The following is a 224,565-nucleotide window of genomic DNA, read 5'->3' on the forward strand; positions in this document are numbered from 1 at the left end:
GAAAATCCACGCTGCTCAATGTCACCGCGGGGCTGTTGAAACCGGCCGTCGGGGCGGCGCGGATTTTCGACAAGCCGCTCAGTGGCCTCAACCGCGACGCCGGCTATCTGTTCCAGGCCGACGCGCTGTTCCCGTGGAAGACCGCGATCGACAATGTCGCGATCGGGCTCGAGATTCGGGGCACGCCGCGGACGGATGCGCTTGCGCGCGCGCAGCAATGGCTGACCTCGGTCGGGCTCGGCGCCTTCGCCGGCCGCTATCCACACATGCTGTCGGGCGGCCAGCGCAAGCGCGTCGCGCTCGCGCAGGTCCTGATCCGCGATCCGAAGATCCTGCTGATGGACGAGCCGTTCGGCCCGCTCGACGCCCAGACCCGGCAGATCATGGGCAATCTGCTGCTGGAATTGTGGACCGCCGACCGCAAGGCGGTGCTGTTCGTCACCCACGATCTCGAGGAGGCGATCGCGCTCGCCGACCGCGTCGTGATCATGTCGGCCGGCCCTTCCGCGCGCATCATCGGGGACTGGCGCATCACGCTGCCGCGGCCGCGCGACATCGCCGAAATCCGGATGGAGAAGGATTTCCATGCCCTCCACCGCGAGATCTGGGGCGTGCTGAAAGACGAGGTGATGAAGGGCTATGTCCAGTCGACCCAGGCGGGAGCCGCCTGATGTCGCGCGTCGCGTTGCTGTGCCTGCAGATCCTGGTCGCCGTCGTCACACTGGCGTTGTGGCAGTTCTTTTCCACCGTGCCCGTTTTCGGCAAGGTGCTGCTGCCGCCGTTCTTCTTCTCCAATCCGGTCGACGTCTTCAGCCAGATCGTCAAATGGTTCTCGACCGGTGTGATCTGGAAGCATCTGGCGATCACGCTTTGGGAATCCATCCTCGCCTTCGTGATCGGCTCGGCCGGCGGCATCCTGGTCGGCTTTTGGTTCGCGCGACAGCCGCGCGTCGCCGCGGTGTTCGATCCCTATGTAAAGATGGTCAACGCGCTGCCGCGCGTGGTGCTGGCGCCGATCTTCGCGCTGTGGTTCGGGCTCGGCGTCTGGTCCAAGGTCGCGCTCGGCGTGACCCTGGTGTTCTTCATCGTGTTCTTCAACGTCTATCAGGGCGTCAAGGAGGTGCCGACCACGGTGCTCGACAATGGCCGCATGCTCGGCATGAACGAGCGGCAGCTGATGCGCCACGTCTACTGGCCCTCGGCGCTGTCCTGGATGTTCTCCTCGCTGCACACCTCGGTCGGCTTCGCGGTGGTCGGCGCCGTGGTCGGCGAATATCTCGGCTCCGCGGCCGGCCTCGGCTATCTGATCCAGCAGGCCGAAGGCGTGTTCGACGTCGCCGGCGTGTTCGCCGGCATGTTCGTGCTGTCGGCCTTCGTCATCCTGATCGACCTGGCGGTGACTGTCGTGGAGAAGCGGCTGCTGGTCTGGCGGCCGACGGCGGCGGCGCGGGATTAGGTCACTGCCGGCGTCGCTTCCAACAGCCCGCGGATCTTCTCCGTCACCTCCGGGTCAACAGGATTGTAGACGATCATGCTGAGGTCGGAGCGGCCGTCGACCGCGAACGCCGAATATTCGAACTTGACCGGGCCGAGGATCGGATGCCGGAGCTGCTTGACGCCCTCGCCATAGGTTCGCACGTCGTTGTCGCGCCAGAGCGCCGCGAATTCCGGGCTGAGCCGGCAGAGCTCATCGACAAAAGGTTGCACTTCGGCGGCAGCTCCAGCGCGCATCGCGTCCACCCTGAAGGCGCCAACGACGAAGCGGGCCACGCTTGCCCAGTCTTGTTGCGCAGCGCGGACGCGCGGATCGAGGAACATGAAGCGCAGCACGTTGCGCTCGCGCGGCGGCAGCGATCCGTAGTCCGTCAGCATCACGGTCGCCGCCCGGTTCCAGGCGACGATGTCCCATGTCGCGGTCCTGATCACGGCGGGGCTCGGCAGCAACGCGTCGAGCACGCGCTGCAGCCGCGGCGTGACGCCTTCATTCTTCTGGTAGCGCACCTCGGGCGTGCGGCCGAGGCCGAGCAGGAACAGATGCTCGCGCTCGACATCGGTCAGCATCAGCGCCCGCGCGATGCGGTCCAGCACATCGGCCGACGGCGCACCGCCGCGGCCCTGTTCGAGCCAGGTGTACCAGGTCGCCGAGATGTTGGCGCGCTGCGCGACTTCCTCGCGGCGCAGGCCCGGCGTGCGCCGCCGCTCCGGCGGAAAGCCGAACGTCGCCGGATCGAGCTTGCCGCGGCGGTCCTTCAGATAGGCGCCGAGCAGGTTCTCTTGCGTGAGCGGTTCGCTCATCCTGTTAGCCAATATACCATGATAAGGTCACTACTTTACCACGATATCCGAGCCGCCCAGATTTGTCGCCAGCAAAACCTGGAGACTTGCTGATGCGTGTGTTTGTCACTGGAGCCACCGGTTGGGTCGGCTCGGCCGTCACTGACGATCTGATTGCCGCCGGCCATCGGGTGCTCGGCATGACCCGTTCCGACAAGGGCGCGGAAGCGCTCGCCGCCGCCGGCGCCGAGGTTCACTACGGAACGCTGGAGGATCTCGACAGCCTGAAGAGCGGCGCCGCGCAGGCGGATGCCGTGATCCATTGTGCCTTCAACCACGACTTCTCGAAGTTCGCGCAGAACTGCGCGGACGATCGGCGGGCGATCGAGACGCTCGGCGCCGTGCTCGAAGGCTCGAAACGTCCGCTGATCACGACATCGGGCGTCGCGCGGGTGGCGCAGGGGCGCGTCGCGACCGAAGAGGATCCGCCGATTCCGGTCTCCGAGGCCTATCCGCGTGCGTCCGAGGCGACGACGATGGCCGTGGCATCGCGCGGCGTGCCCGCGGCCGTCGTGCGGCTGCCGCCCTCGGTGCATGGTCATGGCGACTACGGCTTCGTGCCGCGCCTCGTCGCCTTTGCGCGCGAGAACGGCGTCTCGGCCTATATCGGCGACGGACAGAACCGCTGGCCCGGCGTGCATCGTCTCGATGCGGCCCGTGTTTACCGGCTCGCGCTCGAGCGCGGCGTCGAAGGCGGCCCGTTCCATGCGGTCGCCGATGAGGGCGTGCCGTTCAAGGCGATCGCCGAGGTCATCGCCCGCCGGCTCGACGTTCCGCTGGTGTCGAAGTCTTCAGAGGAGGCGGCCGAGCATTTCTGCATGTTCAGCCGGTTCGTCGCCTTCGATGTGCCGACCTCGAGTGCGCGGACGCGCGCGCGGCTCGACTGGCGGCCGCAGCAGCCCGGGCTGATCGCCGACATCGATCACCCTGCTTATTTCGCGTAGCAAGATGCAAGGGTGGGTAAGGGTGGGGTAGCAGGAGGCGTAACCCAAAGTTAGTGGTTACCGTCCTCCGCCGCTCAGAGCGGGAAGCATCGCATGTAGGCCGCGAACAGCTTCTCATCGCTGAAGCTCACCAGCTCTGATGCAATCGCGTCGGCAAGTTCGAGGTCGCGGTTCTGGATGCGTAGCCATGCCTGGGTGTCGGCGGTGATGTTCAGCGCCGCGTCTCCGACATGACGCCCCGGCACCACTTGCAGATCCTTGCCCTTGATCACGACTGTCATGTCCAGCGCGCTTGCCCCGGTGAAGCGCAGATGCGTCACGAAATCCAGACCGCGCGCCCTGCCGCGCTGAAATCCGAGCGAGAGCGAGAAGATATAGGACTGGATGCTGCCGGTATGGCGGCCGGACGTGACATGCTGGACCTTCTTGTGCGGAAAGCGCCGCGTCACCGTGTCCTCGGCGTCGGTATCCGGGATCACGTAGACGAACTCGTCCTTGTCGATCAGTGGCTGCACGACGTCGGCGAAATGGGCGTCCCGATCGTGCAGGAAGGGGCCGATCACGTCTTCGCCGGCCGGGCAGGCCGAGATGCAATAGGCTGCCTTGTACCCCGGCTTGAACGATAGCGATTGCCAGATGTTCAACGTTTCGGTGCGGGGGACGCGGGCGCGATAATCCTTGGCGTCCTTGGAATCCGCGACCTTCTCCACCCACTGCGTGAAGTTGCCGAGGAAGTCGTGATAATTGTGGGTGTGGCAGGACAGGAAATCGAAGCCGCCGTCCGGCTTGATGGCGCCGACCGGGCAGGCGGCCACGCAGAGCTTGCACTCCAGGCAAGGATTGTAGTCGATCGGCTGGTCATAGGCGTCCACCTCGCATCCGAGCAGGACGGTGCCGAGCAGGACGAAGCTGCCGAATTTCGGGTGGATGACGCTGCGATGGATTCCCATCCGCCCGAGCCCGGCTTCGACCGCGATCGGCTTGTGCTGGACCATCATGATCCGGGGTAGGTCCATCTCCATCGGGAAGGCGGCGACCGAATTGCAGGCCGGGATGCCGTGCTCGTCGAGCGCGCGAACGATAGCGCGTGCGGTCTCGTTGACGTGGTCGTAAGTACCGTGGAATTCCTCGTTGGCGACCGAGCGTGAGGGCGAGCGCACCGGCTCGCGGTTCATGTGGCACACGATCGCAAGCAGGGTACGGGTCCGCCCATAGACCTTGCGGATGAAATCGCGCTGCGGCGCGATGGCGGCGCGTTCGAACTCGATGATGCCGACGTCATCGGCTCCGCACTCGCGCGCGATCCGCTTGAGCAGTTCCGAAGAAACCGGGACGTCGTGAACGTGCTGGCTGCTGCGCGCGCGCACCGCCCTGACCGTGGGGTGATCGTCCAGGCTCATCGTGCTGCCTCTATAAAATGACAACCATCATATTATGGAGCGAGCAGACGTGAGGCAAGCGAATTATCTGTCAATCGTCATGTAATGGAACCTCCGGGTTGCACGCCGGCCCGAACACGACACGTTGATCGAGCCATGCACTCCGTCATCGTGAGGTGGCCGCTTCTTCAGCGGCCCTCGAAGGATGCACGGCCCGGCTGGTGGCCGTCGACCCTTCGAGACGGCCGCTTCGCGGCCTCCTCAAGGTGACGGTACGCGCCTCGCGATGACGGCTGACGGACCGTCGTCAATCCAGCAGCTTGGTATCGTCGGGCGCCTGCGGCGGCGTCTTGATCGCGATTGCCTTGATGGCGCGGCCGTTCGGCTTGGTGCCGCCATGCGGCGTGCCCTTCGGGATCACGATCAAATCGCCCGGCTTGACCTTATCGCCGAGCAAGACCGTGCCGGTACCTTCGAGCACGAATTGCATCTCGTTGGTGTTGGGGTGCATGCCGTGGCCGCAGGCTTGACCAGTAACCGGAAAGTCGCCTTCTCAAGGTAGGCCTGCTCCTCTATCTTGCCGGCCAGTCGAACGGAGGACGTCATGAACAAACTGCTGGGCAAGCTTGCCGGAACGCTGCTGGCGCTGACCCTGTCCACGGGCCTTGCCGCGGCGCAAAGCAGGATCACCATCGCGGTCGGGGGCGGCGCCTGCCTGTGCTATCTGCCCACCGTGCTGGCCAAGCAGCTTGGCGAATATGACAAGGCCGGGCTTGCGGTCGAACTGGTCGACCTCAAGGGCGGCTCGGATGCGCTGAAGGCCGTGCTCGGCGGCAGCGCCGACGTCGTCTCCGGCTATTTCGACCACTGCGTCAATATCGCCGCCAAGAAGCAGGAGATGCAGGCCTTCGTGGTCTATGACCGCTATCCCGGCCTGGTGCTGGTGGTCTCGCCGAAGCACACCGGCGAGATCAACTCGATCAAGGATCTTGCCGGCAAGAAGGTCGGCGTCAGCGCGCCGGGCTCTTCGACCGATTTCTTTCTGAAGTATCTCTTGAAGAAGAACGGCCTCGATCCGGCCGGCACCGCCGTGATCGGCGTCGGCCTCGGCGCCACCGCGGTGGCCGCGATGGAGCAGGGCCAGATCGATGCCGCCGTGATGCTCGATCCCTCTGTCACCGTGCTGCAAGGCAGCCACGCCGACCTCAAGATTCTCAGTGACACCCGCACCCAGCACGACACGCTCGCGGTGTTCGGCGGCGAATATCCCGGCGGCGCGCTCTATTCGACCACAGCCTGGGTCAACGGCCACGAGAAGGAAGTGCAGGCGCTGACCAATGCCATCATGGCGACGCTGTCCTGGATCCATTCGCATTCGGCCGAGGACATCATGGCCAAGATGCCGGAGGAGCTTGTCGGCAAGAACAAGGAGCAATATCTGGCCGCGCTGAAGAATACGATCCCGATGTATTCCGAGACCGGCAAGATGGATCCCAAGGGCGCGGAAGCGGTGCTCGCGGTGTTCAGCGAAGGCTCGCCGGAGGTCGCAAAGGCCGGCATCGACGTCACCAAGACCTACACCAACAAGTTCGTGGATCAGGTCAAGAAGACGACCGGAAGCGTGAAGTAGTTTGCGCGGAGATCATGCCGAAATGAGTTTGCGGTGAGTGACATGCAGTCTCCGCTGATTTGTCGCGTCACCACGCTCGACCTGGCATTGCAGCGGCGTCCCTGGCCGTTCGCGGACGAGCGGCGTGGCGAGATCGACGCGCATTTCGCCGAGCAGCAGCGGCTCAACCCGAACCTGTGGAACGGCCGCGTCCTGCTCGGGCACGATCCGGTCTTTGCTGGCGAGCGGCTCAGCGCGAGCTATTTCGAGACTGATTTCGCAAGCTTCCTCGCCTGGCGCGACTGGGGTTTTCCGGACAAGGAGATATTCAACGGCTTCGGCATGGGCGCGCTGCTCTCGAGCGACGGCGCCTTCGTGTGCGGGGTGATGGGCCAGCGGACGGCGAATGCCGGACGCATCTATTTCCCCTCCGGCACGCCCGATCTCGACGACATCAGCGGCGAGACCGTCGATATCGCCGGCAGCGTGATGCGCGAGCTCGAGGAGGAGACCGGCCTTACCGCAGCGGATTGCCGCGCGGATAACGACTGGCACTGCATCTACACCGGCGTTGCGCTCGCGATGATGCAGATCCTGCGTGTCGACATGTCCGCCGACGCGCTGCGTGCGCGGATCGAGGCCAATCTGGCGCGCCAGAAAAATCCCGAACTCGCCGGCATCCATCTGGTGCGCAGCCGCGCCGACCTCAACTCGGCAATGCCGCGCTTCGTCACCGCGTTCATCGAAACGCAGCTGCCGGCGTAGGGTGCGTAGTTAAAAGAGTCAGCTTCTAAGGGTGAAGTGGTCGTTGCCTGGATCGGTCGTCATCGACGGCCTGTGACCCGAAACAACGGTTGGCCGATCATTCGGCCACTTCAACGATCATTTCGACCTCCACAGCGTTGTTGAATGGAAGGCCCGCCATTCCAACAGCAGATCGCGCGTGTTTGCCGGCCTCCTCGCCGAAGACCTCCACCATCAAATCGGAGAAGCCGTTCACGACTTTCGGTTGGTCACCAAAGCCTTCGGCCGAATTGACCATCCCGAGGACCTTGACCACGCGCTTGACGCGATCGAGGCTCCCAAGTGCGACGCGCACTTTTGCCAGCATGATCAGGCCGACCTGACGGGCCGTGTCATAACCTTCCTGCACGGTGAGGTCCTTGCCCACCTTGCCCTTGTACTTCCAGTCGGCAGCCGGAGTGTTTCCTGCGAGGAAGAGCAGATTGCCGACCCGGACCGCATCGACGTAGTTGGCGACCGGTGTCGGCACGGGCGGCAGCGTAATGTTCAACTCCTTCAGCCTGGCCTCGGCGGAAGGTGAATTTTGCGCCACCGCACCTGACGAAGCGGCAATCGATGCTCCCAATCCAAGCACGCACGCAACGAACCACGAGATGAGTCTCGCTCTGCAAAGCACATGAGTCATGTGTCACCTCCACTGACAGCTACTTCGCAGCCCTCAGGATAAGTCGGAAATAGCGAAGTTGCCTTCCGTAGTTCTCCGGTCCGAAAGCTCGTCGGCACCGCCAAAATTTTGCGCAAGCCTGCGCCGTGGCGACGCAGCCATTGCGCTTGACATCATCGGCCGCTCCCCCTGTGATAGGGTGGCACGAAAACAAAAATGCAGTGCACAATCTCTGGGGAGGGATTCATGCCGGTCAGGAAGGCCGCCCGCTGGCTTGCGGGTCTGTCTGTCGCGCTTGCGGCGCTGGGTGTGGCCGGTGCCGCGCATGCGCAGGACAAGAAGATCAAGATCGGCGTGATCTTCGACTTGACCGGCCCGCTGGCCGGCGGCGGCTCCGAGCTGCAATATACCGGCGTCAAGATCATGCTCGACCATTACGCCAAGACCGGCGTCGAGGGTTACAAGGTCGAGGCCGTCTACGCCGACGCGCAGAGCAAGCCTGATATCGCAATCAACGAGGCCGTCCGCCTGCTCGAGCAGGAAAAGGTCGACATGGTGATGGGCTTCTTCTCCTCGGCCCAATGCGTGCCGGTGGCGGCCCGGGTCGAGCAGCTGAAGAAGTTCATGTGGATGACCACCTGCATCTCGTCGGCGGTGTTCGACGGCAAGAACTACAAATATGTGTTCCGGCCGCAGGCGAGCGGCGACCAGTTCGGCATGATGACGATGGATTTCATCGCGCAGCATTCGATGTCCAAGTTCGGCAAGGAGCCCAAGGATCTCCGCGTCGCCATCATCCATGAGGACGGTGCCTACGGCGTCGATGTCGCCAAGGGCAACGAGGCGGGCGCCAGGAAGGCCGGCTTCAACATCGTGCTGAAGGAGGGTTATTCGGCGACTGCGCCGGACCTGTCGGCGCTGGTGACCAAGCTGAAGCGCGCCAAGCCCGACGTGATCTTCCACACCGGCTACAATCCGGACATTACGCTGCTATTCCGACAGGCGCGCGAGCAGGGGCTGAAGTTCGGCGCCATCGTCGGCCACGGCGCGGGCTATGGCGTCTATGAGAAGCTGAAGGAAGGCCTCGGCGCCGACGCCAACTATCTCTTCAACACCGACCCGATCTCGATCTGGCTCGCCAACCAGAAGACCATGGATCCGAAGCTGCCGCCCGTGATCAAGATGGTCGGCGAAGAGTTCGACAAGCTCAAGCCCGGCGTGCCGATCCGCTCGGCCCATGTCGGCATCGGCGCGTCCAATGCGTATGTGTTCCTCGACGACGTGCTGCCGCGCGCGATCAAGAAGTATGGCGGCGTTGATCCGGACGCGCTGCGCAAGGCCGCGCTCGACACCGACATTCCGGAAGGCGGCACCATGCTCGGCTTCGGCGTGAAATTCTACGGCGAGGGAACGCAGTTTGCCGGTCAGAACGAGCGCTCGTTCCCGGTGGTGCTGCAATATATCGACGACAAATCCTATGTAGTGTGGCCGAAGAGCCAGATGCAGCGCGAGACCGTGCTGCCGCTGCCGGCCGGCACCACCTACAGCTACAAATAGCTCGCTCGCGAAAGGGACGCCGTGCTCGCCGTCGAAGGCCTGGTCAAGCGGTTTGGCGGCTTTTGCGCCGTCAACAACGTGTCGTTCCGCGTCGAGCAGGGCGAGATCCTCGGCCTGATCGGCCCGAACGGCTCGGGCAAGAGCACGATCTTCAACATGCTGTCGGGCACGCTGCCGCCGACCGAAGGCTCGATCCTGTTCGATGGCCGCGAGATCGCCGGCCTCGCCCCGCACCGGATCATCGTCGGCGGCATCGGCCGCACCTTCCAGATCCCGCGGCCATTCCATCGGCTGAGCATTTTCGAGAATGTCCTGCTCGCCGGCTTCTACGGCCAGGGCCGCCACAGCCGCAGCAAGGCCGAGGAGGCGGCCGAGCGCGCGCTGGCGATGGTCGGCCTGCCGACCGATCGCCACAGTAGCGTCGAGGGGCTGGGCGCCGCCGGGTTGAAGAAGCTCGAACTCGCCAAGGCGCTCGCCACCGGGCCGAAACTCTTGCTCGCCGATGAAAGCCTCGGCGGTCTCGACGAGACCGAGATGGACCAGGCCGCCGACATGCTGCGCCGGATCCGCGACGAGCTCGGCATCACCATCATCTGGGTCGAGCACATCATGGGTGTCTTGATGCGCGTGGTCGATCGCGTGATGGTGCTGGATCACGGCGAGAAGATCGCCGAAGGCCTGCCGGCCGACGTCGCGGGCGATGCCAGGGTGATCGAGGTCTATCTCGGAACCGATGCGGATGCGAGCTTGGCTGCCGCCGTCGCCGAGCAGGCGCGCCGCCAGATCGGGGCGTGACCGGCATGCTGGAGCTGAAATCGATCGACGCGGGCTATGGCAGCTTCCAGGCGCTGTTCGACGTCAGCCTCGACGTCAAGGCGGGCGAGGCGGTCGGTGTGATCGGTCCGAATGGCGCCGGCAAGACCACCTTGATGCGCGTGATCTCCGGCCTGATCCGCCCGCGCAAAGGCAAGATATCGATGGAGGGCGCCGACGTGGTCAAGACGCCGGCGCATCGCATCGTCAGCCTCGGGATTGCGCATGTGCCGGAGAACCGCCGGCTGTTTCCGCGGCTCACCGTGGCAGACAATCTGAAGATGGGCGCCTACATGCGGGGCGCCCGCGCGCATTACGCCGAGCAGCTCGATTTCGTGTTCGAGCTGTTCCCGCGCATGAAGGAACGGCGCCACCAGATGGCCGGCACCATGTCGGGCGGCGAGCAGCAAATGTGCGCGATCGGCCGCGCGCTGATGTCGAAGCCGAAACTGCTGCTGCTCGATGAGCCGTCAGCCGGGCTCGCGCCGGTTGTGGTGCAGCAGGTGTTCGAGCTGGTCAAGCGCATCCGCGCCAGCGGGCTGACGGTGTTGATCGTCGAGCAGAACGTGCAGCAGGTGCTGCGCGTGGTCGACCGCGCCTATCTCCTGGAAGCCGGCAGCATCCGCGCCGCCGGCACGGCGGCAGAACTCGCGGCGAGCGACACCATCAAGCAGGCGTATTTGGGCGTGTGAGGGGATGATGACGATCTCGGAAAGTGTTGCGGCATCGGCGGTTCACCTCTCCCCTTGTGGGAGAGGTCGGATCGCATCGCAAGATGCGATCCGGGTGAGGGGTTACGCTCTCTCGTGGGACCTGTTCCCCTCACCCGGCGCTGCGCGCCGACCTCTCCCCGGTGGGGAGAGGTAAGAAAGGCAGCGGCCATGCAATCCTTCCTCGACATTTTCGACATCTACCTGCTGGAGGCCGTGATCAACGGCATCCTGCTCGGCGGAGTGCTGGCGCTCCTGGCGCTCGGGCTCAATTTGATCTTCGGCGTCATCGACGTCACCTGGATCTGCTACGCCGAGCTCGTGATGATCGGCATGTACGGCATGTACTATCTCGTGCAGGTGTTTCATTTGCCGTACTGGGCCGCAGCGCCGCTCGTTATCCTGCTCGTGGCGCTGCTCGGCGCCGCGCTGCATTTCTTGGTCATCGCGCCCTTGCTGACCGCGCCGCCGATCAACCAGCTGCTCGCCACCGGCGGCGTGCTGTTCATTCTGCAGAGCTTCGCCACCGTCGCCTTCGGCATCGATTTCCGCAATCTCGGCATCCGCCTCCCGGTGCTGGCGCTCGGCGAGATGAATTTCAGCTACGCGCGGCTCCTGTCGTTCGGCGCCGCGCTGGTCGGCATGATCGGCGTCTATCTGTTCCTGACCCGCACCTTCACCGGCACCGCGATCCGCGCCATCGCGCAGGACCGCCAGATCATGCCGCTGATGGGCGTCGATCCCAAGCGCATCTATCTCGTCACCTCGGCGATCGGCGGCGGGCTCGCCGGTCTCGCCGCCTGCCTCCTGGTGCTGCAATATGACGTGCATCCGTTCGTCGGGCTGTCGTTCGGGCCGATTACCTTCCTGATCTGCGTGCTCGGCGGCCTCGGCAATTTCATCGGCGGCTTCGTCGCGGCCTTCGTGTTCGCCGAGATCATCTCGCTCGGCGGCCTGTTCTCCGATCTCGAATGGGGCTACGTGCTGGCGTTCGCCTTCTTCATCGTCATGATGTTCATCCGGCCCGCGGGCCTGCTCGCGAGGCGCTCGTGAACAGGCAGGCCGCCGGCTGGATCATCGCGCTGATTGCGCTCATCGCGCTGCCCTTCGTGCACCGCGACCCCTATCACCTGCACGTGCTGGTGCTGATCCTGATCTGGTCGTTCGCCTACACCTCGTGGTCGATCATGGGCCGCTTCGGGCTGGTCTCGCTCGGCCATGGCGGCTTCATGGGGATCGGCGCCTACGTCACAGCGCTGCTCTGGAATCACCTCGGCGTCTCGCCCTGGATCGGGATTCCCCTGAGCATGGCGACAGCCGGCGTGCTCGCGCTTGTCGTCGCCTATCCCTGCTTCCGCTTTCGCATCACCGGGCACTATTTCGTGCTGGTGACCCTGGCGCTGTCCGGCATCGTGCTCCAGGTCATCACCGCGACCCGCGACTATACCGGCGGCTCGCTCGGCTACACGCCGCAGCGCGCGCCGAGCGGCAAGGGGCTGTTCGCACTGCAATTCGACGACAAGGTCACCTGGTATCTGATTGCGCTCGCGGTCTGGATCGCAGGCCTCGTGATCTGGCGCGCGATCGACCGCAGCATGATCCGCCACGCCATGGAGGCGATCTCGGAGGATGAGGATGCGGCGGCCGCCGCCGGCGTCAACGTCACCGCCGAGAAGCTCAAGATCACCCTGATCAGCGCGCTGATGACCGCGCTGTCCGGTGCGCTCTATTGCCAGTACCAGATGTTCATCTCGCCGGACACCGTGAGCGGCATCGCGGTCTCGCTGCAGATGGTGTTCGCGGCGATCGTCGGCGGCGTCTATGTGGCGCTGGGACCGACCGTCGGGGCCATCATCACCATCGTGCTGGCCGAGGTGCTGCGCATTTCGTTCGGCACCAAGGCGGTCGGCTGGGACAATCTGGTCTATGGCGTGCTGCTGGTGCTTTTCATCATCTTCCTGCCCAAGGGCATTCTTGGTAGCGTGATCGACCGGATCAAATCGCCACGCAAGCCGTCGAGAGGCCATGAGCAGCAAACCGTCCCCATCGCTCGCCGATGAACTGAAGCCCTTCGTCGCGCCGTTCCGCTTCGACGGATCAGGCGAATTTCACCTGAAATCGTATGCGACCGCCGAGAAGGGCGGCATCGACAAGGACGCCGGCGGCAAGATCATTGAGGCCAACCGCACGCGGCTCAACGACTTCCAGGAGAAGCTCTACGCCCAGGACCGCTGGTCGCTGCTCCTGATCTTCCAGGGCATGGATGCCGCCGGCAAGGACAGTGCGATCAAGAGCGTGTTCGAGGGCGTCAACCCGCAGGGCTGCGAGGTGTCCTCGTTCAAGCAGCCCTCGACCAAGGAATTCGACCACGATTTCATGTGGCGCGCCATGATCGCGCTGCCGGAGCGCGGCCACATCGGTATCTTCAACCGCTCCTACTACGAGGAGTGCCTGGTGGTACGGGTGCATCCCGAAGTGCTTGGCAAGCAGAAGATCCCGAAGAAGCTGGTGACCAAGAACATCTGGCGCGAGCGCTTCGAGGACATCTCCGCGATCGAGCGCTATCTGTCGCGCAACGGCACCGTGATCCTGAAGTTCTTCCTGCATGTCTCCAAGGAGGAGCAGCGCCGGCGCTTCCTCGACCGGCTCGAGGAGCCGGCCAAGAACTGGAAGTTCTCGATGGCCGACGTCTCCGAGCGCGCGCTGTGGGCCAAATATCAGGCCGCCTATCAAGACATGATCCACCAGACCGCGAGCAAAGAGGCGCCCTGGCACATCGTGCCCGCCGACCACAAATGGTTCGCCCGCGTCGTGATCGGCTCGACCATCGTCAATGCGGTCGACAGGCTCGAGCTGAAATTCCCCGAGGTCGACAAGGCGGACCTGAGCGAATTCAAGCGCGTCCGTGCTGCGCTGGAGGCGGAAGGCAAGGGCGGCGCGGCGGAGAAGAATGCGGTGAAGAAGTAGGGCGGCGTTTTTCTCGCGCCCTGCGGGCGAGGCACGATTTCGGAATATTGGAAATGTGCCCCTGATTTGCCCGACGTGTCAAGTGGCCCGGTCGAGCGCCGGCAGCCGCCGGCTCCTTTGCATGGGGTTGTTTTCGATATTTTGGCCGCGCGCGCCCGCGACGGGAGCTTGATCGCTACCGCAGATATCTGCGGTAGCGACTACCGTTCGCCGGTCTGCCAGCGCGTCCCTTGCGCGCTAGCCCTTGCGCGAGGGCATCCAGGCGGACAGCAGATAGAAGCCGATCGCCACGATCAGGAGGTAGCGGAAGCCGAGCAGGGTCGAGCACGACTCGGCGAGGCCGCCGATGACAGATCCCGCGATGTTGGATCCGAACGCCTGATCGGGATTGGCTTCGTCGCGGAACGAGCGGGCGAAGATCACGCCGGCGAAGAACATCGGGCCGAGCGCCAGCGCGCACGGGATCACGTAGCGCCAGACGATGCCGCCGCTCAGGAACGTGTCGAGCGGCACCAGCACCGAGACCGCCAGCAGCGCCAGCAGCCCGGCATAGTGCCGCGCCAGCCGGGTCGACGGCACCTTGATCACATACAAATTGGCGGCGAGGATCAGCAGCAGGGCGGTGAAGAACACCGCCGAGTTGACCAGCCAGGTGCTGCCGAACAACAGCGCCATCTGCACCACCGCCTTGGTCTCGAGCAGCATGAACGCCGCGCCGAGGAAGAACATCCGGTTATTGGGCCGCCAGGTACCCTTCGGCTTGAACAGATAGACCAGGCCAAGCCCGAGCACGCCGAGCAGGATCATCGAGCGAACGGTCAGATCGGGGATCAGCCTGCCGCTGACATAGAGGAACGGCCAGTCGTCGCTGGTCGATTGCCTGGCGCCTTCATTGTCGACCACCAGTTTCGCCGGCGCCAGCGGCACCCAGTCGCCGTGCTGGGCGGCAGCCTTGTCTTGTCCCTTTTCTTGCGGCTTTTCGAAGCCGTTGACCGCCAGGTTCTCCGGCGGAATGCTGTTCAGCCAGAACTGGCCGCGGTCGCGGAACGCGGTGGAGATGTGCGGATTGCAGCCCGCGATGATGGTGGTGAAGCCGACCGGTTCGGACGAGGTCAGGGTTTCCTTGTAGGGCAGCGGCAGCACCAGCGGATCGCAGCCGAACACCTGCTTGGCCATCTCGGCGACGCGCTGCACGATCCAGCCCTGGCGATAGTAGTTGTACATCACGAAGACGCCGTCCTGCTTCAGCACGCGGCGGACGTCCTGGAACGCCTGTTCGGTGAACAGATAGCTTTCGAGGCGGATGTTGGCGTAGCCGCTGTGCAGGATCAGCGAGTCGACGAGCGCATACACGACCAGATCGTATTTGCGTTCGGTGGTGCGCAGGAAATGCCGGCCGTCGTCGAGATGCGGCACCACCCTCGGGTCCTGATAGGGCTTGTCGGGATGGTTGTGGAGGCCGATGTTCTGGATCACGGGATCGATCTCGACCGCATCGATGCGCTCGACGCCGAAGCGCAAGGCGTGCGCGAGGTCGTTGCCGGAGCCGGCGCCGATGATCATGACGTCCTTGAACGGCGTGCCGCCACTGTGCTTCTGCAGCAGGTGGATCAGCGAATAGGACGAGCCGCGTTCGCTGAACGGCATCATTTCCTGATGGCCGATGCTGTTGACGGTGATCACGCCGTTCGATTTGTTGAGGTCGACGGCGTAATAGGGCGACCAGCGGATGTCATGGCTGTCGGAACGATCGGTGTAGTAGGCGGTAAATCCCACCACGATGATGATCGTCGCAAGGCGCAGGATCGACAGCGCCTTGTCCTGGTAGAGCAGGTAGACGATGCCGGCGCAGCTGATGCCGAACCAGACCACCGGCGGCGCCTGCGCGAACGACAGCAGCGAGAACCCGACGATGCCCGCGAGGCTGCCGCCGATATTCAGCGAATAGCCGGCGACGCGGTTGGGGTAGGCGTCGAAGGCGCGGCCGAGAGTCTGGCCGAGGCCGACGAACATCAGCGCGATCAGCACGAAGAACAGCCCGGCGATCGCCTCGATGGGCACGACGAACTTGGCGAGATCCGGGTTGCGATACTCGGTGCCGAAAAACACCTCCTGCGGCGAGGCCTGATGGCCGACGTCGACCGCGAACTGACCCCAGTTGGAATACAGCGCCATGATCGTGGCCACGGCAGCGAAGGTCACGAGCGCAAGCCCCGGAAACAGCGCAAGCCAGTTGGTGCTCCGCCGCGCGGCAAGGCAGCCGCAGGACATGCCGAGGAAGGCCGCGAGCAGCACGATATTGGTGAAGAATTGCAGGAACACGACCTTGGCCGAGAACCAGCGGATGCAGGCCAATTCGAGAAACAGGATCAGGAATCCGACCAGGAAGAGATTGAAGCCGGCTTGGCGCTGATGGGGCCCATCGGCCAGGTTCGTCGTGGGCATGATCCTGATATCTCCTTAACCAAAGGACGCGCCCTAACACCCGGTCGCTGCCGGCACACTAGATGCAACCAGTTGAGCAAAGATTGATTTACCCGGCCGCGTCCGCGCCACAACTGTCGCCGGCCGATGCCGCGCATGCCGTCATGGTGTAGGAAAGGTTTCGCTGCGTTCGTGTTTTGGCCGGGACATAGGCGAGCGGAAGCGACGCCGTGCTTCGGACGGCTGAGCCCGGCCATGACGGTGCGGATAGGTTAGTCGATGCCAATCGGGCTGCGCGACCCGCGAGGGGAAGGCAGCCTTCCCCTCGCGAGAAGGCGGGCGAAGTCACGCTCGAATCGTGCCGCACGCAGCCGTCGTCACGCCGCAGCCTCTCCGAACACCATCTGCCAGCCCTTGCGCGTGTCCATGTATTCCCGAACCTGCTTGATGCGGTCCGCCTCGAGCACGAACACGAAGCAGTAGTCATTGTCATGGCGCCGGCCGTCAGGCAGCGTCGCGCGCATGCGCTCCTCGACGATCACGCTGTCGCCGTCGGCATGAACGGCGCAGAACGCGATGTCGATCTCGGTGAACAAGCAATGCATCTCGGTCGAGATGAAGCGGGCGATCGCCTCCGCGCCGATCATGTGATCGGTGTGATCGAGCGCGATCGCGGTGGCGTTGCGGGCCGGCGCGATCCATTCGGCGTCCGGTGCGAACAATGCGGCGATTGCGCGCGCTGAAGCTGATCGACGGCGGCGCGCTCGAGCGCGGCTCGGTTGCTGCGTTGGCCCGCCGGCTCGGCATCATCTCGCGCCACCTCGGGCGGCTGTTCGAGCGCCATGTCGGCGCCAGCCCGCAGCAGGTCGCGACCACCCGGCGCGTGCAGCGCGCCAAGCGGCTGATCGACACCACCGATGACGCGATGACCGAGATCGCCTTCCGCGCCGGCTTCGGCAGCGTCCGCCGTTTCAACGCCGCCTTCGCCGGTCTCTACGGCCGCTCGCCGTCGAGCCTGCGCGCGTCTTCGCGCGGGCGGAGGTGAGGGGACAGGGACGGGCGCGCGTCGAGCCATGCGACACGATAGGTCAACCCCGCTGACCATCTTTACCCATTGCGGCGGCTTGCCATAATCGTCTAGAACGACGGCGCATGGCGCGTCCCGGCAACCAACCGTCAACGGTTTTGATCGAGGATTTAAGCGCTCAACAGGGTCTGGCAATGCCGATTCGCGGCCAAATCGATGGGATTTCGGGGGAGGTGGCCCAGGCTACCGCCACGATCCCGGCCGCACGGCCCACCCTGCTTATTGGCGGCCTTCTTCTTACCTGCCCCTGAGGGCCGGCTGGGCGTTTGCGCCTGGGCACTCAGGGGTTTGTACGAGATCACCGGACCCTGATAATCGCCCAAGCAATTGCTCAAGGAGCAACATGACGGGCGCAAAAGCTTAAAGGAATTTCTGACATGGCCACCGTGAACAAGTCCGAGAAGGACCGCGTCATCATTTTCGACACCACCTTGCGCGACGGCGAGCAGTGCCCCGGCGCCACCATGACCTTCGAGGAGAAGCTCGAGGTCGCCGAGCTGCTGGACGATATGGGGGTCGACGTCATCGAGGCCGGCTTCCCGATCACCTCGGAAGGCGACTTCCAGGCGGTCAGCGAGATCGCCCGCCGCTCCAAGAACGCGGTCATCGCGGGCCTCTCCCGCGCCCATCCGGCCGACATCGACCGCTGCGCCGAAGCCGTCAAGTTCGCCCGCCGCGGCCGCGTCCATACCGTGATCGCGACCTCGCCGCTGCACATGCGCGTGAAGCTGAACAAGACCCCCGAGGAGGTCATCGAGACCTCGGTCGCGATGGTCGCCCGCGCCCGCAACCAGATCGACGACGTCGAATGGTCGGCCGAGGACGGCACCCGCAGCGAGATGGACTATCTGTGCCGGATCGTCGAGGCCGTGATCAAGGCCGGCGCCACCACGGTGAACATCCCCGACACCGTCGGCTACACGGTGCCGGAGGAATACACCCACTTCATGCGGACGCTGATCGAGCGGGTGCCGAACTCCGACAAGGCGATCTTCTCGGTGCACTGCCACAACGATCTCGGCATGGCGGTGGCTAACTCGCTGGCCGGCATCGTCGGCGGCGCGCGCCAGGTCGAGTGCACCGTCAACGGCATCGGCGAGCGCGCCGGCAATGCCGCGCTGGAAGAGGTCGTGATGGCGATCAATGTGCGGAACGACAAGTTTCCGTATTGGAACAAGATCGACACCACGCAGCTGACCCGCGCCTCGAAGGTGGTGTCGGCCGCGACCTCGTTCCCGGTGCAGTACAACAAGGCGATCGTCGGCCGTAACGCCTTCGCCCATGAGAGCGGGATCCACCAGGACGGCGTGCTGAAGGACGCCTCGACCTACGAGATCATGCGGCCCGAGATGGTCGGCCTGAAGCAGTCCTCGCTGGTGCTGGGCAAGCATTCCGGCCGACACGCCTTCATCCACAAGCTGGAGGAGATGGGCTACAAGCTCGGCGCCAACCAGTTGGAGGATGCCTTCACGCGGATGAAGGCGCTGGCCGACCGCAAGAAGGACATCTACGACGAGGACATCGAGGCGCTGGTCGACCAGGAGATGGCGGCCGCGCACGACCGCATCAAGCTGGCCTCGCTGACCGTGATCGCCGGCACCCATGGCCCGCAGCGCGCGACCATGAAGCTCGACGTCGACGGCCAGATCAAGATCGAGGAAGCCGAGGGCAACGGCCCGGTCGATGCCGTCTTCAACTGCATCAAGCGTCTGGTGCCGCACGAGGCCAAGCTGGAACTGTACCAAGTCCACGCCGTGACCGAAGGCACCGATGCACAGGCCGAAGTCTCGGTGCGTCTGGCGCATGAAGGCCGCTCGATGACCGCGCGCGCCGCCGATCCGGACACGCTGGTTGCCTCCGCCAAGGCCTATCTCGGCGCGCTGAACAAGATCGTGATGAAGCGCCAGCGCGACGTCCCGGCGACCAAGGTCGCGGGCTGACGGTTCACTCGATCAAAGCATTCGGAAACGCGGCGCCTCGGCGCCGCGTTTCTTGTTGGATCTCCTTCGCGAAGCCATCACCTTCGCAATATCGCGGGCCGCGGCATCAAGCGGCTGGCCTGATGTTCTGGTTGACCCGGAACAAATTGGCGGAATCATATTTGCGCTTCACCTCAGCCAGCCGCGCATAGTTAGATCCGTAGGTAGCCTTGAGACGGGCGTCGCCCTCATCATCCATCATGAAATTCGGGTAGGCGCCGCCGAGGTCGAACGGGTGAACCGCCTCCCAATAGGCCTTGGTCCATCGTGTGATTGGCCCTGCCTTTTGCGGATTCGGATCGATTCCGGCGATGACCATCGACCAGGTCGCGTCGCGACAATTCCACGCGGTCTCGCCGCTGCCGACGCGATGCACGGCGCCGTCGATCGGGTAGAGATGCATGAGCGACAATTCGCTCGGGGTCTTTGCGGCCTGCTCGAGATGGGCGTCGATCGCGGCGTCCGGCAACGTCTTGACGAAATCGCCACGCCAATACCACTGCATGCCCTTGGGGTAGAGCCCGTCGAACATGCTCTGCACGGCAGGATAGGGCATCGTCCCCATCCAGTTGAACCATGGCGTCGGCAAGGCATCGAGCAGCGGTGCCAGCGCTCCTCTGCCGCCGTCCTCGGCGCCGTCGTAGCAGCACATCAACAGGCAGATACGCTTTCCCCAATGCTCTTGCGGAAATGGCGGACCTGACGGGATCGTCTTGAGTCCGAGGAAGACGCTGAGCTCCTCCGGCGCGGTCGGCAGGAAGTCGCGATAACGCTGCATGATCGTGCGCGCATGCTGCTGATCCCAGGCGATCGGTCCGGCAAACACGGCATTGACCGGATGGAGCCTGAACAGGAAGGACGTGACGATGCCGAAATTGCCGCCGCCGCCGCGCAGCGCCCAGAGCAGGTCGGCGTTCTCGTCCTTGCTGGCGACGGCAAAGCTGCCGTCGGCGAGCACGACGTCGGCTTCGAGCAGATTATCGATCGTGAGGCCATGTTTGCGGGTGAGATAGCCATGGCCGCCGCTCAATGTCAGGCCTGCGATCCCGGTGGTCGAGATGATACCCGCCGGGACGGCGAGGCCGAACACATGGGTGGCATGGTCGACATCGCCCTGGGTACATCCCGCGCCGACCCGCGCCGTGCGGGCAACCGGATCGACGCGCACGCCCTTCATGGCAGACAGGTCGATGACCAGTCCGTCATCCACGCTGCCGAGACCGGGTCCATTATGACCGCCGCCGCGAATTGCGATGCGCAGGTCGTTCTCGCGGCCGAACTTCACCGCGGCGATGACGTCGGCGACATCGACACATCGTGCGATCAGCGATGGCCGCTTGTCGATCATGCCGTTATAGAGCGCACGGGCTTCGTCGTAATCGGTTTCGCCGCGCGCGATGACCGCGCCGCGCAAATTTTCACGTAGTTTAATTTTGACTTCGTCACGCATAATGCTCTCCTGATCCAAGGAATCAGCAAGGCAGCCCGATGGGCGTACTGCGTCCGTGTCGGAACAGGGCCCTGCCAATTGCTGACGCTAATCGGGGCACCCGAAGGCTGCACTGTACCAGATATTGGCGGTAGCTGCGTCATCTGATTGCTGAAGAGAATGGTTCTCGATTGGAATCAAGTTTGCCCTTGAAGGGCTTTGTTGGAATCTATTCCCAACAATCCGACTGTCTCCGGATCGGTTTGGGATTTTTTGCGCGCCCGCCCGCGCTAGCCTGTCAGCGTCCCTCCCGCAAGGACGCCGCCCATGCCGCTCGCCTCCATCGATGTCGACACGCAACGCAGCCCGACGCCGGCAGAGACCGCGCTGACGCGCCGGGTGGACCTCACGACGCTGCGCCTGTTCGTTGCGGTCTGCGACGAACAGAACCTCACCCGCGCCGCGCAGCGCGAGGGGATCGCGGCCTCCGCCGTGTCGAAACGGATGAACGATTTCGAGCTGGCGTTCGGCGTCACGCTGTTCAAGCGGCTCGCCAAGGGCATGGCACTGACGCCGGCCGGCGATGCGCTGCTGCATCACGCCCGGGTCACGCTGCTCAATGTCGAGAAGATCGCGGTCGAGCTGTCGGAATATTCGCAAGGCGTGCGCGGCCATGTCCGCATGCTCGCCAACCTCTCGGCGATCGTGCAGTATTTGCCCGAGGACCTGTCCGCCTTCTTCGCGGCGCATGAGCTGCTTCGCGTCGATCTGCAGGAGCGGCCGAGCGGGCAGGTGGTGCGCGGCATCGAGGAGGGCGCGGCCGAGCTCGGCATCTGTTCGGCCGAGGCCGACAGCCGCGCGCTCGAAGCCTTCCATTACCGCTACGACAATCTGGTGGTCGTGATGCGGCCGAACCATCCGCTCGCCGGTCGCGAGAAACTGCTGTTCACCGAGACGCTCGATTTCGACCACATCGGCCTGCACACCGCGAGCTCGATCTATCTCCGCTCGCAATATGCGGCGACGCAAGCCGGCAAGACGATGCGGCTGCGCATCAACGTGCCCGGCTTCGATGCAGTCTGCCGCATGGTGCAGGCCAATATGGGCCTCGGCCTGATCCCCGATCGCGCCTTCGCAGTCGTCGGTGCCGGCATGGGTCTTCGTGCGATCCCCCTGCGCGACGATTGGGGGCGGCGCGAGCTGAAGATCGTGGTCCGCGATGCCGCGCATCTGTCCGCAACCGGCCGCCTGATGCTGGACTATCTGCGCGCGATCGAGACGGATCGGAGAGGGCCGGTCGGCGCACAGGCTAGCTAGAGCCCGATCCGGAAAAGTGCGAAGCGGGCTTTCCATGGCATCAAACGGGAAGCGTTTGCGCGGAGATCATGGTCTCAAGGAAAGAGCTAAAGCGCAATGCGGGTTCAGCTGAATCGTTTCGCGCGCTAGTGGTTGGTACCCAGCGTATAATACTGAGCGCCAAACGGTAGCAGCGAAAAGAGCCGGTCAACTCTGCGGAGCAGGGGGCCGGCCGCCGGCACTGAGAAGATGTATCGCGTGCTGATATCGTTGAATCCGGCACCCTCGAGAAGTGCTTCGGAATCACGTCGTTTCAACAGCACCGCGTCCTTGTCAAATTCACACGTGTTGACGATGCGGCGGGTCACAGGATTGAATGGATTATGTTCGAAGATCACGAACACTCCTCCGGGACGCAGCACCCGGCGTATGTCGGCAACCAGCGCTGGCCGCTGTGGGACAGGGACGTGATGAAACACGTTGATTGCGAATGCGCCGTCGAATGACTGGTTGCCAAACGGGAGGTGAGTGCCGTCGAAGACTTCGTAGCGGATGCCAGGGTTGCGTTGACGCGCTACCGCGATACTGGCGCCCGAAACGTCAATTCCCGATATCCCGCTGACCCGATCTTTCAACTGCTTGTGGGCATTGGCAACGCCGCAGCCAACGTCGAGCAACTCGGCTTTGGCTGCGCCGCCCTGACGTGCGTCGAGGATATCGACGAGATAGTCATTTTTAACGCGCGCGAAGAAGTCGATATCGAGGCCCGAAAAATTCAAGGCCTTGTTGATCTCTTCATTATAGTTCGCCGTATACGCGTCGAACTCTGCACCGTTGATATCGTCGGGCTGTGTCATCGGCTGTCACCATAGCTTCCAAGGGGCGGAACCTGAGGCCCACATCTCTTCGAGCTCGCGTTTCTCCCGCAGCGTGTCCATCGCCTTCCAGAAGCCTGGATGGCGATAGGCCATTAATTGTCCATCGGCTGCCAGCCGTTCCAGCGGTCGACGTTCCCAAACCGTTTCATCGGCGTCGATATAGTCGAGGACGCGAGGTTCGAGAACGAAAAACCCGCCATTGATCCAGCCCATTTCGGCGTCGGGCTTTTCGTGGAACCGCGATACGGCATCGTGCTGGTCCATATCGAGAATGCCGAAACGGCCAGGTGACGGGACTGACGTCACCGTCGCGAACTTCCCATGCCTGCGATGGAATGCAATCACCTCGGCGATATCGAGATTAGCGACACCATCGCCGTAGGTGAGACAGAAGGTTTCATCCAGGTACGGCGCAACACGTTTGATGCGTCCGCCAGTCATGGTATTTAGGCCGGTATCAATGATCTTGACCGTCCAGTCATCGAGCGACTTGGGTGTAAGGTAGCGAACTTCGCGCGTGGCGGTGTGAATCTCGATGTCGTTGGTCTCGAGGAAGTAGCTGGCGAAATAGTGTTTGATCATCGATGCCTTGTAGCCCGCGCAAATGACGAAATCATTCAGCCCGGCTGCTGCGTAGAGTTTCATCACGTGCCACAAAATCGGCCGTCCGCCGATCTCGACCAACGGCTTGGGGACGAGATCGGTTTCCTCGGATAGACGTGTGCCGAACCCACCAGCGAGAATGACCGCTTTCATGTCTTGGCTCTCAGTTCGCCGCATCGGGGCGCAGTTGAGTTGTATCGATGGTCTCACGCGCCAGGCTGAAAATCCTGCTGGCTCAGAATGTCGATCACGGGACCATCATAGCCAATGTCCCTGAGATAGTTGCGTATCTCGACCGGGATGTGCCACGCCAGATTGAGCAATGGATTGGCGCCCAATGGGGCCTTGAGCAGATCATCGTCGGAACCGATCGGGATTCGTGTGCCGGGCAGGTAATGGCCGATCTTCATCGAACCGGGCTTTTCATGAACGATCGAAATCGAGTCGTTGTCGAGCGCCAACAGTTTAATCAGGATGGCGGCGCGCCCCGGGAACGCCTTGCTGCGAAGGGGTCCATTCTTCTGTACGAGAGCCCGCAACTCCTGACTCTTCTTGTCGCGCCAGCGCGTCACGCCGCTGCGGAGTGTCTCGAAGTCAAGGCCGAAGTGTGCCTCGTTGGCTTCGAGTTTCTCTATAGCCGCGGGGTCTACGGCGGACCCCAGCTTGCCCGCAAAAATACGAATGTTGCCGCCATACCGCGCGGGAAACTGCACGTCGATCAGATTGAGGCCGAGCGCGCGGGCAATGAAAACGAACGAGCGGTAGCTGTATGTACGCGGATGCTCGTGATAGAAAGTGTCGAACTGATTGGTGAGTAAAACCGATCCGAGATAGTGGTTCTCGATGACCAAGATAGTCTTTTCGCCGATCAGGCGCTTCAGCGCAGCGATTACGCTGCCGAGGTCTTCGATGTGCGCGAACACGTTGGTGAAGGTGATGAAGTCCGGCTTGCCATGCGTGGCTACGATCTGCTCTGCCGTTGCTTCGGTGAAGAAATCATGAATAGTCGAGTGTCCTTTTGCCGCACAATCCTGCACGGCTGAGGTCGGCTCAACGCCGATTGTGGCGGCGCCCTTTTCACGGAAGAAATCGAGCAAGCTTCCGTCGTTGCAGCCGACATCAACGACCTTTCTGCCGGCGACCAGGCCGAAGCGCTGCTCGCAGGAATCGGCGAGGCTTTTCATTCCGGAGAGCACGTCGGCGGTAAAGCGCGACCGGTAGTGATAGCTCTCTGGAAACAGCTCGCGCTTTGGAACTTGGAAGCGCTGGTGTGCGGTCCGGCAATTGTCGCAAAAGAGAATCTCGATCGGGTACTCGGCGCACGTCCGCGAGCTTCCGATCGCAACCAGATCGTCGCACATCGGGTGGGCCCCAAGATCCAACACGGGAGCCAAGGTGCGGTTGCCGCACACTTCGCAATGATCGATCTCATGGGCCGGCAAGATTGTCGAATTCATTCGGGATCCATGTGACAAGTTTGCTGCGGCGCGTATTGTAGTATCGAAGCCGCCGTACCTTGAATTACGTGGTGACTTTGCGTATCGGGCTCCGTTTGTCAAAGGCTAAGGTCCGCGGCGTTTCCCCGATGGGTCTTTTGCACTGGCACTATCTCGCGTTCGGCGGGTTGCCAGAACCCCGCGCGGATGATTAGGGCGAGAAGGATGAAGATATCGGTCATCGGCGGCGGACGTTGGGCCCGAACGATCGCTTCGGTACTGTGCGGGCTCCCGGGCCGCGCAGACCAGATCACTATGCACTCGCCGAGCAATGCTGCGGGCCTCCAGGCGTGGGCTGCGCAATCGCAATTTGCCGATCGGTTGAGTGCTCTGGACACCTGGCCAACCTCCGGAGCCGGCCCGAAGCGGCCTGATGCCGTCATCGTCGCCAACCGCACGGAAGACCATTTCGAGGCTGCGGCTGGTGCGCTGATGGGCGGTATCCCGGTGTTGGTAGAAAAACCTGTGGCCCTTGCACGTCGTAGTATCGATGAACTCAACAGCATCGCAAGGGCCAAAAGTACGGCGTTCGGGGGCAGCCACGTCTTTTTGTTCGCACGATACGTCGAGGCCTATGCCGCTTTGTTGGCTTCGCTCGGACGCGTGCGAAGCCTCCGGATGATTTGGACTGACGGCCCTTCGGACATCCGTCGCGGGGAAGCCAAGGGCTACGACGCTGCGGTGACACTGTTCGATGATGTGCTGCCCCACATCGTGCCGATGGTCGGCGAATTGCAGTTCCGCGATCTTGCACTCGTTTCACTGGATGTTCGACGTGGCGGCGCGCATGTGGCGATCGAAGCGCAGGCCAACGGGCTGCCGGCTTCCTTGCTCATTGCACGCAACGATCAAGGTCGGCAGCGCCGGATCGAAGTCGAAACCGAAAAGGGCGTTGCTGTACTCGATTTCGCCGACGAGCCAGGCGTCATCGATCTCGCGGGAACGCGCGTGAACGGCGACCCGCAGTGGACCACGGCGCTCCGGCCATTGGGGACAATGCTCTCCGCGTTCATCGCTGCTGTGGAAGGCGCACCACTGGACCCGCGCCTGTCGCCGGACTGGGCCATCGCATCTGCCACATTTGCCGAGGCCGTTCGCGGCCGCTACATCGCCCATCAGGCTGAATGGTTGGCGGGGCGCTTGGGCGAACCGCTCGATACCGAGCTGCTTTATGCGCTTGCGGAATTCGGCAGCAACGAAGCCGGGAACGCCGACGGCATCTCGAAGGCCTGGCCAGCGATTGCCGATCAAGCCGAACTGAAGATGTTCTTGGCCAGAAGTCGGCTATTTTTCAACGCAGGCTAGGTCCCGTATCGGGATATCTGCGCACGCACAAGTTCGAGCGCGTCCTTGCCGTTCGCGAAATCCGCATACCATTGCGCCGTCCATGCGAGCGTCTCGTTGACGTCGAGCCGCGGTCGCCATTTCAATGTCTTGGCAGCCAGCGAGCTGTTGATCCGTAGTGTCTGCTTTTCTGGCGGGAAGGAGCCTGACGCCTGCTTCCAGGCCTGTCCATTGCCCAGTCCTTCGCCGATAGCCGCCGCCACCTGGGCGACGGACACTGATTCATCCGTAAGCGGACCAAAGTTCAGGGAGGGTGGATCGGCCGCACCTGTGTTGGCGAGGTATTCCGCAAAGCCAAGGTAGCCGGTGAGGCAGTCAAGTACATGCTGCCAGGGCCGGGTCGCCGCAGGATACCGCAGTTCAACCGGTACGCCTTTTTGTGCAGCCCTGTAGAGGTCCGGAACGAGCCGCTCGCTGGAGAAATCGCCGCCGCCAATGACGTTGCCGCCGCGCGCTGAGGCCAGAGGCACCCCGAGCGGTGTAAAGAAGCTCTCGGCGTAGCTCCGGAGCACAATTTCGGTCGCGCCCTTGGATGCGCTGTACGGATCTGAGCCGCCCAGCGGGGCGTTCTCGGGAAACGCCAAGCCAGTCTCCGTGTTCGCGTAGACCTTGTCGCTGGTTACTGTCAGAATCGCCTGCAATCTCGGGCTGGCGCGCAGCGCTTCCAGCAAGTTCACCGTACCTAGGATATTGCTGGTGAAGGTTCCGACCGGGTCGCGATAGCTTTCCCGAACCTGCGCCTGTGCGGCCATATGCAAAACGATCTCGGGTTCGGCTATTCTGCAAATTTCTGTCACTGCCGGCATGTCGCGCAGATCGGCATAGTGGCTGTCGATCGCTACGCGTTGCGCGATGGTTTGCCAGAGATTAGGTTCTGTCTTGGGGTCTAAAGAAAACGCGGTTACCTTCGCGCCGAGCTCGGCCAGCATCACACTGACCCACGCCCCCTTGAAGCCGGTATGCCCGGTCAAGAGGATGCGGCGACCGCGCCAGAAGCTCGGGGTCATATTCGCTCTTCCCGCCGCAGAGTACATGATGTGAAAGTTGCCGACTTCATTATTTGCTCTGTTCTGCGGAGATATTGGCGGCAGCCTCGACCGTCACCAGCGGCCTGAAGCGGACTTGCTGATAAATACGGCTCACATATTCGCCGATAATGCCAAGGAAGATTGCGTTCAGACTGATCCCGAACAGCATAACGACGATGAGCGTTGCAAAGCCGCTCGGCCACGATCTGCCCCGCAGCAGCGCCTCGACGACGTAAAACAGCCCCAGCAGAAAAACAGCGATCGAGATCAGGAGGCCGGCATAGGACGCAAGCCGCAGCGGAAGAACCGAGTGCCCGATTATCCCGTCAAGGGCAAAGCCGACCAATTTCCGCACCGGGAATTTGCTGCGGCCGTGTATCCGCTGTGTCCGGTCGTAGGGAATGCCGGTCTCGCGCGCGGCAAATGAAGATATGACGCCGCGGACGTAAGGGTTGTAGTCGTTCAGCTCCTTGAGACGGTCGATCACGGAGCGGTCGACCAAGCGGAAATCGCCGGCGTCGCGGGTGATAGGATCATCGGAAATGTGGGTGAGCAGCGCGTAAAATGTGCGGCGACTGAGGGTGAGCAGTTTTGCTTCCTCGCGGCGTCGGCGCAAGCCCACGACCACATCATGGCCCTTTTCCCAAAGCGCAATGAATTGCGGAATCAATTCCGGTGGATCCTGAAGATCGCAATCAACCTGAATCGCCGCATCACCGGATGCGTTTCGGTAGGCGGTCAGTAGCGAGCGCTGAAAACCGTAGTTGCGCGTGAAGCGGATCACCTTGACTCTGCGGTCGATTTTGGCAAGTGCAGCGAGATGTTCGAATGTTCGATCCTCGCTGTGATTGTCGGTGAAGACAAACTCCAGATCGTATTGGGGTAGGTCTTTGAAAATAGCCGTCAGCGCGGCGTACGCGCGATCGATGTTGGCTTCTTCGTTGTAGACCGGCATAACGAGGGAGATCAGCCGTCTTCGTGTGTTCGGCTCTCCCTCTGGTCTCCCCGTATCGACGTTGCTGTTCATGTCAGATCGTTGCTGTTTATGCAGCGAGACTTTTAGGCGAGCCGCTCAAGATATGCAACTCTTGGAGAGAACGGCCACCCGAGCTCTGGCCGACGAATTGCTCAATATTGTGCAGGCCCGCGGTCACAAGAGCAGTCATTGAATTCGTGGACCCGAGTCAGCGTTGGTCGTCAGAAGGTCGGTTAGGCTTCCGCTTATAGATTTTCAGGATCGGTCCAACGCGTGGTTTGTCGATCGGCTGCCAAATGCCATTCAAGATAGCGAGCGAGGATCTCACCCGAAATTCAAGGCTTGGCCATGGTGTGAGATAAACCGGCGAGGTGGCCGTCACCCCGCTAGAATCGGGGGCGATTTCCTTAACGAAGGTAATTCCCTCCGCTGCGGTCGGGCCGGGTGCCGGGGTTGGAATCAGGGCTTGGTACATAAGCATCGAAAACGGATTGGGATCGTCGGCAGTGAGGTGTTGGGTCTCGATCAGCTTGGCGTAGTGCGGGCTTCCATAGAGACTGCTCGAAAGGACGATATATTCGGGATCGAGTGCATTGACCCCGCTCCAGGTCAATACGCCTCCATACATCCTGGCGTTCTTAAATATCTTTGGATCGAAGTAGCCAAGATCATCGAAAACGATACGGGCATCCGGCGGTATACCGCCTTTGGCAGCCCAGTCGTTCAGTGCCAACAAGGTGCTATCGCGATGATGTAGCGCGAGCGTCTGGTTGACCAGTGCGAAGACGTGGTCGGTGCCGAGATATAGGGTTGTAAGCAAAACGGAAGTGACTGCGATTGGACGTGCCATGCGCCCGAACGGCTTGGCAAGAAAGAACTTTAGCCATGTTACGACGAAATCAAAGCTAAGCATCGCCATTAGAGGAAGCGCGACCAAAAGGTATCCAAGAACGACCCAAAGCTTGCCGAGAAGAGCGTAGTAGGCAATCTGGGACAACGAGAGTATTGCGGCCAAGAAGAGGGCTCGGTTGCGCGGCGTCGAGAAGCCGCCGATCAGCGCGTGCAGCAATCCTGTGACAGCCAACGCTGAACCAAGTGGGCCAACGTAGTCATAGATGGCCTTTATCCAATCCCAAGGCGTGAACGTCCCCAGGGGGCCACCGGAGTTGCCGACTATCCGCCATTGCGCGGCCCAGGACTGAATGTAGTAGGGCGTGATGACTGCGTAAGGATTCGTACCGAGCCAACCCACCAGGGCGGCTGCTCCGAGGACGGCAACTCGCTGGGCAATGACCTTCTTGTCCCATGCGCCTGTCGCACGAATCCCCATCAAGAGCGCAGCCGTAGCTAACGGTACCGTCCACGCTCCTCCAAACTTCGTCCCCTGCACCAAACCACAAACCACCCCCAAGGCGACGAGGCTTGAAAGGAACCCGTCATCTGAATGGCGTAGTGCAAGTCCGAGTGCCAAAAGCCCGAAATAGATCTGAAGCGTATCCGGATGGATTATCGTCATGTAGTAGATAAAATAGCCATCCGTCAGCAAGACGGAGCAGGATAATATTCCGACAACAACACCCGCATGCTTCCGTGCAAAATTGTAGACAAAAAGCAGGCTCATTAACGCAGCGAGCATCGATATTGTTCTGAGGATAATGGGAGCGGTTGGAAAGGCAGGGAGTCCCACCAGGCGCGCCGTCGCGTAGAAGGGAAAAGCGATATCGAACATCACAGCGCCGTAATAGACGATGTTGTTGTATCGAAGCGTTCCCCAATATGCCGGGATTTTCTTGAAGGCTTCCGCTGTCGGATCCAGGTAATTGGCGGGGTTGCCAAAAGGCTTGGCGATCGTACCGTCGAGTGCCAGCGTCATCCATGGTTCATCGTTGGAGAAAGCTGCCAGCAATTGAGGGTTATCAGTGTTGCGTGGAACAAGCGAACCGATACAGATCAAACTTAAGAGGAGAATTGGTGCGATATATCGATCCAGGCGAGCATAATCGCAAACGACTTGCAGTATGATCCGAACGGGGCGCACCCAAGCCAAAGTTCTCTGCAAAGCCTTCTCTCCCGAATCGCCGAATAGGCTACCGCGCCTTCTTTGCCATTCCGCTCGACGTTCGCGCGCCTAATGGATGTCCAGCGTCATCTGATACTGGAATGCCTCGCAAAAACAAGTCACTGACAATCTCGATGACCGCGGAAGATCTCTTTCGTCCGGTTTGTAGCTTGGAAACAGGTAGCGTGCGCTTATACCTTCGTCTCCGTCATGAGCCCGAGGAGTGAAACAACGGGAGCTCCTTCACGCGGTCTCATTCGCAGGCGCTGCAAAGTTTCCCGAACGTGAACATGCTGTTCGCGGCCTGTCGCAAGTGTGTTGCGATCGAGCTGGTATGAGGGCGAATGAAGCTTTTGACGTTGTTGTGCCGGCCGCGTTCGGGATGGTCTGCAGCGGGATGTCGTTCGCTTCCGTCAATTGCGACGGCGATCACTGCCAGATGAAGGATAACGGTCGTGGCCACGACAACGGCAACAACGACCAGGATTGCTGCTCCTCACTGAGTGCCGGGAACCAGCGGAGCCTTGGCTGGCTGCTTCCGGTCAGGCTCGGCCTGGCCTCGGCTCGATCGGCTGTTGCCGGTTGCGTCACGACGTCAAATGCAGGCGCGCGTCTCAGCCGCCGTCAAGTGCGGCGAGGCGATCGGCTTCCGCGATGTCTTCGACGGTGTTGGCATTGAAGAACGGATCCAGCGGCTCGGTCGGCCATTCCACTGTTGCCAGCGGATAGCGCGCGGTCCAGCGATCGATCTTGCGCACGTCCTCCACGACGAGCGCATGGCGCAATTCGTTCCGCAGGCGCACGCTCCACAGACCGATGACCGGATGCGTCTGCCCGCCGGATGAGGCGACCGCGAGTTCGGCATTCTCTGCCGCGCGCGCCTGCTCCAGGCGTGCCGCAAGATCACGCGGGAGAAACGGACAGTCGCCCGCCGCGCTCAGCACCCATTTCGCATCCGGCCGGTTGGCCGCGGTCCAATCGAGCGCGGCGAGGATGCCGGCGAGGGGACCCGGATAATCGGCGACATCGTCGGCGACGACCGGAAGGCCGAACGCGGCGAAGCGCGCGGGGTCGCCATTGGCGTTGATGATCAGCCCGCTGCATTGCGGGGCGAGACGGTCGATCACCCGTTGCAGAATGGTCCGGCCGGCGATCTTGCGCATCGGCTTGTCGCCGCCGCCCATCCGCCGCGCGAGGCCGCCGGCCAGCAGCACGCCCGGGATGTCAGTGCCCGGGATATCAGTCATTGTCGGCCTCGCCCTTGCGCTTGTGACGCATCGATTCCTCTTCGACATAGTCGAGGTTCTGGTCGTAGACGATCCGCTCCTGGCCGGACAGCGCGATGAAGCGCTTGCCGCGCGCGCGCCCGACCAGCGTCAATCCGACCTGCCGCGCCAGATCGACACCCCAGGCGGTGAATCCGGAGCGGGAGACCAGGATCGGGATGCCCATCCGCACCGTCTTGATCACCATCTCGGAGGTGAGCCGCCCGGTGGTGTAGAGGATCTTGTCTGCCGGATCGACATGGTGGCGGTAGATCCAGCCTGCGATCTTGTCGACGGCGTTGTGCCGGCCGACATCCTCGGTGTAGCAGACCGGCGTGCTCTCCTTGCACAGCACGCAACCGTGAATGGCGCCCGCTTCCAGATAGAGCGACGGCATCGTGTTGATGGTGTGGGTCATCTGGTAGAGCCACGAGGTCCGCAGCTCGGCCTTCGGCAGCGCGACCTTCTCGACGGCTTCGAGCAGGTCGCCGAACGCCGTTCCTTGGGCGCAGCCCGAGGTCTGCGTGCGCTTCTTCAGCTTCGCCTCGAAATTGGTGTGGTGCTCGGTGCGGACCACCACCACCTGGAGGTCGTCGTCATATTCGACCTCGGTGACGACGTCGTCGTATTTGAGCATGTTCTGGTTCAGGAGGTAGCCGAGCGCGAGGTATTCGGGATAGTCGTTGATCGTCATCATCGTGACGATCTCCTGCCCGTTGAGGTACAGCGTCAGCGGCCGCTCGACCGGTACCCTGATCTCGGTCCGCGCGCCGGTCTGATCGATGCCGATGACGCGCTCGGTCAGTCGCGGGTCGTCCGGGTCCGGAACAATAATGGGAGCGGCGGTCTTCTTGGTCACAGGTCGGCGTCCCAATGGGTTCACATGGCAGCGAAGCAGGGGATATAAGCACGATCGGAGACGGACTGGCCACTCTCCGCCGCCTCGCCGGAACTGCCAAGGATTCGTCACGGATGGTTCCGGCTTTGAGGATAACGCCGCGGTTCGCGATGTGGGCCGAACAAATCTTGTCGATGGCCGAGGACTGAGGACATCATGGCGCAGCTTTCCGACGACTGTTTCGCGTTCGGCGGACCGATGATGTCGGTCGACGAGGCCGTCGCGATCATCGCCTCGCGCGTCAAGCCTGTCGGCGAGACGGAAGCCGTCGCGCTGGTGGACGCCGACGGGCGCATCCTCAGCCACGACGTCGCCGCGCCGCTGCCGCTGCCGCCTTTCATGAATTCCGCCGTCGACGGCTACGCGGTGTCAGGTGCAGACCTGCCGGCGAGCGGTGAGCGCGCGTTTCCCGTCGCTGGGCGCGTGCAGGCGGGAGCGCCGGCCGAGCCCGCGCGGCCCGGCCAGGCGGTGCGGATCTTCACCGGTGCACCGATGCCCGACGGCACCAACACCGTGTTCATGCAGGAAGACGTGCGGATCGACGATGCGGGCAACGTGATCCTGCCGTCCGGCCTGAAGGCCGGCGCCAATGTGCGTCCTGCCGGCGAGGACATTCCGCGCGGCCACGTCGCACTGGCGGCGGGCCGGCGCCTGCGCCCGCAGGACGTCGCCGTTGCCGCGGCCTTCGGGCTCACCACGCTCGACGTGGTGCGACGCCTGCGTGTCGGGGTGTTCTCTACCGGCGACGAGTTGGCCGCGCCGGGCAGACCGCGCGCCGAAGCGCAATTGTTCGATTCCAACCGCTTCATGCTGATCGCGATGTTGCGGCGGCTCGGTTGCGAGGTCGGCGATCTCGGCATCCTGCGCGACGAACGGGCCGAACTTGCTGCCGCGCTCAAGCAGGCCGCACGACGCTACGACCTGATCCTGACCACCGGCGGCGTCTCGACCGGCGAAGAGGACCACGTCAAGGCTGGCATCGAGCAGGCGGGCTCGCTGGTGTTGTGGCGGATGGCGATCAAGCCGGGCCGCCCGGTGGCAATGGGAATCATCGACGGCACGCCGCTGATCGGCTTGCCCGGCAATCCGGTGGCGAGCTTCGTCACCTTCGTTCACGTGGTGCGGCCGACCGTGCTGGCGCTGTCGGGAGCAACCCTGTCTCCGTTGTTGCCGATGCCGGTCCGGGCCGCCTTCAGCTACAAGAAGAAGAGCGGCCGCCGCGAATATGTCCGCGCCTCGCTGCGGCAGGCGGCGGACGGCGCGCTGGAGGCGATCAAGTTTCCGCGCGAAGGGGCCGGCCTGTTGTCGTCGCTGATCGAGACGGATGGGCTGATCGAGCTCGGCGAAGCCGTCGTGCGGGTCGAGCCGGGCGATACGGTCGGCTTTCTCGGCTACGCCGACCTGCTCTGAGGCCGCAGACGCGGTCGAGATCGCGCGAGCCGGACGCTCCCACGATTGGGAATTCAGATCGACCGATAGGCAAACATTAACAACGGCCTGCGCGGCAACCCGACGCTGCTAGAGGCGTTCTAAATCTGCTTGCCTGTGGCATACCAGGGAATACAGTTGGTTGAACCGGCGCAACTTGCGTAAAGCCGGGTTCCAAGGCGAGGTTTCATGAGTGGAGACGACGTTCACAAGGTCCGCGCGTTCGAGCATCCCGGAGCAGGCAGGAAGCGGGCGAAAGCCACGCCCAAGGGACGCCAGGTCGACCCTGCGGCCGCTCATGAGATCGAGGCGCTGCTCGCGGACCGGCCGAGGCGTCGCGACCTGCTGATCGAATACCTCCATCTGATCCAGGACAAATACCATCAGATTTCGGCGGCGCATCTTGCGGCGCTCGCCGACGAGATGAGGTTGTCATTCGCCGAAGTGTTCGAGACCGCGACCTTCTATGCGCATTTCGATATCGTGAAGGAAGGCGAGCCCGACATCGCGCCGCTCACCGTGCGTGTCTGCGATTCACTGACCTGCGCGATGCTCGGCGGCGAGAAGCTCTTGAAGGATCTCCAGAGCCGCGCCGGCCCCGGCATTCGCGTCGTGCGCGCGCCGTGCGTCGGCCGCTGCGACACCGCACCCGCCGCCGAGGTCGGCCACAACTTCGTCGACCATGCGACCGTCAGCAACGTGCTCGCGGCGGCGAAGAGCGGCGACACGCATGTGCATCTCCCCCCTTACATCGATTACGACGCCTATGTCGCCGATGGAGGATACCGGTTGCTGACGCGCCTGCGCTCGGGCGAGTTGCCGCGGGAAGACCTGTTGAAGGCGCTCGACGATGCGTCGCTGCGCGGTCTCGGCGGCGCCGGTTTCCCGACCGGCCGCAAGTGGCGCGCCGTGCTCGGCGAGCCCGGGCCGCAGCTGATGGCTGTCAACGGCGACGAAGGCGAGCCCGGCACGTTCAAGGACCGCTACTATGTCGAGACCGATCCGCATCGTTTCCTCGAGGGCATGCTGATCGGGGCCCACGTGGTCGAGGCGCCCGAAGTCTACATCTACATCCGCGACGAGTACCCGGCCTGCCGCGAGATCCTTGCGCGCGAGATCGCAAAACTTCCGCCTGGTGGCCCAGTGCTGCATCTGCGGCGTGGCGCCGGCGCCTATATCTGCGGCGAGGAATCCTCGCTGCTGGAATCGATCGAGGGCAAGCGCGGCCTGCCGCGGCACAAGCCGCCATATCCGTTCCAGGTCGGGCTGTTCGGCCTGCCGACGCTGATCAACAACATCGAGACGCTGTGGTGGGTGCGCGACATCGTCGAGCAGGGCGCCGACTGGTGGAAGAGCCACGGCCGCAACGAGCGCCATGGCCTGCGCAGCTTCTCGGTGTCGGGACGCGTCAAGGATCCCGGCGTCAAGCTTGCGCCGGCCGGCATCACCCTGCGCCAGCTGATCGACGAGTTCTGCGGCGGCATGGCCGACGGCCATACCTTGCAAGCCTATCTGCCGGGCGGCGCGTCGGGCGGCATCCTGCCGGCGTCGATGGACGACATCCCGCTCGATTTCGGCACGCTGGAAAAATACGGCTGCTTCATCGGCTCCGCCGCTGTCATCGTGCTCTCGCAGGCCGATGACGTCAGGGAGGCCGCGCTCAACCTGATGAAGTTCTTCGAGGACGAGAGCTGCGGGCAATGCACGCCCTGCCGCGCCGGGACCGAGAAGGCGGCGCTCTTGATGCAGCAACCGGTCTGGAACAAGGAGCTGCTCGACCAATTGAGCCAGGCGATGCGCGATGCGTCGATCTGCGGCCTCGGTCAGGCGGCCTCCAATCCGCTGACCTCCGTCATCAAATATTTTCCGGACGGGTTTCATCCGCAGCAAGCCGCCGAATAGGCGGATCAAGCAGGCGAACTTCGACGAGGATTTGAATGAGCAACGATCACAACTCTGGCCAGACGATCCAGTTCGAGCTCGACGGGCACCAGGTCGAGGCGCGGGCCGGCGAAACGATCTGGCAGGTCGCCAAGCGCCAGGGCACCGAGATCCCGCATCTGTGCTATTCGCCCGCGCCGGACTATCGGCCGGACGGCAATTGCCGTGCCTGCATGGTCGAGATCGAAGGCGAGCGCGTGCTGGCGGCGTCCTGCAAGCGGACGCCTTCGGTCGGCATGAAGGTGAAGTCGGCCAGCCAGCGCGCCGTCGCGGCGCAGAAGATGGTGATGGAGCTGCTCGTCGCCGACCAGCCGCCGCGCGAGACCTCGCACGATCCGGATTCGAAATTCTGGCACTGGGCCGAGAAGACCGGCGTGACCGAAAGCCGCTTCCCCGCCACCGAGCGTTGGCACGCCGACACCAGCCACCCGGCGATGCGCGTCAATCTCGACGCCTGCATCCAGTGCGGCCTGTGCGTGCGGGCGTGCCGCGAGGTGCAGGTCAACGACGTGATCGGCATGGCTTATCGTAATCACGGCTCGAAAATCGTGTTCGACTTCGACGATCCGATGGGCGAATCGACCTGCGTCGCCTGCGGCGAATGCGTCCAGGCGTGTCCCACCGGCGCGCTGATGCCGGCGGTGATGCTCGACGACAAGCAGACGCGCGTCACCTGGCCCGACCGCAAGGTGGATTCGCTGTGCCCGTATTGCGGCGTCGGCTGTCAGGTCACGTACGAGGTCAAGGACGAGAAGGTGATCTACGCCGAAGGCCGTGATGGTCCCGCCAATCACAACCGGCTCTGCGTCAAGGGCCGCTTCGGCTTCGACTACATCCACCACCCGAACCGGCTGACCAAGCCGCTGGTGCGGCTGCCGGGTGTGAAGAAGGATGCCAACGACCAGGTCGATCCGGCCAATCCCTACACCCATTTCCGTGAAGCATCCTGGGAAGAGGCGCTCGACCTCGCCGCGGCCGGCTTGAAGAAGATCCGCGACGAGAAGGGCGCCAAGGCGCTCGCCGGGTTCGGCTCGGCCAAGGGCTCGAACGAGGAGGCCTACCTGTTCCAGAAGCTGGTCCGCACTGGCTTCGGCTCCAACAATGTCGACCACTGCACGCGGCTGTGTCACGCCTCGTCGGTGGCGGCCTTGTTCGAGGGGCTGAGCTCCGGCGCGGTGTCGGCGCCGTTCTCGGCCGCCGCCGACGCCGAGGTGATCTGGGTGATCGGCGCCAATCCGACCGTGAACCATCCGGTCGCCGCGACCTTCATCAAGAACGCAGCGAAGCGCGGTGCCAAGCTCTACGTGATGGACCCGCGCCGGCAGGCGCTGTCGCGGCACGCCACGCAGCATCTCGCCTTCAAGCCGGGCAGTGACGTCGCGATGCTGAACGCGATGATCCACACGATCATCACCGAAGGCCTGACCGACGAGCAGTACATCGCCGGCTATACCGAAGGCTATGACGAGCTGAAGGCGAAGATCCAGGAGTTCACGCCGGAGCGCATGTCGCCGATCTGCGGCATTCCCGCCGAGACGCTGCGCGAGGTGGCGCGTGACTACGCCCGCGCCAAGTCGTCGATCATCTTCTGGGGCATGGGTATCAGCCAGCATGTCCACGGCACCGACAATGCGCGCTGCCTGATTGCGCTCGCGCTGATCACCGGCCAGGTCGGCCGCCCCGGCACCGGGCTGCATCCGCTGCGCGGGCAGAACAACGTGCAGGGCGCTTCCGACGCCGGCCTGATCCCGATGTTCCTGCCGGACTACCAGCCGGTCGGCCGCGACGACATGCGCGGCGCCTTCGAGAGACTGTGGGGGCAGCAGCTCGATCCGGTGCGCGGGCTGACCGTCGTCGAGATCATGAACGCGATCCACGCCGGCGAAATCCACGGCATGTATGTCGAGGGTGAAAATCCGGCGATGTCCGATCCGGATTTGCAGCACGCGCGCCAGGCGCTGGCCAAGCTCGATCATCTCGTCGTGCAGGATCTGTTCGTCACCGAGACGGCGTTCCACGCCGACGTCATCCTGCCGGCCTCGGCGTTCGCCGAAAAGTCCGGCTCGTTCACCAACACCGACCGCCGTGTGCAGCTGGCGCGCGAGGTGATCAAGCCGCCGGGCGATGCGCGGCAGGATCTCTGGATCATCCAGGAGATTGCCAAGCGGATGGGACTGGCCTGGAATTATGCGGGGCCGGGCGAGGTGTTCACCGAGATGGCACAGCTGATGCCGTCGCTGAAGAACATCACCTGGGAGCGGCTGGTTCGCGAGGGCGCGGTGACCTATCCGGTCGACGATCCTGACAAGCCGGGCAATGAGATCATCTTCACGACCGGTTTCCCGACCGAGAGCGGTCGCGGCAAGATCGTGCCGGCCAAGGTGATCCCGCCGGACGAATTGCCCGACGACGAGTACCCGATGGTGCTGTCGACCGGCCGCGTGCTCGAGCATTGGCACACCGGCTCGATGACGCGCCGCGCGCAGGTGCTCGACCAGATCGAGCCCGAAGCGGTCGCGTTCATGACCCCGAAGGACATGCGCAAGAAGGGGCTCGCGCCGGGCGACTTCATCCGCCTCGAGACGCGCCGCGGCGCGGTCGAGGTCAAGGTGCGCGCCGACCGCGACGTGCCGGAGAACATGGTCTTCATGCCGTTCTGCTACGCGGAAGCGGCGGCGAATCTGCTGACCAACCCGGCGCTCGATCCGTTCGGCAAGATTCCGGAGTTCAAGTTCTGCGCGGTCCGCGCCGAGAAGATCGATATCCGGACCGCTGCGGAATAGCCGTCCGGGTCAAAACAAAACGCAACGCGGCGACGCCAACCCGCAGGGAGATCAGCATGCGAACGATCATCGTCGGAGCACTTTGCGCCATCGCAATGGTCGCGAGCGCACACGCCGCGGTCAAGGAAGAGCCGGTCACCTACTCGGACGGCGAGACCACGATGAAGGGCTTCGTCGTCTATGACGACGCGACGCAGGCCAAGCGGCCCGGCATCGTCATGGTGCACGAATGGTGGGGCATCACCCCGCATATCCATAACGAGGCGCGGAAGTTCGCGGAGCAGGGCTACACAGCCTTCATTGCGGACATGTACGGCGACGCCAAGACTGCCGACAACCCGAAGGACGCCGGCGCACTGTCCGGGTCGGTGATGAAGAACCCGAAGGTGATGGAGCAACGCTTCAACGCCGCGCGCGAGCAGCTCGCCAAGCAGGCTTCGGTCAATCCGCAGCGGATCGGCGCCGTTGGTTACTGCTTCGGCGGCGCGGTGGTGCTGAACATGGCGCGCGCCGGCGCCGATCTCGCCGCCGTTGCGGGCTTTCACGCGACGCTCGGGCTCAACACGCCGGCGCCAGCGCCGGGCACCGTCAAGGCGAAAATCCTGATTCTGAACGGTGCCGACGACCCGTTCGTGAAGCGCGAGCAGTATGATGCGCTGAAGAAGGATTTTGACGCAGCGAAGGCCGATTACCGGATTATCGAATATCCGGGCGCCGTGCACGCGTTCACGAACCCCGAAGCCACCGAGCTCGGCAAGAAGTTCAACCTGCCGCTCAGATACGACGCCAAGGCCGATCAGGAATCGAAGGCCGAGGCGGCCAAGCTGTTTGCCGCAAACCTTCAGAAATGAGCCAACTTGCCGCCGACATGGTGCCGCAGCCTTGACGCCGGCAATCGCCGATAGCCCCGAAACGATCAGGGTCATCATTTCCGGCGGCTTCGCTGCGGTCTACCGGGAAGTCCTGCCCGAGTTCGAGCGCAGCACCGGCATCAAGGTGGAAACCGGATCCGGCGCATCGGAGGGCATCGGTCCGAAAACGATCAGGCACCAGCTCGCGCACGGCAGCAATGCGGATGTGGTGATCCTTTCGCGGGAGGGACTGCACAAGCTGAACGAAGACGGGCGGATTCGTGCGGGATCCGACACGGGCCTGGCGACGGCTCCCTTGGCGGCCGCGGTTCGCTCAGGCGCTCCGAAGCCCGACATCGGCAACGCTGCTGCACTCAGGAAAGCCTTGATCGATGCGGGCGAGGTGGTGGCGCCAAGCAGCACGAGCGGACAATTCGTCCGCGACCAGGTCTTCCCCAGGCTGAACCTGCCGGACTCGGTGCAGCTCACCCTCGAGGCGCGCGGGACCGAGGCGGCCGAAGCGCTGCGCGTGGGCAAGGCAAATTTCTCGATTGGGCCGACCAGCGAGCTGGTGCAGGAGACCGGTATCGAGGTCGTCGGTCTGCTGCCTCCGGATCTGCAGCTTGTGCAGACCTTCACGGCCGCTGTCGTCAGCGACTCAAAGTCGCCTGCCGCAGCCAGGCGCCTGATCGATTTTCTTTCCTCGGATACCGCTATCTTGCGCGCGGCAATCAGGCGGGCGGGCATGGAGCGGCCGCGCGGATAGCTGCCGTCGCCGACTGTTGCGCTGATCTTGCGCTGACGGCGACGCGGCTCAGCGATCCCCGGCGCCGGGTGCCGCGTTGAGCGGCGCACCACCGGTCGAAATCGGACCTGCCGGTTTTGGCGTCCGAACCGGCGGCGGCTTTCGGGGCTTCGGGGCAGACTGTGCCACCGGTGCATGCGGCTGGTCGGCCGCTGCCGTGGCCGGCAATGGCACAGAGGCTGGAGCGGGGCGCTGGAGCGCGTCGACCTTCGACGTCAGGCTCGCCAATTGGTCGACGACGGTCTTCAGCTGCTCCTGCTGGTCCGCCACCGACTTGCTGAGTGCGCCGATGTCATCCTCGAGCTTCTGCTGGGTCGCGAGCAGATCCGGCAACGTCTCCTTGTCGCCTGCAGCCACCCTGTCGCTGGCCGCAGCGTTGCCCAGGGAGGGGACCAGCGGCGCGATCTGGGGCCAGGCGTAGACACCCCCGGCGCCCGCACAGGCGAGGACGACGATCAGCAGGAACCACGGCCAGCGGCGGCGCACGGCGGGAATCGGGCTTGACGGCGCATGGAGCTGCCATGCCTGGTCGGAATCGTTGGTCACCCATGCTTCCTAGTCTGCTTCGGCAGCTGTTGCAATCGATGCCGAGTCTGACCACTTTGGCAGCTATGTCCCCCTCGTCCGGAGCCCCATTGGCGCCCACGCACACGTCCCAACTTCTTGAGGAACTCGTCGCTCAAGCACCGGACGGCCCCGTCGATCTCGAATGGCTCCTCAGCAACCTGGACAAGCGGTCGTTCGGCCTGCTCCTGCTGCTCCTGGGGCTGCTGGTTATCGTCCCCGGCGTCGCGACGGTCGCGACGCTGGCGTTGCTGTTTCCGGCGGTCGAGATGATGCGTGGCCGCAGCGCGCCATCGTTTCCGCGCTTCCTGTCGAAGCGACAGTTCGACTTCAAGCGCTTCAAGCGGTTCACCGTCCTTGTCCGTCCAATGCTGCAGGCGATCGAGCGCATCAGCCGGCCGCGCTGGGACGCGCGTCGCGACGTGATCGACCGCCTCGTCGGATTGGTCGTGTTTCTCCTGGCCTTCTCGGCAGGCTGGCCGCTGCCTCTGGTGAACGTCATTCCGGGAATGGTGGTCGTCCTGATCGCGGTCGCCTACCTGCAGGAGGACGGCCTGCTGCTGACGATCGCGATGGCGGCTGCGCTGATCTGCCTGCTCGGGCTCGGATGGACGCTCTGGGCAACGTTCGGTGCCGTGATGAACTGGATGGGGCTGTGACGTTCGACGGCTAGTGCAGTTCGATGTCCCGACTTCAGGGGTCGACATCTCGCGCGGGCTTGATCATGATCTCGCCGGACGTCGCGGCAAACAGCGACGCGAATGGGAGAACACATGCGTTGCATCACGCTCGCGGCCGTTGCCGCGCTCAGCCTTGTTTCCGCTTCGGCGGTTCTCGCTGCCGACAAGAAATACGATCCCGGCGCCAGCGATACCGAATCAAGATCGGGCAGACCATGCCCTACAGCGGTCCGGCTTCGGCGTACGGCACGCAGGGCAGGGCCGAGGCCGCATACTGGAAGATGATCAACAGCCAGGGCGGAATCAACGGCCGGAAGATCACGCTGCTGAGCATGGACGACGGCTATAGCCCGCCGAAGACGGTGGAGCAGACGCGCAAGCTGGTGGAGCAGGACGAGATCCTTGCCAACATCGGCTCGCTGGGCACGCCGACAAATTCGTCGATCCAAAAATATCTGAACGGCAAGAAGATCCCGCATCTGTTGATCTCCACCGGGGCCTCGAAGTGGAACGATCCGAAGGAATTCCCGTGGACCACGCCGTTCTATCCGCCCTATGCGCAGGAAGCGAAGATCTACGCCAAGTACATCGCCAAGGACCTACCCAATGCGAAGATCGGCGTGATCTACCAGAATGACGACTTCGGCAAGGACTATCTGAAGGGCTTCAAGGAGGGGCTGGGAGAGAAGGCCGGTCTCATCGTCAAGGAGCTCAGCTACGAGGTGACCGATCCCACGATCGATTCCCAGATCGTCAATCTGAAGGCCGCGGGCGCCGACGTGCTGATGACGATCACGACGCCGAAGTTCGGCGCGCAGGCAATCCGCAAGGTTGCCGATCTCGGCTGGAAGCCGACGCACTTCATCGTGTCCGTCGCGAGCTCGATCGGCGGCGTGCTCGAGCCTGCTGGCCTCGAAGCATCGACCGGCCTCATGACGGCACTGGCGACCAAGGTGGTCGGCGACCCGGCGTGGGACACCGACAAGGGCGTGCAGGATTATCTCGCCTTCATGAAGCAGTGGTATCCGGAAGGCAATCCGATCGATGGCAGCAACCAGATCGGTTATCTGTCCGCGCAGTTCACGGCCATCATCCTGAAGAACTGCGGCGACGTGCTGACGCGCGAGAATCTTTTGAAGCAGGCCACTAACCTGAGCAAGGTCTCGCTGCCGCTCTTGCTGCCCGGCATCACGGTATCGGTGTCGCCGACAGACTATTCGACCTTCGACACGTTCAAGCTCGCGAAATTCGACGGCAAGACATGGAAGTTCTTTGGCGAGAACATCAGCACCGCGTCGCGGTGAGGACAAGCGAGAGGGGCCATGCTGGCTGGCATCATCGATGGACGCAGCAGGTTTGCTGCGTCCATGCGGGGCGTTGTCGATATCGCCGTGTGGCCCAGGTGATCAGCGGCTGTAAAACGTCCCGGATTCTTGTCGGCGCGTTTTCGTCACGCGAACCGGCATCCACTTCGCTCGAAAACGGCTCTAGTGCGGATGTCTGGATCGCTTGAGTTCGGCGACCTGAAACTTCCCGGCGGCGGACAGGCTGCTGCAAACCCAGTGGGCTCGATTTCGGTACTCGCCTAGGAACACCTTGGTCTCGAGGCAATCCTCGTAGGACTTGTAGGTGAGGTTGTCTCTGCACGTTGCCGAGTAGGGTCCGTATGTCTGCCCGCCGCCCGACTCGCTACACCCAACCCAGGGGTCTTTGCCGTGGGGAAGGCTCGACTCGCAACCCCCGTTGCAGTTGCTGGCGACCTTCTCCAGACTGGCAATCCTCCCCAGCACTGTATCCGGCGCAGGCGACGGCGCTCGCGCGCTCGAGGATGACGTGTGACCGGCCGGCGATGTCCGGCGAGCAGCCAATCTGCTGCTTGAGACCTCCTTCGGCCTGATTGGCCTTGCCGCCGGCTTCGGCGCGTCGACGGTGATGGAGGGGAGCGGGGCGCTGGAGCCTGTTGCGGTTTGCGACGCAGCAGGGCCGCACAGCAAGAATGTTGACAGGAAAGCGACGGCGGAGGGCGCGACAAACCTTGACGACAATTTCATGACCTTGTCCTCTTAAGGACGGACATGCCGCCCTAATTGCATTGCCACGCAGATCAACTAGCCGAAATTTCGGAACTTGCCCACTGAGGGTCAAGAGAATTTCTGCCGATGACCGCCCTTGACATGGTCGCCGGGGAGGATGCGGGGGCAGTCGCCCGAAGCCCTTGCCGTCTGTTATTGGTCCAACGCGGATATCGCGGCGGCGCTGCTTGAGATCGCCCTTTGATCCAGCTGGAGTCATTCCACCTGATCGACGTGTTTCAAAAGAGATCGATCACACCACGAGAATTCCGACCATCAAGATTGTCGACAAAACACTGAACGCAGTGACATTCGCATCCCATAACCACGGCCCTACCGGCGATCGAAAGGGCGGTAGCCATTTTGATCATCGAGCGCGCCGCCCTCGGACAGATGATGTCGCGAGAACGCAGATGTATGGCTCACGACCGCACCACATTCGGTGTCGTCCCGGGCAAGCGCAGCGCGACCCGGCACCCATAATCACAGACGACGATTGTTGTGCGACGCCGGGGCCACAGCTCACTTCTACGATACAGGACTGTGGTTATCGGTCGTGCTTTCCCAGGGACGACAGCCGGCAGGAAGCACCAGCATTCGCGCCCGGCGAACTCGCCATTGCCAAACCTCGTATTGACCGCGCCGCCATGGCGGGGCACAGCGTGCGGGCGGTGTCATTGAGCGGTCGCGAGAGCCGAAAGGGATACCGCCGTATCGATTTTTGCAGTGCAGCAATGGCGCAATTCAGCCCCTGCTAAAGGGGCAATGGCAATCGTCGTGGCTTGTCTGTAATGGTGCGACCGGATGTCTCGGGGCCGGTATTCGTGCTCCGCAATACGCGGGAGGAAACATGCGTAAGTTCATTTTGGCCGCGGCGTCGATCGCGGCCTTGACCTTTGTCGGGCAGGCCTCGGCGCAGTCGCCGATCGTCATCAAGTTCAGCCACGTGGTGGCCTCGGATACGCCGAAGGGCAAGGCGGCCGACAAGTTCAAGGAACTCGCCGAGAAGTACACCGGCGGCAAGGTGAAGGTCGAGGTCTATCCGAACTCGACGCTGTACAAGGACAAGGAAGAGCTCGAGGCGCTGCAGCTCGGCGCGGTGCAGATGCTGGCGCCGTCGAACTCGAAGTTCGGCCCGATCGGCATCAAGGAATTCGAAGTCTTCGATCTGCCCTACATCCTCCCCGACCTGAAATCGCTGCGCAAGGTGACCGACGGTCCGCTCGGCGCCCAGCTGCTCAAGAAGCTGGACTCCAAGGGCATGACCGGTCTCGCTTATTGGGACAACGGCTTCAAGCAGATGAGCGCGAACAAGAAGCTGGTCGCGCCCGCCGATTACAAGGGACTGAAATTCCGCATCCAGTCGTCGAAGGTGCTGGAGGCCCAGTTCCGCGCGCTCGGTTCGATCCCGCAGGTGATGGCGTTCTCCGACGTCTACCAGGCGCTGCAGACTGGCGTGGTCGACGGCCAGGAGAACACCTGGTCGAACATCTACACCCAGAAAATGCATGAGGTGCAGAAGTACGCGACCGTCACCAATCACGGCTACATCGGCTACGTCGTGGTCGTGAACAAGAAGTTCTGGGACGGCCTACCGGCCGACATCCGCGACCAACTGAACAAGGCGATGAAGGAAGCCACCGAGTTCGGCAACAACCAGTCGGCCAAGGAGAACGAGGACGCGCTCGCCGAGATCAAGAAGGCCGGCAAGACCGAGATCATCTCGCTGACGCCGGAGCAGGACGAGGCGATGCGCAAGGCGATGATGCCGGTCTACAAGGACGTCGCCTCGCGCGTCGGCCAGCCGCTGATCGACGAATTCCTGAAGGAAACGGGCCGCAGCCCGATGAACTAAGGCGGATCGCCTGTTAGCCGCCGAACAGGCGGTGCGCTCCCTCTCCCGCTTGCGGGGGAGGGTTGGGGTGGGGCTCTCTCCGCGAGTCACGTTGTGGAGAGAGCCCCCACCCGCATCGCGTCTTCGATGCAATGCGACCTCCCCCGCAGGCGGGAGAGGTGGACTGAGTGTGTGGACAGGCCTCTCGGCCGAGAGCCGTCTCGCAAATCTAACGAATGCCGCGGCCGCGTGAGGCCGCGGCCCGGGTGCCGTGGCCGGTTGCCGCATCAGGCCATGACAGGGGAGATCAATGCTGCTGAAAATTCTGGACCGGCTCGAGGAAATCATCATCGCGAGCCTGATGGGCGCTGCGACGCTTCTGACCTTCGTCACGGTCGTGCACCGCTTCCTGGTCGACGTGCCGGTGCTCTATCCGTATTTGTTCGGCATCAATCTCGCCTGGTCGCAGGAACTGTGCATCTACATGTTCATCTGGATGGCGAAGTTCGGCGCCGCCTATGGCGTGCGCACCGGCATCCATGTCGGCGTCGACGTGCTGATCAACCGCCTCAATGACGCCTGGCGCAAGCGGACCATCAGCTTCGGCCTGCTCGGCGGCGCGCTGTTCACCGCGATCGTCGGCACCATGGGCGCCAAGTTCGTGTTCGAGCTGATGCACACCGACCAGGTCTCGCCCGACCTCGAGATTCCGAGCTGGATCGTCTACGCCTGCATCCCGCTCGGCTCCTACCTGATGTGCTTCCGCTTCCTGCAGGTGTGCTGGAATTACTGGTGGACCGACGAGCTGCCGCACCATGACGCCTCCCATGTCGATGGCGTCGAGACCAGCAAGACCGCGCCCGTCGCGCTCGGAGAAGCGTGATGAGCGCCGCACTTATCTTCGGACTGCTGTTTACCCTGATGCTGACGGGCATGCCGATCTCGATCTCGCTCGGCCTGACCGTGCTCACCTTCCTGTTCACCATGACCGAGGTGCCGATCGAGAGCGTCGGCCTGAAGCTGTTTTCGGGCCTCGACAATTTCGGCATCATGGCGATCCCGTTCTTCATCCTGGCCGGCACCTTCCTTACCCGCGGCGGCGTCGCGCGGCGCATGATCGCGTTCACGACCTCGCTGGTCGGGCATCTGCCCGGCGGCCTTGGGCTCGCCGGCGTCGCGGCTTGCGCGATGTTCGCGGCGATCTCGGGCTCGAGCGTCGCCACCGTGGTTGCGATCGGCTCGATCATGATGCCGGCGATGGTCGATCACGGCTATCCGAAGCGGTTCGGCGTCGGCGTCATCTCGACCTCGGGAGCGCTCGGCATCCTGGTGCCGCCCTCGATCATCCTGGTGCTCTACGGCGTCTCGACCAACACCTCGATCGGTGCACTGTTCATGGCCGGCATCGTCCCGGGCGTGCTGCTCGCGCTGATGCTGGCTGCGGTGACCTTCTTCGTGGCGCAGCGCAACGGCTATCCGAAGATGCCGCGCGCGACCATCGGCCAGCAGTTCACGGCGTTCCGCGAAAGCATCTGGGGCCTGTCGCTGATCGCGATCGTGCTCGGCGGCATCTATGGCGGCATCTTCACGCCGACGGAAGCGGCGGCAGTCGCCGCGACCTACGCCTTCTTCATCACCGTGTTCGTCTACAAGGAGCTGAAGCTCTCCGAGGTGCCGAAGGTGCTGTTGCAGGCGGCGAGCATGAGCTCGATGCTGCTCTACATCATCACCAACGCGGTGCTGTTCTCGTTCCTGATGACGCATGAACAGATCCCGCAGGAGATGGCGGCCTGGATCATCGACAAGAACTTCTCGGTCTGGATGTTCCTGCTAGTGGTCAACGTCATCCTGCTGCTCGCCGGCAACGTGATGGACCCGTCGTCGATCCTCCTGATCATGGCGCCGATCCTGTTTCCGCTGGCGACCAAGCTCGGCGTGCATCCGGTGCATCTCGGCATCCTGATGATCGTCAACACCGAGGTCGGGCTGTGCCATCCGCCGGTCGGGCTCAATCTCTACATCGCGAGCAGTATCGCCAAGATGGGCATCAGCGAGATCACGATCTCGGTCCTGCCGTGGCTATGCGCAATGCTGGTGTTCCTCGGCCTGATCACCTACGTGCCGGAGATCTCGCTGTGGCTGCCGCGGCTGTTGGGAATGATCTAGCGAGCGCATGATCCGGAAAAGTGTGAAGCGGTTTTCCGGCAAGATCATGCGCAAACAATCGGAAAACCGAAGCGCGACCTCGCGCTTTGGATGTTTCTGTCGGGCAATGAAGCGGATTACATCTTGGCAAGAAAGCTCTCTCTGTCCAATCCGTAAGTTGAAGGCCGCAGCAGGCGGTATCATCCTCAGGCAACCTTCAAAGGAGGTTCGGATGAAGAAAGTTCTGCTCGCCGGTATCGCGGCGCTCACGATTGCCGGTTCGACCGCGGTCTATGCCCAGCATCGCCCGTGGTTCCATGGCCAGATGCGGATGAGCCCCGAGGACCGGGCCGCCTTCCTCGACGCGCGCATTGCCGCGGTGCACGCCGGGCTGAAGCTGACCGCCGATCAGGAGAAGCTGTGGCCGCCGGTCGAAGCCGCAGTGCGCGACTTCGCCAAGATGAGGCTCGATCGCGCCAATGCGCGGATGGCCGCGGAGAAGACCGATGCGGACAAGGCCGACAAGCCGGATGATCCGGTCGCGCGGCTGCGCGAGCGCGCCGACAACATGGCCGCGACCGCGACGTCGCTGAAGAAGATCGCCGATGCCGCCGATCCGCTCTACAAAACGCTTGACGACAACCAGAAGCGGCGGCTGACCATGCTCACCCACATGGAAGGGCGCGGCTTCGGCGCCGAGGGCTGGCGCCGCCATCGCCTCGAGCGCGGCATGGACCACTGGGAGCGCGGCGGCCGCGACCATCATTTCGACCGCGACGACGGCCCGGATCAGGAACGCTCCGGCCGGCTCTGAGAGCCAGCCGCCGGCATCCTCGCCAAGCCTATGAAAGGCCGCCGGAATCCGGCGGCCTTTCGGCTGTCAGAAAGTCGGGAAAAGTTGCGCCAGCTTGCTGGACATCGCGGAATCGCTTTGCTAAACGACGGCCTCTCTTGCGAGGGTCATTTCCGGACAAGTTCCGGGCGCATAGCTCAGTTGGTAGAGCAGCTGACTCTTAATCAGCGGGTCCCAGGTTCGAGCCCTGGTGCGCCCACCACGGAAAAGACCTTCTTTTCCAGTACCTTCGCAGGATCGCAGTCGCGGTCGAGCGCTAAACGCGTCTCGTCGCTTGTTTTCTCCGATCTGCTCCACTTGAGAAACGTCAGGCGATCACGCGATCGCTTGAATGGAGCTGGAGAAGACGCTCGGCGGCCGGTGCAGGCCATAATGGTCGCGCAGTGTCGCGCCGGCGTAGTCGTCGCGGAACAGGCCGCGTTTGCGCAGGATCGGGACGACCTGCTCGGCAAAGACGTCGAATCCGCCGGGGAGCCAGGGCGGCATCACGTTGAAGCCGTCGGCGGCGCCGTTCTCGAACCAGGTCTGGATGTTGTCGGCGATCTTCTCCGGCGGGCCTGCAATCACCCAGTGGCCGCGGGCGCCGGCCAGGCGCTGGACGAGCTGGCGGATCGTCGGCTTCTCGCGATCAACGATGTCGACCACCAGCTTGAAGCGGCTGGCCACGCCGCGCGCACCGTTGGTGTCGATCAGATGCCGCGGGAACGGGCCGTCAAGGTCGAAGCCGGAGAGATCGAGCCCGATCATCTGGCGTAGCTGGGTCAGCGAATATTCCGGCTGGATCAGTTCATTGAACTCGTCCTGCAGCCGATCCGCTTCGGCTTGCGTACTTGCGATGAAGGGACTGATGCCCGGCAGGACCTTGATCTGATCGGGACTGCGATCGAAGGCACGGGCTTGCCGCTTGATATCGGCGTAGAACTCCTGGGCGCTCGCCAGGGTCTGGTGCGCCGTGAAAATGGCTTCGGCAAACCGTGCGGCAAAGGCGCGGCCGTCGTCGGACGAGCCGGCCTGCACATAGACCGGCCGTCCCTGCGGCGTTCGCGAGATATTGAGGGGGCCGCGGACGCGAAAGTGCTTTCCGACGTGATTGACGGCGTGGATCTTGTCGGTGTCGGCGAAAACGCCCGAGACGGGATCGTTGATCAACGCGTCGTCTTCCCAGCTGTCCCACAGCCTGGTGATGACATCGAGATATTCGCGCGCCCGCTCGTAGCGTTCATGATGCGGAGGATGCTCGGGCAGGCCGAAGTTCTGTGCCGCCTGCGCCGTGCTCGTCGTCACGATGTTCCAGCCGGCCCGGCCGCCGCTGAGATGATCGAGCGAGGCGAACAGACGCGCGAGATTGTAAGGTTCGGTGTAGGTCGTCGACGCGGTTGCGATCAGGCCGATGCGCCTGGTGGCGACCGCGATGGCGGCAAGCCAGGTGATCGGCTCGAAGCGGAAGCGCTGCGCATAGCGGACATTGTCGGCGAGCGCCGGCCCATCGGCAAAGAAGATCGCGTCGAACTTGTGCGCCTCGGCCTTCTGCGCCAGCTCCTGATAGTAGGTGACGTCGAGGATCCGCTCCGCAGCGGAGCCCTTGTAGCGCCAGGCCGCCTCGTGATGGCCACCCGGATAGATAAAGAGATTGAGAGAAAGCTGTCGATCGCTCATGCCTGTGGCTCGCGGAATGTTGGCTGGTCAGTTGCCGGTTGATGGCTTGTGTGCAAACGCGAAACGCAGGTAACGCTCCAGAGGCAACCCTTCCGGTGTTCGTTTCGTTTCGACGAGGCGGGCAAACGCGCCGCGGATCTGTTCGCGCTCGGACGGTGGGAACGCCTCGAGGAAGTTGCCGAAGGCGCTGGCTTCCGACCATCGGAGTAGCGAATTGACATCTTCGTGCACGTCGGTCAGCGTGTGCAGCTCGCTGCGGTAGGCGACGAAGCCGCCGGCCGCGAACAGTGATCTGAGTTCTTCATCGGTCAGGCCGAGCACCGGATTGGAATCCTGGCGACGATCGGCGAGGCCAGCCTCGGCGATGGCCCGGCGCAGCAGCACGCGGGATTGATGCGGACGGGATGGGTCCTGCACGTTGAGCCCGAGGCGGCCGCCGGGCTTGAGCACACGATGGATTTCCCGCAAGGCGCCGCGCTTGTCGGCAACCCAATGGAGGACGCTGTTGAGATAGACCGCATCGAATTGGCCGTCGTCGAAGCTTGAGAGGTCTTCGGCCCGGCCGGTGTGGAATTGAAGATGATCCGACTGGCGAAGTCGCGCGATCTCGATGCGGCCAGGGAGCGGATCGATGCCGATCACCCGGCCATTCGGTCCGACCAGGCCTGCGACGAATTCGGCGAGCCGGCCGGTGCCCGTCCCGATATCGAGCACATGCTCGCCGGTCTTGATCGCCAATGGCCCGATCAGGAACTTGCCGTGACGGAACTGAACCAGCCCCGCCTCATCATAGGAGCGCGCCAGTTCCTGCGTATCGTGTTCGAGGCTAATGACACCACTCATTTGCGGCGTGTCCTATCGTCCATGAATGCGGCGCTATGTGCACGTCGGCTTGCAAGCCATGCCTTGACTCTACGTCGGTGATCGCAAGCCTGTCGATGAAATGAACTTGCATTGTTGCCTCGGAAGCCAGCATGAAGCTTGTGAGTTGATCGGCGATGATAGACGAGTGCAGCCGTCGCGAAGAAATCAGCAGGTCGCTCGTGCCGTTCTTGCGCGTCAGACGCTTCAGTCGTTCTGATCTCGCACGCCGAAACGGCGAGGAAAGCGACGGCCGTCGCAAATATTTCAACGCCTGCGTCGGCGACGAAGCGATCATTGCGTGCCGTGAAAAACAAAGCTGGTTTCGTTTCATTGACTGGCGATCGATCGCTTTTACGATTTGCAACGTCAAAGCGAGGCCGATCATCATGCCGCAATCCGACCCCGACAGTGTTGCCCGTGAGGCGTTGCGCCTGATCGGACCCGATCCGCAAAACTGGGTGCCCGATCTGGACGGGATCGATCACAATGTGGTCGTCGTCGGCGGTGGACAATCCGGCTCGGCTTTTGCGTTCGCGCTTCGGCGGGCAGGGATCGGGAAGGTCTCGGTGATCGATGCTGCGGCTGGCGGCACCGAGTCCGGCGTGTGGTTGACGAGTGCGCGCATGCACAAGCTTCGCACGCCGAAGGCCCTGCCGGGCCCGGAGCTTGGTCTGGCCGGTCTCGGGTTCCAGGCGTGGTACGAGGCGCGCTACGGTGCAGCCGCCTACGATGCGCTCGACCGCATTCTACGGCTTGATTGGGCGGCCTATCTCGATTGGTATCGCAAGGTTACCGGTGTAGCGGTTCGTTACGCGACGCGGCTGGTTCGTATCGAGCCGGCGGGAGAGCATCTGCGACTGTATCTGGAGCATGGCGGCCGCGTGACGGTCGAGACTGCGCGAAAAATTGTGCTTGCGACCGGCTTTGCCGGAAGCGGCGGCGTCATCATTCCGGACGCGCTGCGCAATCTGCCGAAACAAATTCATGCGCATACGTCCGAGAGGATCGACTTCAGAACACTGCGAGGCCGATCGGTGGCGGTGATTGGAAGCGCCGCGTCGGCGTTCGATGCCGCTGCCGTCGCACTGGAAGCCGGAGCGCGCGACGTCCACCTCTATGCGCGGCGCGAGACGTTGGCCTCGCTTCCGGTGATCCGGATCCGCGGCTATCCGGGGGCCTACGATAATTACGGGGCTCTGCCGGATGCCGTGCGCTGGCAGCAGGCGATCCGCTTCCGCGGGGCAGGTTCGACCCCGCCGCCGGACGCAATCTCGCGCGCCGTCGCATTTCCCAATTTCCATCTCCATCTGGGCGCGCCGTGGACCGCGGTGCGGCTCGAGGGCGGGCGTCCCGTCGCGGTGACGCCGCAGGGCGAATTCGGGTTCGAGTTTGCCATCGCCGGTACCGGATATGCCGTGGACCTCGGCGCGCAGACCGAGCTTCGCGATTTCGCGGATGAGATCCTGCTGTGGCGCGACCGCTTCACGCCGCGTGACCAGGAAAGCGATGAGACACTCGCGGCGTATCCCTATCTGGGATCGGGGCATGAATATCTGGAGAGGGAGCCTGGCCGCGCGCCGTTCCTGAAGAATATCCATGTCTTCAACCCGGCAGCCTTCGTCAGCTTCGGCCTGCCGGTCGGCGATGTCCCGAGCTTCAAGCGCGACATTCCCGCTGTTGTGGCGCGGATCAGCCGCGATCTGTTCCTGGCCGATCTGGCGGCGCACGAGGCGCGCATCAATGGACCGATCGCCGACGATTTTGGTGCCGAGCTTTATGCGCCGGCGGTCTGGCGCCCACCGGAGCACGTCGCGGCCGAGTAGCGTCTGCACCATCAAGCCGGTTTGTTTGTCTCCGCCGTCGTTCCCGCGACCGGCGCATGGCGGAGCCTTGTCTGGGAGATCGCGGTGAGAACACGATCATGAGCAACACGACTGTCATCGATAACGTCATTCCGCGTGCTGATATCGTCAAGCGTGCGGCGAGGCTTGGAGCGGAGATCAGGAACGTCGAGCTGTCGGGTGATCTGTCCGACGAGGTTGTCCGCGCCATCAACCAGGTGCTGCTCGAGCACAAGGTGATTTTCTTCCGCGACCAGGAGCATCTCGACGATTCCGAGCAGGAACGCTTTGCCGTGCGGCTCGGCAAGCTGGTGCCGCATCCGACGGTCGGCGCGATCAAGGGGACATCCTCGATCCTCGAGCTGGATTCGGGACGCGGCGGCGGCCGGGCCGACCAATGGCACACCGACGTGACGTTCGTCGATGCCTATCCGAAGATCTCGGTGCTGCGCGGGGTGGTGATTCCGCCCTATGGCGGCGACACCATCTGGTCGAATACGGCCGCGGCCTATCTCGACCTGCCGGCGCCGCTGCGGCGGCTCGCGGACGAGCTTTGGGCCGTTCACAGCAACGCCTACGACTATGCCGTCAAGGCGCGCGCAAGCGAGGCCGACCGCAAGCATTTCGATGAAGTGTTCACCGGCACGATCTACGAGACCGAGCATCCCGTGGTGCGCGTTCACCCCGAGACCGGCGAGCGGACGCTGGTGCTCGGCAATTTCGTGCAGCGCTTCGTCGGCCTGCCGAAATATGACGGCCAGAAGCTGTTCGACCTGTTCCAGTCGCACATCACGGCGCCGGAGAACACCGTGCGCTGGAACTGGAAGGCCGGCGACGTCGCGATCTGGGATAACCGGGCGACCCAGCACTATGCGGTCAATGATTATGGTGATCAGCGCCGCGCGGTGCGCCGCGCCACGATCGACGGCGAAGTTCCGGTATCGATCGACGGTCGCCACAGCGTGACGCGCATCAAGGCACCGAAGCAGCAAGCCGCGCAGGCCGCATGATCCGGCCGGATCGAGGGGAGTTGCGAACATGAATGCATTGATCCGAATCCTGCGCGTCCGACGTTTCGCCGCACGCGCGGCCGCGCGGTTCGTGCTGGCCGGCGCCGTGGCACTCGGGCTGGCGGCGCCGGCCTCTGCCGAGCCACTGCTCGAGAAGACCGAGATTCGCTACCAGGGCTGGGCCGGCCAGGTGACGTTCACGGAACTGGCCGATGACCTCGGCTATCTCGCGCCGCTGAAGCTCAAATGGGTCGGCAACACGATCAGCGGGCCGCAGGACATCCAGACTGTCGTCACCGGCGATACCGACATCGGCGGTGCGTTCTATGGCGCAATTCTCAAGCTGATCGCGGCGAAAGCGCCGATCAAGGCGGTGATCGGCTATTACGGATCCGACGCCAACACCTATCAGGGCTACTTCGTCAAGGACGATAGTCCGATCAAGACGGCGCGCGACCTGATTGGCAAGAAGGTCGCGGTCAATACGCTGGGCGCCCATCTCGAATTCGTGCTCCGCGAATATCTGGCACGGAATGGCCTCAGCGCCAGCGAAGCGAGGCAGGTGACGCTGGTGGCGATACCGCCGGTGACCGGTGAGCAGGTGTTGCGCCAAGGCCAGGTTGAAGTGAGTACGCTCAGCGGCGTGCTGCGCGACAAGGCGCTGGAGCGGGGCGGCATCCATTCGCTGTTCAACGATACCGATCTGTTCGGCCAGTTCACCGGCGGCGCCTATGTGCTGCGGGACAAGTTCATCAAGGACAATCCCAATGCGTCGCGCAAGCTGGTCGAGGGGATCTCGCGCGCGATCCAATGGGCCCAGACCACCCCGCCGGAGGAGGTGCGGGCCCGGTTCGAGAAGATCGTCGCGGAACGCAAGCGCAATGAGGATGCCTCCCCGATCAAATACTGGAAGAGCACCGGCGTCGCGTCGAAGGGCGGCCTGATCTCCGACGGTGAAATCCAGATCTGGATCGACTGGCTCGTCAAGGACGGCTTGTTCAAGCCGGGGCAGCTCAAGGCGTTAGATACCTACACCAACGAGTTCAACTATTTCCGTCCCGGCAAGACGGCGGAGGCGCGATGACGAGCTCGGTCAAGATCCGCTTCGAGCAGGTTCGCAAGGAATTCGTGACGAGGGGCGAGGGCGGCCGGCCGGCGGGCCGCTTCACGGCGCTGGAAGATATCACGCTGGATGTTCGCTCGGGCGAATTCCTGGCGCTGGTCGGCCCGAGCGGTTGCGGCAAATCCACCTTGCTTGACCTCCTGGGCGGGCTTACCACGCCGACCGGTGGCCGCATTCTGCTCGACGGACAGCCGATCACCGGGCCGGGACGCGATCGCGGCATCGTGTTCCAGCAATACGCGCTGTTTCCGTGGCGGACCGCGGCGCAGAATGTCGAGTTTGGGCTCGATATCGCCGGTCTCAAGGCCGGGCAGCGGCGCGAGGTCGCGCGGCATTTCCTTGATCTGGTCGGCCTGTCCGGCTTTGCCGATCGCTATCCGCATGAGCTCTCCGGAGGCATGAAACAGCGCGTCGCGATCGCGCGCAGCCTCGCCTATGACCCGGAGGTGCTGCTGATGGACGAGCCGTTCGCCGCGCTCGATGCGCAGACGCGCGAAACGCTGCAGGGCGAGCTGCTGCGGATCTGGCGCGCCACCGGCAAGACCATCGTCTTCATCACCCATGGCATCGATGAGGCTGTCGTGCTTGGCCAACGGGTGGCGGTGATGACGTCGCGCCCGGGCCGGATCAAGGAAATCATCGACATTCCCGAGCGCTTGCGCCGCGAATCCGAAGACGTTCGCGCGCTACCGGAGTTCGGTCAGGTGAGGCACGAGGTCTGGAGCCTGCTCCGCGACGAGGTGCAGAGGGCCCAGCAGGGCCAGTTGGCTGACGCCGCTGGTGTGCGTCGTCCGGGTTACGAAGTGGCGGAGATTGCCCATGTCTAGTCTCGAAATGCTGACATTGCTCGAGCTCGCGCAGGGGCGCCGCGAGCAGTTCCAGGCTCGGCGGCCGCCATTCACCGATCGGTTGCGCATGGCGCTTCGCGGCCTGGCTACACTCGGGCATCGCTCGTTGCTGGTGATCATCCTGTTGGCCGCCTGGGAGGCGGTGCCGCGGCTCGGGCTGATCGATGCAGTGTTCCTGCCGCCATTCTCGGAGGTGATCGCGGCCGGCTGGCAGCTTGCGCAAACCGGCGAGCTCTACGACGACGTCTCCGCCAGCCTGCTGCGCGCGCTGAGCGGATTTCTGATCTCGGTCGTCTTGATTGTCCCGCTCGGGCTCGTCGTCGGCTGGTACAGCCGGCTTGGCGATCTCCTGAACCAGTTCATCGAGATCTGCCGTAACACGGCTCCGCTGGCACTGCTGCCTGTGTTCATTCTGCTGCTCGGGATCGGCGAATTGTCAAAGATCACGATGGTGATCTATAGCTGCGCCTGGCCACTGCTGCTGAACACTGTTGCTGCGGTGAAGCAGGTCGATCCGCTGCTGATCAAGTCGGCGCGGACCATGGGCGCGACTCCGCAGCAGCTGTTCCGCAAGGTGATCTTGCCGGCCGCGCTTCCGACCATCTTCGTCGGCATTCGCCTCGCCAGCGCATCGGCCATGCTGGTGCTGGTGGCGTCCGAGATGGTCGGCGCCAAGGCCGGCCTTGGCTATCTCATCATCAACAGCCAGTACAGCTTCCTGATCCCGCAGATGTATTTCGGCATTCTCGGAATCACGGTGATCGGTCTGGCATGCAATGCCATTCTCGAGGCGATCGAACGGCACTTCATGCGCTGGAAGGCGCCGGTGGCTGGTTAGGCGGAAGCGTTGCTGCCGCCCAGCGTGTTGCGCGCGGTGGCCTGGGTCACCACGCTGTTCGGCGGGACGTCCCGGGTCAGCCAGACATTGCCGCCGATAGTCGAGCCGCGGCCGATCGTGATGCGGCCCAGGATGGTGGCGCCGGCATAGATGACCACGTCGTCCGCGACGATCGGATGACGGGCGTCGCCCTTGATCAGGCTGCCTTCGTCGTCGGTCGGGAAATGCCGTGCGCCGAGCGTAACGGCCTGGTAGATGCGGACATTGCCGCCGATGATCGCGGTTTCCCCGATCACGACGCCGGTGCCGTGATCGATGAAGAAGCCCGAGCCGATGCTGGCGCCGGGATGAATATCGATGCCAGTCCGGGCATGCGTGATCTCCGCCATCAGGCGCGCCACCAGCCTCGCGCCGAGCCGGTACAGGAGATGGGCAAGGCGGTGGTGGATGATCGCGGTCATGCCGGGATAGCCGATCAGGATCTCCGGAAAGTTTCGCGCCGCCGGATCGCCGACAAAGGCCGCGCGCAGATCGTTGACAAGAAGCCCGCGCACTTGCGGCAATTGCGCAGCGAACGCGCGCGTCAGTTCGACGGCGTCAAGGCGCTGGAAACCCGGTTCAAGCTCGTCGCCGACGAACAGCGCCGCGCGGTGGATTTGCGCGTTGAGCGAATCCAGCGCGATGCTCAAGGTGTTGCCGACAAAATAGTCGATGTTCTCGCCGTCGAGATCCGATTGGCCATAGTGCCGCGGGAACAGTGCCTCGGTGAGGCCGTCGAGGATCGCTTCCAGCGCATCGCGCGATGGGGCGCGCCGCGGATCGCCGTCGCGCCGAATGCTGTGGGTCTCCTCTCTGGAGACGCGCAGCTCGGCGACGATCCGGTCGAGCTGCCAGCGGCCTGGCGGGCTGCCGGCAACGCCGGCCGATGATGGTGGCGACTGTGGCGGCATTTCGCGCTTCATGGCGTGCCTCTTCTTGTCCTAGCGGACATGGGCCAGTGGAATACTGACTTCGGCGAGGAGATCGAGGTCGGCCTCGTGATCGATCTGCACGTACTGTCCGTTCCAGTAGGTGAGGCCGGACAGGCGGTGCGACACGTCCATGCTGGACAGGCGACCCACGATGATGCCGTGAGAGTGCCGTTCGATGATCTCCTCCACCTGGCATTCGACCGTGGCAAGCGAATGGTCCAGCAGCGGGACGCCGGAAGCACCAGGGGTCCAGGCCGTTCCGTCGAAACGCTGCCTGCCTTTCAGGCGGCTGTCGCTGAATCGTTCCGCCAGCGCCTGCTGGTCCGAGCCGAGGATGTTGACACCGAATAGCCGATGGCGGGCGATCGGCTCAAAAGAGGAGGCCTGCCAGTTGATGCTGACCAGGAGCCGAGGCGGCGAGGCGCTCAGCGACGTCAGCGAGGTGACGGTCATCCCGGTGATGTCATCGCCGCGTCCCGCGGTGATGACGCAGACGCCGCCGGCGAGGCGGCGCATCACCAGTCGAAACTGCAGCTCGATCTCGTGGTCCGCGTCGACCAAATGGATGTCCGGCTTGCTCATCGGGTCTCTCCCTCTCGTCGCCGCCGGATCTGCTTCCGATCAGAAGAAGCCCTTGGCGGGTAGCGGCGTGCCGCTGATCTCATATTGCCCGATCGACCGGGCCTTGAAGGTGTTCGGGTTGTGCGAGGCCAGGGTCCGCGCGTTGCGCCAGTGGCGGTCGAAATTGGTCGCTTTCTTGGTGGCGGACGCGCCGCCGACATCGAACAGCAGGCTGCCGCTGCGGATCGCGAGCTCATCGGCGACAATCTTGGCTTTTGCCGAGAGCAGCGCGGCCTTGTGCGCGGCATCGATAGCAGTGGGATCGCCGGCGTCGAATGCATCGGTGGCGGCGTCGAGGGCCTCTGCCGCCGCGAGCACCACGGTCTCGGCGGCAAACGCGCCGCTGGCGATCTGGCCGACGGTCTGCTGCAGCAACGGGTCGTCCGCCGGAATCTCGCTCGGTGCATAGTAGAACGTCCGCTTGCGCGATCGCACCAGTTCGGCCGCGTCGTGCAGCACCGCGCGCGCGATGCCGGCGTTGATTGCGGTCAGGAACAGCTGCGCGAATGTGTTGGCGTAGGGAATGCCGTAGCCGGCGTCAGGGGCGTCGAACACCGCCTCCTGGCGCTTGATGCGCACGTTGCGGAAGTGCGTGGTGCCGGTTGCGGTCAGCCGCTGGCCAAGCCCGTCCCAATCGTCGATCAGCTCGATACCCTCGCGGTTGACCGGGATCAGCACCGCCGCATTGGCGCCTGTCGTATCGGCCGTGCGCACCAGCACATAGTCGGAATAGAGCGTGCCGGTGCTGTAGTATTTGGTGCCGTTGAGCAGATAATCGTCGCCGTCGGCGGTCAGTGTGGTGTTTGGCGTGACATTGCCGACCTTCGGGGTATCGAGTTCTGTGGCCGCGAGCCCGATGATCGCGCCGTCGGCGACGGCCTTCTGCCATTGCCGGTGCTGCTCGTCCTTGGGACGACGCACCAGCCGTTCGACCACGCTGAAGTGGTTGCGCAGGATATGCGCGACGTTGGCGTCGGCCGCGCCGAGCCGGATCACGAGTTCGAACAGCGTGCGGATCGACGCGCCCGCGCCGCCGACATCCACCGGAAGCCGCAGTGCGCCCAGACGCGCCTTACGAATGAGATCGACCTCGGCGAATGGCAGAATGCGTTCACGCTCGCGATGAGCTGCCCCCTCGGCGATACGGCCCAGCAGCGCATCGATGTCAGGGGACTGGCTATCCAGGCGATCGGACGGCTGCAGGGAGATGGCTGATACGGGCTTGTTCATGGATGTCGGCCTGGAGTGATAATCGTTGCTCAGTTGCGCATTCGACTGCGGTCGAACTGGGATCGTTCAGATGACGCAAACTGTCCCACGATTTTTCGCGAACAGAAATAGAGCGGTTTTTCAATTGTCGCGAGATTTGGAGTTTTCTGATTTGTCCGCGCGCGCGGCGCGGCAAGGAAAATCTTTTGATGTGACGTTGCTTGATCTCCAGCCGCGTCTTCGTGAAAAGCGGAGCGACAAGGCGCAACTCGGAGATCGCCAATGACGATACGACCGCTTCGCTTCGGGATATGGGCGCTGGTGCACGGTTCGCGCGCTGCCTATCAGGATCCCGAGGAGCCCTACGATGCATCATGGGAACGCAATCGCGACCTCGTGATCGCGGCCGAGGCGCTCGGCTACGACTCCACACTCATCGCGCAGCACACCATCAATCCGCATCAGGAGGATCTTGATCAGCTCGAAGCCTGGAGCGCCGCCGCCGCACTTGCCGCGCTGACCAGCCGGATCGAGATCATCGCCGCCATCAAACCCTATCTCTATCATCCGGTCGTGCTGGCGAAGCTCGCGCTCGGGATCGAGAACATCAGCCGCGGCCGCTTTGCGATCAACCTGGTCAATGCCTGGAACCGGCCCGAGCTCGACAAGGCCGGCATCGGTTTCGCAGAGCATGATGCCCGCTATGCCTACGGCCGCGAGTGGATCACCGTGGTGTCGCGCCTGATGCAGGGCGAGCGGCTGACCTACAAGGGTGAGCATTTCGATGTCAGGGACTATGTGTTGCGGCCTGGCAGCCTCTACCGGCCGCGGCCATTGATCTATGTCGGGGGTGAATCCGAGCCGGCGCGCGCCTTGGTCGCCGATCACGGCGATGTCTGGTTCATTAATGGACAGCCGCTCGACGACGTCGCTGGCCTGATCGCCGACGTGGCTGCGCGGCCGAGAGCCACGGCTCCGCTTCGCTTCGGGCTGTCCGCCTTCGTGATTGCGCGCCAGACCCGGGCCGAGGCCGAGGCGGCCTACCAGCGGCTGCTCGATCTCTCCAGAAAGGATGCGCCAATGAAGGCGATCCAGAAGCAAAACACCGATCCCAAGGTGGTGATGATGCAGACCATGCAGAAATCGGCGCGGGTTGGCAGCAATGGTGGGACGGCTGCGGGATTAGTCGGGAGCTACGACGAGGTGGCGGCCCGCATCCAGGGCTTCCATGCCGCCGGCATTGAACTCTTCATGTTGCAGTTCCAGCCGTTCGAGGCCGAGATGGAGCGCTTTGCGAAGGAGGTCATCCCGCGCGTTCGTGCGCAGTCACCCGCCGGTGACAATCCGGCACATCTGGCCGGCTCGCGCTGATGCGTCAGGCGCTCGTGGCGGTCGCCGGTTGTTGCGCAAAACGGCTGACCGGCCGCGGCAATCCAAAATGCTCGCGCAGGGTGGTGCCCGCGTAATCGCGCCGAAACAGCCCCCGTTGCTGCAGGATCGGCACCACGGTGTCGACGAACACGTCGAGCCCGGTCGGCAACACGTCCGGCATCAGATTGAAGCCGTCGGCCGCGCCGGCCTTGAACCAGGCCTCGATGTCGTCGGCGATCTGCTCGGGCGTGCCGACGATGATCCGGTGGCCGACGCCGCCACCGAGCGCGCGCAGCAATTGACGGACGGTGAGATTGCCACGGCGCGCGATGTTGACCGTTCCCTGAAACATGGTGTGGTTGGCGTTGGCCGGCAGCGGCAGAGGATCGGGCAGGGGCTTGTCGAGATCGAGGATTGCTGGATCGACCTGCAATGTGCCGGCCAATCGCGCAAGGCTGTATTCGATCGGAACCAGCTCCCAGAGCTCGTCTTGGCGCCGCTTGGCTTCCGCTTCCGTGCTGCCGATGACGGTCGCGAGTCCAGGCAGAATCACGATGGAGCTTCCGGCGCGGCCGTACGCCGCAGCCCTGGCACGCAGATCGCGCGCATAGGCGACGCCTTCGTCGATGGTTTGGGCCAGCGTGAACACCGCTTCGGCCTGCGCGGCGGCGAGGTCGCGGCCGTCGCTCGATCCGCCGGCCTGAACGGTGACGGGACGTCCCTGCGGCGAACGCGGGACGTTGAGTGGGCCGGCCACGCTGTAGTGGCTGCCGCGATGTCCGATCGGGTGGACTTTGGTCGTGTCGACGAATCGCGCCGCCTCCTTGTCGCCGACAAAGGCATCGTCTTCCCAGCTGTCCCACAACGCATGGACGACTTCGGCGAACTCCTTGGCCCGGTCGTAGCGCGCCTTGTGCTCAAGCACGGTGGGAAGGCCGAAGTTGCGGCTGGCGGAGGCATCGGCCGTGGTCACGGCGTTCCAGCCGGCGCGGCCGCCGCTCGCCAGATCCAGAGTCGCGAAGCGGCGCGCGATGTTGTACGGCTCGTTGTAGGTCGTCGACGCCGTCGCGATCAGCCCGATATGGCTGGTCGCGGCGGCGACGGTTGCCAGCACGATGGTCGGCTCCAGCGACATGAACGAGCGGTAGTCGATGCGGTCGGTGATGGCGGGCGTGTCGGCCAGGAAGATTGCATCGAGCTTGCCGCGCTCCGCGATCTGGGCGACGCGCACGTAGTGGCTGACGTCGAAACAGGCGCGCGGGTCGCTGTCGGGCAGTCGCCAGGCCGACGCATAGACGCCGGAATGCAGAAGATTGACGTTGAGGTGAAGCTGACGATGAGACATGACGGCCGTATCTGCGATGATGCTTGTCGCTAGATATCGGCACGATGCGCGCGGGAAAATGCATCGCGGCCCGGAGCGCGCAAAAAGAAATATCCGTCCCCGCCGGCGAGCCTTGCGTGCAAGCTCGTGTCGCGTTGTCGGCCGATGGCGCAACATCCGGCATGCGGCGACACGAATCTTCTTTGCGCAGCAGGGCAGGTGAAAGCTTCGTCCAACTCTCCGCAAATATCTGAAATTGCCAGTCGGGCCCGCGCGCGCAACGATGTGTTGTGGCGTGCCTTGCGCCGTGACCGATCCGCCTGGAGCTTTCCATCATGCCGAACCCAACTCATCGCGCCGAACGCGTGTCCGCGCCTGAAGGCTCGGTCGCGTTCGAGGCCGACGTTCTGGTGATAGGTGGTGGCCCCGCGGGGACCTGGGCCGCGGTCAGCGCCGCCGAGCGCGGCGCGCGGGTGGTGCTCGCCGACAAGGGATTTTGCGGCACATCGGGCGCCACCGCCGCGGCGGGAACGGGCGTCTGGTACGTTGATCCGGATCCGACCCTGCGCGAGGCAGCGATGGCCAATCGCGAGAAGATGGGCGGCTATCTCCAGGATCGCCGCTGGATGGCGCGCGTGCTCGACAGCACCTATCAGCACAGCAATCGCCTGGCCGATTGGGGATATCCCTATCCGGTTGACGACCGCGGCACGTCGCGACGCAATTCGCTGCAGGGCCCCGAATACATGCGTTTGATGCGCAAGCGCACCAAGCAGGCCGGCGTCACCATTCTCGACCACAGCCCGGCGCTTGAGCTGCTCGTCGACGACGACGGGGCCGTCGCCGGCGCCAGCGGCGTGCGCCGGCAGAAGCAGGATCGCTGGACGGTGCGGGCCAAGGCGGTCGTGATCGCCACCGGCGGCTGTGCATTCCTCAGCAAGACGCTCGGATCGAATGTGCTGACCGGCGACGGCTATCTGATGGCCGCGGAGGTCGGTGCCGAATTCACCAGCATGGAGTTCTCCAACCCTTACGCGATCTCACCGGCGTTCGGCTCGGTGACCAAGACATTGTTCTACGGCTGGGCCAGTTTCACCTATGACGACGGCAGCGTAGTGCCCGGCGCGGCGTCGAAGGGCGGGCGATCGGCGATTGCGCGCGCCCTGCTCGAGGGCCCGGTCTATGCCAGGCTGGAGAAGGCTGATGACGATGTGCGGCATCATATGCGCGTATCGCAGCCGAATTTCTTCCTGCCGTTCGACCGCACCGGGATCGATCCATTCAACGACCGCTTTCCCGTGACGTTGCGGCTGGAGGGCACCGTCAGGGGGACCGGCGGCCTTCGTATCGTTGACGACAGTTGCGCCACCAGCGTGCCAGGGCTCTATGCCGCCGGCGACGCGGCGACGCGCGAATTGATCTGCGGTGGCTTCACCGGTGGTGGCAGCCACAATGCCGCCTGGGCGATGTCGTCGGGAGCCTGGGCCGGGCAAGGCGCTGCTGACTATGCCACTCAGGTCGGACCAGCTGCCAGGCGCACATCGTCGTCCGCGGGCGCCGTGGCATTTCGAAGCCGGCAGCGCCGTGCATTCGCGCCGGCCGCGCTGGCGAGGGCCGTTCAGGCTGAGGTCTTCCCGTACGAGCTGAACTACTTCCGCGAGGCGTCGCGATTGCAGGGCGCGCTAGGGCGCCTCGACGCGGCGTGGCGCGATGTGTCGGAAGCGGATGCTGCCGACACATCCGAGATCGTGCGGGCGCGCGAGGCCGCGGCGATGCTGGCGACCGCGCGGTGGATGTACCGCAGCGCGCTTGCCCGTCAGGAAAGCCGCGGCATGCATCGCCGCGACGACTTCCCCGATCAGGACAGCCGGCAGCGGCATTATGTGACGACCGGCGGCCTCGACGAGATCTGGACCTCGGCCCGGAGTCATGCCGAGGCCAGCTATGCGGAGGCTGCGGAGTGATCGAGGTCATCGACGGCGAGCGCTGTACGTCCTGCGATATCTGTGTCAACGTCTGCCCCACCAACGTATTTGACAAGACGGACGGAATTCCGGTAATCGCCCGGCAAGGCGATTGCCAGACCTGCTTCCTCTGCGAGCTCTATTGTCCCGAGGATGCGCTGTATGTTTCGCCCTTTGCGGATCAGGCGCAGTCGATCGACATCGTTGCGCTCAAGCAAACGGACAGCATGGGCAGCTATCGCCGGGCCGTGGGCTGGACCGATGAGACCAGCGAGCGCCGGGGCGTCGACCGCAGCTATTTGCTCTTTGGTCATTGAGGCGCGACTGCGCGCGTGGCGACCAAAGCGACCTTATGGACTGACTGAATGAACGTGCATCAATCCCTGACGGCAGCGGAACCTGTCGAGACGCTGTCGCCATTGGCGCATCCGCGGGCCACGGCGGATGCCATGGTCCGGTTCGAGCGGGTCTCGAAAGCCTACCCGGCTTACCGCGACAAGCCGAGCGTGCAGGCGCTGAAAGACATCGACTTCGCGATTCCGCGCGGCTCGATCACCGGTGTGATCGGGCGTTCCGGTGCCGGCAAGTCCAGCCTGGTGCGGCTGATCAACGGGCTGGAGAAACCATCAACCGGCCGTGTCGTCGTCGACGGCCGCGATATCTCCGGACTTTCGGGCCGTGATCTGCGCCTGGCGCAGCGCTCGATCGGCATGATCTTTCAGCATTTCAATCTGCTCTCGTCGCGCACGGCCGCCGACAATGTCGCGCTGCCGCTCGAGATCGCGGGCTGGTCGCGGCGCGACATCGCGGTCCGCGTCGCGGAGCTGCTCGAGCTCGTCGGCATCGCGGACAAATATGATCGCTACCCGTCGGAGCTGTCGGGCGGCCAGAAGCAGCGCATCGGCATCGCCCGCGCGCTGGCGACGCGGCCGAACGTCCTGCTGTCGGACGAGGCGACGTCGGCGCTCGATCCGCAAACAACCCGTTCGATCCTCGATCTGCTCGCCAATATCAACCGCGAGCTTGGCGTCACCATCGTCCTGATCACCCACGAAATGTCGGTGGTGCGTCAGCTCGCCAAGGAAGTCGTGGTGATCGACGGCGGTCATATCGTCGAGCGTGGTCACGTCGCCGACATCTTCACGCATCCCGCGCATCCGGTCACGCAGGCATTCCTCTCCGAGGTGATCGGCGACAGCGTTCCGGTGTCGCTTGCAAGCCGCTTGCAACCACAACCGGTTGCCGGTGGTCACGCCGTCATTCGCATCCAGGTTCGCGGAGCGGATGCCGGCGACACCATCGTCGCCCGCCTTGCGCGCGAGCTCTCGATCGACGTCGCGCTGCTGTCGGCGCGGATCGATGAGATCGGCGGTCAACATGTCGGCTCGCTGTCGCTGGGCATTCCCGGCGGCGAGGCCGCGGCCGACAAGGCGGTATTGTATCTCTCCAAGAATAACCTCCCGGTGGAACGTCTCGGCTATGTCGCGTGAACTCATCAACCTGATCGTTCAGGCCACCGGCGAGAGCCTGTTCATGGTGTCGATCGCTGCGTTGATCGCCACCGCATTCGGACTTCCGATCGGCGTCTTCCTGGCCACCAGCCGCAAAGGGGAGTTGTTCGCAGCGCCGGCCGTCAACAGCGTGCTGGGGATCATCGTCAATGCGACACGCTCGACGCCGTTCATCATCCTTGTGGTTGCCATCATTCCGTTCACGCGCCTGATCGCGGGTACCTCCATCGGCTCGGGCGCGGCGATCGTGCCGTTGACCATCGCCGCGATGCCGTTCATCGCCCGATTGGTCGAGGCGGCGATCCGTGAGGTCGATGCCGGCTTGATCGAGACCGCATCGTCGTTTGGCGCCAGCCCTCTGCAAATCGTGCTCAAGGTTCTTATTCCGGAAGCGCTGCCGGGCCTGGTGCTCGCGCTGACACTCGCGGTCGTCAGCCTGCTCGGTTATTCGGCGATGGTCGGAGCGGTCGGCGGCGGCGGGCTGGGCGACCTCGGCATCCGGTACGGCTACCAGCGTTTCATGCCCGAGATGATGCTCGCGGTCGTCGTCGTCCTGATCGCGCTGGTGCAGACGGTGCAGACGGCCGGCGACTATCTCGCCCGCCGCGTCAACCGCCGCCTGCGCCATCGCTGAGACCGGCCCCGATCTCTTCGGCGCCCTTTTTTCGCAATACTGACAATTGCTGTGGAGACCCAAATGTCCTTTCGTTCCATTGTTGCGTTTGCCAGCGCGCTCACGCTCTGGTCGGCGTCTGTCGCGGCGGAAACCATCAAGATCGGCGTGACGCCGGGGCCGCATGCGCAAATCCTCGAGGCCGTGAAGCCGATCGCGGCAAAGAATGGGCTCGATATCCAGCTGGTCGAGTTCTCCGACTATGTGGTGCCGAACGCAGCGCTCGACGCCGGCGATATCCAGGCCAATTCGTTCCAGAACCAGCCTTATCTGGACAACCAGAAGGCCGATCGCGGTTACAAGATCGAGGCGGTGGGGTTGACGGTCAACTTCCCAATCGGCGTCTATTCCAAGAAGCACAAGAGCTGGGCGGAGATTCCGGACGGCGGCAAGGTCTCGATCCCGAATGATCCCACCAATGGCGGCCGGGCCCTGCTGCTGCTGCGCGACAAGGGTGCGATCAAGTTGAAGGACGGCGTCGGGTTCAAGCCGACAGTCCCGGATGTCACCGACAATCCGAAGAAGCTCAAATTCGTCGAGGTCGATGCGGCCCAGGCGCCTCGTGCGCTCGACGATGTTGATGCCGCAGTGATCAACACGAACTATGCGACCCAGGCCGGCCTCGATCCGGTCAAGGACCCGATCCTGCGCGAGGACCCGAAGGGGCCTTACGTCAACCTGATCGCGGTTCGCGCCGTGGACAAGGACAAGCCGTGGGTCAAGACCCTCGTGGACAGCTATCACACGGCTGAGGTCAAGGAGTTTGTCCTGACCAAGTTCAAGGGCGCCGTGCTGCCGAGCTGGTAGCCGCGGCCCAAGACAACACGCGGGTCCGAGTCAGGCCACGGCGCTATTCGGCGGTATCGGAGCGGACTGCGTTCGAGCGCAAGTGCCGGTACCCCGCGCCGGGATGAGTGGCATGAAGGCGCGGTCCGCGCCCGGGGAACAGCTTTTCCCGCAGCGTGCCTTCGCGATAGGCCGTCTTGTACACGCCGCGTGATTGCAGTTCCGGCACCACGAGGTCGACAAAGGCGTCGAGCGATTCGGGCGCGACGAGGCGGAACAGGTTGAAACCGTCGACGTCGGTGTCTTCCGCCCAGGCGATCAGCTCGTCCGCGACATCCTGGGGCGAGCCGACCACGAAGGGGGATCGTGCGCCGACGCGGCTCAGTGTCGCAAGGTCGCCGACCAGTGACCGGGCGGTCGCTCCGCAGGGTGAAGTTCTCCACCATCGACTGGATCGCGTTGCTCTCGACATATTGCACCGCCTGGTCGGGACGATAGGTCGAGAAATCGATGCCGGTCCAACCCGAGAGCAGAGCGAGCTGCCCGGTCTGGTCGACATGTGCGGCATAGTCCGCGAGCAGATCTTCGGCTTCCGCCCGGGTCGGCGCGACGATCACGGTCGCGCCGGCGAAAAGGCGGATATCATAGGGATCGCGCCCGAACTCCTTGGCGGCGCTCCTGATGTCGCGGACCGCATGGGTGAGAATTGGCCTGGTCTGGCCGTTGAGGAAGATTGCCTCGGCGTGCCGCGCCGCGAAAGCGCGGCCGCGCTTCGAGGTGCCCGCCTGATAAAGCAGGGGCGTGCGTTGCGGGGAGGGCTCCGCAAGATGGATGCCGTCAACCTTATAGTGGGGCCCTTCATGACAGACGGGATGGATTTTGGAGGGGTCGGTGAAGATGCGAGCCGCGCGGTCCCGGCGCACTGCGTCATCCTCCCAACTGCCTTCCCATAATTTATAGCTCGCAGCGAGGAATTCTTCCGCTGCCTCGTAGCGTTCGTCATGGGCGCGGCTCGCGTCGATGCCCATGCCGCGGGCGCCGCTGTCGAGATAGCCGGTCACGATATTCCAGCCGATCCGCCCGTTGGTGAGATGATCGAGCGTCGAGAAGCGTCGCGCGAGCTGGTAAGGGTGTTCGTAGGTAAGGTTGGACGTGATGCCGAAGCCGAGATGCCTCGTGACGAGCGCCATGGCCGAGACCAGCAAGGTCGGCTCTGCATTCGGCAATTGAACGGCGTGACGCAGCGCTGTGTCCGGATTGTTGCCATAGACGTCATAGATGCCGAACACGTCGGCCAGGAAGATGCCGTCGAGCAGTCCTCGCTCGGCAGTCTCCGCATAATTGACCCAGTAATCGAGCGAGTTGTAATCGAGCGAGGTATCGCGCGGATGTGACCACAGGCCGGCCCAGTTGTGGCTAGGCGCCATCATGTTGAACGCGTTGAAGCGAAGCTCTCTCGATTTTGCCATCGACCTGTTCCGATAGTGATCGTGTCGGGACAACGTAGCAGTATGCCTGCGCGACGTTGTTTTCTATTCGAACGGTCTGCGCAAAAATCCTGCTGCAGCGGAATTCTTCGATAGCAAGTTACGCTCATCGATGCTCGCAGGCGGGTTGGACGCGTTCATGCAGCTCGAACCGCAGGCCGTCACTCACTGTGTGATCCGCGATCTCACGCGCCGGCACTGGCCGCCGGCACACGAAACAAATGCTTCGTGCCGGATGATCTGTCTGAAAAATTCAGGATGTCGTCCCGCGAGACGTCAGCACGTCCATCGCTATTTTCCCGGACATCTCGACAGCAGCAAAGTCGCTGCGCATCATTTCGCGACTTGCAGCGCTTGGTTCACCGATCCCAGGAGAGTTCGAAAATGCCGGTCGACACGAAGAATCTCGAGACGCTCGCCCTGCATGGCGGGTCCTACCGGTCCGATCCCGCAACTGGTGCGGTGGCGGTTCCGATCTATCAGACCACTTCATTCCAGTTCGAGAACACCGACCATGCCTCGCGGCTGTTCGCGCTGGAAGCGATCGGGCAGATCTACACAAGGATCAAGAACCCGACGGCGGACGCCTTCGAGGAACGGCTGGCGGCGCTGGAAGGCGGCGTCGGCGCGCTCGCCGTGGCCTCAGGCCAGACAGCGTCGGCCTTTGCCATCTTCAACATCGCCCAGGCCGGCGACAACATCGTCTCTTCGACCGATCTCTATGGCGGCACCTGGACGCTGCTGTCGCAAACCTTGAAGCAGTTCGGCATCGAGGTGCGGTTCGTCGATCCGGCCGATCCGGAGAATTTCCGTCGTGCCACCGATGCGAAGACCCGCGCCTATTTTGCCGAAACTCTGCCCAATCCCAAGCTCAACGTGTTCCCGATCAGGGAAGTGGCCGATATCGGCCGCTCGCTCGGCGTGCCGCTGATCCTCGACAACACGGCGGTGCCGCTGATCGCGCGTCCGTTCGAGCATGGTGCCGCGATCGTGGTCTATTCGACGACGAAGTATATCGGCGGCCACGGCACGTCGATCGGTGGCGCGATCGTCGACGGCGGCAATTTCGACTGGGCGGCGCATGCCGAGCGCTTTCCGCTGCTGACGCAGCCCGACGCCGCCTATCACGGCGCGATCTGGACGGAGGCGGCCAAGCCGCTCGGTCCGATCGCCTACATCCTGCGGGCGCGTGTCAAGCTGTTGCGCGACCTCGGCGCTGCGATCGCGCCGCAAAATGCCTTCCAGTTCATCCAGGGGCTCGAGACGTTGCCGCTGCGGCTGCGTCAGCACAATGAGAATGCCATCAAGGTGGCGGAGTTCCTGGCCAGGCACCCCGGCGTCTCCCATGTGATCTTCCCGGGATTGCAGGACGGGGAGAATCGCCGCCGCGCCGACACCTATCTGAAAGGGGGGTATGGCGCGCTGGTCGGCTTCGAGTTGAAAGGTGATGTCGAGGCCGGTCGCCGCTTCATCGATGCGCTGAGGCTGTTCTATCATGTCGCCAATATCGGCGATGCGCGGTCGCTCGCGATTCATCCGGCCTCGACCACCCACCAGCAGCTTACCGGCGAGGAGCAAATCGCGGCCGGCGTCACGCCCGGCTATGTGCGGCTCTCGGTCGGGATCGAGCACCCTGACGACATCATCGCCGACCTCGTTCAGGCATTGGCCCAGGCCGAGGCTGGCAGCAGCGCCCGCAAGGCGGCGTGATCGCACTTGGTAAAATCAACACAGGATTGAGATGATGAAGACATTGTTGCGCCTGGCGCAAGCGGCAGGCGTTGTCCTTGCCCTGACGGCGAGCGCCGTCGCCGACGAACCCCTCAAGATCGCGACCAGCGCCGGTCCGGTCGGCCAACTCGCAGCGTTCGCCGCCAAGCTGGCCAAGGACAAAGGGCAGGACGTCAAGGTCATCGAGCTGTCCGATTGGGTGGCCTTGAACGAGGTGGTCAACAGCGGCGACGTCGACGCCAACCTGTTCCAGCACGGCACTTATCTTGCGATCCAGAACAAGCAGCGCGGCTTCAATCTGGTCCAGGTCGACAAGGTCGGCGTGATCGCACCGGTCGGGCTGTTCTCGAAGAAGATCAAGTCACTCGACGAGATCAAACCCGGCGACAGCGTCGCGATCCCGAACGAGCCGCTCAACGGCGCACGTGGATTGATCCTGCTTGAGCGGGCCGGCCTGATCAAGCTGACGCCGGGCAAGGGCTTCGCGGTGAGCCGGTTCGACATCATCGAGAACCCCAAGAATCTGAAGATCGTCGAGCTCGATCCGGCGCAGACCTATCGCTCGCTCGACGACGTCACGCTCGCACTCGTCAACATCACCTATCTGATCCCCGCGGGCGGCGATCCGAAATCGGCGCTGCTGATCGATCGCACGGTCGATGACGGGCTGGTGCTGCGCTTCACGGCGCGGCCGGACAAGAAGGACGATCCGCGCCTCAAGGCCTTCATCCAGGTCTTCAACTCGCCCGAGGTGAAGAAATTCATCGAGGACAAGCTGCCGGCGTTCATTCCGGCCGGCTTCAGCAGCTAAACGCGCGTCAGTTCGCGGCGGAACTGGTGTTGCCCTGTATCTCCAGTGCGGGAGAGCAGGGCAGCGAGTTCGGCGCACTGATTGCGGATGTCGGGAATCGCGATGATCTCCCAGAACGCCGCGCGGGTCAGCGGGCCCACCGCGAACAGGCGGCGCGACGGGACGCCTTCACGGTCGACGATCGCGCAATCGGGGTCGGTCTCGATGCCGATGCAGAGCGGACCGACGCAGGCGAGGCCCCGTTGAAACAGGCTGCGCACGGCCGGATTGGGCGTCGCACGCGGATCCTTCACGATGCCGGTGCAGTCGACGACGGTGCCGACTTGCAGCTGCCTGGTTTCGGTGTCCCCGCGCAGGCGATATGCGACCGCAGCGCCGGCATCGTTCGGTTCGATTCGAACCATCTTTGCCGCAATCAGGCTGAGCTGTCCGTCATAGAGTGCCCCGGTGATGCGGGCCTCGACTTCCGGCGCCATCCGGTGCCGATGCACATCCCACCAGGCTCGCGCATGCTCGAGAAAGCGGCGCTTCGACGTCAACGGGAGCTCACGCCATAGCCGTTGAGTGTAGGGCCGAAGCCCATCGATCACACCACGCCAGTCGCCGCCCTCGGCGGCATGCCGCTCGACACGCGCGCGGAGCCAACGCGTCAATTGACTGACGCTGGCACCGAACGGAACGTCGGTCTCGGCGATACGAACGGGATCGACCCGGCGATGTGGCTTGGCGAGCAGGCCGCGTCGCGACATCGCAATGATCGGCCCGCGGTGTCCATCACGCAGCAACGAGAGGACGTAATCGACCATCGTGAGTCCGGTTCCGAGGATCAGGACAGTCGCGTCGGCATCGATGGGAGCGGCCGACGGCGGCGTCCAGGGATCAGCGTGCCCCGGGTTGCTTGCGCGCATGTCGTGCCCGGTGGCAAGTACGATGGTATCACCTGCAAGGCAGCGGCCGTCGTCCAGCGTAGCGATAGCCGCGTCCGAGTCCTCGCTGACGTCGACGCAGGTGCCGCGCACGATCGTGAGACGTTGCCCGTCGGTGCAATCGGACGCACCTTGCTCAAGCAGGCTGGCGATGTAATCGCCGTAGACCCGCCGGGGAACAAAGCAATAGGGATCAGGACAGAGCGGCACCTCGTCCTGCCGTGACACCAGCCAACGCCAGAAATGATCCGGCTGGTCCGGAAGCGCGCTCATATTCGCAGCGCGGACGTTGAGCAGATGGTCGGGATTTCCGGTGTGGTAAGCGATGCCGCGGCCGATATCCGGACGCTGCTCGATCAACGTGACGCGGAGATTGCAAGATGACTGATGCAGCAATTGATACGCCAGCAAGACGCCGCTGGCACCCCCACCAACGATGATGACATGCCGTCCAGCGATATTAGTCATGCTGCCCTCCACCAACCACTCGATTGCATGAAACGTGCAGAGCCAGGAGTCAAACGTTCGGAAACGTGGACAGGCGGCCACGGCGAGAACGTTGGCCGCAAGTGTCTTCGGCAAATGTCTTGGGCAGGTGTCTTGGGTCAGCCGAAACCGCAGCGCGCCCTGTGCGCGACCGGCTCAACTAGCCGTGCGGCCCGAACAGGAAGACCTCGTGCAAATCGCGCTGTCCGTCGGGATTTGGGGTGCGGGCGAGCTTCCTGCACCACCGCTGGAACTGTCGGGTCATGCGACCGAGGGCGTGAAGCCAAGAGGATGCGAGACGCATAAAACCTCCGTCGAATAGTCGTCGCCGTAAAATAGCACGTCTTTGCCCGGCTCGAACGCGAACCGTGATCAACGCGTCCAATTTGCAATCAATGAATCGAACCATGCCGGCTCTATGGAACGGTCGCTTCGTCCGTCGAACTGACAAAGGAAATTCATTCTCGGAGCGATCGCCGATCGGCGACGGCATTTTGGGATCTGGGCGGTGCTTGCGGAGCGAGACGCGTGAGCGCGCGCCATAGCGAACGACGAAAGCTGATATGCAACCAAGAAATCGCATGCCCCGTCGCTGCGTCTCGGCGCGTGCGGGTGGGCTCTCGTGTCGCGCATTTCGTTTGATCACCGTCCAGCATCGGTCTGACGGTCGTCACGAGGGATCGGCAGCTACGGCCCGACAAGCCGGCCCCGGGCGGCTTGAGCGATGTGCGAGGTGCGACCCGGGCGCGGGGCGCCCTGCGGCGAAGACGGTTGACAGGGGGGAGCGCCCACTTTAATCACCTGACTAATTAATCAATTAATTAAGGCCTGAAACCCTAGGGAAAGAATCCGCCTGATGCTGGCCGGCCGTCGCTATCCGAAGCTGCTAGCCCCGCACGATCGCAGCTTCACCGGGCTGGACGGCCAGGCGCCCATCGGCGCCATGCAGACCGGCCTCGAACAGACCGGGAATGGCCTTGTCCGGCATGCCGAATTCGTTGCCGCGCGGCCATGGCACAGCGCCGGCTCGATCATCATGGTCGCCGACACGGCGTGCGCCGATCGCCGCCGTCAGATCCTGCATGCAGGCCCGTTCACGCGTGCGCCGCTCGGCGTTGCGCGCTCGACAGCGATGTCGCGGACCGGCGCGTCCTGCCCGAACCAGGGTGGGTTTCATTCACCCGTATGACAATGAGGAGTGAGGCGTAAACGATGGGACGTCGATCTGAGGTACTGATGGCGCAAGACACCGCCGGCACGGACAACCGGCGCGTGATACAGGTGGTATCGCGCGCATTCGACATCGTGCGTTGCTTCGAAGGTCGAAGCATACGCCTGGGCAATCGCGAAATCGCCGATCGCTGCGGCCTTCCCCGATCGACGGTCTCCCGTCTCACCTTGACCCTCACCCAGATCGGCCAGTTGATCTACCTGCCGCAAGAGCAGAAATATGCTCTCGGTCCGCATGCCGCCGCGCCCGGCGTCCCGCTGTTTGCGGAGGGGTGCGATAAGCCCGTCTGCGCCGACGAGCGGGAGCGCGCAACGGCGCAACCGTCGATGCTGATCAACTCGCGCTTCGAGTACTTCGAAGATCAGCGCACCGCGGTTGCCGCGCCGCTTGCGGTCACGCCACACCGCTGACACCTCGGCTAGTTCCGGGGTAGAATTCGCAGCGGAAACGGTCGGGACCATTCGGCGCGAGCTCACGGTCAAGAAACATCCAAAGCAGAGGGAAACGCATGTCTGAAGCATACATCATTGACGCGGTCCGCACGCCGCGCGGCATCGGCAAGCCGGGCAAGGGTGCGCTGTCGCACCTGCATCCGCAGCAACTGGCGGCAACGGTGCTCGGCGCGCTCAAGGAGCGCAACAAGCTCGATACGTCGACCGTCGATGACATCATCTGGTCGACCTCGACCCAGGAGGGCAAGCAGGGCGGCGATCTCGGACGCATGTCGGCGCTCGCGGCCGGCTACGACATCAACGCCAGCGGCACGACGCTGGATCGCTTCTGCGGCGGCGGCATCACGTCGGTGAACCTTGCGGCAGCTTCGGTGATGTCGGGCATGGAGGATTGCGTCATCGCCGGCGGTACCGAGATGATGAGCTATCAGCAGACCCTCGCAGCCGAACGCTCCAAGGCGGGACAGCCGGCGCGGATGATGGGTTCGGGCAATCCGGCGCTTGACGAGATTCACCCGCAGTCGCACCAGGGCGTGTGCGGCGACGCCATCGCCACGCGCGAGGGAATCAGCCGGGAGGCCTGCGATGCCCTGGCGCTGGTCAGCCAGCAGCGCGCCAAGCGGGCGATCGATGAAGGCCGCTTCGCCAAGTCGGTGATCCCCGTGCTCAACGACGACGGCAGCGTCGCCCTCGGTCGTGAGGAATTCCCGCGCCCCGAGACCACGGCCGAAGGCCTTGCTTCGCTGAAGCCGAGCTTCGAGCAGCTTGCCGATTTCGACCTCGGCAACGGCGTGACGTTCAAGAAGCAGATCCAGCGCCGTTACCCGGACCTCGAGTGGAAGGGCGTGCATCATGCCGGCAACAGCTCGGGCGTGGTGGACGGCGCCGCCGCGGTGCTGATCACGTCGAAGCAATATGCCGAGAAGCACGGCCTCAAGCCGCGCGGCCGCATCGTGGCCTACGCCAATCAGGGTGATGATCCGACGCTGATGCTCAACGCGCCGGTCCCGGCAGCCAAGAAGGTTCTCGCCAAGGCCGGCCTGACCAAGGACGACATTGACGTCTGGGAGATCAACGAGGCCTTTGCGGTCGTCGCCGAGAAGTTCATCCGCGACCTCGAGCTGGATCGCGAGAAGGTCAACATCAATGGCGGCTCGATCGCGCTCGGCCACCCGATCGGCGCGACCGGATCGATCCTGATCGGCACGGCGCTCGACGAGCTCGAGCGCAGCGGCGGACGTTATGGTCTCGTCACCATGTGTGCCGCCGGCGGCATGGCACCGGCCATCATCATCGAACGCATCTGATCGCGAAAGGATATTGCCATGAAACTCGATTCATCGGTCGCCGCCGTCGTCACCGGCGGCGCTTCCGGCCTCGGCGCAGCCACCTCGCGGGCGCTCGCTGCGCAAGGCGTCAAAGTCGCGATCTTCGACTTCAACGAAGAGAAGGGTGAAGCTATCGCCAAGGAAATCGGCGGTGTGTTCTGCAAGGTCGACGTCACCTCCGACGAGCAGGTCGATGCGGGCTTTGCCAAGGCCCGCGCGGCGCACGGCCAGGAGCGCATCCTGGTGAACTGCGCAGGCACCGGCAACGCGGTGAAGACCGCCGGTCGGGACAAGAAGACCGGCGAGCCGACGCACTTCCCGATCGATGCCTTCAACCGCATCATCCAGATCAACCTGGTCGGTACCTTCCGCTGCATCGCCAAGTCGGCGCAGGGCATGCTGTCGCTGTCCCCGCTGGAGCACGGTGAGCGCGGTGCCGTCGTCAACACGGCGTCGGTCGCGGCCGAGGACGGCCAGATGGGGCAGGCGGCTTACTCCGCCTCGAAGGCCGGCGTCGTCGGCATGACCCTGCCGATCGCGCGCGACCTGATGGCCGAGGGCATCCGCGTCAACACCATCCTGCCGGGCATCTTCAACACACCGCTGCTGCAAGGCGCCCCGGAGAACGTCAAGGCCGCGCTCAGCGCGTCGGTGCCGTTCCCGAAGCGTCTCGGCATGCCGGAGGAGTATGCGCATCTCGCGCTGACCATGATCACCAACGGCTACTTCAACGGCGAAGACGTTCGCCTCGATGGCGCCATCCGCATGGCTCCGCGCTAAGAACGGCAACAGGAGACGAAAGCGATGTCCGAAGAAAATCCGGTCCTCACTGAAGTCCGCGGACCGATACTTATCGTCACGTTGAACCGGCCGGAAGCCAAGAACGCGGCCAACCTCGCCCTCTCCAAGGGCGTGGCCGCAGCGATCGACCGACTCGACGCCGACGATGCCCTCAGCGTCGGCATCATAGCCGGCGCCGGCGGCACATTCTGCTCGGGCATGGACCTCAAGGGATTCCTGAAGGGCGAGCGGCCGTCGATCCCCGGCCGCGGCTTCGCCGGCCTCACCGAGGCGCCGCCGAAGAAGCCGTTGATTGCGGCCGTCGACGGCTACGCGCTCGCCGGCGGGATGGAGATCGCGCTGTCCTGCGACATGATCGTCGCCAACCGCAACGCCAAGTTCGGCATCCCCGAGGTGAAGCGCGGGCTGGCTGCTGCGGCCGGTGGGCTGATCCGCATGCCGCGCCAGATGCCGTTCCGCGTGGCGATGGAGTTCGCATTGACAGGCGAGTTCTTCGGCGCACAGCGCGCTTACGAGCTCGGCATCATCAATCGCGTGACCGATGGCCCCGCCCTCGACGCCGCGCTTGAGCTTGCAGCCGCGATCGGTGCCAATGGCCCGCTCGCCGTCAAGGCATCCAAGCAGGTGATCGTCGAATCCCAGCTCTGGCCGGAAGACCAGATGTGGAAGAAGCAGCAGGAGATCGTCGCTCCGGTCTTCGTGTCCGAGGATGCCCGCGAGGGCGCGGCTGCCTTCGCAGAAAAACGCGCGCCAAACTGGAAGGGCAAGTAAGGCGTCGCCTGTTCAATGACAGCGCCGGTTTTGATTGAAGCAGAACCGGCGCTCCGAATTTCTTTGTCAGTGCTTCGCCGCACGCCGGCCGGTTTCCGCGCCGCTTGAGAGCGCCATTGGGTGAATGATGCGCAGCTTTACCGAAGACCAGGTCATCTTCCGCGACGCCTACCGCAAATTCCTCGCCAGCGAGATCGCGCCCCATATGGAGGCGTGGCGGGAGGCCGGCATCGTCGACCGCAGCGCGTTCAAGAAGGCAGGCGATCTCGGCTTCCTGATGATCTGGCCTGAAGAGAAATATGGCGGGATGGGCGACGAGGACTTCCGCTATGAGCAGATCATCATCGAGGAGACCGCGCGCTCCGGCTGCAAGGGCTGGTTCAACACGCTGCACAGCCGCCTGGTCGGCTCCTATTTCAAGCGCTTCGGCACCGAAGAACAGCGCGATCGCTTCCTGCCCAAATGCGTCAGCGGCGAGACGATCCTGGCCATCGCGATGACCGAGCCCGGCGCGGGCTCGGACCTCGCGGGCATGCGGACGACCGCGGAGGACAAGGGCGATCATTTCCTGCTCAATGGCTCGAAGACCTACATCTCCAACGGCATCAATTCCGACGTGGTGATCGTAGCCGCCAGGCTCGCAGGCGCCGAGAAGAAGCACGCCATGGTGCTGTTGATCGTCGAGCGCGGCATGGAAGGCTTCGAGCGCGGCCGCAATCTCAAGAAGATGGGCATGCCGGCGCAGGACACCGCCGAGCTGTTCTTCGACAATGTGAAGGTGCCCGAGGCCAACGTGCTCGGAGAACCGGGCAGGGGCTTCTACTATCTGATGGAAGGTCTTGCCGAAGAGCGGTTGATCTCCGCGGTCGGATCGATCGCTAACGGCCGTAAGGCGTTCGACATCACACGCGCCTACGTGATGGATCGCAAGCTGTTCGGCAGGCCGCTCGCCGAACAGCAAAACACCCAGTTCCGCATGGCGGAGATGGATGCCGAAATCGATCTCGTGCAGGTCTATGTCGATCACTGCGTGGCCGAGCACAATGCGGGGCGCCTGACCAGCAATATGGGCGCCAAGGCCAAGATGATGTCATCGGAAGTCGAGTGGAAGATGCTTGATCTCGGCGTCCAGTTGCACGGCGGCGCCGGCTATATGGATGAATATCCGATCAGCCGCATGTTCACCGACGCGCGCGTCAATCGGATCCTGGCGGGAAGCTCCGAAGTGATGCGGCTGATCATCGGCCGCGATGTCTTCTCGGAGCACTACAAGAGTATTCTGGACTAGCCGATCGCCGCGACCGGCCGTCTGCTTCGCTCCGCGTTAGCCCCGCGCCTGCCTCAGCGGCTCGCGCGCGTACTCCTTCGAGCGCATCAATGCGTCGACGAAGATTGGCTCCCAGGAGCGGATGTGGCTGCGAAGTAGCGTCGGCAGCGCCTCGGTCTCACCGGCGAGCGCGAGCTCGATCAGCCGGTAGTGCTCGGGCACCGAGGCCTGCTGCCGCTCGAGGCCGGCGCGTGAGCTGATGCCGTAGAGCCGCATCTTGTCGCGTAGTCCCATCACCATGTCGGTCAGCAGTTCATTGCCGGCGGCTGCGATGAACTCGCGATGATAGTTGCGGTCGGCCTCCAGATAGAGCTGGACGTCGTCGGTCTCGACGGCCTTGGCGATCTGGTCGGCCCAGCCGCGCACGACGGGTAGATCCTTCGGAGGATTGGCGGCGACCAGCACGGCGGCGTGCAGCTCCAGCACCTCGCGCATGTCGAACAAATTGCGCAGCTCGGTCAGCGACGGCTCCACCACCTTGAAGCCGCGGTTGCGCATCGGCTCGACCAGGCCGCCGCGGCTGAGCTCGAGCAGCGCCTCGCGCACCGGCGTCGAGGAGACGCCCAGACTCGCCGCGAGTGACGGCACCGAATACATCGTTCCGGGAAGGCTCTGCCCGGAAATGATCTCGGCGCGCACCCGCTGCAGCACCTGTTCGCGCAAATTCTGGTCCATGGGTGCCTCTCGCCGGGAGCTCCGATTCGTCCCTGATTATTACTTAGCCTTGACGCGGCTGGTAGCGTATGACGTAAATGTGTAACGCATTACAAAAATGCGTCACAAGGGTTGACTTGAAGATGAGACGATGGTGAAACAGCGTCTACCCGGCTATTGCACGCTTTGTCGCTCGCGCTGCGGGGCTGTCACCGTGGTCGAGGACGGGCGGGTTGTCGGCGTGGAGGTATTGAATAACCACCCGACCGGCGGCGCGCTTTGCGCCAAGGGCCGGGCCGCCCCCGAAATCGTCGCCAGCCCGCGCCGTCTGACCGTGCCGCTGAAGCGGACCCGGTCGCGTGATGCCGCCGATCCGGGCTGGGTCGAGGTGTCGTGGGACGAGGCTCTGACCGAGATCGCCGACCGGCTCGGCAGGATCCGCGCCGAGAGCGGCGCCGAGGCGGTGGCGTTCGGCGTCACCACGCCGAGCGGCACGCCGATGGTCGACAGCTTTGAGTGGGTCGAGCGCTTCATTCGCGGCTTCGGCAGTCCCAACCTGATCTACGCGGTCGAGATCTGCGGCTGGCACAAGGACTATGCGCACGCGCTGACCTTCGGTCGCGGCATCGGCTTTCCCGACTACGACAATGCCGATGCGATCATCCTGTGGGGCCACAATCCCGCGCGCACCTGGCTCGCCCAGGCGACGCGGATCGCTGACGCGCGGCGGCGCGGCGCCAAGGTCGTCGTGATCGATCCCAAGCCGAACGGCTCGGGTCAGCAGGCCGATCTCTGGCTGCGGATTCGCCCGGGCGCTGATGGCGCGCTTGCGATGGGCGCGATCCGTCATCTCATCGCGACCGGCAGCTTCGATGCAGACTTCGTCGACGCATGGACCAATGGATCGCTGCTGGTCGATCGTGCGACCGGGCGCTTCCTGCGCGCCGATGCGTTGTGGCCGGATGGCGCGCCTGAGGCCTTCGTTCGTCTCGATGCGTCCGGGTCGCCAGTGGCTTGCGACACCCGTTACGCGCCGGCGCGCGGCGGCCGGCTTCGCGGCGCGCTGTCGATCCGTGCTTGCGACGGTCGGACGATATCGGCGGTGACCGCGTTCGAATTGCTGGCCGAGCGCGCCGCGCCCTATACGCCGGCGCGCGTGGCGGAACTGACCTGGCTGCGTGGCGAGGACATCGACGCGTTCAACGCGCTGCTCGCCGCCCGGCCGCGGCTTGCCTATCATTCCTGGACCGGCGTCGGCCAGCACACCAACGCCACCGCGATCGAGCGCGCGATCGCGTCGCTCTACGCGCTGACCGGCGCGTGCGATCGGCCAGGCGGCAACCGCTGGCCGGTGCCGCCGCCGACACGTCCTCTCAACGACTACAACATCCTGCCGCCGGAGCAGCAGGCCAAGGCGCTAGGCATTGCCGAATTGCCGCTCGGCCCGCCGGCGAAGGGCTGGATCACGGCGCGCGATTTCAGCCACGCCGTGCTCGAGGGCGAACCTTACCGCGTGCGCGCGCTGGTCGCCTTCGGCACCAACTTCGTCGTCTCGCAGGGCCATTCCGAGCGCAACCGTGCGGCGCTGAAGGCGCTGGAATTTCAGGTTCATATCGACATGTTCATGAACCCGACCGCGGAAAGCGCCGACTTCGTCCTGCCGGCCGGCACACCGTGGGAGCGCGACGCGCTCAAGATCGGGTTCGAGATCACGCAGCAAGCCGTCGAGACCGTGCAGTTTCGCCCGCGCATGGTCGAGCCGGTGGGCGCGGTGAAGGCCGATTATGAGATTGCCGCCGCACTCGCGCTCAAGCTCGGCATGGGGGACTTGTTCTTCGGCGGCGACATCAAGGCCGGCTGGAATTATCAGCTGGCGCCGCTCGGCATCGGTGTCGAGGATCTGCGCGAACATCCCGAAGGACGCCGCTTCCCGCAGGTCTTCCGCAATGAAAAATACGCCGTCACGCGCGAGGACGGAACGGCGGCGGGCTTTGCGACGCCGACACGCCGTGTCGAGATCTATTCGGAGCTTATGCTGGGACACGGGTATGACCCGTTGCCCGATCATGTCGAACCGGTCGGCAGCCCGCTCACGGCAGCGGCAAACGAACGCTTTCCGCTCGTGCTCTCCACCGCCAAGAGCGGCTGGTTCGTTCACTCCTCCTGGCGGCATGTCGCCTCACTGCGGCGAAAGTCGCCCGATCCGGCTGTCGAGATCAGCCCGCAGCTCGCCGAGCGGCGCGGACTGGTGGAGGGCGACTGGGCCGTGGTGGAAACACAAGGCGGGGCCGTGCGCTTGAAGGTGCGCCTCAATGCGGCGCTAGACGAACGGGTTGTTGTCGCCGAATTCGGCTGGTGGGAGGATTGTCCGCAGCTCGGCCGCGATCGCTCGGCTGCGGCCGGCCCCCTCACGCGCAACATCAACGCGGTGCTGCACGACGATGCGCGCGATCCGGTCAGCGGTTCCGTTCCGCTGCGCGCAATCGTCTGTGATATCAGGCGGGACGACGTGGCCAGCCGCGGCGTCTGGAGCGGCCAGCGGCGGTTCGTGGTTGGCGAGCGCAGGGCCGAGGCCGATAACGTCATCGCCCTCAGCCTGCTACCGCTTGACGGTGGTCCGCTGCCGGACTTCCTGCCGGGGCAACACGTGATGATCGCGTTGCCTGACGCAACCGAGGCGCGCGCCTATTCGCTGACCGGATCGGGCAACCTGCCGCAAGCGTTATCGATTGCGGTGAAGGGACGTTTCCTCGGTGAAGCGCGGAGCAGCGATGCGCCGTTCTTCATGCCGGATCGTCTGCATGGTCTCGCGGTTGGAGACCATGTTCTGCTGGAGCCGCCGGGCGGCATCTTCACGCCACCATTGAAGGGGCCGCGGCCGCTGGTCTTCCTCGCTGCCGGCATCGGCATCACGCCGTTCATCAGCCATCTCGAGACGCTGCAACACACGGCGCAACCAGATCGCGTTGCCGAGGTCCTGCTGCTCCACGGCTGCCGCAGCAGCCGCGAGCATCCGTTCGCGCAACGCCTGGCCGACCTGGAAGCCTGCACGCCGGGGCTGACGCGGGTAACGTTCTATTCGGCGCCGCTCGCACAGGACCCGGTCGCTTCGCCGTCGCTGCGCAAGGGGCGGCTCGATCTCGAACAGGTCAAGCCGCTCTTGGCGCGCCGGCCGCTGGTCTACATCTGCGGCTCACCGGATTTCGTCACGGCGCAGATCGAGGCCGCAGTGGCGCTCGGTATCCCGCGGTTCGACATCTTTGCCGAAAGCTTCGTGTCGCCGCCGTCGGTGCCGAGCGACCTTGCGCCGCGAACCATCCGGCTTGCCAGCAGCAAACAGAGTTTCTCGTGGGGACCGGAGCAGGGGACGCTGCTCGACGCCGCAAGTGCGGCGGGCGTTGCGCTGCCGAGCGGCTGCCGTGTCGGGCAATGCGAAAGCTGCGCGGTCGAAGTGGTCGATGGGGAATTCACCCATCTCGGCCCTGTCGATGGGAGCGAGGGGCAGTGCTTCGCCTGCCAGGCCGTGCCGCTCACCGACCTCACGCTCGCACTTTGATGACCAACACGATTGAAGGCCAACCGCATCACCGGAAGGGGATCAGATTGATGACGAATGCAACGCACGATCAAACCGTGAGCCTGCGAAAACCTGTCGCTGATAACATCATGGCGCGATTTTCGCAGGCCCTGGTGGCGTTCGCCGAGCGCTGGTTTCCGGATGCGTATGTCTTCGTCCTGATCGCCGTGATCGCGGTTGCCGCTGGCGCGATCCTGCATGGCGGCTCGCCGCTCGCTGTCAGCCGCGCGTTTGGTGACGGGTTCTGGAATCTGATTCCCTTCACGATGCAGATGGCGCTGGTTGCGATCGGCGGTTACGTCGTGGCGATGTCGCCGCCGGTCGCAGCCGTGCTGGCGCGGCTCGCGAGCGTGCCGAAGACCGGGCGCGGCGCGGTGGTCTTTGTCGGGATGCTCAGCATCTTCCTCTCGCTGCTGAACTGGGGCCTGAGCCTGATCTTCTCCGGCCTGCTGGTGCGGGAGATCGCGCGGCGGACGGATATCCGGCTCGATTATCGCGCGGCCGGCGCGGCCGGTTATCTCGGGCTCGGCTGCGGCTTCACCCTCGGCATCACGTCGTCCGCCGCGCAGCTCCAGGCCAATGCCGGCAGCATTCCGGCATCGCTTCTGCCGATTACCGGCATGATCGGCTTCTCGGAGACCATCCTGACCTGGCAGAACATGGTCACCGTCGCGATGGTGAGCGTCGTGTCGGCGGCGATCTGCTATTTCACGACGCCGGCACCCGAGCAGGCGAAGACCGCGGAAGACCTCGGCGTTGCGCTCGGCGATGATCGCATCGAGGCCAGGAAGCCGGCCCGTCCGGGCGACTGGCTGGAGTTCAGTCCTCTGCTGACGATCCTGATCGCCCTGCTTGCCGCCGGCTGGCTGTGGCAGACCTTCCAGTCGGGCAATCCGCTGATCACGTTGTCGGGGCTCAACACATACAATTTCGTCTTTCTCATTCTCGGCATCGTGCTGCATTGGCGGCCGCGCAGCCTGATCGAGTCCTTCTCGAAAGCGATGCCGAGCGTCTCCGGCGTACTGCTGCAGTTTCCGTTCTATGCTGGCATCGCGCAGATCCTGACCAAGGTGCCGAGCAGCGGCGGCACGACGTTGTCGGACACGATCGCGCACTGGTTCGTCGGCGCCTCCAGTAGTTCCACCGTTTTCTCGTTCCTGGTCGGAATCTATTCGGCGCTGCTCGGCTTCTTCGTGCCGTCGGCCGGCGGCAAGTGGATTATCGAGGCGCCTTACATCATGAAGGCGGCCAACGACATCGGCGCGCATCTGGGCTGGACGGTGATGGTCTACAACATCGCCGAGACGCTACCGAACTTCATCAATCCATTCTGGATGCTACCGCTGCTCGGCATCCTCGGCCTGAAGTCGAAGGATCTGATCGGTTATACGTCGGTGCAGTTCTTCATCCACTTCCCGATCGTGATGCTGCTGGCCGCCATCCTGATGTCGACCTTCACCTATCACCCGCCGATCCTGCCCTGAGCGAGCGCGGCCGGGCACCAGGACACGCGGTGCCCGGCCGGCGCTCAACCAATTCCGTTGACCGCAACCGTGATCGCCAAAACTGTGCTGTCTTGCAGGCCGGCACGAATGGGGCATCGCGCCGGGCGGTGATCTTTGGTCGGTCATTTCATTGACCGCCGCGCGATTCGGCTGGATATTGATGCGCGATATCCCGCGTTGTTCAAGGCCACCGCCGTGAGACATCACCACCACAGCTTGATGTGCGACATGCGAAGCCGCATGCAGCATCGCTGCGTCTCGGCGGCGACCGGCGTCTGTTGTTGATCGCTTTAGACGATCCCAAGCACCCGACAATCAGACAGGAGCGCCGCCATCCGGCGATCGAGCACGCATGTCCCAGGCCCAAATATCCCAAGCTTACGTCATCGAAGTATCGGATCGAACCGCGGGTATCGTTGTCAGCGACGCCCGAGGCTTCTGCTTCTTCTCCTCGGATCGCGCCTTTGATGGCCTCGATGGCGGCTATTTCGGCTCCGCTCGCGCCGCGGAGCGTGCGGTGAGGGCGCTGTTGCAGCAGCGCCGCCCGGCGTCATAGATCATCCCAGGGCACCGCCGGCACGCCAAGGCTGATGCGGCTGCCACCAGGCAGCCGCGTGAGGTGCAATACCGTCGTGCGGAAAGTGCCGCCTGTGATCCGGGATCAGGCCGGGCAGACCATCGTCAGCAGGAGGAGCGTCGGCGGCTGATTGTCGCCATTGGCGTGTTCCCAGATCAGCAGAATGTCGTGCCGATCGGCGTCCGGCGCATTCTTGTCTTTCTCCTTGACGTCGATCTTCATCGGGATCGGCGGTTCGGAGTTGAAGCATTTGCGGACGGCGGCATCCAGCAGCGCGCATTTCGTCAGCGGTACGACGCCGGCCTCATCCTTGGAGAGGGCTGCGGTGCTTGTTTGAGTGGCGAGGTCCAGGCGCGCCTTGCCCATCTCCTTCTGCCACAGCTTGCCGCTTCCGCCCGGCCACTGGTGCCTGGGCGACAGGATCGGCTGGTATTGGCCATATTCCAGCGTCTCGATGTCGATGAGATCGGACGCCTTAAGTATAGCGACGCTCTTGATCATGTTCTCCAAAGGATAGTAATGCGCGTTGATATGATCTTTGAATTGCTGGTTATTGTACACTCGTCCGCCCATGAGATTTCCCTTTCAATTTCAACTTTGGCTTACTCTGGCTATACATAAGTTATGCAACGCGGGGACGTCGAACGAAATCGGTCGTACGGCTCGAGTTGCGCCGTCTGATTTCTCGCGCCTCGACCTACCACTCAAGACTGTATCTCGTCCAGTTTAGCAACCTCTCGGGTTGGCGCGGATGCAGACGGACTGCACGTCCGGATTGATAAGCATGTCCCGATTGGTAATCTCTACTCTAAGCTGCTCACCGGGATGCTGAGTTGGCGAGACCGCAGCAGCCTTTGAGAGCAGGAATGCTTTGCTTTGCATGCCAATCGACGATCGGAGCGGACGACAATTGGTGCGCCCAATGCGGTGCCGCCGTAGCAAAGCGCCTCGATCCCGACAGTGAACAGCGATTTGTAACCATCCTTCGCGCCGACGTGGTCGATTCCACGGGGCTCGTAGCGGACCTGGATCCGGAAGAGGCGGTCTCCCGCCTGGAGCCGGCCCTGGCCGCCATGCGCGGCGCAGTGCGCCAGTTTGGCGGCATCGTCAGCAAGGAATTGGGGGATGGGCTCGCCGCGGTATTTGGCGCCCCGATTGCTGACGACAACCACGCGCCGCTTGCTTGCCATGCTGCGATCGAACTTGTCCGACGTATCGGGGGCTTGGGCGATCCGGCGCTCCAGGTTCGGGTGGGGCTCCATTCGGGGCGCGTGGTGACCTACATGGTCGCCAGCGAATATTCCAAGGTCTATGAGATCGGAGGGGCAGCGCAGCATCTTGCGGCGCGCCTCGAAGCGGTCGCCGGACCGAATCAGATCTACGCGTCCGAGGCTTGTCAGAATCTCGCCGACGGCAATGTCCAGTTCGACTATTTGGGTCGCAAGCGACTCAAAGGATTCAGCGAGCCTGTGCCGATCTACCGTGTGACCGGCGCTACCAATGTCTCCAGTTGGCGGGTACGCAGGGCGCGAAGCGTTGCACGGTTTGTCAACCGCGTGGACGAGACCGGGTTGCTCAGGCAGCTGGCTCAAAATGCCGGGGCGAGCCGGCAGACGGCGCTCTTGATTGGCGATCCCGGCATCGGAAAGTCGCGGCTCGTGCACGAGTTTGTCGACGAGCTCAAGCGCGAGGGCTGGCGTCCGGTCCACGCAGAGTGCAGTCCGAATCTTCAAGGTGCACCGTTCAGCGCGCTGAAGGCGCTCATGCTGTCGATGCTCGAAGGGACTGCGGCGGACGCCGATATCCAGACCGAACCTCCGACGACTCTGACCGGGATTGCGCGTTCCGCCATCAATGCGGTGCTGGATCGTCCGATATCGGACCCAGAGTGGGGCGAGCTGGAGCCGCACGCGCGCGGCCGCGCGATCAGCGACGCGAGCTGCGCGATTCTCGAGAGCCTGGTCGCCCGCCAGCGCACGGTGATCCTCGTCGAGGATCTGCACTGGATCGATCGCGCCAGCGAGGCCGTTGTCGCTGCGCTCGCGTCGCTGCAGATACCTAGCCTTCTGGTGTTGTTGACCAGCAGACCCAACGGCATTCCGGACTGGATCGCGCGCTGCAACGCCGAGATCGCCGCGTTGCGGTCGCTCGCCGAGGACGCCGGACGGGAAATGCTGGACGATATCTTGGGGCGGTCCGCGAACATGGCCGATCTGAAGAGCCGCGTCGTGCTTCATACGGCCAGCGTGCCACTCTTCATTGAAGAGGTCTGCCGGGGTCTCAAGGACAGCGGGATTCTGCGGGGGCATTGGGGCGATCTGGCGCTGGCGCGTCCGGTCGGCGAGCTTGGTATCCCGAGCAGTATCCAGGGAGTCATCGCAGCGCGTCTGGATCGGGTATCGAGGGAGGAGCGCTCCCTGTTGCAGATCGCGGCAGCGCTAGGCCCACGCTCGACGGAAGTTATCTTGCGCGAGGCGTCCGGCCTCCCTGAGCCTGTGCTGCAGCGCTGCTTGGCGGTTCTCGACCGCTCGGAGTTTCTGGTGAAGATCGATATCGAGCCGGATCGAGTGCTCGAGTTTCCGCACGAAATGGTCCGCCAGGTCATCTACGACTCGATGGTCGAAAAAGTGCGTGAAGGCGTCCACGCACGCATTCTTGCGACGTTGGAGGGCAACGGAAGCTCGCATGATGAGCCCAGCAGGCTCTGCTATCACGCAATGCGAGCGAAGGACTGGCAGAAAGCTTTCAGCTACGGCAGAACTGCCGCGCGGAAGAGCCTGGCACGATCGGCATTTGCCGACGCAGCCAACTACTTTGAAATCGCGATGACCGCACTCGACAAGACGCCGTTCGCTCGCTCGCGCGAAGCGGATGCGGTAGACCTTCGCATCGAGGCGCGCACGGCCTTCATGAGCGCAGGCAAGGTCGCCGAATGGTTCGATCTCGGAAGAGACGCGGAGGAGCGCGCCAACGCGATCGACGATATCGGGCGGAAGGTCGCGGCGATGGCGGTCAGGTCGGGAGCGCAGAACTTCTACGGCACCCCGGTCGAGGCGATCGAAACCGGCAAGGAGGTTGCCCGCCTGGCGGGAGAGTGGGGCAATCCGGGTTGGCTCAACCTGGCTCAGTACAGCCTGGGCCAGGCCTATTTCATTGCCGGGCGCTATCGTGACGCAGAGCAAATGCTGGGACAGGCTTGCCTCCGCCTGTCCGGGCCGGATGCCAGCGCGCCGCCCGGGACGACGCCGAAAACCCTGGAGCTGCTGTGCTGCATGATGAAAAGCGTGACCCACACGACCTTGGGAGACATTGATACGGGGGCCGAGTTTCATCAACGCGCGTCGGCAATCGCCGATGAGAGCAACAGGCCATTTGATCGCGTTGGCGCCGGCTATAGCGGTGGTTGTCTGGCGCTCGGTCGGGGCAATCCTGGCGAAGCAGCGGCGGTCCTGGAGGACGCTTTTGCCATTACGCAAAAATATGGAATTCGCCTCTTCGTGCCTGTCATCACCTGCCATCTTGGTATTGCCTATCTGGAACAGGGACGTCTCGCTGACGCGCGGGCTACGCTCGTCGAAGCCCGAGAGGTAGCCAGGTCGGTGAGCTATACCTCGATCGTGCTGCGTACCTCGATCTATCTGGCATTGGCTCTGAGCCGGCTCGGCGATGCGCCAGCCGCGCTGAACATGCTGCGAGAGGTGCGAAATGCCGCGCGGCAGCAGGGCTTTTCCGGTCTGGAAGCCGAGGCGTTGTTCGGAGAGGCGGCGGTGTCGCCGGCGTCTAATGAGAACGACAGGACTTCCATTCTGCACAAGTTGCGCGCGGCAATTGCGATTGCATCGAGCAGTGGAACGAAGCCGCTGCTGCATCGGGCCGAAGCGCTCCTGAGCGGGATGCTTGCCGATCCACAGGGTGAACCCTGGCAGCATTAGGGCATGACCCGGAGAAGTGCGAAGCGGCGTTCCGAAAGGATCAAGCGCGATGACGCTTCAACCTGGTCCCGTCGCCCTTCATGACGCCGCCGCGAGCGGCGGCGATGCCACCTGCGGTGCCTCGGGTGTCTGCATGGCGGTCGTCGCCAGCTGGAAGCGGATGCCGTGCACGGAGATGGTCAGCGGGATAGCGCGGAAGTCGTCGTGGAAGGCGCGGATTCGGCGGGCCAGTTCGCCGGCACTGATGCCGGCGGGAAGCTCGCACATGTCGCGGTACATCTGCCGGGTGCTCTTGATGCCGCACCAGGCGATTTCCAGTTCCTGCAGCGGCGAGGGATCGCAAGCGAGATCGCGCGACATCCGCCAGAACAGATGGGCAAGCCGCACATAGGCGATCTGCTCGAGCCCGCGCACGCTGATCTTGTCGGGAATGATGAAGGACTCGACTCCGACGATCGGACCGGAATCGACCCGCGCGGCCATCACATGGGCGGTCGCGCCGAACGTGCGGGCACCGTCATAGAGCGCGAAATGCGCCGGCGCCCAGCCTGGATATTGCGGCGGGCCGGGGTGGAAATTATAGGCGCCATGGCCGAGCGCGGCCAGGATGCTTTCAGGCACGATGACGCTGGTGGTGAACGCGAGCAGCCGGGCCTCGCACAACACCTCGGGCTCGATCGCCGTGAGGTCCTCGGCCGTCACTGCGCAGCGGAACGATAGCGCCGGATTGTGCGCCTTCAACAGTTCGGTGAGCGCGAATTGCTGGTTGGCGACGCCGGTGAGAAGGATGATGGTCTTCATGATGTCGATGTCCTTCTCTTGCCTGGTGGCTGTACCGTTGATCAGCCGCGCTGCCCGGCCATGACGAGGACGCTGCCGGCATCGCGGGACTGACCCACGGTGCGGAACAGATCGGCCGGCAATGCTTGCCAGGGCGCAATCTCGATGATCCGGTTGTTCGCGCTGGCGGCGGCCGATTTCGCCGCGCGGATATCGTCCTGCCAGGGGCAAAGCGCGAGTTCGAGCCGGCCGAACCCGCCGCAATCGTTGGCGAACGCGCCGGTGACGGCCTCGATGCTGGCCGCCATTTCGCGTGCGTCGCTGGTCGCGATATCGCGCATGATCACGGTGATCGCGTTGTTCGAGGCTACCTGCGACCTGATCACGATCATGGCGTCGCGGCCGCCGCTGCGGCTGGCGCGCCGCGCGGCCCGCATCGTGACGCCGAATTCGGCATCGGGCCCAAGGTCGCTGTTATCGGTCGGCAGATTGTGAACGATTGTGGTGTGGCGGGGCGTGCCGGCGTCTTCGGCGGGCGCATGGTACGAGCGTGGCAGCCAGGCGGTGTCGAGCGCCATTTGCGACGACGTCAGGCTCCAGGCCTGGTCGAGCAGGTAGCCCTCCCAGACCGCGGGATAGGCGGTCGCGATGTGATGCCAGTTGCGCAGCAGGGCTTCGGCGGCCGGGGTGCGACCGAGATACAAAGTGCGCGCCGACATCTCCCACCGGTTCCACTTGTGGAGTGCGATGTCGCATTCGAGGGAGGACGGCAGCAATGGCGGTTCGCTGAGCGTTGCATCGGCCTCGATGAAGAGCAGCGGCTCGCGGTGCTCCTGCCACATCCGCAGCATGAAGGCAGACTTCTCGGACGCGCGCATGTGCTCGCCATCAGCGATGTCGATCGGCGCGATGTCGCAGGCGATCTCGAATTCGGCCAGCTTCTCGCGGAGCGCGCGGGCATGATCCTCGCCGCAGGCGCGGGGATAGCAGGAGACCACGCGCAGCGCCGAGTTGGATCGGGAGCCTTCCGCGGGGGCGATCGGGCGCCAGTTGAGGCCGCCCCACCACATCTCGTGCGGGCCATCGAAGCTCGGCCCGATCGTCCCGAAGTCGGTCAGCTTGGACTTCAGGAAATCGAACGCGGGATTTTCGCCGAAGGGGACAACGACTGCACACTCGGCGCGAAGCGACCGATAGAGGATTTCGGCGGCGGGGCCGCTCGGCGGCTCAACGAGGATGATGACGCCATAGTCCCGCCCCGGCATCAAACCTGCGTGGTGGACGGTCGCGCGTCCGAGCCGTTCGGACAGCCATGCGAGCCGCCGGCGCTGTGCAGCGCTCATCCGGATGCCGTTCGCCGCCAGCAATTGGTCGAAATTCGTTTGCAAGCCGTCCGCTTGCACCGTGTCAGCCGAAATCATGCCCGCACTACCCCTCGTTAACCTTCTACGAGCGGGGCGGTCAGATCAGGCGGACAAATCAATTGCACCGTTGGCGCTGCGCCAGGTCAGGGTGGCGGAGGGGGCTCGGTTACCGTCGCGGTCCTCGACCGCAAGGATGCGGTCATGGTCGAGGGCAGTCAGCGCGACGGTGTAGATGGCAACATTGTCCTCGAAGCTATCGACCGGGATCAACAGCATGCCGTCCTCGGTGGTGGCGCGGAACTGACGGCCGCTCCTCTCGAGGCCGGCATCGATCAGCCGTTCCTCGGCGATCGCCTTCACGTTCGAACTCTCCGCAGCCTTCGCAGCGCTTTCGCCGTACTGGACCGTGATGCCGTGCAGCATTCCGGCGCGGCTGAGCTTTGCCAGCGGCACCGCGATGGTCGCAACCGCCATGTGGCGCGACAACGGAATCCGCAGGCGGAGGTCTCCGAGCCCGGTATGATAGACGCTAACGGCTTCCAGCGACGCCTGGCCGTCCGGGCTGAACAGGCCGACCTGCAGCGTCCCGCATTGCGCCTCGCCGAACACGTTCGCGGGCAGGCGATTGGCGCCGAACAGCGTGTAGAGGTAAGCGTGCGACGGCGACAACGCGGCAAAACTGCCGGCCAGCCACATCGGCGGCGCCGGGGCCGTGCACGCGGTCGAGAGGCCGCGGGCGACGATGCAATCATTGATGAAGCCGGCGTCGAGCAGCGGCGCGAGCGCCTGCGTGCCGAGGTTGACGTCATGCTTGATGCCGCCGAGCAGCACGAGTTCATCATCGTCGGGCAGCAGCAGGAGGCGCCCGAGCACGGCGGCGGCCCAGCGTGCTGCAACGACGGGATCGGCGTCGGGCTGCAATGCATAGTGCGGTGCCAGCTCGCGAGCGCGCGACGCATAGGCCAGCGTCCCGGACTGCACCTCGTTCGCCAGCGCCAGCTGAGCGGCCGGGCGCTGATCGCCCTCGCGCAACACCTCACCGCCGCGATAATCGCGCGCCGATCCTTCATCGGAACAGCAAAGCTGTTCCAGCAACGCGACGTTGCGGATCAGCATACGCTTGACGTGCGGCGTGACGATGCGATCCGAGATCAGGCCCTCTGCGGTGTCGTCGTCGGCGATGTCGTCGAAGGCATCGTCAAGCGTCAGCAGGTAGGCGCCATGCAGGCGGATGCGAATTCCTTCGCGATCGAAGATCCGCCGCAGCGACTTCTGCACGCTGGCGGAATAGCCGAGGTCAACGAGGATGAGGTCGGTGCAGCCGTCGAGACCCGCGATCTTTGCCCGAAGATAAGCGAGCAGGCGCGTGCGGACACCGGCAGCGATGTCGGTGATCTCGCGCGGGTCCATCAGATCGGGCAGGGCGTCGGCAAGTTCGCGGCCGCTCGCAATGCCGTCAGGATACCGCGCGAAGAACTTCATCACCGCCGGAGGCTGCACCTTGACGATATCGACAAAGGTGGCCGCGTCGATCTTGACGACCCGGCTCAACAGCTCGCTGAGAGGTTCGAGCGTATCGGCGGACCCGATCAGACTGACACGGCGATTGATCTCGACATAGGCGCCGGTCTCGCCACGGCTTGCCTGCCAGACGCGATAGGGCAGCAAACCGTCGCGGCCGAGAAATCCGATCGCAACGCGCGCGCCCTCGCGCGCCAGCGCAGCGCGTTGTGCTTCGATGAAGGCGCCGAACGCCGCCATCACCGGGCCGAGCACAGTCACGCCAAGGTTGAAAGCCGGAGAATGCTCCGAACTGCGTGCCGTCACCGCGCGCCGCAGCGTGCGGGCGCCGCAATCGAGCCGCGACGGCTGATCGGGACACAGCAATTCGAAGATCGATGTTTCGCGCTGAAACTTCGACGCTAACGGTGCACTGGCCTGCGGATAGTAGCGCGGGCGGATGCCGTGACGGCGGGCGCCCTTGATATCGGCGTTGTGATTGTCGCCAACATGGAACGAGCTTGCCGCATCGATGCCTTGTTCGGCGAGATAGACCGCGAACAGTGCTTCGCTCTTGCCAGAGCCGTGATCGCAGGATGCATAGACGAAATCCCAGGTCAGTCCCGGGCTGCAGGAGCGCAGCAGTTGCGCGAGCTGATCGGTGCTCCAATAGGTGTCGGAAATGAAGCCGACCCGAAAGCCGCCGCGCTTCATGTCCAGATATTGCTCGAGCATTTCCGGATTGGCGCGACACAGCTCGAGCTCGGATTCGAACTCGATCCGCGCGAGATCGCTCAACGCTTCGCGGCTCAGGCCGAACAGCCTGAACGGAAAGTACTTATAGATGTCGACGATGCGCACTTCAGTGGAGCCAATGCGCTCCTTCGCGAGCTTGCGCGCACGCGCCTCCGCCTGGATTCGATGCTGAACGAAACTGACAGACATGTTCGGAAATTTTTCAGCAATGCGGGAAAGCTGAAAAACCCTTTCAAATACGCCATCCGGCGTCGTGCAGGCACGCAACAGAAATGTATCGAAAACATCGAATGAACATGCAGAAACATTCTGCGCTCGACGCGTTGCGTCGACCGTCATGATCGTCATGCGCGAAATTCCCGCCAGTCCTCATGCGTTGAACGCCTGCGTGAGACAAATCAGGCGCGATGACTCAAAAAAGTTGATGCGGAATTCGAAAACGCACGCTTCGCGACTGACAGATTCAAAAAATCCGATAACGTCGAAACGGTGATTCGGAAAAAATTGCCTAGTCGCAATCGTCGAATGCAAGTTGGCGACCAACGGCGATGGATCACTCGCATGCTGCGCGCATGCATGTGTTCGCGTGGCGTTAGTTGAGGTGACAACAGCGTTTTCCGGCGCGACGAACTCTCCCGCGGGCATGCAAGGCGATGCTGAACGACTGCTCCAGACTCCGTCGAACTTTTCCGTGCGCCTCCGCGCAGCGGCAGCTTTTGCCGGGCGGTCGGCAAAAAAATCCAACTAAGCATTTGAAAAATAACGAAAAAAGTTCGCCTGGTTTGCTCAGTCCCTCCGTTCAACGCTCAGAAGCCGCATGCGATGTGTGCTTGCGGCGTTGGTTGGAGAGCGGCGGATGAGTTACGCGCTTGATGTGATGGCAGCGGTCGAGGTGGAAGCCACGGCGGCCGCGGCTGCGCCGGTCGAAGCGGCCGCTCCCTGGAGCAACGTCCCCACGGTTGCCGATGCGGGCGCGCTCGACACCGTCGAGATCCAGGACGAGGACAAGGAGCTGCTCGACCGCCTCGCCGCCGGCGACGAGGTGGCGTTTCGTGCTCTCGTCGAACGCCATGTCGATCGCGCCTACGCGATCGCGCTGCGCATCGTCGGCAACGCCGCAGATGCCGAAGACGTGGTGCAGGATACGATGCTGAAGGTCTGGACGCATCGCGGCCGCTGGCAGCATGGCCGCGCCAAGTTCTCGACCTGGCTCTATCGCGTCGTCAGCAACCGTTGCATCGACCTGCGCCGCAAGCCGCGCACCGAGAATGTCGATGTCGTGCCCGAGGTCGCCGACACCCAGCTCGACGCTTCTACTGTCATCGAGCGCAACGAGATCGGCAATCTTCTGGAGCTCGCGATGCAGCGGCTGCCCGAGCAGCAGCGCGTCGCGGTGATCCTTTCCTACCACGAGAACATGAGCAACGGCGAGATCGCCGAGGTGATGGATACGACCGTGGCTGCGGTCGAGTCGCTGCTGAAGCGCGGGCGGCAACAGCTGCGCGACCTGCTCAAGCGGCACGAGCGCGACCTGCGCGGCGCGTTTACCGACTGCTAACCATAAATTCCGGCTTGTGAAGATTTCGCGCCTGACCACCGGCGGCCGACCCGTTTGATCGGGCGGACGGGGGCTGGATCCGCGTCACCTCTCTTTCTCACGATGCGGCATGTCATGCCCCATCAGCACAGGAGCTACTCATGCCGGCAATTTCCACCAACACAGCCGCCAACTCCGCGGTCCGTTACCTCAACATCAACTCGATGCAGGAAACCAGCGCGCTGTCGAAGCTGTCGAGCGGCTCGCGCATTACCTCCGCTTCCGACGACGCCGCCGGCCTCGCGATCTCGACCCGCATCTCCTCCGACATCACGACGCTGCAGCAGGCTGCCACCAACGCAGCGCAGGCGACCTCGATCCTGCAGACCGCCGACGGCGGCGCGTCCAACATCTCGGACATCCTGGCCCGCATGAAGTCGCTGGCCTCCGAGTCCGCATCCGGCACCGTGGCCGACTCCAGCCGCGCCTACATCAACTCGGAATTCACGCAGCTCAAGGGCGAAATCGACTCCATCGCATCCGGCACCCGCTACAGCAGCCAGAGCCTGCTCGATGGTTCGAGCGTGTTCTCCTCGGGCGTCTCGGTGCTGGTCGGCTCGACCTCGGCCGACACCATCACGATCACGCTGACCAGCCTGACAGCGTCCTCGCTCGGCGTGACCTCGCTCGACGTCTCCAGCCTGTCGAGCGCCACCAGCGCGATGTCGGCCCTCGACAGCGCGATCGATACCGTGTCGTCCGCCCGCGCCGAGATCGGTGCCCAGGAATCGCGCTTCAATTTCAGCGCCGACTCGATCTCGACCCAGACCCAGAACCTGCAGTCCGCCAATTCTGCGATCAAGGACGTTGATATCGCTTCCGAACAGGCGACGCTGTCGTCGGCCGAAGTGAAGACCCAGGCCGCGGTGTCGGCGGAAACGGCTGCCAACCAGATGCCGCAGTACCTGCTGAAGCTGCTCGGCTAATTCGAACGATAGATCGGGCCGGCATCGTGCCGGCCCGATTCTCACGACGGCGGAGGTGTCGACATGACGGTTAGCAGCGCCACCTCGAGCACATCAGGCGCGACATCGTCGAGTTCCGCCAGCTCTGCCAGCACGGTGACCACGACCGGCACGACCAATTCGGCCAGTATAGACTGGACCGCCCTGATCGATGCCGAAGTCAACGCCAAGCTCACGGCGGCGACCACGATCGCCACCAAGATTACGGCGAACCAGGCCAAAGTCACCGCCTACCAGTCGCTACAGACCGAGCTGTCGACACTGGCAACCGGGCTGTCGTCGCTCAGCACGTCGATCATCAACTCGATCGCCACCAATGCGTTCGCCACACGTTCGGCGACGATTTCGTCCACCGGCGACGTCAGCGCCTCCTCGGCGCTGTCGATGAGCGTCAACAGCGGCTCGGCGACCGGCGATCACGCGCTCCAGATCACGCAGCTCGCAACCGCGCAGAAGGCGATCGGCACTCCGCAGCCGAGCAGTTCCACTGCGCTCGGCTACTCCGGGACGTTTTCGCTGGGCCTCGCCGGCGGCAGCAGCACGGCGATCTCGATCACCAGCGGCATGTCGATGCAGGATATCGTCGACACCATCAACGCCCAGACCTCGGCGACCAATGTCCAGGCCTCCATCGTCCAGGTGTCGAGCGGGTCCTATGAGATGGTTCTGACGGGGACCCAGGACGCCGCAAACATCACCTATTCATCGACATCCGGCGACGACATCCTGAACAAGCTCGGCGTCACCGACACCTCGGGGGCGTTCACCGACGTGTTGCAGAAGGCGCAATCCGCGGAATTCGCCCTCGACGGCATCGCGCTCACCCGCAACACCAACGATATTTCCGACGTTCTCTCGGGCGTCACGTTCGACCTGCTGCAGCCGACGCCGAGCGGTACCAGCCTGAACATCAGCATCTCGACCGACACCAGCCAGATCACGTCAGCGCTGCAGACCTTCGTTACCAACTACAACGCGTTTCGCGACCAGGTGATCGCGCAGTCCGCGCAGAATTCCGACGGCACCGCCGCATCGAGCGCCGTACTGTTCGGCGACAGCACGATGCGCGATATCATGACCCAGCTTCAGCAGGTGCTCAGCGGCTCCGTCGGCGGCATGACGATGGCCGACCTCGGCCTGTCGTTCAACCAGAACAACGAGCTGCAGCTCGATACCGGTACGCTGTCGACCGTGCTGACGCAAAATCTGGCCGGCGTCACCAAGCTGCTGTCCGCGCAGACGACGACCTCGTCCAGCCAGCTCAACGTCGTCAACACCGGCACGTCGCCGCAATCGTTCACGCTCGATGTGACGGTGGATTCGACCGGCACGCTGACCGGCGCCTCGGTGGGAGGCGACAGTTCCGGCTTTTCGGTGGTCGGCAACACCATCATCGGCAATTCGGGTACGATCTACGCCGGCATGGCATTCACCTACACCGGCTCGACCTCGCAATCGATCACCGTGATGTCGTCGTCCGGGATTGCGGCACAACTGTATCAGCTCGCGCAAACCAACTCCGGGACCAGCGGTCAGCTACAGACCATGATCACCAACCTGCAGTCGCGCGATACCGATCTGCAGTCCCAGGTCGGCGACATCCAGAGCAATGCAGCGACGTTCAAGGCGCAGCTGCAGCTTCAATACGCCAATTATCAGGCCGCCATCGAAAGCGCGAACAACACGCTGGGCTACCTGAGCGCTCTCCTGAACGCATCGTCGAGTAAATAATGACCCAGAATGCTACGGCCTACCTTGCCAACAATGCCTATCGATCCGCCGCGGTGGCGGTCCCGCCGCTGAAGGCGGTGGTGATGCTGTGCGACGGCGCCATCACGTTGCTGCAGAAGGCGCTGGATGCGCACGAGGCGAAGCGCTTCGAGGAAGGGCATACTTATCTGACGCGGGCGACCGCGATCCTGCGCGGATTGAGCCACCATCTCGACGTCACCCGCGGCGGCGCGATGGCCGATCGCCTGTTCCGGACCTACAATGCCCTGATCATGGCGTGCCTGCGCTCCTACGGCCGGCCGCATGCCAGGGAGAATTTCCGGCGCATCATTGCCAGCCTGACGGAACTCCGCGACGCCTGGAAGTTCGTCGAGGCGACCGCCGGCAAGGCCGCCAAAGCCAGGACACTCGACAAGACGCTCGAATCAGCCGCCGGCCGCTGAGCGGGCGAATCGGCCCGCGAACCCCGTTTCGCCGGGAGGAGGCAGGGCGCTCGGGCGGGCGTCCTGTTGGGGAAAAAGGCCGCTCGGTGAGCACCATGCTGGACCTGACGCTACGGCGGCGGAAATTGATTTCCGCCGTCCCGCGAATGCTTTATGACAGCCTTGGCGACGAGGCTGGATCTGCGCGCGGGATGGACGTTGCGACATTCGAAGACCTGATCGACCGGCTGGGGGAGGATCTGTCCCGCTGGCCCGATGATCAACGTCTTGCCGCGGTCCAGCTCCTCGCATCCTCGGCTGAGGCGCGGACGCTCTATGAGCAGGCGAGCGCGGTACGCCGGGCGCTCACGGCGCCGCCGGTTCGTGCACCCAAGGGTCTTGTCGACCGCATCGTGACCGCGGCGACGAAACTGCCCCAGAAGGAACTGCCCGAAGTTGCGGCCCCGGAGCCGACCCCGTCTGAGGAGCAGCCGAACGATGCGCAAGCTCCAGGCGATGCCGCGCAGCAAGGCAAGGTGCTGCCGGCGCTGCTGCTGGCCCTCTGCCTGTTGCCCGCGCTGGCGCCGCCGGCACTGATGCTCGCCGAGCCGGATCTGCCGATCAGCCTCTCGCTCTAATCTCTCCGCAATTCCTTTTGCAACACTCGGTGCCCTCCGCGGCGGGTCGGCCTGCGCGCGCATTTGCGCGCCTCTGGGCCGCGGCCGACCGGCAAATTATGCCGATTAATCAAGTGATTCCGCGCGGATGAATCCGCGCCTGAAATCGCCGCGTCATCCGTTCTATCTGCGAACGACTTCACGATCCCAATGTTTCACCGCGTTCCGTCGCCTAGCCCGCGACGAAGAGAGCCTTGTCATGACCGTTTCCTCGGCAACCTCTGCTGCAGCCTCCGCCGCCTCGAGCCCGTCGTCGAGTTCGTCAACCAGCGCGTCGATGGGGATGAGCTCGACCGATTTCCTCAACCTGCTCGTCAGCGAACTGCAAAATCAGGATCCGCTGAACGCCACCAGCACGACCGACTTCATCAATCAGCTCACCTCCTACGCCAACTTCACCGAGCAGCAGTCGACCAACGCCAGCATGACGTCGCTCGCGAGCTCGTTCTCGAGCCTCGTGACGCTCAACTCGGTCAACTATATCGGCCACACCGTCGAGGCGAAGACCAACACGGCGGAGCTGACCTCCGGCTCGGCGACCTTCGGCTATTCGCTCACTTCGGCTGCTTCCAACGTCGCGATCGCGATCCAGGACTCCTCGGGCAACACGGTGTGGAGCGGCAAGGGGACTGGGACCGCCGGCTCAAACACCTTCACCTGGAATGGCCAGACCACGAGCGGCACCCAGCTCAGCAATGGCGGCCAGTACACGATCCAGGTGACCGCCACCGACTCCGCCGGAAACTCGCTGCTCAGCTACACCACGATGACCGGAACGGTGACCGGGATCGATGCCTCCGGCTCGACACCCTCGCTGCTCGTGAACGGCGTCCCCGTCAGCGCCGCCAACATCATCGGCGTCACGTCCTGATTGCTTCCGGAGTATTATCATGAGTCTTACTGGTGCACTTTCCTCGGCGATCTCGGCGCTCAATTCGCAGAGCCAGTCGCTAGCAATGATTTCCGACAACATCTCGAACGCCGATACCACGGGGTATAAGACCACGTCGGCGATGTTCGAAGATCTGGTGACGGCGTCGAACAGCGCCACCTCGTACACGTCCGGCGGCGTCACGGTGTCCGGCCGCGCTAACATCACTCAGCAGGGATTGCTTGCCGCGACCACCAACGCCACCGACGTTGCGATCCAGGGCAGCGGCTTCTTCGTCACCACCAATGCAACGACCGGCGGCACCACCTCCTATACGCGCAACGGTGCGTTCACCACCGACAACTCGGGTTATCTCGTCAACAACGGAAACTATCTCGAGGGCTGGCGCACCGACGCACAAGGCAACATCATCGGCAATGCTTCGGCCGCAAGTCTCGGTCCGATCAACACGCAGGTAGCCTCGACCAGCGGCAGTGCCACCACCAAGACCACCGTTGCGGCGAATCTGCCGGCCGACGCCGCCATCGGCGCGACGTTCAACAGCTCGATGACGGTCTACGATTCGCTTGGTACGGCGAGCACGATCCAGATCGACTGGAAGAAGACCGCAGATAATGCCTGGCAGGCAAGCTTCGAGCAGCCGAAGCTCGCGTCGGACTCCAGCACGGCCAGTGCCAACGCGATCACCGATACGGTGGCGATCACCTTCAATCCCGACGGTTCGCTCGCATCGACGGTGCCGAGTCCGCCGACCATCTCGATCACCGGCTGGAAGGACGGCGCGGCCGACAGCTCCACCGCCAATGGTACGGCGATCACGCTCAATCTCGGCGCGGCCGGCAAGACCGACGGTCTCACGCAATATTCGTCGGGCCAGACCACGCCTTCCGTCGACCTCACGAGCATCACGTCGGACGGCCTGCCTTACGGCAAGCTGAGCAGCATCGCGATCGGCAAGGGAGGCGTGGTCGATGCGACCTACTCCAACGGGCAGACGATAGCGATCTACAAGATTGCGGTCGCGACCTTCAGCGACCCCAACGGATTGAGCGCGGCCAGCGATGGCCTGTACTCCGCGACGGCAGCCTCCGGCAATGCCACGCTGCAGACCTCGGGGGCCAACGGCGCCGGCACGATCTACGGCAGCGAGCTGGAATCGAGCACCACCGACACTAGCGGTCAGTTCTCCAACATGATCTCGGCGCAGCAGGCCTATTCGGCGGCATCGCAGGTCATCACCACTGTCAACAAGATGTTCGACACGCTGATTTCGGCGGTGTCGCGATGATGACCGGAAAGATGAATGACCGCCTGCTGGTCAGGCTTCAGCGGCTGAAGGCGGGGGCGGCCTCGGTTCGGCCGAACGATCGGGCGCAACTCACTGCGTTGCTCGACGACGTCGGAGCGTTGCGGGACCTGCTGATGCGCGAGTGCGTGCGGCTCGACCAGGAAATCAACCGGGCCTCGGTGCGGGTAACGGCAATCACCGCGTATGGGCGCAGCGCACAATCGGTTCGCGCCCTGCGTCGCGGACACTAGCTTGAACGGGAGCGATGACATGACACCGGAACGCAACATCAAGATCAATCCCGCGGGCAATGACGAGCGCGCCAGGTCGTTGATCGCACTGATCGACAATCTGATCGAGATCGTGAACGAGGAGAACGTCGAGCTCGCCAAGGGCCTGCCGGCCTCGCGGCTGAAGCAGGTCGACGAGAAGAACCGCCTCGCCACGCTGTTCGAGCAGTGCGTGGCGGAGGCCGTCGGCAAGACCGCCAACCTCAACGTCCAAGACCGCGTGCTGCGCGAGCAGCTGATGGATCGGATCCTGAAGCTTCGGGTCGCGATGGACGAGAACGTGATGCGGCTGCGCGCGGCGATCGATGCCAGCAACCGCAGGATCGAGGCGATCATGCAGGCGATCCGCGAGCAGATCGCCAACGTCTCGCCTTACGGGGCCGGCGGCCGTCGCGTCACATCCGCGATGTCCTATGGCACCAACGTGCGGGCCTGATCGCGCCGGCGCCGGAAGGAGTGGGTCGTGTCGTCGCTCGATATCGCACGAAGCATTGCATTCAGCGGGCTGTCAGCCACGCAGGTGCAGATCAGTGTGGCCTCGGCCAACATCTCCAATGCCGACACCAAGGGCTATACCGAGAAGACCGCCAACCAGAGCAGCAGCGTCACCAGTGGTGTCGGCACCGGCGTCACGATCTCGAGGATCACCAGCGCGGTCGACAAGCTGCTCCTGAAGTCGCTGGTCGGGGCCGATTCCGATCTCGGCGCCGCCGACACCAACAACAACTATCTGACGGAGCTCCAGCAGCTCTATGGCAGCACGTCGAGCGGCGACAGCTCCACGACGGGGACATCGCTGGCCAACACGATCGCGGCATTCGAGTCGGCGCTGTCCTCGCTCGCGAGCACTCCGAGCAGCGCTTCGCTGCAATCGAACGCCGTCAGTGCGCTCGCTGCGGTCACCAATCAGCTGCAGCAAACCTCGGGCGGCATCCAGAAGCTGCGCTCCAACGCCGACCAGGACATCGCCTCGTCGATCACCGGCATCAATTCCGATCTGCAGCAGATCTCCGACCTCAACAAGCAGATCAAGCAGGAAGCGGCTGCGGGCCAGTCGACCGCCGATCTCGAGGACCAGCGCAACGGCGCGCTGCAGGACCTCGCCTCGCAAATGAATGTGAGCTATTTCACCACGTCGAGCGGTGATCTGCAGGTCTATACCGGCTCCGGGCAGGCGCTGGTCGACAGCACGGTACACCCGCTGAGCTACACGGCGCTCCCCGGTGTCACGGCATCAACGACGTATAGTGCGGGATCGTCGAGCGGCTTCAGCGGTATCACCGTCAACGGGGTCGACATCACCTCGCAAATCTCCTCCGGTAAGGTCAGCGCCCTGATTACCCTGCGCGACCAGACCTTGCCGGCCGCGCAGTCGCAACTCGACGAGCTCGCCCAGCAGCTGGCCTCGAGTGTGAATACGGTCTCGAACCAGGGCACAGCGGTGCCGCCGCCGGCCAGCCTGACTGGTACAGCGACTGTCAGCAATTCGACACCGTTCGCGGGCACCGGCACGGTGCGTATCGCGGTCGCCGACAAGAGCGGGAATCTCGTATCGTATCAGGATATCGATTTATCGGCGTATTCCACGGTGGGGGCTCTTGCCGCCAAGATCAACACCATCCCCGGCGTATCGGCATCGGTCGATGCCAACGGACATTTGTCGATCTCGGCGACCGGCTCGGGCAATGGCATCGCCATCAACCAGATGACGAGTTCGGTCGGCGGTGAGGGATTTTCCCAGTATTTCGGGCTCAACGACCTGATCACGGGGACCAGCGCCTCCAACATCGTTGTGCGCAGCGACGTCCTGAGTGGCACGGCCACGCTGCCGACGGCGACGCTCGATGCGTCGTCCGCGCTGACGGTCGGAGACTCGGTGCTGTCGTCGGGCTCGGCGGCGGTGGTGAATGCGCTCTCGATCGCGCTGACGGGGTCGACCAATTTCGCGATGGCGGGTGGGCTGGGCGCCACCACCGGCTCTTTCACTGACTATGCGGCAGCAATCGTTGCCGACGTTGCCGGTAAGGCAACCCAGGCGTCGGCAACCTATACGTCCAAGCAGACCGCGCAGTCGACCTATGCGAGCTCGTTGTCGTCGCAGTCCGGCGTCAACATTGACCAGGAAAGCGCGAATCTGAGTGCGTTGCAGAACAAATACGCAGCCGCATCCCAGATCATTACGGCCATCAATTCCATGTTCTCGGCGCTGATGACCGCAATGAGCGCAGCCTGAGTGTGAGGGCGTTGTCATGATGATGCGTGTTGCCACCTTCGCGCAATCGGAGCAGATGATATCAAGCGCGCTGCGCGTGCAGTCGGTGATGGCCAATGAGCAAGTGCAGGAGTCCTCCGGGCTGCAATCCGAGGATTTCGGCGGTTACGGCTCAGGCGCCGGGCGCGTGATCAATTTGCAGGTCTCGGTGACGCGCGCCCAGTCCTATATCGATGCCAGCAATCTCGCCGACAACAAGGTGCAGGCGATGTATTCGGCGGTCGGCTCGGTGACCGATATTATCACGCAGCTTCGGACCCAGCTCAGCGCCGCCACGACCGGCAGCAGCACGGCGACGGCATCGGTGATCAACTATGCCCGGCAGGCGATCTCGCAGATGCAGGGGCTGCTCAACACCCAGTATGACGGCGAATACGTCTTCAGCGGCGCCCGCACCGATACTGCGCCTGTGGATCTGTCGAGCTATGACATCGGCACGGGCTCGCTGACGACATCGGACACCAGCTACTACAAGGGTGACAGCGAGATCGCGTCGGTGCACGTTTCGGACAGCCAGTCGGTTTCCTATGGCGTCACCGCCGACAATCCTGCCTTCGAGCAGGTCATGCGGCTGTTGAAATACGTCGGCAACAGCACGACATTATCGTCGAGCGATATCTCGCAGGCGCTCGATCTCGCCAGCAATGCATTGGATGCAACGTCCACGGTGCAGGCAAAGCTTTCGACCTCTGCGTCGCAGATCGAGACCGCCAGCACGAACCAGAGCGACTACCAGAATTTCGCCAAGACCCTGTCGACGAACCTCACCAGCGTCGACGTCGCGGCGGTGACGGCGCAGCTTTCGACCTATCAGGCGCAGCTGACGGCGTCCTATTCGGCGATCGCCAAGATCCAGAGCATGAACCTGGCGAGCTATTTGCGATAGCAGCCTGTCGCCGGCATCATCGGTTCAGGATCTTCAGCCAGACGTCGCCGAGAATGATCGGTTCGCGCGGGGGAAGCCAGGTCAGGCCTGCTGCCTTGCCAAGCTCGGCGATGGTGCCTTTGGCGTGCAGGTCGGACAGCACCTCGTTGACGGCCTCCAGCAGAGCCTTGTCGATCTCGAGAGCGACGTAACCGCGGTTGGCGCCGATCGGATAGTAATAGCCGGAGGCGGTGATTTTGGTGTCGGGATGATCAGCGCGGTAGGCGTCGAACCGGCGCAGATCGAGCAGGGTGGCGTCGAATTCACCGCGCTCGAGCTCTCCCAGCAGGTCGCTGCGCCCGGGAACGAGGTGGGTGATGTCTTCGATCAGCTTTCCCTTGTCGAAGGTCATCAGGATGGCATCGCCCAGCGTGCCGCTTTCGATCGTCAGGCGAAGCCCGGCGAGATCGCCGATATCGGTCATCTTGCGGTCCTTGACCCAGTCCTTGGCCTTGGGGCCGAGCACGACGGTCATCGGCGAATAGATGTAAGGCTGGCTTGGCGCCAGCACCCCGATCGGAATCCGCCGGCGGCGATCGTCGCGGGTGGCGCCATCGAAGTCCGGCAGCTTGGCCGTCGTAACACCAGGCGCCTTCAGCGAGTCTGTGGTGAGGGCGTAGCCGCCGACCAGCGAGCATCGTCCGTCCGACAGCAACGCATTGGCCTCCAGCGCGGGGCTCGAGTCCTCGTCTAACTTGCTCTCGAACCACTGGATCTTGAGCGGCCGTCCGAGCCGCTCGGCGACGACTTGTGCGAGCGCGACGTCGAAGCCGGCATCCGGCTTGCCGCGACGATGCGCCGACAACGGCGGGAGATCCTCGTCGAGGCATACTTTGAGCGGCTCGCCGGCCGCATGCGCTGCCGCCGTCATGGCGAGAAGCCAGGCTGTCGCGGCGCCCACCAGCAGCGCTCTCATAGGCGCCCTCATTGGGGCCTCCGGCTCGTCAGGAAGGCCCAGACGTCGGCGATCTCCTGCTCGCTCAGGATGTCGGCCCAGGGCGGCATCTTGCCGTTCTTGCCTTGCTTCACGGTGCTCACAAAGCGCGTCTTGTCGTCGGGAAACGCGCGCAGGTCCGGCGTGATGGTGCCGGAGTTGACCATGTTGGGCCCATGGCAATGCGAGCAGTTCTTGGCGTAGGTGACCTTGCCCTGGTCGGCCAGACCCTGAAGGTCGATTGCACTGGTTTGCTGTGCGGCTGCCGGGATCAACGTGATCAAGGCCGCCGCGACGGCGGCGAAGATCGCCGCCGTCAACAGGGTTACTCTTTCAGTCACGTGTGCTCCGCGCTCAGTTCTTGACCGCGAAAACCCACAGCGAGCCGCCGGGCGGGACCTTAGCAAGGCGCTCGTCGCCCGAGAACAGCGAATAGACGCCGCCATAGCCCGAGGTGACGGCGACATACTGCACGCCGTCCTGCTGCCAGGTCACGGGTTGTCCTTCGATGCCCGAACCGGTCTGGAACTGCCAGAGCTTCTTGCCGGTGTCGGCGTCGAATGCCTCGAATTCGCCGGTCAGCTGACCGGAGAACACCACGCCGCCGGCCGTGGAGAGCACGCCGGAGAAGCGCGGAATATCGCTCGGCGCTTCCCACTTCGCCTTGCCGGTCATCGGATCGATCGCCTTGAGATGGCCGCGCGGTCCGGTGCCCCATTCCCAGGGATCGGTGAGGTCCATGCCGAGATACCACTCGCCCTGCTTGAACGTCACCGGCTCGGACTTGTAGCGGCCGCCGAAAGCGAGCGTGTTGGCGTAGGCGAGGCCGGTCTGCGGATTGAACGACATCGGCTCCCAGTTCTTTCCGCCGAGGATCGACGGGTAGACCGTGACCTTCTTGCCGTCACGTGCATCCTTGGCGACGTCGGTCTCGATCGGGCGGCCGGTCTTCAAGTCTACTCCGGTGGCCCAGTTGACGTTCACATAAGGATTGGCCGCGAGCAGCTTCCCGTTGGTGCGGTCGAGCACGTAGAAGAAGCCGTTGCGGTTGGCATCCATCAGCACCTTGGTCGGCTTGCCCTCGACATTCATGTCGGCGAGCACCATTTCGGCCACCGAGTCATAGTCGAACGGATTGTTCGGCGAGAACTGGTAGTGCCACTTGATCTTGCCGGTCTTCGGATCGAGCGCGAGCACCGAACAGGTATAGAGGTTGTCGCCTGGACGCACCGCAGAGTTGAACGGTCCGGGATTGCCGATGCCCCAATACACGGTGTTCAATTCGGCATCATAGGAGCCGGTGATCCAGGTCGATCCGCCGCCCAGCTTCCAGGTGTCGCCCTTCCAAGTGTCGCCACCGGGCTCGTCCGGAGTCGGGATCGAGTAGGTACGCCAGAGGCGCTTGCCGGTCGCCGGATCCCAGCCGTCGATGAAGCCGCGGGTGCCGAATTCGGCGCCGGAGATGCCGGTGATCACGACGCCGTCGGCGACCAGCGGCGCCACCGTCATCGAGTAGCCTTCCTTGATGTCCGCAGCCTTTTCGCGCCACAGTTCCTTGCCGGTCTTGGCATCGAGCGCGATCACATTGGCGTCGAGGGTGGTGCGGAACAGCTTGCCGTCATACAGAGCCGCGCCGCGATTGATGATGCCGCAGCAGACGATACGCGGCGTCTCGGCGGGATACTCGACCTTGGTCTTCCAGATCTGCTTGCCGGTCTTGGCGTCGATCGCCATCGTGGCATTGTGGGTGGTGACGTAAAGGACGCCCTGGTAGACGAGCGGCTGCGATTCCTCGCTGCGGTCGTCGTTCAAGCTGTAATTCCAGACCGGGACCAGATGCTTGACGGTGTCCTTGTTGATCTGGTTCAGCGTCGAGAAGCGCTGAAGATTGTAGCCCATTCCGTAATTGAGAACGTTCGATGTATCAGTCGCACCCTTGACCAACTGCTCGTTGGTCTGAGCGCTTGCACCATAGGATGCAAGAATCACGAGGCTTGCGGCCAGCGCAATGCGTCTCATCATATCCTCCCAATGAACCTTTTCCGCACGCCTATTCCTGACGTTGCGGACGGAACCATCCCCCTGAAACCAAAACGGGTCAATACGAAAACGTGAACGAACCCCAGTCAGCCGCCGGAGGCCGGCCGAAAGCGTCAGGTTTTTGCTGATGCGCCCGTAGCTTACCGTGGCATGGAATACACAACGCCAGGTGTGACTCGCCGCTATGCCGCAGCGCGAACGGTTCGGTCAGCTCGACGGCGCATGCCGACAGGCGCTCGGACGTGGCTTGGCGCCTCGCTTGTCCGACGGCACATTGCAATTGTCGATGCGCTGCTCGTCGGTCCATTTGCGTCCGAGCCGTTCCTTGCCGGTGAGCGTGCGCTGCTGGACGGTCTCTGCCGATGGGGTAGAGGCCCTGTTCTGCGCGGACGCCGGCGCGGTCAGACCGAGCGCAACGAGACAGCCCATCGTGGTCCTGCAAATGTCGCTCATGGGTCACCTCGCTTGTTCAGGTGCGATGCCATCTGCCGAACGCCAGAGATGATCCGTGAGGCAGTCCCTTTCCACCCGAAACCCGACGCCTCACCGGTTACTCTGGCTGTAGGAGGCCTCGTCGAAGCTGCTATGGTAGCTTCGATCGCAGGGCACGCTCCGTATCCTTGCCGGAGCGGCACTCAAGGGAGACCGATGATGATTTCGCGCCGATCACTTGCCTTGACCTTGGCTGTTGCCGTCCTGTCAGGCCCCGCTCTGGCCGCATCGGGTGGTCGCAGCGCGCTCAAGATGCTCGATCCCGACAATGACGGCACGGTCGACCTCGCCGAAGCCAAGAAGGCTGCCGCCGACCTGTTCGCGAAGCTCGATCCCGATCATGATGGCACGCTCGACATCCGCGAATTGCGTGGACGGCTGACCGCGAAAGAACTGGCGAAAGCGGATCCGGATCATGACGGCACCCTGACGCTCGACGAGTATCTCGCGGTCGTCGAGCAGCGATTCAAGGCCGCCGATCCCGACAACGACGGAACGCTGGATGCGAAGGAGTTGAAGTCGCGCGCCGGCCGGGCGCTGCTGCGCTTGCTCAAGTAGGTCCGTGCCAGCGGATAGCGTCGGGCGGATTCCGCCTATTGACGCTGGATCTTCGCCATAACAAAAAAAGTTGCGATTTCGCTCTTGGGCAAGACTCGGCTGGCGCAATCGGGTCTGCTTATTGGTGCGCCGCCGCCCGGCAGCCGGAAAATGCCTGACAGATCAGCGTCGGGATTTCCCAGCCGTTTCAAAGCCGGGTGGACGTCAGCGAGCCGTCGTCCGTTTCGGCATGTCCAGCAGCGAAGTCGGGTCCTTACCCGGCCGGCTTGCGCCCTGGAACAGCCAGCCCTAGCTTGCCGCGCGGCGCGACGCTTGCGCCAACTTAGACTTGGGAGAAGGAAATGGCCTGGAAAACACCGAAGATCGTCGAAGTGCCGGTCGGCATGGAAATCAACATGTACGCCTGCGCAGCGCGCAAGTAATCCGAGACAAGTAACGCGAGACAGCCTGCCCGGCTCGTGCAGCTTGCTGCATCGAGCCGCGGCAGGCGTCTTTCGCCGGCGCGACGCTGCCGCTCGAAATTCCCGCAGATCCTTCCCACAACACGCTGAAATCGAGACCTCCTGCGCGATTGGCGGGCCGTCCTGCTTTGTCCTACAGTGCGGCTTGAGGCGGTGGTCCGGGGACGATGAGTTTCGAAATCAAGCGAGGGTGTTGGGTAGGCGTGCTGTGCGCGGCGATTGCTGGCGTCGCAGCGGTGCTGCCGCTCGGCGCCTACGCCGAGGGTTTTGATACCGAGCACATCTTCGGCTTCATGATCGGGTCCGATGTGGGCGACGTCGGCGAGCGTGAGTTCCAGAGCCAGAGCACCGGGCGCTTTGCCAAGGATGGCGGCCGCTACCGTGCGCTCAATCAGGAAATGGAGCTCGAGCTCGTCCCGGCGCCGAATTTTCGTGTCGAGCTCGGCACGTCGTTCAGCGCGTACGATATCAACCGCGTCCCGGGCTTTGACGATCGCCGCCAGCTGTCGTGGCAGAGCGTCTCGGTCGATTTTCGCTATCGCTTTCTCGAGCGCGAGGCGGCGCCCTTCGGCATGACGGTGGCGCTGGAGACACGCGCTGGCCGCGTCGACGAGACGACGGCTACGGCAGTCCGCAGCTACGGCACCCAACTCACGGTGGCGTTCGACCGCGAGGTGATCCCGAATTTTGCAGTGGCGGCCCTCAACGTCAGCTATGAGCCGGAATGGACTCGCATCCCACGCAACGGCACAGCAGAGCAGGATGCCACGATCGGTGTCGCATTTGGCCTGATGGCCAGCGTGAGGCCCGATATCCTGATCGGCGGCGAAGCGCGCTATTTCAGGAAGTATGAGGGGATCGGTCTGGATGAACTGTCCGGGCAGGCGCTGTTCATCGGTCCCACTGCCTATGTCCAGCTCTCGGAGCGCTCGCGCCTGACCGCGACCTGGAGCGTGCAGGCCTGGGGGCAGCGGGCCGGCAGCAATGCCGCCTTCGATCTGGTCAATTTCGAGCGTCACCAGGCGCGGCTGGTGTACGGTCTGAATTTCTAGAGCCGGGTTCCCAGGCCTTGTCACGGGCCTGTGAAACCCTGACCTGGCTGATTACGTATTCCGTCGTGCTATCTATTTCGTGAGCACGCCTAGGGATCGCGCATGAACCCGATTGATCTGATCGTCACTGTATGTGCCGTGCTGTCGCCCGCGACCTGCGAGGAGCAGCATCTGGTGTTCAACTGGAGCGGTTCGCTGCAGCAATGCGCCATGGCCGCGCCGCCTTACATCGCACAATGGGTCGGCGAACATCCGAAATGGACCGCGGTGCGATGGCGGTGCGAATATCCGCACGCCAACGATCGCGCCAGCACGGACGGCAAACCGCCGGCGGGCTAGCTGCTATTTGTTGCAGTCCTTCAGATCCTTGTCGGACACTGAAAACACCGCATCGGCCTTGATCTCGATGTCGCGAACGAAGCACTGCCTGGCGCCGCTGTAGCCGACCTTGGCATCGTAGCGGCCGGGCTCGATGCCGGTGATCCGCAAGCGCTCGTCGTGGTCGACTTCCTTGTCCTTGTCGTTGAGCGTCTGGTTCGGACCCCACTCGTTCTTGCCAGCCGGCGACAGCTCGAAGCTCGAAATCGTGGCGCTGGTCAGATTCCACAGCCGGATGCCTTTGCCCTTGCTTTGGGCGAGCGCTGGCGCCGGCAGGACAAGCAACGCAACGGCAACAGCAACAGCAATCAACGCACGCGGCATCCAATCTCTCCCTCACGCTTTGGTCCAAGGATGACGGCGCCTCACATATTTGCAAGGTCCAACTGTGAGAGCCGCCGCTTGATTTCGTCGATCTCCGGCTCGCCGCGCGTCGCGCGCGGCGCGGCGATGGTCTCGACGTGAAGGATTCGGGCCGGTCGCGGCGACAGGAAGAACAGGCGGTCGCCGAGGCGGACTGCGTCGTCGAGATCGTGGGTGACCAGCAGCGTCATCATCTTCCGGCTGGCCACCAGCGTGGCGATCTGGTCGCGCAGCCGCCCCGCAAGTGCATTGTCGAGCGAGGCCAGCGGCTCGTCGAGGAGGAGGAAATCCGGCTCGATGGCGAAGGCGCGGGCGAGCGCGACGCGGCGGGCGAGGCCGAGCGACAGCTCACCGGGAAAGTGGTTGCGGTGCACGCTCAATTCGAGCACCTCGAACAGCGCCGACAGCGTGCCGTCGTCGACATGCGGTGCGGCGATCCGCACATTCTCCTCCACGGTGCGCCAGGGCAACAACCGCGGCTCCTGAAACACCATGCCGAGGCGCATGCCGGGAGAGCGCGCGACATGGCCCTGGTAGTTGGCGTCGAGCCCGGCGAGAATCCGCAGCAGGGTGCTCTTGCCGCAGCCCGACGGTCCGAACAGCACGCCAACCTCGCCGGCGTTCAACGTGAAGGTGACGTTGTCGAGCACGTCGTGCCGCTTTCCGGCCGCACTCGCAAAGCTCTTGCCTGTGATATTGACCTCAAGCTGCACGGAGCCGCCACCGCGTTAGCCTGGTTTCAAACGGCTGCACCAGCAGGGTCTCGATGACGAGCACGACACCGGCAAAGCTCAGCGAGTAGGCGAGCAGCAACGGGATATCGAACAGCTGGAAAGCGACCCCGATCTCGAAGCCGACGCCGTTGGGGCGGCCCAGATATTCGGCGACGAGCACGATCTTCCAAACCAGCGACAGCCCGGAGCGCGCAGCGGCCGCGATGTAGGGCGCAAGCTGCGGCAGGACCACATGCCGGAAGGCGCGGCCGCGCGGCAAGGCAAAGGCCGTTGCCATCTCGTCGAGCGCAGGGTCGAGCGCGCGGGCCCCCTCGCGCAGGGTGACGACGGCGGTCGGCAGCTTGTTGATGGCGATGGCCGTGATCGCGGCGACCTCGGTCAGCCCGGCCCAGATATAGGCCAGCACGATGACGACCAGTGCCGGCAAATTGAGCAGCAGGATCAGCCAAGGATCGCCAAGGCGATTGGCAAGCGACACGCGGCCCATCAGGTAGCCGATCGCCGAGCCGAGCGCCATGGCGAGGGTGAAGGCCAGCGCGACGCGCGCCAGCGTTGCGCCGAGATTGACGAAAAGCGCGCCCGATCGCGCTTCGGCTATCAGGACCGACAGCACCGCCGGCGGCGCCGGCAGCTTGGCATCGCCGATCAACAGCGAGGCAATCCACCAGGTCGCGATGAACAGCGCGAATGACAGGAGGCGCAGCACCGTTAGTCTCCCGGGATCGCTTGATAGAACGTACCGGGATCGAGCTCGGTCGCGGTGCCGACGAGATCGCGGCCGCCGAGCTGCGCCAGCACCCGGTAGAGCACGCGAGCATCCGCCTCTTCGTCAGCGATCGGACGGCGCGGGATGCCCTCGCGGTAGCGGTCGCGATAAGCGCGCAGCGTCGCCGCATCCTGCGCGCCGGTCAGCGGCGCAATCGTGTCCCATTCGGCATCCGAGGTCGCCAGAATCTCTTTCGCGGCGCGCGTCACGGCGATGAAGCGGGCCACCAGATCCTTGTTCGCATTGGCCCAGGCTTCGTCGAACACATAGCCGATCATCGCGATGCGGCCCTTGCTGCCGAGCTTTTGCAGGACCTCCTCCATGCCGGCGAGCCGGCGAAAGCCCTTGGCTTCAAGCGCCGCGCAGAAATTCCAGTAGTTGAGCGTCGCGTCCATCTCGCCACCGAGGGCCTTGGCGGCCAGCAGCGGCGGCGCGCCGTAGACGATGGTTGACTGCGACTTCAGGTCGACGCCATCCTGCTTCAATGCGGCCTGCAGCAGCAGCCAGTTCTTGTCGATCGCACCGCCGGCAACGGCGAGCTTGCGCCCCTTGAGGTCCGCCAGCGTCGTGAGCGGCGAGGCGGCCGGGACCATCACGGCCCCCAGCGCGCTTGAATAGGGATAGAATTGCAGTTTGGCGCCGAGCGAGCGTTCGCGCGACACCCAGGGCCAGTCGGATACCATGACGTCGGCCGAGCCGGAGCGCAGCGCGATCTTGCCGGCCTCGGGGCTGGCGAGCTCGACGACATCGATCGACAGATTGGCCTTCTTGTCGAGACCATGGGAGCGAATGACGGCCAGTTCCCAGGCCAGCGTTCCGGTCTTCTGCGCTGCAACGCGGATGGTCTCCGCGTTGCACGAGGTGCCGAACTGCATGACCGCCAGAACTGCCGCAGCCAACACCGTGCGTACAGAGATGATCATCGTTTCTTGAGCCACTTCCCCGAATGTTTTCTTTTCTGATCAACATCCATAGCATAGCTTGCGGAAAGAGAAGAGGAAGCAGGACCATGGCAGGAGCTGGCATGCTACGACCGATTGTCGCCGTCCTGGTGCTCGGCGGGACGGCCGTCAGCGTGCGAGCCCAGGAGATCAACGACTATCCGACCTCGGCGCGGGCCGAATATGTGTTCGGCTGCATGAAGTCCAATGGCGAATCCCGGCAGTCGATCGAACAATGTTCCTGCTCGATCGATGTGGTCGCCTCGATTATCCCCTATGATCGCTACGTCACCGCCGAGACCGTGCTGAGCATGGCGCAGGTGCGCGGCAATCTGGGCGGCCAGTTCCGCTCGTCCGAGCAGGCCGCCAACGCGCTCAACGACCTCAGGCGTGCGCAGGCCGAGGCCGAAGTGAGGTGCTTCTAGCGTTGATCGTGAGATCGCGAACGCGTCAGGTCCCGGGATTCTCGACCTTCCATTCGTGGTCGAAGACGTGCCCGTCGGTGTCCTTGGCCTCGGCACGGAAGTGCTTGGCGCCATTCGAGACGTAGGTGAAGCGAATGTTGGGATCCTCGGAAATCGAGATGCCGCCCTCCATCGCCAGCACCGGACTGTCATCCTGCCAGATGTACAGCTCATTGACGAAGAAGGCCGGGATATAGAGCTGCGTGACCTGATCCATCTGTAGGCCTGAATTATTCGGATGCCCGATCATGATCTGGGCTTCCCTCGTGCTCGTCGCCGGCCCTTGTTCGGACCTTGTGAATTGCCGGTAACGCATCTGGCCGAGCCGGTTCTTCGCTTCCTCGACGTTCTTGCCGGCCGGTGCCGAGCAGCCGCCGGATGCTTTCACATACACCTTGCTGACATAAAGCTTGCCGTCGCTGAGCTCCGCGACGGCGTGTACATTGGTGTAGTTGTTGACGCGGACGCGGGTCGAGATCTCGGTGACGTTGGCGTCCGGCCCCAGCGTGAACTTCGCGGCCATCGGCGCCGGATTCTCGTCGATCACAAGCGTGATCGCGACGACGCGGCGGCTATCGCTGGGCTGCAGCTTGGTGCGCAGCGTCACCGGAACGATTGCGGCGTCTTCCGCGCGCGTCGGCATCTCGATGCCGATGATATCGTTGCCGTCATCCATCGGACGATTGCTGAAGATGTCCTGGACGAGGCCCGGCCAGGGATCATAGGTCTCAGCCGCGGGCGCAGCGGGTGTCCCCAGCGCGATCGCAAGGAGGCCGGCGATGCAAAGCAGGCGGGCGCGATGTCCAGTCATGTTCGCGAGATCCTATGCAGCCGCGTCATTATAGGACGAACAGCTACTCCCATTCAATTTCCGAGAATGCTGCAGTTGCGTTACGGGCGTTGTAATCGTCGAACAATTGCCAGCGCGGCCGCTCGGCTGCCGCGGCATGCTCCGCCGCGGCCGTGATCGGCTTGCCGCGTGCGACCAGCGCACGGACGTCCGCGGCCAGCGTCTCAAGATAACGCCGCTCGTCGGCAAGCGCTGCAGGCCACGCACTCACGGGTCCGTGACCGGGAACCGCGCGCTCGGCAGGAATAGCCTGGAGCTCGTCGAGCGCACGCAGCCAGCCCTTGAGGCTGCCGTCGACCACCGGAATATGTTCGAGGAACACCAGATCGCCGGCGAACAGGGTACCGGTGCGCTCATCGAACACGGTGAGGTCGTTGTCGCTGTGGGCGGGTGGCCATGCTTTCAAGGTGAGGGTCCGTCCGCCGAGGTCGAGCTTCAGCGTGTCCGCGACCAGCACGGTCGGCGGAATGATCCGGACCTCGTCGATCAACGCGTCGCCCATCGTCCGGCGAAAACCGTCGAGATAGAATTGCCCGCGCGTCGCCAGCGCTTGGGGCAGGGCCTTGTGGCCGACGAAGCTGGTCCCGTCAGCCACGAAAGCCGCGTTGCCGAAGCTATGATCCGGATGCGCGTGGGTGTTGATTACATAGCGGATCGGCTTGTCGCTATGGCTGCGCACGGCGGCGAGCAATTGCTGCCCTTCGCGGACGCTGCCGCCGCTGTCGATGACGGCAATGGCGCTGTCGCCGACCACGAAGCCGACATTGGCGATGGCGCCTTCGTTGTCGCGCGTCATCAATGCAGTGACCCCGGTGTGAACGAATATTCCGGGCGCGACTTCGCTCACAGGCAATTCCGCCTCTTGAGCCTGCGCTATGGTCGGCGCCCAAAGCATCAGGAGCAGCGCAAGCACCGAACCGCCATGAGCCATGTTTCCGCCTCAGTTTTTCCGGGACGCGCGATCGATGTCGTCGCGCTCCAGTTTGCGCTGCAACAAGCAACGCGGCACCGTCGCGATCATTATCCCTGTTGCACGTCATGGTGCGCCGGGCAATCGGTGGATGGCGGCAATCCGTCCGATCAAGAGGAGACCGCGCAATGAGAGTTATCGCATGCCGTCCTGTTCTGCTCGCGCTTGCCGGCTTCATCGTCTGTCTTGCCGGCCGCGACATCGCGCGTGCGCAGGTCAACGAGCAGGGCGAACTCTCCATCGAGCTGGTCGATCCCAAGGTGCTTCGCATCTGCGCCGATCCGCGCAACCTGCCGTTCTCGAATGACAAGGGCGAGGGGTTCGAGAACAAGATCGGCGAGCTGTTCGCTGAAAAGCTGCAAAAGAAGCTCGATTATATGTATTTCCCGCAGGCGACCGGCTTCGTGCGGATCACGCTCGGCTCGCATCGCTGCGACGTGATCATGGGCTTTCCGCAAGGCGACGACCTCGCGCAAGGCACCAATCCCTATTACCGCACGGCCTATGCGATCGTTGCCAAGCCGGGCAGCGGACTGGATGAAGTCACGACGCTCGAGGATGAGCGGCTGAAGGGCAAGCATATCGGCATCGTCGCCGGAACGCCGCCAGCGACCAACATGGCCATCAACGGTCTGATGAGCAATGCGAAGCCTTATCCGCTGATGATCGACACGCGCTACGATTCCTCGGCCGAGGCGATGATGAACGACCTTGAAAAAGGCGAGATCGACGCCGGCATCCTGTGGGGGCCGATGGCGGGCTTTTATGCCAAGAAGGCGAACCCGCCGCTGCATGTCACGCCGCTGCTCAAGGAGACCACGGGACCCAAGCTGGTCTATCGCATCGGCATGGGCGTGCGGGCGTCCGATCAGAACTGGAAGCGGCAGCTCAATCGCCTGATCCAGGAGAACCAGCCGGCGATCAACAAGATCCTGCTCGACTTCGGCGTTCCGCTGCTCGACGAGAACGACCGTCCGATCGGGTCGGAGACCGCGACCAAATCGCCATGATCAGGCTCGCGGCCATGCTTGCGGTGATATTGCTCGCCGCTTCGCATGTCCGCGCGCAGGACCAGCCTGCAGAACCCGAGGGGTATCGCACCGAGGATTATCGCACGGCGGTGCCGGCTACGCTTGCCGGCGCACGGGTGCTTACGACGGCGGAAGCGGCAGAGATCTGGCGCAACAAGTCCGGCGCTTTCGTCGACGTGCTGCCGCGCGCGCCGAAGCCTAATCTACCGGCCGGCACGGTGTGGCGCGAGCGGCCGCATCGCGACATTCCCGGCAGCATCTGGCTGCCCGACACCGGCTACGGCAAGCTCGCCGCATCGACCGAGGACTATATGCGTCACGGCCTGGTCCGCGCCTCCGGTGACGACAGGGCCAGATTGCTGGTGATCTACTGCCAGGAAAACTGCTGGATGTCGTGGAACGCCGCCAAGCGCGTGCTCTCCTACGGCTACCGCAACGTGGCGTGGTATCCGGAGGGAACCGACGGGTGGGGGCGCGCCAATCTGCCGCTGGCGGATGTGGAGCCTGAACCGCGCGAGGGCGAGCAGTAAGCCCGTCCTCACGCGGCCAGGAAAATGTTCTAGCGAATTACTTCTGCTTGTCGAGCTTATTGATGGTCTTGCCGCCGTCGCCGTCCGTGGTGGTGAACGTCACCTTGTCGCCGGCGTGAAGCTCCTCTAGCGACTGTCCCTTGGCCACCTTGTATTCCTGAATGGCGCCGCCGGCCGCGCCCACCGTGCCGGTTTGCGTCTGCTGGATCGAGATGGTTCCACTCAGTCGGTCAATCTTGGTGACCATTCCCGAGATGGATTGCTGGGCCAAAGCCGCTGAGGTGATCAGGCTCGCGGCGGCGAGGCTGGTCATGACGATCTTGGCTGCTCTCATCGAGGTCTCCCAACTTCAGATATAGTTGGAGATAACGAGCGGGCAGGGCAGTTTGTTCCGGTGGCTGGTGGTGATCGCCGGGGCGATCGGCCGCAGGCCTAATCCAGCTCCTGCTGGATGGTGCGGCCGAGCGCAAACAGCCGCTGATCGATCATGGTCGGCACCTCGCAGACGAATTTCACCACGCGCCCGCGGTCCTCGAATATCCGCGTCTCCCAGACCAGCTGATTGCCGAGCTCGTCGACCTTGGCCTGGTCCGGCGGCGTGGCATCCTGCAGCGCCTGCAGCGCGATCGTATCGGCGCGGATCTTTTCCGCGGCCTCCCGCTGCTTGCGCATCACGCGCTCCAGCCCGTTCATGACCGAGGCCCGCTGGCCATTGAGCGTATCGAACAGCCCCGCGAACAGCAGCTTTCCCGCATTGGCCTTGTCGGCCGCTGCGGCCGACAGGAATTCGGTGATCTCCTTCTGCGCATCCTCGAGCGGAACGCGGCGCGCCGCGAGCTTGGTCGCAAGTTGGCTGATCTTCGGATCGTCTCTCCACCTGGTCTCGGCATCGCCGAGCGGCGGCCCGGCCCAGACCGCGGCGAGCGAGATTTCGGGCACCTTGGCCTGCGCGCACGGCCAGTCCGGGTAACGCGGGTCGGCACCGAACGCGACCTGGTTCGACAGAACCGTCGCGAGCAGCGCGCCGAGTGCTGGCCGCCGGACTGTCATGCCTCGCCTCCGCCAGGTCCGCGGCGCACCAGGCCGCGCGATGGATCGTAAGCCAGGATCGCGCCGATCATGAACACCACCGTGCAGCCGCCGACCACCGCGAGCGAAACCCAGTTCATCTTGCCGTACAACGCAAACCGGATCAGCTCCACCGCATGCGTAAACGGATTGCACTGGCAGACATAATAAAGCATCGGGCTGCCTTCCTGCACACGCCAGAGCGGGTAGAGGGCCGACGATGCAAAGAACATCGGGAAGATGACAAAGTTCATCACGCCGGCGAAATTCTCGAGCTGCTTGATGCTGGCCGAGATCAGCATGCCCAGTGCGCCGAGCATCAGGCCCGACAGCACCAGCGCCGGAAGCACGGTGAGGTAGCCGAGGGTCGGCGGCGTAATGTCCCAGAACCACGCAATCAGCAGGAAGGCATAGACCTGGAGCAGCGATACCGCCGTGCCGGCGAGGAGCTTGCAGAACAGAAGATAGCCGCGCGGCAACGGACTGACCAACAGCGTGCGCATGTTGCCCATCTCGCGGTCATAGACCATCGACAGCGAGGATTGCATGCCGTTGAAGAGCTGGATCATCGCCATCAGGCCGGGCGCGATATAGACCTCGTAGAGGATGTAGGTCTCATAGGGCGGGATGATCGAGATGCCGAGCACCTGACGGAAGCCGGCCGCGAAGATGAACAGCCAGACCAGCGGCCGGACCAGCGCCGAGACGAAGCGCTCGCGCTGATGCAGGAAGCGCAGCGCCTCGCGCCATACGATGCCGTTCAGGCAGACGATGTATTCCGACACCGAGAAGCCGCTTCGCTCAGTCGTGACCGTCGTGCTGCTCATGTTGGCGGTTTTCCGGTGAGGGTTGCCGTTCCGGTCAGGCGCATGAATGCGGTGTTGACGTCCTGGGCGCCAGCGTCCGCGATCACGCGCGACATCGGGCCGTGCGCCAGCATCCGGCCCTGGTGCAGTACGACAAGGTCGTCACCCGGCATGATCTCGTCGAACAGATGCGTTGCCCAGAGCACGCCGATGCCCTGTTCGGTGACGAGCTGGCGGACATGATCGAGAATGTCGGCGCGCGCCTTGACGTCGAGCCCGACGGTGGCCTCGTCGAGCAGCAACAGCCGCGGCCGGTGCAGCAGCGCGCGGGCGATCTCGAGCCTTCGCATCTGGCCGCCCGAGAGATCGCGCACCTTGCTGGCGGCGCGGTCCGCAAGGCCGATACGGCCGAGCACCTCGGCGCTGCGCAGCCGCGCCTCGCGCCGCGAGATGCCGTGCAGCGCGGCGTGATAGAGCAGGTTTTGCGTCAGCGAGAGGTCGAGATCGAGCGTGCGCGGCTGGAACACGACGCCCATCAGCCGTAGCGCTTCACCCGGCGTCCGGCTGATGTCGTGACCGAAGATCCTGATCTGGCCGTTCTGGATCCCGAACAGCCGCGTCACCAGCGAGAACAAGGTGCTCTTGCCGGCGCCATTGAGGCCCAGCAGAGCGGTGAAGCTCGCAGGCTGAACCGTGAAGTTGACGTCGATCAAGGCGCGCCGCGGACCGTAGCTGTGGCTGACATTGCCGATCGACAGCGCCGGCGGCACGGCCGCTGCAGGGCCTGCATCCGGCGAGGGCGCGATATGGGCGTCGGTTGCGGTCATGGCTGTGCGATCGTGATCCCCCAGGGCAGTTCGCCGACCTGAATAGTCTTGATCACCTTCTGGGCTGCGATGTCGATCACCGACACATCGTTCGAGACGCCGTTGGTGACCATCAGATATTTTTCGTCGGGCGTGAAATCCATATGCCAGACGCGCTGGCCGACCAGCAGATATTTGAGGACCTTGTGGGTCGCGCCGTCGACCACCGCGACGCGGTTGGCGGGGCCGAGCGCAACGAACGCGGTCTTGCCGTCCTTGGTCATGCCGATGCCGACGGGCTGGATCGCCTCGTTGCGCAGGCCCGGGATCTCGAAGGTGATCTTGCCGGTCACCTCGCGCTTCACCGGATCGATGATCGACACCGTGCCGCCGATCTCGGAGGAAACCCACAATTCGGAGCCGTCGCGCTTGAACTGGGCGAAGCGCGGCCGCGAGTCGACCAGCACGTTGGCGACGATCTGGCGCGTGGTCGTGTCGATGAAATGCGCCATGTTGGTGGTTTCGGACGTGTTGATCAGGATCTTGCCGTCCGGGCTGATCGTCATGCCCTCGGGCTCGACGCCGACCTGGATGTCGCCGAGCCGGGCGCGCTTCTCAAGATCGATCACGGTGACCGTGTTGTCGTTCTCGTTGGCGACATACATGGTCTTGCCGGCGGCATCCTGGGTGAACAATTCGGGGTCGGGGCCGGAGGGCAGGGTGTCGACGATCTCCTGGGTCTTGGTATCGATCACCTGGATCGTGTCGTCGTCGCCGACCGCGACCATCACGAACTTTCCGTCGCGCGAGAACTCGATGCCGCGCGGCCGCTGGCCGACCTTGATGGTTTTGGTCACCGTCCAGCTGTTGGTGTCGATGACCGTGACGGTGTTGCCCTTCTCGTTGGAGACGTAAGCAACGAAGGCGGACGCCGGTGCCGCGGCAAGCCAAACGAGCATCCCGATCAACAGACAGCAGCGCCACATGCGTTTCACCTCCCTCACTGCAGCTTGCACTTCGTTTCAGGCCGGTCAACACCGAGCGTGTCGAGCTCGGAGACCTGATGCAGGAAACCTTCCTGCGGCGAGACCGAAACGACCATACGACCATCGGCCAGCAGGATCGGCTGGCGGAGCTGCAGATTCCAGTCGCGCAGGGTCAATCGCGTGCCCTTGAAGGCGGCGATCGAGAAATCCTTGCCCTTGAGGAAGGCGACAACCTTCTTGGGATCCCCCGAATTGGTGCGGGAGGTGGCTTCGCCGATCATGCGCGCCGCCGTCCAGGCCTGCATGTCGAGCGCCGTCATGCGACGCATGTTCAGCTTGACGAAGCGGTTCTGGATCTGGACCGCGCCCCATTGGTCATGCGCGGCGTCCCAGCTGGTCGGCACTAGGCCCGCCGAGCCGGCCACGGGGCGCGGGTCCCAGGTCCGGTAGGGCAGATAGTTCGCGAACACCTCGCTCTCGTCGGCGGCGACCAGCACGTCGTAAGCCGGCGCCTGCTGCGTGAACACCGGCATCTGGCGCTGGATCAGCGTCACGCCGGAGTCGGTGCGGCGGGCGCCGCCGATGTCCTCGAATGTCCGTTCTTGGACGATCTTAGCGCCGAAGCGTGTCGCTGCGCGGCGCAGCGCGTCGGCGTAGAGCTTGTCCTGATCGTGCGAGCCAGTCACCAGCAGCCAGCGCTTCCACTGCTTCCACACAAGATACTGGCCAAGCGCGTCCGCCAGCATCGAGCGTGTCGGCGCGACATGGATGACATTGGCACGGCAGTCCTGCTCGCGCAGCCGATCGTCGATCGCGCCGGCATTGAGCAGCACGGTGCCGCGATCGCGCAGCGCGTCGGCGACCTTGAGCAGGGCGTCGGTGGGCAGGTCAGTGATGATATAGTCGTTGCGGCCGGCGAGATCGGTCGCGACCTTGGCGACATCGTCGCTGTCCTTGACCTTGACTTCATCAAGCACGAAGCGCTGGTTGAGGAATTTCCCGGTCGTATTGTTGTCTTCGATCGCAAGGCGTGCGCCGGCGATGCCGTCATTGTCGGCCGGTTGCTCGACCAGCGAGAGCGTCGACTTGATGCCGGTATGGCCGAGATAGCCGATATGGATCTCGACGGGATCAGCCGCCAGCGCTCCGGTCGCCACCATGCTGAGCGCGATCGTGCCGATCAGCCATCGGAACATAACTCCTCCCGTAGTCATTCTTCACTCGGCATGGCATTGTCGAAAGGCGGCTTCCGCTTTTCTGGCCATGCGTTGACGTGCAAGATGCCGGAATTGGCCTGTCTTGCAACCCCGCTTTTTGTCGTTGCGCGGTACCAAATTTCGATTGGTTCACAATCATGAGATCAGCGTTCGTCTTCTTCGTCATGTCTTTGCTGCTGATGTCTGCGGCGCGCGGCGAACCGCCCAAGCTCGCGGTGTTCGACCTCGAGATGATCGACACCAGCCTTCAAGGGGAGGTGGACGGACCGCGGACCGACGAACAGGCGCGGCTGCTCCGCACCGGCGATCAGGTGCGCAGGGAGCTTGCAGATTCCGGCAAGTTCCATGTGATCGATATCGCGCCCGTCAATGCTGCGGCGCACGGCAGCAATCTTCAGGCCTGCGGCGGATGCGACGTGAAACTCGCCGGCGAGCTGGGCGCTGACCTCGCGATGACCGGCGTGGTGCAGAAGGTCTCCAACCTGATCCTCAACATCAATCTCTATCTGCGTGACGTGCATACCGGGCAATTGGTGGCAGCAGTGAGCGCCGACATGCGCGGCAATACCGACGAATCCTGGTCGCGCGCGACCGATTACCTCGTGCGCAACCGCCTGCTCGCGCCGAACTACGGCGCCCCGCAAGCCCGGTAGAGCAGTCGTTCGCTCGCAATAACGTTGATGGGGCGACGGCAGTCTATCTCCGTCACCCTGAGGAGCGCGCTTTTTGCGCGCGTCTCGAAGGGGTCGACGGCCTCGAGCCGGGCCATGCATCCTTCGAGACGCCGCTTCGCGGCTCCTCAGGATGACGGGGAGGGATTGGCTCAAGCCTTCAACCGCGCGGCGTGCCAGCCCAGATGATCGGCCATGAGGGTCGAGATAAAGTAATAGCTGTGGTCGTAGCCGGGTTGACGCCGCAAGGTGAGGGGGATGTTGGCCTTCTCACAGGCGGCCTTCAGGAGCTCGGGCCGCAGCTGTTCGGTGAGAAAACCGTCGGCATCGCCGTAGTCGACCAGCAGATCGGAGAAGCGGGCGCCATCTTCGATCAGCGCGACCGCGTCGTGCTTGCGCCACGCCTGCTTGTTGCTGCCGAGATAGCCGCCCAGCGCCTTGTTGCCCCACGGCACCTGCGATGGCGCCACGATCGGCGCAAACGCGCTGGCCGCGCGATAGCGATCGGGATAGCGCAGCGCCACCGTCAGTGCGCCATGGCCGCCCATGGAGTGACCGAGAATCGATTGCCGCGCCGTGTCGACCGGGAATTGCTCGGCGATCAGTTTTGGCAATTCCTCGGTGACGTAGCTCCACATCCGGTAATTGGTCGCGAACGGCTGCTCGGTCGCATCGACATAGAAGCCGGCGCCGAGGCCAAAATCGTAGGCATTGGCGGGATCGCCGGGGACGCCTTCGCCGCGCGGGCTGGTGTCAGGTGCAACGAAGATCAGGCCGAGCTCGGCACATGCCTGCCGGAATTCGCCCTTCTCGGTGACGTTGGCGTGCGTGCAGGTCAGGCCCGACAGATAAGTGACGACAGGCAGCTTGGCGCCGGCCGCATGATCCGGGACGAACACCGAGAAGGTCATATCGGTCTTGGTCTCGCGGCTTGGGTGCCGGTATACGCCTTGCGTGCCGCCATGCGACTTGTTCTGGGAAACCGTCTGCATTGCCATATTCCTCTGTGTTGGAGCGCGACGTCAGCCGACGCCGCTCTCGATCGCGAGGCGCACCAACTCTGCCGAGGTGCGCACGCCAAGCTTCTGGCGCATGATCGATGACGTGTTCGCGACCGTCTTGTAAGACGAATGCACCAGCCAGGCGATCTCCGACAGGCTCTTGCCGGAACTGAGCAGGCGCAGGATCTCCATCTCGCGCGAGGTCAACTTGGAGAGCGGATTTTGCGCAAAGCCCGGCCGCGCAAAGGCGACGTTGCGTGCGATCGCCGGCGGCAGATAGACGCCGCCATTGCCGACTTCGCGCACGGCCTCCACCAGATCGTTGGGGTCGCCGGTTTTCGAGACGTAGCCCTTGGCGCCGATGTCGATGGCGCGGGCGGCGAACACCGGGTCGTCGTTCATGCTGAACATGATGAGGCGCGCGGATGCATCGCGCGACAGGATGCGGCGGGCCAGCTCGAAGCCGGAGACCGTCGGCAGGTTGATGTCGATCACGCAGAGATCGGGCTTCTCCGCGACGAACGCCCGTTCGCCGCTTTCGGCATCCGCAGCTTCCAGCAGGATGATCTCGGGATCGTCGGCGAACACGGTGCGACAACCGGAGGCCACGATGGGATGATCATCAACGATCAGAATGCGCATGGCGTTGTTCCGGCGACCTGCTTCGACTAGCTCATCGTTACATCGAGTTGCACGAAGAAAACCTCGGTTCCGACCGGTTGTGCACCTCGCACGAGATTGCGATAGGGTGCGATTAGATAGCCGGGCGAATTTGGCTGTCAACGATCCTCTCGGAGGAGGGATCGCGGTCGGGGGCAACGTCATGTGGCAAAAGCTATCCTTGCGCGCACGGATCAACCTGCTGCTGGCGCTGATACTGGCGCTTGGGTTGGGCATCAATATCGCGCGCCTCGTGCTGGAAGCGGGGCCGCGTGTCCAGGCCGAGGACCAGAGCGTGATCCGGCTGGCGCGCGAGTTTGTTGCGACGATGGTGGCCGGTCTCGACGAGGCGCCGGATCCGGATGCGCGGCTCGACCAGATCGTCCAGGACCTGAGCCGGCTGCGTCATGTCAGCATCACGCGGCAGGATGACGCGACCGCAAAGTCTGCCGAGCGCCCGGAGGCAGCCGATCCGCGCGCCCCGCCTGAGTGGTTCGTCGCGCTGGTCCATCCCGAACAGACTTCGGTGCGGGTACCGATCTCGGTTCACGGCAAGCCGCAATCGCTAGGCATCACCTCGCATCCCGATGACGAAATGGCCGAGATCTGGGATGGCATCGTCACCCAGATCGAGGTCGGCTCCGCGATCGCGGTGGCGCTGCTGCTCGTGACCATGCTGGTGGTCGGCCGCGCACTTGCGCCGCTGGAAGCGCTGTCGCAGGCCATGACCGGTATCGAGGCCGGGGATTACGACGCGCGCGTCGAGCCCGGCGGATCGCCTGAACTGGCTGCGATCTGTGCCAAACTGAACCATTTGGCGGCGACCCTTGGCGAGGCCGTGGACAGCAAGCGGCAGCTGGCCGAACGTGCGGTCTCGCTGCAGGATTCCGAACGCAAGGAGATCGCGCGCGAATTGCACGATGAGTTCGGGCCCTATCTGTTCGCGCTGCGCGCGCATGCCGGCGCGCTGACGCGGCTGTCGGAGGTCGAAAAGCCCGATCCTGCTGCGCTACGCAAGCACGGCAGCGCCATCCTCGAACAGGTCAACGCGCTTCAGCAGTTCACTCGCCGCATCCTGGAGCGATTGCGGCCGGTGGGATTGGCGGAGCTTGGGCTTGTGGAAGCGCTTGGCGCGCTGGTGCGGCTGTGGGGCGAGACCCACCCGGAGGTGGAGATCGAGAGCAGCGTATCGCCTGATCTCGGCGAGACCGGCGAGACGGCCGATCTAACGATCTATCGCATCGTCCAGGAGGCGCTCACCAATGTGTTCCGCCACGCCGGCGCAACGGCAGTCGATATCACGATCGAGCCTGCGGAGCGGCAGACCGGCCCGCGCGGCAGCCGCGGCTGCGCGCTGGTGTGCGTCCGCGACAACGGCCGCGGCCTGCTCAGGGATCACCGGCTTGGCCGCGGTTTGACTGGCATGCAGGAGCGAATCCTCGCGCTCGGAGGCACGCTCAAGATCAATTCCAGCGATGATGGCGTGACGGTCGAGGCGTTGGTGCCGAAGGCCATGCAGGCTTAGGGCGCGGTTCGGGGCCAGTATGCGAAGACGGCCCATGCCAGCGCGAGCACACCGGCGATCCAGAGCACGATGATTGCGATCATGCCCGCTCGACTGATCGGGCGCTGCAAGACGGCACTGGCATTGGCGCGGCATTCGGCCATCACCTCATCCGGAACGAGCGAGATCGCAAGCCAGATGCCGAACGGCAGCAAGATCAGATCGTCGAGATAGCCGATGACCGGGATGAAATCTGGAATCAGATCGATAGGCGAGAGCGCATAGGCCGCGATGGCGATGGCGAGCGCCTTTGCGTACCACGGTACGCGCGGATCACGTGACGCGAGATACAGCGCAACGCTGTCTCGTTTGAGGTTGCGCGCCCAAGCTTTGATTGAGGAAAGTTTGATTGATGATAGCTTGATGGACAGCATGGCGTGGCGCCTGCACGCCAGGCGAATCGCTATTCCAGTACCACATCGACCGGCATGCCGCCGTGCAGACCCTTGTGCACGGAGGAGGGGGCGATGCCAAAATACTTCCGGAATACGCGGCTGAAATGCGACGAGCTCGAGAAGCCCCAGGAGAACGCGACGTCCGTGATGGTCTTGCCGTTCTGGGATTCAAGCTCCTGCCGGCAATTTTGCAGCCGGGCCTTCCAGATGTAGTCGCTGACCGTCATGCCGCGATCGCTGAACAGCATGTGCAGATAGCGCTTCGAGCAGCCGAGCGCCGCGGAAATGCCGTCGATGCAGAGATCCGGATCGCGCAGATGCTCGCGGATGAAGCCCTGGGCCCGCACATAGGTCGCCTCGGCGCTGCCGCGGTCGAACATCGCGCCGGTCTCGCGCAGCGGCAGCAGCAGCAGGTCGATCAGCGCATCGGCCACGCCGACGGCGTTGACCGGGGTCAGCGTCGGCGCTTCGCCGAACGCGGCATGCACGAAATCATAGGCGATGCGGCCGGTGCCATTGCGCGCCGAGAGCTTGCACGGCGCCATCTTGGAGAGCTGGAAGCCGCGCTCCTTGAGCAGGTCCTTCGGAACGATGACGACCTCGTGACGCGTCAGGGACGGGCTGATGATGGTGTGCGGACACGACACGTCGTAAGCGAAACAGTCGCCCGGCATGATGTCGAAGTGCAGGCCGTCCTGCTCGAAATGCGAGACGCCGTGGGTCTGGAAGACGATCTTGATGTAGGGGTGCTCGCTCAGCTTGATGCGCGAGACGGTATGGGCGATGCGGTGCTGGCTTGCCTCGATCTGGCACAGCTTCAGTCGCGATACCGTCGTGAAATTGATCCGGCCCTCGAGCGAGGATCCTTCCAGCGCATCGACGTCGAACTGACCGCACAGGTCAGTCAGCGCATCCGACCAGCGCTGGATCTGCCGCTTGGGCGTCAATCCGTTCGTGCTGAGTGAATGGACTGTATCGGACATCTTTCCAGCCACCGATTCGATCCCCAACGTGACTGCTCACCGAGCTGAAATCTGGCCCGGGATGATGCGCCTTCTCCCTGATTCTGAACAGCTTAGGGAGGCGGCGGGACTTCTTCCCGGATAATGTCGGGTGATCCTCCGACTTAGTTCTGGGCGCGTCAAGCGCAACCTTGGGCCGGTTCTACTCCGACGCTGGAACGGCACTGAAGACGTTTGATGCCCTGCAACATGAAGCAGCGTTACCTGCCAATTCGCAGCCTGACCGCAAAAATCTGACGATGCTTCGCTTCTGAGCAAACGGCGCTTCGCTGCTGGGCAAGTCAGCGCGGTTCGATGGGACTACCAGTGAGGTACCAAAATGGAAGAAGTGGGGCCGTTTCGGCGGAAACCCTTGAGTTCATGAACCTGGGAGGAAATCCACGATGCGCAAGCTGCTTTACGCGACCAGCCTTGGGGCAATGGCGGTGTTCGCCGCCGGAGCTGCCAACGCCAATGACGAACTCCACAAGATGGCGCAGAACCCGAAAGACTGGGTGATGCCGACCGGCGACTACACCAATCAGCGCTATTCGAAGCTGAATCAGATCAACGCCCAGAACGTCGGAAAGTTGCAGGTAGCGTGGACGTTTTCGACCGGCGTGCTGCGCGGTCACGAAGGCGGCCCGCTGATCATCGGCAACATGATGTACGTGCATACGCCGTTCCCGAACAAGGTCTACGCTATTGACCTTTCCAAGGACAATCAGATCGTCTGGAAGTACGAGCCGAAGCAGGATCCGAACGTCATTCCGGTGATGTGCTGCGATACGGTCAATCGCGGCGTTGCCTATGGTGACGGCAAGATCATCCTGCATCAGGCCGATACCACGCTGGTTGCGCTCGATGCGAAGACCGGCAAGGTGGAGTGGAGTGTCAAGAACGGCGATCCGAGCAAGGGATCGACCGGTACGTCGGCGCCGATGGTCGTCAAGGACAAGGTCCTGGTCGGCATCTCCGGCGGCGAGTTCGGCGTTCAGGCTCACATGACGGCCTACGACCTCAAGACCGGCAAGCTGGTCTGGCGTGGCTTCTCGGAAGGTCCCGACGACCAGCTCTTGGTCGACGACAAGACCACCGAGCTCGGCAAGCCGGTCGGCAAGGACTCGAGCCTGAAGACGTGGCAAGGCGATCAGTGGAAGATCGGCGGCGGCGCGACCTGGGGCTGGATCTCCTACGATCCCGAACTCAACCTCGTCTATTACGGATCGGGCAACCCCTCGACCTGGAATCCGAAGCAGCGTCCCGGCGACAACAAGTGGTCGATGACGATCTGGGCGCGTAACCCGGATACCGGTGTCGCCAAATGGGTCTACCAGATGACGCCCCATGACGAATGGGACTATGACGGAGTCAACGAGATGATCCTGTCAGATCAATCGATCAACGGCACCCCGCGCAAGCTGCTGACGCACTTCGATCGTAACGGCCTCGGCTACACGCTCGATCGCGCCACCGGCGAACTGCTGGTCGCCGAGAAGTATGATCCGAAGGTGAACTGGACCTCCGGCGTCGACATGAACAAGAGCTCGCCGACCTATGGTCGTCCGAAGGTTCTTGACGCAGCGTCGACCGACAAGGCCGGCGAGGACCACAACGTCAAGGGCATCTGCCCGGCGGCGCTGGGTTCGAAGGACGAGCAGCCGGCGGCCTACTCGCCGGATACGCAGCTGTTCTACGTGCCGACCAACCACGTCTGCATGGACTACGAGCCGTTCAAGGTGAGCTACACCGCAGGTCAGCCCTATGTCGGCGCGACGCTGTCGATGTATCCGCCTCCCGGTGAGACCAACATGGGCAACTTCATCGCCTGGGACGGCAAGACCGGCAAGATCGTCTGGTCGAACAAGGAGCAGTTCTCGGTCTGGTCGGGTGCACTCGCGACCGCCGGCGGCGTGGTGTTCTACGGCACGCTGGAAGGCTACCTGAAGGCAGTCGACGCCAAGACGGGCAAGGAGCTTTACAAGTTCAAGACTCCGTCCGGCATCATCGGCAACGTCACCACCTATGAAAACGCCGGCAAGCAGTACGTCGCCGTGCTGTCGGGTGTTGGCGGTTGGGCAGGCATCGGCCTCGCGGCCGGTCTGACTGATCCGACGGCCGGTCTCGGTGCAGTCGGCGGCTACGCAGCGCTGAGCAACTATACCGCGCTCGGCGGAACGCTCACCGTGTTCGCGCTGCCGCAGTGAGCTGAGCAACCCTCGTTCCGGCGCATGGAGCGATCTCCATGCGCCGGTCCGTCTTCAATCCGCACGCGAGGATATGCTTTTGCGTAAGATCTGGTTTGTGACTGCCGCGATCTTCGTCGTGGCAATGGGAGGAGTTGCCTCCGCCGAGGACGCAGGTGATCCAACCGCCGTCAAGTCCGAGGACGGCAAGTATCTCGACAAGGATGGAAACCCGACGTTCAAGGTCGCGTCCGACGGTACGGTGGACTGGTACACCTACTCGGGCTACCGCCGCTATCATTCGGAGTGCCACGTCTGCCACGGACCCGACGGCATGGGCTCGACTTACGCACCGGCTTTGAAGGATTCGCTGAAGACCATGAGCTATGCCGACTTCATGGGCGTGGTCGCGAGCGGGCGCAAGAACGTATCGACGTCGCAGGAAAACGTCATGCCGGCATTCGGCGATAACCCGAACGTTGCCTGCTACATGGACGACCTCTATGTGTATCTGCGCGCCCGCGCCAATGATGCGGTTGAGCGTGTCCGGCCGGCCAAGCACGAAGACAAGTCGGAAGCCTATGGAAAGGCGGAAGACGCCTGCATGGGCAACAAGAACTGAGCGTGACCGGCGCGAATGACAAACCTGTTTGATGTTTTGTGGAGACCGAGATGAAGACCCGCGCCGCAGTTGCATTCGAAGCCAAGAAGCCGCTTGAGCTCGTCGAGCTCGACCTGGAAGGCCCCAAGGCCGGCGAGGTCCTTGTCGAGATCAAGGCGACGGGCATCTGTCACACCGATGCCTACACGCTCGACGGCTTCGACAGCGAAGGCATCTTCCCCTCGGTCCTTGGGCACGAAGGCGCCGGCATCGTTCGCGAGGTCGGCGCCGGCGTGACGTCGGTGAAGCCGGGCGATCACGTGATCCCGCTCTACACGCCGGAATGCCGGCAGTGCAAAAGCTGCCTGAGCCAGAAGACCAATCTCTGCACCGCGATCCGCGCCACGCAGGGCAAGGGCGTGATGCCCGACGGCACCTCGCGCTTCAGCTACAAGGGCAAGACGGTCTTCCACTATATGGGCTGCTCGACCTTCTCGAACTTCACTGTGCTGCCCGAGATCGCGGTGGCGAAGATCCGCGAGGACGCGCCGTTCGACAAGAGCTGCTACATCGGCTGCGGCGTCACCACCGGCGTCGGTGCCGTCGTCAACACCGCCAAGGTGACGCCGGGCTCCAACGTCGTGGTGTTCGGCCTCGGCGGCATCGGCCTCAACGTGATCCAGGGCGCCAAGATGGTCGGCGCCGACAAGATCATCGGGGTCGACATCAACGACTCCAAGGACAATTGGGGCCGCCAGTTCGGCATGACGCATTTCGTCAACCCGACCAAGGTGAGCGGCGATATCGTGCAGCACCTGGTGGCCCTGACCGACGGCGGCGCCGACTACACCTTCGACTGCACCGGCAACACCAACGTGATGCGCCAGGCGCTGGAAGCCTGCCACCGTGGCTGGGGTGTGTCGGTCGTGATCGGCGTCGCGGAATCCGGCAAGGAGATCGCAACCCGGCCGTTCCAGCTCGTCACCGGACGTGTCTGGAAGGGCACCGCGTTTGGCGGCGCGCGCGGCCGCACCGACGTGCCGAAGATCGTCGACTGGTACATGAACGGAAAGATCCAGATCGATCCGATGATCACCCACGTGCTGAAGCTCGACGAGATCAACAAGGGCTTCGACCTGATGCACGAGGGCAAGTCGATCCGTTCGGTCGTCGTGTTCTAAAATCAAAACACCAAGCACTAGGAGGATAGGTCAATGACTGTTCATATCCACCCGTCAGTCGACAATGGCGTCAAGCAAGGCTCCGGGAGTTTTGCCGGCGGTACGCTGGTCTGCAAATGCGCGGACAAGAAGGTCAAGGTCGGGGTCAAGGGCGACGTCGCCCACAACCACGCCTGCGGCTGCACCAAATGCTGGAAGCCTGCGGGCGCCATCTTCTCGGTGGTCGCGGTGGTCCCGCGCGAGAACGTCACCGTGCTGGAGAACGGCGACAAGCTGAAGATCGTAGATAGCGCCGCGGTGATCCAGCGCCACGCCTGCACCGGATGCGGCACGCACATGTACGGCCGGATCGAGAACAAGGGTCATCCGTTCTATGGCCTCGACTTCATCCATCCCGAACTGTTCCAGGAGTCCGGCTCTGCGGCTCCGGGATTTGCCGCCTTCGTGTCGTCGGTGATCGAGTCCGGCGTCAAGCCGGCCGATATGGCCGGGATCAGGTCGCGGCTGAAGGAGCTCGGGCTCGAGCCCTATGACTGCCTGTCGCCGGCCTTGATGGACGCGATTGCCACCCATGTGGCGAAATCCAAGGCAGCCTGATCAAGGCAGCCTGACCAGGGCGGCACGACCGGCCGGCCCTGACGAGATCCGGCGTCGGCAGAGGGCCTGCCGGCGACGGATATCCTGGTAGTACCCGTGACCTTGAACCTTGCATGCCCTGCGGGCGACCACAGGGCATGCATTTTATTCTCCGCCTTGCCCTCGTCCTATCCCCGATCCTGGTCCTTTCGCCGGCCCGCGCCGCGTCGCCGGAGGACCGCTATATTGCCGCGCGCGACGCGGCGATTGCCAAATTCGCCAAGCTGTCGAACGACAACAAGATCAATGAGGCCGTCGACAAGGCGGAAGCGGCCGCGCGTGACGACCTGAAGGGGCAGCTGATCGCGATCCTGTCCCAGCCAGCCCGGCCTGGCTTTGCGCCCGCCCAGCTCAACCTCGACACTCTGTATAAGGGCGATATGGGGTTCGGCATGCTGGACGGCCTGCGCTTCGATGCCGACACCGGCAGGGACGGCGGCAAGATCGGTGAGAAGCGCGCCGACGGCAGCTTCGTCGAGCCGAAAGCCCATATCATCGTCACCTCCGAAGCCCTGTTCACGCGCTGGCTGCGCGAGCACAAGGCGTGGTGGGACAAGGGCAGCAAGAATGTGCCGCAGCAGATCGAACCGGCCCTGAAGTTCGAGGGCCTCTACACGCAGGCGATTTCGACCGATGCGGCGGTGATCAACTTCAACGAGCTGCCGGTCGTCAAACCGGCGTCGGCCACCCTGACTTACGGCTTTCTCGCCGGCCGTACCCAGGACACAACCCCCGAGGCCGCCGACGAGGTGTTCGTTGCGGCGCTTGCCAACGGCAAGTTCTACATCGCCTATGGCGAGATCGAGCCCACCGTGCCGGTGCCGGCCTGCGCGACGATCCGCGCCGACTACAACAAGCGGGCGGATGAAGCGGACGAGAAGCTGCGTCAGAAGCGGATCGATAAGAAGGCCTATGACAAGCTCGGCGACCTGCGCCAGCAGGGCGACGATGCATTCAAGCGCTGCTTCGTCCAGCACGCCCCGGAACAGCCGGCATTCGCTGAAGCCACCAAGCAGGCACAAACGCTGTTGGCGACGGCGCTCGGCAAGTAGCGTTACCTGGCGGTTTGATCGGCCCGCGGTCCGGCCCTATGTTCCCCAGGCAGATTTCGAGCCCCGGGGAGACGCCATGAATACCGCCATCAGTCCGTTTCGCATCGCCGTCAGCGACGATGTCCTCGAGGATCTCCGCATCCGGCTGCGCCGGACCCGCTGGCCGGAAGCCGAACTGGTCGACGACTGGAGCCAGGGCGCGCCGCTGCAATGGATCAGGGATGTTTGCCGCTATTGGGCCGAGACCTATGATTGGCGGCAGCGCGAGGCGCAGCTCAACCGCTTCAGCCAGTTCATCACCGAGATCGATGGGCTCGACATCCACTTCATCCATGTCCGTTCAAAGCATCCCGAGGCACGGCCATTGATCATCACCCATGGCTGGCCGGGTTCGGTGGTCGAATTCCACAAGGTGATCGAACCGCTGACCGATCCGACGGCGTATGGCGGCAGCGCGGCCGATGCCTTCCATGTGGTGTGCCCGTCACTCCCGGGCTTCGGCTTCTCGGCCAAGCCGACCGTGACAGGCTGGGGCGTCGATCGGATCGCCAAGGCCTGGGCCGTCCTGATGGAGCGGCTGGGCTACGCCAGGTACTTCGCGCAGGGCGGCGATTGGGGCTCAGCGGTCACGACCGCGATCGGCGGGCAGGATGCGGCGCACTGCGCCGGCATCCACATCACGCTTGCGATGTCGACCCGGCCCAATGTCGAGGGCCAGCCGACGCCGGAGGAGGCCCGCGCGCTCAACGGCATCAAATACTACGCCGACTGGGATTCCGGCTATTCCAAGCAGCAGTCCACCCGGCCGCAAACGCTTGGTTACGCGCTGACGGATTCACCGAGCGGGCAGGCGGCCTGGATCCTGGAAAAGTTCTGGGCCTGGACCGACTGCGACGGGCATCCGGAAAACATCCTCAGCCGCGACGAACTGCTCGACAATGTCATGCTGTACTGGGTGACCGAGACGGCCGCATCGTCGGCGCGGCTCTATTGGGAAAGCTTTGGGCCGGGCAAGCGAACCCCGCACAAGGTAAGCGTGCCGACCGGCGTTGCGGTGTTTCCCAAGGAGATCGTCACGCCGGTCCGCAAATGGATGGAGACGAATTTCACCAACATCCAGCACTGGCGCGAGATGCCGAAGGGCGGACATTTCTCGGCGTTCGAGCAGCCCGAGCTGTTCGTCCGCGAGGTGCGGGAGTTTTTCGGGGAGCTGCGCTAGCCGTGAAGCTAGACGCAAGGATGGGTAGAGCGAAGCGAAACCCATCCTACGAACTGCGAACTACAGAAGTCCCCGGTAAATCCCCGGCGCGGAGCCTTCGATGGCCACCGCGCCGACAGCCTTCGAATAGAATTCGGCCGGCCCGACGCCGCCGATGATGGCGTAGCCGAAGCCCTGGTGTTTCATGTCCTCGAGGCAGGCGAACAGCAGTGCCTTGCCGATGCCGCCCTGCTGCGCCTTCGGCGCGACGCCGGTCGGGCCGAAGAAGTTGCGGCAGGCCGCGTCGTGGCAGGCGAATCCCACGATCTTCTTTTGCTGGATCGCGATGAAGCAGGAGACCGGTTGGCGGCTGAACGCAACCTCGGTTTCGCTGGCCCATGCCTCGCTGAACGTTTCCCGCACCCAGGCCACGACCTTGTGCTTTTCGGGAGCGAGCGCCCGGCGCATGACAATTCCGGCCTTGAGCAATCGATCGTAAGCAGACCGGGAATCGGGCAGCGCATAGAGTTTGACGAGCATGTCCATCCCGCTACCCTAATTGAAAACGCGTCCCGCGGGCAAATCGTAGGAGGAAGGTAGAGGCGAAGGATGGGTGGAGCCGATGGGCCATTGGGAAACGTGCGGATCGCCGATATATTAGGGATGTCCGCTCTCGCCTGCGGCCCGTGCTGCCTGACTGGCAATCTCGTCAGCTCGCCAGCACCGGACCGCGTGCCCATCGGCGCGCGTTTGAAGCGAAGGCCCGGGCTCGCGCTGGCACACCGCTTCGGCGTAGCGACAGCGTGGACTGAATGCACATCCGTCCGGCGGATTGAGCGGATTGGGAAGCTCGCCCCTTGTCGTCGCGAGCGGTGCGCGGCGTAGCGGATCGGGAATCGCGGCGATCAGGGTCTGCGTATACGGGTGGGCCGGCCGCTCGAATATCTCGCGCCAGCCGCCCGTCTCCACAATGCGGCCGAGATACATGACCGCGACCCTGTCGCTCATGTGCTCGACCACGCCGAGATCGTGGCTGATCATGATGTAGGAGAGGCCGAGACTCTCTTTCAATTCCAGCAGCAGATTGATGATCTGGGCACGGATCGAGACATCGAGCGCCGAGACCGGTTCGTCGCAGATGACGATCTTGGGATTGAGGATCAGGGCGCGGGCGATGCCGATGCGCTGGCGCTGGCCACCCGAGAATTCATGCGGGTAGCGGCCGGCCTGCTCGGGCCGCAGGCCGACATGTTTGAGCATCGCCGCAATGCGTCCGTCGATCTCGCTTTGGGCCGTCACGCCATGCAGACGCAGCGGGTCTTCAAGCGTGCGGCGAACGGTCTGGCGCGGATTGAGCGAGGCGTAGGGATCCTGAAACACCATTTGGGCGGTACGGGCCAGGAGCTTTCGATCGACCGATCGCTGGCCCGTCACGACGTGGCCGTCGAGCACGATCCTGCCTCGCGTCGGCGTCAGCAGCCCAAGCAGCGAAAGGGCGACGGTCGATTTGCCGCAGCCGGATTCGCCGACGAGGCCGAGGCACTCGCCGCGCTTCAGTTCGAGATCGATGCCGTCGACCGCACGCAGCAGCCGCTGGCCGCCGCCCAGGAAGCCGCCGCCGAGCGGAAAATGGACCGCGAGATCCTCCACACTAAGGATGACGTCGTCGCCAGGCTTCGCCGCGGGTTTATGCATGGTGGTGGCACCTGACAAGCCCGCCCGCAGCGAGCCATGTCGTTTCCGGTGCGGTGGTCCGGCAGATCTCGGTCGCCTGCGCGCAACGCGGATTGAAGCGGCAGCCGCTTGGAAAGTCCGCGATCGCCGGGACGACGCCGGCGATCTCCCTGAGCCGCGACCGGCCGAGCGCCGCGCGACTCCCCAGCCGCGGCAGCGAGTCGACCAGGCCTTGCGTGTAGGGATGCGCGCAGGCGCGGAAGATGTCGTCCGAGCCGCGTTCCTCGACAATGCGACCGGCATACATGACTCCGACGCGGCGGCAGACGTTGGCGACCAGGCCCAGATCGTGGCTGATCATCAGGATCGCCGTGCCCCGCTCGGCGCACAAATTGCGCATCAGCTCGATGATCTCCGCCTGTACCGTCACGTCCAGCGCGGTGGTCGGCTCGTCGGCGATCAGAAGATCCGGATCGCATGCCAGCGCGATAGCGATCATCACGCGTTGGCGCATGCCGCCCGAAAGCTGGTGCGGGTAATCCTTCACCCGTCGCTCCGGTGCCGGGACGCGCACGTTCGCCAGCGCCTCGACAGCGAGCTGGTTTGCCTCGCGCCAGCTCTTGCCCTTGTGCAGCACGAACATCTCCGCGATCTGCCGGCCCACGGGCGACACCGGATTGAGCGCCGTCATCGGCTCCTGGAAGATCATGGCGATGCGGTCGCCGCGCAGCGCCCGCTGCTCGGCCGCGGAAAGTCCCTGAATCTCGCGGCCCTCGAACCGTATCGCGCCGGCGGCGACCGAGAGCGGCCGCCGCAGCAGGCCGATCAAGGCGAGCGCCGTAATGCTCTTGCCGCAGCCGGACTCGCCGACAAGGCCGAATGTCTCGCCACGATCGATCCGGAACGAAACACCCTCGACCGCCGCAACATGGCTGGCGCCGTCGTCGAGATCGATGCGCAAATCCTCGACTTCGATCAGCGGAGCGGCCGTCATGCGCGCCGGCTCCGCGACTGTGGATCCAGCACGTCACGCAGGCCATCGCCCAGCAGATTGAGGCCGAGCACCGTCAGGAAGATGGCAAGGCCGGGGAATACCGACAGCCATGGCGCCGTGGTGATCTGGTCGCGCGCCTCCGATAGCATGCTACCCCAGCTTGGATAGGGTGGACGAATGCCGAGGCCAAGGAATGAAAGTGAAGCTTCTGCCAGTACCGCCCCGCCCATGCCGAGCGTGCCGATGACAATGATGGGGCCGACCATGTTCGGCAGCAGCTGCGTGATCATGATGCGCAAATCCCCATAGCCGAGCACGCGCGCAGCCTGCACGTAGCCCTGGCTCTTGAGCGACAGCGTCGAGGCGCGTGCGATCCGGCAGGTGAAGGACCAGTTGGTCAATCCGAGCGCGATCAGGAGGCTCGTCAGGCCGGGTCCGAGCACCGCCATGATGGCGAGTGCGAAGATCAGCGAGGGGATGGCGAGCATCAGATTGGTCAGCCCGTTGACGACATCGTCCCACCACCCGCCCCAATAGCCCGCCGTCAAGCCGAGCGTCACGCCGATGACGCTGTTGACGAGCTGCGAGACGATGCCGACCGTCAGCGAGATGCGCGCGCCGTGCACGACGCGGGAATAGATGTCGCGGCCCTGCGCGTCGGTGCCGAACCACCAGATCCAGCTCGGCGGTTCTTCCGCATTCATGAGGTTGGCGCCCATGACCGGATCTGTATGGGCGAGCCAGGGCGCGAACAGGCCGACGAAGATCGCAAGCGCGAACAGCACGCCGCCGATGATCGCGCTGGTTCCAAGCTTCATCGCGGCCGCTCCGCAGTAACAGGCTGCACGATCGACCGTGCGCTGACGTGATGAGACTGGCCGCCGCTCATGAGTATCTGATCCTGGGATCGATCACGCCGTAGAGCAGGTCGACCAATGTATTGACGGCGAGGAAGAACAGCACCACCACGAGAATGGTGCCTTGCACGGCGGGAATGTCGCGCTGCAGGACGCTGTCGACCAGCAGCGAGCCGATGCCCGGCCAGGAGAACAATTTCTCGACGACGACGGCTTGCCCCATCACGACGCCGAATTGCAGGCCGATCGCCGTAAGAATGATGACGAGAGCATTGCGCATCACGTGCCACGTCACGACCCGGGTTTCGCTCATTCCCTTCGAGCGCGCCGTCCGGACAAAGTCCGCAGTCATGATCTCGAGCACCGCTGCCCGCGTCGTCCGCGCCAGCAGCGCCATCGGCGAGACGCCGAGGGTCACGGCAGGCAGGAGCAGATATTTGAGGCTGCCATCGCCATAGCCGAAGCTCGGCAGCCAGCCGAGCTTCAATGCAAACAGATACATCAGCAAAAGCCCGAGCCAGAATTTGGCCATCGAGAGGCCGGACACCGCCAGGACCATCGAGAGCGTGTCGACGATGCTGCCCGGCTTCAGCGCGGCGATGAAACCGAGCGGAACGCCGACCGTAATGGCAAACGCCAGCGCTGCGAGTATCAGCTGCAGCGTTGGCCACATCCGTTTGGCAATCATGGTCGTGACCGGCTCGCGGGTCCGGAACGAGGTCCCGAAATCACCTGTCGTGAGCTTGGCGATATAGGAGCCGAACCGCACGTAAACGGGATCGTCGAGGCCGAGCTGCTTTTTCATGCGTTCCACGACCTGCGGGTCCGTCGGACCCCGGCCGTCATCGCCCATGCTCGACACGATGCTTCCCGGAACGACGCTGAACAGCACGAAGATCACCAGCACGACAGCCAGCACGGTCGGAATGGTTTGCAGGACTCGACGGATCGCGAAGGAGAGCATTGGACGTTTTCCTCATCCCCTCCATCGTTTCACACGATGGAGGGAGAGCGATTGGCACCTGTCACTTCGCCGGCGAGGTGTCGTCGACCCAGAGGTCTTCGACGTTCTGATGGGTCAGTTCGGTCGCGTCCAGCTGGATTCCCTTGAGCCAGGGCTGCACCGCCATGACGGCCTTGTTGTAGTTGAAGAACCAGATCGGCGCTTCCTCCTGGAGCAGCGCATTGGCCTTTTGCAGCAGCTGGACGCGCTTTGCGGCATCGTCGGTCTGGCCGGCTGCATCGATCATCTTGTCGAAGTCCGCGTTCTTGAAGGTCGTGTAGTTGCAGGCCGATTGCGGCGTCGCCGAATGGAAGCATTTGAGCGCTGCCTGCGGATCCGGGCCGGTCGCCTGGGAATAGATGAAGGCCTGGAAGTCGCCCTTGCGAATGACCTCCGCCAGCACCGCGGTCTCGACCTGCTTGACCTTCACCTTGATGCCCACCTTGTCCAGCATCGGGATCGCGGCTTCGACGATCGGCAAGCCCCAGCTTTCGTTCTGACTGGTGGTCCATTCGAATTCAAAGCCTGAGGGATAGCCCGCTTCGGTGAGCAATTGCTTCGCCTTCGCAGGATCGTAAGGGTAGGGCTTCATGGCCTTGTCGTATGCCGGCGAGGTCAAAGGCAGCCAACTCGTGGCGCGATAGGCTTTGCCCTTGACCAGTTTGCTGATGATCAGATCGGCATCGATCGCGTAGTTGACGGCCTGCCGGACCCGCTTGTCGGAGAATGGCTTGAACGTGGGATTCATCCCCATATAGCGGGTGAAGACCTCGGCGACCTCGACGATGCTGCCCTTGAGGTTGGAGTCGGCCTGATAGGCGACATATTGCGCGGGCCCAAGCACCGAGGTGTCGATCTCCTTGTTGCGGAAGGCGACGTCGCGGGCGGCGGCTTCGCCCATCAGCGATACGACGAGCTTGTCGGCATATGGCTTGCCGGGCTTGTAGAACCGATCCCAGCGTTCAAGCACGATGCGCGATCCCGGCACGTGCTCGACGAATTTGAATGGACCAAGACCGATCGGCTTCTGGAGGAAGCTCTCCTTGCCGCCCTCGTCGGCCGGATAGATCGAGGTCAACGCGGTGAAGAAATAGAAGGCGGGATCGACTTTCTCGGTCAGCTTCATTTCGAGGGTGAAGTCGTCGATCTTCTTCAGGCCGGAGATTTCCTTGGCTTGGCCCTTCTCGACCTCGGCCGCGCCCTCGATCAAGCGGACAAAGCGCGCACCGGGATAGGCCTTGGTGCCGTCCATGATGCGATTGTAGGACCAGATGATGTCGTCGGCCGTCATCTTGCGGCCGTTGTGGAAATAGGCGTCGTCGCGCAGCTTGAAGGTATGAACGAGGCCACCGCCCGAGACGGTGACCTCCTTGGCAAGTTCCAGAACCGGCTTGCCCTCGGTCGAGTCCCAGATGTAGAGCGAGCGGTGCAGAGCCTTGGCGTAGATCTCGTCCTGGGCGCGCGGTGTCGTGTGGATGTCCATGCTGGTGAAGCTGGAGCCATAGGGCGCGGTCATGCGAATGGTCCCGCCCTTGCGCGGGGTCTGGGCCTCCGCCGTGGCGGCGAGTGCGAGCCCGAGGCCAACCGCGATCGCAATCATCTTGAACTTCATGCTTCCCCCAACGATGCAGGAACATTCCGATCAGCGAGTTGACCATCGCCAGCACGTCAAGCGCAAGGTCGTCATGTCGCGTCGATGGCGACCAGCACCAAATATTTGTGTCGCCGCGATGCGCGGGGCAGGATTATGGAGACGCCGCGGGCGCGGCGCGCGCCTCCGGACGTGATTTGACCGCGCCAATACCTTGGCTGCAACTTGCGCGAGTATGTAAGCGATTGCGATTGAACGGATTTCGGCTTCCGTCGCGAAATTGCGAAGCCAGGGTTCCGACCGCATGACCTGGCAACGAGCCGCCTGTGACATAATAACCCGACGGGCAAATCGGCGCTTCCGTCGTCGGGCAAATCAGTGATCAAATTCCGCCCGTCTCACCCGATTGGGGGGCGCGTCGCGATTGTCAGGAGTGTTGCGGTGAGATGCGGTAGACGCGGATCATGCAAGCGACGACAGCATGTGAAGCGGACGGTGAAGTCGTGTGGTCCTGACGCCCAAGTGGCTGGTGTCCTCTCGCAAGATGCGCTTGGGTGTTGCGAGGGCGGTGACAAGCAAGCCTAGTCTCGCCGGGGAGAGCCCGTATAAGCCGTAAGCCATCGCGCAGGGAAAGCCGGAGTCTCCGGTTACACCTGTGGTCCTACCCCCGGTGCTTTTGTTGCCCCGGACCCATGGGTGCAATCGGCACCCGGCTTTCCCTGCGAACGAAGAGGGCGGAACGAGACGCAAGATTCGGGCAGATGTTGTCGCGAGAATGCGAAAGCATGACTCAGAAGCGGCGCAACATATCCAATGTCGTCCTGTCGAAAGCCAGGACCCATTACCCCAAATGTCAGTTGCGATGCGACGCTGGGGCCACGGCCCTCTCTCAACAAATATCGGTGGTTATGGGTCCTGGCTTTCGCCAGGACGACGATTGGGCAGATGGCGGGCTCGTATCTCTGCCGTCATGCCCACGCGGTGGCGAAGACTTCGCGCGGGCATGACGGGGCGGATAGCTCCGCGCGATCTTGGACATTCATTCCAATCCCTAAAGATACCAGGCCAGCACCGCCTTGAGCCGGGCGTTCTCGATCACCGGCAGCGCGACCACCTGGTTCATGCCGGAGCCACGCGCCAGGGTAGCCGCGATCGATTCATCCTGCTTCAGATGCTCGGTGAGTGCGGGCATGCCGGTGGCCCATGCGCCGCCGATGCTGCCTTCACCCCGGCTGATCGTCTTGGCCGCATAGAGCGTGGCAAGATTGGACTGCTCGCTGCAGTCGCCGGAGTGAAACACCAGCGCCGACCGCGCTTCGTTAGGCACCCAGATCTCGAACCGGCGTGCGATCGGCGTCGCCTGCGCCGACAGGAATGTCACCACCCAGGTCTGGTCGCCGGTCGTGTAGGGGATGCCGACACCGCAATTGATACCGATTTCGGACGCGTCCTCCCGGCGCAGGAATCCCTTGGAATTGTGCGGGTCCTTGATGATCAGCGGCATGCCGGCCTTCCAGGTCCGGCCGGGCAGGCCGAAGCCGCGCGGGAATTTGGTGTGACGCGAGTTGAACTCGAACATGTCGGCGGTGCCGTAGTAGCCGTCGACCAGCGCCATTTCGTGGGATTTGTCGGGATCGTTGCGCCAAAGTTCGATCGCGCCGACATGCTTCCTGTCGTCACCGCAGAGCAGCACCATCACCGCCATCAGGAATTCGCCGGCGAACACCGGAAGCGCGACGCCGCAGGTCAGGCCGGCTTCGCGCGCCTCGTCGGTTCGCTTGAAATAGGAACTGGCGAATTCGGTCGGGATGACCGGATGGCCGCTCGCCCAGGCCTTGCCGGGAAGGTCCTCGTCATAGGCGAACAGCGCGTTCTCGCTGATCGCGTTGAACTCCGCAAATTCGGTGCTGTGGAGGCTGCCGCCGAATTCCAGCCGGGTCCGCGTTGGATCGGGCACCCAGAGCTCAACAACGCGAATGAAGGTTTTCATCGCACGCACCTGCCGTCTCGCCGACGGCTAGCATCGGCGATGTCACGGCAAAATGTGCGCTCAAATAGCGGGCAAGCGACGCCCAAAGTTGATGCGAAGGCGCGATTTCATCTCAGTCCCGGTACGACGGATCGGCGCGATCGAGCTTGCGCAGCAGCGCCGGCCAGGCGAGTTCGCCGTTGCGCGCGGCGCGGCCGGGCTTGGGCAGCATCCGCTCATAGGTGTCTTCGAGGATGTTTTGCGGCGGATAGATCAGCTTGGTGTTGCAGGACAGCGCCATCACCTGGGCCTGGCAGGCACGCTCGAGCCGGAACAGCACGTTGAACGCGGCGGGCACGGTGCGGCCGACGACGAGCAGGCCATGGTTGCGCAGGATCATCGCCTCGTGGTCGCCGAGGTCGCGCACCAGCCGCTCGCGTTCGTCGACATTGTCGGCGATGCCTTCGAAGTCGTGATAGGCGATGTGCAGGAAGCGCATCGAGGTCTGCGCCAGCGGCAGCAGGCCGCATTCCATCGCGGAGACCGCCATGCCGGCCGGGGTGTGGGTGTGCGCGACGCAGTCCATGTCGTGCTTGGCCATGTGGATGGCGCTGTGAATCACGAAGCCGGCGACGTTGACATCATAGTCGGTGGCGTTGAGCAGCGTGTTGCCCTCGACGTCGACCTTGATCAGGCTGGAGGCGTCGATCTCCTCATACAGCATGCCATAGGCATTGATCAGGAACTGGTCGGTGGTGCCGGGCACGCGGCAGGAGATGTGGTTCGCGATCATCTCGGTCATGCCGTACATCGCCGTCAGCCGATAGCAGGCGGCGAGATCGACACGGGCCTGCCACTCCTCGGCGCTCACCTGCTCGCGAACGGATTTCACGACCTTGATCGCGGGCGAGCTGATGGGGGGATTCATGGCGTTCTCTCCTTGAGACATCTGCGGGGTCGGGGCCCGATCGTTGGCGTGGACCATAGCAGAATCCTCACGGCCGTAAGCCGCGGCGCGTCTGCTTATTTGCAGATCTGGCGGGCAAAAACCGAATGCGGCATTGGCCCGCTGCGCCTTCGATGCCAGTATGCGGAAAACAGCCGAGGCGCAAAAATGAGCGAACGCAAGATTCGTATTGCCGTCCTGCATTTCTCCCACGAAACCGTTTCGTTCCTGCCGAACGAGACCACACTCGACGACTTCATCTATCCGGGCTCGCCGGCCAAGGGCGAGGCGCTGCTGCAGTTCGATCCCAAAAACTACATGGGCGGCTTCGTGCAGGTGGCGCGCGAATTCTCCGAGGTCGAACTGGTCGGCATCGAATCCCCGCTCTGGCCGAAGACGTACACCGGGTCGGGCTGGATCACCCAGGAAGCCTACCGGACCTTCACCGGCAGGATGATTGCCGGGCTCAAGGAGGAGGGGCCGTTCGACGGGGTCTATCTGTGCCTGCACGGCGCGATGGCCGTGCGCGACGTGCCGCGGCCGGAGGCCGATCTGGCGCGGCAGGTCCGCGAGGTGATCGGCCGCTCCGCTTTCATCGCCGCGACCTTCGATCCTCACGGCAATGAGGATGAGGCATTCCTGGAACAGGCGGACATGGCGTTCGCCGTCAAATATTTCCCGCATTATGATGCGCATCTGCAGGGCGAACGGGCGGCGCGCATGCTGGTGCGGGCGATCCGCGGCGACTACAGACCGGCGCACAAGACCATCAAGGTCCCCGTGATCTCGCCCACCGTGCTGCAATGGACCGGCGCGCGGCCGTGGATGGATCTCGTGCAGCGTGCGCTGGTGTGGGAGGCCCGCGAGGTCGACGTCTACGTCAACATCTTCTTCTGCTTCCCGTTCGCCGATGTGCCCGATATCGGCATGACCGTGCAGGTCCTGACCAACGACAACCCAAAGCTCGCCGAGCAGGTCGCGCGCGATCTCGCCGGCACGATCTGGCGGCTGCGCGAGGCGCTGCTGCAATCGACCAGGCTGCACAGCATTGCCGAGGGTGTGGCGCTGGCCAAGCAGGCCGTCGCCAATGGCAACACGCCGGTGGTGCTGGCCGATCACAGCGACCGCTCGGGGTCGGCGACCTGGCTGCTGCGCGAGATCATCGCGCAGGATCTCGCCAACACGGTGGTCGCTACGATTGCCGACGCCAGGGCGACGGCAAGCCTGAAGGCGGCCGGCGCCAAGGCCGGCGATACCTTCGACATGGAGATCGGCGGCCGCGCCGACGAGTCGGCGGGCGATCCGGTTCGCATTCAGGGCACGATCTCGGCTGCGGGTGACGGCTACGGGCAGTTCTGGGTCTGCGTGCGCTTCGGCCGCAACAATGTGCTGATCCTCTCCACCTATCTGGTGCAAATCATGGAGCCGTTCTCGCTGAAGGCGCTGGTGCCTGACATCGGCAGCTATGATGTGATGGCGATCAAGTCGCGGGTGCATTTCCGGCGCGGCTTCGACGACAATGGCTTTGCCAGGACGATCCTGCTGGTCGAGCCTGACGAGCCTTTCCTTGGCACGACGCAGCTGGACAAGCTGCCCTACAAGAACGTCGATCTTGCGCAGTTCTATCCGTACGGCAATCCGGCGTTTTCGGAGGGGGCGTCATGACGGAAGGCCGCTACCGCCTGATCGGTTCGACCGCATCGCCCTATGCGATCAAGCTGCGCGCGCTGATGCGCTACCGGCGCATCCCGCACGACTGGGCGATCATGACCAAGGCGCTGCGCGCGGCGACCGCGCATCTGAAGCCGATGCTGATTCCGGTGCTGCAATATCCCGACGGCAGCTATCGCGGCGAGACCACGACGCTTGCCTACGATCTGGAGGCGCGTCACCGGGGGCGGTCGGTAATCCCGGAGGATAAGGCCACAGCCTTCATCTGCGATCTGCTCGAGGACCTCGCCGACGAATGGGCGGTGAAGCCGCTGTTTCTGTATCGCTGGTGGGATCCGGAAGATCAGGCTTATGTCTCGCGCTGGGCGGGAGAGGAGTGGTCGACGTCGGACGCCGCGGCCGGCAGCCGCGAGGAAATCGAGGAATTCCGGCAGCGGCAGATTTCGCGCATGGTCATTCTCGGCGCGACCGAGGAGAACCGTCCGCTGCTGGAGGAGAGCTATCGCCGGACGCTCGCGGCGTTCGAGCCGCATGTCGGCATGACGAACTATCTGTTCGGCAGCCGGCCGTCGCTGGCGGATTTCGCCTGGTTCGGTCAGCTCAGCGAGATGGCCACCGATCCGACCCCGATGCGGATCATGCGCGAACGCGCGCCGTTCACCGATCACTGGGTGCGGCGGCTCGATGATGCCTCCGGTGTGGAGGGCGACTGGTATCCGCGCGAGCACGCGCTCGGCGGATTCGCCGAGGCGCTGCTGCGGATCGCGGGCGAACTCTATCTGCCGTTCCTTGCCGCTAACGCGGATGCATTCGCCAAAGGCCTCGCGCGCCTCGAGATCAATGTCTGGGGACTGCCTTACGCGCTGGCGCCGTTCAAATACCAGGTCAAGTGCCTGCAGCAGCTGCGCGAGAAATTTGCCGCGCTCGATGCCGGAGATCGCGCGGCGTTGAAGCCCTTGCTGGAACGCACGGGATGCTGGGCGATCCTGAATGGAGGCTGATCGATCAGGGACGGCAACCCGATTTGGAACGGCAAGAGCTTAGGTCCGGTGCCTGGTCCCGAGCGCGACCGCGACCGATTCCGGATGCCTGATCCGCTCGATCAGCATGTCGATGCGGTCGCCACCCCAGAACAGCTCGCCGTTGAACACCATGCTGGGCACCCCGAACACGCCGAGCGCTTCGGCCTCGTCGATGATGCGATCGTGCTCCGCGCGGGCAGGGCCGCGAACATAGGCCTCGAAGGCGTCGGAGGAACCGCCGATCGCAGAGATCACGCCGGCAATCTCCGATAGGTCGTCGATCTCCAGCTCGTGGTTCCAGAATCTCTGGAACACCGTGTCATGATAGGGCCGGAACAGCCCGTGGCGCTGCGCGAACAGCATTCCGGCGCTGGCGTGGAAGGCGTCGTAGATGCGGCGCGGGCCCTTCATGGTCAGTCCCTGCGCATTGGCGAACCGCCGCGCATCCATGTAGGAGTAGCGCACCTTGCGCCAGAAATGCGGCGTGCGCGCCTCGACCGTGCCCATGAACTCGGGAATGCGAAGCGTGTAGGGCAGCCATTCCAGCTCGACGCCAAAGGTTTCCTCGAGCTCGAACAGCCGCTTGTTGGCGACATAGGCGTAGGGCGACTTGTAGTCTGTGTAGATGCGTACGTGCGGCTTTTCGATCATCGTTCCTCACCTTGTCGGGACAATTGTTCCCGATCCCACGCGGTGACGCAATGCGGTGCGACGAGGGAGAGATGGCGCGCAAACGAATGGGCCCCGGTGCATTCAAGCATCGCGGGGCCCTGCTACTTCGTTTTAGCGAAGGATCTCTGGTGTAGACCAGTGGTGTTTCGGGACCTAAAAGCGCTTGGCCTTTGCGCTCTCGTCCTGCGGATATGTTCAGATTGTCGGCGGTGCACGCGGCTAGCAGCTGCTGTTCGCCTCAACGTGCACCGAGACCTTGCCGCTGAGCAAGGTCGCTGGCTTTCGCCGGTGGCGTCATGCTCCTCTCCAAGGGTGGGCCGACGGACCTCTGTCCGCTTCTCTGCCTGGCGGCCGATTCCAAAATCGTCCGTCAATTCCTGCGACGCGGGGAGCAGGCGCTCCCGCACCCCAACAGGTGCAGTCACCGAAATGCTGCGGCAGATATGGCCTGCTGTCAAGTTAACGAGCGGGGTATTTCAGGTCAGGTTTCCTGTCGCGCCTTGGTCGTTCGATACCGGGTGAAGTCCGGATCGTGCGTCATTTTCCAATAGTCGACGAACCGCCACGGCATCGCCGAGAACACCCGCCCGCTTCTGTTGCGGTAGTAGGTCGTCATGCCCGGATGGGTCCAGATCAGCTGCTCATGCTCGGCATCGACGTTGCGGATGTATTCGTCATGCGCGTCGGGATGCACGTCGATCGCAGCGATATCGTTCTCGATCATCTCGACGAGACAGGCGGAGATGTAGCGGCTCTGGCATTCTGACTGGAAGATCACGCTGCCGCCATGCGCGGGTCCCGAGTTGGGGCCGAGCATCAGAAACAAATTAGGGAAGTCAGGCACGGTGAGACCGAGATACGCGGTCGGATTATCGTGGTGCCACGCCTGCTTGAGGTTCTTGCCGTCGCGGCCGGTGATGTTGAGACGCGCGGCCATCTCGGAGACCTTGAAGCCGGTCGAGATCACGATGACATCGTGCGGCCGGGATGTGCCGTCGGCCGTGACGATTCCGTCCGCAGCGAAATGGTCGATCGTGTCGGTGACCAGCTCAACATTCGGCCTGGTCAGCGTCTTGAACCAGTTGTTGTCGAGCAGGATGCGCTTGCCGTAAGGCGGATAGGTCGGCATGCACTTCTCGATCAAATCAGGGCGGTCCTTCAGCTCGGAGAGGATGAAGTCGGCCAGCTCCTGGCGATGCCGGTCGTTGCCCTTGTTGACGGCGCGGTCCGGATGCGGCCACGCCGGATCCTTGCGGAGGAACGGCAACAATCCGTCGCCGTAACGCCAGAACATGTTGAAGCGGTACCACTGCACATAGAACGGCAGATGGGCGAGCAGCCACTGCGCACCTTCGGTGATCGGGTCGGAATAGCCCTTCACCGGCCGCGCCCACTGCGCGGTGCGCTGGTAGACGGTGACCGAGGCGACGCGGTCAGCGATCGACGGCACCAGCTGCATCGCGGTCGCGCCGGTACCGATTACGGCGACATGCTTGCCGTCGAGTTTGATATCGTCTGACCACAGCGCCGAATGAACCTTTTGGCCGGTGAAATCCTCGTCTCCCTTGAACGAGGCAGGCGAGGGATCGTTGAGTTGCCCGATCGCGCTGACCAGCGCGGTGGACTCGAATGTCTCTTCGCCGCTCGCCGTCTTCAGCGTCGAGATCCAGCGGCCTTTGCCTTCGTCCCAGCGCGAAGCGACGAACTCGGTCGAGAGGCGGACGTGCTGGCGGATGCCGTATTCGCGCACGACCTTGAGCAGGTAGTCGAGCAGTTCCTGGCGCTGCGCGAAATAGCGGGTCCACGGATTGCGGGGGCCGAACGAGAAGGAATAGGAGTGGTTCGGCGTATCGACGCCGCAGCCGGGATAGCGGTTGACGTACCAGGTGCCGCCGATCTCGTCCTGCTTCTCGACGATGGTATAGGGAATGCCGAGCCGCCCGAGCGCAACGCCAAGCGCGATCGCGCAGACGCCGGCGCCGACCATCAGCACATGCTGATGCGCCAGTCGTTCGTCGGAAGGGCGCTCGTGCCATCTGGCATCGCGGGGAACGAATCCCATCTCCTCGCGCATCAGAGGCGCGTATTCTGGCGCGACGTTCTCGCCCAGCGTCGTGCGCATCATCCGCAGCATCAGCTCGTCGCCGGGATTGGTGATGACGGGTTTCGGCGTTCCGTTCGCGAACAGGTTCAGGACGGCGGCGCGGATCTCGTCCTGGATCTCCTTCGGCACGCCGGCATCCGGATCGGGGATCAGGCGGACGTCGCGCTTCGGCTTGTACGGCGGCTCGAGCCACTTCTCGTCGCCGGTCATGTGCACCAGCACCATCAGCAGCACGCGGATGTCGCCCTCGGCGATGGCGGAGGACAGATCGAGGTGTTGGCGCGAAAGCTCGATATTCATGCGTTGTCCTCAGCTGGCCGGTGCGTCCGGCAGGCCGCCATAGGCGGCCCAGGTGGTGCCTACGATGTAGCCGGCGTCGACCGGCAGATTGATGCCGGTAACGCCGCTGCTCCGCGGCGAGAGCAGCCAGGCGATCGCCTGCGCCACTTCCAGCGGCTCGACCAGCCGGTTCATCGCCGTTGGGCGGGCCAGCAGATCCTTGTTCAAGGCGCCCGACGCGATGCCCGCCTCGAGCGCCACTGTGCGGGTGAAGCCGGGCGACACCGCGTTGACGCGTACGCCGGAACGGCCCCATTCGGCGGCGAGCGTCTGCGTGATCTGGATGACGCCGGCCTTCGCCGCGGTATAGGCGTGGATCGGACCCGACGTCATGCCGGCCACCGAGGCGACGTTCACGATCGCGCCGTGACGCCGCTTGGCCATTCCGATGCCGACGCTGCGCGCGACCAGAAAAGTGCCGCGCAGGTCAATATTGACCTCGCGGTCCCATTGCTCCATCCGTACCCGCTCGATCGTGTGCATCTTGCCGAACACGCCGGCGGCGTTGACGAGGCCGGTGATCGGGCCGTGCGCTTTCTCGATATCGGCAATGCCAGCGACGACCGCGCTTTCGCTCGCAACGTCGAACGGCGCGGGCCAAAGGACGACTGTCGTTCCGACCAGCGGCTCGGGCGCGATGTCGACGATGACGACGCGATGGCCCTGATCGGCAAGCAGCGTTGCGGTCGCAGCGCCAATGCCGCGGCTGCCGCCGGTGACGAGAATGATGCCGTCGGCGCTCATGACTTTCTTCCCTTGTCGCTCGTGGTGAACAGGCCGCGGGTGACCAGCTTCTGGTATGCCGTGATGACATAGTCGGGCACGGCGGTGACGCCTTGCTCGGAGTAGGAATAGCGGCGGCTGAGATAGCCGCGTGCACCCATCAAGACCTGGACGATGGCCTCGAACTCCTCGTCGCTGAAGGTGTTGGTGGCGCCCGCGGCCCGCGCGCGCTGGAGGATCCGGACATAGGCGCTCGAAATATTGTCGAAGTGCTTCTGGTAGCCGATCGGCGCGAAGAACTCGGCCTCGTTGAGGATGCGGAGAAACTCGGGGACCTGGCGGATGAAATCGAAGAAGGCGCTGAAACGCTCGACCTCCTGCCGTGCTTCGTTGGCAGTGCCGGTGCGCGCATGGATGAAGCGGACCATGTCGAGGCCGATCTTCGGCAGCAGCTGGTCGAGCAGCTCCTGGCGGTTCTCGAAATGATTGTAGAAGGTGCCTTGCGCCACACCGGCGGCTTCGGTGATGCGCGCGACCGAGGCTTCGGCATAGCCGTATTTGCCGACGACCTTGGTCGCGGCGTCGAAGATCTTCTGCTTGGTCCAGGCGTTGCGCTCGACCCGGTTGAGTTTTGTCACTTTGGCGGATGTCGCTTGAGTCATGCGGTGGCCTCGAGTTCGGCGCGGAGCACGCGTTTGAGCACCTTGCCGGATGGATTGCGCGGCAGGCTGTCGCGGATGATCAACTGCCGCGGCACCTTGAAGCCTGCGAGCCGCGCACGGCAGAATTCGGTGAGATCAGTCAGGTCGAGCCTTGCGTCGTCCGCCAACACCACGATGGCGACCGGCTTCTCGCCCCAGCGGTCGTCGGGCAGGCCGATCACGGCGACCTCGCGTACCCCGGGGATTTCGTAGACGACGCGCTCGACCTCGGAAGAGGCGATATTCTCGCCGCCGGAGATGATCATGTCCTTCTTGCGGTCGGTCAGATAGAGGAAGCCGTCCTCGTCGAGATAGCCGACGTCGCCGGTGCGGAACCAGTCGCCGAAGAAGGCGGATGCGGTTTTATCGGGATCCTTCCAGTAGCCCTGCGTGACCTTCGGGCCGCGCAGGCAGATCTCGCCATTCTGGCCGGCGGGCAGGCGCTTGCCGGCATCGTCGCGGATCTCGATCTCGACATGAGCAATCGCGCGGCCGGTCGAGCCGATCTTCTCGATCTCGCGGCCGGCGTCCATGAAGGTATCGCCGCCGCAGCTTTCGGTGAGGCCGTAGGCATCGATGTAGCGCGCGTTCCCAAAATAGTCAGAGAAGGCGCGGATGCGGACTTCCGGCGTCTTCTCGCCGCCGCCGATCGCCCATTGCAGGCTGGAGACATCGTAGCGGTCACGGTTCGGGCAGGTGAGAAGCGCGGTGGTCATGACCGGCGCAAACCACGCCGCGTTGAGCCTCTCGCGTTCGATGGCGGCCAGCGCCGGTTCAGGCTCGAAGGTGCGGTGAATGCACAGCATGCCGCCATGCCAGAGCACGGCGATGCCGGGCAGGTCGAGCGCGCCGACATGATAGAGCGGGCCGACGACGAGCAGCCGCGTGTCGGCGTTGAGTCCAAGCACCAGCGTCTGGTCGGCTGATTTCCAATAGATGTTCTCGTAAGTGAGCATCACCCCCTTGGGGCGATCCGTCGTGCCCGAGGTGTACATCAGCCGCATCAGGTCGCGCGGCTGGCGCACATGGATCGGCGCCGGGGCAATGTCGGGCGCCAGGCTGGTGACGCTGGACTGCGCGATTTCACCCAGCAGCACCACCGGCGCGCCACCGGCTGCAATCGCTGCAAATTCCTCGTCGGCGACCAGCAGTCGCGCGCCGGAATTGCCGACGATATAGCCGACCTCATCGGCCGACAGGCGATAGTTGATCGGCAGGAACACCGCGCCGATATGGCTGGTCGCGAACACCAGCTCGAGAAAGGCCGTGCTGTTCTTCATCAGGATGGCGACGACGTCGCCGGGCGCGATGCCGCGTGTCGCGAGCCAGCTGCCGACCTGCCGGATCCGCAGATCGAAATCTGCATAGGAGACGTCTTCGCCGCGATATTTCAGCGCACAGCGGTCCGGAGTCCGCCTGGCATGAAATGCGATGAAGCTGGAAAGATTGATCATTTGCCGTCCGTCGGGCCGATTCCGGCGCCGTTTTCTCCCTGGATGAATTATGAGTCGTAATTCATCTTTGGCTTGACGTCACCCCCCTTGCTCTGAAAACATCGTGGCCATGGAGACGAAACGATCTCCGACAGGGATTTGGGAACGCGAACCCGACAGGGAGGGGAATATGACGAGGACCCGGAAACCGGGCATCAGCCGGCGTTCGACGCTTGCGCTGATGGGTGCCGGTGCGGTGAGCTTTGCTGCGCCATGGGCGGCGCGCGCACAGGCCAAGACCATCAAGATCGGCATGCCGACCATTCTATCGGGTCGCGTCGCACAACTCGGCACATCCTCGCGCAATGCGGTGATGCTGGAAGTCGAGAAGGTCAATGCCGCAGGCGGCCTTGCCGGGCGGCAGATCGAGATGGTGATCCGCGATTCCAAGGGACAGCCGCAGGAAGCCGCGCGTATCGCGCGCGAGCTCGTCAACACCGACGGCTGCGAGATGCTGCTCGATGGCGAGGCATCGTCGGGATCGTTCGCGGTTCACGAGGTGGCGCGTGATCTCGGGGTGCTCTGCATCCATACCTGCTCGGAAGCGTCATCGCTGACGGCCGATCCCAAGCAGCACATTCCGAACGCGTTCCGCTGCGTGCGGCAGGGCATTCATGACTCGATCGTCGGCGCCGGCTACGCGGCCGGGGTCGCCAAGGCCAAGGGCCTGAAGAAGTGGGCGACCTGCTCGCCGGACTATGCCTATGGCCGCGATACCACCGGCGAATTCGTGCTGTACCTGAAGAAATTCGCGCCCGATGTCGAGATCATCAGCGAATCCTGGCCGAAGCTGTTCCAGCCCGATTACACCGAGGTGGTGACCAAGATCCTGCAGGCCAAGCCGCAGGCGCTCTATTCCTGCTTGTGGGGTGGCGATCTCACCTCCTACATCGACCAGGCTAACATCTACGCGATGTTCAACCAAATGGAGGTGTTCGCGGTCAACATGGCCGACTACACCGCGCTCACGGTGGTGAAGAACCTGCCCAAGGGCATCCACTCCGGCGACCGTTACATCAAGACATTCCCGCCGACCCCGGAGAATGCAGCCTGGGGCGATGCCTACAAGGCGAAGTACAACGAGTACCCGACCAACTGGTCCTGGCAGAACGCGACGGCCGTCATGTTCCTCAACGAGGCCGTCAAGAAGGCGAACTCGACCGACGGCAAGAAGGTCGCAGAGGCTCTCACGGGGTTGACTATCAAATGCCCGTTCGGTGCCGACGGCACCGTCACGATGCGCGCCGACGACCACACGCTGGTCGGCTACGCAATCGGCTGGGGCACCACGATCCCGCAGGAGCCCTACGTGCCCGACGTCAAGGCCGGAGACTGGAAGACAATCTTCGAGCTCGAAGCCGAGTGGAAGAAGAGCAAGGGCTACACCTGATCCGCATGCGGGGCGGAGGCAGCGTGCTGTCTCCGCCTTGCATCTGATGTTTGTCGCGCGCCGGCGTTGCGGCCCGCCGTAATGGATGATTCTCGTGGACCTCGACGCGCTCGCCAGTTGCCTCACCAGTCCTGCATGCCTGGTGACGCAGACCACCAGCGGCCTGATCATCGGCATGCTGCTGTTTCTTGTCGCCGTCGGGCTGACGCTGATCTTCGGCGTGCTCAAGGTGGTCAATTTCAGTCACGGCGCCTTCTATATGTTCGGCGCCTATTTCGCGATGACGGCCTACCAGCTCTCCGGCAGCTTTGCGCTGGCGATCCTTGGCGGCGCCGTCGGCACCGCGCTCCTCGGCCTGATCTTCGAACGCGCCTTCATGAGCCGGGTCTACGGCCGCGACGTGCTGATGCAGCTCCTGGTCTGTTATGCCTTCGTGCTGATCTTCGACGATGTCGTTCGCATGATCTGGGGGCCTGAATTCAGGTCGATGGGCATGCCGGCAGCGTTCCAGGTGCCACCATTGTTCATCGCCGGCGGCGTGGTGCCGCCTTATTATCTGCTGCTGATCGGCGTGGCGCTGGCCGCTGCCGTTGTTCTCGGCCTGGGGTTGGCGCGTTCCCGGATCGGCAAGGTGATCCGTGCCGCCGCGCATAATCCCGGGATGGTGTCGGCGCTCGGCATCAACACCGGGCTGATCTATGGCGGCGTGTTCGCGCTGGGCGGCATGCTGGCGGGGCTGGCGGGCGCGCTTGCCGCGCCGGTGCGCTCGCTGACGCCGGGCATGGGCTTCTCGGTGCTGATCGAGTCCTTCATCGTCACCGTGATCGGCGGCATGGGTTCGATCCTGGGTGCGCTGATCGGCGCGCTCCTGATCGGCCTGATCCGCTCGTTCGGATCGCTCGGCTTCCCGCTTTTCACCGAGGGGCTGATGTATCTCTTCATGGTGATCGTGCTGGTGTCGCGTCCGACCGGCCTGTTCGGCAAGGAGGTCGCATGACCGAGTTGCAGGCCGGGCAGGGCGCGCAGCCGCTCGATGTGCCCCGGATCGACGCCAGGCCGCAGCGCTATCGCGACGCGTTGATCGCGCTCGCAGCCTTTGTGCTGCTTGCGCTGCTGCCGGTGCTTTTCGGCAGCAAGCAGCTGCTTGACTTCGTGATCCGCTGCGCCGCCTACGGATTGTTCGCGACGTCGCTCAACCTTCTGGTCGGCTACACCGGCCTGATCTCGTTCGGGCACGGCATGTTCTTCGGCCTCGGCGCCTATGGTTTCGGCCTTATGATGCAGAAGACCGGTGTGCCGATCCCGGTGGCCTTCGTCGCCACGCTGGCGATGACTTTCGTCGTCGCCGTCGTGATCGGCGCGATCTGTGTGCGGCTGAAAGAGATCTATTTCGCCTTCGTCACGCTGGCGTTCCAGATGCTGATCCACTCGACGATCCTGTCGTGGCAATCGCTGACCGGCGGCGACCAGGGCCTGCGCGGCGGCATTCCGCGGCCGCCGTTCCTCGGCATTGACCTCTCGAACCATCTGCATCTCTACATCACGAGCTGCGCGCTGCTGGTGATCGGGCTGCTCTTGATGCGCCAGATCGCGCAGTCGCCGTTCGGCTACACGCTGCGCATGATCCGCGACAACGCGACGCGGGCGAGCTTCATCGGCATCGATGTCTGGCGCGCGAAGCTGACAATCTTCGTGCTGGCGGCGCTGTTCGCGGCGACCGGCGGCATCATCATGGCGCTGTTCGTCTCCGGCGCCTATCCCGAATTCGCTTACTGGACGATCTCCGGCGAGGGCATTTTCATCAACATGCTCGGCGGCGTGACGACCTTCCTCGGGCCGATGGTCGGAGCGGTGCTGCTGCTGATCCTCAACGACACCGTGACCCGCCTGACCGAGTATCACGGCATCGTGCTCGGCATCGTGATCCTGTTCTTTGCCATCGGCCTGCGGAAAGGGCTGATGGACTTTGTCGTCGAATGGTTTGCGCAGCGTCGCGGCCAGGGGCGCAGTTAGCCATGCTGAAAATTCGCGCCCTCTCGAAATCCTTTGGCGGCGTCAAGGCGACGGACAACGTCTCGCTCGATTTCGCCGACGGTTCGCTCACCGCCGTGATCGGTCCCAACGGTGCCGGCAAGAGCACGTTCTTCAACCTGATCACGGGCGCGCTGCGGCCGGACGCCGGGCAGATCCTGCTCAACGGCGTCGACATGGCGGGCAAGACGCCACCGGAGATCGTACGCCACGGCATCGGCCGCGCCTTCCAGGTCGCAAGCATCTTCCCGTCGCTGACGGTCGAGGAGACGATGCTGGCAGCGGTCTGTGCCGATCAAGGCCGTGCCGGCGTGATGCATCGCCGCTTTCCATTGGCCGAGACGCGCGACCGCGCCGAGCACGCGATGGAGTTGCTCGGCCTTGCCGGAAAGCGCAACAGGACCGCGGCGACGCTGTCGCATGGCGACCAGAAGCTGCTCGATATCGCGCTCGCGCTGGTGCTCGATCCCAAAGTGTTGCTGCTCGACGAGCCGACCGCGGGCATGGGCACCGAGGAGCGCTGGCGCATGGTCGACAAGGTACGCGAGCTCTGGGAAAAGCAGAAGATCACCGTCGCGTTCATCGAGCACGACATGGATATCGTGTTCAAGATCGCACCTGAGATCGTCGTGCTGTGTTACGGCCGGATCCTGGCGACCGGGACGCCTGATGCGATCCGCAGGAATGAAGCCGTCATCGAGGCCTATCTCGGCAGCGACGACCCCGCGGGAGCGGTGGCATGAGCACGCAGCCGGTGGTGCAGGTCGAGGATCTCGACGTCTACTACGGCACCAGCCAAATATTGTTCGGCGTCGGCCTCTCGGTGCGGAAGGGCGAGACCATGGCGCTGCTGGGCCGCAATGGCGCCGGCAAGTCGACCACCATGAAGGCGATCATGGGGCTGGCGCCGGCGCGCCGCGGCAAGGTGACCTTGCGCGGCAACGTGGTCTCTGGGATGAGGCCGCATCACATCGCGCGGGCCGGGCTCGGCTTCGTGCCGGAGGACCGCCAGATATTCCCCGAGCATACGGTCGAGGACAATCTCGTCATCGGCCAGAAGACGGGGCCCGACGGCGAGGATGAGTGGTCGATCCGCCGCGTCTATGACGTGTTCCCGCTGCTGGAGCCGCTGCGGCACCGGATTGCCGGACGGCTGTCCGGCGGCGAGCAGCAGATGCTGGCGATTGCCCGCACACTGATGGGCAATCCGGTGCTGCTGCTGCTGGACGAGCCGAGCGAGGGGCTGGCGCCGATCATCGTGCAGCGCATCGGCGAACTGCTGCGGCAGCTCCGCGGCACCGGTGCCACAGTATTGATCGCCGAGCAGAACATGCATTTTTGCCTTGGCCTTGCGAGCCACGCGACGGTTATCGACAAGGGACAGATCGTCTACACATCCTCCATCGATGAGCTGAAGGCCAACGATAACATCCGGCAGCGCTATCTGGCGCTGTAGGCATGATCCGGAAAAGTGTGGAGCGGTTTTCCGAGAGGGTCATGCCCAAAAGAACAGGGCTCTTCGACAGCTGTGGGAGGACAAATGGCGGGCGAACGCAAGCTGATGCCGACGCACGAGGCGCCGTATCGCGGGCTGAAAGTGCTGGATTTCGGGCAGGGGATCGCCTCGCCCTATTGCGCGATGCTGCTCGGGGTCTACGGCGCCGACGTCATCAAGGTCGAGCCGCCTGAAGGCGACTGGTCGCGCTATCTCGGCACGACCTATGGCAATCACACGACGCTGTCGGCGGTCTATAACCGCGGCAAGCGCAGCCTGTGCCTCGACATGAAACACAAGGACGGGATTGCGATCGCGCAGCTTCTGGCGCGCGAGGCCGACGTGCTGATTGAAGGGTTTCGTCCTGGTGTCGCGGAGCGGCTCGGGCTCGGCTATGAGAGCCTGTCGCGCGACAATCCGGGCCTGGTCTATCTGTCGGTCAGCGGCTTCGGGCAGAGCGGGCCATACTCAAAGCGCCCCGGCTCGGACTCGGTCGCGCAGGCTTTCTCCGGGCTGGTCTCGGTGAATGTCGGCACCGATGGCGTGCCGCACCGGGTCGGCACCACGATCTCCGACGTCGTCACCGGCGTCTATGCGTTCCAGGCCATTGCCACGACCTTGTTCGCGCGTGCGACGGTCGGCACCGGACGCTGGATCGATGTCAATCTCTGCCAGTCGACGTCGGCGCTGCTTGGCCATAAGGTCGCGGAGTTCATCCTCGAGGGCGGTGCCCCGCGCGCGCTCAATGTGCCGGCCGGCACCTACCAGACCCAGGACGGCTGGATGATGGTCACGCTGGTGAACGAGCCGCAATACAAGCGGCTGTGCGGTGCGATCGACCGCGAGGATCTCGCCAGCGATCCCCGTTTCGCCGACTTCGCCCGGCGTGCGGATGCTGCCGACACGCTGATCCCGCAGCTGCGCGAGGTGTTCCTGACGCAGCCGACGGATGTCTGGCTGACGCGGCTGCACAGTGCCGATATCATCGCGGAGCGCATCCTCAATCCCGGCGAATGGCTGCGCAACCCGCACGTCGAGGCGACCAGGGCGTCGGTCCGCCAGGATACGCCGGGCGTCGGCGCGGTCTATTCGCCGCGGACGCCGGGGATCGCGAGCCTGTCCGAGGATCATCTTTGTCCTGCGCCGGACGTCGGGCAGGATAGCCGCGCGGTGCTGACAGAGGCTGGCCTTGGCTCGGCCGAGATCGACGGCTTGCTGCTGTCGGGCGCGGTGCGGCAGGCCAAAGCGATGACAGGAGGCAAGACATCATGAGCACGGACCTCGTTCGTTACTCGATCAGCAACCAGATTGCGGAGATTGTGCTGGACCGCGGGCCGGTGAATGCGCTCAGCATCCCCTTGATCGACGCGTTGCTGGCGGCGTTGGCGAAAGCGCGCGATGATGACACGGTGCGCGCCGTCATCATCAGCAGCGCCCACAAGGTGTTTTGCGCCGGACTCGACCTTGACATCGTCAGGGGCAAACCCGCGATCGAGACCAAGGCATTCCTCGAGCGGCTGTACTTCGCACTGAACGATACGCAGTACCGCATGGGCAAGCCGACGATTGCGGCGATCGATGGCGCGGTGCGCGCCGGCGGCATGACGATCGCGATCTCATGTGACATGATCATCGCGGGCGACAGCTCGTCCTTCGGCTATCCCGAGATCGATGTCGGCCTGATTCCGGCAATCCACTTCGTGCAGTTACCGCGGCTGGTGGGGAAGCACCAGGCGTTCGGCCCGCTGTTCCTCGGCGAGCCCTTCGATGCCGCAACGGCCTACCGCATGGGGCTGCTCAGCGAAGTCGTGCCGAAGGGCACTGCGCTCGATCGGGCCCGCGAGATCGCGCGGAAGCTGGCGACGAAATCGCCTATCGTGATGAAGATCGGCCGCGACGCCTTCATGCGCGCGGTCGATGCCGATTTCCGCCGCTCGGTGGAGAACACCGCGGAAAGTTTTGTGGTGGTCGCCTCGACCGAAGACTGCCAGGAAGGGCTGAATGCGTTTGTTGAGAAGCGAACGCCCAACTACAAGGGACGGTAAATGGCTGGATTGTATTTCGAAGAGTTCGAGGTCGGGCAGGAATTCCATCACGAGTTCAGCCGGACCGTGACGGAGATGGACAACACGATGTTTAGCCTCCTGACCATGAATCCGCAGCCACTGCACCTCGATGCGCATTTCGCCGAGAAGACCGAGTTCGGCCAGCGGCTGTTCAACAGCCTCTATACGCTCGGTATCATGATCGGCATGAGCGTGTACGACACAACCTTCGGAACCACGGTCGGAAACCTCGGCATGACCGACGTCAAGTTTCCAAAGCCGGTATTTCACGGCGATACGCTGAAGGCGCACACAAAAATCATCGGCAAGCGCGCAAGCAAGTCGCGGCCGACCCAAGGCATTGTCGAATTCGAGCACACCATGACCAACCAGCGCGGCGAGGTGGTGGCAAGCTGCCGCCGCACCGGCCTGATGCACTGCAAGCCGAAGGCATAGGCGATGCGATCGTTCCTGTTCGTTCCCGGCGACAGCACCCGGAAATATGAGAGTGCGAAGAAGACCGCGGCCGACGCATTGATTCTCGATCTCGAGGATTCCATCGCACCGGAGCAGAAGATCGTGGCGCGCGGCATCACGCGCGAGATGCTCGATGCGCGCAATCCGGACCAGAAGCTTTATATCCGTGTCAACGCGCTCGACACCGGTCTGACGCTCGGCGACCTCGCGGCCGTGATGACCGGAAAGCCTGATGGCATTGTGCTGCCGAAATGCGCCGGCGCCGCCGACGTCAACAAGCTCGCGCTCTATCTCGATGCATTCGAGGCCGCCTCGGATATCGCGCAGGGCAGCACGCGGATCGTTACGGTCGCAACCGAGACGGCGCGGGCGGTGCTGAAGATCCTGGACTTCGAGAACATGAGCCCGCGACTCTGGGGTATGATGTGGGGTGCGGAGGACCTTGCGGCCTCGCTCGGCGCAACCCGCAACCGCACCGACGGCCGCTATCATTCGCCCTTCATCCTCGCCCGCGATCTCTGCCTGATCGGCGCAGCAGCGGCCGGCGTGGTCGCGATCGACACCATCGCCACCGATATCAACGATCTCGACGCGTTGAAGGTGGAGGCGATCGCGGCGCGGCAGGACGGCTTCCTCGCCAAGGCCGTGATCCATCCCAAGCATGTCGATGTCGTCAACGCGGCCTTCATGCCGACCGACGAGGAGATCGCCTGGTCGAAGCGGGTGATCGCTGCGTTTGCCGACAATCCGTCCGGGGTCGCCAAGATGGACGGCAAGATGCTGGACAAGCCGCATCTGCGCGCCGCCGAAAAGATACTGGCGTCGCGCAGGACATAGTCAGCGGTCGGGCTCGATCAGCGCGCCCTCCTTGAGGAGGGCCGCAATCTCGGCATCCGCAAGTCCAGCCTCGCGCAAGATCTCCCGGCCATGCTCGCCGAGGTTCGGCGGATAGGTCCGGATCGACGGCGGCGTCTTGCTCCAGGTGGCGGCTGGGCCGGCCACGCGCAGCGTGCCTTCGGTCGGATGCTCCAGTGATTGGATCAGCCCAACGGCGGTCAGATGCGGATCGTCGATCAGGCTATCGAGGTCGTGCAGCGGCGCGTGCGGAATGTCGGCCTCTTCGAAGAAGCGCACCCATTCGGCGGTGCTGCGGGTCTTCATCATCTGCGAGAACCAGTCGTAGACGAAATCGTAGTTCCTCGTTCGCGCTGAGATGCTGCTCAGCCGCGGGTCGCGGTCGGCCTCGTTCGCAAGGCCGATCTTGGCGAAGAACGCGGACCATTGTTTGTCGGAATAGACCAGCGCGCAGATGTAGCCGTCGCTGGTTTGATACGGACGGCGGTCGGGCGACAGCAGCCGGGAATAACCCGGCGGGCCGATCGGCGGCTCGAAGCTGCGCCCGGCCATGTGATCGCCGAGCACGAACTGCGCCATGGTCTCGAACATCGGGATTTCGATCGCCTGGCCTTCGCCGGTGCGCTCCCGGTGGAACAGCGCCGCGAGGATAGCGTGAACGGCATTGAGGCCGACGATGCGGTCGGCCATGGTCGCCGGAGAGTAGCGCGGCTCACCGGTGATCCTGCCGGTCAGCGCGGGCAGGGCGGTCAGCCCCTGGATCAGGTCGTCATAGGCGGGCCGGCCGGCATAGGGCCCGGTCTCGCCGAACCCGTGCAGGCTGGCATAGACCAGCCGCGGGTTGATCGCCAAGAGATCGTCGGCTCCGAGGCTCAGCCGCGCCATCGCCGCAGGACGGACGTTGTGGACGAGCACATCGGCATCGGTGGCAAGACGCAGCAGCGCCGCGCGGCCGACGGCCTTCTTCAAATCGAGCACGATTGACCGCTTGTTGCGATTGCCCTGCAGATACATCGCGCCCATCGTGGGATGGCGCATCGGGGCGGCGTGGCGCATCACATCGCCATCGGGGCTCTCGACCTTGATCACGTCGGCGCCGTAGTCGCCGAGGATCATGGTCGCGTAGGGTCCCATCATCACGCTGGTGAGGTCGATGATCCTGACGCCGGCGAGCGGACCGGCGGGCGCGGATGGTTTTTCTCTCGTCGGGGCCCGGCTCAATGTGTAGCGGCCAGTGCTTCGGCGAAGGCCTTGAAGACGTCGGTGCCCGGCTTGCCGCGCTTGTCGACGTCCTTCGCCCAATCCTGTGCCACCGACTTGAAGGCGGTGTCGAACACCTTCTTGTCGTCGGCGCTGAAGTTGATGACCTTCATGCCCTGCGACTTGATCTTGTCTGCCGCGGCCTTCTCTCCGTCCTCGAACCGCTTGCAGGCCTCGCGCGTGGTCTGCTCGCCGGCCTCGACCAGCGCCTTGCGCACATTCTCGGGCAGCGACTTGAATTTCAGCTCGCCGATCGAATAGGTGAAGATCGCGGTTCCGAAGTTCAGCCCCTCGGTGCCCGACTTCAGGATCTTGCCGAAGTCGTAGGATGCCGAGCTCTGGTAGGAGAAGATCAGCCCATCGAGCGTGCCGCGGGTCAGCGATTCATAGATCTCGGGCGCGGCCATCCGCACCGGCACGCCGCCGATCGAGCGCATCATCAGGTCCATCGCGCCGCCGGTGGTCCGGATCTTCAGGCCTTCGAGGTCCTTTGCCGTCTTCACATCGCGGCTGGTCGCAAGCTGGACCTGGTAGGCCGGCAGCGCGAGCGTCACCAGCGGCCGAAGCTGGTTCGGCGCGAATTCCTTCGTCTCCAGGATGCCGCCATTGTGCGAGACTTTGTAGAAGGCGAGTGAGCCTTGGCACTCGCTGTCGAAGATGCCGGGCAGTTCGGCGACCGCCGTCAGCGGAAACTTGTCCGACGAATAGGATGGCACGATGTAGGAGACATCAGCGACGCCGAGCGCGGTAAGCTGGGCCATGTCCTTGGCCTTGCCGAGCTGCTCCGCCGGAAAGTGCTGGAACGTGACCTGGCCGTTGGTCAGCTTGGTGACGAGCTCCGAAAACGGCTTGCCGACGAGCTCATGGATCACGTGGCCGGAGGGCAGGCTGTCGGCAAGGCGCAGGGTGATCTTCTCCTGGGCAAGGCCCGACGATGCGGAAGCCGCCAGAAACGCGGTGGTGGCGCCTGCGCCGGCGAGGAAACGGGAATAGAAATTCATAACAGTCTCCCAGAGATGGCCGTCTCGACCGACGGCTTCTTCAATGTTGCATGTGGTTCGGCAGCCAGAGGATGATCTCCGGAAATGCCACGAAAATGGCGATGGCGATCAGATGCGCGATGAAATGCGGGAATGTGCCGTGGAACACCTCGCCCACGGGACGATGTGCGTAGCGTGCGACGATGAAGCAGTTCAATCCGATCGGCGGAGTGATCATGCCGACCTCGGCGGTCACGATCTTGATGACGCCGAACCAGATCGGATCGAATCCGAGCGACTTGATCAGCGGCAGCACGATCGGAACCGTCAGCACCAGGATCGCGATCTGATCCATGAACGAGCCGAGCACGATGTAGCCGCACAGGATCAGCGTGATGATGATCCAGCGCGAGACGTCGAGCCCGCCGACCCACCCGACGATGTTCTGCGTGACCTGGGTGAGGGTGAAGAAATAGCCGAAGATATGCGCGCACATGATGATCAGCACGATCATGCAGGTGCCCTGGGCGGCATGCCGTAACGTTGTGTAGAGCGAGGTCAGGTTGATCTTGCGCTTCCAGCAGGCGAGGCAGAAGGCGCCGAATGCACCGAACGCCGAGGCCTCCGTCGGCGTCGCGATCCCGAGATAGATCGTACCTGTGACGATCGAGAACAGGATCACCATCGGGCTGACCTGCCAGAGCAGGCTGAACCGCTCCGACCATGTCACGGCCGATATCGTCGGTGCGCGCGAGGGATCGAGCAGCACCAGGATATAGATCGTCGACATGATGATGATGGTGACGAAGATCGCCGGGATGATGCCGCTGATCAGGAGCTTTCCGATGTTCACCTCGGCAAGCAGCCCGAAGATCACCAGCGCCACTGAGGTCGGCAGCAGCATCGCCAGCGTGCCCGAGATCGCGACGACGCCAGCGGCCATTTTGGGCTCGTAACCCTGGCGGATCATTGCGGGCAGGCTGGTCGAAGAGAGCGTTGCGGCCGAGGCCGTGCTGGTGCCGCAGATCGAGCCGAAGCCCGCACCGGCCAACGCGGTTGCCATGCCGAGACCGCCGGGGATTCGTCCAACCCAGGCTGCGGCGGTCTTGAACAGATCGTCGGCGACGCCCGACAGCAGCACCAGGTCCGCCATCAACAGGAACATCGGGATCGTGATCAGCTCGTAGGAAGTGACGGCCGACAGTGGCGTGGTCTGCAGCACGCCGAGCAGGATCGGCAGGCCGCCGGTCAGATAGAGGCCGAGCCCGCCGGAGAATGCCATGGCGAACGCGACTGGTGTTCCGATCGCGAGCAGGAAGAACAGCAGCGCGAGGATGAAGGTCGGGATCATTCGAAACCTCCGGCAGCCTTGTCCGAATGACCGGAGATGGCCGGCAGCGGCAATAAATTCTCGCCGGTCAGGAGGCTTGCGGTATTGGCAATGAGATGAACGGCAAGGCGCAGCGCGAGAATTCCCGCACCGACCGGCACGAAGATCGAGGACGCCCAGGTCGGCCACGGGATCGCACCGGCCATCACGTCGCCCGACACATAATTGTCGAGCGCGCGCTGATAACCGAGCCAGGCGATCGGAACGAAGATCGCGAGGCCGACGAGGTTAGAGATGATGACGCAAAGGCGCTGCATGATCGCCGAGAAGCGCGGCAGCAGGATATCGACGCTGATATGGCCGTTGACCGCGTAGGTGCCGGAGAGGGAGAGAAAGAACACGCCGGCCATCACGTAGAGCGAGATCAGGTCATAGGCCCAGGAAAACGGCCGGTTGAACACGTAGCGCATCACGACATCGGAGAAGACGATGATCATGATCGCAAACATCAATGCCGCGGCGATAGCCGAGGTCACCTTCTCGATGGCGGTCAGAGCCTTCAGGCTTGTCTTGATCACGTTGGGCTCCGTCCGCGTTACTGGGCCGGCACGGCTGCAACGGCAGCACTGAATTCCTTCAGGGCGTCGCTGCCGCGCTTGCCGCGCGCATCGAGCCCGTCGGCCCATGCCTTGCCCACGCCTTTCGTCAGGTCCTTGAGCTTGGCGACGACGTCAGGCTGCAAGGTGTCGAAGTGGACGCCTGCGGCTTCCATCGACTTCATGGTCTCGCTGTCCTGCTTCTGCACTTCCTTGCAGGCAGACGGCAGGATTTCCTCGGCGGTGTCGATCATCGCCTTCTGGATCTCCGGCGACAGTTTCTTCCAGGCGTTCTCGCTGATCGAATAGGCGACCACGAAGCTCGCGAAGCCGAAGCCGTCGGTAGAATGCTTCACGAGCTTGTCGGCGCCATAGGCGACGGCGCTCTCGAGCGGAAACAGCAGACCGTCCATCGTGCCGCGCGACAGCGATTCATAGGCGTCCGGGGCAGCCATGCGCACCGGCACCGCGCCGATCGCGCGCAAGGTGAGGTCCTGTGCGCCGCCGGTCGACCGCAGCTTCAGCCCATTGATGTCGGCGGCATCCTTCACCGGCTGCTTCACAGTCAGGATGCGATAGGGCGGCAGGCTCACCGCGAGCAGCAGGCGGATGCCGTTTACGGTATAATCCTGCTCTGCAATCACGCCGCTCCGCGCGGCCTTCCAATAGGCTAGCGTGCCCTGGCAGGAATGCTCGAACGCGCCGGGGAGCATCGCGACTTCGGAGATCGGCATCTTGTCGGATACGTAGGCGGGCGCGACGTAGCCGATGTCGGCGACGCCGGTTTGCGTCAGCTTGAGCATGTCGGCGGCCTTGCCGAGCTGCTGGGCCGGATAGTGCTCGAACGTCACGGCGTTGTTGGTGCGCTTCTGCACCTCGGCCATCCAGGGCTCGAGCACGAGGCGGACGAGGTAATGCCCTTTCGGAAAAGAGTCGGCCACCCGCAGCTTGATCGGCTCCGCCGCTGCCGCCAGATTGATCGATGCGATGAGGAAGCCGTAACCGGCCAGCGCCCGCCGAAGCCCGCCCATATGTCCTGCCCCTGAGTAGCCTTGTTGTTTTGAGCAGCTGCGCACAAACGAATTTGCGCGTCAAGCAGGGCTCGGCTGAGCATGCTTGATCGGACAACCGGAGAGCGCGGGCCACCATGCGCCGACGCGATTGCGCGGGCGAAAGGGATCACGCGAGGACGTCGATGCGCTTGATTTCAAGCCGTAAGCGCGCGACGGCCAACCGGTTGGAAGCTGATGCTGGGAGGCAACCAGATCGCGCTGTCAATTTTGTCCACCACGCGGGAAATTCCTCCGGTGTGCTCGACGGGCATGTCGCGGTGAATGCGGTCGACCGAGGGCGGCCGGCGTCGCATTCAAAGGCCGTGGTCGACGGGCCGATCCGGAAGAGCTGGAACTACCAGGGCATCGTCATGACGGACGATCTGGTGATGGGCGCGATCTATCAGCACGACGTCTGCACCGCAGTCGTGGAGGCGTTGAACGCGGGCGCCGATCTGTTGCTGGTCGCCTATGACGGGTTGGAGTTCTACCGCCTGTTCGATTGCGCGACGGATGCAGCTGCGCGAGGGGGCCTCGACGCCACCATGCTGCACGACAGCGAGACGCTAAGGCGCGCGCTGCTGGTCGACTAGATCGATGGATTCAGGAATGAGCGCCGACCGCCGATTTGTTGTCCTGCTGCTTCGACCACGAGACGTAGTAGGCGACAGCCGTCATCGCCGCAAGACCGGCGAGGCTAACCGCGACCTGCCTTGTCAGTGAGTATGGACCGGTGATCAAGATCAGGTGCGCGGCGAAGGAGAGGAACACGCCTGCACAGAACACGGCCAGCCATTCCTCGCCGCATTTGATGATCGGCTGCAGGGCGTAAGATCGCAGATATCCCCAGTCGCGCGGCACCAACCAGGTGAACAGGAATGTCAGGGTCAGGAAATGCAGGATGCGGTGAGGTGCGACATCCTCCCGGTCGTTTTGCAGCAGCATGTCGCTCAGTCCGCTCGGCATCATTTGGGCGAGTGCCGGGATATCGCTACTGGAGACGATCGTCAGCGCGAACAGCAGGTACAACAACGCCGTGGCGCGCAGCGCGGCAACGGCCTGCATCGCGCGGATCGCGGGTGCATAGCGCGTGCCGATGAGCGCGAGCCAGCCACCCATCACGAACAGCAATTGCCAGCAGAACGGATTAAGGTACCAATCTCCGTACGGATATGAAGTCAGGTTCCAGTCGAACACGCGGGCGGTAGCGTAAAGCGCCACTGACGCGAGAAGCGTTGCGTTCGGCACGTAGAGCAATCCGAGTACGACGAACGGCTGGAAGGCCATCAGGGCGATAGTGAGTTGCAGCACGTCGAGATTGAGCGGTTTGGCCTGCAGGAACAAGCCGTAGATCAGCGTCCGGATCGGGTGGTCGATGAATCCGGTGATGTTGAACTCGCTGATGATCTCGGGCGCCGCGGTCCGCGTGGCGACATAGCTGATCAACTCGACATAGATCACGAACAGGACGATATAGGCAGCATAGAGCTGCCATACGCGCTTGAAGATCCGGGTTGCGGCCACGACGAATCCGCGCTCCAGCGCCATCCGGGCGTAGATGAGCGTCACCGCATAGCCGCCGATGAACACAAAAAGGTCGGTCGCGCCGCTAAAGCCGAAATTGCGCATGGTCAGCGCACTGACGACGTTGTGCGGAACGTGATCCAGGAACAGAAACCAGTTTGCGATGCCAAGCAGCAGCGCGATCCTGAGATCGCCATCGGCTCTCGCGATCTCGGCGTTTGTTGTCGAAGTCATCTGAAGCTGAAATCTGCCGGCCCGAGAAAACGATTTCGCGAATCTAGTGGGAACCCACGCCCGGTCCGAATAGACTCTGCGTGAACCCTATCTAGTCTGTTTCGGGTTCCGGCCAAGTGGCCGGTTCAAGAAAGATCACGTTTTCGCAATCGCCGCGTGAGCGCGGTCAGACCGGCTCGTGTTTGCGCAGGTCGCGGGCGTGATCCAGTGTATTGGCTTGCAGGTTTGCGCCGGTCGGGGCGAGCTCCGGCAGGGCAGCCTCCGCGAGGATATCGTCCGTGATATCCTCGACCGAGCACTCGGCAACCTCGTGGATGAAGCTGATGTTGGTGTATTCACCTGACGCGACCCGTGAGATGACCTCGCGCCGCGTCATTTCGGGATCGACGATCGCCTCGCGGCCACGGCGGCCATAGTCGATCATCACAACAAAATACTGCATTGCCTGGCGGTTCGATGCGTTGACTTTCGTTGTCCATTATTTCCGATAATCGGAATTATGTCAAGGGAGATTGACGATAATCGGAACTCGTGCGCGGTCGCACCAACCGATTCGGGCCGAAGGCACCCGAATCGGTCAGGCCGGCCCCTGCAGCCGGGCGGCTATTTCTCGGACGACCGTCCGCCCTGCGCCCGGGCGGATTTGCGGCCCTTCGCCGCCGTCTTGCCGCGCAGTCTTTCGATCTGGCCGCGGGGCAGGGTGACGCAGATCTCGCCGATCCACTCGAGCTTGACGCCGTTGATCGGCTTGGCATTGAAGCTCTTGAGGTTGACCGTGCCGGACGAGCTGCCCCGCTCGATCGTCTTCAGATAGCGCTCGCCGGTCTTCAGCCGGACCGCAGCTTCCTCTCCGTAGAAGCTCGACAGCGGATAGCGCTGCTCGCGATACACCACGATGACATCGCCGTTCTCGTATTTCGGCAGCATCGAATCGCCCGAAACCTCGAAAGCGACGGTTTCCTCCGTCATCGGGAAGGGGAGTTCGATCTCGCCGAGGCCCTCCGGCGGGACCTGCTCGAGCTCCGGCTGGATCGAGGCGCCGGCGCCGACCCGGCCCACGATCGGCACCGAGTTCAGCTCCAGGTATTCCATGATCGGGGCAATCTCCGATGCCTTGATCAAGCGGATTCCCGACAGGATTTCGGACACCGCCCCGGCCCGAACCCCCATTGCGCGGGCAAGCCCGCCCTTGCTCTTCCCCGTCTTTTCCAGTGCTCGCTCGATAAGTGCCGCGTCCAGCATGTTTCATCCTCTCCAAAGCTGGACATACTCTTACCGTTACGATTATCAGAATTCAAGCTTGACTTTTCCTTCGGAATATCGGAATCTGTGCGAGGCGCCGGCGGAATGACAAAAATGGGAATTTGGAATGGATATGGTGAACTGGCTGCCGGAGCATTCGGCTGCCTTGCAGGACCTGCGCGCCCGCGGCTTGTCCTATTCGGAAATCGCTGAGACGATCAACGCAACCTTCAGCACGGCCTATACGCGCAACGCGGCCCTCAGCAGGGCGCAGCGCATGGGGTTGGCGGGCCTCGATCGGCCGGAGCCGTCCCTGCCAGGGCACCTCGATCCACCCAAGCCGGCCTTGCCGGAGCCACCGAGGATCGGGCGCCTGCGTGAAGGGCGGGCCGAGCTGAAGTCTGATCTGTTTCGCTGGCCGAAGAGCTTCACCGAAACGGTGGAGATGCCCCAACTTCGTTGCGCGGCGGTCGCGCCACGGCATCTTTCGCTGTTCGACCTCAAGCGCGGAGACTGCCGCTATCCCTATGGCGGGGATGCCGACGGCGAAACCATGACCTTCTGTGGTCACCCGTGCCGGCCGGGCGCGAGCTATTGCACGCCGCATTTTCACCTGAGCCGCGATCCCGAAGCATCGACGAGGCCGGTACTGAACGACGCTTGGCTTCAAGCCATCGGGGCCATCTGAGGCCGCTCACCTCCCGACCGATCGATGTCGGTCCACACAACCACGGTCGCGCGGACGACGCCGCGCGCTTTCACGACACATTTCGGAGGCCACCAATGCCGCGCGCAAAACGCCGGAAACCGTACGATCCCGCTGGAACACATGATCGGCGTTCCCAGGATCTGCCCTTCAACGCCGAGGTGGCGACCGTCGAGATCGACGATCCCCTCGCGCTCGAGCCGGGCGAGAAGATCGTTGCCTTTCGCTCGATACGCAGCGACCCGCTCGGCCGGCTGCATGCACACCGGCAGATCGATGACACCCAGTACCGGAGCGGCCGGGCCTTCCAGAACGATTGGGAGAAGGCCGAGCGCGGCCCTCGCGCGGTGGATACGGCGCGTGAATACGTTGACGGCGGTCAGCAACGTGAGCCGATCACGGAGGGACAGCGCCAGGCGACCTTGCGCCTGAATCGCGCCGAGCATGAGCTTGGTGCCGACGGTTCGGCGCTGGTGCACGACGTCCTGATCCTCGGCATGACCATGGAGCAGGTGGGGCAGCGGCGCGGACTGCGTACGCAGCGCTGGCAGGACTATTTTGCACGGCGCCTCAAGGAATGCCTGGATCGGCTGGCGCTGATGTACGGCCTTGCCACGCCGAACAAGGTTCCCGTGAAGGACCGTCAATCCTGACTTGAAGTGACGTGCTCACGCGCCGGTTGCCGCACAGGCAGCCGGCGCGGCAGCGATTCATCACATTGCGGCACTGCGCTTTGCCTCACACTGAGCTCGTCCTGATCTGCGTCGAAGACGGTCGACAGCCGCGCGGACTCTCATGTAACGTCGACGACCTGCCCGCATTGGAGCGCAGTGTGATTGGCTCCGGTGCGAGGAATGGTCTGGTACGTCCACAAGGGAGTTCGTAGCGGCTACGCCCGCCTTGATCTTATCCTGCATCGCGAACATCACGAGTAACGTGGGTCGATGCCGGCGCGGAGTCTGATCAATTCACCCTCCGATCAATTCACCCAAGGGAGAACCGAGCGATGAATCATACTGGAACCTGCTTTTGCGGCGCCGTCGAACTCAAGGTCACTGGGGAGCCTGAGGCGATGGGCTACTGCCACTGCCGTTCATGCCGTTCCTGGTCCGGCGGCCCAGTGAATGCGTTCAGCCTCTGGAAGCCCGAGGCGGTCGAAGTCACCAAGGGCGCCGATCATCTCGGAACGTTCGAGAAGACCGCGATGAGCCAGCGCAAATACTGCACCAAGTGCGGCGGTCACCTGATGACGAACCACCCGACGCTTGGGCTCGTCGACGTGTTCACGGCAACGATCCCAACGCTGAAGTTCAACCCCGGCGTTCACGTCAACTATTCCGAGGCGGTGCTGCCGATACGCGACGGCCTGCCGAAGCTGAAGGACTTTCCGGCCGAGTTCGGCGGCTCCGGCGAAACGATCGCCGAATAGCGCGACGCTTCTCGAGCGGGTGGCGACGAAGCGTCGCTACCCGCCGATGTCCATTCTTCCGCTCGCCGGACGCGCTGACAGATCCGGTATCCGGCGGGCTTCCTCGACATTCGAATCGTTCGGCCGTGTCGGCACGGCCGGCGCCGTGGGCTCCCCTTGCCGGTGACAGCCATGTCAGGCGAAGGTCCCGCCCTGCAAAATCCGGGTTTGGTCTTGGTGATGGGCTTCCGCTAAAAGGCAGGCAGTGCCGGTCCTGGCAAGGCCGTCGTATTTCGCCTGACAAAATAACAGAGGAAGCGTCGGATCATGACCAAACCAGAATTGCCAGGGCGCGCGCCGCGCGGGGAGGGAGTTCCGACGGCGCTCGATGGCCTGCTGGTGGTCGACTTCACCCGCGTCGTTGCCGGCCCGGCCTGCACGCAAACGCTGGCCGATTTCGGGGCCGAGGTCATCAAGATCGAGAATCCGGACGGCGGGGACGACACGCGAGCGTACGAGCACGCCGAGATCGGCGGGGAAAGCGCAGCGTATCTGAGCCTCAACCGCAACAAGCGCGGCATTGCGCTCGATTTCAACAATCCTGCGGCACTCGAAGTCGCGCGCGCGTTGATTGCCAAGGCAGACGTCGTGGTGGAAAATTTCTCCGGCGGAGTGATGAAGAAATTTGGCCTCGACTATGCGTCGGTGTCGTCGACCAATCCGCGGCTGATCTATTGCTCGATCTCCGCCTACGGCCGCAAGGGTGACTTCGCGCTGCGCCCGGGCTTCGACCCGATTACGCAGGCCGAAAGCGGCTTCATGTCGCTCAACGGTTTTCCGGATGGCGAGCCGGTGCGCACCGGGCCACCGATCGTGGACATGGCAACCGGCATGTCGGCCTGCAACGCCATCCTGCTCGCCTTGATTGCGCGGGATCGGCTCGGTCGCGGGCAGCAGGTCGAGGTCGCGTTGATCGACACCGCGGTGTCGATGACCGGCTTCTACGGCATGGCCTATCTCATCAACGGCAACAACCCCGGTCGTTTCGGCAACTCACCGAACGGTTCGCCGACCGTCGGCGTCTACCGGGCATCCGATGGTCCGCTCTATATGGCCTGCGCCAACGACCGGCTCTATCGCCGGCTCGTCACCGACGTACTCGAGCGCCCGGATCTCGTCACCGACCCCGAGTTTGCTCACCGCAAGGCGCGGACCGCCAACAAGGAGAAGCTGCGCGCCATCATCGCCAGCGTGTTTGCAAGCGACACGCTCGAGCACTGGATGGCAAAGATGAAGAAGGCCAATATTCCGGTTGGCTATCTGCGTACGGTCGAGGAAGGGTTCAACGCACCCGAGGTGCGCGATCGTCATCGCCTGAGCAGAATCGCGCATCCGACCGCCGGCTCGGTTCCGAACATCGAGTCGCCCGTCAATATGAGCCTGACGCCGACGGTCGATCCCGTTGCGGCTCCGCTGCTCGGTCAGCACACTCGGGATGTGTTGAGCAAGACGCTTGGCTACGACGACCGGCGCATCGCCGCTTTGGCCGAGGCAGGCGCGTTCGGCAAGCCAGGTAACACCGGCTAGCCGTTTGGTCTGAACCAAAGATCAGATTTGCGCTAACCATCTGACCTGAGGCGAGAGGGAAGCCTCTCGCCTTGCAAGATGTCGTTCAGACGTCACGAGCCCCCACCGCGTGCCGGCGGCCTTCGACCCGGAACTGGCCCGTTCGGGACCTCAGTTCGGCTTGCTGCGCAAGTTGTTCCTTGGCATACTTTCAACTTCCTCGGGCTCCGCCCGATCAATCTCGAGACGGGCCATCCGGAGTATGAGGGTTGCCGTGGTTAGGCCAAGGCGTTCGGCCTCTTGCGCTGCGGTGTCAACCTTCTGGGCCAAGCCTTCACGTTTACCTGGGTATGCCATTCGTAATCCTCACTTAAGGTGCGAGATGAAAAATCCCACATACGTTGCAGAGCTGCAGAACAAGCTCGGAGCTCCATCGAGCGAAACACTGGAAAGCCTGCGACTGTTGAAGGCTTTCCTTCGACTTGCGCCCGACCAGCGTTCCGAGGTCATCGAGCTGGTCGAACGTTTGGCGGTTGAGCCGCCGCGCGATCCCTCACTGTCCTGAGGTGTTCGCGTTTTTCCTGGATGTTAGTTGTTCATTGGCCTGGCGGGCGGCTGTGTCGCGATCACGTAGATTGCACCGCCCTCGAGCGCTTCGGATTGATGCCGGGTGCCGGCAGGCAGCAGGATGGTGTCGCCGGCACCGACGACCCGCTCTCCGCCGTCCCAGATGAAGTTCAACCGGCCGCTGATGATCATCAGGATTTCATCGACCGGATGGGTATGGAAGTGGTGCACCTTGCCGGCTGCATCATGCTGCAGCTCGACGGACCCCTGGGCCGGGAGCAGGTTCAGGATCTCCGGATCGATGGCAAATTCGGTCTTCGTGCCCGCGATGATTTGGGTCATGCTGCCTGTTCCTTGTTCGCGATAGCTGGCGTCTTGTTCTGCGCGAGCTTGGCAAAGGGGCAGCCTCCGCTCGCATTGTTGTCGTCGTGCAGGAAGTACTGCAGATATTCGCGGCCATCGGTCGCGCCGTAGCGGCCGAGAAGCGGAGAGGGGCTCGCGCTGTCGTACGGGATCAGGCGCTTGCGCACCTCGGCGAACGCGGCGGTCGCCGCCTTCTCCGTCCCGAGGATCTTGTCGAACACCCAGCGCGGCTGGAACGTGAGCATGAAGGCGCTGGATCGGCGGCTCTGGCGCATCACATGAGCGGGCGTCGTGCACACGACGAAAATGGGCTCGCCCGCAAACGAGAACTCCCACATCGGGTGGTCGATCTGTTCCGGAATCTCGGCCGGCCACGGGTTCTTGTCCAGGCGCGCGAGCTGGTCGAGCGTCAGCCACATCTTGCGATAATAGGCATCGAGCGTCTGAACGGGGCGGGGACGCGTGAACACGATCAAAGAAGTGTTGGGGCCGAACGAGCGCGCCTCCGAAACATATTGTGCGAGCTGCTCGCCGAGCACTGCGACGTCATACGGATCGAGGAAAAGATAGCGGAGCTGGTCCTGGCGATGTCCGGTCACCCCGAACACGCAGGGGAACGGCCTCGCCTCGCTGCTCATCTGCGCTTCAAACTCGGAGAACATCACGCTCTGCCAGCTGCTGACCGGAAAGTTTGACGAGACTTCGCCTTTTCTCAAGAACAAGCGCTCCATAACACCCCCTACACTCATAACGACACTAACGGGCTATCAACTTGCTTCTCATCAATAGCGGCCCGGCAATGCCCGGCAGCGACATGAGAAGCAGAATGACGATCAAGGCGCTGTAGCCGCCGTCACCGATCGCAGCCGTGTTATGCACGGCGTCGGTTCCGGAGGCGCTACTGGCGGCAAGCATCGCAAAGCCGATGATCGGCTGCGAGACGCCGGCGAATATCCCAGCAGCAGTGGTGTTCACAGAAGCGCCGACACCGATCAGTTCGGAGGTGTAGAGCTTCTTCACGCATTTCAGCACCAGCGGGACGGTGCCGCCGGCGACGAGCCCCAAGGCCGTGAACACGACGGTGACGTAGGCGAGACCAAATGTCCGGGCGACCTGCGGCAGCAGCATCGCGATCAGCAGCATGCGCAATACGCAAATGCCGATCAATGCGCGGTCGAGCGCCGCCGCGGCACGATCGGCGGCGTGACCGAGGAAGATCGAGCCGAACGCATTGCCGATCATGAAGGCGAGCAGCGGCGTGCCGGCAGCCGTCGGAGAGATATGGAAGAAGTGGGCGACCATCGGAATGCCCCAGACGCCCGACAGCGTCGTCACAACCGCGAAGTGCGATGCAAATGTCATCGCACAACCCCAGTTCGCGATATGGGCCAGCGATTGCCGCGCAGCGATCACGACGCCCTTCAGCGTCTTGTTGCTGTGCGATGCCGGATCAGGCTTGAGCGCGAGCTTGGCGAAGGCGAGGTTGGCGAGACCAATGCAGGCGATGAACAGGAAGCAGGCCCGCCAGCCGAACCCCGAGACGGCGGCTGCGAGCGGCGTGGTCGCAATCACGCCTCCGACATAGCCGGAGACCTGCGAGATGCCCGACATCATGCCGAACCGCTCGTCGGCGAAGCTTTGTGCCACGAGCTTGAGGAGTGCCGTGAAGACCAGTGCATCGCCGCAGGCGACAATCAGGCGCGCAGCAAAAACGTCGAGCAGGTTCGGCGCCAGCGCGAACGCTGCGCTGCCGAGCGACGAGGCGATCATGCTGAGGAGGACGACGCGCTTGACGCCGTAACGATCGACCAGCAGGCCGGCCGGAATCTGCATCAAGGTGTAGCCCCAGAAATAGCTCGAGGCGAGCATCGCAACACCGGCCGCATCGGTGTTGAAATCGTGCATGAAACTGAGGCTTACCGATTGCGGCGACACCCGCTGCAGGAAGGCGATGGCGTAGGCGATGGCCACTGCCGTCCAGGCGAGATAGGCGCGGTCGGTGAAGCGCGACGTCGGGGCGTAAACGGCTTGTTGTCCGAGCATCGACATCACACCCTCGCGTAACCCACCGAGAACAGGGCATCTGCTGAATTCGGAATCTTCCGCGACATCGCAGCATCGACCAGCGACGCGGTGCCACGATAGGCCTGCCGATGGTGTTTAATGTGGCCGTAAGCGCCCCGCATGATCATGTGGGGCAGTTCGAGCGGCTTGCCCGGATAGAGTGAGGTGCACATCTCGACACAGGCCGCCTGCAACGCCGGGTCCTGCGCATCATCGAGCAACGATGGAGTCACTTTTTCGCAAATTTTAGCGTTCGCTGCCCAGACGATCGGATTGCGGGTCCGCCAGCCGTAGAGCACGTTGCCGTCGGCCCTCTCGGCGGCGCCCGAGCACTTCAGAACTTCCGCCGTAAAGAAGCCGTAGAGGCCGCGGCCCTGATGCGCCGGGAGTACTTCTGTCCCGCTGCGATAGATTCCAAGTCCGGCCGACATGTGCAGGATGCGGTAGACCGAGAAGGCCACGAGGCCGGACCCGTCATAGGCGAGGATCAGGCTGTACTTCTGGTCGAAGGGTGAGGAGGTTGCCGTCCAATGCGGCTCGGTGGCCTGCCAGTTGACGGCAATGATGCCGTTCATGGCGTCCATCAGCGGTTGGCGGTCGCGGCCTTCGACCCGGGAGGCATCGGGGAGACTGTAGATCGCGTAATCCGCCCAAGGCGATTTGATCGTCTCGTATCCGCTGCCCAGATTTCGCGACATGGCAGAACTCCAGAATTCGATTGCAAGCTATACAGGGCAGCCTCGAATGGCTTAAAGGACAATATGCCCTCGAAAACTGCCAAGCCGCCCCGGCCCGAGCCGCGCGACAAGAAAGCGACGCGGCGGATCGCGATCGTTGCCTTTCCGGGCGTGACCTTGCTTGACATCTCGGGGCCGGCTCAGGTGTTCGCGGAGCTGGAGGCGATCGAACTGCCCGGGCCGGACTACTCGCTATCCTATTTGTCGACTTCAGGCGGCTTGGTGCCGACCGATGTCGGTATGATGATCGACACGGCGCCGATCGCCAGTGTTGCGCCCGCCGAGGTCGACACGCTGGTGATCCCCGGCGGACCCGGCATCTGGAAGATCCGCAACGACTCCGAGTTGATGAACTGGATTGCGGAGGCGCTGCCAAAGGCGCGCCGTATCGCTTCAGTCTGCCTTGGCGCATTTGCGTTGGCCTGGACCGGGATTCTGGACGGCAAGCGTGCTGCAACGCACTGGCGCTATTGTCCGCGTTTGCAGGACAGCTTTCCCGACATCCGCGTCGAGCCCAACGCGATTTTCGTCAAGGACGGACATGTCTGGTCGTCGGCGGGTGTCAGCGCCGGCATCGATCTGGCGCTCGCGATGATCGAGGAGGATTTCGGCCACACCATCGCGCTCGATGTCGCGCGCAGACTTGTGGTGTTTCTGAAGCGGCCGGGCGGTCAGAGTCAGTTCTCGACCGTCCTTGCGGCTCAGGCGTCGGACGTCGAGGGACGCTTCAGCGCGCTGCACGCCTGGATCATCGAGAACATCACGAGCGACCTCAAGGTCGAGACCCTTGCGGAAAAGGCCGGGATGACGCCGCGCACCTTTGCCCGGACCTATGTCAGCCGCACCGGCATGACACCTGCTAGCGGTGTCGAGGCGCTGCGCGTTGAGACCGCGCGCTTGCTGCTCGAAAGCCGCCAGATCGGCGGCGTGGTCGAGGTTGCCAAGCGCGCGGGATTTGGCGACGACGAACGAATGCGGCGGGCCTTCCTGCGCCACCTCGGCGTGTCGCCGACCGAGTACCGAAACCGGTTCTCGGGCAGCTAGCGCGTCGGGCGGCTCAGTTTGGAGGCGGCCGCTTCGTGTCGAAACCCGATCCACCTCACAAGCGAATAGCAGGCCTTCGCTGGCCGGATTCGTGGGTCAAGGTGGTAGCTTTTCCGGTTTGTCTGCGGCTAATGTGCCGGCCAAATCGGGAGAAGAAACGACCATGAATGACGGGACCCCCATTCAGCAGGCGCGCAACGTCGAACTCGGCGCCAGCGGCGAGGAATTCCAGAATCTGCACGAATTCGCGCAAAAGGCCCGCGCCAGGCTGAACCAGAACGCCTGGGACTATATCGTTGGCGCCTCGGAGACCGAGACCACGATGCGCCGCAACAGAATGGCGCTCGACGAGATCGCGTTCCGGCCGCGCGTGCTGCGCAACGTCATCAATGTGGATCCATCCACCGAGGTCTTCGGCCGCAAGCTCCGGCTTCCCGTGATGATCGCCCCGGTTGGCGCACTCGAGATCTTCGATCCGGACGCCGGCGCAGCCGTCGCGCGCGGAGCGGGAACGTTCGGCGCGGCGCATATGCTGAGTTCGGTGTCGGAGCCGGGGCTGGAGAACACCGCCAAGGCGGCGCCTGACGCCTTGCGCATCTTCCAGCTCTATGTGCGCGGCGACGATGCGTTCGTCGAGGATGTGGTCAGCCGGTCCATCGACAACGGTTACGCCGCGTTCTGCCTCACCGTGGACACAGCCCATTACAGCCGGCGCGAGCGCGACATCGCCAAGCGCTATGTCCGCGAAAGCCGCATCCGCGCCACCGGCGGCGATTTCCAGAAGGGGCTGGAATGGCGGACGGTGAAGTTGATCAAGGACAAGTTCAAGATTCCGCTCATGCTGAAGGGGATCGCCACCGCGGAAGACGCCAGGATCGCCCTCGATCACGGCGTCGACTGGATCTACGTCTCAAATCACGGCGGACGGCAGCTCGACCACGGCCGCGGGTCCATGCACGTCCTGCCCGAGATCGTTCAGGCCGTCGCAGGCCGCGCCAAGATCATGGTCGATGGCTCGATCTGCCGTGGCACTGATATCGTGAAGGCCATCGTCTCGGGGGCCGACCTTGTCGGGATCGGCCGTCTGCAATGCTGGGCGCTCGCCGCGGCGGGCGAGGCAGGCATCGTCCGGATGCTTGAATTGCTGGAAGACGAGGTGATCCGCTGCCTTGGGCTGCTCGGCGTCACTAGCTTCGCCGAACTGGACAAGTCCTATCTGCATCCGGCGACGCCGACCAATCTGCCGAGCGTGTTCAGCGCATTCCCGCTGCTCGATATAGATCCCTACCGCTACTGAGCCGCGCCGCTACGAAGACATATGGAGTGATGACGCGATCGGGGCGCCGGGCACCTCGATCGCGCCGGCTCGCCGTCAAACTGTGGTGTCCATGAAGCCGCCGCGGCAAAGACAAAGTCTGATCCAAATGCCGCACTAGTCGAAGCGAATGGCAAACAATCCATTCGCTGAAGTTTCACTTGAGCGCGCGATCGCCTTGCGCTGGACCCTCCGTGATATCCAGGCCGGCCGGCTCAAACTGTCGCCGGTCAGCGAAGAGGATCTGCGTGCTCTCACGGAGCTCGGTCTGGTCGAACTGTATGACGGCGAGCCCGAGCTGACGGAGGCGGGGGCCGCGGTCCTGAACGACTGAACGGGCCGATAGCCTAGCGCGCGTTCAGGAAGCTTTCGCCGGAGTTGCACGGCGCGCACCGATAGGTCAGCACGTCGTAGACTTGGTCGCGCGGCTCGATCAAGGCGAGCCGCATTTGCGTGCCGCACTTCATGCACGGCATCTCTATGCTGGTCTTGAAACGGGTGCAGGTCGGTGTTGGACGAACGGCGCGCAGCATCGGATCCCCTTATTCCCCACAAGAGACGCGAACGCGACCAACGACGAGGCCGAATCACTATGCCACAGTGCTGACACGATTGGAATCGGCCTGCGGTGCAGTCCGGTCGCTGCTAGGTAAATTTTCCTTGGCTGCAACAAGTGGGCCTCTCATGGTTTGGCGATACGGCGCTGACGCCGCCACAATCTATGCTAACCTCGGCAGACGCTTTTTTCAGGGGGCGCGATCATGATTGAGCCGAAGCTTGAAGTTCCCGCCGAGTTGCGCGATCTGGCGGAAAAGACCATCGACCAGGCCGAGCAGGCCTTCAGCCTGTTCTTTGATGCCGCGAGCAAGTCGATGACAGCGATGCCAGGCACCGGGACCGAGATTTCAAAACAGGCGCTGTCGTTCACCGAGCAGAATATGAAGGCGGCGTTCGAGCACGCGCGCAAGCTCGTTCACGCGACCGATCTGCAGGAGGCGATGCGCATCCAGTCGGAATTTCTGCGCAGCCAGTTCACCAATGCCGGCGAACATATGCGGCAGATCAGCGGAAGCGTGATGTCCGCAACCAAGGACGCGACGAAAGGCAAGTTCTAGGGCGGCGGCCTTCGCGGCGCGTCGACCCTAGCGCCGGCGCGCTGCAGCAACGCCGAGCAGAAAAGCGACAAACAGGCTTGCGAGCGGCGCTTCGCGCGTGACCGCGCTCACGGTCGCGAGGACGCCGCCCGACCTGCGCGAGGTTGCAATCGCGTCGCTGAGGCGATCGGCCGCCGCTCGAAGTCCGTCCGACACCTCCGCGATGGTACGCGAAACGTCCGTCGCGGTGTCGATCGCCCGCTCACCGAGTGTGGGCTGAAGCGGAGACTCGGGTGTTTCAGAGCTCATGTGCCGTGCCGCGATTTCACTAAAGGTGGGGTGGCCGTTACCCTGGCTATCCGCGCGTGCGCGTAGCGACGTCCACATATCGGGGAAATTCAGCAGCTGGGGATTGGTTCCACCAACATGCCTCGCATTCGCATCGCGGAACCGGAAACTTACACGCCGGTTGCGGCTTGTTTCCGTAGAGGAGACGATGATGACAATGCAGGCGTATGGCATATCGGATGGTCGTTCGGTCAAGCATCGAGATCGGCACGGCGGAACGCCGCTATTGATCGCGGCCCTGGTTGCGATCCTCGGCGTGCTGGGCATGCTGGTGGTCGACCACGGTCCGTGGAGCAAGCCGAAGGTGCAGCCGGCCGCTTCCGCCAACTACTCAACGACTGGCGAGGCGGCGCGCGCGGCCGGCGCAAAGGTGATGCCGACCGAGCCCAAGAGGCCGATCGAGCCTGATCCACCCGGCCCAAAGCCCGTTCAGCCGGCAAATCCTAGCACACCGCAGTAGATGCGGGCGCTCCCGAGATTGCATCCGACGCAAAGTGCAGGAATTGACTTGTCGGGCAAATCAGCGGCACAAAGCTATAGTCGAAATACTGTGGGACGATCAGCGCACGCTGACGAGCATGCCCCACGCCGCGGCGAACCCGGCACCGACGAGAACCAGCACCGGGCTGTCGCAGAAGATGCCGCCATACTGGCACATCGCGGTACCGATCGAACCGATCTCATGATGGCCCGCTGCATAGAACAGGCCGGACAGGACCGCGAGCACGGCAGCAACGAAATACATCGGCGCTTCCTCCTTGCAATCTGACTGCGGCTCGGGTCGACCAACGCGAGCCAAAACTGTCCTGATGTCGATCCAAATGTTGTGAGCCGCTTGTCCGCTTGACGCGTCGGGCAACTCAGCGGCACATTGACATCATCGCAACAAGCATACGGCCGATCGGCGCAGCTCGTATTACGATTCCGGATCATGTGCCGACTTTTGGTCCAAGCGGTTTCTCACCGTCGAAGCCGACGCCTCACATTTTACCGATCGCGTTCAGCTCGCAAAAACATTTGACACGTCGGGCAACTCAGGGGCATAATCCGAAAATCCGAAATTGTTGAGCCCGCGCGGAGCAATCCGCGGCGGGCTTTTTGTTTGCCGTTTCACCAATCGGACGGCGGCCGCAACGTCACGACGCCACATCCTCCCGGCCCGTCGCCTGAGCGTCGCAAGCGAGCCGCCGTCCGAACCCATTGAAACGAACATGAAATTGGCCGGTGCGCGCGAACGCGCCGGTCCTGCGGCGCGGCGAAAGCCGGCGCCGCCCGCGGCCCCACTCGTCAGGGATAAGGTTCGCGCCCCAAAGATCGCCGCCCGCTGCGCGATCTGCCGCATCTTTAATTCGATGGCCGCGCTGGTGCGCTGCCGGCCGATCAACGAGGTTTGCATGACCGCCTATCTGATATCGCTCGCGCTTGCGGGCTTGTTAGCCCTCGTCCTGTGGGAGACAGCCGCATGAGTGCTGAGGTCATTCAGTTCATTCCGCGCCCACGTCGGGATCGCGAGCAGACGGATTTTCCTACGATCGCATTCCGCTTGATGCTGCCCGACCCAGAGGCGGAGCACGTCGACACGGCCCCGAGTGAGTATCTCCCGTCCGATTGGCAGGAGAAGTAGGTTGGCAAAGTCGATTACGCAAATCCGTTCGCTTGCGCGGAGCCATACGAGAAGCGCACTCAACGCACTGGTCGGTGTGATGCGATCGACTAGCGCAACGCCGGCTGCCCGCGTCTCCGCAGCCAATGCCATCCTCGATCGCGGCTGGGGCAAAGCGCCGCAGGCGATCGAAAATGGTGACGGGGCGCTCGAACTTGTGCACCGCATCGAGCGAGTCATTGCGCAGGACGAAGAGGTCGCGGATACGCTCGCCGAGCTTCATCAGCTGACCTTCTGCGACGGGACTCGTGTGCCCGACTTCGAGCAGGGGTATTGGTGGATTGCTTTCCGTGGGCTCAAGCCGATTGCATTCGCGGGCGTCGTTTCGTCAACCCATGTTGCCAACGCCGGATATCTGTGCCGCGTTGGGGTCGTGATGCCGCACTGCGGCCACGGCCTGCAAGTGCGGCTTACTCGTGCGCTGGAAGCGCGCGCGCGGCGCTCCGGCTGGAAGGCGATCGTCTCGGATACGACAGACAATCATTTCTCGGCCAACAACTTCATCCGGCAGGGGTATCGGCTCTTCGAACCGGCCTCGCCCTGGGCATGGCAGCACACGCTGTATTGGCGGAAGCAACTTGTCTAGATCCTGCGAGGTCGATCTGACCGTTGCCGAAAGTTCGACGAGGTAGAGCGCCCGGTGGTCGAATGGCCGCCGGGCTTTTTGGCGTTTCTGGTTCGTAGGCCGCACCCTTCGGCAAGCCGCCGTCGTTGGCCGGAGCTTGGCCGCGCATCGAATCTTGGACGGGAGAATGCTAGAGTGCCGCGTCCCGCGCGGACGAAACATGGCTGAGAGCGTTCCCGTCACCGGACGCCCGGTGGCGGCAGTTGAGTGTTCTGCGCCTTGAATTCGCCGGACGCAGGCTTGCGCGTCTTGATATCTGGTGATCGCTCGATAAACTGAACCGAACGACCGGTCGCGCGAATGTTTCGGAGATCGAACGAAGGAAGAGACCATGGTTGAGGTTGGCCGCGGGCTCGACACCAAGGTGCCGCCAGGGTCAGATCGGGATCATTATTCGCTCATGGTCGCACGAGCCCGAGCGCTGGCACCGGCTTTGCGTGAACGGGCGGCGCGGACCGAAGAACTGCGCCGTTTGCCGCCCGAGACCGAGCGGGATCTACACGATTGTGGGCTTTTCCGAATTCTGCAGCCCAAGCGCGTCGGAGGCAGTGAGCTCGACTATGTTGCGCTGGTCGATTGCGCCGACGCCCTCGGGCTGGGCGACGCCTCGGTTTCCTGGAATTTTGCCAATCTTGCGAGCCACCACTGGATGCTGGGTATGTTCGCGCCCGAGGCGCAGAGCGCCGTGTGGGGCGAGAATCCCGATACGCTGATCGCGTCTTCCTTTGTTTTCCCGGCAGGACGGGCCAGGAAGACAAGTGGCGGTTATTTGCTGAGCGGTCATTGGCCGTTCTCGTCCGGGGTGGAAGCGTGCGGGTGGAACATGCTCGCGAGCGTGGTTGCCTCGGATGATGAGGCCGACGGCGTCGAGTATCGGCTCTTCCTGTTGAACAGACGGGACTACAGCATCGACGACACCTGGAACGCGGCGGGCCTGCGCGGAACAGGATCGAACGATGTGCGAGTAACTGACGCATTCGTTCCCGAGCAGATGACGGTTGCGGTCAGCGATCTTGCGGGTGGCGCAACGCCAGGCAGCGTCGTCAATCCGAACGCGCTCTACATGCTTCCGGTTTTCTCGTTGTTCCCCTATGTGCTGTCTGGGGTCGGTCTGGGAAATGCCCAGGCTTGCCTTGATGATTATGTCGAGATCGCGCGACACCGTGCCTCGACATACAACCGGGCCAAGCTCGGCGACCTGCAAAGCACACAGATCAAGATCGCCGAGGCTTCTGCGAAGATCGATGCCGCACGGTTGATCATGCGCACGAATTGCGTTGACGTGCTTGCAGAGATTCGGCGTGGTGATATCCCCAGCATTGCGGCGAAGACGAGGCTCCGGCGCGATGGCGCGTTCGCGGTCAATTTGTGCACCGAAGCCGTTTCTCTTCTGTTTGCAGCGAGCGGGGCGCGCAGCCTGTTCACGTCGGGGGCACTGCAACGCCAATTTCGCGATGCGCATGCAGTGAACGCGCATCTCGCCTTCAATTTCGACGCGGCGGGCACCAATTACGGACGGGTGGCTCTTGGGCTGCCGTCTGAAAACCTGACGCTTTGAGGCTGGCCGGATGTCCGACTCACCAAAATATCCGCCGGATCCGGCCAATGAACTCGCAAGCGACAGCTCGACGATCGATCCCCGCGACTTCCGCAATGCCCTCGGTATGTTTGCGACCGGTGTGACGATCGTCACCGCGATGTCGACCGAAGGACGTCCGTATGGAATCACTTGCAATTCCTTTGCGTCGGTGTCGCTCAACCCACCACTCGTGTTGTGGAGCCTGGGGATGTTTTCGCAGGGATTGCCGATCTTCCAGAATGCCAGCCATTTCACGGTCAACGTTCTTGATGCGTCGCAGCAGACGCTGGCGATAAAGTTTGCCAGATCATCGGGTGACAAATTCGCCGGTGTGAGTTGGTCACCAGGCCTCGGGAACGCCCCCGTGCTTGCCGACGTGGTAGCGAATTTCCAATGCCGGGCCGCCAACCGCTACTACGGCGGCGATCACGTCATTTTCCTTGGGGCGGTGGAGGCCTACGCCTATCACCGGAGCAATCCGCTGCTGTTCGCGCGGGGAGGCTTTGGCCGGTTTCTGGCCGACGATGACGGCAGCGCATCATGAATCGAAAGGCGTCCGTCAAGCGAACTCGTACCAAGCAGAGACGGTTGTCGGCCGACGATCGTCGCAGTGAATTCGTCACCAAGGCGACAGAGCTTTTTGCCGAGGAGGGGTTCGGCGGTGGCACGCGTGCCCTTGCTCGCAGGCTCGGCGTGACGCAACCGTTGCTCTATCGCTACTTTCCGAGCAAGGGCGATCTCATCAAGGAGGTCTACCGCAAGGTCTATCTCGAGCCCCTTGAAATCGGCTGGGAAAAGTTGCTCTCCGACCGGTCGCGTCCACTCCGCGTGCGGCTTCAGGAATTTTACGAAGGCTACACGGACGCGATCTTCAACCGAAAATGGCTGCGGATCTATCTCTACTCTGGACTGAAGGGCCTCGATATCAATCGTTGGTATGTTGGCATGGTCAAGGACAAGATCCTGACACGCATTGTCAGGGAATGTCGCCACGACGTCGGCCTCGCCACGCAGAGCAGGCCCAGCGCGGCCGAACTGGAGCTGGCCTGGGTGTTTCACGGCGGCATCTTCTATTACGGCGTACGCAAGTACATCTACGAAGCGCCCGTCCTCGAGAACAAGGCGCAGATGATCAGTGATGCGCTGGATCTCTTTCTGTCGGGATTTGAGAGGATGGCGGAGAGCGCGACCGATCGTCGGGGGGCGCCGATCAAGGTCGTCGGCTGAGCCGGATTACCTTGCCGCCATCTGGTCCCGATACCAATCTCCAATCTCGCTCGCCGTCATGAGCGCGACGCCGTCATGGCCTATCACGTAGTCGAGCAGGGCCTCCAGGTACTTGATCCGATGTGGTACCCCCGTGATGTAAGGATGCACCGAGATTGCCATGATCCGCGCGTTCTGTGCGCCTTCGAGATAAAGCCGATCGAACTGGTCGGTACAGCGCGTCAGGAACTGTTCCGAGGGCAGGTGCTGTAGCGCGTGAATGACAATGTCGTTGGTCTCAACGGAATAGGGAATCGTCGTCACAGTTCCGTGCGGTGTCGCGATGTCCTGAGGAAGATCGTCGATCACCCAATCGGCCACATATTCGATCCCGTTGAGGCGCAGGAGATCGAGTGTTTCTTCGGTCTCGGTCAGGCCCGGGCTTTCCCATGATCGCGGTGGCTTGCCCGTAAATGCGGCGATCGTGTCGACAGCACGCTTGATCGCATCGGCCTGGTTCTCGACCTTGTGCATTGGGCCCTGCACGAGCCCATGCCCCATGAATTCGAAGCCCGCCTCGCGCGCCGCCGATGCCACGCGCGGATAGCTGTTGCAGACGTTGGCATTCGTGGCCAGCGTCACCGGTATCTTTCGGTCGGTGAGGGCTTTGAATTGCCGCCAGAAGCCGGCGCGCATGCCGTATTCATGCCACGACCAGTTCGGCACGTCAGGCAGCAGCGGCTGGCCCATCGGTGGACCCAGCACGGTGCGTGGCATCGCATTTTCGATACGCCATTCCTCGACATTGAGGACGATCCAGACAGCAAGCTTCTTGCCATCAGGCAACGTCAGTTTCGGTCGGTCGACCTGAGCCTGGTACGGAATGCGATCAGTGAAAGCCACGTCGAAACTCCTTGGGTCACGCGGATGATCCGGCGGCGGCGTTGATCTGTGGCAAGACCTTCTCGGCCATCAGGATCATCGATTGGCGGCCAAGCTCGCGATCCTTCCAGTCCTTGCCGGCATAGAGCAAGGTTCCGAAGGTGCCGATCTCTTCTTGGAATGCCAGCAGCTGATCGGCCACGCTTTCTGGCGTGCCGTAGACGATCAGCTTGTCGCAGATCGATTCGAGGGTGACCTCCGAGTCTGGTTGATCCCGCCTCGTCTTGAACAGTTCGAGCCGGCCGCCGCGCTTCAGCTTCGTGAACAACTGGTGATAATAGTACACGTAGGGGCTATCGGGCGACGTGGCATAGGCCTTCGCCGTTGCTGCGTCCCTTGCAACGAACACGCTCTTGGCAACGCGCCAATTGGCGGGGTCGGCGACCCGGTTCACACGCGCACAACCCTCGACATATTTCGGCCATTGGCTCTTCACCCAGGCAGGCATCAGGAAATTCGCCGAGATCGGATCCCAGCCGCGCGCAGCGGCTTCCGTAACGCCTTTTGAGAACGGCGCGACCGCGGTCACCACGATCGGCGGGTGAGGGGTTTGCAATGGACGGGCAATCAATCCTTGGCCAATGTCCTCGATCAAGGTTCGCTGGACCGAGACATTCCAGTATCTGCCCCGCAGATCATAGGGCGGCTTGCCTGCCCAGATATCGAGAACCTGATTGATCGCCTCCAGGAACATGGCATTGCGGTCGGCATCGAGATTGCCGAAAACCTCCGCGTCGGACAGCAATCCGCCGGGGCTTATTCCGAATATGAAGCGGCCATCAAGCATGTGATCGAGCATGGCGACGGATGCGGCAACCGCTGCCGGATGAGTGTTCGGCATGTTGATGGTGCCGGTTCCAAGCTTGATCTGCTTGGTTGCGGCTGCGAGCCAGGCAATGAACGCGATGCTGGAGGTGATGTTCTCGGCTTTGTCGGTGATATGCTCGCCGACATACGCCTCCGTGAACCCGAGCTCGTCCGCGAGCAGGAAGGCTTCCCGATCCTCCCGGAGTGATTGCCGCCAATCCTTGTCGAGAGGATGGATCGGCATCGTAAAGAATCCGAGCTTCATCATCCGCCTCCCATTGCGTTGAACTTTAGTTGGCGAGGAGCCTGCGGCCTTCCCAGGGCCAAGACAAGCCCCGCTGCGTAAATAATCACTTGATAAGCAAACTTGACCTTTGAGGAGGGCGGCCCTCTAATCGGGCAAACCAAAATTGGGCCGGGAGGCCACGCCCACATGAAAGCTGCGGCTTTCGCCTACGCCCGCGCAACCAGCGTCGTGAATGCGCTGGAGTTGCTTGCCGCGCATGGCGACAAGGCGAAGGTTCTGTCGGGTGGCCAGAGCTTGATGCCGGCCATGAACCTGCGGCTCATCTCCCCCGACATTCTGGTCGATATCGGTGGCCTCACCGAGTTGCGTGGCATCGCCGTGAGGGCAGGCGTGCTGGTCGTTGGCGCGCTAACGCGGCATGTCGACCTGCTCAGGTCGCCGGAGATTGCGCTGCACGCGCCGCTATTGCGGGATGCCGTTGCCCACGTTGCCCATCCCGCTATTCGCAATCGCGGAACGATAGGCGGTAGTCTTGCGCACGCCGATCCGGCGTCGGAGCTGCCGGCCTGCGCTATCGCGCTTGACGCCACGATCGTTGTTCGCGGCCCGACGGGCGAGCGCCGGATTGCCGCGACCGAGTTTTTCAAGGGCATCTACGAAACGGCGCTGTCGCCGGACGAATTGCTTGTCGCGATCGAGGTGCCAGTCGCTGGCCAGGGCTCGACATTTTTCTTTCAGGAGTATGCCCGGCGGCATGGTGACTACGCCGTCGTTGGTCTCGCCGCGCGAGCTGTTGTCGCAGACGGCAAGTTTGCGGGTCTCCGGCTCGGCTTCTTTGCAGTTGGCGACCGGCCTCTGCTAGCCGCGGCCGCAGGCAGGTTGATCAACGCCACCGTGACCTCTGCGTTGCTTGCAGAAGCCGCGACAGCGTTGGCCGTTGAACTCGATCCACAGGAGGATCAACAGGCGACCGCGGCAATGCGGCGACATCTTGCTATAGTCTTGCTCCGGCGCTGCGTGGTCGCATTGCTGGCGCGGCCCGATCTGGCAGCGGGAGTGACCAGATGAGCACTCCGGTGTCGGTTTCGCTTCTGGTCAACGGCGAGCCCATTGATGCATTTGTATTGCCGCGTCTCAATCTCGCTGACTTCCTCAGGGAAAATCTGAAGCTGACCGGAACCCATGTCGGTTGCGAGCACGGCGTTTGTGGTGCCTGCACGGTCCGGATCGATGGCGAGATCGTCCGCTCCTGTCTAATGCTGGCCGTCCAGGCGCAGGGGGCATCAGTCGAGACAATCGAGGGGCTGTCCGACAGCGGCGAAATCGCCGATCTTCAGGCGGCATTTCGCGAACGCAATGCATTGCAGTGCGGCTATTGCACGCCTGGGATGCTGATGACGGCGCAGGACCTGCTGAAGCATTTGCCCGCGCCTGATCGTCAAGCGATCCGCGAGCACCTTTCCGGCAATTATTGCCGCTGCACCGGCTATCAAGCCATCGTGGATGCGGTGGAGGCGACAGCCAGGACGCGCGCGGAGCGACCGGCATGACGGTGACCCGTGCGCCAGCGGAGACACTTTCGGTGCTTGATCGCCCGAATTCCTATATCGGCAAGACGGTACCTCGGCCGAACCTCGACAGGTTGCTGCAAGGGCGTGGACAATACGTCAGCGACCTGGAATTGCCGCGGATGGCGCACGTGGTTTTCTTGCGTTCGCCTCATGCTCACGCCAGAATTGTGGCGATCGATGCCGACGCGGCACGGCGTATGTCCGGCGTCATTTCTATCGTCACGGGTCGAGAGCTTGAGGCTGTCATCACGCCGTGGGTCGGTGTGCTTTCGCACCTGAAGGGATTGAAGTCGGCGCCGCAGCACGCGATCGCCGTCGATCGGGCCTGCTGGCAGGGTGAGGCAGTCGCGGCGATTGTAGCAACCAGCCGTGCGGTGGCTGAAGATGCAATGGAGCAAATTGCCGTCGACTACGAGGAACTCGAGGCGGTCACGGACATGGGCACCGCGCTCGATCCGGCAACGCCAGTCATTCACGCTTCGCTCGGTGACAATCTCGCCTTTGAAAGGACCCTTGATGCCGGCGATGTCGACCAAGCATTGTCGGATTCCGAGGTGTTCGAGGCCGACTTCGTATTCGGGCGCCATACCGGCGTGACGCTTGAACCGCGGGCCGTCGTTGCCGACTGGAATGCTGCCGAGGCACGGCTGACGATCTACCAGGGCACGCAGGCCCCCCATATGGTGCAGAACATTGCAGCCCTGCATCTCGGACTAAGGGAAGCGCAGGTCCGGGTGGTCTGCAAGGATGTCGGCGGCTCGTTCGGCATCAAGGTCCACATCTACGCCGACGAAATGGCGACCTATGCGCTGTCCAAGCTGCTACGGCGGCCGATCAAATTCGTGGCTGACCGTGTCGAGAGCTTCAACGCGGACATTCACGCCCGCGATCATCGATGCAGGGGCCGGATCGGCGTCAAGCCGGACGGCACCATCACGGCCTTCGAGATCGACGACCTGACGGGGATCGGTCCCTATTCGATGTATCCGCGCACCAGCGCCATCGAGGCCAACCAGGTGGTCAATCTGGTTGGCGGGCCGTATGTCACGGCGAACTATCGGGCGCGAGCGCGGGTCGTCTTCCAGAACAAGAACGTGATGTGCCAGTACCGGGCGGTCGGACACCCGATTGCCTGTTCGGTCACCGAGGGTCTGGTCGACCTTGCCGCAGCGAAGATCGGCATGGACCCCGTCGAGATCCGGCGGCGCAACTTGATCGCCGACGATGCCTATCCCTATGCATCACCTTCCGGCATGAAATTCGAGCAGCTTTCGCATCATGCCTCGCTGGCCAAGCTGCTGCAGATGATGGATTACGACGCGTTGCGTGCTGAGCAAGCGACATTGCGCGCCAGAAATATTCACCGGGGTATCGGAATCGCCAGCTTCATCGAGGTCACCAATCCCAGTGCCGCCTTCTACGGCGTCGGTGGCGCGAAAATCTCGTCGCAGGATGGCGTTGCGGTTCGACTCGACGCGCAAGGCTCGGTGATCTGCCAGACCAGCATCACGGAGCAGGGGCAAGGGTCGGAATCGCTGACCGCCCAGATTGTGGGCAGCGTGCTGGGCGTTTCGATGGAACGGGTCCGCGTGATCCTGGGCGACACCGACAACACGCCCTATGGTGGCGGCACCTGGGCCTCGCGCGGTGCCGGCATCGGCGGCGAAGCCGCATTGCAGGCCGCCAAGGCCCTGCGCCAGAATATCCTTGATATCGCCGCGGCCATCCTGCAATCGACGCCGGGCGGGCTCGATATCGTCAACAACAGCATCGTCAATGCTGACGATTGTGCCTCACGCATCGAACTGAGCGAGCTGGCCCGGATCGTCTATTTTCGGCCGGATACCCTCCCGCCGGGCGTCCAGCCTGAGTTGATGGCGACCCGACATTTCGTGCCGCGCCAGTATCCCTTTGCGTTCACCAACGGGGCTCAGGCCTCCTGGCTCGAGGTCGATACCGAGACCGGGTTCGTGACGCTGCTGAAGCATTGGGTCGTCGAAGACTGCGGCACCATCATCAACCCGCAACTGGTCGACGAGCAGATCCGGGGCGGCGTCGTGCAGGGGCTCGGCGCGGCGCTGTTCGAGGAATGCATTTATGACGAGCGCGGCCAGCTGACCAACGCCAATATGGCGGACTACCTGGTCCCGATGTCCGGCGAGATGCCCGATATCGAGATTGGCCACGTGGTGTCTCCGACGCAGGAGTCGGAGCTCGGAGCCAAAGGGGCAGGCGAGGCAGGGACAGCCGGCGCGGCAGCTGCGGTTGCCAACGCGGTCAACGACGCGCTGCGGCCGTTCGGCGCAACAATTACCGAGATTCCGCTCACGCCTCAGGTTATCCTGACGGCCCTGGGACGAATCTGAGGTGGAGACGTTCCGGCAAAGATAACGATAAACAAAACACAGACAGTTCTTGGGGAGGAATAGTCATGACGAGCAAGGTCACCAAAGCTGGATCGATATCGCGGCGTCGTCTGCTCACGACGGCAAGCGCCGGCGCCGCTCTCGCCGTCTCGCCTTTTCGCATCAATCTGCTCCAGGCCGAGGAAGCGCCCATCAAGATCGGCTTCCCCGTTCCCTTGACCGGTCCGTATGGCGCCGAGGCCCAGGACCAGGTGCGGGCGGGGCAGCTTGCTGTCGCCCAGTTCAACGATGCCGGCGGTCTCAACGGCCGCAAGGCCGAACTCGTCGTGCGCGACGACAAGCTCAATCCCGGTGAGGCGGCAACGCGGACATTGGAGCTGGTCGAGAAGGAGAAGGTGAATTTCGTCGTCGGCAGTCTGTCCGCGGCAGTTCAGCTTGCGATCAACAACGTCACCAAAGAGCGCGGCGTCATCTTCAATTCGATCAGCCAGTCCGACGCCATCAACGAGGCGGCCGATTTCAGCAAGTACACATTCCACGAAGCGTTGAACCCGCACATGACGTCAGGCGCGGTCGGCCGCTATGCCTTCGCCAAATTCGGCAAGAAGGTTGCGTTTCTCACGGCGGATTACGCCTACGGTCACGAGATGGTTCGCGGTTTCCTCGAGGTCGGCAAGGAATTCAACGTTGAGAACCTCGGCGACATCCGCCATCCGCTGGGAACGACTGACTTCTCCACGCTGTTGCCGCGTCTCCAGGCGCTGAAGCCCGATATTCTGTGCATCAGCAATTTTGGCCGCGACCAGCAGATCGCGCTGAAGCAGGCGACCGATTTTGGCATCAAGAAGTCGATCCAGATCATCGCGCCGCTGCTCTCGCATGCCAGCCGTGTCGCGGCCGGCCCCCAGGCATTCGAAGGCGTCGTCGGCGGCTGCTCCTTCTACTGGGGGATCGAGGACAAATTCGCCTCGACCAAGGCGTTCAACGATGCGTTCCGCAAGATGTACGACGGCAAGCTGCCCACCGACTACGGTGCGCTCGGCTACGGCGGTGTTCGGACCGTGCTCGAGGCGGTCAAGGGGGCCGGCAGCGTCGAGACCGACAAGGTCGTCGCTGCATTGGAAGCTCTGAAGTACGACGATTACAAGGGGCCGCAATATTATCGCAAATGCGACCACCAGTCGGTGCAATCGGTGCTCGTGATCAAGTCGAAGTCCAAGGACCTGAGGAACGTGTCCGACGTGTTCGAGGTTCTGTCGACCGAAGAGCCCAACGAGAAGAACCTGCGTACCTGCGAAGCGCTCGGCCACAAGAGCTGAGCTCGTGCGACGGCGCGCGCCGCGGGACGGTGCGCGCCGTGCTGAGGGGGACAAATGGCGGGCCTGAGCTTTGACCTGATAGCGCTGCAACTGTTTGCCGGGTTGGCGCTCGGCGCCATTTATGTGCTGTTTGCGATCGGCCTCTCGCTGATCTTCGGGATGTTGACGGTGGTCAACTTCGCCCATGGCGCGTTCTACATGGTTGGCGCCTATGTCGGACTCTATCTGATCTCGATCGGGGGCAATTTCTGGTTCTGCCTCGTGGCGGTGCCGATCGCAATCGGGCTGTTCGGCCTTGCCGTCGAGCGCGTGCTGATCCGGCCGCTTTACGGCCGCGGCATCGACTATCCGCTGCTGCTGACCTTCGGGCTCAGCTACGTGATGGTCGAATGCGTGCGCATTGCCTTTGGCAAGACTGGCTATCCTTTCGATACGCCCGAAGTTCTGCAAGGCGCCGTCGATATCGGTGTCGGCTATTTCCCGCTCTACCGCCTGTTTGTGATAGGCGCGACGGCCGTCGTGCTGCTGGCGCTCTGGCTGTTTCTGGAGAAGACCAGCTTCGGACTGATTATCCGCGCCGGCGCGCGCGATCCGCAGATCGTCCGTGTTCTTGGGGTGGATGTTTCCAAGGTCTGGTTGATCGTGTTCGGGATCGGTACTGCGATCGCGGGCTTTGCCGGCCTGTTGGCCGCACCGCTTCAAGGCGTCATTCCGGAGATGGGCGGCACGATCCTCGCCGAAGCCTTCGTCGTGACCGTGGTCGGAGGGATGGGGTCGATCGGCGGCGCCGTCCTGGCAGGCCTGCTGGTTGGAGTGGTGGTCAGCATGACCTCGCTGTTCGCACCCGAGATGGCCAAGGTTTCGATCTTTGCCTTGATGGCGATCGTTCTGATCGTTCGTCCCCAGGGCTTCTTCGGCCGCGCCGGATTGATGAGCTGAGCCCGGCATGACCGAAACCACTCAATCGATCAAACAGCCCGGTGCCAGGACGGGCACTTGGTACGAGTTCGCAACGCGGCATCGTGCCAGCATTGTCGCGGCGGTTATCCTGGTTTTCCCGCTGGTGATGCCTTTCACGGCTCTTGCCGTGAACATCCTGATCTATGGGTTGTACGCCCTCGGCTTCAACCTCGTGTTCGGATATCTGGGTCTGTTGTCGTTCGGTCATGCGGCACTGTTCGGGACCGGTGCCTACCTCTGTGGCATCGCCATCGTGCACTTCGGCTGGCCGTGGTATGCGGCGATTGCGGCAGGGATCGCCGGTGGATTGCTGATGGCGCTCTTGATTGGCGTGCTCGCGATCAGGACCCGCGGCATCTACTTCGCCATGGTGACCATGGCGCTGTCGCAATGTGTCTACTACCTTTTCTACCAGGCGGTTGACTTGACCGGAGGCGAGAACGGCCTTCGCGGGATCAACGTCCGCACCATCGATCTGTTCGGCTTGCGGATCGATTTCATCAATCCGATGGTTCGCTACTACGTCATCGCGGCTTTCGTGATCGCCGCATTCTTTGTGATGTCACGCATTCTGGCGTCACCCTTTGGTGCCGTAATTGAAGCGGTGCGCGAGAACGAGATGCGTGCACGCGCGTCCGGCTACGACGTGACCCTGACGCGATTGCTGACCTTCGTCCTGTCCGGCGGTTTCTGCGGCCTTGCGGGTGCGCTGCAGGCCCTGCATTTGTCGATCGTTCCGATAGAAATCCTGCACTACGAGACCTCGGGCCTGGTCGTGATGATCGCTCTCCTGGGCGGTATGGGGACGTTCTTCGGGCCGATGATTGGTGCTGCGGTCTTCCTGGTCCTGGAGAATGTGGTCTCGGTGTGGACCGTTCACTGGCAACTGATCGTTGGCGCCATCTTCATTGCATGCGTGCTGTTCTTCCCGGCGGGCATCTGGGGCACGCTGATCGCGCGGGGCAGACGATGAGCGCCGCAGCAGGCCACGCCGGAGAAATCATTCTGCGCACCAGGGGCGTCGGCAAGACGTTCGGGAAGTTTGTCGCCCTCAACAATATCTCGGCTGAGTTTTCCAGAGGAGCGATCACCTCCATTATTGGTCCGAACGGGGCTGGAAAGAGCACCTACTTCAACCTGCTATGCGGCGCCTTTGCGCCGACGAAAGGCAGCGTTGAGTTCGAGGGCAAGGATGTCACCGGTCTGCCGCAACACCGCTTTGCACATATGGGGATCGCGAAATCCTTTCAGATCACCAGCGTGTTTCCGCAGCTTACGACACGAGAGAACATCCGCGTCGGCCTGCAGGCGCTGGTGTCGCGATACGATATCTGGCGTCCCCGTGCGCGCCTGACCGAACTGATCGAGCGGGCGGACGAGCTGCTGGCGCTTGTCGGGTTGTGGGAATCCCGGGAACGCGCGGCCAGGACCCTGGCCCATGGTGAACAGCGGGCGCTGGAGATCGGCATGGCGCTTGCCAGCCAGCCCCGCTTGCTGCTGCTGGACGAGCCGACGGCCGGCATGAGCCCGGAAGAAACCCGGACCATGATGGATCTGATCGTGAAACTCGCCAAGGAGCGTACGGTCATCCTCGTCGAGCACAAGATGAAGCTGGTGCTGGGGATCAGCGATCGCATCCTCGTGCTGCACCACGGAGAACTGCTGGCCGAGGGAACGCCACAGGAGGTCCGGCAGAACGAGGCGGTGAAGCGCGTTTATCTCGGCCAGCGGGAGCATTGAAAAATGCTGCAGATCAGCAAGCTCAATGCCTGGTATGGTGCAAGTCACGCGTTACAGGACGTCAGTCTCGAGGTGAGCAAGGGCGAAATCGTCTGCCTGATCGGTCGCAATGGAGCCGGCAAGACGACGACGTTGAAATCGATCATGGGGTTGATGGGGCGGGCGCGCGGCTCGGTCACCTTCAAGGGTGAAGAGCTGCTGCGCCAGCCGGCGCATGTGCGCTTCGCGTTGGGACTCGCCTACGTTCCAGAGGAGCGACGGATTGTGCAGGGACTGACCGTGCGGGAGAATTTGCGGCTCGGGCTGGTTGCCTCGAAGGAGAAGAAGCGGGAAGCCGAGCTGATCGACGAGATCGCCGCGATCTTCCCCCGGCTGGCCGAGCGCATGGATCAAGAGGCGGTCACGATGTCCGGCGGTGAGCAGCAGATGCTGGCGATCGCGCGGGCGATGATCGCAAAGCCCGACCTGATCATGCTGGACGAGCCATCGGAGGGCATCATGCCGGTCCTGGTCGACGAGATGTTCGAGCTGTTCAGCAGCATGAAGGCGCAGGGAACGACGGTTTTGCTGGTCGAGCAGAATGTCGAGCTCGCACTCGGCATCGCCGATCGTGCCTATGTGCTGGACCAGGGGGCGGTGGTGCACCAGGCGTCGGCGCAGGCGCTGCTTGCCGACGACGAGATCAAGGAGCGCTACTGCTCGGTGTAAGCAGGCTCTCGGGTTCGTGGTTCCGCGAGCGGTCCGAACCGGCCTTATTCCGCAGCGCTCGCGATCGCACCGGCTTTCCGATTGGTGACGACGACCTTGATTGCGTCATCGACGCGGTCCCGCGCATATCTCAGCGCCGTCGGCAGGTCGGCCAGCGGAAACGTGTGCGTGTGGATCCTGGTCGCGTCGAATCGCTTCGCTGCCATCAATTCCATCGCGCGGTGCGTGGCGCTGCGGCCTTCGCCGCGGATGCCGTAGGCGTAGATGTTGTTCCGTACGAGGTGGGCGATGTCCAGCGTTGCGGCCTCGTGCGGGAAGGCGGCCAGGCAGATCTTGCCGCCGCGATTGGTCATGTGAATGGCCTGGTTGAGTGTCGCTTCGGTGCCGGCACATTCGACGACATAGTCCGCGCCGATCCCCCCTGTTAGTTGCTTCACGACCTCAACGACGTCTTCGTCGTTGATGTTGATGACGCGGTCGGCCCCCAGTTCCTGGCCGATCGCCAGCCGCTTGTTGCGCGTCCCGGTCAGGATGACCGGGCTTGCACCAAGCGCCTTGGCCACCGCGACTGCGAGAAGTCCGATCGGCCCTGGGCCGATCACCACGACGCTCTCGCCGGCCACCAATCCCCCCAATTCCGTCAAGCCATACATCGATGTCCCGGCAGTCACCACGAGGGTTGCTTCCGCATCGCTCATGCTATCCGGGACGCGCGCCAGCGTATTGATATGATTGACCGCGTATTCGGCGAATCCGCCGTCGGTCGTAAAGCCGTTGGCCCGGTGACCCTTCTCCGGCTTTCCATAGTTGAGGCACGATGTGTACATGCCCTGGCGGCAGCGTTTGCATTGGCCGCAGCCGGCGTGGATCTCGACGCTGACCCGCTCTCCGATCCTGAACTCGTCGACGTTTGGACCGAGCGCGGCCACCGTGCCCATATATTCGTGACCCGGCGTAAAGTTCTTGTTGAAGGGCGCGCCGCCTTGAATGCTTGCCGGCGACCCGGCATGGATGATTTCGAGATCGGTGGCGCAGATCGCGACCGCGTCGATGCGCACCAGCACTTCGGCACGCGACGGAATCGGCGTCGGCTTCTCGCGAAGCAGGAACTGGTCCGGGTCACCAAGGACCCAGGCCTTCATCAGGTCGGGGACGGGAAGATCGGGCGATGTCTTGACGCCGGGCGGCTGGTACATGGGCGCTTCCTCATTCGGCTCGCAGCCTAGCGCGAAACGACGGTTTGCCGCGAGCCTCCGGTCATTGGCATCCGGGCTGCTGCATTTGCTGCACGGCGGCAAGCGCGTCGCAAAACATTCATACGTGGTCTATACTTGGTCGCTCCGTTGATGTTGAAATCCGCATCGCATCCTCTCCCAGACCGGAGCCTGCCATGAAGACCGTCCGCCTTGTCCTCGCGTTGCTGGCGCTGACACTGCTCGCGCCGTGGCAATCCGCCAAGGCGGCCGACGTGATCTGCTACAATTGCCCGCCGGAATGGGCAGATTGGGCATCGATGCTGAAGGCGATCAAGGCGGACCTCAACTACGATATCCCGCATGACAACAAGAATTCCGGCCAGGCGCTGGCCCAGATCCTGGCGGAGAAGGCCAATCCGGTCGGCGATATCGGCTATTTCGGCGTGACCTTCGGCATGAAGGCCAAGGCCCAGGACGCGCTCGAGCCCTACAAACCGGCGCATTGGGATCAGGTCCCAGCCGGCCTCAAGGATCCGGACGGCTACTGGACGACGATCCACTCCGGCACGCTCGGCCTGTTCGTGAACAAGGACGCGCTTGGCGGCAAGCCGGTGCCGGCCTGCTGGAAGGACCTCCTGAAGCCCGACTACAAGGGCATGGTCGGCTATCTCGACCCGTCATCCGCTGCGGTCGGCTATGTCGGCGCGGTCGCCGTCAATCTCGCGCTGGGCGGCTCGCCCACCAATTTCGATCCGGCGATCACCTTCTTCAAGGAACTGCGGAAGAACGATCCGATCGTGCCCAAGCAGACGTCATATGCCCGTGTCGTCTCCGGTGAGATGCCGATCCTGTTCGACTACGACTTCAACGCCTACCGCGCGAAATATTCGGAGAAGGGCAACTTCGAGTTTGTGATTCCCTGCGAGGGATCGGTGGTGTTTCCCTATGTCGTTGGTCTCGTGAAGAACGCGCCCGACAAGGAGAAGGCCAAGAAGGTGATGGACTATCTGCTGTCCGACAAGGGGCAGGCGATCTGGACCAATGCCTATCTGCGTCCGGCCCGCCCGATCGAGCTGCCGGCCTCCGTGAAGGGCAAATTCCTCCCCGACAGCGACTATGCCCGCGCCAAGAGCGTCGACTGGGGCGAGATGGAGAACGTGCAAAAAGCCTTCGTTGACCGCTATCTCGCCGAGGTCCGCTGAGGCAATATGGTGCCCTCGCAGGGGCACCAATCTTCCGATGTCGCAAAAATCCTTCGTTTGGCTCTGCCTGCTGCCGCTTGTGCTGGTGACGACGGCGTTCTTCCTGTTGCCGATGGCACGGCTGGTGGTGGCGGGCGCCGAAGGGCCGCACGGGCTTGCCGGATATCTCGCCATCCTGACCGAAGGCCGCTATCGCGCGACGCTGATCAATACCGTGCTGCTGGCGGCGGCAACCACGGTCGTCACGCTGATCGTGGCGACGATCGCCGGAATGTTCCTGCAGCGGCACCGCTTTCCCGGGCGGGCCGTGCTGATTGCGATGCTGACCTTTCCATTGGCGTTTCCCGGCGTGGTGGTCGGCTTCATGATCATTCTGCTGGCAGGGCGGCAAGGGCTGATCGGCGATCTCTCGAACCGGATCTTCGGCGAGAAGTTCGTTTTCGCCTATTCGATCTACGGGCTCTTCCTCGGTTATCTCTACTTCTCGATCCCGCGCGTGATCCTCACCATTATGGCGGCCGTGCAGAAGCTCGACGTCGGTCTGGAGGAGGCCGCGCGTTCGCTCGGCGCAAGCCCCTGGGCGGTCCAGCGTGACGTCGTGCTGCCGGCACTGGCGCCGGCCTTCGTCGCGTCCGGCGCGATCGCATTTGCGACCGCAATGGGCGCCTTCGGCACCGCCTTCACGCTGGCGACGAACATCGACGTGCTGCCGATGCTGATCTACACCGAGTTCACGCTGGCCGCGAATTTCGCGACCTCGGCGGCGCTGTCGGTGGGGCTCGGCCTGATCACCTGGCTTATCCTTGCGCTGGCCCGCACGTTCAGCGGAAGCGCGGTCGCGGCGGCCGGGTGAAAGCATGCGCGATTGCCTGATCTTCACCGGCCAGTTCATCTTCACGCTGCTCGTTGCAGCTTTCCTGGTGGTGCCCGCTGGGCTTTCGATCTCCGCCGGCGTCACCGTGAATTATTTCCGGGGCATTCAGTCCGGCGTGACCCTGCAATGGGTCGCGCAGGTCTGGGAGCTCTATGCCGGCACCATTCTGCTCTCCTTCGTGATCGCCTTCGCGACGCTCGCCATCACGTTGCTCGCCGGCGTTCCCGCGGCCTACGCGCTGCATGCGCGGGGAGGCCGCCTTGCCCGCATCGTCGAGGAGATCATCACGCTGCCCCTGGCGATCCCGGGGCTTGCGATCGCGCTTGCGCTGTTGCTCGCTTACGGGAGCTTTGGCGGCTTTCGCCGCTCCTGGCTGTTCATCCTGGTCGGCCACGTGATCTTCACCATGCCGTTCATGGTGCGCTCGGTCATGGCGGTGTTTGCGACTGTGGACATCAAGACGCTCGATGAGGGCGCCGCCTCGCTGGGGGCATCGCCATGGCGGCGATTCTGCGATGTCATCGTGCCGAACGCGCTGCCGGGAATTCTGGCCGGTGCACTGATGGTGGTCACGCTATCGCTCGGCGAGTTCAACCTGACCTGGATGCTGCATACGCCGCTGACGAAGACGCTGCCGATCGGGCTCGCCGACAGCTACGCCTCGATGCGGCTCGAAGTGGCCTCGGCCTACACGCTGATCTTCTTCGTGATGATCATTCCGCTGCTGGTCGCGATGCAACTGCTGGCCGACAGGAATCACAAGCGATGAATACGACCGGGCACGGTGCAGCGGTGCGGATCGAAGCCTGCGGCAAGACCTTTGCCGATGGGACGCGGGCCCTCGATCCCGCAACCCTCGACATTGCGCGCGGCGAGACGCTGGTGCTGCTCGGACCATCCGGATGCGGCAAGACCACGATGCTGCGCATCATCGCGGGCCTCGAGTTGCCGGATGCGGGCGGCAAGGTGCTGTTCGACGGCAAGGACATGACCTCGGTCCCGATCGAGCGGCGCAATGTCGGCATGGTGTTTCAGTCTTACGCCCTGTTCCCCAATATGACGGTGGCGGACAATATCGCCTACGGCCTGAAGATCCGGGGTGTTGCCAGGGGCGAGCGTGCCGCACGCGTCGCCGAACTGGTGGCTCTCACGAACATCACGGGGTTGGAGAACCGCCGCATCGACCAGCTTTCGGGCGGCCAGCGCCAGCGTGTGGCACTGGCGCGTGCCGTCGCGATCCGGCCGGGCATATTGCTGCTCGACGAGCCCTTGACCGCGCTTGATGCGGCCTTGCGGGACCGGCTGCGAGGCGAGCTCAACCGGCTGTTGCGAGCACTCGGAATCACGACGATCTATGTCACCCATGATCAGTCGGAAGCCATGGAATTGGGCGACCGCATCGTGGTGATGCGGAAAGGTGCGATCGCCCAGATCGGCACGCCGCGCGAGGTCTACTTCGCACCGAAGGACCGCTTCGTGGCGGAGTTCATCGGAGCGGCGAACATCGTGGAAGCTCCGATCGAGCACGGCATACTGATCCTGCTCGGCGGACGATTGCCGATCGAGGGTGGCGCGACGGCTGCGAACGCGACCGTCATGATCCGTCCCGAAACCATTCGCGTGACGGACGCCGGCGCCGCGGCACTCTCGGGAGCTGTCGATTCCGTCAGCTTCATCGGCGACCGGCAGCGGCTCGTCGTGAGCGGTGCATCGAGCAAGCCACTCAATGTCGACGCGCCTAACACAATTCAGGCCAAGGTCGGCGATCGAATCGGGCTTTCGATTGCGGCCGACGCCGTTCGTCTGCTCCCTTCCGAACCCTGAGATTGATCGATGCCGCCGAAACCGGTTCTCATCGCACAGATATCCGACCTCCACATCAAGCCGCCTGGAGCGCTGGCCTATGGCCGGGTCGACACCGCGAAGGCGCTTGAGCGCTGTGTGGCGGCGCTCGGCGCGTTCGAGCCGGCGCCCGATTTCGTCGTCATCTCGGGCGACCTCGTCGATACGCCGTCGGTCGAGGAATACGACTATCTCAAGCGATTGCTGGCGCCGCTGCGCCTGCCGTTTGCCGGCATTCCCGGCAATCACGACTCGCGCCAGTGGATGCGCGAAGCGTTTCCGGCCGCGCCCTATGTTCACGCAACAGGTCCGCTCGACCAGAAGATCGAGGTGAATGGCCTCGATCTCCTGCTGCTGGATTCAAGCGTTGCCGGCAAGCCGCACGGCATGCTCGAACCATCCACGCTGCAATGGCTGGACGCGACGCTGGCGACGGCAGTCGACCGGCCGGTGCTGCTTTTCCTGCACCACCCGCCATTCAAGGGCGGCATCTGGCATATGGACCGGCAAGACCTCTTCAATGCCGACGCATTGGCGGAAATCGTCAGGCGTCACCCGCGTGTGCGGTTGATCGCGTGCGGGCACGTCCATCGTGCGATGCTGACCACTTTCGCCGGGATTGCCGTGACAATATGCCCCGCTCCGAACCATGCGGTCGACCTGGACCTCGGACAGCTGCGCGAACCATCGTTCAAGGTGGAACCGCCCGCATTTCATTTGCACACATGGTTTCCCGGCCCGGACTTTGGACAGCTGGTTACGCACCAGATCCCCATCGGCCAGTTCGACGGGCCGCATCCATTCTTTGGGCCGGACGGCAAGCTGCTGTGAGTAGGTGGCGTCGACCCCTCACACGAACGGGTTTCGCCAGGCGGGATTGCCAGTGACGGGCGGGTTTTCAAGACCAAGGACGGCCGTTGCCTACAATTGAGCGTTGCAACTAGGCACATATTTATTCCAAATTGTACTTTCGATGCCTTCCAGCCCGATCTCACCGGCCTGGACCTTTTGTTGCTGTAGGCCCCTGGTGGGGCTATAGTCCTTTCCGCTTTCATTGATCGATGGCTTGTCGGTGTGTCGCGCTGCTGGCGCGCCGATTGAACGCAACACAATCAGTCTGGATCACAATGACCGGTGCGCTGCCCATAGAACGAACTGTCGGCGCGCCGTTGTTTTCAAACAACAAGCTATCGGTGCTGCGCAAGCATCCCTATTTCGCCGATCTGGAGCCCGAGGCATTCGATCAGCTCTGCCGCTATGCAAAGCACACCACGCTGAAGCGCGGAACGACGATCTTCTCCAAGGGCGATCCGGGCACCAGCCTGATTGCGGTGATCTCGGGCACGGTGAAGATCAGCATCTCCTCGCCGGACGGTCGCAACGCGATCCTGAACCTGATCGAGGCAGGAGAGATATTCGGCGAGATCGCGCTGCTCGACGGCTTGTCGCGGACAGCCGACGCCACCGCCAACACCAATTGCGAGCTGTTCGTGATCGACCGGCGCGAGTTCATTCCGTTCGTGCGCAGCCAGCCGACGCTTGCGATGAAGTTCATCGAGCTGCTGTGCGCAAGGTTGCGCTGGACGAGCGACCAGGTCGAGCAGGTGATCCTGCAGGACTTGCCGGGCCGCCTGGCGAGCGCGCTGCTGCGTCTGAGCGACAAGCACAAGCCGCAGGGGCGCACCATCTCGATCACCCAGCAGGAGATCAGCGAGATGGTCGGGATGACCCGCGAGAGCATCAACAAGCAGCTCCGCGCCTGGGCGACACGCGGGTGGGTCAGGCTCGAGCATGGCGCGATCGTCGTGCTGAAGCCCGAATCGCTTCAGGCGCTGGTCGACGCCGGGGCTGATGACGGCGAGTAGTCGCTCCCGTCTGCGCACTCGGTCCTGCATTTCACGAAATGGTGAACCGCACAAAGCCTGTGAAACCATTCACATCGGCCGCGCGTGCCCTGCGGTAAGTGACGCTTCGGTGGAGCACACGCGCACTGTGGAGGAATCCATGCAGGGCTCTTTCGACAACCGGCAGCAGGACCCCGAAAGCAACTACGGGAGCTTCAGTATCAAGCTGATTGCTTTGCCGGTGCTCGTGGTCGTTGCGCTGATCGGGATGCTGGTCAGCCACCCCGCTGCGGTGAAATGGATTTCGGACGCGGCGCAAGCGGAGTTCGCGGGAACCGACGCCGTCGATGTCGATCCATTGACCAAGATTGCGCAGCCGGCGCCCACGGCTCTGCCGCGCAATGAGGCACGGACGGTGAAGGCCAACTGACCGTCGGCACCGTCGTCACGCGGCAACGCCGAGTAGCTTGGCAGCGGTCCCGCCGAGAATGTTGGCCTTGTCTTCGTCGCTCAGCGATGAGCAGGCGAAGATGTGGTCGGCCGGTGCCATTTGCCATGGATAGGGATAGTCGCTTCCCAGCACAATCTGGCCGGCGCCAACCTGGGCGGCGAGATGCCGGATCGCTTCAGGCGTGAAGACCAGAGAGTCGAAGTAGATCTGCTTGAGGTATTCGGTCGGCGCCTTCTGGAGCTTGATTTCCGGATTGCATCCCTTGGGTCCGACCAGGCAGGCATGGTCCGAGCGATCGGCATAGGAGGGGAGATAGCCGCCGCCATGCGCGGCGATGATCTTCAGTCCCGGGAAGCGGTCGAGCGTACCCTCGAAGATCAAATGGGACAGTGCGATCGTGGTCTCGAGCGGATTGCCGATCGTGTTGCCGAGCCAGCCATTGCCGGAGAGCCGCCTGCCGAGCTCGGGCACGCCCTGCGGATGGATGAACAGGGGAACGCCGAGCTCCTCGGCCTTGGCCCACACGGGATGAAACTTCGGATCGGAGAATTCGACGCCATCGACAACACCGCCGATCGCCGCGCCCTTCAGCCCCTGCTTCTTCACCGCCGTCTCCAGCTCCTGCACCGCAAGGTCCGGCGCCTGCAACGTCAGCGAGGCGAAGGCCGCGAACCGCTCGGGCTTCGAAGCGCAGAGTTCGGCAAGCTTCTCATTCTGGATCTTCACGATCTTCCCGGCGAGATCGCGATCGCGGTCGTACCAGAACGGATTGATCGAGAGCACCTCCATATCGACGGCCTGCGCGTCCATCGCCGCCAGACGCTTGTCGATCTCGATGAAGGCCTCCGAGGCGCCGTTGACCGGCGGCAGTTGCAGTTTCCCGGCATCGGCGCCGAGCAGGGCGCCGGCCTCGCGGAAGTGGCAATGCGAGTGAATATCGATCGTCCTGATACGCTTGCCGTCGACGGTGACCGGCAATTTCTGGCGCGATTGCTGCGCATTCGCATGGTGGACGAGCCCGCAGCTGCAGAACACGATGCCCGCCGCCGCTGCTCCCGCTTTCAGGAAATCCCGCCTTGTGGTCATGACGATCGCCTCCCTGGTCTTTTTGTTATGGACGGGGAGCCTAGGGGTGCCGGCGAGCGGTCGCAAGACAACACGCTGTGCGTGTCGCGCAATGTTGATCTGCTCAGACCGGCTTGATCCCGGCCCTGGCGATGATGTCGATGGGTTCCGGTGACGGCCGCAGTTCTGCAAGATGTCCGCTAGCCCTCAGTGCAGCACCTGGAGTTGCCGCGGCAGCCATAGCGAGATCTCCGGCAGGTAGGTCACGCACATCAGGACAAAGAACATCACCGCGTAGAACGGCCAGATCTTGCGCATGACCTGCTCGATCGTGACCTTGCCGACCGCGCAGCCGACAAAAAGGATTGCGCCGACCGGTGGATGGCACAGGCCGATGCCGAGATTGAGCAGCATGATCATGCCGAAATGAACCGGATCGACGCCGAAGTTCTTCATGACCGGCAACAGGATCGGCGTGGCGATCAGGATCGATGGCGCCATGTCGACGAGTGTGCCGAGCACCAGCAGCAGCACGTTGATCAGGAGCAGGATGACGTACTTGTTGTCGGAGATAGACAGGAAGAAGGCGGTCATCTTGGCCGGCATCTGCGTCAACGCCATGATGTAGCCGACGCTGGAGGCGCACGCGATCAGCGTCATCACCATCGCGACGGTGCGCAGTGTGCGGTGGAGCAGCACCGGCAGGTCGCGCCAGCGATAGTCGCGATAGATGAACATTGTGACGAAGAAAGCCCAGATGCAGGCGACGGCGCCGGCTTCGATTGCCGTGAAGATGCCGCCGAGAATGCCGCCAAGGATGATAACGAGGGTGATGAGACCCCAGGAGGCATCGATGGCGATCCGGATCGCGTCCTTGGCCGGCACGGTCTGGCCGTGCGGATGCTTTTCGCGATAGGCGACCGCCAGGCACAGGATGATCAGCGAGAAGCCGAGCAGCAGCCCGGGGAACACGCCGGCCATGAAGAGGGCGCTGATCGAAATCGTTCCGCCCGTCGCAAGCGAGTAGAGCACCGCGTTGTGGCTCGGCGGCACCAGAAGGGCCTGCACCGACGAGGTGATCGTGAGATTTGTCGCGAACACGCGCGGATAGCCGTTCTTCTCCATCTGCGGGATCATCACCGAACCGATGGCCGATGTATCGGCGACCGCCGATCCGGAAATGCCGCTCAGGAATGTCGTCGCAAGCACGTTGACGATCGAGAGGCCGCCACGCAGACGCGTCAATCCAACCAGCACGTCGGCAAACGCAACCAGACGGCGGGCCATGCCGCCCTCCGCCATGATCGCGCCGGCCAGCACGAAGAACGGGATGGTCAGCATTGCGACCTTGCTGACGCCGTCGGAGATCTTCAGCATCACCGCTTCCAGGGGAATGCCGATCCACAAGGCGCCGACGATGGCCGCCATCGCCAGCGAGTAGGCGATCGGCATGCCGATCAGGAAACAGAGCAGCATGGTCGCGAGCAGAATGAGGATATCCATGATGGCCTCGCGCGATCAGTCGGCGGAAAGGTCGCGGTGTGGTGCGATCGGATCGGGTGGCGCACCCAGGAAAATCCGCTCGATGATGAACAGGAGCAGACAGGCGCCGCCGATCGGAATCGGAAGATAGGTGACGCCGACCGAAAGCGACGGGAAATCGGCGATCGTGTTGTACCAGGTCACCTCGACGAGCCGAGCGCCCCAGATCATCATGAACAATGCGATCAGGCCCATCAGGAGCTGGACAACAAGGTCGGCGAGGTTGCGGAGTGGGGCAGGCAGCTTGTTGGCAAAATATGCGACGTTCATATGCAGATTGAGCCGATATCCGGCGGCCGCACCGATGAACGTCACCACGATGGTGAGCAGCACCGCGAGAGGTTCGGGCCAGGATGCCGCGCTGTTCAGGACATAGCGCGTGAACACTGCCCAGGGGATGACGGCTGAAATCAGGATCAGCGCGACAGAGCCCGTGATGACGCAGGCGAGATACAAATAGTCCATCGCGCGGCGATATGATCCGGCCATGTCCATTTCCTGTAAGAGGACGATTTCGCGTGTGGCGTGGTGTCAGGCAGACTGGATGCGTCCGATCATGTCCTGGTATTTCGGGCCGTATTTGTCCCAGACCGGCTTGACCGCGCTCTGGAATGGCGCCTTGTCGGCAATCTCGATGATTTCGCAGCCGGCAGCTTTCGCCTTTTCCATCGCTTGCTGCTCGTAGGTGTTCCAGAGCCCGCGCTCTTCCATCTGCGCCTCGCGGGCGAGCTTCCTGATCAGCGTCTGGTCATCGGCTGCAAGCGTGGACCAGGCGCGTTTCGAGAACACCAGCAGCTCGGGAACGATCAGGTGCTCGGTGAGCGAAAAGTGCTTCGCTGCGGTGTAATGATTGCTGAAGACGTAGCTCGGGGGATTGTTCTCGGCGCCGTCGATAACGCCTGTCTGCAGCGCGCTGAACACCTGATCGTAGCCCATCGCGACACCGTTGCCGCCCAGCGCGTTCATCATGTCGATGAAGATCGGATTGCCGATGACGCGGAACTTGAGGCCCTTGATGTCGGCGATCGTCTTGATCGCGTGCTTGGTGTTGTAGAGGCTGCGTGCTCCGGAATTCATCCAGCACAACGCGACCAGTCCGGCATTCGGGCTTGCCGTGATCTTGTCCAGCAGCTCCTGGCCGATCGGGCCGTCCATCATCCGCTCGGCATGCGCCATGTTCTTGAACAGGAAGGGCATGTTGACGACGTTGATGTCATCGACGATCGGGCCGATCGAGCCGGCGCTGACGCGCAGCATCTGGATCGCGCCGATCTGGGTCTGCTCGATGGTTTCCTTCTCGCCGCCGAGCTGCATCGAGGGGAACATCTGCAGCGACAGGCGGCCGTTGGTCGCCGCCGCCAGCTTCTTGCCGAGGTTTTCCGTCGCGACCACGGTTGGATAGCCGGGCGGCTGGACGTCCGACGCCTTGAAGGCCGCTTTCGACTGGGCGAGGACCGTCTGCACCGAGGTCGCAACGACCGCGCCAAGGCCGGCGCCGATCTTGATGACGTCGCGACGGTTGAGCCCGGCACCGCGGTGCTGCGATCGATCTATACGGTTCATGTCATTCCTCCCAAAAATGCCTGGCCGGAGTCCGGCCGCGGTCATGCCGGCTGGCTTTGCTCGTCGAAGAACTGCGGATTGTTGTGCTGGGTGGCCGAGATGTCGGCCAGTAGCCGTTCGAGATGTCTGGCCATCGCGGCTCCGGCGGATGCCGGGTCGCGCGCCTCGATCGCAGCCATCACGGCCTCATGCTCGGCGATGACTTCGGCCATCCGTCCACGCTGCGGCAGGGTGAGCCACCGGAAGCGGTCCACGTGAACCTTGACCTGCAGGATCAGCTTCCAGATGCCGGGATGTCCGGCAATGTCGGCGATGGCGGCGTGAAAGGCCTCGTCAGCCTGATGGAATGCTTCGCGATCGGCGGCCATCTCGGCCTCGCGTTGGCGTTCGAGGATCGCGTGCAGGCCGAGGATCTGGCTGGCGCTGGCGCGCTCGGTTGCCATGCGGGTCGTGGTTTCCTCCAGCGACCTGCGGACGATAATCGCCTCCGGAAGTGCGGCGAGCGGGATGCGCGACACGAAGATGCCGGACTGCGGGAATATCTCGACCAGGCCCTCGTCCGACAGGCGCAGGATGGCTTCCCGCACCGGTGTCCGGCTGACGCCATATGCGCGCGCGATCTCGGCCTCGATGATCGGATCGCCAGGCCTGCGCTGCAACGCGACGAGTTCAGCGCGCAGCTCGGCATAGATCCGCGCCGCCGCAGTTGCGGTCCGCGGACGACCGGTCCGCCGGTGGCCGGCGAGGTTGCGGAGCTCCGACTTTTTCGGCGAGCGGGCGGGCATTCTTGCTCCCAATTGATATATTAGTATATGAAGTCGCAGTGGAAGGCAAACGAGTATCGGAGGTCACATGACCGACTACCGCAAGCTATTCGATCTCACCGGCAAGACCGCCGTGGTGCTGGGCGCCGCCTCGGGCATCGGCAAATCCTCGGCTGAAGCGCTGGCCTCGCTCGGCGCACGCGTGCTGTGTGCTGATCGCACGCTGGAGGGCGCGGATGCGACCGCCGCGGCAATCCGCGAGCAGGGCGGAGCGGCAACGGCCGCAGGTTGCGACGCCGCCGACCATGCGGGCGTCGAGGCGCTGGCGGCGAAGGCGCTCGCGGAGTTTCAGCGCGTCGACATCGCGGTCACCACGCCGGGGCTGAATATCCGCAAGACCATCCTCGACTACACCGACGAGGACCTCGATCGCGTCATCAACCTCAACATCAAGGGCACGCTGTGGTTCTTCCAGGCGTTCGGCCGCATCATGGTCGAGCAACAGGGCGGCAGCCTGATTGCCTGCTCCTCGGTGCGCGCGGTGACGATCGAGCCGGGGCTTGCAGTCTATGGTTCGACCAAGGCGGCGATCGGGCTGTTAGTGAAGGGCTTCGCGTCCGAGGTCGGGCGGTCCGGCGTCCGCGTCAACGCCATTGCGCCGAGCATCGCGGAGACCGCGTTGACCGGCCCGTTCAAGCAGCGGCCCGACATCTACAGTCTCTATGCCGGCCACACCGTCTTCAATCGCTGGAGCAGCGCCGACGAGGTTGCCACCGCCGTCGCTTACCTTGCATCTGATGCGGCGAGCTATGTCAGCGGTAGCACGCTGTTCGTCGACGGCGGCTGGACAGCGGTCGATGGACCGCCGACGGGTCTCACGCAACTGGCGCGCTAGGAGACAAAGCCCGCATTGCTGCGTAGCTCTGACGTATCTGACGACGTCAGCAGTGCGATCAGGCGCTGCGCCTGCGATCCAGCCGATGCCTGCGTCGCAACGGCAGCCGTATACATGGTTGCGAGCACGCATCCTGGCGGCAAGGTGCCCGATAGCACGACGCCCTGCGTGCTGATGATCTCGGTGGATTGCGTGCAACCGATCGGCCGCCGGTCACTCGACCCGGCCAGATGCCGCATGGCCGTCGCGCCGTTCGGATAGATTCTCAGCCGGTCGGCAACGACGTCGGCGATATCGAGTTGCGCCAGCAGCCTGGCGACATGAATTCCGGCGGTTGATGCCTTGGTATCGGGCACGAAGATCGCGTCCGCGGCGAGCAACACCGCGCGCAGGCTGGCGGCGTCCTCCGCGCTCGCCGGCGGGTCGCCAGCGCGGACGGCGAGGGCGGTTTCAACGCGGCCGATGTCGGCGATCGAACTGCGCAAAACCAGCCCTTCGTCGGCAAGCTTCGCGATCAGCGCAGCGGTGAGGATGACGATGTCGGTCGGAACGCCGGCACGCAATCTGTCGGCCATGACGCCGACCGCGCCAAAATCACCGGCAATGCCGAGGCCGGTTTCGGCTTCAAACGCTGGCGCAATGCTGCGTACCAGGCCCTGCGCTGCGCCGCCGCTCAGGATGTTCAACGTCTTCATTTGCACCTGTTCTGTCACCACCGCTTGGCCGCTACGTGCCTATTCGGCCTTGTCCAGTCTTTTGACGACGTCTGCCCACTTCACGATATCGGCGCGCAGAAATTTGTCGAAGGCTTCCGGCGTCATGGTCATCGGCACCGCGCCTTGGTCGGCCCAAAACTTCTCGACCTCCGGCCGCCTGACCGCGGCATTCACGGCCGTGTTGAGTTTCTCGATGATCGGCTTCGGCGTACCCGCTGGTGCCATCAGGCCGAGCCAGATCGTCGCTTCATAACCGGAAACGCCCGCCTCGGTCACGGTCGGAACGTTTGATAGCACCGCGGAACGGAACTTGCCGGTTGTTGCGAGCGCGCGGACGTGGTTTTCGGCAACATTCGGTGCCATCGCCGGAACGGCGTCGATCATCATCTGGACCTGGCCGCCGATGACGCCGCTGCGGGCCTCACCACTGTTGCGGTAGGGCACATGCACGATGTTGATTCCGGCCATGGCTTTGAACAACTCGCCTGCCATGTGATACGGCGTCCCCTGACCCGACGAGGCGTAGTTCAGCCTTCCGGGCTCTGCCTTTGCAAGGGCGATGAATTCCTGCAGCGTCCTGGCCGGCACGGCGGGGTGGACCACGATCACCAGATCCGAAGTGTTCAGCGATGCGATCGGCGTCAGGTCGCGCATCAGCTCATATTTGCGCTGAGGCACCAGCGATTCATTGGCGGTCTGGGTGTTCGACATCATCAGAAGGGTGTAGCCATCGGCCGGCGCCTTCGCGACCTCGAGCGTGCCGATCACACCGCCGGCGCCGGTGCGGTTCTCCGCCACGAAGGGCTGGCCGAGATTTTCCTGCAAGATGCTGCCGATCTGGCGCGCGACGACGTCGGCCGGACCGCCGGGACCAAAGGGCACGATGATCCTGACCGGCCGCGCCGGGTAGTCCTCGGCGTCCGCATGTGAGCCCGACATCGACACGGTAAGCAATGCCGCGACACACATCACGGCGTACCGAAAGTCCGCCATTGATCGTCTCCCCCAACTTTAGTCTTCTTTCTTGGCCAGAAGTCTAGCTGCAACCTGAAGCACCTGTCGACGACAGACATCGTCTTCGCGCATCGGAATAGGAGCGGGAGGACGGTGTACTCAAACTTCGCCATCGCGTGCGGGGAATCAAATGGGGAAACATCCTGGGCTATCGCGCCGCGATCTGCTGAAGGGCGCCAGTACCGTGCTGGCGGGGACCGCCTTTTCAACGCGCGTGATCGCCGCCGCACCGGCTGCGGAACCGGTGACGCCGACCTTGATCGAGGCGGCGAAGAAAGAGGGCCAGGTCGTCTATTACACTTCGACCGATCTGCCGGTCGCGGAGAAATTGGCGAAAGCGTTCGAGGCAAAATATGCCGGGATTACCGTGCGTGTCGAACGCACCGGCGCGGAGCGCGTGTTCCAGCGCGTCGGCCAGGAATACGCCAGCAACATTCACGCGGCCGATGTCGTCAATTCTTCCGACGCCGCGCATTTCATCGTGTGGAAGCGCGACGGCATTCTGGCGTCCTACGTGCCGGAGGAGGTCGCGAAATACTATCCGGACGAGCATCGCGATGCGGACGGGCAGTTCGCAAGCTTCCGGGTCTGGCTTTCGATCATTGCCTACAACACCAATCTCGTGAAGGCTGAGGATGCGCCGAAGAGCTTCGCCGATCTGCTCGATCCGAAATGGAAGGGCAAGATCGTCAAGGGGCATCCCGGCTATAGCGGCACCATCATGACCGCGACCTATCAGATGCAGCGCGACCTCGGCTGGAGCTTCTTCGAGAGGCTCGCAAAGCAGAACATCATGCAGGTGCAGTCCTCGACCGATCCACCGAAGAAACTCGATCTCGGCGAGCGCGCTGTCATGGCCGACGGCAACGAGTACAACATCTTTCAGCTGAAGGAGATGGGCCGCCCGGTCGAGCCGGTCTACGCCACCGAGGGGTCGCCGATCATTGTTGGCCCGAATGGGATCTTCAAGGATTGCCCGCATCCGAATGCGGCAAAGCTGTTCCAGTCGTTCGCGCTCGGACGCGAGGGGCAGCAGCTCAACGTCGAGATCGGCGGCCTCAGGTCGGTCCACGCGCAGGCCCAGGAGAAGGCCGGGCGCACGCCGTTGAAGGACATCAAGACGATGAAGGACGACCCGGCGGCGGTGGAGAGGGAAGGAGAATCGATCAAATCGCACTACACCCGGATCTTCCGCGTTTGACGGACGGAGTGGATCGGTAGCAGAGCATTTCGGCGTTTGCTGCATGGCTTATGCGCGGTTTTCGCCCGGACTGGGTCAATAATGCCCCTCGGCGAAGCGGATATTTGATGTTACCAATTTGGCATGAACCAGCATGCCAAGGTCGACATCCGCCATTCCACCTGTCCGCACGACTGCCCCTCGGCATGTGCGCTCGACGTCGAAGTGATCGAGGGCCGCTCGATCGGCCGGGTGCGCGGCTCCAAACAGCAGACCTATACGGCCGGCGTGGTCTGCGCCAAGGTCGCGCGCTATGCCGAGCGGATTCACCATGCCGAACGGCTGATGCATCCGCTGCGCCGGACCGGCCCGAAGGGCTCCGGCCAATTCGCGCGGATTTCCTGGGACGAGGCGCTGGACGAGATCGCGGCGCGATTCGACGCGGCCGAGCGGGAATTCGGCGCCGAGTCGGTCTGGCCCTACTACTACGCCGGCACCATGGGGCTCGTGATGCGCGACGGGCTCAACCGGCTGTCGCATGTGAAGAAATACTCGCGCTTCTACGGCACGATCTGCTCGACCATCGCGCGCATCGGCTTCGCCGCCGGAACCGGCAAGATCGCCGGCGTCGATCCGCGCGAGATGGGCGTCTCTGATCTCGTGGTGATCTGGGGCACCAATCCGGTGAACACCCAGGTCAACGTGATGACACATGCATCGCGCGCGCGGAAGGAGCGCGGCGCCAAGATTGCGGCGGTCGACGTTTACAACAACGAGACCATGAAGCAGGCCGACATCAAGATCCTGCTGCGGCCGGGAACCGATGGCGCCTTCGCCTGTGCCGTGATGCATGTGCTGTTCCGCGAGGGACTTGCCGATCGCGACTATCTCGCGCGCTATACCGATTGCCCCGGCGAGCTGGAAGCGCACCTGAGGACCCGCACGCCGGAATGGGCATCAGCGATCTCGGGCGTGCCGGTCGAGGAGATCGAGGCGTTCGCGCGGCTGGTCGGACAAACCAAGCGCTCGTTCTTCCGTCTTGGCTACGGGTTCACCCGCAGCCGCAACGGCGCCGCGCAGATGCACGCCGCGCTGTGCATTCCCGCGGTGACCGGCGCCTGGCAACATGAGGGCGGCGGCGCGTTCTTCAACAATGCCGGCATCTGGCGCTTCGACGAGTCGATCATCGAAGGCCACGACGCGATCGATCCCACCACGCGGGTGCTCGACCAGTCGAAGATCGGCCGCATCCTGACCGGCGATTCCGAGGCGCTGCGCGGCGGCGGGCCGGTCAAGGCGATGCTGATCCAGAACACCAATCCGATGACGGTGGCGCCCGAGCAGGCGCTGGTGCGCCAGGGATTTGCCCGCGAGGATCTGTTCGTCGCGGTGCATGAGCAGTTCATGACCGAGACGGCCCAGATGGCCGATATCGTGCTGCCGGCGACGATGTTCATGGAGCACGACGACCTTTATTATGGCGGCGGCCATCAGCACATCTCGGTCGGCCCGAAGCTGATCGATCCGCCTGGCGAGTGCCGCTCCAACCACGAGGTGCTGCAGGGGCTCGGCCGCAGGCTCAATGCCGTACATCCCGGTTTCGACATGACGCCGCGCCAGCTGATAGACGCAACTTTGAAGAAAAGCGGGCACGGCGATATCGAGACGCTGGAAGCCGATATTTGGCGCGACCTGCAGCCGGATTTCCGCACCTCGCATTATCTCGACGGCTTCGCCCATGCCGACAAGAAGTTCCACTTCAAGGTCGATTGGGGCAAGGTGCCGGTCGGGGCAGGCGGGCTGATGGGCGCGTGGGACAAGATGCCTTCGCTGCCCGACCACTGGACCATCATCGAGGAGGCGGACGCGCAGCATCCGTTCCGGCTCGCGACGTCACCGTCGCGCAGCTTCCTCAACACCAGCTTCAACGAAACGCCGTCGTCGCAGGCCCGCGAGGGCGCGCCGACCGTGATGATCCACCCCGATGATGCGGCCGCGCTGTCGATCGCCGACGGCGAGGCCGTGACGCTCGGCAACATGCGCGGCGAGACCACGCTGACCGCAAGACTGTTCGACGGCGTTCGCCGCGGCGTGCTGATCGCCGAGTCGATCCATCCGAACAAGTCCCACATCGGCGGGCGCGGCATCAACATGCTGACCGGGGCGGAGGCTGTCGCACCGCTTGGCGGCGCCGCGTTCCACGACAACAAGGTCTGGATCAGGAAGGCGTCCGCCGCCGCTTAAATCCTGCTTGCAGTCGGCGCCGATCCTGCCGCAAATGTGCGCTGACACCAGCGTACAGGCAAGAAGCAGGCGGGAAACATGACCGACAACAGCGTTCTCTTGGAAAAGCGCGGGCAGGCGTTCTGGATCACCATCAACCGCCCGGACAAGCGCAACGCGCTCAATGCCGGTGTGATCGCGGGCATCGCCAGGGGCTATCGCGAGGCGCATGACGACAAGGACGTGCGCGTCATCGTGCTGACGGGCGCGGGCGACAAGGCGTTCTGCGCCGGCGCCGATCTGCAGAACAGCGGCGCGGCGTTCTCGATGGATTTCTCGCGTCCCAATGTCGACTACGCCGATTTGTTGCGGCTGTCGCAGAACGCGACCAAACCCGCGATCGCGCGGGTCGGCGGCGTCTGCATGGCCGGCGGCATGGGGCTGCTGTGCATGACCGACATGGCGGTGGCCGGCGATCAGGTGATCTTCGGTCTGCCCGAGGTGAAGGTCGGCGTGTTTCCGATGCAGGTGCTGAGCCTGCTGCAGTCGATCGCTCCGCCGCGCCTCGTCAACGAATGGGCGCTGACCGGCGAGCCGTTCGACGCCAAGACGGCGCAGGCCGCGGGTCTTCTCAACTACGTCGTGCCGGCGGCCGAGCTCGATGCCAAGGTCGATTGGCTGATCGGCCGCATCGTCGACAAGTCACCGACGGCGATCCGTCGCGGCAAATACGCCATGCGGGCGATCGCGTCGATGTCGTTCGACGAAAGCATCGCCTACACCGAGAGCCAGATCGCGCTGCTCGCGATGACCGAGGATGCCAAGGAAGGCCTCAAGGCCTTCGGCGAGAAGCGCAAGCCGACCTGGACTGGACGCTGAGGCATCACTGGGCCGCTTCGCTTCGCTCCCGTCCGGCCGCTGCAGGCGCGGACCATCAAAATATCGAAAACAACCCCATGCAAAGGGGCCGCGGGCGGTCCGCGTTCGACTAGGCAGCTTGACACGTCGGGCAACTCAGGGGTATATTTCTAATATTCCGAAATCGTGCATCCCCTCGCTCGCCCTGTCGCGTGTTGGAGCGTTTTCGAGCGAAGTGGACACCGGTTCGCGTGAAGAAAACGCGTCAAAACAAGAACCTAGAGCTTCGGTTCTGATTCAATCAGAACCGAAAATGCTCTAGCCCGCGTTGGCCTTCAGGCCGGCGGCTTCGATGCCGGCCACGGCGCAGATCTCGTCATTGTCCGAGGTGTCGCCGCTGACGCCGACGGCGCCGAGCAGGGTCGCGCCGTCCATGATCAGCACGCCGCCGGGGACCGGCACCAGCCGGCCCTGCGCCAGCGTGTTCACGGAATCGATGAAATAGGCCTGCTCCTGCGCGCGCTGAAACAGCGCCCGCGATCCCATGCCCAGCGCCAGCGCGCCATAGGCCTTGCCGTGGGCGATCTCGGCCCGCATCAGGCTGGTGCCGTCCTGCGCGGCCGTCACCTTCACCGCGCCGCGCGCGTCGAGGATGGTCACCACCAGCGGCTTCAGCTTCTTCTCGACGCCCTTGGCGAGTGCGGCATCCAGAATCGTGCGGGCAGTATCGAGAGTGAGCTCAGCCATGGGCCTTGTCCTTTGTCGGCAATGATTGGTCGGAATTCGATTTCGCACGTTTCAGGCTCATCGCCAATACGCTGGCGACATGCAGCGGCGTGCGTCCGCTGCCGTCCTTGATCTGGTGCCGGCAGGAGGTGCCGTCGGCCACGATCAGCGTATCCTGATCCGCGCTGCGGACTGCCGGCAGCAGCGACAGCTCGGCCATCTCGATCGAGGCCTGATAAGTGTCCGCGCCGTAGCCGAACGCGCCGGCCATGCCGCAGCAGCTTGATTCAATGGTCTCAACCTCAAGGCCGGGCACCAGGCGCAGCACCTTCTCCACGGGCTTGAACGCGCCGAAGGACTTTTGGTGGCAATGACCGTGCACGACGGCCTTGCCGGCGACGGCGCCGAGCGGCAGGGCGAGGCGCCCGGCCTCGGCCTCGCGCACCAGGAATTCCTCGAACAGCAGGGCGTGCGCGCTGACGGTCTTCGCGGCATCGTCCGAACGCAGCGACAGCAGCTCGTCGCGCAGGGTCAGCAGGCAGCTCGGCTCGAGGCCAATGATCGGCACGCCGCGCGCCGCGAACGGCGCGTAGGTCGCAACCAGCCGGTTGAGCTCGGCACGCGCCTGCTCAACCAGTCCAGCCGACAGGAACGTCCGCCCGCAGCACGGCGGGCGGGCGCTGTCCAATGGCTTCGGCAGATGCACGCGATAGCCGCCGGCGACCAGGACCTCGATCGCGGCGTCGAGATTCTCGCGCTCATAGCCGCGGTTGAACGTATCGGCGAACAGCACCACCTCTCGTCCGTCCGGCGGGCCCATCACCTCGGCGTCGGGCCGGAAGGTGTCGCGGCGAAACGCCGGCAGCGCGCGCTTGGCGCTGATCCCGGCGAGTGTCTCGAACAGGGCGCGCAACAGCGGGCTGCGGTTGCGCCAGTTCGCGATCGGCGCGAAGCGCGAGGCGAGATCGACATAGCGCGGCAGGTAGCCGACCAGCCGGTCACGCAGCGACAGGCCGTGCGTCGCGGCGCGCGCAGCCAGCACCTCGATCTTCATCTTGGCCATGTCGACGCCGGTCGGGCATTCATGGCGGCACGCCTTGCAGGAGACGCAGAGTTTCAGCGTGTCCATCATCTCGTCGGAGGCGAGCGCGTCCGCACCCAACTGGCCCGAGATCGCCAGCCGTAGCGTATTGGCGCGGCCGCGGGTGACGTCCTTCTCGTTGCGCGTCGCCCGATAGGACGGGCACATCACGCCGCCCTCGAGCTTGCGGCAGGCGCCGTTGTTGTTGCACATCTCGACGGCGCCCTGGAAACCGCCGCCGGCGCCGGGATAGGCCGACCAGTCCAGCGCCGTCTTCAATTCGCCGACGCGATACTCCGGCGAATAGCGAAACAGCGAGCGATCGTCCATTTTAGGCGGATCGACGATCTTGCCCGGGTTTAGCGTATTGTCCGGATCGAAGCGCTGCTTGACCTCGCGGAAATCGGCGACGATGCGCGCGCCGAACATCGTCACGTGGAATTCCGAGCGCACCAGGCCGTCGCCGTGCTCCCCGGAATGCGAACCCTTGTACTCGCGCACCATCGCGAAGGCTTCCTCGGCGATGGCGCGCATTGCCTTGACGTCCTTCTCGAGCTTGAGATTGAGCACCGGGCGCACATGCAGGCAGCCCTCGGAGGCATGCGCATACATCGTGCCGCGCGTGCCGTGTTTGGCGAACACCGCATTGAGCCGTTCGGTGTAGTCGGCAAGATGCGGCAGCGGCACCGCGCAATCCTCCACGAACGAGACCGGCTTGCCCTCCTGCTTCATCGACATCATGACGTTGAGCCCGGCGGCGCGGAAATCGGCGATGCCGGATTGCAGGGCGGGCTCGACGATCTCGACCACGCCGCCCCATTTGCGCTGCGGCTTGTCCCAGCCGAAGCCGAGGTCGCCCATCAGCTCGCCGAGCTGCTTCAGGCGGGCGAGGTTGTCGGCCTGATCTTCCTCGGCGAACTCGACCACCAGGATGGCGTCGGGATCGCCGCGCACAGCTGCGGAGATGATCGGCTGAAACATCGCGATCTCGCGGCCGAGCGCGATCATGGTGCGATCGACCAGCTCCACTGCGATCGGCCGCAGCTTCACCAGATGCTGGGCCGCATCCATCGCCTCGTAGAAGCTGCCGAAATGGCAGACGCCGAGCGCCTTGTTGCGGATCACAGGCCACAGCTTGAGCTCGACCTGCGTCGTGAAGGCGAGCGTGCCCTCCGAGCCGACGAGGAGATGCGCCATGTTGTTCGGCGCATTGCGCGGCACCAACGCGTCGAGGTTATAACCGCCGACGCGGCGCTGCACCTTGGGGAATTTGTCCGCGATCTCGGCCGCCTCGCGCTCGCCGAGATCGAGCATGTCGCGGAACAGCTTCGATCCGCTGTCGGACGCATTGATCCGCGTCAGGTCGCGCGGCACCTCGCCGAAATGCAGCAGCTTGCCGTCGGCGAGCGCTGCATCCATCGACAGCGTATTGTCCCGCATGGTGCCGTAGCGCAGCGAGCGGCCGCCGCAGGAGTTGTTGCCGGCCATGCCGCCGATGGTGGCGCGCGACGCGGTCGAGACGTCGACCGGAAACCACAGCCCGTGTTTCTTCAGCTGACGGTTGAGATCGTCGAGCACGATGCCGGGCTCGACCACGCAAGTCCGGTTCTCGACGTCGAGCGAGAGGATCCGGTTCAGGTGCTTGGAGAGGTCGACCAGGATGCCGTCATTGACGGTCTGGCCGCATTGCGAGGTGCCGCCGCCGCGCGGGGTCACGATCCGCCCGCCGTCGCGGACGATCGCAAGCGTGCGCAGCGCCTCGTCGACGGTGCGCGGCACCACCACGCCGGCCGGCATGATCTGGTAGAACGAGGCGTCGGTCGCGTAGCGGCCGCGGTTGAAGGCATCGAAAAACACGTCGCCGGTCAGGTCGGACCGCAGGCGCTGTTCGAGCGATGAGGCGTTCTTCATCCCAGATCCGATGTGATCCGCGGCGCAACCCATATTGCCCGGGGATTATTCATTCGATTGAGCCGAGAATTACATTATGAATGCAAAATGAGCAACTAGCTGCCTTGAGGCGTTGCCTCTTGGCCGCTGTCCGGTCCCTCGGCGAGGTGCTCGATGGCAGCGCTCCGCTTGTTGCGCAGATGTCCGAACAGGATGTCGCTGAGCTCGCTTCCAGCGCGGCGGCGCAGCGCATCGAGGATCGCCTCGTGCTCCCGCATCGCCTCGGCCCAGCGTTGCCGCTTGCGGGCGAAATTGGCGGAGTAGCGCACGCGGCGGATCCGGCCTGCGAAGTTGGCGTAGGTGGTCTTCAGCGTCTCGTTGCGCGCAGCCGCGACGATGCTCTCGTGGATCTGCTGGTTGGTCTGGAAATAGCCGTGCATGTCGCGGTGCAGATAGTGACCGTACATCTCGTAGTGCAGTCGCTCGATCGCCGCGATTTCCTCGTCCGTGATGTTCTCGCATGCCAGCCGTCCGGCCAGGCTCTCCAGTCCGGCCATGACGTCGAACAGTTCCTCGAGGTCGCGCTGGCTGAGCTGGCGCACCCGCGCGCCGCGATTGGGCAAGAGCTCGATCAGGCCTTCGGCGGCCAGCACCTTGAGCGCCTCGCGCAGCGGCGTCCTGGAGATCCCCAGCATTTCGCACAGCTGGCGTTCCGGAACGCGCCCGCCCTCCGGAATGTTGCCTTCCACCACATAGTCGCGGAGCCGCAGCAGGATCTCGCCGTGAAGCGAGACCTCCTGGCGGTCGCTGCCGTTGCCGGCGGCGGGCTGGGTGATCGGAACCCCGGTCTCGGGAATCGCAGATTTCATATTCTGAACAATAATTTGCCGGCGCGGTCGCGTCGATCCCCACAATCGAATACCAGAATTGGATTGAAAATACAAAAAATGAATGCAAAATGGTTGGCCAAGGAGCCGAAATCCGGCGATTGGGAGGTTCTCATGCATCAAGGACGCCATTTTCTACAGATTCCAGGGCCGAGCCCCGTGCCGGATCGCATTCTTCGCGCGATGGACATGCCGGTCATCGACCACCGGAGCGCGGAGTTTGCCGAGCTTGGCCGCACCGTGCTCGAGGGAAGCGGCAAGATCTTCCAGACCGCAGGCCCGGTGGTGATCTTCCCGTCGTCGGGCACCGGCGCCTGGGAAGCCGCGATCGTCAACACGCTGTCGCCCGGCGACAAGGTTTTGATGGTCGAGACCGGCCACTTCGCCACGTTGTGGCGGCAGCTGGCCGGCCGTTTCGGCATCGAGGTCGACTTCATTGCCGGCGATTGGCGGCGCGGCGCCGATCCTGCGTTGATCGAAGCAAGGCTTGCCGCCGACACCGCGCACAGCATCAAGGCGGTGATGGTCGTCCACAACGAGACCTCGACCGGCGCGACCAGCCGGATCGCCGACATTCGTGCCGCCATCGACCGCACCGCGCATCCGGCGCTGCTGATGGTCGACACCATTTCCTCGCTCGGCTCGGTCGATTACCGGCATGACGAGTGGAAGGTCGATGTCAGCGTCAGCTGCTCGCAGAAGGGTTTTATGCTGCCGCCCGGCCTCGGCTTCAACGCCATTTCGGACAAGGCCCGCGCCGCGTCGCGCACCAACAAGATGCCGCGCTCCTATTTCGATTGGGAGGAGATGCTGAAGCCGAACGCCAAGGGCTTCTTCCCCTATACGCCGGCGACGAACCTGCTTTACGGGCTGCGCGAGGCGATCGCGATGCTGCTGGAAGAGGGGCTCGACAACGTATTCGCCCGCCATCGGCGGCTCGCCGCCGCGACGCGCGCGGCCGTCAACCAATGGGGCCTCGAGAATCTCTGCCAGGAGCCTTCGGAGTTCTCGCCGGTGCTGACCGCGGTGATGATGCCGCCGGGCCATGATGCCGATCAGTTCCGCAAGGCGGTGCTCGACAATTTCAACATGTCGCTCGGTGCCGGCCTGTCGAAGGTCGCCGGCAAGGTGTTCCGCATCGGTCATCTCGGCGAGTGCAATGAGCTGACGCTGCTGGGCGCGCTCACCGGCGTTGAGATGGGGCTGTCGGTTGCTGGCGTGCCGCACCGCTCGGGCGGCGTCGAGGCGGCGATGCGGCTGCTCGAGCAGCGCGATCAACGCAACGCGTCGCATCTGAAGGTGGTCAGCACCTAAGCGCCGACCGACGGCATCCCGCACGCCAACGGCTCAGAAAAATCGCGGATCAGGGAAGGGGAGGGATATGAGGCTTCGGTTCAAGGCCACCCATGTCGTGTTGGCCATGCTCTGCGTGATGTATTTCATCACCTATGTCGACCGCGTCAACATCGGCACCGCAGCCAGCGAGATCCAGAAGGAGCTTGGTCTGTCCAACACCGAGCTCGGCCTGGTGTTCTCGGCCTTCGCCTATCCGTATCTGCTGTTCCAGGTGATCGGCGGCTGGGTCGGCGATCGCTTCGGGCCACGCCAGACCTTGTTCTGGTGCGGCATGATCTGGGCTGCGGCGACCATCATGACCGGCTTCGTCCATGGTCTCGCGGCGCTGTTCATCGCGCGCTTCGCGCTCGGGTTCGGCGAAGGCGCGACGTTCCCGACCGCGACGCGCGCCATGCAGTACTGGACGCCCGCGAACCGCCGCGGCTTTGCGCAGGGGCTGACACACGCGTTCGCGCGGCTCGGCAACGCGGTGACCCCGCCGGTGGTCGCGCTCCTGATCCTCTGGCTGACATGGCGCGGTGCATTCGTGGTGCTCGGCGTCGTCAGTCTGATCTGGGGTGTTGCGTGGATCTGGTACTTCCGCAACGAGCCCAGGGACCACGGCTCCATCACGGAGGCCGAGCTTGCGACGTTGCCGCCGCGCCCGCAGGGCGAGCGGCCGAAGGTGCCGTGGGGGCCGCTGTTGCAGCGGATGTGGCCGGTGACGCTGACGTATTTCTGCTACGGCTGGTGCCTGTGGCTCTACCTCAACTGGCTGCCGCTTTTCTTCAAGAACAACTACAGCCTCGATCTGAAGAACTCGGCGCTGTTCGCATCCGGCGTGTTCTTTGCCGGCGTGGTCGGCGACAGTATCGGCGGCGTCATCTCTGATCGCATCCTCGAGCGCACAGGCAATGTGCGGCTGGCGCGGCTCAGCGTGACGATCGTGGGATTCGCCGGCGCGCTGCTCTCGCTGATGCCGATCCTGTTCGTTCACGACATCACGGTGGTCGCGCTCTGCCTGTCGGCCGGCTTCTTCTGCGCCGAACTGGTGATCGGCCCGATGTGGTCGATCCCGATGGACATCGCGGCGAAATATTCCGGCACCGCCGCGGGGATCATGAACAGCGGCTCGGCGTTCGCGGCGATCGTCTCGCCGCTGGTCGCCGGTTTCGTCATCGACGCCACCGGAAACTGGTACCTGCCGTTCCTGATGTCGATGGGCCTGCTGCTGCTTGGTGGTTTCTCGGCGTTCCTGATGCATCCCGAGCGCCCGTTCGAGGAGGCCGGCGGGTTGGCCGCGCCGCGAAAGGTGGTGGCCGCCGAATGAGTGGATGAAGGTGTCGGCATGGCGCTCCCGGATATGCATGACTGCCCCTCGCCGGGCGGAGGACAAACCCGGCGAGAATGATGACATGGATACAGTCTTGAAGAGAGGCTGGGAGTAGTGAGCTTGGGTATGCTTAGCGGCGGCTGCCATTGCGGTGAGATCAGGTTCGAAGTCCCCGATCAGGCGGCTTTCAGTACCGTCTGCCATTGCCACGATTGTCGGAGGCAATCTGGAGCGCCGATGCTGGCGTGGGCAATGGTCCCGAAGGCCGCGGTATTGATCCAAGGGAAGCCGAAGATCTATTCGTCTTCAGAAAGCGGCCAGCGCTCGTTCTGCCCGACGTGCGGCGCGGGGCTGTTCTTCGGCAATGGCATTCTCGACCAGATGGGCATGATGCAGGTCAGGATCGCTGCGCTCGACGATCCCAATTCGATCTCGCCCAGGGTTCAGGTGCAGACTGCCGAGCGCGTCGGATGGGTAGAGTCCGTTCACGATCTCCCGGCCTTCGAGCGCTTCCCGAGTTGAGTCGTCGGGATCGCCGGGATTTGGGCCTGTACCCATCAGGGCGGCCGGTACGGTTGGGGCGGGTCCCGCTCCAACAGGCGTGGTCCAGCATTCGTCCAGATAGCGTCGCGCCGGATCAATCCGGCCGGGTATGGCCTCGGATGCCAACTCACTGAGCCGTCTCAAGAAGAGCCAAGCCATGTGGGCCGCTATGGGCTGATATGGTTGGCTTCGATTTCCGGATAGTGATATGCGAGCGGCTCGCGAAGAGACTGAGCAAGACCGGGAAGGACGCCGATGACCGTGCACACTGGAAGGCATTTTCTGCAGATTCCGGGACCGACCAACGTGCCGGATCGGGTGCTGCGGGCGATGGACATGCCGACCATGGACCATCGCGGGGCCGAATTCGCCGAGATCGGCTTTGCCGTGCTTTCTGCGATGCAGCGTGTGTTCCGCACCAAGCAGCCCGTGATCATCTACCCCTCGTCGGGGACCGGCGCCTGGGAAGCCGCGATCGTCAACACGCTGCGGCCGGGCGACAAGGTATTGATGTGCGAGACCGGCCAGTTCGCCGTGCTGTGGCACGGCATCGCCGACAAGTTCAAGCTCGACGTCGATTTCATTCCGGGCGACTGGCGCCATGGCGCCGACCTCGAACAGATCGAGGCCAGGCTGTCCGCCGACAAGGCGCACAAGATCAAGGCCGTCTGCGTGGTCCATAACGAGACCTCGACCGCCTGCGTCACCTATCCGCGCGACGTCCGCAAGATCCTCGACACGCTGAAGCATCCGGCGCTCTTGATGGTCGACACCATCTCCGGCCTCGGCTCGCTGGAATATGAACACGATGCCTGGGGCATCGACGTCTCGATCGCCGGCTCCCAGAAGGGGCTGATGCTGCCGCCCGGCCTCGGCTTCAACGCCGTGTCGGAGAAGGCGCTGGCCGTGGCCAAGGCCAATCCGGGGATGCGCTCCTATTGGGATTGGCAGGAGGTCATCAACATCAACAAGGCCGGCACCTGGCCGTATACGCCCGCCACCAACCTGCTGTTCGGCCTGCGCGAGGCCGTGAAGATGCTGGAGGAGGAGGGCCTCGAGAACGTGTTCGCCCGCCACAAGCGCCACAGCGAGGCGACGCGTGCCGCCATCAAGGTCTGGGGGCTGGAGACGCAGTGCCAGGAGCAGGGCGCGCATTCGCCGGCGCTGACCGCGGTGCGCGTGCCCGATGGCCACGATGCCGATTACTTCCGCAAGGTCGTGCTTGAGAATTTCGACATGTCGCTCGGCACCGGCCTCAACAAGGTCAAGGGCAAGGTGTTCCGGATCGGGCATATCGGCCACTTCAACGACCTGATGCTGATGGGCACGCTGTCCGGCGTCGAGATGGGTCTCGATCTGGCCAAGGTGCCGCATCGCAGCGGCGGTGTGGTGGCCGCGATGGAGGTCCTCAAGGGACGCGACCCATCGCAGGCATCGAAAGCCGTCGCTTGAGTAGGCTGGCCTGAAACCTTATCGCAAAGAACAGAAAGAGCGAGACATGAACGCGCCCGTCGCACCGACCGAAGACCTGATCTACTCCGTCGCGGACGGGATCGCGCGCATCACGTTCAACAGGCCGCAGGCCCGCAACGCGCTGACCTTTGCGATGTACGAGCAGATGGCCACGATCTGCGAGAACATCAATCAGGATCACTCCATCAAGGCGCTGATCCTGACCGGTGCCGGCGACAAGGCGTTCGCCTCGGGCACCGACATCTCGCAGTTCCGCGCGTTCAAGACCGCGCAGGATGCGCTGGACTACGAGGCGCGGATCGATCGCGTGCTGGGAACGCTCGAACAGTGCCGCGTGCCCGTCATCGCGGCGATCGCCGGCGCGTGCACCGGCGGCGGCGCCGGTATTGCCGCATGCTGCGACATCCGCATCGGCACCGAGGCGACCCGGATCGGCTTCCCGATCGCGCGCACGCTCGGCAACTGCCTCTCGATGTCCAACATCTCGCGGCTGGTCTCGCTGATCGGTCCGGCGCGGACCAAGGATCTGATCTTCAAGGCGCGCCTGGTCGAGGCGCCCGAAGCGCTGGCTCTCGGGCTGCTGAACGAAGTCGTCCCCGATGTGGAAACCTTGCAGCGCCGCGCCACCGAGACCGCGCAACTTGTCGCCGGCCATGCGCCGATCACGCTGGAGGTGACCAAGGAAGCGGTGCGCCGCATCCGCCGCACGCTGTCGCGCGACGAAGGCGAAGACCTGATCCTGCGCGCCTATATGAGCGAGGATTTCCGCGAGGGCATGGACGCTTTCCTCAACAAGCGCACGCCGAACTTCAAGGGCAAATAGCGGCCGCGCCAAATCACTGAGTTGCCCGACGGGTCGAGGCCCCGAGGGCGGAACGAGAAGCAAGGCTCGGGCAATTCATGTCGCGAGAATGCGACGCTATGTCCCCACCCACATCTGTCATCGCCCGGCTTGACCGGGCGACCCAGTACGCCGCGGCCTTTCGGCTCAAGCATTGGCGCCTCTCGAATACTGGATCACCCGCATGCTGTTTAGACCGGAGACATGGCTGACACCTGTTCCGACACATCACTGACAGGTTCGCCATTGGTCAAGTCGATTGATGCGACCTGCCAGCTAGCGAAGAAGATTCCGTAGTTGCCGTCGCGATCGAGC

Annotated in this window: 215 protein-coding genes, 1 tRNA gene and 6 pseudogenes (1 of these 222 cut by a window edge); 129 read left to right on the forward strand and 93 right to left on the reverse strand. The window is 63.5% G+C overall.

The genetic code is table 11. From position 1 onward, the window contains the following. A protein-coding gene (locus AC066Y_RS06845) for an ABC transporter ATP-binding protein (RefSeq protein ID WP_478273199.1) crosses the window boundary here: on the forward strand, window positions 1–671 show its 3' portion. It extends 145 nt beyond the left edge of the window; only the last 671 of its 816 coding nucleotides appear in the window; its start codon lies off the left edge, out of view; its stop codon occupies window positions 669–671. Continuing rightward, on the forward strand, window positions 671–1,456 hold the full coding sequence (locus tag AC066Y_RS06850) for an ABC transporter permease (protein ID WP_478273200.1): 786 nt from the start codon (window positions 671–673) through the stop codon (window positions 1,454–1,456). Before AC066Y_RS06845 ends, AC066Y_RS06850 begins: the two co-directional genes overlap by 1 nt. Here AC066Y_RS06850 and AC066Y_RS06855 read toward each other — a convergent pair. Further along, the gene (locus AC066Y_RS06855; protein WP_478273201.1) at window positions 1,453–2,295 is read right to left on the reverse strand and encodes a helix-turn-helix transcriptional regulator; all 843 of its coding nucleotides are present in this window, start codon (window positions 2,293–2,295) and stop codon (window positions 1,453–1,455) included. The genes AC066Y_RS06850 and AC066Y_RS06855 overlap by 4 nt on opposite strands. Window positions 2,296–2,387: 92 nt before the next feature. Between AC066Y_RS06855 and AC066Y_RS06860 the strand changes: the two genes are divergently transcribed. After that, the gene (locus AC066Y_RS06860; RefSeq protein WP_478273202.1) at window positions 2,388–3,278 is read left to right on the forward strand and encodes an SDR family oxidoreductase; all 891 of its coding nucleotides are present in this window, start codon (window positions 2,388–2,390) and stop codon (window positions 3,276–3,278) included. Between the two features lie 74 nt (window positions 3,279–3,352). On the opposite strand, the gene AC066Y_RS06865 is transcribed toward AC066Y_RS06860, so the two are convergent. Both AC066Y_RS06865 and AC066Y_RS06870 read right to left on the reverse strand, forming a co-directional pair. Then, on the reverse strand, window positions 3,353–4,678 hold the full coding sequence (locus AC066Y_RS06865) for a 4Fe-4S binding protein (protein WP_478273203.1): 1,326 nt from the start codon (window positions 4,676–4,678) through the stop codon (window positions 3,353–3,355). Window positions 4,679–4,964: 286 nt separating this feature from the next. Then, window positions 4,965–5,171, reverse strand: a pseudogene (locus AC066Y_RS06870) (cupin domain-containing protein); the annotation flags it as partial. 90 nt (window positions 5,172–5,261) lie between these two features. Between AC066Y_RS06870 and AC066Y_RS06875 the strand changes: the two are divergent. Then, on the forward strand, window positions 5,262–6,287 hold the full coding sequence (locus AC066Y_RS06875; protein ID WP_478273204.1) for an ABC transporter substrate-binding protein: 1,026 nt from the start codon (window positions 5,262–5,264) through the stop codon (window positions 6,285–6,287). A gap of 42 nt (window positions 6,288–6,329) precedes the next feature. Further along, window positions 6,330–7,031 carry an NUDIX hydrolase gene (locus tag AC066Y_RS06880; protein ID WP_478273205.1) on the forward strand — a complete coding sequence of 234 codons (702 nt, stop codon included), beginning with the start codon at window positions 6,330–6,332 and terminating at the stop codon, window positions 7,029–7,031. 97 nt (window positions 7,032–7,128) lie between these two features. On the opposite strand, the gene AC066Y_RS06885 is transcribed toward AC066Y_RS06880, so the two are convergent. After that, on the reverse strand, window positions 7,129–7,695 hold the full coding sequence (locus AC066Y_RS06885; protein ID WP_478273206.1) for a RidA family protein: 567 nt from the start codon (window positions 7,693–7,695) through the stop codon (window positions 7,129–7,131). A 225-nt stretch (window positions 7,696–7,920) separates the two neighbouring features. Here AC066Y_RS06885 and AC066Y_RS06890 point away from each other — a divergent pair, with 225 nt between their 5' ends. From AC066Y_RS06890 to AC066Y_RS06915, 6 genes are all read left to right on the forward strand, one after another. After that, a complete protein-coding gene (locus AC066Y_RS06890) occupies window positions 7,921–9,231 on the forward strand; it encodes an ABC transporter substrate-binding protein (protein ID WP_478273207.1) in 1,311 nt (436 codons plus the stop codon). Window positions 9,232–9,252: 21 nt separating this feature from the next. Continuing rightward, window positions 9,253–10,026, forward strand: coding sequence for an ABC transporter ATP-binding protein (locus AC066Y_RS06895; RefSeq protein ID WP_478273208.1), 774 nt, complete (start codon window positions 9,253–9,255; stop codon window positions 10,024–10,026). A 5-nt stretch (window positions 10,027–10,031) separates the two neighbouring features. Continuing rightward, window positions 10,032–10,736 (forward strand): ABC transporter ATP-binding protein, encoded by a 705-nt coding sequence (locus tag AC066Y_RS06900; RefSeq protein WP_478273381.1) that lies wholly within the window; start codon window positions 10,032–10,034, stop codon window positions 10,734–10,736. 189 nt (window positions 10,737–10,925) lie between these two features. Next, window positions 10,926–11,807 carry a branched-chain amino acid ABC transporter permease gene (locus tag AC066Y_RS06905; RefSeq protein ID WP_478273209.1) on the forward strand — a complete coding sequence of 294 codons (882 nt, stop codon included), beginning with the start codon at window positions 10,926–10,928 and terminating at the stop codon, window positions 11,805–11,807. After that, window positions 11,804–12,814, forward strand: a complete 1,011-nt coding sequence (locus AC066Y_RS06910) for a branched-chain amino acid ABC transporter permease (protein ID WP_478273210.1) — start codon at window positions 11,804–11,806, stop codon at window positions 12,812–12,814. Before AC066Y_RS06905 ends, AC066Y_RS06910 begins: the two co-directional genes overlap by 4 nt. Further along, window positions 12,780–13,721, forward strand: coding sequence for a polyphosphate kinase 2 family protein (locus tag AC066Y_RS06915; RefSeq protein ID WP_478273211.1), 942 nt, complete (start codon window positions 12,780–12,782; stop codon window positions 13,719–13,721). Before AC066Y_RS06910 ends, AC066Y_RS06915 begins: the two co-directional genes overlap by 35 nt. A gap of 237 nt (window positions 13,722–13,958) precedes the next feature. On the opposite strand, the gene AC066Y_RS06920 is transcribed toward AC066Y_RS06915, so the two are convergent. Further along, the gene (locus tag AC066Y_RS06920) at window positions 13,959–16,166 is read right to left on the reverse strand and encodes a spermine/spermidine synthase domain-containing protein (RefSeq protein ID WP_478273212.1); all 2,208 of its coding nucleotides are present in this window, start codon (window positions 16,164–16,166) and stop codon (window positions 13,959–13,961) included. A 356-nt stretch (window positions 16,167–16,522) separates the two neighbouring features. Then, on the reverse strand, window positions 16,523–16,867 hold the full coding sequence (locus tag AC066Y_RS06925; RefSeq protein WP_478273213.1) for a nuclear transport factor 2 family protein: 345 nt from the start codon (window positions 16,865–16,867) through the stop codon (window positions 16,523–16,525). On the opposite strand from AC066Y_RS06925, the gene AC066Y_RS06930 reads away from it, so the two are divergent. Then, window positions 16,867–17,190 (forward strand): helix-turn-helix domain-containing protein, encoded by a 324-nt coding sequence (locus AC066Y_RS06930; RefSeq protein WP_478273214.1) that lies wholly within the window; start codon window positions 16,867–16,869, stop codon window positions 17,188–17,190. The two genes, AC066Y_RS06925 and AC066Y_RS06930, sit on opposite strands and share 1 nt — an antisense overlap. A 419-nt stretch (window positions 17,191–17,609) precedes the next feature. Then, entirely contained in the window at window positions 17,610–19,172 is a 1,563-nt protein-coding gene (locus AC066Y_RS06935; protein ID WP_478273215.1) for a 2-isopropylmalate synthase, read from the forward strand. 106 nt (window positions 19,173–19,278) lie between these two features. Here AC066Y_RS06935 and AC066Y_RS06940 read toward each other — a convergent pair whose 3' ends face one another. After that, window positions 19,279–20,661 (reverse strand): FAD-binding oxidoreductase, encoded by a 1,383-nt coding sequence (locus AC066Y_RS06940; protein WP_478273216.1) that lies wholly within the window; start codon window positions 20,659–20,661, stop codon window positions 19,279–19,281. A 306-nt stretch (window positions 20,662–20,967) separates the two neighbouring features. On the opposite strand from AC066Y_RS06940, the gene AC066Y_RS06945 reads away from it, so the two are divergent. Further along, entirely contained in the window at window positions 20,968–21,957 is a 990-nt protein-coding gene (locus AC066Y_RS06945; RefSeq protein WP_478273217.1) for a LysR family transcriptional regulator, read from the forward strand. Between the two features lie 125 nt (window positions 21,958–22,082). On the opposite strand, the gene AC066Y_RS06950 is transcribed toward AC066Y_RS06945, so the two are convergent. Genes AC066Y_RS06950 through AC066Y_RS06960 form a run of 3 tightly spaced genes read right to left on the reverse strand, consistent with a single transcriptional unit; the run spans window position 22,083 to window position 24,874 of the window. Then, complete coding sequence (locus AC066Y_RS06950; RefSeq protein ID WP_478273218.1) at window positions 22,083–22,793, reverse strand: class I SAM-dependent methyltransferase; 711 nt, start codon at window positions 22,791–22,793, stop codon at window positions 22,083–22,085. A 6-nt stretch (window positions 22,794–22,799) separates the two neighbouring features. Continuing rightward, complete coding sequence (rfbF, locus tag AC066Y_RS06955; RefSeq protein ID WP_478273219.1) at window positions 22,800–23,570, reverse strand: glucose-1-phosphate cytidylyltransferase; 771 nt, start codon at window positions 23,568–23,570, stop codon at window positions 22,800–22,802. A 53-nt stretch (window positions 23,571–23,623) separates the two neighbouring features. Continuing rightward, on the reverse strand, window positions 23,624–24,874 hold the full coding sequence (locus AC066Y_RS06960) for a class I SAM-dependent methyltransferase (RefSeq protein ID WP_478273220.1): 1,251 nt from the start codon (window positions 24,872–24,874) through the stop codon (window positions 23,624–23,626). Between the two features lie 204 nt (window positions 24,875–25,078). Here AC066Y_RS06960 and AC066Y_RS06965 point away from each other — a divergent pair, with 204 nt between their 5' ends. Continuing rightward, entirely contained in the window at window positions 25,079–26,218 is a 1,140-nt protein-coding gene (locus tag AC066Y_RS06965; protein ID WP_478273221.1) for a Gfo/Idh/MocA family oxidoreductase, read from the forward strand. Here the strand turns inward: AC066Y_RS06965 and rfbG are convergent. The 5 genes from rfbG to fdhD all read right to left on the reverse strand — a co-directional run bounded on the left by rfbG (window position 26,215) and on the right by fdhD (window position 32,444). Then, window positions 26,215–27,264 carry a CDP-glucose 4,6-dehydratase gene (rfbG, locus tag AC066Y_RS06970; protein ID WP_478273222.1) on the reverse strand — a complete coding sequence of 350 codons (1,050 nt, stop codon included), beginning with the start codon at window positions 27,262–27,264 and terminating at the stop codon, window positions 26,215–26,217. The genes AC066Y_RS06965 and rfbG overlap by 4 nt on opposite strands. A 49-nt stretch (window positions 27,265–27,313) precedes the next feature. Further along, on the reverse strand, window positions 27,314–28,312 hold the full coding sequence (locus tag AC066Y_RS06975; protein WP_478273223.1) for a glycosyltransferase family 2 protein: 999 nt from the start codon (window positions 28,310–28,312) through the stop codon (window positions 27,314–27,316). A gap of 157 nt (window positions 28,313–28,469) precedes the next feature. Further along, on the reverse strand, window positions 28,470–30,134 hold the full coding sequence (locus AC066Y_RS06980) for an ArnT family glycosyltransferase (RefSeq protein WP_478273224.1): 1,665 nt from the start codon (window positions 30,132–30,134) through the stop codon (window positions 28,470–28,472). Window positions 30,135–30,934: 800 nt separating this feature from the next. After that, a complete protein-coding gene (gene mobA / locus AC066Y_RS06985; protein WP_478273225.1) occupies window positions 30,935–31,567 on the reverse strand; it encodes a molybdenum cofactor guanylyltransferase MobA in 633 nt (210 codons plus the stop codon). Beyond that, window positions 31,560–32,444: a formate dehydrogenase accessory sulfurtransferase FdhD gene (gene fdhD / locus AC066Y_RS06990; RefSeq protein ID WP_478273226.1), complete on the reverse strand. Its 885-nt coding sequence runs from the start codon at window positions 32,442–32,444 to the stop codon at window positions 31,560–31,562. Before fdhD ends, mobA begins: the two co-directional genes overlap by 8 nt. A 195-nt stretch (window positions 32,445–32,639) precedes the next feature. Here fdhD and AC066Y_RS06995 point away from each other — a divergent pair, with 195 nt between their 5' ends. The 5 genes from AC066Y_RS06995 (at window position 32,640) to AC066Y_RS07015 (ending at window position 40,252) form a co-directional block, all read left to right on the forward strand. Continuing rightward, entirely contained in the window at window positions 32,640–33,893 is a 1,254-nt protein-coding gene (locus AC066Y_RS06995) for a molybdopterin molybdotransferase MoeA (protein WP_478273227.1), read from the forward strand. A 207-nt stretch (window positions 33,894–34,100) separates the two neighbouring features. Next, on the forward strand, window positions 34,101–35,813 hold the full coding sequence (locus tag AC066Y_RS07000) for an NADH-ubiquinone oxidoreductase-F iron-sulfur binding region domain-containing protein (RefSeq protein ID WP_478273228.1): 1,713 nt from the start codon (window positions 34,101–34,103) through the stop codon (window positions 35,811–35,813). A 35-nt stretch (window positions 35,814–35,848) separates the two neighbouring features. Then, on the forward strand, window positions 35,849–38,635 hold the full coding sequence (fdhF, locus tag AC066Y_RS07005; protein ID WP_478273229.1) for a formate dehydrogenase subunit alpha: 2,787 nt from the start codon (window positions 35,849–35,851) through the stop codon (window positions 38,633–38,635). Window positions 38,636–38,691: 56 nt separating this feature from the next. Further along, window positions 38,692–39,486 (forward strand): dienelactone hydrolase family protein, encoded by a 795-nt coding sequence (locus tag AC066Y_RS07010; protein ID WP_478273230.1) that lies wholly within the window; start codon window positions 38,692–38,694, stop codon window positions 39,484–39,486. 31 nt (window positions 39,487–39,517) lie between these two features. Next, window positions 39,518–40,252, forward strand: coding sequence for a substrate-binding domain-containing protein (locus AC066Y_RS07015; RefSeq protein WP_478273231.1), 735 nt, complete (start codon window positions 39,518–39,520; stop codon window positions 40,250–40,252). Window positions 40,253–40,300: 48 nt separating this feature from the next. On the opposite strand, the gene AC066Y_RS07020 is transcribed toward AC066Y_RS07015, so the two are convergent. Next, window positions 40,301–40,837 (reverse strand): hypothetical protein, encoded by a 537-nt coding sequence (locus AC066Y_RS07020; RefSeq protein WP_478273232.1) that lies wholly within the window; start codon window positions 40,835–40,837, stop codon window positions 40,301–40,303. Between the two features lie 89 nt (window positions 40,838–40,926). Between AC066Y_RS07020 and AC066Y_RS07025 the strand changes: the two genes are divergently transcribed. The 7 genes and pseudogenes from AC066Y_RS07025 to AC066Y_RS07055 all read left to right on the forward strand — a co-directional run bounded on the left by AC066Y_RS07025 (window position 40,927) and on the right by AC066Y_RS07055 (window position 48,641). Further along, the gene (locus AC066Y_RS07025) at window positions 40,927–41,514 is read left to right on the forward strand and encodes an exopolysaccharide biosynthesis protein (protein WP_478273233.1); all 588 of its coding nucleotides are present in this window, start codon (window positions 40,927–40,929) and stop codon (window positions 41,512–41,514) included. Between the two features lie 114 nt (window positions 41,515–41,628). After that, window positions 41,629–42,839 (forward strand): annotated as a pseudogene (locus tag AC066Y_RS07030) (ABC transporter substrate-binding protein). Between the two features lie 1,618 nt (window positions 42,840–44,457). Further along, a complete protein-coding gene (locus AC066Y_RS07035) occupies window positions 44,458–45,462 on the forward strand; it encodes a TRAP transporter substrate-binding protein (RefSeq protein ID WP_342727745.1) in 1,005 nt (334 codons plus the stop codon). Between the two features lie 289 nt (window positions 45,463–45,751). Next, the gene (locus tag AC066Y_RS07040) at window positions 45,752–46,324 is read left to right on the forward strand and encodes a TRAP transporter small permease (protein WP_092115779.1); all 573 of its coding nucleotides are present in this window, start codon (window positions 45,752–45,754) and stop codon (window positions 46,322–46,324) included. Next, the gene (locus AC066Y_RS07045; protein WP_478273234.1) at window positions 46,324–47,607 is read left to right on the forward strand and encodes a TRAP transporter large permease; all 1,284 of its coding nucleotides are present in this window, start codon (window positions 46,324–46,326) and stop codon (window positions 47,605–47,607) included. The genes AC066Y_RS07040 and AC066Y_RS07045 overlap by 1 nt, the downstream gene beginning before the upstream one ends. A 211-nt stretch (window positions 47,608–47,818) precedes the next feature. Further along, a complete protein-coding gene (locus AC066Y_RS07050; protein ID WP_478273235.1) occupies window positions 47,819–48,400 on the forward strand; it encodes a Spy/CpxP family protein refolding chaperone in 582 nt (193 codons plus the stop codon). Between the two features lie 165 nt (window positions 48,401–48,565). Next, window positions 48,566–48,641, forward strand: a tRNA-Lys gene (locus tag AC066Y_RS07055). Between the two features lie 113 nt (window positions 48,642–48,754). Here AC066Y_RS07055 and AC066Y_RS07060 read toward each other — a convergent pair. The 3 genes from AC066Y_RS07060 to AC066Y_RS07070 are packed head-to-tail and all read right to left on the reverse strand — an operon-like array spanning window position 48,755 to window position 51,347. Continuing rightward, the gene (locus tag AC066Y_RS07060; protein ID WP_478273236.1) at window positions 48,755–50,095 is read right to left on the reverse strand and encodes an LLM class flavin-dependent oxidoreductase; all 1,341 of its coding nucleotides are present in this window, start codon (window positions 50,093–50,095) and stop codon (window positions 48,755–48,757) included. Window positions 50,096–50,122: 27 nt separating this feature from the next. Continuing rightward, window positions 50,123–50,938: a class I SAM-dependent methyltransferase gene (locus AC066Y_RS07065; RefSeq protein ID WP_478273237.1), complete on the reverse strand. Its 816-nt coding sequence runs from the start codon at window positions 50,936–50,938 to the stop codon at window positions 50,123–50,125. After that, window positions 50,922–51,347, reverse strand: a complete 426-nt coding sequence (locus AC066Y_RS07070; RefSeq protein WP_478273238.1) for a hypothetical protein — start codon at window positions 51,345–51,347, stop codon at window positions 50,922–50,924. The genes AC066Y_RS07065 and AC066Y_RS07070 overlap by 17 nt, the downstream gene beginning before the upstream one ends. Here AC066Y_RS07070 and AC066Y_RS07075 point away from each other — a divergent pair. The 5 genes from AC066Y_RS07075 to AC066Y_RS07095 all read left to right on the forward strand — a co-directional run bounded on the left by AC066Y_RS07075 (window position 51,346) and on the right by AC066Y_RS07095 (window position 56,619). Next, the gene (locus AC066Y_RS07075) at window positions 51,346–52,782 is read left to right on the forward strand and encodes an FAD-dependent oxidoreductase (protein WP_478273239.1); all 1,437 of its coding nucleotides are present in this window, start codon (window positions 51,346–51,348) and stop codon (window positions 52,780–52,782) included. The genes AC066Y_RS07070 and AC066Y_RS07075 overlap by 2 nt on opposite strands. Window positions 52,783–52,880: 98 nt before the next feature. Continuing rightward, window positions 52,881–53,810, forward strand: a complete 930-nt coding sequence (locus AC066Y_RS07080) for a TauD/TfdA dioxygenase family protein (RefSeq protein WP_478273240.1) — start codon at window positions 52,881–52,883, stop codon at window positions 53,808–53,810. 28 nt (window positions 53,811–53,838) lie between these two features. Further along, window positions 53,839–54,894, forward strand: coding sequence for an ABC transporter substrate-binding protein (locus tag AC066Y_RS07085; RefSeq protein WP_478273241.1), 1,056 nt, complete (start codon window positions 53,839–53,841; stop codon window positions 54,892–54,894). Beyond that, window positions 54,891–55,760 carry an ABC transporter ATP-binding protein gene (locus AC066Y_RS07090; RefSeq protein WP_478273242.1) on the forward strand — a complete coding sequence of 290 codons (870 nt, stop codon included), beginning with the start codon at window positions 54,891–54,893 and terminating at the stop codon, window positions 55,758–55,760. Before AC066Y_RS07085 ends, AC066Y_RS07090 begins: the two co-directional genes overlap by 4 nt. Continuing rightward, window positions 55,753–56,619, forward strand: a complete 867-nt coding sequence (locus AC066Y_RS07095; protein WP_478273243.1) for an ABC transporter permease — start codon at window positions 55,753–55,755, stop codon at window positions 56,617–56,619. The genes AC066Y_RS07090 and AC066Y_RS07095 overlap by 8 nt, the downstream gene beginning before the upstream one ends. Here AC066Y_RS07095 and epsC read toward each other — a convergent pair. The 3 genes from epsC to AC066Y_RS07110 are packed head-to-tail and all read right to left on the reverse strand — an operon-like array spanning window position 56,616 to window position 59,441. Next, entirely contained in the window at window positions 56,616–57,581 is a 966-nt protein-coding gene (epsC, locus tag AC066Y_RS07100; protein ID WP_478273244.1) for a serine O-acetyltransferase EpsC, read from the reverse strand. The two genes, AC066Y_RS07095 and epsC, sit on opposite strands and share 4 nt — an antisense overlap. An 18-nt stretch (window positions 57,582–57,599) precedes the next feature. Further along, window positions 57,600–58,172: a flavin reductase family protein gene (locus AC066Y_RS07105; protein WP_478273245.1), complete on the reverse strand. Its 573-nt coding sequence runs from the start codon at window positions 58,170–58,172 to the stop codon at window positions 57,600–57,602. A 39-nt stretch (window positions 58,173–58,211) separates the two neighbouring features. Continuing rightward, window positions 58,212–59,441 carry an acyl-CoA dehydrogenase family protein gene (locus AC066Y_RS07110; protein WP_478273246.1) on the reverse strand — a complete coding sequence of 410 codons (1,230 nt, stop codon included), beginning with the start codon at window positions 59,439–59,441 and terminating at the stop codon, window positions 58,212–58,214. A 70-nt stretch (window positions 59,442–59,511) separates the two neighbouring features. On the opposite strand from AC066Y_RS07110, the gene AC066Y_RS07115 reads away from it, so the two are divergent. Further along, a complete protein-coding gene (locus tag AC066Y_RS07115) occupies window positions 59,512–59,706 on the forward strand; it encodes a hypothetical protein (RefSeq protein ID WP_478273247.1) in 195 nt (64 codons plus the stop codon). Then, on the forward strand, window positions 59,703–60,791 hold the full coding sequence (locus tag AC066Y_RS07120) for an LLM class flavin-dependent oxidoreductase (RefSeq protein ID WP_478273248.1): 1,089 nt from the start codon (window positions 59,703–59,705) through the stop codon (window positions 60,789–60,791). Before AC066Y_RS07115 ends, AC066Y_RS07120 begins: the two co-directional genes overlap by 4 nt. A gap of 4 nt (window positions 60,792–60,795) precedes the next feature. On the opposite strand, the gene AC066Y_RS07125 is transcribed toward AC066Y_RS07120, so the two are convergent. After that, window positions 60,796–62,136: an LLM class flavin-dependent oxidoreductase gene (locus AC066Y_RS07125; RefSeq protein WP_478273249.1), complete on the reverse strand. Its 1,341-nt coding sequence runs from the start codon at window positions 62,134–62,136 to the stop codon at window positions 60,796–60,798. A gap of 314 nt (window positions 62,137–62,450) precedes the next feature. On the opposite strand from AC066Y_RS07125, the gene AC066Y_RS07130 reads away from it, so the two are divergent. The 5 genes from AC066Y_RS07130 to AC066Y_RS07150 are packed head-to-tail and all read left to right on the forward strand — an operon-like array spanning window position 62,451 to window position 67,070. Next, window positions 62,451–64,079 carry an FAD-dependent oxidoreductase gene (locus AC066Y_RS07130; RefSeq protein WP_478273250.1) on the forward strand — a complete coding sequence of 543 codons (1,629 nt, stop codon included), beginning with the start codon at window positions 62,451–62,453 and terminating at the stop codon, window positions 64,077–64,079. Further along, complete coding sequence (locus tag AC066Y_RS07135; RefSeq protein WP_478273251.1) at window positions 64,076–64,396, forward strand: 4Fe-4S binding protein; 321 nt, start codon at window positions 64,076–64,078, stop codon at window positions 64,394–64,396. The genes AC066Y_RS07130 and AC066Y_RS07135 overlap by 4 nt, the downstream gene beginning before the upstream one ends. A gap of 48 nt (window positions 64,397–64,444) precedes the next feature. After that, window positions 64,445–65,569 (forward strand): methionine ABC transporter ATP-binding protein, encoded by a 1,125-nt coding sequence (locus AC066Y_RS07140; RefSeq protein ID WP_478273252.1) that lies wholly within the window; start codon window positions 64,445–64,447, stop codon window positions 65,567–65,569. Further along, the gene (locus tag AC066Y_RS07145; RefSeq protein ID WP_092115686.1) at window positions 65,559–66,224 is read left to right on the forward strand and encodes a methionine ABC transporter permease; all 666 of its coding nucleotides are present in this window, start codon (window positions 65,559–65,561) and stop codon (window positions 66,222–66,224) included. The genes AC066Y_RS07140 and AC066Y_RS07145 overlap by 11 nt, the downstream gene beginning before the upstream one ends. A gap of 51 nt (window positions 66,225–66,275) precedes the next feature. After that, on the forward strand, window positions 66,276–67,070 hold the full coding sequence (locus AC066Y_RS07150; protein WP_478273253.1) for a MetQ/NlpA family ABC transporter substrate-binding protein: 795 nt from the start codon (window positions 66,276–66,278) through the stop codon (window positions 67,068–67,070). Window positions 67,071–67,113: 43 nt separating this feature from the next. Here AC066Y_RS07150 and AC066Y_RS07155 read toward each other — a convergent pair. Continuing rightward, a pseudogene (locus AC066Y_RS07155) lies at window positions 67,114–68,518 on the reverse strand (LLM class flavin-dependent oxidoreductase). 402 nt (window positions 68,519–68,920) lie between these two features. On the opposite strand from AC066Y_RS07155, the gene AC066Y_RS07160 reads away from it, so the two are divergent. Both AC066Y_RS07160 and AC066Y_RS07165 read left to right on the forward strand, forming a co-directional pair. Then, window positions 68,921–70,246: an O-acetylhomoserine aminocarboxypropyltransferase/cysteine synthase family protein gene (locus AC066Y_RS07160; RefSeq protein WP_478273254.1), complete on the forward strand. Its 1,326-nt coding sequence runs from the start codon at window positions 68,921–68,923 to the stop codon at window positions 70,244–70,246. Window positions 70,247–70,280: 34 nt separating this feature from the next. Continuing rightward, window positions 70,281–71,078, forward strand: coding sequence for a MetQ/NlpA family ABC transporter substrate-binding protein (locus tag AC066Y_RS07165; RefSeq protein ID WP_456721873.1), 798 nt, complete (start codon window positions 70,281–70,283; stop codon window positions 71,076–71,078). Here the strand turns inward: AC066Y_RS07165 and AC066Y_RS07170 are convergent. Then, on the reverse strand, window positions 71,075–72,472 hold the full coding sequence (locus tag AC066Y_RS07170) for an FAD/NAD(P)-binding protein (protein ID WP_478273255.1): 1,398 nt from the start codon (window positions 72,470–72,472) through the stop codon (window positions 71,075–71,077). The two genes, AC066Y_RS07165 and AC066Y_RS07170, sit on opposite strands and share 4 nt — an antisense overlap. 874 nt (window positions 72,473–73,346) lie before the next feature. Here AC066Y_RS07170 and AC066Y_RS07175 point away from each other — a divergent pair. The 6 genes and pseudogenes from AC066Y_RS07175 to AC066Y_RS07200 all read left to right on the forward strand — a co-directional run bounded on the left by AC066Y_RS07175 (window position 73,347) and on the right by AC066Y_RS07200 (window position 78,361). Continuing rightward, entirely contained in the window at window positions 73,347–73,679 is a 333-nt protein-coding gene (locus AC066Y_RS07175) for a hypothetical protein (protein WP_478273256.1), read from the forward strand. Between the two features lie 23 nt (window positions 73,680–73,702). Then, a pseudogene (locus AC066Y_RS07180) lies at window positions 73,703–73,966 on the forward strand (helix-turn-helix domain-containing protein); the annotation flags it as partial. 263 nt (window positions 73,967–74,229) lie between these two features. Beyond that, complete coding sequence (locus AC066Y_RS07185) at window positions 74,230–75,480, forward strand: acetyl-CoA C-acetyltransferase (protein WP_478273257.1); 1,251 nt, start codon at window positions 74,230–74,232, stop codon at window positions 75,478–75,480. 18 nt (window positions 75,481–75,498) lie between these two features. Beyond that, window positions 75,499–76,281, forward strand: a complete 783-nt coding sequence (locus tag AC066Y_RS07190; protein ID WP_092083031.1) for an SDR family NAD(P)-dependent oxidoreductase — start codon at window positions 75,499–75,501, stop codon at window positions 76,279–76,281. A 24-nt stretch (window positions 76,282–76,305) separates the two neighbouring features. Next, a complete protein-coding gene (locus AC066Y_RS07195) occupies window positions 76,306–77,073 on the forward strand; it encodes a crotonase/enoyl-CoA hydratase family protein (protein WP_478273258.1) in 768 nt (255 codons plus the stop codon). Window positions 77,074–77,200: 127 nt separating this feature from the next. Next, entirely contained in the window at window positions 77,201–78,361 is a 1,161-nt protein-coding gene (locus AC066Y_RS07200) for an acyl-CoA dehydrogenase family protein (RefSeq protein WP_478273259.1), read from the forward strand. Between the two features lie 36 nt (window positions 78,362–78,397). On the opposite strand, the gene AC066Y_RS07205 is transcribed toward AC066Y_RS07200, so the two are convergent. Continuing rightward, a complete protein-coding gene (locus AC066Y_RS07205) occupies window positions 78,398–79,075 on the reverse strand; it encodes a GntR family transcriptional regulator (protein ID WP_456721878.1) in 678 nt (225 codons plus the stop codon). 130 nt (window positions 79,076–79,205) lie between these two features. Here AC066Y_RS07205 and AC066Y_RS07210 point away from each other — a divergent pair, with 130 nt between their 5' ends. The 3 genes from AC066Y_RS07210 to AC066Y_RS07220 all read left to right on the forward strand — a co-directional run bounded on the left by AC066Y_RS07210 (window position 79,206) and on the right by AC066Y_RS07220 (window position 84,692). Continuing rightward, window positions 79,206–82,610, forward strand: a complete 3,405-nt coding sequence (locus tag AC066Y_RS07210) for a molybdopterin-dependent oxidoreductase (protein ID WP_478273260.1) — start codon at window positions 79,206–79,208, stop codon at window positions 82,608–82,610. A 50-nt stretch (window positions 82,611–82,660) separates the two neighbouring features. Further along, complete coding sequence (locus AC066Y_RS07215; RefSeq protein ID WP_478273261.1) at window positions 82,661–84,115, forward strand: short-chain fatty acid transporter; 1,455 nt, start codon at window positions 82,661–82,663, stop codon at window positions 84,113–84,115. A 373-nt stretch (window positions 84,116–84,488) separates the two neighbouring features. Further along, the gene (locus AC066Y_RS07220; protein WP_456665959.1) at window positions 84,489–84,692 is read left to right on the forward strand and encodes a hypothetical protein; all 204 of its coding nucleotides are present in this window, start codon (window positions 84,489–84,491) and stop codon (window positions 84,690–84,692) included. A gap of 105 nt (window positions 84,693–84,797) precedes the next feature. Here the strand turns inward: AC066Y_RS07220 and AC066Y_RS07225 are convergent, their stop codons facing one another. Further along, window positions 84,798–85,214, reverse strand: a complete 417-nt coding sequence (locus AC066Y_RS07225) for a hypothetical protein (protein ID WP_478273262.1) — start codon at window positions 85,212–85,214, stop codon at window positions 84,798–84,800. A gap of 365 nt (window positions 85,215–85,579) precedes the next feature. Here AC066Y_RS07225 and AC066Y_RS07230 point away from each other — a divergent pair, with 365 nt between their 5' ends. After that, entirely contained in the window at window positions 85,580–88,645 is a 3,066-nt protein-coding gene (locus AC066Y_RS07230) for an ATP-binding protein (protein WP_478273263.1), read from the forward strand. Window positions 88,646–88,723: 78 nt separating this feature from the next. Here AC066Y_RS07230 and AC066Y_RS07235 read toward each other — a convergent pair whose 3' ends face one another. Genes AC066Y_RS07235 through AC066Y_RS07245 form a run of 3 tightly spaced genes read right to left on the reverse strand, consistent with a single transcriptional unit; the run spans window position 88,724 to window position 93,393 of the window. Further along, window positions 88,724–89,449: a formyltransferase family protein gene (locus AC066Y_RS07235; protein ID WP_478273382.1), complete on the reverse strand. Its 726-nt coding sequence runs from the start codon at window positions 89,447–89,449 to the stop codon at window positions 88,724–88,726. Window positions 89,450–89,487: 38 nt separating this feature from the next. Beyond that, on the reverse strand, window positions 89,488–90,846 hold the full coding sequence (locus tag AC066Y_RS07240; RefSeq protein ID WP_478273264.1) for a hypothetical protein: 1,359 nt from the start codon (window positions 90,844–90,846) through the stop codon (window positions 89,488–89,490). 45 nt (window positions 90,847–90,891) lie between these two features. Further along, on the reverse strand, window positions 90,892–93,393 hold the full coding sequence (locus AC066Y_RS07245; protein ID WP_478273265.1) for an HAD family hydrolase: 2,502 nt from the start codon (window positions 93,391–93,393) through the stop codon (window positions 90,892–90,894). Between the two features lie 508 nt (window positions 93,394–93,901). Between AC066Y_RS07245 and AC066Y_RS07250 the strand changes: the two genes are divergently transcribed. The 11 genes from AC066Y_RS07250 (at window position 93,902) to AC066Y_RS07300 (ending at window position 104,065) form a co-directional block, all read left to right on the forward strand. Then, window positions 93,902–94,603: an RNA polymerase sigma factor gene (locus AC066Y_RS07250; protein WP_478273266.1), complete on the forward strand. Its 702-nt coding sequence runs from the start codon at window positions 93,902–93,904 to the stop codon at window positions 94,601–94,603. Window positions 94,604–94,743: 140 nt separating this feature from the next. After that, window positions 94,744–95,568, forward strand: coding sequence for a flagellin (locus AC066Y_RS07255; RefSeq protein WP_050405219.1), 825 nt, complete (start codon window positions 94,744–94,746; stop codon window positions 95,566–95,568). A gap of 63 nt (window positions 95,569–95,631) precedes the next feature. Next, entirely contained in the window at window positions 95,632–97,338 is a 1,707-nt protein-coding gene (gene fliD / locus AC066Y_RS07260; RefSeq protein ID WP_478273267.1) for a flagellar filament capping protein FliD, read from the forward strand. Continuing rightward, window positions 97,338–97,781: a flagellar export chaperone FliS gene (locus AC066Y_RS07265; protein WP_176529962.1), complete on the forward strand. Its 444-nt coding sequence runs from the start codon at window positions 97,338–97,340 to the stop codon at window positions 97,779–97,781. The genes fliD and AC066Y_RS07265 overlap by 1 nt, the downstream gene beginning before the upstream one ends. 95 nt (window positions 97,782–97,876) lie before the next feature. Further along, the gene (locus tag AC066Y_RS07270; RefSeq protein ID WP_478273268.1) at window positions 97,877–98,398 is read left to right on the forward strand and encodes a hypothetical protein; all 522 of its coding nucleotides are present in this window, start codon (window positions 97,877–97,879) and stop codon (window positions 98,396–98,398) included. 238 nt (window positions 98,399–98,636) lie between these two features. Further along, window positions 98,637–99,308: a flagellar hook assembly protein FlgD gene (locus AC066Y_RS07275; RefSeq protein WP_478273269.1), complete on the forward strand. Its 672-nt coding sequence runs from the start codon at window positions 98,637–98,639 to the stop codon at window positions 99,306–99,308. Between the two features lie 19 nt (window positions 99,309–99,327). After that, complete coding sequence (gene flgE / locus AC066Y_RS07280) at window positions 99,328–100,617, forward strand: flagellar hook protein FlgE (RefSeq protein WP_478273270.1); 1,290 nt, start codon at window positions 99,328–99,330, stop codon at window positions 100,615–100,617. After that, window positions 100,614–100,868 carry a hypothetical protein gene (locus AC066Y_RS07285; protein ID WP_478273271.1) on the forward strand — a complete coding sequence of 85 codons (255 nt, stop codon included), beginning with the start codon at window positions 100,614–100,616 and terminating at the stop codon, window positions 100,866–100,868. Before flgE ends, AC066Y_RS07285 begins: the two co-directional genes overlap by 4 nt. A 19-nt stretch (window positions 100,869–100,887) precedes the next feature. Then, window positions 100,888–101,343 carry a flagellar protein FlgN gene (locus tag AC066Y_RS07290; RefSeq protein WP_092125877.1) on the forward strand — a complete coding sequence of 152 codons (456 nt, stop codon included), beginning with the start codon at window positions 100,888–100,890 and terminating at the stop codon, window positions 101,341–101,343. A gap of 27 nt (window positions 101,344–101,370) precedes the next feature. Beyond that, window positions 101,371–103,140: a flagellar hook-associated protein FlgK gene (flgK, locus tag AC066Y_RS07295; protein WP_478273272.1), complete on the forward strand. Its 1,770-nt coding sequence runs from the start codon at window positions 101,371–101,373 to the stop codon at window positions 103,138–103,140. 16 nt (window positions 103,141–103,156) lie between these two features. Continuing rightward, the gene (locus AC066Y_RS07300; protein WP_478273273.1) at window positions 103,157–104,065 is read left to right on the forward strand and encodes a flagellin; all 909 of its coding nucleotides are present in this window, start codon (window positions 103,157–103,159) and stop codon (window positions 104,063–104,065) included. Between the two features lie 16 nt (window positions 104,066–104,081). Here the strand turns inward: AC066Y_RS07300 and AC066Y_RS07305 are convergent, their stop codons facing one another. From AC066Y_RS07305 to AC066Y_RS07320, 4 genes are all read right to left on the reverse strand, one after another. Then, complete coding sequence (locus tag AC066Y_RS07305; protein ID WP_478273274.1) at window positions 104,082–105,020, reverse strand: substrate-binding periplasmic protein; 939 nt, start codon at window positions 105,018–105,020, stop codon at window positions 104,082–104,084. An 8-nt stretch (window positions 105,021–105,028) separates the two neighbouring features. Beyond that, window positions 105,029–105,379: a c-type cytochrome gene (locus AC066Y_RS07310; protein WP_478273275.1), complete on the reverse strand. Its 351-nt coding sequence runs from the start codon at window positions 105,377–105,379 to the stop codon at window positions 105,029–105,031. A 13-nt stretch (window positions 105,380–105,392) separates the two neighbouring features. After that, the gene (locus AC066Y_RS07315; protein ID WP_478273276.1) at window positions 105,393–107,057 is read right to left on the reverse strand and encodes a methanol/ethanol family PQQ-dependent dehydrogenase; all 1,665 of its coding nucleotides are present in this window, start codon (window positions 107,055–107,057) and stop codon (window positions 105,393–105,395) included. 228 nt (window positions 107,058–107,285) lie between these two features. Further along, the gene (locus AC066Y_RS07320) at window positions 107,286–107,531 is read right to left on the reverse strand and encodes a hypothetical protein (RefSeq protein ID WP_478273277.1); all 246 of its coding nucleotides are present in this window, start codon (window positions 107,529–107,531) and stop codon (window positions 107,286–107,288) included. 198 nt (window positions 107,532–107,729) lie between these two features. On the opposite strand from AC066Y_RS07320, the gene AC066Y_RS07325 reads away from it, so the two are divergent. The 4 genes from AC066Y_RS07325 to AC066Y_RS07340 all read left to right on the forward strand — a co-directional run bounded on the left by AC066Y_RS07325 (window position 107,730) and on the right by AC066Y_RS07340 (window position 109,980). Beyond that, window positions 107,730–108,128: an EF-hand domain-containing protein gene (locus AC066Y_RS07325; protein WP_478273278.1), complete on the forward strand. Its 399-nt coding sequence runs from the start codon at window positions 107,730–107,732 to the stop codon at window positions 108,126–108,128. Window positions 108,129–108,469: 341 nt separating this feature from the next. After that, complete coding sequence (gene pqqA / locus AC066Y_RS07330) at window positions 108,470–108,550, forward strand: pyrroloquinoline quinone precursor peptide PqqA (protein WP_009031067.1); 81 nt, start codon at window positions 108,470–108,472, stop codon at window positions 108,548–108,550. A 206-nt stretch (window positions 108,551–108,756) separates the two neighbouring features. After that, complete coding sequence (locus AC066Y_RS07335; protein WP_478273279.1) at window positions 108,757–109,641, forward strand: hypothetical protein; 885 nt, start codon at window positions 108,757–108,759, stop codon at window positions 109,639–109,641. 102 nt (window positions 109,642–109,743) lie between these two features. Continuing rightward, on the forward strand, window positions 109,744–109,980 hold the full coding sequence (locus AC066Y_RS07340) for a hypothetical protein (protein ID WP_478273280.1): 237 nt from the start codon (window positions 109,744–109,746) through the stop codon (window positions 109,978–109,980). A gap of 3 nt (window positions 109,981–109,983) precedes the next feature. Here the strand turns inward: AC066Y_RS07340 and AC066Y_RS07345 are convergent, their stop codons facing one another. From AC066Y_RS07345 to AC066Y_RS07360, 4 genes are read right to left on the reverse strand one after another with little or no spacing between them, the layout of a single operon-like run. Further along, window positions 109,984–110,343 (reverse strand): hypothetical protein, encoded by a 360-nt coding sequence (locus AC066Y_RS07345; protein ID WP_478273281.1) that lies wholly within the window; start codon window positions 110,341–110,343, stop codon window positions 109,984–109,986. A 41-nt stretch (window positions 110,344–110,384) separates the two neighbouring features. Next, on the reverse strand, window positions 110,385–111,095 hold the full coding sequence (locus tag AC066Y_RS07350; RefSeq protein ID WP_478273282.1) for an ABC transporter ATP-binding protein: 711 nt from the start codon (window positions 111,093–111,095) through the stop codon (window positions 110,385–110,387). Then, window positions 111,085–111,822: an ABC transporter permease gene (locus AC066Y_RS07355; RefSeq protein ID WP_420965252.1), complete on the reverse strand. Its 738-nt coding sequence runs from the start codon at window positions 111,820–111,822 to the stop codon at window positions 111,085–111,087. The genes AC066Y_RS07350 and AC066Y_RS07355 overlap by 11 nt, the downstream gene beginning before the upstream one ends. A 2-nt stretch (window positions 111,823–111,824) precedes the next feature. Then, complete coding sequence (locus AC066Y_RS07360) at window positions 111,825–112,757, reverse strand: ABC transporter substrate-binding protein (RefSeq protein ID WP_478273383.1); 933 nt, start codon at window positions 112,755–112,757, stop codon at window positions 111,825–111,827. Window positions 112,758–112,906: 149 nt separating this feature from the next. Here AC066Y_RS07360 and AC066Y_RS07365 point away from each other — a divergent pair, with 149 nt between their 5' ends. Further along, window positions 112,907–113,248 carry a hypothetical protein gene (locus tag AC066Y_RS07365; protein ID WP_376711575.1) on the forward strand — a complete coding sequence of 114 codons (342 nt, stop codon included), beginning with the start codon at window positions 112,907–112,909 and terminating at the stop codon, window positions 113,246–113,248. 25 nt (window positions 113,249–113,273) lie between these two features. Here AC066Y_RS07365 and AC066Y_RS07370 read toward each other — a convergent pair whose 3' ends face one another. Beyond that, entirely contained in the window at window positions 113,274–114,098 is an 825-nt protein-coding gene (locus tag AC066Y_RS07370) for a quinoprotein dehydrogenase-associated SoxYZ-like carrier (RefSeq protein ID WP_478273283.1), read from the reverse strand. 43 nt (window positions 114,099–114,141) lie between these two features. Next, window positions 114,142–115,068, reverse strand: coding sequence for a quinoprotein relay system zinc metallohydrolase 2 (locus AC066Y_RS07375; RefSeq protein ID WP_478273284.1), 927 nt, complete (start codon window positions 115,066–115,068; stop codon window positions 114,142–114,144). 167 nt (window positions 115,069–115,235) lie between these two features. Here AC066Y_RS07375 and AC066Y_RS07380 point away from each other — a divergent pair, with 167 nt between their 5' ends. Together AC066Y_RS07380 and AC066Y_RS07385 are read left to right on the forward strand one after the other, a co-directional pair. Further along, window positions 115,236–116,117, forward strand: a complete 882-nt coding sequence (locus AC066Y_RS07380) for a substrate-binding domain-containing protein (RefSeq protein ID WP_478273285.1) — start codon at window positions 115,236–115,238, stop codon at window positions 116,115–116,117. Continuing rightward, complete coding sequence (locus tag AC066Y_RS07385; protein ID WP_478273286.1) at window positions 116,114–116,668, forward strand: PQQ-dependent catabolism-associated CXXCW motif protein; 555 nt, start codon at window positions 116,114–116,116, stop codon at window positions 116,666–116,668. Before AC066Y_RS07380 ends, AC066Y_RS07385 begins: the two co-directional genes overlap by 4 nt. 37 nt (window positions 116,669–116,705) lie before the next feature. Here AC066Y_RS07385 and AC066Y_RS07390 read toward each other — a convergent pair whose 3' ends face one another. The 6 genes from AC066Y_RS07390 to AC066Y_RS07415 form a co-directional block, all read right to left on the reverse strand. Further along, a complete protein-coding gene (locus AC066Y_RS07390) occupies window positions 116,706–117,002 on the reverse strand; it encodes a copper-binding protein (RefSeq protein ID WP_478273287.1) in 297 nt (98 codons plus the stop codon). Between the two features lie 98 nt (window positions 117,003–117,100). After that, entirely contained in the window at window positions 117,101–117,718 is a 618-nt protein-coding gene (locus AC066Y_RS07395; RefSeq protein ID WP_478273288.1) for a hypothetical protein, read from the reverse strand. Continuing rightward, window positions 117,715–118,563 (reverse strand): ABC transporter permease, encoded by an 849-nt coding sequence (locus tag AC066Y_RS07400; RefSeq protein WP_478273289.1) that lies wholly within the window; start codon window positions 118,561–118,563, stop codon window positions 117,715–117,717. The genes AC066Y_RS07395 and AC066Y_RS07400 overlap by 4 nt, the downstream gene beginning before the upstream one ends. Then, window positions 118,560–119,369 (reverse strand): ABC transporter ATP-binding protein, encoded by an 810-nt coding sequence (locus tag AC066Y_RS07405; protein WP_478273290.1) that lies wholly within the window; start codon window positions 119,367–119,369, stop codon window positions 118,560–118,562. Before AC066Y_RS07405 ends, AC066Y_RS07400 begins: the two co-directional genes overlap by 4 nt. Next, on the reverse strand, window positions 119,366–120,334 hold the full coding sequence (locus AC066Y_RS07410; RefSeq protein ID WP_478273291.1) for a YVTN family beta-propeller repeat protein: 969 nt from the start codon (window positions 120,332–120,334) through the stop codon (window positions 119,366–119,368). The genes AC066Y_RS07405 and AC066Y_RS07410 overlap by 4 nt, the downstream gene beginning before the upstream one ends. A 14-nt stretch (window positions 120,335–120,348) precedes the next feature. Continuing rightward, entirely contained in the window at window positions 120,349–121,530 is a 1,182-nt protein-coding gene (locus AC066Y_RS07415; protein WP_478273292.1) for an ABC transporter substrate-binding protein, read from the reverse strand. Window positions 121,531–121,715: 185 nt separating this feature from the next. Between AC066Y_RS07415 and AC066Y_RS07420 the strand changes: the two genes are divergently transcribed. Next, entirely contained in the window at window positions 121,716–122,204 is a 489-nt protein-coding gene (locus AC066Y_RS07420) for a DUF3280 domain-containing protein (protein ID WP_478273384.1), read from the forward strand. A 170-nt stretch (window positions 122,205–122,374) separates the two neighbouring features. Here AC066Y_RS07420 and fghA read toward each other — a convergent pair whose 3' ends face one another. Further along, window positions 122,375–123,220, reverse strand: a complete 846-nt coding sequence (fghA, locus tag AC066Y_RS07425; protein WP_478273293.1) for an S-formylglutathione hydrolase — start codon at window positions 123,218–123,220, stop codon at window positions 122,375–122,377. Window positions 123,221–123,244: 24 nt separating this feature from the next. Beyond that, window positions 123,245–123,865, reverse strand: coding sequence for a response regulator transcription factor (locus AC066Y_RS07430; RefSeq protein WP_092115647.1), 621 nt, complete (start codon window positions 123,863–123,865; stop codon window positions 123,245–123,247). 181 nt (window positions 123,866–124,046) lie between these two features. Between AC066Y_RS07430 and AC066Y_RS07435 the strand changes: the two genes are divergently transcribed. Continuing rightward, the gene (locus AC066Y_RS07435) at window positions 124,047–125,408 is read left to right on the forward strand and encodes a histidine kinase (RefSeq protein WP_478273294.1); all 1,362 of its coding nucleotides are present in this window, start codon (window positions 124,047–124,049) and stop codon (window positions 125,406–125,408) included. On the opposite strand, the gene AC066Y_RS07440 is transcribed toward AC066Y_RS07435, so the two are convergent. Then, window positions 125,405–125,821 (reverse strand): YkvA family protein, encoded by a 417-nt coding sequence (locus AC066Y_RS07440; protein ID WP_478273295.1) that lies wholly within the window; start codon window positions 125,819–125,821, stop codon window positions 125,405–125,407. The two genes, AC066Y_RS07435 and AC066Y_RS07440, sit on opposite strands and share 4 nt — an antisense overlap. A gap of 29 nt (window positions 125,822–125,850) precedes the next feature. Continuing rightward, on the reverse strand, window positions 125,851–126,825 hold the full coding sequence (locus AC066Y_RS07445) for a helix-turn-helix domain-containing protein (RefSeq protein WP_478273296.1): 975 nt from the start codon (window positions 126,823–126,825) through the stop codon (window positions 125,851–125,853). 422 nt (window positions 126,826–127,247) lie between these two features. Between AC066Y_RS07445 and xoxF5 the strand changes: the two genes are divergently transcribed. The 6 genes from xoxF5 to AC066Y_RS07475 all read left to right on the forward strand — a co-directional run bounded on the left by xoxF5 (window position 127,248) and on the right by AC066Y_RS07475 (window position 133,718). After that, window positions 127,248–129,050: a lanthanide-dependent methanol dehydrogenase XoxF5 gene (gene xoxF5, locus AC066Y_RS07450; RefSeq protein WP_478273297.1), complete on the forward strand. Its 1,803-nt coding sequence runs from the start codon at window positions 127,248–127,250 to the stop codon at window positions 129,048–129,050. Window positions 129,051–129,174: 124 nt separating this feature from the next. Beyond that, window positions 129,175–129,651, forward strand: coding sequence for a c-type cytochrome, methanol metabolism-related (locus AC066Y_RS07455; protein ID WP_478273385.1), 477 nt, complete (start codon window positions 129,175–129,177; stop codon window positions 129,649–129,651). Window positions 129,652–129,701: 50 nt separating this feature from the next. Next, entirely contained in the window at window positions 129,702–130,811 is a 1,110-nt protein-coding gene (locus tag AC066Y_RS07460; RefSeq protein WP_478273298.1) for an S-(hydroxymethyl)glutathione dehydrogenase/class III alcohol dehydrogenase, read from the forward strand. Window positions 130,812–130,844: 33 nt separating this feature from the next. Next, the gene (gfa, locus tag AC066Y_RS07465) at window positions 130,845–131,408 is read left to right on the forward strand and encodes an S-(hydroxymethyl)glutathione synthase (protein WP_478273299.1); all 564 of its coding nucleotides are present in this window, start codon (window positions 130,845–130,847) and stop codon (window positions 131,406–131,408) included. A 137-nt stretch (window positions 131,409–131,545) separates the two neighbouring features. Then, window positions 131,546–132,499: a hypothetical protein gene (locus tag AC066Y_RS07470; protein WP_478273300.1), complete on the forward strand. Its 954-nt coding sequence runs from the start codon at window positions 131,546–131,548 to the stop codon at window positions 132,497–132,499. A gap of 76 nt (window positions 132,500–132,575) precedes the next feature. Further along, window positions 132,576–133,718: an epoxide hydrolase family protein gene (locus tag AC066Y_RS07475; protein WP_478273301.1), complete on the forward strand. Its 1,143-nt coding sequence runs from the start codon at window positions 132,576–132,578 to the stop codon at window positions 133,716–133,718. Between the two features lie 60 nt (window positions 133,719–133,778). Here the strand turns inward: AC066Y_RS07475 and AC066Y_RS07480 are convergent, their stop codons facing one another. The 8 genes from AC066Y_RS07480 to AC066Y_RS07515 form a co-directional block, all read right to left on the reverse strand. Next, entirely contained in the window at window positions 133,779–134,243 is a 465-nt protein-coding gene (locus AC066Y_RS07480; protein ID WP_478273302.1) for a GNAT family N-acetyltransferase, read from the reverse strand. 111 nt (window positions 134,244–134,354) lie between these two features. After that, complete coding sequence (locus AC066Y_RS07485) at window positions 134,355–135,392, reverse strand: ABC transporter ATP-binding protein (RefSeq protein ID WP_478273303.1); 1,038 nt, start codon at window positions 135,390–135,392, stop codon at window positions 134,355–134,357. After that, a complete protein-coding gene (locus tag AC066Y_RS07490; protein ID WP_478273304.1) occupies window positions 135,385–136,365 on the reverse strand; it encodes an ABC transporter ATP-binding protein in 981 nt (326 codons plus the stop codon). Before AC066Y_RS07490 ends, AC066Y_RS07485 begins: the two co-directional genes overlap by 8 nt. Beyond that, window positions 136,362–137,183 (reverse strand): ABC transporter permease, encoded by an 822-nt coding sequence (locus AC066Y_RS07495; RefSeq protein ID WP_229163981.1) that lies wholly within the window; start codon window positions 137,181–137,183, stop codon window positions 136,362–136,364. The genes AC066Y_RS07490 and AC066Y_RS07495 overlap by 4 nt, the downstream gene beginning before the upstream one ends. Before the next feature lie 67 nt (window positions 137,184–137,250). Further along, a complete protein-coding gene (locus AC066Y_RS07500; RefSeq protein ID WP_478273305.1) occupies window positions 137,251–138,186 on the reverse strand; it encodes an ABC transporter permease in 936 nt (311 codons plus the stop codon). A gap of 61 nt (window positions 138,187–138,247) precedes the next feature. Continuing rightward, a complete protein-coding gene (locus tag AC066Y_RS07505; protein ID WP_478273306.1) occupies window positions 138,248–139,837 on the reverse strand; it encodes an ABC transporter substrate-binding protein in 1,590 nt (529 codons plus the stop codon). A gap of 1,030 nt (window positions 139,838–140,867) precedes the next feature. Then, window positions 140,868–141,806 (reverse strand): GAF domain-containing protein, encoded by a 939-nt coding sequence (locus tag AC066Y_RS07510; RefSeq protein WP_478273307.1) that lies wholly within the window; start codon window positions 141,804–141,806, stop codon window positions 140,868–140,870. Window positions 141,807–141,918: 112 nt separating this feature from the next. Beyond that, window positions 141,919–142,713, reverse strand: a complete 795-nt coding sequence (locus AC066Y_RS07515; protein ID WP_478273308.1) for a class II aldolase/adducin family protein — start codon at window positions 142,711–142,713, stop codon at window positions 141,919–141,921. A 186-nt stretch (window positions 142,714–142,899) separates the two neighbouring features. On the opposite strand from AC066Y_RS07515, the gene AC066Y_RS07520 reads away from it, so the two are divergent. After that, window positions 142,900–144,396, forward strand: coding sequence for a M81 family metallopeptidase (locus AC066Y_RS07520; protein WP_478273309.1), 1,497 nt, complete (start codon window positions 142,900–142,902; stop codon window positions 144,394–144,396). Continuing rightward, window positions 144,393–145,403, forward strand: coding sequence for a glutathione S-transferase N-terminal domain-containing protein (locus tag AC066Y_RS07525; protein WP_478273310.1), 1,011 nt, complete (start codon window positions 144,393–144,395; stop codon window positions 145,401–145,403). Before AC066Y_RS07520 ends, AC066Y_RS07525 begins: the two co-directional genes overlap by 4 nt. Window positions 145,404–145,442: 39 nt before the next feature. On the opposite strand, the gene AC066Y_RS07530 is transcribed toward AC066Y_RS07525, so the two are convergent. The 5 genes from AC066Y_RS07530 to AC066Y_RS07550 form a co-directional block, all read right to left on the reverse strand. Continuing rightward, window positions 145,443–146,072 carry a DsbA family protein gene (locus tag AC066Y_RS07530; protein ID WP_478273386.1) on the reverse strand — a complete coding sequence of 210 codons (630 nt, stop codon included), beginning with the start codon at window positions 146,070–146,072 and terminating at the stop codon, window positions 145,443–145,445. A gap of 505 nt (window positions 146,073–146,577) precedes the next feature. Further along, a complete protein-coding gene (locus AC066Y_RS07535) occupies window positions 146,578–148,500 on the reverse strand; it encodes a flavin-containing monooxygenase (protein WP_478273311.1) in 1,923 nt (640 codons plus the stop codon). A gap of 9 nt (window positions 148,501–148,509) precedes the next feature. Further along, the gene (locus AC066Y_RS07540) at window positions 148,510–149,283 is read right to left on the reverse strand and encodes an SDR family NAD(P)-dependent oxidoreductase (protein WP_478273312.1); all 774 of its coding nucleotides are present in this window, start codon (window positions 149,281–149,283) and stop codon (window positions 148,510–148,512) included. Further along, window positions 149,280–149,924: a TetR/AcrR family transcriptional regulator gene (locus tag AC066Y_RS07545; RefSeq protein WP_478273313.1), complete on the reverse strand. Its 645-nt coding sequence runs from the start codon at window positions 149,922–149,924 to the stop codon at window positions 149,280–149,282. The genes AC066Y_RS07540 and AC066Y_RS07545 overlap by 4 nt, the downstream gene beginning before the upstream one ends. Continuing rightward, a complete protein-coding gene (locus tag AC066Y_RS07550; RefSeq protein WP_478273314.1) occupies window positions 149,921–151,417 on the reverse strand; it encodes an AMP-binding protein in 1,497 nt (498 codons plus the stop codon). Before AC066Y_RS07550 ends, AC066Y_RS07545 begins: the two co-directional genes overlap by 4 nt. Before the next feature lie 169 nt (window positions 151,418–151,586). On the opposite strand from AC066Y_RS07550, the gene AC066Y_RS07555 reads away from it, so the two are divergent. The 9 genes from AC066Y_RS07555 (at window position 151,587) to AC066Y_RS07595 (ending at window position 159,731) form a co-directional block, all read left to right on the forward strand. Beyond that, the gene (locus AC066Y_RS07555; RefSeq protein WP_478273315.1) at window positions 151,587–152,846 is read left to right on the forward strand and encodes an ABC transporter substrate-binding protein; all 1,260 of its coding nucleotides are present in this window, start codon (window positions 151,587–151,589) and stop codon (window positions 152,844–152,846) included. Between the two features lie 94 nt (window positions 152,847–152,940). Next, window positions 152,941–153,843, forward strand: a complete 903-nt coding sequence (locus AC066Y_RS07560; protein ID WP_478273316.1) for a branched-chain amino acid ABC transporter permease — start codon at window positions 152,941–152,943, stop codon at window positions 153,841–153,843. Then, window positions 153,840–154,859 (forward strand): branched-chain amino acid ABC transporter permease, encoded by a 1,020-nt coding sequence (locus tag AC066Y_RS07565; protein WP_478273317.1) that lies wholly within the window; start codon window positions 153,840–153,842, stop codon window positions 154,857–154,859. The genes AC066Y_RS07560 and AC066Y_RS07565 overlap by 4 nt, the downstream gene beginning before the upstream one ends. Window positions 154,860–154,861: 2 nt before the next feature. Continuing rightward, entirely contained in the window at window positions 154,862–155,620 is a 759-nt protein-coding gene (locus AC066Y_RS07570) for an ABC transporter ATP-binding protein (protein ID WP_478273318.1), read from the forward strand. Beyond that, window positions 155,617–156,333: an ABC transporter ATP-binding protein gene (locus AC066Y_RS07575; protein WP_456721930.1), complete on the forward strand. Its 717-nt coding sequence runs from the start codon at window positions 155,617–155,619 to the stop codon at window positions 156,331–156,333. The genes AC066Y_RS07570 and AC066Y_RS07575 overlap by 4 nt, the downstream gene beginning before the upstream one ends. An 84-nt stretch (window positions 156,334–156,417) precedes the next feature. Continuing rightward, window positions 156,418–157,644: a CaiB/BaiF CoA transferase family protein gene (locus AC066Y_RS07580; protein ID WP_478273319.1), complete on the forward strand. Its 1,227-nt coding sequence runs from the start codon at window positions 156,418–156,420 to the stop codon at window positions 157,642–157,644. Then, window positions 157,641–158,417, forward strand: coding sequence for an enoyl-CoA hydratase/isomerase family protein (locus tag AC066Y_RS07585; protein WP_478273320.1), 777 nt, complete (start codon window positions 157,641–157,643; stop codon window positions 158,415–158,417). The genes AC066Y_RS07580 and AC066Y_RS07585 overlap by 4 nt, the downstream gene beginning before the upstream one ends. After that, entirely contained in the window at window positions 158,418–158,873 is a 456-nt protein-coding gene (locus AC066Y_RS07590) for a MaoC family dehydratase (protein ID WP_478273321.1), read from the forward strand. 3 nt (window positions 158,874–158,876) lie between these two features. Continuing rightward, on the forward strand, window positions 158,877–159,731 hold the full coding sequence (locus AC066Y_RS07595; protein WP_478273322.1) for an HpcH/HpaI aldolase/citrate lyase family protein: 855 nt from the start codon (window positions 158,877–158,879) through the stop codon (window positions 159,729–159,731). On the opposite strand, the gene AC066Y_RS07600 is transcribed toward AC066Y_RS07595, so the two are convergent. The 5 genes from AC066Y_RS07600 to AC066Y_RS07620 are packed head-to-tail and all read right to left on the reverse strand — an operon-like array spanning window position 159,732 to window position 164,946. Beyond that, window positions 159,732–160,970, reverse strand: coding sequence for a CaiB/BaiF CoA transferase family protein (locus AC066Y_RS07600; protein WP_478273323.1), 1,239 nt, complete (start codon window positions 160,968–160,970; stop codon window positions 159,732–159,734). It abuts the gene before it with no gap. After that, complete coding sequence (locus tag AC066Y_RS07605) at window positions 160,967–162,010, reverse strand: TRAP transporter substrate-binding protein (protein ID WP_478273324.1); 1,044 nt, start codon at window positions 162,008–162,010, stop codon at window positions 160,967–160,969. Before AC066Y_RS07605 ends, AC066Y_RS07600 begins: the two co-directional genes overlap by 4 nt. Before the next feature lie 40 nt (window positions 162,011–162,050). Then, a complete protein-coding gene (locus AC066Y_RS07610) occupies window positions 162,051–163,340 on the reverse strand; it encodes a TRAP transporter large permease (protein ID WP_478273325.1) in 1,290 nt (429 codons plus the stop codon). Next, window positions 163,337–163,897: a TRAP transporter small permease gene (locus AC066Y_RS07615; RefSeq protein ID WP_478273326.1), complete on the reverse strand. Its 561-nt coding sequence runs from the start codon at window positions 163,895–163,897 to the stop codon at window positions 163,337–163,339. The genes AC066Y_RS07610 and AC066Y_RS07615 overlap by 4 nt, the downstream gene beginning before the upstream one ends. A 17-nt stretch (window positions 163,898–163,914) precedes the next feature. Next, window positions 163,915–164,946, reverse strand: coding sequence for a TRAP transporter substrate-binding protein (locus AC066Y_RS07620; protein ID WP_478273327.1), 1,032 nt, complete (start codon window positions 164,944–164,946; stop codon window positions 163,915–163,917). A gap of 278 nt (window positions 164,947–165,224) precedes the next feature. On the opposite strand from AC066Y_RS07620, the gene AC066Y_RS07625 reads away from it, so the two are divergent. Next, window positions 165,225–165,560 carry a glycoside hydrolase family 3 N-terminal domain-containing protein gene (locus AC066Y_RS07625; protein ID WP_478273328.1) on the forward strand — a complete coding sequence of 112 codons (336 nt, stop codon included), beginning with the start codon at window positions 165,225–165,227 and terminating at the stop codon, window positions 165,558–165,560. Between the two features lie 10 nt (window positions 165,561–165,570). On the opposite strand, the gene AC066Y_RS07630 is transcribed toward AC066Y_RS07625, so the two are convergent. The 3 genes from AC066Y_RS07630 to AC066Y_RS07640 form a co-directional block, all read right to left on the reverse strand. Further along, on the reverse strand, window positions 165,571–166,725 hold the full coding sequence (locus AC066Y_RS07630; protein WP_212310258.1) for an OpgC domain-containing protein: 1,155 nt from the start codon (window positions 166,723–166,725) through the stop codon (window positions 165,571–165,573). 166 nt (window positions 166,726–166,891) lie between these two features. Beyond that, window positions 166,892–167,167 (reverse strand): hypothetical protein, encoded by a 276-nt coding sequence (locus AC066Y_RS07635; protein WP_478273329.1) that lies wholly within the window; start codon window positions 167,165–167,167, stop codon window positions 166,892–166,894. A 161-nt stretch (window positions 167,168–167,328) separates the two neighbouring features. Further along, complete coding sequence (locus tag AC066Y_RS07640; protein WP_176530027.1) at window positions 167,329–167,967, reverse strand: LexA family transcriptional regulator; 639 nt, start codon at window positions 167,965–167,967, stop codon at window positions 167,329–167,331. Window positions 167,968–168,094: 127 nt separating this feature from the next. On the opposite strand from AC066Y_RS07640, the gene AC066Y_RS07645 reads away from it, so the two are divergent. From AC066Y_RS07645 to AC066Y_RS07665, 5 genes are all read left to right on the forward strand, one after another. Further along, window positions 168,095–168,655, forward strand: a complete 561-nt coding sequence (locus AC066Y_RS07645) for a GcrA family cell cycle regulator (RefSeq protein WP_478273330.1) — start codon at window positions 168,095–168,097, stop codon at window positions 168,653–168,655. Window positions 168,656–168,750: 95 nt separating this feature from the next. After that, window positions 168,751–169,326 carry a DUF6456 domain-containing protein gene (locus AC066Y_RS07650; protein WP_478273331.1) on the forward strand — a complete coding sequence of 192 codons (576 nt, stop codon included), beginning with the start codon at window positions 168,751–168,753 and terminating at the stop codon, window positions 169,324–169,326. A 353-nt stretch (window positions 169,327–169,679) separates the two neighbouring features. Continuing rightward, window positions 169,680–170,102: a GFA family protein gene (locus AC066Y_RS07655; RefSeq protein WP_478273332.1), complete on the forward strand. Its 423-nt coding sequence runs from the start codon at window positions 169,680–169,682 to the stop codon at window positions 170,100–170,102. 303 nt (window positions 170,103–170,405) lie between these two features. Continuing rightward, a complete protein-coding gene (locus tag AC066Y_RS07660) occupies window positions 170,406–171,668 on the forward strand; it encodes a CaiB/BaiF CoA transferase family protein (protein ID WP_478273387.1) in 1,263 nt (420 codons plus the stop codon). A gap of 361 nt (window positions 171,669–172,029) precedes the next feature. Beyond that, entirely contained in the window at window positions 172,030–172,212 is a 183-nt protein-coding gene (locus AC066Y_RS07665) for a hypothetical protein (RefSeq protein WP_092115610.1), read from the forward strand. Window positions 172,213–172,235: 23 nt separating this feature from the next. Here AC066Y_RS07665 and AC066Y_RS07670 read toward each other — a convergent pair whose 3' ends face one another. Genes AC066Y_RS07670 through AC066Y_RS07685 form a run of 4 tightly spaced genes read right to left on the reverse strand, consistent with a single transcriptional unit; the run spans window position 172,236 to window position 175,339 of the window. Continuing rightward, a complete protein-coding gene (locus tag AC066Y_RS07670; RefSeq protein ID WP_092115609.1) occupies window positions 172,236–172,556 on the reverse strand; it encodes a cupin domain-containing protein in 321 nt (106 codons plus the stop codon). Beyond that, window positions 172,553–173,293, reverse strand: coding sequence for a YqcI/YcgG family protein (locus AC066Y_RS07675; RefSeq protein WP_478273333.1), 741 nt, complete (start codon window positions 173,291–173,293; stop codon window positions 172,553–172,555). Before AC066Y_RS07675 ends, AC066Y_RS07670 begins: the two co-directional genes overlap by 4 nt. A gap of 40 nt (window positions 173,294–173,333) precedes the next feature. Further along, on the reverse strand, window positions 173,334–174,626 hold the full coding sequence (locus AC066Y_RS07680; RefSeq protein WP_478273334.1) for an MFS transporter: 1,293 nt from the start codon (window positions 174,624–174,626) through the stop codon (window positions 173,334–173,336). Next, window positions 174,626–175,339, reverse strand: a complete 714-nt coding sequence (locus AC066Y_RS07685; protein ID WP_478273335.1) for a hypothetical protein — start codon at window positions 175,337–175,339, stop codon at window positions 174,626–174,628. The genes AC066Y_RS07680 and AC066Y_RS07685 overlap by 1 nt, the downstream gene beginning before the upstream one ends. A gap of 63 nt (window positions 175,340–175,402) precedes the next feature. On the opposite strand from AC066Y_RS07685, the gene AC066Y_RS07690 reads away from it, so the two are divergent. From AC066Y_RS07690 to AC066Y_RS07700, 3 genes are all read left to right on the forward strand, one after another. Continuing rightward, complete coding sequence (locus AC066Y_RS07690; protein ID WP_478273336.1) at window positions 175,403–176,422, forward strand: GlxA family transcriptional regulator; 1,020 nt, start codon at window positions 175,403–175,405, stop codon at window positions 176,420–176,422. A 163-nt stretch (window positions 176,423–176,585) separates the two neighbouring features. Further along, window positions 176,586–177,719, forward strand: a complete 1,134-nt coding sequence (locus AC066Y_RS07695; RefSeq protein WP_478273337.1) for an alpha-hydroxy acid oxidase — start codon at window positions 176,586–176,588, stop codon at window positions 177,717–177,719. A 148-nt stretch (window positions 177,720–177,867) separates the two neighbouring features. Further along, on the forward strand, window positions 177,868–178,071 hold the full coding sequence (locus AC066Y_RS07700; RefSeq protein ID WP_478273338.1) for a hypothetical protein: 204 nt from the start codon (window positions 177,868–177,870) through the stop codon (window positions 178,069–178,071). A gap of 13 nt (window positions 178,072–178,084) precedes the next feature. Here the strand turns inward: AC066Y_RS07700 and AC066Y_RS07705 are convergent, their stop codons facing one another. Next, a complete protein-coding gene (locus AC066Y_RS07705; RefSeq protein ID WP_478273339.1) occupies window positions 178,085–178,270 on the reverse strand; it encodes a hypothetical protein in 186 nt (61 codons plus the stop codon). A gap of 228 nt (window positions 178,271–178,498) precedes the next feature. On the opposite strand from AC066Y_RS07705, the gene AC066Y_RS07710 reads away from it, so the two are divergent. Further along, complete coding sequence (locus tag AC066Y_RS07710) at window positions 178,499–178,852, forward strand: phasin (RefSeq protein ID WP_021080362.1); 354 nt, start codon at window positions 178,499–178,501, stop codon at window positions 178,850–178,852. A gap of 27 nt (window positions 178,853–178,879) precedes the next feature. On the opposite strand, the gene AC066Y_RS07715 is transcribed toward AC066Y_RS07710, so the two are convergent. After that, the gene (locus tag AC066Y_RS07715; protein WP_478273340.1) at window positions 178,880–179,140 is read right to left on the reverse strand and encodes a hypothetical protein; all 261 of its coding nucleotides are present in this window, start codon (window positions 179,138–179,140) and stop codon (window positions 178,880–178,882) included. A gap of 196 nt (window positions 179,141–179,336) precedes the next feature. Between AC066Y_RS07715 and AC066Y_RS07720 the strand changes: the two genes are divergently transcribed. Then, a complete protein-coding gene (locus tag AC066Y_RS07720) occupies window positions 179,337–179,639 on the forward strand; it encodes a hypothetical protein (protein WP_478273388.1) in 303 nt (100 codons plus the stop codon). Between the two features lie 99 nt (window positions 179,640–179,738). Here the strand turns inward: AC066Y_RS07720 and AC066Y_RS07725 are convergent, their stop codons facing one another. Together AC066Y_RS07725 and AC066Y_RS07730 are read right to left on the reverse strand one after the other, a co-directional pair. After that, window positions 179,739–179,924: a hypothetical protein gene (locus AC066Y_RS07725; protein ID WP_229164048.1), complete on the reverse strand. Its 186-nt coding sequence runs from the start codon at window positions 179,922–179,924 to the stop codon at window positions 179,739–179,741. A 255-nt stretch (window positions 179,925–180,179) separates the two neighbouring features. Continuing rightward, complete coding sequence (locus tag AC066Y_RS07730) at window positions 180,180–180,575, reverse strand: hypothetical protein (RefSeq protein ID WP_478273341.1); 396 nt, start codon at window positions 180,573–180,575, stop codon at window positions 180,180–180,182. Between the two features lie 66 nt (window positions 180,576–180,641). Here AC066Y_RS07730 and AC066Y_RS07735 point away from each other — a divergent pair, with 66 nt between their 5' ends. The 6 genes and pseudogenes from AC066Y_RS07735 (at window position 180,642) to AC066Y_RS07760 (ending at window position 184,273) form a co-directional block, all read left to right on the forward strand. Continuing rightward, on the forward strand, window positions 180,642–180,803 hold the full coding sequence (locus AC066Y_RS07735; protein WP_478273342.1) for a hypothetical protein: 162 nt from the start codon (window positions 180,642–180,644) through the stop codon (window positions 180,801–180,803). A gap of 1 nt (window position 180,804) precedes the next feature. Continuing rightward, a pseudogene (locus AC066Y_RS07740) lies at window positions 180,805–181,047 on the forward strand (hypothetical protein); the annotation flags it as partial. Window positions 181,048–181,092: 45 nt separating this feature from the next. Continuing rightward, window positions 181,093–181,428, forward strand: coding sequence for a GNAT family N-acetyltransferase (locus AC066Y_RS07745; RefSeq protein WP_478273389.1), 336 nt, complete (start codon window positions 181,093–181,095; stop codon window positions 181,426–181,428). Between the two features lie 439 nt (window positions 181,429–181,867). After that, window positions 181,868–183,025 (forward strand): acyl-CoA dehydrogenase family protein, encoded by a 1,158-nt coding sequence (locus AC066Y_RS07750; RefSeq protein WP_478273390.1) that lies wholly within the window; start codon window positions 181,868–181,870, stop codon window positions 183,023–183,025. 10 nt (window positions 183,026–183,035) lie between these two features. Then, a complete protein-coding gene (locus AC066Y_RS07755; RefSeq protein ID WP_478273343.1) occupies window positions 183,036–183,590 on the forward strand; it encodes a flavin reductase family protein in 555 nt (184 codons plus the stop codon). A 44-nt stretch (window positions 183,591–183,634) separates the two neighbouring features. Then, window positions 183,635–184,273 (forward strand): TetR/AcrR family transcriptional regulator, encoded by a 639-nt coding sequence (locus AC066Y_RS07760; RefSeq protein WP_478273344.1) that lies wholly within the window; start codon window positions 183,635–183,637, stop codon window positions 184,271–184,273. Between the two features lie 6 nt (window positions 184,274–184,279). Here the strand turns inward: AC066Y_RS07760 and AC066Y_RS07765 are convergent, their stop codons facing one another. Beyond that, entirely contained in the window at window positions 184,280–185,155 is an 876-nt protein-coding gene (locus AC066Y_RS07765) for a polysaccharide deacetylase family protein (RefSeq protein WP_478273345.1), read from the reverse strand. A gap of 16 nt (window positions 185,156–185,171) precedes the next feature. Beyond that, entirely contained in the window at window positions 185,172–186,266 is a 1,095-nt protein-coding gene (locus AC066Y_RS07770) for an LLM class flavin-dependent oxidoreductase (RefSeq protein WP_478273346.1), read from the reverse strand. Window positions 186,267–186,434: 168 nt separating this feature from the next. On the opposite strand from AC066Y_RS07770, the gene AC066Y_RS07775 reads away from it, so the two are divergent. The 8 genes from AC066Y_RS07775 (at window position 186,435) to AC066Y_RS07810 (ending at window position 194,912) form a co-directional block, all read left to right on the forward strand. Further along, complete coding sequence (locus AC066Y_RS07775; protein ID WP_478273347.1) at window positions 186,435–187,316, forward strand: FAD binding domain-containing protein; 882 nt, start codon at window positions 186,435–186,437, stop codon at window positions 187,314–187,316. Then, on the forward strand, window positions 187,313–187,798 hold the full coding sequence (locus tag AC066Y_RS07780; RefSeq protein WP_092115590.1) for a (2Fe-2S)-binding protein: 486 nt from the start codon (window positions 187,313–187,315) through the stop codon (window positions 187,796–187,798). The genes AC066Y_RS07775 and AC066Y_RS07780 overlap by 4 nt, the downstream gene beginning before the upstream one ends. Continuing rightward, window positions 187,795–190,185: a xanthine dehydrogenase family protein molybdopterin-binding subunit gene (locus AC066Y_RS07785; RefSeq protein ID WP_478273348.1), complete on the forward strand. Its 2,391-nt coding sequence runs from the start codon at window positions 187,795–187,797 to the stop codon at window positions 190,183–190,185. Before AC066Y_RS07780 ends, AC066Y_RS07785 begins: the two co-directional genes overlap by 4 nt. A 65-nt stretch (window positions 190,186–190,250) precedes the next feature. Next, on the forward strand, window positions 190,251–191,504 hold the full coding sequence (locus AC066Y_RS07790) for an ABC transporter substrate-binding protein (protein WP_478273349.1): 1,254 nt from the start codon (window positions 190,251–190,253) through the stop codon (window positions 191,502–191,504). 54 nt (window positions 191,505–191,558) lie between these two features. Next, on the forward strand, window positions 191,559–192,443 hold the full coding sequence (locus AC066Y_RS07795; protein WP_478273350.1) for a branched-chain amino acid ABC transporter permease: 885 nt from the start codon (window positions 191,559–191,561) through the stop codon (window positions 192,441–192,443). Window positions 192,444–192,450: 7 nt separating this feature from the next. Next, window positions 192,451–193,437, forward strand: coding sequence for a branched-chain amino acid ABC transporter permease (locus AC066Y_RS07800; protein ID WP_478273351.1), 987 nt, complete (start codon window positions 192,451–192,453; stop codon window positions 193,435–193,437). Further along, a complete protein-coding gene (locus tag AC066Y_RS07805) occupies window positions 193,434–194,204 on the forward strand; it encodes an ABC transporter ATP-binding protein (protein WP_478273352.1) in 771 nt (256 codons plus the stop codon). The genes AC066Y_RS07800 and AC066Y_RS07805 overlap by 4 nt, the downstream gene beginning before the upstream one ends. 3 nt (window positions 194,205–194,207) lie before the next feature. Next, window positions 194,208–194,912, forward strand: a complete 705-nt coding sequence (locus AC066Y_RS07810; protein ID WP_092115584.1) for an ABC transporter ATP-binding protein — start codon at window positions 194,208–194,210, stop codon at window positions 194,910–194,912. 44 nt (window positions 194,913–194,956) lie between these two features. Here the strand turns inward: AC066Y_RS07810 and AC066Y_RS07815 are convergent, their stop codons facing one another. Further along, window positions 194,957–196,108 carry a zinc-dependent alcohol dehydrogenase gene (locus tag AC066Y_RS07815; RefSeq protein WP_478273353.1) on the reverse strand — a complete coding sequence of 384 codons (1,152 nt, stop codon included), beginning with the start codon at window positions 196,106–196,108 and terminating at the stop codon, window positions 194,957–194,959. Between the two features lie 194 nt (window positions 196,109–196,302). Here AC066Y_RS07815 and AC066Y_RS07820 point away from each other — a divergent pair, with 194 nt between their 5' ends. The 7 genes from AC066Y_RS07820 to AC066Y_RS07850 all read left to right on the forward strand — a co-directional run bounded on the left by AC066Y_RS07820 (window position 196,303) and on the right by AC066Y_RS07850 (window position 202,300). Further along, a complete protein-coding gene (locus tag AC066Y_RS07820; RefSeq protein ID WP_478273354.1) occupies window positions 196,303–197,310 on the forward strand; it encodes an ABC transporter substrate-binding protein in 1,008 nt (335 codons plus the stop codon). A gap of 37 nt (window positions 197,311–197,347) precedes the next feature. Further along, window positions 197,348–198,163, forward strand: a complete 816-nt coding sequence (locus AC066Y_RS07825; protein WP_176530061.1) for an ABC transporter permease — start codon at window positions 197,348–197,350, stop codon at window positions 198,161–198,163. Window positions 198,164–198,167: 4 nt separating this feature from the next. Next, on the forward strand, window positions 198,168–198,953 hold the full coding sequence (locus AC066Y_RS07830; RefSeq protein WP_478273355.1) for an ABC transporter permease: 786 nt from the start codon (window positions 198,168–198,170) through the stop codon (window positions 198,951–198,953). Continuing rightward, window positions 198,950–200,008: an ABC transporter ATP-binding protein gene (locus tag AC066Y_RS07835; protein WP_478273356.1), complete on the forward strand. Its 1,059-nt coding sequence runs from the start codon at window positions 198,950–198,952 to the stop codon at window positions 200,006–200,008. Before AC066Y_RS07830 ends, AC066Y_RS07835 begins: the two co-directional genes overlap by 4 nt. 9 nt (window positions 200,009–200,017) lie before the next feature. Next, window positions 200,018–200,857, forward strand: a complete 840-nt coding sequence (locus tag AC066Y_RS07840; protein ID WP_478273357.1) for a phosphodiesterase — start codon at window positions 200,018–200,020, stop codon at window positions 200,855–200,857. A 296-nt stretch (window positions 200,858–201,153) separates the two neighbouring features. Beyond that, complete coding sequence (locus tag AC066Y_RS07845; RefSeq protein WP_478273358.1) at window positions 201,154–201,891, forward strand: Crp/Fnr family transcriptional regulator; 738 nt, start codon at window positions 201,154–201,156, stop codon at window positions 201,889–201,891. 139 nt (window positions 201,892–202,030) lie between these two features. After that, a complete protein-coding gene (locus AC066Y_RS07850; RefSeq protein WP_478273359.1) occupies window positions 202,031–202,300 on the forward strand; it encodes a hypothetical protein in 270 nt (89 codons plus the stop codon). 15 nt (window positions 202,301–202,315) lie between these two features. Here AC066Y_RS07850 and AC066Y_RS07855 read toward each other — a convergent pair whose 3' ends face one another. The 5 genes from AC066Y_RS07855 to AC066Y_RS07875 form a co-directional block, all read right to left on the reverse strand. Continuing rightward, the gene (locus tag AC066Y_RS07855; protein ID WP_478273360.1) at window positions 202,316–203,407 is read right to left on the reverse strand and encodes an amidohydrolase family protein; all 1,092 of its coding nucleotides are present in this window, start codon (window positions 203,405–203,407) and stop codon (window positions 202,316–202,318) included. Between the two features lie 186 nt (window positions 203,408–203,593). Beyond that, a complete protein-coding gene (locus AC066Y_RS07860) occupies window positions 203,594–204,889 on the reverse strand; it encodes a TRAP transporter large permease (protein ID WP_176530067.1) in 1,296 nt (431 codons plus the stop codon). Window positions 204,890–204,904: 15 nt separating this feature from the next. Further along, window positions 204,905–205,417, reverse strand: a complete 513-nt coding sequence (locus tag AC066Y_RS07865; RefSeq protein WP_478273361.1) for a TRAP transporter small permease — start codon at window positions 205,415–205,417, stop codon at window positions 204,905–204,907. 42 nt (window positions 205,418–205,459) lie between these two features. Beyond that, window positions 205,460–206,491, reverse strand: coding sequence for a TRAP transporter substrate-binding protein (locus AC066Y_RS07870; RefSeq protein WP_478273362.1), 1,032 nt, complete (start codon window positions 206,489–206,491; stop codon window positions 205,460–205,462). 41 nt (window positions 206,492–206,532) lie between these two features. Continuing rightward, window positions 206,533–207,276, reverse strand: coding sequence for a GntR family transcriptional regulator (locus AC066Y_RS07875; RefSeq protein WP_478273363.1), 744 nt, complete (start codon window positions 207,274–207,276; stop codon window positions 206,533–206,535). Window positions 207,277–207,343: 67 nt separating this feature from the next. Between AC066Y_RS07875 and AC066Y_RS07880 the strand changes: the two genes are divergently transcribed. Next, entirely contained in the window at window positions 207,344–208,150 is an 807-nt protein-coding gene (locus AC066Y_RS07880; RefSeq protein WP_478273364.1) for an SDR family NAD(P)-dependent oxidoreductase, read from the forward strand. Here the strand turns inward: AC066Y_RS07880 and AC066Y_RS07885 are convergent. Together AC066Y_RS07885 and AC066Y_RS07890 are read right to left on the reverse strand one after the other, a co-directional pair. After that, window positions 208,147–208,845 carry a molybdate ABC transporter substrate-binding protein gene (locus AC066Y_RS07885; RefSeq protein WP_478273365.1) on the reverse strand — a complete coding sequence of 233 codons (699 nt, stop codon included), beginning with the start codon at window positions 208,843–208,845 and terminating at the stop codon, window positions 208,147–208,149. The genes AC066Y_RS07880 and AC066Y_RS07885 overlap by 4 nt on opposite strands. A gap of 39 nt (window positions 208,846–208,884) precedes the next feature. Beyond that, window positions 208,885–209,835 (reverse strand): Bug family tripartite tricarboxylate transporter substrate binding protein, encoded by a 951-nt coding sequence (locus tag AC066Y_RS07890; RefSeq protein ID WP_478273391.1) that lies wholly within the window; start codon window positions 209,833–209,835, stop codon window positions 208,885–208,887. Between the two features lie 175 nt (window positions 209,836–210,010). Here AC066Y_RS07890 and AC066Y_RS07895 point away from each other — a divergent pair, with 175 nt between their 5' ends. From AC066Y_RS07895 to AC066Y_RS07905, 3 genes are all read left to right on the forward strand, one after another. Continuing rightward, window positions 210,011–211,081: an ABC transporter substrate-binding protein gene (locus tag AC066Y_RS07895; protein ID WP_478273366.1), complete on the forward strand. Its 1,071-nt coding sequence runs from the start codon at window positions 210,011–210,013 to the stop codon at window positions 211,079–211,081. A gap of 123 nt (window positions 211,082–211,204) precedes the next feature. Continuing rightward, the gene (locus AC066Y_RS07900) at window positions 211,205–213,304 is read left to right on the forward strand and encodes a molybdopterin oxidoreductase family protein (RefSeq protein WP_478273367.1); all 2,100 of its coding nucleotides are present in this window, start codon (window positions 211,205–211,207) and stop codon (window positions 213,302–213,304) included. A 78-nt stretch (window positions 213,305–213,382) separates the two neighbouring features. Continuing rightward, complete coding sequence (locus AC066Y_RS07905; protein ID WP_478273368.1) at window positions 213,383–214,162, forward strand: enoyl-CoA hydratase/isomerase family protein; 780 nt, start codon at window positions 213,383–213,385, stop codon at window positions 214,160–214,162. A gap of 297 nt (window positions 214,163–214,459) precedes the next feature. On the opposite strand, the gene AC066Y_RS07910 is transcribed toward AC066Y_RS07905, so the two are convergent. The 3 genes from AC066Y_RS07910 to AC066Y_RS07920 all read right to left on the reverse strand — a co-directional run bounded on the left by AC066Y_RS07910 (window position 214,460) and on the right by AC066Y_RS07920 (window position 218,707). After that, on the reverse strand, window positions 214,460–214,888 hold the full coding sequence (locus AC066Y_RS07910; RefSeq protein ID WP_478273369.1) for a GlcG/HbpS family heme-binding protein: 429 nt from the start codon (window positions 214,886–214,888) through the stop codon (window positions 214,460–214,462). Next, complete coding sequence (locus AC066Y_RS07915; protein WP_478273370.1) at window positions 214,881–217,859, reverse strand: FAD-binding and (Fe-S)-binding domain-containing protein; 2,979 nt, start codon at window positions 217,857–217,859, stop codon at window positions 214,881–214,883. Before AC066Y_RS07915 ends, AC066Y_RS07910 begins: the two co-directional genes overlap by 8 nt. Before the next feature lie 95 nt (window positions 217,860–217,954). After that, window positions 217,955–218,707 carry a GntR family transcriptional regulator gene (locus AC066Y_RS07920; protein ID WP_478273371.1) on the reverse strand — a complete coding sequence of 251 codons (753 nt, stop codon included), beginning with the start codon at window positions 218,705–218,707 and terminating at the stop codon, window positions 217,955–217,957. Window positions 218,708–218,839: 132 nt separating this feature from the next. Here AC066Y_RS07920 and AC066Y_RS07925 point away from each other — a divergent pair, with 132 nt between their 5' ends. The 5 genes from AC066Y_RS07925 to AC066Y_RS07945 all read left to right on the forward strand — a co-directional run bounded on the left by AC066Y_RS07925 (window position 218,840) and on the right by AC066Y_RS07945 (window position 224,232). Then, on the forward strand, window positions 218,840–220,039 hold the full coding sequence (locus AC066Y_RS07925; protein WP_478273372.1) for a pyridoxal-phosphate-dependent aminotransferase family protein: 1,200 nt from the start codon (window positions 218,840–218,842) through the stop codon (window positions 220,037–220,039). 67 nt (window positions 220,040–220,106) lie between these two features. Next, window positions 220,107–221,390: an MFS transporter gene (locus tag AC066Y_RS07930; protein ID WP_478273373.1), complete on the forward strand. Its 1,284-nt coding sequence runs from the start codon at window positions 220,107–220,109 to the stop codon at window positions 221,388–221,390. A gap of 129 nt (window positions 221,391–221,519) precedes the next feature. Continuing rightward, the gene (locus AC066Y_RS07935) at window positions 221,520–221,915 is read left to right on the forward strand and encodes a GFA family protein (RefSeq protein ID WP_478273374.1); all 396 of its coding nucleotides are present in this window, start codon (window positions 221,520–221,522) and stop codon (window positions 221,913–221,915) included. Between the two features lie 276 nt (window positions 221,916–222,191). After that, window positions 222,192–223,388 (forward strand): pyridoxal-phosphate-dependent aminotransferase family protein, encoded by a 1,197-nt coding sequence (locus AC066Y_RS07940; RefSeq protein ID WP_478273375.1) that lies wholly within the window; start codon window positions 222,192–222,194, stop codon window positions 223,386–223,388. A 46-nt stretch (window positions 223,389–223,434) separates the two neighbouring features. Then, on the forward strand, window positions 223,435–224,232 hold the full coding sequence (locus AC066Y_RS07945) for an enoyl-CoA hydratase/isomerase family protein (RefSeq protein ID WP_478273376.1): 798 nt from the start codon (window positions 223,435–223,437) through the stop codon (window positions 224,230–224,232). Between the two features lie 209 nt (window positions 224,233–224,441). Here the strand turns inward: AC066Y_RS07945 and AC066Y_RS07950 are convergent. Continuing rightward, a pseudogene (locus AC066Y_RS07950) lies at window positions 224,442–224,565 on the reverse strand (IS481 family transposase); the annotation flags it as partial.

This window comes from Bradyrhizobium sp. USDA3010 (genome assembly GCF_056429065.1).

Bases quoted from the DNA above. Each gene is read 5' to 3' on its own strand.
- AC066Y_RS07250 (WP_478273266.1), top strand. From the start codon at position 93,902: ATGAGTTACGCGCTTGATGTGATGGCAGCGGTCGAGGTGGAAGCCACG.
- AC066Y_RS07335 (WP_478273279.1), top strand. From the start codon at position 108,757: ATGAGTTTCGAAATCAAGCGAGGGTGTTGGGTAGGCGTGCTGTGCGCG.
- AC066Y_RS07070 (WP_478273238.1), bottom strand. From the start codon at position 51,347: ATGATGATCGGCCTCGCTTTGACGTTGCAAATCGTAAAAGCGATCGAT.
- AC066Y_RS06885 (WP_478273206.1), bottom strand. From the start codon at position 7,695: ATGACTCATGTGCTTTGCAGAGCGAGACTCATCTCGTGGTTCGTTGCG.
- rfbF (WP_478273219.1), bottom strand. From the start codon at position 23,570: ATGAAAGCGGTCATTCTCGCTGGTGGGTTCGGCACACGTCTATCCGAG.
- AC066Y_RS07540 (WP_478273312.1), bottom strand. From the start codon at position 149,283: ATGAGCGCCGACGGCATCATTCTCGTCACCGGCGGCAGCCGCGGCATT.
- AC066Y_RS07125 (WP_478273249.1), bottom strand. From the start codon at position 62,136: ATGTCTCATCGTCAGCTTCACCTCAACGTCAATCTTCTGCATTCCGGC.
- AC066Y_RS07860 (WP_176530067.1), bottom strand. From the start codon at position 204,889: ATGGATATCCTCATTCTGCTCGCGACCATGCTGCTCTGTTTCCTGATC.
- AC066Y_RS07835 (WP_478273356.1), top strand. From the start codon at position 198,950: ATGAATACGACCGGGCACGGTGCAGCGGTGCGGATCGAAGCCTGCGGC.
- AC066Y_RS07755 (WP_478273343.1), top strand. From the start codon at position 183,036: ATGTCCGACTCACCAAAATATCCGCCGGATCCGGCCAATGAACTCGCA.
- AC066Y_RS07655 (WP_478273332.1), top strand. From the start codon at position 169,680: ATGAATCATACTGGAACCTGCTTTTGCGGCGCCGTCGAACTCAAGGTC.
- pqqA (WP_009031067.1), top strand. From the start codon at position 108,470: ATGGCCTGGAAAACACCGAAGATCGTCGAAGTGCCGGTCGGCATGGAA.
- AC066Y_RS07400 (WP_478273289.1), bottom strand. From the start codon at position 118,563: ATGAGCAGCACGACGGTCACGACTGAGCGAAGCGGCTTCTCGGTGTCG.
- AC066Y_RS07575 (WP_456721930.1), top strand. From the start codon at position 155,617: ATGAGCACGCAGCCGGTGGTGCAGGTCGAGGATCTCGACGTCTACTAC.
- fghA (WP_478273293.1), bottom strand. From the start codon at position 123,220: ATGGCAATGCAGACGGTTTCCCAGAACAAGTCGCATGGCGGCACGCAA.
- AC066Y_RS07245 (WP_478273265.1), bottom strand. From the start codon at position 93,393: ATGACGATCATGACGGTCGACGCAACGCGTCGAGCGCAGAATGTTTCT.
- AC066Y_RS07800 (WP_478273351.1), top strand. From the start codon at position 192,451: ATGACCGAAACCACTCAATCGATCAAACAGCCCGGTGCCAGGACGGGC.
- AC066Y_RS07620 (WP_478273327.1), bottom strand. From the start codon at position 164,946: ATGGGCGGGCTTCGGCGGGCGCTGGCCGGTTACGGCTTCCTCATCGCA.
- AC066Y_RS07555 (WP_478273315.1), top strand. From the start codon at position 151,587: ATGACGAGGACCCGGAAACCGGGCATCAGCCGGCGTTCGACGCTTGCG.
- AC066Y_RS07585 (WP_478273320.1), top strand. From the start codon at position 157,641: ATGAGCACGGACCTCGTTCGTTACTCGATCAGCAACCAGATTGCGGAG.
- AC066Y_RS07590 (WP_478273321.1), top strand. From the start codon at position 158,418: ATGGCTGGATTGTATTTCGAAGAGTTCGAGGTCGGGCAGGAATTCCAT.
- AC066Y_RS07175 (WP_478273256.1), top strand. From the start codon at position 73,347: ATGCTGGCCGGCCGTCGCTATCCGAAGCTGCTAGCCCCGCACGATCGC.
- AC066Y_RS07840 (WP_478273357.1), top strand. From the start codon at position 200,018: ATGCCGCCGAAACCGGTTCTCATCGCACAGATATCCGACCTCCACATC.
- AC066Y_RS07715 (WP_478273340.1), bottom strand. From the start codon at position 179,140: ATGAGCTCTGAAACACCCGAGTCTCCGCTTCAGCCCACACTCGGTGAG.
- AC066Y_RS06960 (WP_478273220.1), bottom strand. From the start codon at position 24,874: ATGAATTCGACAATCTTGCCGGCCCATGAGATCGATCATTGCGAAGTG.
- AC066Y_RS07495 (WP_229163981.1), bottom strand. From the start codon at position 137,183: ATGAAGCTTGGAACCAGCGCGATCATCGGCGGCGTGCTGTTCGCGCTT.
- AC066Y_RS07875 (WP_478273363.1), bottom strand. From the start codon at position 207,276: ATGCCCGCCCGCTCGCCGAAAAAGTCGGAGCTCCGCAACCTCGCCGGC.
- AC066Y_RS07265 (WP_176529962.1), top strand. From the start codon at position 97,338: ATGACCCAGAATGCTACGGCCTACCTTGCCAACAATGCCTATCGATCC.
- AC066Y_RS07470 (WP_478273300.1), top strand. From the start codon at position 131,546: ATGCATTTTATTCTCCGCCTTGCCCTCGTCCTATCCCCGATCCTGGTC.
- AC066Y_RS07945 (WP_478273376.1), top strand. From the start codon at position 223,435: ATGAACGCGCCCGTCGCACCGACCGAAGACCTGATCTACTCCGTCGCG.
- AC066Y_RS07695 (WP_478273337.1), top strand. From the start codon at position 176,586: ATGAATGACGGGACCCCCATTCAGCAGGCGCGCAACGTCGAACTCGGC.
- AC066Y_RS07205 (WP_456721878.1), bottom strand. From the start codon at position 79,075: ATGGACCAGAATTTGCGCGAACAGGTGCTGCAGCGGGTGCGCGCCGAG.
- AC066Y_RS07000 (WP_478273228.1), top strand. From the start codon at position 34,101: ATGAGTGGAGACGACGTTCACAAGGTCCGCGCGTTCGAGCATCCCGGA.
- AC066Y_RS07925 (WP_478273372.1), top strand. From the start codon at position 218,840: ATGCATCAAGGACGCCATTTTCTACAGATTCCAGGGCCGAGCCCCGTG.
- AC066Y_RS07090 (WP_478273242.1), top strand. From the start codon at position 54,891: ATGACGAGCTCGGTCAAGATCCGCTTCGAGCAGGTTCGCAAGGAATTC.
- AC066Y_RS06980 (WP_478273224.1), bottom strand. From the start codon at position 30,134: ATGACGCTGGCACTCGACGGTACGATCGCCAAGCCTTTTGGCAACCCC.
- AC066Y_RS07735 (WP_478273342.1), top strand. From the start codon at position 180,642: ATGAGTGCTGAGGTCATTCAGTTCATTCCGCGCCCACGTCGGGATCGC.
- AC066Y_RS07510 (WP_478273307.1), bottom strand. From the start codon at position 141,806: ATGAAAACCTTCATTCGCGTTGTTGAGCTCTGGGTGCCCGATCCAACG.
- AC066Y_RS06855 (WP_478273201.1), bottom strand. From the start codon at position 2,295: ATGAGCGAACCGCTCACGCAAGAGAACCTGCTCGGCGCCTATCTGAAG.
- AC066Y_RS07920 (WP_478273371.1), bottom strand. From the start codon at position 218,707: ATGAAATCTGCGATTCCCGAGACCGGGGTTCCGATCACCCAGCCCGCC.
- AC066Y_RS07305 (WP_478273274.1), bottom strand. From the start codon at position 105,020: ATGAGAGCGCTGCTGGTGGGCGCCGCGACAGCCTGGCTTCTCGCCATG.
- AC066Y_RS07685 (WP_478273335.1), bottom strand. From the start codon at position 175,339: ATGTCGCGAAATCTGGGCAGCGGATACGAGACGATCAAATCGCCTTGG.
- AC066Y_RS07080 (WP_478273240.1), top strand. From the start codon at position 52,881: ATGAGCAACACGACTGTCATCGATAACGTCATTCCGCGTGCTGATATC.
- AC066Y_RS06920 (WP_478273212.1), bottom strand. From the start codon at position 16,166: ATGCCCACGACGAACCTGGCCGATGGGCCCCATCAGCGCCAAGCCGGC.
- AC066Y_RS07420 (WP_478273384.1), top strand. From the start codon at position 121,716: ATGTCTTTGCTGCTGATGTCTGCGGCGCGCGGCGAACCGCCCAAGCTC.
- AC066Y_RS07050 (WP_478273235.1), top strand. From the start codon at position 47,819: ATGAAGAAAGTTCTGCTCGCCGGTATCGCGGCGCTCACGATTGCCGGT.
- AC066Y_RS07215 (WP_478273261.1), top strand. From the start codon at position 82,661: ATGACGAATGCAACGCACGATCAAACCGTGAGCCTGCGAAAACCTGTC.
- AC066Y_RS07095 (WP_478273243.1), top strand. From the start codon at position 55,753: ATGTCTAGTCTCGAAATGCTGACATTGCTCGAGCTCGCGCAGGGGCGC.
- AC066Y_RS07375 (WP_478273284.1), bottom strand. From the start codon at position 115,068: ATGGCTCATGGCGGTTCGGTGCTTGCGCTGCTCCTGATGCTTTGGGCG.
- AC066Y_RS07130 (WP_478273250.1), top strand. From the start codon at position 62,451: ATGCCGAACCCAACTCATCGCGCCGAACGCGTGTCCGCGCCTGAAGGC.
- AC066Y_RS07220 (WP_456665959.1), top strand. From the start codon at position 84,489: ATGTCCCAGGCCCAAATATCCCAAGCTTACGTCATCGAAGTATCGGAT.
- AC066Y_RS06935 (WP_478273215.1), top strand. From the start codon at position 17,610: ATGGCCACCGTGAACAAGTCCGAGAAGGACCGCGTCATCATTTTCGAC.
- AC066Y_RS07650 (WP_478273331.1), top strand. From the start codon at position 168,751: ATGCCGCGCGCAAAACGCCGGAAACCGTACGATCCCGCTGGAACACAT.
- AC066Y_RS07785 (WP_478273348.1), top strand. From the start codon at position 187,795: ATGACGGTGACCCGTGCGCCAGCGGAGACACTTTCGGTGCTTGATCGC.
- AC066Y_RS07865 (WP_478273361.1), bottom strand. From the start codon at position 205,417: ATGGCCGGATCATATCGCCGCGCGATGGACTATTTGTATCTCGCCTGC.
- AC066Y_RS07060 (WP_478273236.1), bottom strand. From the start codon at position 50,095: ATGAGCGATCGACAGCTTTCTCTCAATCTCTTTATCTATCCGGGTGGC.
- AC066Y_RS07830 (WP_478273355.1), top strand. From the start codon at position 198,168: ATGCGCGATTGCCTGATCTTCACCGGCCAGTTCATCTTCACGCTGCTC.
- AC066Y_RS07430 (WP_092115647.1), bottom strand. From the start codon at position 123,865: ATGCGCATTCTGATCGTTGATGATCATCCCATCGTGGCCTCCGGTTGT.
- AC066Y_RS07580 (WP_478273319.1), top strand. From the start codon at position 156,418: ATGGCGGGCGAACGCAAGCTGATGCCGACGCACGAGGCGCCGTATCGC.
- AC066Y_RS07750 (WP_478273390.1), top strand. From the start codon at position 181,868: ATGGTCGCACGAGCCCGAGCGCTGGCACCGGCTTTGCGTGAACGGGCG.
- AC066Y_RS07445 (WP_478273296.1), bottom strand. From the start codon at position 126,825: ATGTCCGATACAGTCCATTCACTCAGCACGAACGGATTGACGCCCAAG.
- AC066Y_RS07775 (WP_478273347.1), top strand. From the start codon at position 186,435: ATGAAAGCTGCGGCTTTCGCCTACGCCCGCGCAACCAGCGTCGTGAAT.
- fdhF (WP_478273229.1), top strand. From the start codon at position 35,849: ATGAGCAACGATCACAACTCTGGCCAGACGATCCAGTTCGAGCTCGAC.
- AC066Y_RS07515 (WP_478273308.1), bottom strand. From the start codon at position 142,713: ATGAATCCCCCCATCAGCTCGCCCGCGATCAAGGTCGTGAAATCCGTT.
- AC066Y_RS07605 (WP_478273324.1), bottom strand. From the start codon at position 162,010: ATGAATTTCTATTCCCGTTTCCTCGCCGGCGCAGGCGCCACCACCGCG.
- AC066Y_RS07165 (WP_456721873.1), top strand. From the start codon at position 70,281: ATGAAGACATTGTTGCGCCTGGCGCAAGCGGCAGGCGTTGTCCTTGCC.
- AC066Y_RS07870 (WP_478273362.1), bottom strand. From the start codon at position 206,491: ATGAACCGTATAGATCGATCGCAGCACCGCGGTGCCGGGCTCAACCGT.
- AC066Y_RS07905 (WP_478273368.1), top strand. From the start codon at position 213,383: ATGACCGACAACAGCGTTCTCTTGGAAAAGCGCGGGCAGGCGTTCTGG.
- AC066Y_RS07705 (WP_478273339.1), bottom strand. From the start codon at position 178,270: ATGCTGCGCGCCGTTCGTCCAACACCGACCTGCACCCGTTTCAAGACC.
- AC066Y_RS07790 (WP_478273349.1), top strand. From the start codon at position 190,251: ATGACGAGCAAGGTCACCAAAGCTGGATCGATATCGCGGCGTCGTCTG.
- AC066Y_RS07570 (WP_478273318.1), top strand. From the start codon at position 154,862: ATGCTGAAAATTCGCGCCCTCTCGAAATCCTTTGGCGGCGTCAAGGCG.
- AC066Y_RS07410 (WP_478273291.1), bottom strand. From the start codon at position 120,334: ATGTGGCGCTGCTGTCTGTTGATCGGGATGCTCGTTTGGCTTGCCGCG.
- AC066Y_RS07505 (WP_478273306.1), bottom strand. From the start codon at position 139,837: ATGAAGTTCAAGATGATTGCGATCGCGGTTGGCCTCGGGCTCGCACTC.
- AC066Y_RS07395 (WP_478273288.1), bottom strand. From the start codon at position 117,718: ATGACAGTCCGGCGGCCAGCACTCGGCGCGCTGCTCGCGACGGTTCTG.
- AC066Y_RS07455 (WP_478273385.1), top strand. From the start codon at position 129,175: ATGGGAGGAGTTGCCTCCGCCGAGGACGCAGGTGATCCAACCGCCGTC.
- AC066Y_RS07045 (WP_478273234.1), top strand. From the start codon at position 46,324: ATGAGCGCCGCACTTATCTTCGGACTGCTGTTTACCCTGATGCTGACG.
- AC066Y_RS07880 (WP_478273364.1), top strand. From the start codon at position 207,344: ATGACCGACTACCGCAAGCTATTCGATCTCACCGGCAAGACCGCCGTG.
- AC066Y_RS07210 (WP_478273260.1), top strand. From the start codon at position 79,206: ATGGTGAAACAGCGTCTACCCGGCTATTGCACGCTTTGTCGCTCGCGC.
- AC066Y_RS07300 (WP_478273273.1), top strand. From the start codon at position 103,157: ATGATGATGCGTGTTGCCACCTTCGCGCAATCGGAGCAGATGATATCA.
- AC066Y_RS07195 (WP_478273258.1), top strand. From the start codon at position 76,306: ATGTCCGAAGAAAATCCGGTCCTCACTGAAGTCCGCGGACCGATACTT.
- AC066Y_RS06945 (WP_478273217.1), top strand. From the start codon at position 20,968: ATGCCGCTCGCCTCCATCGATGTCGACACGCAACGCAGCCCGACGCCG.
- flgE (WP_478273270.1), top strand. From the start codon at position 99,328: ATGAGTCTTACTGGTGCACTTTCCTCGGCGATCTCGGCGCTCAATTCG.
- AC066Y_RS07725 (WP_229164048.1), bottom strand. From the start codon at position 179,924: ATGTATTTCGTTGCTGCCGTGCTCGCGGTCCTGTCCGGCCTGTTCTAT.
- AC066Y_RS07480 (WP_478273302.1), bottom strand. From the start codon at position 134,243: ATGGACATGCTCGTCAAACTCTATGCGCTGCCCGATTCCCGGTCTGCT.
- AC066Y_RS07815 (WP_478273353.1), bottom strand. From the start codon at position 196,108: ATGTACCAGCCGCCCGGCGTCAAGACATCGCCCGATCTTCCCGTCCCC.
- AC066Y_RS07110 (WP_478273246.1), bottom strand. From the start codon at position 59,441: ATGAACAAGCCCGTATCAGCCATCTCCCTGCAGCCGTCCGATCGCCTG.
- AC066Y_RS06865 (WP_478273203.1), bottom strand. From the start codon at position 4,678: ATGAGCCTGGACGATCACCCCACGGTCAGGGCGGTGCGCGCGCGCAGC.
- AC066Y_RS07720 (WP_478273388.1), top strand. From the start codon at position 179,337: ATGCAGGCGTATGGCATATCGGATGGTCGTTCGGTCAAGCATCGAGAT.
- AC066Y_RS07690 (WP_478273336.1), top strand. From the start codon at position 175,403: ATGCCCTCGAAAACTGCCAAGCCGCCCCGGCCCGAGCCGCGCGACAAG.
- AC066Y_RS07565 (WP_478273317.1), top strand. From the start codon at position 153,840: ATGACCGAGTTGCAGGCCGGGCAGGGCGCGCAGCCGCTCGATGTGCCC.
- AC066Y_RS07035 (WP_342727745.1), top strand. From the start codon at position 44,458: ATGCGTAAGTTCATTTTGGCCGCGGCGTCGATCGCGGCCTTGACCTTT.
- AC066Y_RS06875 (WP_478273204.1), top strand. From the start codon at position 5,262: ATGAACAAACTGCTGGGCAAGCTTGCCGGAACGCTGCTGGCGCTGACC.
- AC066Y_RS07190 (WP_092083031.1), top strand. From the start codon at position 75,499: ATGAAACTCGATTCATCGGTCGCCGCCGTCGTCACCGGCGGCGCTTCC.
- AC066Y_RS07805 (WP_478273352.1), top strand. From the start codon at position 193,434: ATGAGCGCCGCAGCAGGCCACGCCGGAGAAATCATTCTGCGCACCAGG.
- AC066Y_RS07485 (WP_478273303.1), bottom strand. From the start codon at position 135,392: ATGCATAAACCCGCGGCGAAGCCTGGCGACGACGTCATCCTTAGTGTG.
- AC066Y_RS07910 (WP_478273369.1), bottom strand. From the start codon at position 214,888: ATGGCTGAGCTCACTCTCGATACTGCCCGCACGATTCTGGATGCCGCA.
- AC066Y_RS07460 (WP_478273298.1), top strand. From the start codon at position 129,702: ATGAAGACCCGCGCCGCAGTTGCATTCGAAGCCAAGAAGCCGCTTGAG.
- AC066Y_RS07535 (WP_478273311.1), bottom strand. From the start codon at position 148,500: ATGAATATCGAGCTTTCGCGCCAACACCTCGATCTGTCCTCCGCCATC.
- rfbG (WP_478273222.1), bottom strand. From the start codon at position 27,264: ATGACCCCGAGCTTCTGGCGCGGTCGCCGCATCCTCTTGACCGGGCAT.
- AC066Y_RS07520 (WP_478273309.1), top strand. From the start codon at position 142,900: ATGAGCGAACGCAAGATTCGTATTGCCGTCCTGCATTTCTCCCACGAA.
- AC066Y_RS07930 (WP_478273373.1), top strand. From the start codon at position 220,107: ATGAGGCTTCGGTTCAAGGCCACCCATGTCGTGTTGGCCATGCTCTGC.
- AC066Y_RS07525 (WP_478273310.1), top strand. From the start codon at position 144,393: ATGACGGAAGGCCGCTACCGCCTGATCGGTTCGACCGCATCGCCCTAT.
- AC066Y_RS07315 (WP_478273276.1), bottom strand. From the start codon at position 107,057: ATGAGACGCATTGCGCTGGCCGCAAGCCTCGTGATTCTTGCATCCTAT.
- AC066Y_RS07635 (WP_478273329.1), bottom strand. From the start codon at position 167,167: ATGCAGTATTTTGTTGTGATGATCGACTATGGCCGCCGTGGCCGCGAG.
- AC066Y_RS07160 (WP_478273254.1), top strand. From the start codon at position 68,921: ATGCCGGTCGACACGAAGAATCTCGAGACGCTCGCCCTGCATGGCGGG.
- AC066Y_RS07850 (WP_478273359.1), top strand. From the start codon at position 202,031: ATGCAGGGCTCTTTCGACAACCGGCAGCAGGACCCCGAAAGCAACTAC.
- AC066Y_RS07225 (WP_478273262.1), bottom strand. From the start codon at position 85,214: ATGATCAAGAGCGTCGCTATACTTAAGGCGTCCGATCTCATCGACATC.
- AC066Y_RS06860 (WP_478273202.1), top strand. From the start codon at position 2,388: ATGCGTGTGTTTGTCACTGGAGCCACCGGTTGGGTCGGCTCGGCCGTC.
- mobA (WP_478273225.1), bottom strand. From the start codon at position 31,567: ATGACTGATATCCCGGGCACTGACATCCCGGGCGTGCTGCTGGCCGGC.
- AC066Y_RS07940 (WP_478273375.1), top strand. From the start codon at position 222,192: ATGACCGTGCACACTGGAAGGCATTTTCTGCAGATTCCGGGACCGACC.
- AC066Y_RS07255 (WP_050405219.1), top strand. From the start codon at position 94,744: ATGCCGGCAATTTCCACCAACACAGCCGCCAACTCCGCGGTCCGTTAC.
- AC066Y_RS07680 (WP_478273334.1), bottom strand. From the start codon at position 174,626: ATGTCGATGCTCGGACAACAAGCCGTTTACGCCCCGACGTCGCGCTTC.
- AC066Y_RS07855 (WP_478273360.1), bottom strand. From the start codon at position 203,407: ATGACCACAAGGCGGGATTTCCTGAAAGCGGGAGCAGCGGCGGCGGGC.
- AC066Y_RS07115 (WP_478273247.1), top strand. From the start codon at position 59,512: ATGACGCAAACTGTCCCACGATTTTTCGCGAACAGAAATAGAGCGGTT.
- AC066Y_RS07010 (WP_478273230.1), top strand. From the start codon at position 38,692: ATGCGAACGATCATCGTCGGAGCACTTTGCGCCATCGCAATGGTCGCG.
- AC066Y_RS07915 (WP_478273370.1), bottom strand. From the start codon at position 217,859: ATGAAGAACGCCTCATCGCTCGAACAGCGCCTGCGGTCCGACCTGACC.
- AC066Y_RS06850 (WP_478273200.1), top strand. From the start codon at position 671: ATGTCGCGCGTCGCGTTGCTGTGCCTGCAGATCCTGGTCGCCGTCGTC.
- fliD (WP_478273267.1), top strand. From the start codon at position 95,632: ATGACGGTTAGCAGCGCCACCTCGAGCACATCAGGCGCGACATCGTCG.
- AC066Y_RS07700 (WP_478273338.1), top strand. From the start codon at position 177,868: ATGGCAAACAATCCATTCGCTGAAGTTTCACTTGAGCGCGCGATCGCC.
- AC066Y_RS07440 (WP_478273295.1), bottom strand. From the start codon at position 125,821: ATGCTGTCCATCAAGCTATCATCAATCAAACTTTCCTCAATCAAAGCT.
- AC066Y_RS06905 (WP_478273209.1), top strand. From the start codon at position 10,926: ATGCAATCCTTCCTCGACATTTTCGACATCTACCTGCTGGAGGCCGTG.
- AC066Y_RS07120 (WP_478273248.1), top strand. From the start codon at position 59,703: ATGACGATACGACCGCTTCGCTTCGGGATATGGGCGCTGGTGCACGGT.
- AC066Y_RS06890 (WP_478273207.1), top strand. From the start codon at position 7,921: ATGCCGGTCAGGAAGGCCGCCCGCTGGCTTGCGGGTCTGTCTGTCGCG.
- AC066Y_RS07390 (WP_478273287.1), bottom strand. From the start codon at position 117,002: ATGAGAGCAGCCAAGATCGTCATGACCAGCCTCGCCGCCGCGAGCCTG.
- AC066Y_RS07405 (WP_478273290.1), bottom strand. From the start codon at position 119,369: ATGACCGCAACCGACGCCCATATCGCGCCCTCGCCGGATGCAGGCCCT.
- AC066Y_RS07475 (WP_478273301.1), top strand. From the start codon at position 132,576: ATGAATACCGCCATCAGTCCGTTTCGCATCGCCGTCAGCGACGATGTC.
- AC066Y_RS07610 (WP_478273325.1), bottom strand. From the start codon at position 163,340: ATGATCCCGACCTTCATCCTCGCGCTGCTGTTCTTCCTGCTCGCGATC.
- AC066Y_RS07795 (WP_478273350.1), top strand. From the start codon at position 191,559: ATGGCGGGCCTGAGCTTTGACCTGATAGCGCTGCAACTGTTTGCCGGG.
- AC066Y_RS06950 (WP_478273218.1), bottom strand. From the start codon at position 22,793: ATGACACAGCCCGACGATATCAACGGTGCAGAGTTCGACGCGTATACG.
- AC066Y_RS06930 (WP_478273214.1), top strand. From the start codon at position 16,867: ATGCGGCGATTGCGCGCGCTGAAGCTGATCGACGGCGGCGCGCTCGAG.
- AC066Y_RS07900 (WP_478273367.1), top strand. From the start codon at position 211,205: ATGAACCAGCATGCCAAGGTCGACATCCGCCATTCCACCTGTCCGCAC.
- AC066Y_RS07385 (WP_478273286.1), top strand. From the start codon at position 116,114: ATGATCAGGCTCGCGGCCATGCTTGCGGTGATATTGCTCGCCGCTTCG.
- AC066Y_RS07500 (WP_478273305.1), bottom strand. From the start codon at position 138,186: ATGCTCTCCTTCGCGATCCGTCGAGTCCTGCAAACCATTCCGACCGTG.
- AC066Y_RS07185 (WP_478273257.1), top strand. From the start codon at position 74,230: ATGTCTGAAGCATACATCATTGACGCGGTCCGCACGCCGCGCGGCATC.
- AC066Y_RS07545 (WP_478273313.1), bottom strand. From the start codon at position 149,924: ATGACTCAAGCGACATCCGCCAAAGTGACAAAACTCAACCGGGTCGAG.
- AC066Y_RS06880 (WP_478273205.1), top strand. From the start codon at position 6,330: ATGCAGTCTCCGCTGATTTGTCGCGTCACCACGCTCGACCTGGCATTG.
- AC066Y_RS07435 (WP_478273294.1), top strand. From the start codon at position 124,047: ATGTGGCAAAAGCTATCCTTGCGCGCACGGATCAACCTGCTGCTGGCG.
- AC066Y_RS07885 (WP_478273365.1), bottom strand. From the start codon at position 208,845: ATGAAGACGTTGAACATCCTGAGCGGCGGCGCAGCGCAGGGCCTGGTA.
- AC066Y_RS07065 (WP_478273237.1), bottom strand. From the start codon at position 50,938: ATGAGTGGTGTCATTAGCCTCGAACACGATACGCAGGAACTGGCGCGC.
- AC066Y_RS07325 (WP_478273278.1), top strand. From the start codon at position 107,730: ATGATTTCGCGCCGATCACTTGCCTTGACCTTGGCTGTTGCCGTCCTG.
- AC066Y_RS07230 (WP_478273263.1), top strand. From the start codon at position 85,580: ATGCTTTGCTTTGCATGCCAATCGACGATCGGAGCGGACGACAATTGG.
- AC066Y_RS07665 (WP_092115610.1), top strand. From the start codon at position 172,030: ATGAAAAATCCCACATACGTTGCAGAGCTGCAGAACAAGCTCGGAGCT.
- AC066Y_RS07670 (WP_092115609.1), bottom strand. From the start codon at position 172,556: ATGACCCAAATCATCGCGGGCACGAAGACCGAATTTGCCATCGATCCG.
- AC066Y_RS07105 (WP_478273245.1), bottom strand. From the start codon at position 58,172: ATGAGCAAGCCGGACATCCATTTGGTCGACGCGGACCACGAGATCGAG.
- AC066Y_RS07825 (WP_176530061.1), top strand. From the start codon at position 197,348: ATGTCGCAAAAATCCTTCGTTTGGCTCTGCCTGCTGCCGCTTGTGCTG.
- epsC (WP_478273244.1), bottom strand. From the start codon at position 57,581: ATGAAGCGCGAAATGCCGCCACAGTCGCCACCATCATCGGCCGGCGTT.
- AC066Y_RS06995 (WP_478273227.1), top strand. From the start codon at position 32,640: ATGGCGCAGCTTTCCGACGACTGTTTCGCGTTCGGCGGACCGATGATG.
- AC066Y_RS07345 (WP_478273281.1), bottom strand. From the start codon at position 110,343: ATGCCGCGTGCGTTGATTGCTGTTGCTGTTGCCGTTGCGTTGCTTGTC.
- AC066Y_RS07730 (WP_478273341.1), bottom strand. From the start codon at position 180,575: ATGCAAACCTCGTTGATCGGCCGGCAGCGCACCAGCGCGGCCATCGAA.
- AC066Y_RS07645 (WP_478273330.1), top strand. From the start codon at position 168,095: ATGGATATGGTGAACTGGCTGCCGGAGCATTCGGCTGCCTTGCAGGAC.
- AC066Y_RS07340 (WP_478273280.1), top strand. From the start codon at position 109,744: ATGAACCCGATTGATCTGATCGTCACTGTATGTGCCGTGCTGTCGCCC.
- AC066Y_RS07170 (WP_478273255.1), bottom strand. From the start codon at position 72,472: ATGACTAATATCGCTGGACGGCATGTCATCATCGTTGGTGGGGGTGCC.
- AC066Y_RS06900 (WP_478273381.1), top strand. From the start codon at position 10,032: ATGCTGGAGCTGAAATCGATCGACGCGGGCTATGGCAGCTTCCAGGCG.
- AC066Y_RS07285 (WP_478273271.1), top strand. From the start codon at position 100,614: ATGATGACCGGAAAGATGAATGACCGCCTGCTGGTCAGGCTTCAGCGG.
- AC066Y_RS07240 (WP_478273264.1), bottom strand. From the start codon at position 90,846: ATGATTTCGGCTGACACGGTGCAAGCGGACGGCTTGCAAACGAATTTC.
- AC066Y_RS07770 (WP_478273346.1), bottom strand. From the start codon at position 186,266: ATGAAGCTCGGATTCTTTACGATGCCGATCCATCCTCTCGACAAGGAT.
- AC066Y_RS07935 (WP_478273374.1), top strand. From the start codon at position 221,520: ATGCTTAGCGGCGGCTGCCATTGCGGTGAGATCAGGTTCGAAGTCCCC.
- AC066Y_RS07845 (WP_478273358.1), top strand. From the start codon at position 201,154: ATGACCGGTGCGCTGCCCATAGAACGAACTGTCGGCGCGCCGTTGTTT.
- AC066Y_RS07075 (WP_478273239.1), top strand. From the start codon at position 51,346: ATGCCGCAATCCGACCCCGACAGTGTTGCCCGTGAGGCGTTGCGCCTG.
- AC066Y_RS07415 (WP_478273292.1), bottom strand. From the start codon at position 121,530: ATGTTCCGATGGCTGATCGGCACGATCGCGCTCAGCATGGTGGCGACC.
- AC066Y_RS07270 (WP_478273268.1), top strand. From the start codon at position 97,877: ATGCTGGACCTGACGCTACGGCGGCGGAAATTGATTTCCGCCGTCCCG.
- AC066Y_RS07890 (WP_478273391.1), bottom strand. From the start codon at position 209,835: ATGTGTGTCGCGGCATTGCTTACCGTGTCGATGTCGGGCTCACATGCG.
- AC066Y_RS07365 (WP_376711575.1), top strand. From the start codon at position 112,907: ATGCTACGACCGATTGTCGCCGTCCTGGTGCTCGGCGGGACGGCCGTC.
- AC066Y_RS07040 (WP_092115779.1), top strand. From the start codon at position 45,752: ATGCTGCTGAAAATTCTGGACCGGCTCGAGGAAATCATCATCGCGAGC.
- AC066Y_RS07320 (WP_478273277.1), bottom strand. From the start codon at position 107,531: ATGAGCGACATTTGCAGGACCACGATGGGCTGTCTCGTTGCGCTCGGT.
- AC066Y_RS07360 (WP_478273383.1), bottom strand. From the start codon at position 112,757: ATGCAGTTCGGCACCTCGTGCAACGCGGAGACCATCCGCGTTGCAGCG.
- AC066Y_RS07275 (WP_478273269.1), top strand. From the start codon at position 98,637: ATGACCGTTTCCTCGGCAACCTCTGCTGCAGCCTCCGCCGCCTCGAGC.
- AC066Y_RS07370 (WP_478273283.1), bottom strand. From the start codon at position 114,098: ATGACTGGACATCGCGCCCGCCTGCTTTGCATCGCCGGCCTCCTTGCG.
- AC066Y_RS07550 (WP_478273314.1), bottom strand. From the start codon at position 151,417: ATGATCAATCTTTCCAGCTTCATCGCATTTCATGCCAGGCGGACTCCG.
- AC066Y_RS07820 (WP_478273354.1), top strand. From the start codon at position 196,303: ATGAAGACCGTCCGCCTTGTCCTCGCGTTGCTGGCGCTGACACTGCTC.
- AC066Y_RS07145 (WP_092115686.1), top strand. From the start codon at position 65,559: ATGTCGCGTGAACTCATCAACCTGATCGTTCAGGCCACCGGCGAGAGC.
- AC066Y_RS07085 (WP_478273241.1), top strand. From the start codon at position 53,839: ATGAATGCATTGATCCGAATCCTGCGCGTCCGACGTTTCGCCGCACGC.
- AC066Y_RS07630 (WP_212310258.1), bottom strand. From the start codon at position 166,725: ATGACTTCGACAACAAACGCCGAGATCGCGAGAGCCGATGGCGATCTC.
- AC066Y_RS06965 (WP_478273221.1), top strand. From the start codon at position 25,079: ATGAAGATATCGGTCATCGGCGGCGGACGTTGGGCCCGAACGATCGCT.
- xoxF5 (WP_478273297.1), top strand. From the start codon at position 127,248: ATGCGCAAGCTGCTTTACGCGACCAGCCTTGGGGCAATGGCGGTGTTC.
- AC066Y_RS06940 (WP_478273216.1), bottom strand. From the start codon at position 20,661: ATGCGTGACGAAGTCAAAATTAAACTACGTGAAAATTTGCGCGGCGCG.
- AC066Y_RS07640 (WP_176530027.1), bottom strand. From the start codon at position 167,967: ATGCTGGACGCGGCACTTATCGAGCGAGCACTGGAAAAGACGGGGAAG.
- AC066Y_RS07780 (WP_092115590.1), top strand. From the start codon at position 187,313: ATGAGCACTCCGGTGTCGGTTTCGCTTCTGGTCAACGGCGAGCCCATT.
- AC066Y_RS07290 (WP_092125877.1), top strand. From the start codon at position 100,888: ATGACACCGGAACGCAACATCAAGATCAATCCCGCGGGCAATGACGAG.
- AC066Y_RS07810 (WP_092115584.1), top strand. From the start codon at position 194,208: ATGCTGCAGATCAGCAAGCTCAATGCCTGGTATGGTGCAAGTCACGCG.
- AC066Y_RS07595 (WP_478273322.1), top strand. From the start codon at position 158,877: ATGCGATCGTTCCTGTTCGTTCCCGGCGACAGCACCCGGAAATATGAG.
- AC066Y_RS07895 (WP_478273366.1), top strand. From the start codon at position 210,011: ATGGGGAAACATCCTGGGCTATCGCGCCGCGATCTGCTGAAGGGCGCC.
- gfa (WP_478273299.1), top strand. From the start codon at position 130,845: ATGACTGTTCATATCCACCCGTCAGTCGACAATGGCGTCAAGCAAGGC.
- AC066Y_RS06915 (WP_478273211.1), top strand. From the start codon at position 12,780: ATGAGCAGCAAACCGTCCCCATCGCTCGCCGATGAACTGAAGCCCTTC.
- AC066Y_RS07380 (WP_478273285.1), top strand. From the start codon at position 115,236: ATGAGAGTTATCGCATGCCGTCCTGTTCTGCTCGCGCTTGCCGGCTTC.
- AC066Y_RS07200 (WP_478273259.1), top strand. From the start codon at position 77,201: ATGCGCAGCTTTACCGAAGACCAGGTCATCTTCCGCGACGCCTACCGC.
- AC066Y_RS07490 (WP_478273304.1), bottom strand. From the start codon at position 136,365: ATGACGGCCGCTCCGCTGATCGAAGTCGAGGATTTGCGCATCGATCTC.
- AC066Y_RS06975 (WP_478273223.1), bottom strand. From the start codon at position 28,312: ATGAACAGCAACGTCGATACGGGGAGACCAGAGGGAGAGCCGAACACA.
- AC066Y_RS07140 (WP_478273252.1), top strand. From the start codon at position 64,445: ATGAACGTGCATCAATCCCTGACGGCAGCGGAACCTGTCGAGACGCTG.
- AC066Y_RS07710 (WP_021080362.1), top strand. From the start codon at position 178,499: ATGATTGAGCCGAAGCTTGAAGTTCCCGCCGAGTTGCGCGATCTGGCG.